Genomic DNA, 230,686 nt, shown 5'->3' on the forward strand with positions numbered 1-230,686 from the left:
TATCTGGTGCACCTCCCGGTTACGCCGGGAGTAAAGAATCATATTCCTTGTTTGATATAGATAAAATCGAAGGAAGCTATAGTACACCAGGTATTGTCTTATTTGATGAAATAGAAAAAGCAAGCAAAGAAGTGATTAGAACACTGCTCAATATTCTTGATACTGGTGAATTGAGCCTTGCAAATGGTCAGAAAGTTATTAACTTCAAAAATGCCATTATTATTATGACTTCCAATTTAGGCTCTAGAGATATTTTAAATGAAAAACAGGGGTTAGTACATTTATTCACTAAAAAATATTATCAGCAAAAAATACTAAAATTGTTAGAAAATAAATTTGAACCTGAATTTATTAACCGTATCGATAGAAAGATTAGCTTTAATAAAATAGATTCAGAACAAGCGAGTAAAATTATTGATATTGAACTTTCAAAACTCAATAAAAGAATCGCTAAAAACGCCGTCACAGTAGTACTGGATACTGCAACAAAAATGAAAATAAATTCAATGTGCGATCGTCGCTACGGGGTAAGAGATATCAAGCGAATATTTAAAATTCATATTGAATCATTAGTTGCCGATGTAATATTACATGAAAAAAGCAGAGAGCACATAGAATTTACTGTCGAAAAAAATCAATTCTCCCTCAAGAGGTGATAAATGAATGGCCTATTACTCATTTTTATTGGTAGCGTTTTAATCATTAACGGTATTTCTATCATTAAAGGATATGACAATAAAGAAACAGGAATATTCAATGGCATTATTGGTTTTTTCTGCTTAATTGGCAATATTGTTTTAATGGTAAATGCTAAAGAAAATACTGCATACCTTGCCATTGCCCAATCAATGTTATTTACATTCACTTATATTTTTCTCAGTTTTATAAAGATATATTCACTAACAGGGAAACTATTTGGTTGGTACTGCCTTTTTGTCTTTTTTAATGCTTTATTCTACGCCTACTACACAAGTGCTGATGCTCGAATGATTGCACTATGGTTGCTTTGGGCTATTCTATGGTTTCTATTTTTCTGCGTATTTTCACTTAATAAAACCATTAAATATCTCGGTGAGTTAACTTTGGTAATCGGTATTGTGACTTGCACCTTACCTGGGCTAATGATGGTAACTAACGCCTGGTAAAATAACGTCTAAATAACAACATCCCCTAAATTGCTAGGGGGTGTTAACGATTTTTAACTTATATTTAAATAATTATACGTTTAAGAAAATGCCTAAAAATAACCGGCTTTAAATGCCGTTTTTAAGGGGTTGTTAATTGATTTTTATTTATCCTTTACCATGCTTGATATTTCAAAAAAACTATCCCAATCCAGCATTAGCAAAAAAAACCAGCATATCGAAAAATACTATATAATATGCTAATTACAATATAATAAACTTATAAAATACTCCCACTCCGTCACCATCTGAATTTAACTCACCCCATGCCTTGTTTTATATTAAAAATACACATAATCTGCGTGATATCGATTCATCACATTGAAATATCTTCCATCATATAAAAAACGTTAAAACACATTGATATTCTATGTTTGGCGACGTAGAGTATTTAACGTAAAATTTATTGGTTAACCCTAACAACGATTGTTGATAATGTTATTATTCGCTTGATCTATGTCTTCATATAAAAACGAATCACTATCTTTATCTTGCTCACTGACACAATAAGATATTAATAGCACTATGTATAAAATCTACTCATTACTGTTACTTTTCATTCTTTCTATTCACTCAAGTTTCGCGGAAGTTCCAAAAGAGACGTTAAGAATTGTGGAGAATGAAGCCAAAAAAGGTGATATCAAAGCGCAAGTTATGCTAGGTATTGGCTATTACCTAGGCAAAGAGATAAAACAAGATTATCCTAAAGCTAAAAAATGGTTAACTATGGCGTCCAATAAGGGTAACGCAGATGCACAGCTTTTTTTAGCCGATATGTACTTAAATGGTAATGGCGTTGAACCTAACATTGAAACTGCAATCAACTGGCTTGAAAAATCCGCCAATCAAGGCAATGCAGAAGCCCAGAATTACCTTGGGCAGATATACTATCAAGGCGTTGGAGTGAAACAAAACTACATTATTGCTTTTGATTGGTTTAAAAAATCAGCCGATAAAAAGTTCCCACCAGCACAATACCAAGTCGGTAAAATGTATGAAAATGGTGAGGGTACAGAAATGGATGATAAAGCAGCGAGCGAATATTTAAATAAAGCCTGTAAAGGTGGTTTAAAAGAAGCTTGTAAAAAGTAATCTATTCGTTTGATTCACTGCTACAAGCCGTAGCAGTGATACTTTCCTCCCCTACTTTCAACACAGAACAGTTATCCCCTTTCATTTTTAACCAAAATAGCTAATTACATTTAAAATATTAATGATTAATTTCAATATGCTTTGAAATGTTCTAAACTTATAAAATAAAAGATAAAAAGGAGGATTTATGTACAAAACTATTTTAGTTCCGATCGACGTTAGCGAAGATGCACTGACTGATCTCGTCATACCCCATGTTAATGCAATTCAGAAATTAAATGACGCTGAAGTTCATTTCCTTGCTGTCACAGCACCTATTTCTAACTATTTGCGCTATGGTGGAACCATTCTTCCTAGTGATTTCCCTGACGAAGAAAAGCAAGCCGAAGTGATTCTCGATGAATTAAAAGAGAAAGTTAAACGCTTCTCTATCCCAGAAAATAAGATCCACGTCACCTCTTCTGTCGGCTCCGTGAAAGATGAAATCTTGGCTATCGCTGAGGAAATCAATGCAGATCTCATTTTAATCGGCTCTCGCCATCCAAGTATGTCAACATACCTGTTAGGGTCTAATGCAGCATCTGTCGTACGCTATGCAAAAACTTCAGTTTTAGTCGTTCGATAATAAAAATGCGATAGCAAAAAATAGATTTTTTAATAAAATATTCAGCCTTTAAACTCATCAAGATCATCTTTTTACGATGATATCAAGAGATAATAAATACACACAATTTATAAGACTATTACACAAGATTATCAGTTAAATTGAAGGCTCATAAACATTTTCGTGGCTTTCACGCCCTGCTTTTTAGCAGGGTTTTTTCTTCATTAACGATGATAGTTTCAATCGAAAACGCTTAAAAGCCACCCCATCAAAATCCACCTCTCCCTCTTCGATAAAACCATAGCGCCTAATTGCGCCCAGTTTTTTTCGACTTAATGGGAGGTGGATAGTTATCGACGTTAATGACAGTTGAGCCGCCGCTTGCTCAACTATTTTTTTAGCAATATTTTTACCGTATCCCCAGTAATCTGGATGAAGCACTAACGCTAAATCTGCGTCTCCATTTTCATCTTGAAAACCACCCCAGCCGCCAAATACGCCATCAAAAATTAATGCCCACACACCAAAGCCATGTGTTTGCCAGTGTTGCTCTTTCTGTTTGACCCATTCCTTGCAAAAAGTCTCATCAAATTGATTATCACCTAGCGGCATATGCGCTAATACAAGCGGGTGAGTATTTAATGCGATGATGTCATGACAGTTAATTTGACTTAAACGTTGTAATTGGATATTCATTTTGTCCAGTTTTATCGATTTATCTTGTGTAAAAAACAAATGCTAACACACACACTGGGGTCCATTCCGTGAGTTTTAACATGCGAAATATAAAGTATATATACAGATGATATTTATTGCCCGCAAGGCCACGGGCAATAAATAGAGGCTATTTTAGTTTGATTGATCTAATGCTGATTTCATCACTTTTTGGAAATCTTCCCAAGAGCAGTATCCATTTTTATCTATTGGGCAATTTTTCATTTCTAGCGTGACATGTTTTGGTGGCGTATCTAAAGACAGGTAACTATTATTTCTAAGTTGCTCTGCTGTTTGATATACATACTCCACTTTAACATAGTCTTTCTTATCGCTCTTATCATGCCAACGTTGGAAGACCAATTTTCCACCAATAGGCGTATATTCATATTGATCAGGTAGTTTATAAGGTTTGAAATCCATTGCTGACATTAAGGAAGCAATATTTGAGTCATGCCCAACCAACATAATAAATTTAGCAGTCTCACCTTTATCAGCGGAAACAAAGCCCTTATTGATATAATTTAATAATGGGTGAGCCACATTCTTCGCAATCAATTTGGGGGAAAATAGCGTTTCCTGATAACCATTTTTAAGGGTATTTAATTTAGTCCATTTATCATCCGTGTTGACCATACCCCAAGCCACTTGTGATTCAGGAAAACCCTCATAGTATTGCAAATAGATAGCATCTACTGCCGAGTTCGCTATTTTAAGTGAGCCAACAACCCCCGGTTCTTTATTCGCTTCAATAATAAAACTGTTTGTTTGCGATGAAAGCTCGCAGAGTTTATCGGTCTTACATTTCTCCGAATTTTTAATGTCGAGCACGGTATCCAATTCATCATAACCAGGTTTAAGGTTGAGGCCCTTTAAATGCTCCTCCATGGCTAATAATGCTTTTTGTTTAAACTCAGGGCTATCGTTAGTAATGATTGGATTAAAAACAGGATCCATCTTACCTATTTCAGGTTGGTGGTGGATCTTCACTGTGCACCCAGGAAATGCGCCCGCAGTGAAAAATTGAGCCGTTGCAATGGTTCTTTGTAAGCTATTCGTGTAAACGAAAAGATCTTCATTACCCGTTGGGCATAATTCATCGGGAACTAATTTATTTTGCTCAATCCATTCTCTAAAGTAGTGCCCCATATACACTTCTAGTGCACCACCTTTTGTTGTTAAATAGCCACTTTGCGCATCCCAAGCTGGCCATTTTTTATCGGTAACTTCGGTTAAGATCCCCGTATTCACAATCGGTGTGCGCAAATTATGACGACTTAATAATAAAACTTGGTCAAGTTGCATATTTTCGACATTATCGGTATTTGCAAGTACTGGAGTCATTGGGGTAAGCAATGCGGCTGATAAACAAACTGTTAAAACTTTATATTTCATCGAAAGCTCCCTACCATTTTGTTGTTGTATATTATCGTTATGATTCCTGCCGTTAATATTCTATAAAAACAATCCCATTATGATTATTTTTCTATAAAATTAACATTCCGTTATAATGAAGTAACTGACTTTTTTTTCTGCGATTAATATCTCAAAAATAGACTTGGCCTGCTGTTTTTCCCTCAATTAAGGATAAATACGCTATTTCTATGAAAGCTATTTTAAAATTGCGCTACGGCATATTAATCAATACACTCAAAGAAACGACATTGGGCTAAAGGCATCATTCATGGGTATTCAACCTGCTACTCCTGCACAATACCAGCAAATTATGGCTGTTTGGGAGTCATCCGTCAGAGCAACGCACGATTTTTTACCTGAAAATATATTACAGACGTTAAAAGTGGCAATCCGTGAACAATATCTTCCCCAATTGGCAACTTATGTCTCAATAGATGAAAATAACCAAATAAGTGGGTTTATTGGCGTTGATCAACATAAACTTGAAATGTTATTTATTTCAGCGGCTCATCGGGGTAAAGGAATAGGTAAACAACTCCTCAATTTTGCCATAAAAGAGTTGGGCATTAATGAAGTTGATGTCAATGAGCAGAATCCACAGGCTGTTGGTTTCTACCAACATATGGGGTTTACACAATTTGCTCGTTCTGAAACGGATAGTGAAGGCAACCCCTTCCCCATTCTCCACATGCAATTAACCACAAAATAATACAAGGTTTCACATGTCAATCATAGAACTTGAAACGCCTCGCTTACGTTTAAGACGCTGGGCCGAACAAGATAAAGAGCGTTTTTTTGATATGAATAGTTCACCGGAGGTAATGCGCTACTTCCCTTCGGTATTAAATAAATCACAAAGTGATCAAATGATGGACACGATTATGGAACGATTTGCCACCCAAGGAGGATGGGGCATATGGGCCGTTGAATTAAAATCGAACCATTCACTGATTGGGTTTGTTGGATTAAATATTCCAGAATATCCGCTTCCTTGCTCCCCTTGCACAGAAATCGCATGGCGATTACTTCCGCAATATTGGCGGCAAGGCTATACAACAGAGGCGGCCAAGACTGTTATCCAATTCGCTTTTAATCAACTTAAACTAAAAGAAATTGTCGCATTCACTGCGGTCGCCAATACCCCTTCTGAAGGCGTGATGAAAAAATTAGGGATGACCAAGGAGGCTGAAAACTTCGCTCATCCAGCACTCCCTGAAGGCCATTGGCTACAAGAACATGTGTTATATCGCCTACAAAACCCTTATTTGTAAATCGATACAACTATTGGCAAATATCTATCCAAGCACCTTTGGTCAGCTCGAGCATCCGTTGAGGCGATATTCTCAGCGCACTGTTTACAGAGCCAGCAGCAGGCAGTACCTCACTGTATTGTTGCAATGAAATATCGCAATATACAGGGAGTTCGGAAGGCAAACCAAATGGACAAACACCCCCAACAGGGTGACTGGTTAGCTCTACCACCTCATCGGCTCTGAGCATTCTCGCTTTCGAGCCTAAAGCCTGTTTAACCTTTTGGTTATCTAATCGAGCTTCTCCAGCACAAACCACAAGCACAACCTCATTTTTCACTTTCAATGATAAGGTTTTCGCTATTTGGTTAGGCTCAACATTATGAACGATGGCAGCTTGCTCAACGGTAGCCGTCACGCCATCGGTTTCAATAATGTCGATATCCGGCGCATGTTGAGCCATAAAGCGTCTAACAGATTCAATACTCATAGTCGTACTCTTTTATTGTTGTTTGCAAGTGATTGTTAATGTATGTCGCTGACTTCGCTCCGATAATTGAAGTCGCTGTTCTAAGCTATGCTGCTTTTTATGTTTGTTTTTCAGAAAAAGTGCTGTTTCAGTTCAATGGGTCACACGCACATTGATTTGCTGAATAACGAAGCGCAAGGTTTATATGGTGATACAGTTCATTGGTTAACCTATCATATTCTGCTTCTAACCCTTTTTCATAAGCTAAAAATGGGGATGAATCATTCCATGACCCCATACCACCGAATACCCAAGCGCCACATGCCACATCAAATAATCGTTCACAAAGCATCTCATTATCTTCAACTGGCTTTTGGAGTTTTTCTGCTTGCGATTTAAAAATAGCAGCAAATCCTGTTTCACCGATTTGTTCAGCTAATTGTTCAATTTTTTGCAGCGTCAGCAAAAATGCCTGCAAGTTATTCCCTTCATTTTGCAATGATGACAGAGATTGCTCTGATACTGATTCAACAAATATGGCACTTTCATCTGCCCATTCTAAAGTTAAAACTATTGAAGTAGGCTTATCGCAAGTGATGACGATTTGTTGCTGTTGATTAAAATAGTATTGGCTGTTTCTTGTTATATTTAAATAACGGCGTAACTGTTCGATAAAATCATCCACCTGAATTTCTCGGATAACTTCTGCGCCTTGTTGGTTACATAAAACCCAATATTTCACATAAGACATTTTACGTAATAATGAACGGTCTTTTTCTCGTTTTAATGCTCGAACGGAACAGTAAGCAATATATTGGTCAGCCCGCATGTTTTTTTCCTCTGCATATGCACGAACCATTAACACTAACAAAAAAATCGCCAAAAAAAAGCCACCGCATTATTGCAGTGGCTTTGAATTAAAAATGGAAAGCGTTACGATTTGTTTTTTTCCGTTTCCGCCTCTTTTGCTTCAATTTCTCGATACCAACGAGGGTGATGTTTTTTCGCCCAACGACGACTGACTTTCCCTTCAATCATCCCCTTAATCGAGCCTTTAACCCAAAATGCCATATACATATGGATCAGAATAGCGTGAATTAAGATGATTGCCGCCGCCGCATGGATAAATAAACTCCAGCGTACTAACCACATTGGGAATAAATGCGCAAAATATGGACGCCAGATAATGATCCCTGTTGCTAAGAGTACAAAAATCATACTCATGATGCTCCAGAACATCATTTTTTGTCCTGCGTTATATTTGCCTACATCTGCAACATGGTGTTCGTTACCTTTAAGAACCTCCACAATGTTCTTGATCCAAGGTAAATCTTGTTTATCTGGAATGTTATGTTTTACAAAACGGAAAAACATAAACATCAACACCACAAAGATTAATACGCCAAAGAATGGATGTAGGATCCGCCCCATTTGTGGTGTACCAAAGGTTTCAGTCAACCATTGCAATGTTGGGAAAAAGAGCGCTATCCCAGACAAAGCAACTAAAAAGAAGCAGATAACCACGGTCCAGTGGCATGCTCGGTCAATAAACTTTGTCCGAACAATCATTTTGCTCTTTTTACTCATGACCATCTTCCTCCTCTTCATCATCCACTTCTTTATTAGGGCCAACTCCAACATAGTGGAAAATCAACCCTGCAAAAGTGGCAATAAAGCCGACTACTGAAAGTGGTTTCAAGACTGCCTTCCACAAGTTAATCGGTGTATCAATTTGTGGATCCTTTGGTAACCCATGATATAACTCTGGATTATCCGCATGTTGGAGTACATACATCACATGTGTACCGCCCACGCCTTTAGGGTCGTAGATCCCTGCGTTTTTAAAACCACGTTTTTGTAGTTTATCGACACGCTCAGAGGCATATTCCAACATCTCTTTTTTAGTACCGAAATGAATAGCCCCTGTTGGGCAGGTTTTCACACAGGCTGGCTCTTGGCCTACCGCGACTCTATCCACACACAAAGTACATTTATAAACTCGATTATCTTTCGGGTTTAAACGAGGAATATTAAATGGGCATCCCGCAATACAATAACCACAACCGATACAGTGCTCAGATTGGAAATCCACAATACCATTTGCATATTGGATAATAGCGCCTGCTGAAGGGCAAGATTTTAAACAACCAGGATCCGTACAGTGCATACAGCCATCTTTACGGATAAGCCATTCTAACTTGCCATTTTCAGTCGTTTCGCTAAAACGCATCACTGTCCATGACTTAGCGCTCAAATCCAGAGGGTTGTCATAAACCCCCACACAATGGCCGACCTCATCACGAATGTCGTTCCATTCCGAACACGCCACCTGACAGGCTTTACAACCAATACAGGACGTTACATCAATGAGTTTCGCAACTTCAAACTTGTCATCACGCGCTTGTGGTGGAGGCGTAATACTGTTGGTCGCGGAACGTTTAATAATGTCTTGAGATTGCATTCGTTCCCTCCCTTACGCCTTCTCTATATTAACCAAAAACGCTTTATACTCAGGTGTCTGAGAGTTTGCGTCACCAACGGATGGTGTTAACGTATTCGTAATGAAGCCTTTTTGCGTTGCACCTTCAAAGCCCCAGTGGATCGGTACCCCAACCGTTTCTATCGGTTTACCATCGACCATCAACGTTTGTAAGCGCTGTGTCACAACGGCTACTGCTTTAATGAAGCCACGTTGACTGCTCACTTTGACTCTATCGCCATTTGCGATACCTTTTGCCTTCGCCAAGGTTTCACTGATCTCAACGAATTGTTCAGGCTGCACAATCGCATTTAAACGCGCATGCTTCGTCCACGTATGGAAATGCTCCGTTAAGCGGTAAGTCGTTCCGACATAAGGGAACTGCTCATGGTTTCCAAGGCGCTTTTTATCGTCCTCAAAAATACGTGCCGCTGGGTTAGAAACGACATTTGGATGTAGCGGGTTCGTACCTAATGGGGTTTCAAACGGCTCATAATGTTCAGGGAATGGCCCTTCCGCCATTTTATCAATTGCAAATAGACGGCCTAAACCTTCAGGTTGCATGATAAATGGCCCAGTACCGACTTCAGGTGCCGAAGCATTAAAGTCAGGAATATCATTACCGACCCATTTTTTCCCATTCCACTCGATCAACATCCGTTTTTTATCCCATGGCTTACCTTGTGTATCACAAGATGCACGGTTATAAATCACGCGGCGATTCAGTGGCCATGCCCACGCCCAACCTAATGTATTTCCGAGTCCTGATGGGTCACTGTTATCACGGTTTGCCATCTGGTTCCCTTTTTCGGTCCAGCAACCAGTATAAATCCAGCAAGACGAGGCCGTAGAGCCGTCATCGCGTAACAGCGCGAACGAGCTAAGCAGTTCACCTTTTTTGGCTTGCAAATTACCGTCAGCGTCATACAAATCGACCAATGCAACGCCATTGTTCTCTTTCGCAACTTCTTCTGATTCAGGATGGAATTGGCGTTTGTAATCCCAACGCATCTGCATTAATTGATCACGACCTTTCCCGCCTTCTTGCTCATAAAGCTCGCGGATTTTATATAAAATACCGGTTAAGATCTGGCCGTCATTACGTGCTTCACCCGGTGCGTCTGCTGCCTTCCAGTGCCATTGCAACCAACGGCCTGAGTTAGCAATCGAACCATCTTCTTCGGCGAAACAGGTTGATGGCAAACGGAACACTTCAGTTTGGATAGATGCCGTATCAACGTCATTCATCTCACCATGGTTTTGCCAGAAATTAGCCGTTTCCGTCACCAAAGGGTCAACAATAACTAAGTACTTCAATTTACTTAAGCAGCTAACTACTTTGTTCTTGTCCGGGAACGATGCAACAGGGTTAAAACCTTGGCAAATATAGCCATTAACTTGATCTTTACTCATCATGTCAAAATACTTCATGACATCATAAGCCTGATCCCATTTTGGCAACCAATCATAGCCCCATTGATTATCTTTTTGCGCAGCATCACCATAGAAAGACTTCATCAAACTGACAAAGAATTTTGGATAGTTACTCCAATAGTTAACCTGATTTGGCAACGTTGCTTTTGGTGTATTAGCAGCTAAATAGCTGTCTACTGTCACCATTTTTTCAGAAGGCAAAGTGAGATATCCCGGTAGACTTGTTGATAACAAACCGAGATCCGTCAGCCCTTGAATATTTGAGTGACCACGCAGCGCATTCACCCCACCACCAGCCATACCCATATTGCCGAGCAGCAATTGGATCATCGCCATAGTACGAATATTTTGTGCACCAACAGTATGTTGAGTCCAACCTAACGCATATAAGAACGTTGTTGTTCTATCGGCAGCGCTGGTTGAAGCCAAAATTTCGCAGACTTTTAAAAAGTCATCTTTTGGTGTACCACAAATTTGTTCGACGATTTCGGGTGTATAACGAGAAACGTGCTGTTTGAGCAAATTCCATACACAACGAGGATGTTGTAAAGAGTCATCACGCAACGCATGACCATTTTCATCAAATTGATAGTTCCACGTGGTCTTATCATAAGCGCGTTTTTCCGCGTTATAACCACTAAATAGACCATCTTCAAAGCTGAAATCATCCCTTACCAAGAGTGCCGCATTGGTATAGTGTTGTACGTACTCTTTATTAATTTTGTTATTTTCTATCAGATACAGTAGTACCCCAGACAAGAAGGTAATGTCAGTACCTGAGCGAATAGGCACATAGTGATCAGCCACTGATGCCGTACGCGTAAAACGTGGATCAATGACAATCAGTGTGGCATCGTTGTTATTTTTCGCTTCAATTGCCCAGCGGAATCCAACAGGATGTGCTTCCGCAGCATTTCCGCCCATCACAACGACGACATTAGCATTTTTGATATCAACCCAGTGGTTGGTCATCGCACCGCGACCAAATGTTGGAGCAAGACTTGCTACCGTTGGTCCGTGTCAGACACGCGCTTGGTTATCAACCGCTAACATCCCGAGGGAGCGTGCAAATTTCTGAGTTAACATACCGGTTTCGTTGCTCGCCGCGGATGCACAAAGCATCCCTGTCGATAACCAACGATTTACCGTTGTTCCTTGTTCATTTTTTTCGATGAAATTTGCGTCTCGGTCATCTTTCATTAACCGAGCAATACGGGTGAAAGCTTCATCCCAACTTATACGCTGCCATTTATCAGAGCCTGGTGCGCGATATTCAGGATAACGTAGTCGATTTTCACTATGGATGTAATCAAGTAGGCCCGCCCCTTTAGGACATAAAGCTCCACGGTTAACAGGATGATCCGGATCTCCTTCAACATGGAAAATAGCGGATTTAGCATTCATGGCACCATCGCCCATGCTATAGATTAATAATCCACACCCTACAGAACAGTAAGTACAAGTATTACGAGTCTCTTTAGACCGTAGTAATTTATATTCACGTACATTGGCCATTGCCGTTGCTGGCATAAAACCTAACGCTGCTACAGTAGTACCTGCCATCCCGCCGGCACAGATTTTAAAAAACTTTCTGCGACTGACGTTCATTGCTTCCCTCTTTATATTTATTGTCATTACCCTAAATAATCCAAGCATGCGATAGGTGGCTAACAACGCTATTTCGAGACAAAGATAAATTCTATAACTCGAATTAATCGGTGCAGTCCAACACTAAGCAACTTGAAACAAAATGGGTATAAGTCGGTCGCAGAATATCAGCGTATGATAATTATATATTGCCTAAAATCAATGAATGTGAAAATAAAAGGTAAATTAATATTAACTGAGTAGTTAATCTCCAATTAAATATACTACCAATAGAGTAGCTATTTTAAATATTGATACAGATCAATTAACGATAAATTTATAAATTGCAAAAATACAATTCAGATCAAAATATAAAAACCACAAGACCAAACAAAAATAAAACTTAAACCAAATAACGCGCTATTTATCATTATTATTAAATTTAACTTTAGGAATACGTAATTTTACTTTAATTCAAATAATCATCCAACTAAAAACAAAAATCCCTTTTCATTAATAAGCGTTAACTAATTATATTAATTTAAAATTAAACGCTATTTCCAACCACTAATAATAATACCAGCACCAATAAATACTACTACAGCCCCCACCCAGTCCGTTGTGTTTAATGATACACCATCGACTATACGCAACCATATCAATGCAGTTGCAATATAGATCCCCCCATATGTTGCATAAATTCGCCCACTTGCTTCAGGATGGAGTGTCAGCAACCAAACAAACAACATTAAACATAGTGCAGCAGGCAAAAGTAACCATGCACCACCTTGCTTTTTCATCCATAAATACGGGAAATAGCAACCTGCAATCTCAGCTAACGCCGTTAAAAAGAATAAACCAATAATGTTTAGTGACATAAAAGTATTCTCTACATTAGAACCGTTTTCAAACACGGGAAGATTGCATTAATTGATTATTTGCCTTTAATAATTCAATACATTCCTGTGCACCACGCTTTAACACCTGACCTTTCAAGCAAACAATATGTATCGGTAGCTCTAAACCATTCGGCGTATTTTTAAACTCTAATCGTTTCAGTGAACCCTGCTGTAATTTATCTTTAATTAAAGAGAGGGGTAAATTTCCCCATCCCATTCCAGCTTCAACTAATCCCAATGCCATTGAAAAATTATCTGTTCGCCAATAATTAGTCGCAACTACAGCACGAATATCGCTGAGCTGATGCTGAAAACTAGTAATAATTATTTGACGAGTTTGCACGAGATCTTCCATATATAAGGAAGCTGAATGCCCAATTGATGGATGTTTTGATGAGATGGTTGCGACTAAAGACTCATAGCCAATACAGTGAAACTGCTCTTGTGAATTGACCGATATACCACCAAATGCAATGGCTAATTGAATATGATTTTGATGCAATAAAGGTAAAATATCATCTTGAGGCGCGGTCATTAATTCCACATGCATTAATGGGTAGCGCTGACTCAATATTTTTAGCGCATCAAATAATAAATCAGGGTTAATTCCTTCCGCAATTCCAATCGTTAACGTACTTTCTACCCCTTGAGTCAACTCGCGAGAAAATACATTCAACTGCCATAGATTATCCACAATATTACGTGCATAAGGTGCTAAGGCCAGCGCTTTTTCGGTTGGTTTAGGCTCCCTTGTATGCCTTTCAAACAGCAAAAAGCCCAACTCCGCCTCTAAATTGGCGATAGCCATACTCACCGCGGACGGCACACGGTGTAATGCCCTTGCCGCTGCTGAAAAAGATCCTTTTTCTAATACCGTTAAAAAGATCATTAAATTATCACTGTTAAATGGCATCTCTAACCTTTCAATAATATTGATAGTAGCTGACTTTTATTATCATCAATCTTGATTTAATTTACCAGACCTGACGACACAGTAAATGAGATAAAACATGCAAGGTATTAAGCGTAAAATTGTTTTTATCACCGCCTATGAAGTGATTGGCTGGGTGATTTCATCATTAGCACTCGCATTTCTTTCGGGGAATTCAGCGGGTACAACTGGGCCATTGGCTTTGGTAATAACCACCATCGCCGTTAGTTGGAACTTTATTTTCAATGTCGCTTTTGAATATTGGGAATCCAAACAGAAATCCCGAATTCGCACATTTCGCCGCCGGTTTGCCCATGCGGTTTTATTTCAATTAACCTTGGTGATCTTTCTAATTCCATTGATTGCTTGGTGGCTATCAATTAGCTTGTTACAAGCTCTGATATTGGATTTTGCTTTAATTATTTTTATCCCTATCTACACATTCTTTTTTAATTGGGCCTTTGACAAGATATTTGGGCTTCCGGCATCTGCCTTGCCGCAACAGGAGCACAGTCATTAATGAGCTAACTCAAATAGCCATCCTAAATAAGGATGGCTATTTGGTTGTTGACGAAATAGTTAGAATAACCCGCAAACACTAGCCAATCATATTATCATTCACTGACCATCCCATCATTACTCCACCCACTTCTTCAATAGAGTGACTGTTGTCGTTCAAACAATGCCGCTTTCTACCTTCCAGCCAACTGAATGAGAGAGCGTTTTCCCTTCCTTTGAAGCGGATAACATTCCTCGCTGGTAACATGCCTCCATGATTTCATGGGTATACAGAATCAAACTCGCGCAATTCCTTGGCGACGATAACTTTGATCAACAACCATCGCTTCAAGGTAATTCACCGAAATGAGGCCATCATGAATTGCCCTATTTCTCTGTAACGGTCATAAATGACTTTTTTGGCTACACTAGAACGTTTTCACCGTTTTAATAGCCCCTAGTTAAACACTGAACTAGGGGATTCTGTTATTCCAGATCCTCCCCATGACTCGCGATGACTTTTTGATACCAGTAGAAGGATTTTTTTTTCTTTCGTTCACGTGTTCCCCTACCTTGATCGTCAAGATCAACATAAATAAAGCCATAGCGTTTACTTAATTCCCCAGTGGACGCAGCAACCAAATCAATACAAGACCATGCTGTGTAGCCGATTACCGGAATACCATCCCCAATAGCCTCAGCCATAGCACGAATATGGCTACGTAAGTAGCTAATCCGATAATCATCATTAATTTCCCCGTCTTCCGTCACTTCATCTTTTGCACCGAACCCATTTTCGACTAAAAAAAGTGGTTTTTGATAACGGTCATACATCATATTCATCGTGATACGTAAGCCCAAGGGATCGATACCCCATCCCCAATCACTAACCTTGATATAGGGGTTTTTCAAGGACTTAACGACGTTGGCTTCGCTGCTATTCTGCTCGTTCATTTCTGCGGAAGTGCAACGGGAAGTGTAGTAACTAAAAGAGACAAAATCGACGGTATTGGTGAGAATCGCTTCATCTTCTGGCTCTACAACAAGCGAAATGTTCTTCTCTTTAAATAAGCGAGTCGCATAAGCTGGATAATATCCACGTACCTGTATATCCGTGAAAAAGAGGTTCTCGCGATCTTTATTCAGTGCCGCCCATACATCATCAGGACGACATGACCAAGGATAAAATCCCCCTCCAGCTAACATACAGCCAACTTGGTTTTCAGGATTAACTTCATGCGCAATACATGTCGCTAAAGCGCTGGCCACTAACACATGATGAGCTGCTTGATATTTAACCTGTTCAGGATCTTCATCAGCCTTGAAAACAAGCCCTGCGGCAGAAAAAGGGCTGTGCAGCATAATGTTGATTTCATTGAAAGTAAGCCAGTACTTTACTAAGCCATTAAACTCTTCGAAACAGGTTCGCGCGTAGCGGCTAAAAAAATCCACCATTTTTCGGTTACGCCATGAACCATACTCAGTCACCAAGTGCATGGGAACATCGAAATGGCATAAAGTAACGAGTGGCTCAATATTGTATTTCTTACACTCATTAAACAGATCACGATAGAAAGCAATGCCTTCAGCATTAGGCGCCAACTCATCACCATTAGGATAAAGCCGACTCCATGCGATGGACGTTCTAAACACACTAAAGCCCATTTCCGCGAACAGTGCGATGTCTTCTTTATAGTGATGATAAAAATCAATAGATTGGTGACTGGGGTAATATTCATCCTTACGTAAGCTATAGCGTTGTTCCAACCCCAGTTTAACCGGCATCCGATGACTACCATAAGGGATCATGTCCACCGTGGTCAGCCCTTTTCCACTTTCACGGTATGCTCCCTCAGCTTGATTGGCTGAGATAGCTCCCCCCCAAAGGAAATTCTTGGGGAATTTTGCTGTGGACATACGTGTTTCTCCTGATTTATTCATTCACTCAGATAATTATTTGTTACGAACGAGATAAAGCCTGTGCTACCTGTTTTGGTTTATCATCCTGTTTTTCAACAGGAATATCTTCAAACCCAAGTAGCAGTGTCACAATAAATGACATTACCACCGACAAGATCATGACTCCAAATACCCAAACGATACTCGTCGGATTTTGTGGATCAAAAAACTGTACGCTGGTGAATAGACCCGGAGCGGCCATAGAGTGACTTGCTAAACCACCGATTCCAGCAATTGCACCACAGAAAAATCCAGTGATTAAACAAGCGATTAAAGGTTTCTTAAGACGTATTACTACGCCATACAGTGCAGGCTCTGTGATCCCGGCGACAATCGCTGAGGCCGCAGCGGCAAGTGCCGTCTGACGTAATTCAGGGTTTTTCGTCCTCCAAGCAACCGCCAGCGATGAGCCACCCAATGAGAGGTTGGCACCAATTTCAGATGGCATCACCATGCCTTCTTTTCCTGTCTCAGCAATTGTCTGAATAATGGTTGGAGTAAATACTCGATGCATACCCGTCATGACAAGCAGTGGCCAAATAGCTCCCATAATGGCGACAGATAACCAACCAAGATAGTCATGAATAGTGTAAACCAGCGCTGAAATGCCACTCCCAATCCAGACCCCCATCGGCCCAATCAGGATAATGGCAATCGGCGAAGCTATCAGCACAATGAGCATCGGTTTAAGGAAATTCTTTGTAACCGCAGGGGTGATTTTATCAATCCACTTTTCAATATAAGAGAGGATCCAAGTCATGCATAATGCAGGGATCACAGTATAGGTGTATTTTACTGGAGTAATTGAAATTCCAATAAAATCGACAGGTTGACCTTGCGCTGCTTTAGCCATTAATTCAATAAATGCTGGATGCACCAACACCCCTGAAATAGCAATGGCGAGCGACATATTGGTTTTGAATTTCAGTGCAGCAGAGGCGGCAACCATAATCGGTAAGAAGAAAAATGCCCCATCACCAATGACATTGAGCAAAATAAATGTGGAGGAACTTTTTGTCAGAATACCAGACATCTCGAGGATCATGGCCAGTAATTTTACCATTGACGCGCCAATAATCGCAGGGATCAGCGGTGACATCGTGCTGATTAAAGCATCGAGAATACCGCTTCCTACACGGCGAAAGGACCAGCTTTTTTTAGCGATAAGTTGAGTTTCCTGCACAGCTCCTTCTGGTAGCAACTTGATCACTTGCTCATAAACCTTTGAAACTGTATTACCAATGATGATCTGATACTGTAAGTCCATCTTCACTACACCCAGCACACCATCGATACTTTTTAAGCGTGCAAGGTCAACAGGCTTATCGCTTTTCAATACAAGCCGCAGACGGGTCATACAGTGAGTAATAGCAGTGATATTTTCACTCCCGCCAATAGCATCAACAATTGCACGGGAAACAGCCACATAGTTCTTTGACATAATTAAATGCTCTCTTGTAATCACACTTTTCATTCAGCGGTATGCAGCTATACCCGTAACGAATACATATTCTGGTTTTTTGTAAACGCACCTAAACCTATGTATTAATAGATATTTAATATCATTGCTTAAGTGTTTATATTACTGGGCAACAAATAGGTAACCGGTTACATATAATATTTAATATATTTGAAAGTAGTTCAAGACGTTTATTATTTTAATTGTTTTTATGTGACAGTTTTCACGTAATAGGATTGGGTTTTGGCTGGGATCCGCTTTGGTAGTGACATAGACCTCTGCATCTCCCTATATAAAAGTGTAAAATGATTTTGATATCAATTTGTCAGGATAAAGATATGTCTACAATGCAGGAAGTAGCGAAACGGGCAAACGTATCAAAAGCGACAGTTTCGCGAGTACTATCTGGAAAAGGCTACACCAGCGAGGAGACCAAAGTACGGGTCTATCAAGCCATTGAAGAAACCGGCTATCGTCCTAATTTACTAGCGCGTCACCTTTCAACCAGCAAATCCGCCTGCATTGGTTTGGTGGTGACCAATAATCTTTATCAGGGCAGTTATTTTAATGAAATCCTGTCACAAGCAGCAAAAAAACTAGAGGACAACGGCCGGCAACTGCTCCTTGTTGATGGAAAGCACAGTGCAGAGGAAGAGCATGCTGCGATTCAATTTTTGCTCGGATTGCGTTGTGATGCGATTATTGTTTATTCACGCTTTCTGAGTATTAGCCAGATAGATGAAATAATTGATCAACATACCCAACCGATTATGGTTGTGAACCGTAAACTGAGAAAAAATCACAGTCACTGTGTTGTCTGCGATCATAGGGGCGCCAGTTTTAATGCGACACAGTATCTCATTTCCCGAGGGCATAAAGAAATTGCCTTTATCACTGGTTCAATGGACTCGCCAACCGCGATTGAACGCCTGTCTGGTTATAAATATGCCTTATCTGCCAATGGTATTGATATTAATGAGTCACTAATTATTTCTGGTCACTGGACACCATCTTGTGGTACTCAGGCCGTAATAAAATTACAGCAGCAAGCGACGCCTTTCACCGCTATTCTAGCCAGTAATGACGATATGGCCATTGGTGCAATCAAAGCGTTGGATGATACAGGTATAACCGTTCCACACCACGTTTCCGTTATCGGTTTCGATGATATTCCATTAGCCCCCTTCCTAAAACCTGCTTTATCCAGCATTAAAGATCCCATAAGTGCAATGATTAATGAGGCGATCCATCGCACTATTTCGATGCTTGATGGTGGCTATTTTTCAAAAGAAAACATCTTTACGTCTGAATTGAAAATAAGGGATTCAGTCGCTGATGGCCCTTATTTGTAGCGACCCACTATTGATCTCGTATGAATTTGGTGGCTATCAATGAGTTTGTTACAAGCCCTGATATTGGATTTGGCTTTAATTATGTGTATATCTATCTACACATTCTTTATTAATTGAGCCTTTGACAAGATATTTGGCTTACCCAAAACCAGCATTACCACAAGAAGCGCAGATAACTTAATAATACCAATACGCCATCCATCATAAGGATGGCGATTACTTAACTCTTAACAAAAAATAGAGAGAATCTTTTCGCTAGTGGCAGAACGACCAGTACGGTAGGAAAAGCAATTATCCATGATAACATCCAAGAACTTAACCAAGGTGCTAGCATTTCACTATTCAACCCTAACGCTTTAACTGTACTGATTAAAGAAACAATACCACTCATCACTAATGACAAGAAAAAAGGGATCAAAAAGATCAGTGCTCTGGTGGGAAGTTTAGGTATTCCAAAGAGGGTATTTTTATTTTGTGAAGACATCGTGCAGACTCCAAATAAGACGAACACAACAGCATATAACTGTTGCATGACAAGTTATATGCGTTGATTAACGTAAACGCTTACGAGTCCTTAGACTAAAAATCAGCCTGTATTCTATATATAACAATTTCGTTGTCAAACTGAATTACCATTTAATGGTTTTATTTTTATCAATAAAATGAAAACTAACCTAAATATTATTAACAGTAATCCAGAATAATAACGCTATATTATCAATATTGATTACCACTGATCACCGCCACGAAAATCACAGTAAAGCGAAGCGGTAAAATCAACCTCACCATCCGCTTTCCAGCCCATGACTCCGCCTTCTTCTTCAATAGAACGGATATAGCTCCCTTGTTTCAATTCAAACAACTTACCTTTCCAGATTTGCCATCCAACCGAATGATACAATTTTTGTCCATCATCCGAAGCCGACAGCAGCCCTAATTGATAACACGAAGCTATAATTTTATTGGTTTGCAGCATCAATTGCCGCCCAATACCTTGGCGACGATAACTTTGTTCAACCACCATCGCTTCAACATACCCTACAGAGATAGGCGTATTATCTAGGGCCATATGGCGTTGAATAATTGCAACATGACCAACCAATTTTTGTTGATCAAAAGCCATGACGTGCATTCCACCTAAAGTGTGCGCGAAATCGTCATGCGAAAAATCGCCTTCAAAACCTTCAATTAATAAATCGTAAAGCGCTTCTTTTTCACTCAGTGTCAATTGGCTGGTATGCAGACTGCGGTATTCTATGCCTATAAAAACCTATATTAAAGTCGATTAAAGATACCGATACATTATAACGCCATTGAACCACCAAAAAGCGAAACAATCGTGCACTTTTCTTCACTTAACAGCTTATTATGGCACCGTATGTCGCTCGATTTGCTTTTTAATAAACGAATAAAGTTGCTGAAACTCTTCTTGTGAAGAAAACACTCGTGTAGGGAAAATAATAAAACCATTATCTCCAACATGGACAAATATCAAATCTTCTTGCACATCAACCTTGTTAACTCGAGGCCATAACACCTTATACATACTGTTATCTTGAATGGACTCAATAAAATAACGGTTAATTTTAATATGTCTAATATATGTCTCATCATTTTGCTCTTTGTGTTCATATTTTTTCATAAAATATTTTTCTAACACACTAGAAAGAAGGAGCGCCATCACTGCTATGACAATAAATGCTAGGGCTGTGCCACTCATTCTTTGTAAGCGAGCCATACTCGGGTCTATCTCTGTCGATAACAACAGCAATAATGCAATAGCAAAAAAGAATAATAAACCGATGACAAGACTATACAAGCTTAGATTGGCTATATTAAGGACCCAATGATAGGGTTTAGCCACGCTTATCACTTTGTTTGCTTTTATATACTTTTGTATTTTTCGTATTTCAGAAATAGAAAGTGAAAACTTGATGTCATAACGGTCTTTCATCTCACTAATGCCCCCAAACATTGGCTTTTAGTCTATCTTGGCAAGTATCACTATAGAGATATAAAAATGATATTTCCTCATGAAATATCACCCATAATAGTCTTATTCAGACACGTTAAGTTATGATAACAACAATATTTCCACCATTCTATGAAAGGAAAATTGACTAAACCGTATTGGTGAGTTTACCTCTAACAATAACCTTTGCTGGCTTCGCTGTTTCATCCGATGCCCTTCTCACCGCCATGTTAATCACTTGCCAAGAGATTTCTTGCAAATCGTGCGAGATACAAGGGAAGTTAAAACCATAAATTGATGAATAAGAGACCTCATCAATACTAAACAGTGAAACATCATCACGTAATGAAATTTGATGCTTAATACAAGCCTTGATGATCCCCAAAGAAATCTGGTTATTACAGCCGACAAAGAAATCAGGGGCACTGTTTTTTTGTAGATAGCTATCCGTTACTTTATAAGCTTCATCCATCAGAAAATCTGCATATAAAATTTCAACCTTATCGACACTTCCTTGTAATGCAGCTTTAAGCCCTGTCACCCTATCCCGTGCGACATTAGAATCTTCGGGTCCTGAAACAATGACAACACTTTTTGCCTCTTGTGACTGTATAAAACGCCCGGCTTGCAAACCACAGTCTAAATTATCAATATAAACACCACTACAGTGCTTAATATCAACTTCTCGGTCGACTAAAATAACGGGGATATTTAGCAGCTCAAGCTGCCGAAAATAATCGGGCTTATAAAAACGATCAGACGAAACCACAGAAAGAATGATGGCGTCAACATTATAACCTATCAACTTTTCAATGATACGCGCCTCATTTTCCTTTGACTCATAAGAATCAAAAACCAATGTGTCGTACCCTACTTGATAGGCTTCTTGTGTCATCAACTTCGCTAAACCACCAAAAAATGGGTTCCCCATATCGGGGCTAACAATACCAATCGTTTTTGATGACTTAGCACGTAAATTGCGCGCTACGGCATTAACGACATAACCGATTTTGTCTGCCGCCTCTAAAATCCTTTTCAGCGTCTCGGGATGAACTTTATCTGGCTGAGAAAAAGCGCGTGATGCGGTGATTTTGCTGACATTAGCAAGCGCTGCGACATTTTCTAATGTCACTTTCTGTGACTTATGATCGGCCAATTTCATCTCCTTATTAAATTAAGTATCATTTCGTACCATTATAGTATCATTTAATCGTTTCAGTCATGCAAAACCGTAATATTATTCGACCCCTTCTAAACGTCGTACTCTTGGGTCGGTAAAAATATCAAATTCATCACGACTTTCACTTGAGAACTCAGAAACAACCGCTCCCATACTGCCAGCTTTAAACCAATGTAATGTATTAGGTTTTATCGTATACTGCTCTCCCGGTTTGAGTAAAATAAAGCGGTCACACTGATACCACTGCTCATCACCTTCTGGTTTAGGGCAAATCGGTTCCCCCGATTCATTTTTATTCAATGTTAACGAATCATCATCAACAAATAGGTATACTTCCCCCCACCGACAACGAAAAGTTTCTTGCTTACCCATTGAAGAGCCAAACGGTGGATGCCGATGCTCAGGGCAAACCTGATGGGGAAACAGCACCAACTCTTTAGCACAATAACGTTCGCTATTACAATAAGTTAACAGTTGTAAGCCTGAACGTGGATAGTCTGGTAATCCAAAACTGGCGATCTCAATTCGTGCTTTTTCTTCTTCTGTGAGACGGATATGTGCTTTTTCTAGAAAATTAACGACTTGCTGCCGATAGTGTGCTTTATTCATGCTCTGCTCTCCTTAATGATACCGATAACATTATAACGGCATCCCCCCCTCAAAAAATGTGATCAGGTAGCCTATTCTTCCGCTTTTGTTTACAAAAATGCCACTCATTTAATGAAACTATAACCTGCGTCACATAAAAATAATAAAATTCGATCTAATATCCGCATCATAAAAATGATATCGATACCATAAAAATGAGCCAGAGGTAATCATGAAAGCATTAGTACTCGAAAAAGCAGGGAAAATTTCTATTCAAGATTGGCAAAGTCCTGAAGTCCTTGGAGAGGATGATGTCGAAATTAAAATTCATACCGTAGGCATTTGCGGTAGTGATGTTCACTACTACCAACATGGTCGTATCGGCCCCTTCGTCGTTGAAAAGCCAATGATTTTGGGCCATGAAGCATCCGGCGTAATTACCGCTGTTGGTAAAAATGTCACTCATCTAAAAGTTGGCGATCGCGTATGTATGGAACCCGGTATTCCTAATTTACAATCCACGCAATCGCGCGCTGGCCTGTACAACCTCGATCCCGCTGTACGCTTTTGGGCGACTCCTCCTGTTGATGGTTGCCTACGCGAGAGCGTTATTCATCCCGCTGCGTTCACTTTTAAATTACCTGAAAATGTCTCTTTTGCTGAAGGCGCAATGGTTGAACCACTCGCTATCGGTATGCAAGCCGCGACCAAAGCTGAAATCAAGCCCGGTGATATCGCACTCGTTATTGGTGCGGGAACTATCGGTATTATCACCGCGTTGTCTGCACTCGCTGGCGGCTGTTCAGATGTCATCATCTGTGACCTCTTCAATAAAAAACTGGAAGTCGCTAAACAATATCCAGGCCTACACCCTATCAATAGCAAAGATACTCAAGCTATCGCCGATAAAGTTAATGAACTCACTGAAGGTAATGGGGTGAATGTCTTATTCGAATGCAGCGGAGCGAAAGCGGTGATCGCTAATATCACTGAGCATATGGCACCGGGTGGAACTGCCGTATTAGTTGGTATGCCAATTGATCCTGCACCTTTAGATATTGTTTCAGCGCAAGCGAAAGAAATTACGTTTAAAACCATTTTCCGTTACGCAAACATGTACCCACGTACTATCCGCCTACTCAGTTCCGGTAAGCTCAACGTAAAACCTTTGTTGTCAGCCACTTATAAGTTTAAAGACAGTGTTGAGGCTTATGAGCGTGCAGCTGAAGGCCGTCCAACCGATATTAAGATTGTGCTGGAAATGGAGTAATACATGACATTGTATGCTGGGATCGATTGCGGTACACAAAGTACCAAAGTCGTTATCGTGGATAGCGAAAGCGCACAAATTTTGGGTGAAGGCTCTGCGCCTCACCCACTCATTAGCGAAGCATCTGGGCGCCGTGAACAGCATGCTTCTTGGTGGACAGACGCACTTGTCAGTGCGTTTCACCAAGCGCTCAATAATGCCAGTATTGATGGTAAAGAGATAGCCGCAATCGCCGTTTCAGGCCAACAACATGGTTTTGTGCCTTTGGATGCCCAAGGCAAAGTGATCGCACCGGTTAAACTGTGGTGTGATACGGAAACAACGGCAGAAAACCAAAAGATCATTGATGCTTTAGGTGGCACTGACGGTGCGTTATCTCAACTCGGACTCATGCCTCAAACAGGTTATACCATTTCTAAAATTTTATGGTTGAAAACTCACCACCCTGAACTTTGGGAACAGTTAGAGACGGTATTACTGCCACATGATTACCTCAATTTTTGGCTAACGGGCGTTCGTGTGGCTGAATTTGGTGATGCATCTGGTACTGGCCTGTTAAATATTCGTACCCGTGAATGGGATGTTCATACCATCAATCTAATTGATGATTCAGGCCGTCTACAACGAGCTTTACCTCCACTTGTCACTGCTGAAACCTGCATTGGCACCGTACTTCCTGAAATCGCCCATAAACTTGGCATTTCGAGCCAAACGAAAGTGGCATCAGGCGGGGGTGACAACATGATGGCTGCAATTGGTACTGGTAATATTATACCGGGTATCATCACCATGAGCTTAGGTACCTCTGGCACACTATTTACCTATTCGAATACACCTGTTGTCGCCGATTCAGAAATGATTGCCGGTTTCTGCTCTTCAACCAATGGTTGGCTGCCTTTGATTTGCACAATGAATGTCACATCAGCCACCACGACGATACAAAAATTTTTGAATCTTGATCTTAATGGTTTTAATCAGGCCTTAGAGCAAACAGAGCCGGGTGCTAATGGGTTACAAATACTGCCATTTTTCAATGGCGAACGTGTTCCTCAACTGCCTCTCGCTAAGGCGAGCATCCATAATATTGATAGTAATAATTTAAATGCACAAAATTTGAGCCTTGCTGTCGTAGAAAGCGCCACTTATGGTTTGCGCTTTGGCATTGATTTATTCCGTAAACAAGGGATACAAACCAACGAAATCCGCCTAACTGGTGGCGGGGCTAAAAGTGCCAAATGGCGTCAAATTGTCGCGAACATTATGAATTCCCCTGTTATTTGTGTGACTAACAGCGAAGCTGCCGCACTGGGAGCGGCTATTCAAGCTGTTTGGTGCGACACCTTAACAGAGCAAGATAATAAAACAGAATTATTAGCAAAAATTTGCCAGCGTTTCGTTCACCTTGATGAGAGCACGCTGGTCAATCCTGATAGTGAAAAAGTTTCTCGCTATGAAGCTTTATATCAAGACTATCTTTCGTTACTCCAAACTGAATATCCAGAGGTGGCTGTATGACAAACTCAGCGGGCATTCAGGCGGATGAACTTTTACATATTACTGGGGTTAAAAAATCGTTTGGGCCAGTCGTTGCGCTGAAAAATGCGCAATTTAGCCTGAAAAAAGGATCTATTCATGCTTTATGTGGCGGCAATGGCGCGGGTAAATCGACCTTTTTAAGTATCCTAATGGGGTTCATTCAGCCTGATTCAGGCGACATTTTTGTGAAAGGAAAACGGTGTCACTTTCATCAACCAAAGGATGCACTCAATGCCGGTATAGCGATTGTTCAACAAGAACTGAGTTCGATTCCTGATCTGACAATTGCAGAGAATATTTGGTTAGGTCGCGAGCCTAAAAAACTCGGTTTCGTTGATTTCAAAAAAATGAATCAACTGACGGCAGATTTAATGGCTGACCTACATTTTGATCTTTCGCCAACAGAAAAAGTGCGCAATCTCAGCGTTGCTGAACAACAATTGGTGGAAATTGCTAAAGCACTTTCTCACTCAAATGCTGACATCATCATTATGGATGAACCAACATCCGCAATAGGTGAAGAGGATGCGCAAAAAATCTTTGATGTGATTACGCGTTTAGCTCAAAAAGGCAAAGGGATTATTTATGTTTCCCACCGCCTATCCGAGATATTCCAAATCGCAGACACTTTTTCGATTTTCCGTGATGGCACATTTATCACTGAAGGGGCGATTGCCGATATTACTCGCGAACAATTAATTGAGCATATTATCGGTGGCGAATTTAAAGATGAATTCGCCAAATTCAACCAACCAACTAATGAAACTATTTTAACTGTCGAACAATTAAGTTGGCTCAATAAAATAAAAAATATCAGCCTCACCCTGAAAAAAGGCGAGATCCTTGGAATATATGGGCTGGTTGGGTCCGGCCGTAGTGAGTTTCTTGATCTTATTTTTGGTATTGAACACGCCTCATCGGGAACCATTAAAATTAATGACATCCAATTAGGGAAACACTCACCTCAAGATGCCATTAAAGCGGGCATTGCTTATGTCACTGAAGACAGGAAAGAAACAGGGTTAATGCTGGGTCGTTCAATTAACGAAAACATTAATATCGCTTCATTCTCTGATATTAGCCGAGCGAGTTTTATCAATGAAAAGAAAGAGCAAGCTCGTGCAGATGACATGATCAAACTCTTCAACATTAAAACACCAGATGCCGATCAACTTGCAGGAAATCTTAGTGGTGGTAACCAACAAAAGGTTGTCTTAGGCCGTTGGGCGCTTCTCGACCCTGAAGTGATGCTACTCGATGAACCAACCCGTGGAATCGATGTGGGAGCCAAAAAAGAAATCTATCGTTATATGTCGGAGTTCGCTTTAAAAGGCAAAGGGATCATCATGGTTTCTTCTGAACTGTCAGAAATTATCGGTATGAGCGACCGCATTATTGTATTCCGTGATGGTGAATTAGCTGGTGAGTTATCGGCAACTGAAGCAACTCAAACAGAATTAATGAAACTTGCTGTTTAATTCAGCACATTGGTTTTTATTCAAAAAATAAAGAGAAAAACTATGAATAGTACTTACTCTACGCCAACAATGGGGATGTCCTTTTTAGCCCGCAATAAGAAAAACATGCACAAGTACGGCATTATCATGGCTTTCTTTGTACTTTGCCTAATTGTTGCTGTGATAGGTGAAGTGCAAGTTGCGCGCGGCGAATGGACTAACAACTATTTTCTTAGTCAAGACAATATGTTGATTGTCTTACGCCAAATATCAATTAACGGTATCTTAGCGATTGGCATGACCTTCGTCATTATCACCGCGGGGGTTGACTTATCGGTTGGCTCAGTCCTCGCTCTGAGCGGTATTGTAGCAGCGCGTTTTGCAACCACAAATGCAGGCCTATCCATTGGCGACACCGCAAATGCCGTTATGATGCCAATGATCATCGCATTAGGCATTGGTATCATCTGTGGTCTCATTAACGGAACTATTTTAGCAAAATTCAACCTACAACCGTTTATCGTGACCATGGGGATGCTCTCCGCTGCCCGTGGCTTAACCCTATTAACTACCGACGGCAACCCCGTATCACAACTCAATAATGACTTTAGATGGTTAGGTAATGGCTATATCTTTGATATCCCCGTGCCCGTCGTCATATTAATCGTGATCTTTGCACTCGCTTGGGTATTGCTAAATAAAACAACATTTGGCCGTTATGTCTATGCGGTTGGTGGCAATCCTAAAAGTGCAAGAACATCCGGTATTAGTGTCATCAAAGTCAAAGTGCTGGTTTATACCCTGTGTGGTGCATTAGCGGGTATTGCTGGACTGATCCTTACCGCAAGAACTGGCTCTGCACAAACCAGTGCCGGAGGAGCCTATGAACTAGATGCTATCGCTGCCGTCGTTATTGGCGGAACCAGTATGTCTGGTGGCGTTGGTACACTGGTTGGCACCTTCTTTGGTGTGCTAATTATCGGCGTTATGAACAATGGATTAGATTTGTTGGGTGTCCCCTCTTATTACCAACAAATCATTAAAGGTGCGTTGATCGTCATCGCAGTTCTGCTCGACCCTTCACGTAAACAAAGACGTGACTAATTAAAACAACACTGACCCTCACTGTGAAAGGTATCATAATGAAAAAAATGACTAAAATTGCAGCTCTTACCACTGCACTATTCATGAGTAATATGGCGCTTGCAGCCAAAGAGGAGCCTGTCAAAATTGCTATTTTGATGTATGGCATGAAAGCTGAATTTGTTCAATTAATGGAAAAAGCCGCCAAAGAGCACCCTGCGGTTAAAGAGGGTGAAGCGGTGATCACCGTTTACGATGGTCGCTATGATCCGATGGTGCAAAACAACCAAGCGGAAACAGCAATTCAGACTAAAGCAGATGCTATCATCATCAACCCAATGGATTATGAAGCGAACATTGATGTCGTCACTATGGCAAATGATGCCAAAATCCCTGTGATCGTGACTAACGCACGCCTCAACACGGATAAAATGACCGCTGAAGTTGTTTCTGATGACGTTTTAGGTGGTTATATGGAAGCAAAAACCGTCCTCGATAAAATGAACTGTGAAGGTAATGTTGTGATTATCGAAGGCCCTAAAGGGGGTAGCGGTGAGATCCAACGCGGTGAAGGTAACGATAAAGCTATCGCTGAATGTGGCCCCGGAAAAATTAAAGTATTAGAACGCAAAACAGCTAACTGGTCACGTGCAGAAGCAATGCCACTCATGGAAAACTGGTTACAAAAACACCGTGGCAAAATCAACGGCGTCATCGCTCAAAACGATGAAATGGCTTTAGGTGCTATCGAAGCCATTAAAGGTGCTGGCCTTGATGTAAATAGCTTTGCTATTGCTGGTGTGGATGGTGTTTCTGATGCGATCCTAGCAGTGCAGAACGGAGAAATGGTTTCTATCCTACAAGATGCCAATGCTCAAATGCAGGGCTCGATTGATATCGCAATGAAGTCAGTCAAAGGCGACAGCTACCAACCCAAATCAGCCATTTGGAAACAATATGCTGATCAACTGCAATGGAATGACGGTAAAGATAAACGTTACCAAATCCCTTGGACTGTAGTCACAAAAGACAATGCGCAACAACTGTTAGACGCACGTAAGTAAGTTATTTTTATCGCCACTCATACTTTGGGTGGCGATATTCAGCTCACATTATGAACAATCGGTAATTTCGTTATTTCCAATTCCGCTTCCCCTATTTTCGTGCATTCGACCTTTTCCCCATCCTTATAAATAAAATAGTAACGTTTATGATCCCCTGCCTTTTTCACTAATGAATCACCATTTAAGAAATTATAAATTTTATAGTTTACATTGTGTTCGTTATAACTAATGGCCGGGTGAGAGACAATAAAGCGGCTTCCCCACTTCAATGTGCTAATTAAATAATTTGTATGTAGTACGGTCATCACTCCCCTTTCAGGGCATTTAAGATCATATTCTTTCATCGCTTGCACGGGTAAGCAAATCGCACACAACATCGCAATCGAAATCCCCTTTTTTAGCATTTTCCCTCCGTATTATTAGCTTATTAATATATTACTCGCATCACCACTCGGGTTTTTATGAAAACATTGCCTCTACACAATTGCAATATTTTTCCTGTGAAATCATAGTGCTATTCTATTTATAAATAGAAAAAATCGATATTACATATAAGAAATATAGGTCTAACAGGGAAAGGCGTTGGAAAAGAATTAGGGGCGAATAAGAGCAAAATAAAAAACGAAAATACCCTACCACCTAAATGTTGAGATGGCCTCACAGAGCGTGAGGCCATCAGTGATATTATTTATTTTTCCATATCAATGCTGTCGGCATTGACATCTTTAATATGATCCCGCGTTAAACGGTAAACAACCGGACTTAACAATAATAGAGCAATCAAGTTCGGTATCGCCATCATCGCGTTTAAGGTATCTGCAAGTAGCCAAACAAAATCAAGAGATTGGGTTGCACCAATCGGTAATGCAATAAGCCATAACACCCTAAAGACCTTAATTGCCCTCACCCCAAATAAATATTGCACACATTTTTCACCGTAAAAACTCCATCCTAGGATAGTGGTAAAAGCAAATATGGCTAACGCAACGGCAACAATATAATTCCCACCGGGGATCGCTGATTGGAAAGAAGATGCGGTTAGTGTCGCCCCTGTTTCACTTGTTAACCATCCACCAGTAATAATGATAGTAAGACCTGTTACCGAACACACGATAATGGTATCGATAAAAGTACCTAACATTGCGATCAACCCTTGGCGGATCGGGTTTTGTGTTTTTGCCGCAGCGTGAGCAATAGGTGCACTTCCCAAACCAGCCTCATTGGAAAATACGCCACGCGCAACACCAAAGCGAATTGCCGCCCATACAGCAGCACCGGCAAACCCACCCTGAGCCGCAACTGGTGTAAATGCTGAGGTAATCACTAAAGAAAATGCAGCTGGGATCTCCGTAAAATTGAGCCCTAATACCAATAAACCTGCACCAAAATAAGCCACTGTCATGAATGGTACGAGTTTCCCTGCAACATCAGAGATACGACGCAATCCACCAATTAACACAGCACCAACTAAGATTACAAGTGCCCCAGCAGTCAACCATTTATGCACGCCGAAGTTACTTTCCAGCACATCGGCAACAGAGTTCGCTTGTACAGTATTCCCAATTCCAAAACTGGCGCAAGCACCAAAAAGAGCAAATAATGTACCTAACCAAATCCATTTAGGCCCTAAACCATTTTTGATGTAATACATTGGGCCACCAACATATTGTCCATACTTATCGACTTCTCGAAAACGTACCGCAAGCACAGCTTCTGAGTACTTTGTGGCCATACCAACCAATGCCGTGATCCACATCCAAAACAGCGCGCCTGGCCCTCCCATCACCACAGCGGTGGCAACCCCTGCGATATTACCAGTACCGATTGTCGCCGATAATGCTGTCATTAACGCATTAAAAGGCGATATTTGCCCTTCACCCCTATCCTCATTTTTCTGAAACAGTAACTTAAACCCTGTACCCAATTTACGGATTGGCAAAAATGCCAATCGGAGCTGCATATAGATCCCAACACCGAGGATCCCAATCAACATGGGAACTCCCCACACAATACCGTTAAGTTCTCCTAACCAAGCTGTTATCAGTTCCATTCTGCCCTCACATAAGCTGTATTCACTTTATTCTTTATCCGTCTGTCACAATTCAATAACATTTCTGTATAAAATTTAATAAAGACGATAAATCTATTAAGTGCGAGAAAAAAATGTCTTAAATAGCAAGATAAGTTAAAGAATGTGAGTAATGTCACCTCGTTGCGATTAGAAATTAAGCTTTTGTTAGACAATATGTGAGCTTTGCTACTCAAGAGTTCAAGAGTAGCCTATTAACATTTAATGATATGAATGACAGGTTTTAACGAATATTCTTATTTTATCGGAACAATATTCAATGATTAAATTAATTTTAATTTAATCATTATTTCTCAAAACGCTATTCCATCCTATGAAAACGATTACAAATTAAATAAGATTATGTATTATTCAGTCAGTATATGCTGACGTTATATGACTATCGAATATAATGAAATTCACCCTTTCAGAAAGGATTCCACGATGATTGGCAAAATTCAGCAAACAAAACAATGGCTATGGGGATTGTTTTTCTTATTGTTCTCTATTCCCACTTTTGCGAATACACTTTCTATTCCCACGATGACCAGTCACGTCGTGGATGAAGCACATTTATTAACAACAGAACAGCGCGATAGTTTAGCTCGACGGTTAGCGCTATTTCAGCAACAAACTGGGTCGCAAATTGCCATTTTAATCGTAAAGAGTACTTCCCCATTAGATATTGAAAGCTATGCAGAAAAAGTATTCAATCAATGGAGGATTGGTCGTATAAATATTGATGACGGTGTTCTTTTACTCGTCTCTGTCAATGACCGTACAATGCGTATCGAGGTGGGTTATGGGTTAGAAGGGGCAATCAGCGATAGCCTTGCAAAGCGTATTTTAGAATATGATTTTATACCTGAATTTAAGCGCGGTAATTATGCAGGAGGTCTCAACCGTACTATTGATTCCCTAATCGCCTTAATAAAAAATGAGCCACTCCCTGACGCCAAAACTCCTAGCTTTTTTATTTCTAAACAACCTGCTCCCTTTGGTTTATTAGATGCTTCACTTGCTATCGTACTAGCGGCAAGCGCTTATATCTGGCTTTTTATCATATATCATCTTATTAAATTACATAAACTTAAGGCTGCAATTCCAATCGCTATCATTCTCTTGTTAACTGCTTACACTGGCGGCTTTAATAACCCCGCAGGTAATGGCATGAAGTTTGGAGAAGATTTTTTATATACAGAATTACCACGTTGGAGCCAATTCCTTTTTCTCAAAATACTACCCACCTGGATGGTGTTCATCCTCGCTTTCACTATGTTTGTTGCGATATTTCTACTTTTATTTTTGGCTGTTGCTATTATTTATAAAATACTTGGCCTCATTATTAAGTCAGAAAAAAAGCGTCTTTCGATTACTATTGCCTTCTTATTTACTGGTTTTATTTTTCTATTTGCACTCGTCATATCAGAAGGTGATTTTGTTATTTCATCCGTTATTTCAAGTAGTGTTGGTTGCATCATTGGCATTGGTCATTATTTTGGTTTTATCAATGTGTACATTGGTGGGAGCAATAATAATGGCCGAGGCGGCAGTAGTGGAAGCCGAGGCGGTGGCGGATTTAGCGGAGGTGGTGGCGGGAGCTCCGGTGGAGGCGGCTCTTCAGGGTCGTGGTAAATTTCCTTAAGACTACGCCATAGTAGCCATTCACGGGATACGCCTAACACGAGATTTCAAGTTAGGTTGCTAAAATAACAATTTATACCCTCTTATAACTGGCTTTTAAAAATTAAAAGCCTGTTATACTCTGAGAGGGCGATTCTTGGACACAGACTAAAGCTCCTTTATAAAAATTTCGCTATCAATAGAATGACACTTCCGTCGTACTATCTTTGATTAACTTAATGTCCTGACCATTTTCATTTATTGTTAGTTCAAAATGACACTTATGTGCAATATTTTGGCTATTGTAATCACATTTAGAGTCTACTTGTAAAATAGTCTGACCTAACACACGAATTTTCATTAACAGATCAAATGGCTTAGTGATATCTTTCCCATATGTAATAATGGTTTCAGATATTACTTTATTATCTTTGTAATATTTTATCGTTGTTGGTAGTTTAAACTCATTATAATTATTTTCGCTAAACTTTGTTTTATTATCTGCCAATACAGAGCCGATAATAATCCCTTCTTTGTTATATCGATATATCAGTTTTCCATTATTATCCTTTCTTGATAATATCGTACAGTTATTACCGATTTCCATTTCTACAGGGCCATTATTATCCCTACCAACTAATTTATTTTTAACTCTCTCAACAAAGAGATAATTATGTACACCACTGAGGTATTCATCCTTTTTTTGGTTTAAAGCAAAACTATCTATGCAGCCATCACGACCAATTTTTAACAATGACTCATAGTTAATAGACTTGTCTTTATTGTAAACGACGGACCTAATTTCTTTAACATTTCCTTTAACTGGATTAAAATCATAGAGTTGTGCCATGTTGAACACAACAGGATTATATTGTTGCTTTTGAAATGCCAAAGATTCAGAAGCGATAAAAAAAGTAATTAGCGGTGTAATTGCCAATAGGTATTTATTACTCATTTTTAATTTTATACCTCTAAACGACTTGTATGCTGTGGTTTATTTTCAATAATCATTAATTTAATTTATTATCAATATAATATTTTACATAAAAATCAGCTAGTTAATAAAAAACATTACACGTAATAATAGCATGTATGCTCCTAAATATGCTAATGGTAACCACCTAAATAAATAAGATTTATCTCATCTTTTCGAGCCATCCGATGAGCAAGCCTGAGCAAAAATTAAGCAAAAAGACACTTGAATTAGGAAAAATAACTTTTAATTATATTATACTTACGAAATATTCCAAGCACTGTAAAAATATCTTTACTCTTATAAATCCGAAGTCATAGTATGCATAGAAACAGGTACTGTTGTTAAGGTTAAATGGCTTTAATTTTCACGCCCCAGAATATTGATATAAGTAAAAATAACTATATTTTCATTTACTCACCATCAAGCGTAATAAAATAGCTTATCGCTCATCATTTAATTTGATAAAAAAATTACTACTCATTAACATAAATATTCAATGCACAATCATTATAAATCGATAACATCAGAACATGTGCAAAGTGAGATGAGTGATGATGGCATAGCGACAAAATCATCCTTTCCGTAATTCCCCGTCTTATCACACACCAATCTATATCATACGGTACTTTTTATGGTCGAAGTGATTTGCGCAGTTCAGAAGATTAGGTACCTAAATGTGAAGAAATTGCCATCACACTATTCACCTCTTTATATGGCAATATGGCGCCACCCGACGTTCATAGATGAAGAGCACACCGAGGACACGTCTTGATCGCTTATGTATCCCCTCTTTAGCTATAGAGGTGATGTTTTACAAGCAAAGGTCAAAAACAGTTATTTCAATCCATCAGTAGGATTGAAACTAGCATAAATTTATATCAATGATCCTAGTCAGTGTGGTATGTTTATATATTACGATATTGATAATTCAACAATGGAAAAGAAAAAAATATACTTTATCTATATGCCTAGCCCTATACTTGGCAGAAACCCTATACAAGGGGTAACAGGTTCCGGTATTTTCGGCGCTTTGTTTAATTTATATACCGAAGATAACTATATATTAGCCCTACAAAAAGCGATAGCACAGAAAAATTTAGACTGGCATGTTTACCGAGATGACACCGAATCAGATATAAAAAAACTTATTGAACAAGGTGCTAGACTTCTGGTCTGCGCCCCAGGTTTGAAATACATGTTTTATAGAAAAGGATTCGACAGAAAAAACATTATTTATCTCGACACTTTAGAATATGCTAATAATGTCACAACACCTGTTATAGATAGAATTGTCGAATTAGAAAATTTGCAGTGAATATACATTTATTCATCTTTATTTACGCATGTGGAAGTACCATACGCCATCTCTAAATCAACATATAAATGTACTGTTTTTTCAACAACATAAAACACCAACTCTATCAACACATTTATCATTAAGACCTTAAATTAAGGTAGTTTCTTAAGAAAATAAGAAGGAACTAGTTAAATTGAAAATACTGTTTCATTTTTTTTGAAAAACACAAAAATGCAGTTAACAGCAAACATAATGCAGTTTCCTCATACTTCCCCCAAAGTGCCCCCAACCTTTCAAGATCACTATCATAACGAATAGGACCTTCTGGGATGCTGGCCCACCCACCACTAAAATTAGAATATAAGAATGAAATAAGAAAACAAAACCATCCTAATAAGGTAAATATTCTGGCTAACCGATTTCTTTTAAATGATAAATACAAAGCAGCAACTTGAATGACTAATACTAATAACATGATTGCGTTAAAGAAGTAAGTTTCAATTTTCAAGTAAAGAGGAATGTTCATCTTGTAAACAACAAATAAAAAAGATGTGTTTTTTAACAAATAAAACAAAAATGAAGATATATTAATTATAATAATTATCTGAATTATCCATAATGAAATAGGTTTTTTCACTTAATATCCTTATCAGCTTACGAAAAATTTTAGACAAGAATACAGGATATTTAACTTACTGTCACCATTTCGTATTTCATAACTTTCTTTCATTAGTGGGCTGTAATTTTTTCATAATCTAGCTTCAATAAATGATAACTTTCATATTGAGCCAGTACATTCCTATAACATTTTAATTATCGTTATTTGACCAAAGGAGTATAAAATCAATTAGATAACCTACTGACTGGCATTCATTTAATATGTTTAAAAAAGTCGCTAGGAAAGATTTTATTCCTCTGCCCCATAGGTCATTATCAGATTACGTTTAAAAACACCAAACTTACATCATCTATAAGATAACACGAAGATATAAGTATACTCTACAAGTGACGGCTATTTGTTGTTGTAAACTTCAAGTCATGACCTATAACAGAAGCCCATGTGGTAGATTTATAAGGCCACTTCACTATAGTGACCTTTTGTTAAACTCTCTGAAAATTATTTTTGCTCGCTTTTTTCAGTAGGATCAAACGGTAGACCGTTAGCAAAAATAAAGGATAAAGCAACAATCAAAAATGTAGCGACCACGAATAATTTGTCTATCACTTTTTTCATATCGATCCCCCTAGTTTTAATCTATCAAAAATTATGACAAGTTCTATGATTTAGCAAGTAGCCTTTCATTGAGACAGCATTAAAGAAGATATATGCCAATAAGCCCGTTGTACGGGCTGTTTGACGAAAATAACTTGACGCTAAAAATGACTTAATACTTCATATGTTATTGATTGTTCTGAGCTATCAAGCACTTTAATTTTTGCGCCTTTGTATGAAATAATATTACTTTTCTTTAAATCATACTGGATATCATTATTAAAGCCTTGGTTTTCAATATTAGAACCTATTTGCCTATAGCCTATATTTACAGAGTCACCATTTTTCCCATTGAAAATTAATGCTTCTTCAAAGGAATTTCCTGCAGGATTACTTAATTTCACCTTATCAAATTTAGCCTTATCGCTACAGATAAAGACATTAAATTCGGTGACAACACATAGCTCATGACTCTCTTTTTTTACTAATAATGAAGTCCATGGTTGCCCAATAACTTCAACGACCACACTACCAGAATCATTCGTATTCGTAGGCATATAAAAATCACCTTTATCGCTTTCCCCTACCTTTTTAAAGGTTCCTGGCGTCACTTTATAGGCTAAATCTATCTGAGTTGAATCGAGCACTTTGATCCCATCAATCTCACTAATTACTCCATCCCTTACTAAGGGTTGCCCAATACTTATCGTGTTTACAGTTCCTATTTTTGGCTCGCTCACCTTATGTGAAGAAGGGGTATAGTTATATTCCGTAACTGCGCATCCCGATAAGGCAACCATACAAACACATAAGACTGATAATTTTCTCATTTAACTAAATACCTATATGGACAGAATAATAAAATATTTTACATACCGAATGTTACATTTATTAATAATGACCAACAAGTTATTGTCGAGTAACAGTAAAATGCGATTATCTTTTACCACCTGGTTATTCTTAATATTGCAGTTAATCGATGATTTTACCCCACTCTTTCATAGCAAAATTCCATTTATGTTAATTAATATACCGACAAACAATATGATGAAAGAGGTGAGTGACGCTGATATTGAGTTAAACGTTCGTTGTGCTAGCTAATATTGCACCTCTCCCATAAATCGAGATGCTTTATATGTTACTTTAGCTGCACAAGTCCGAGCATTTTAGTTTTTACAAGCTTTCTTCCTAAAAAGATGATAGAAAGGGTTTCTGTCACAAGAATAAAAGGCTTGATGGTCAGAGAAAGCATTTAGCTGTCTGTGGCATTGAAAAATATCTGGGTATATTGGGGCTGATGGTTGCTTTGAAAATATTGGTACTTTTCCGAGCTACCGCAACGTCTATGTAATCTATTTTATATTTTAGGCACGACACAAAAGCGACCATGCCCAACCTCACATTGAAGATATCCAACCTATTAACGATACACAAAACGTATAGAACCTATTTATTACACAGGAGCAGTTAATGCAAAACGAGGCAACATACTCGGTTGAGCACGGCGTCAAGGTATACCTTGTGAACTCATTTACCCAGAATAATTCTGGCGGTAATCCTGCTGGGGTGGTTCTCAATCCCCCAAACCTAAGCATTGCACAAAAAATAGCTATCGCACGTCAAGTTGGTTTTTCCGAGACTGCATTTGTCTATACTGGCAAGGAGACGGATTTTGAAGTGGATTTTTTCACATCGGAAGGGGAAGTCGATTTTTGCGGGCATGCAACACTAGCCGTTTTTTTCACTCTAGCCTCACTTAATTTGCTTACACCAGGCTCTTATACACAAAAAACCAAAGCTGGTATTCTAAACGTAACCGTCAGTCCTGACAGTATCGTCATGGATCAAGCTTTACCTATCACGCGGCATGGGCCTGATGTTGAAGATATCGCCGCTGCCATCGGTATACGGCCCGAGGCTATTACAGGAACTGGCTTTCCCATTGAAATCATTTCAACAGGTTTGCCTGATATCATCATTCCCGTGCAGGCTGGCCAATTAGATATTCTGCACCCCGATCATGACGCTATCGCAAACTTAAGTCGTGAATTCGGTACTATTGGTTTCCATGTCTTTGAGCTGAGCCACCATGCCCCCATCACAGCCCACTGCCGAAATTTTGCCCCTCTATATGGCATAGATGAAGAATCGGCAACTGGCAGTGCCAGCGGCGCGCTAGGGTGCTATTTGGTCAATCATGTCTTACCTAATGAAACTCACTTTCTGTTAGAGCAAGGGCGAGCAATGGGCTGTTCTTCGATGATCCAAGTGACGATTGATAGACAAGCACAGGCGATTCGTCGTGTTAGAGTTGGAGGGCAAGCCACGATGATTGGTACAAGAGTAATTAGTATTTAATCAAGCACATCACAATTATCGTCCAAGTAAACCGTCGATAACGTTTTGCACTAATGGAGAAACAGCCATAGGCATTTCCACTCATTACCAATTAAATTCAGGTATTAATAGATTTGAGCGATTATAATAAAATGAATCCCTAACAAAAACTGCCACCACTAAGACTAGGGTATTTATACATATGTAGGATTGTAAGATAAATATTTTTACATATGACGAGCTTTTTCTATACTGAGTTTTGACAGTTTTTTTACTTTACAGGTGCATAAATTAAGGAACCACATATGACAATACTAGTTACAGCTCAAGAGCAAATTATCGTGGGGCAGGAAAAAGTAATCGAAAGCTTGGCCCCTGAAGGTACATTTGCAGCTGTATTTGAAGATGATGGAGAAACAGGATACTTCTATGCGCTAGATGAATCTGCTGACGGCAACCCAATTCAGGACGCCCTCCATATTTACAATGTAGAGGATATTTCAGATAGAAACATTCCATCTGATGTCAAAATTGGCTGGTCAGAAGATAGTCTTAAGTGCGTTCTGTTAATTAATAATTACCCACATGGTATATTTAATTTTGAGACTAAAAATGGGTATTGTCGTAGTGGTTTTCCGCCACCAACAAATCATAAATGGTCTATTTTAGGACACGAATGGAATGATACTGTTCATGATTTTTTTAAGTAACGCGTCTGGCATTTTTTAGTTATTACTTTTTAAAAAACGATATCTCAACTGTCCACTTCCCCTAAAATAAGATAGCTATAATTAGAGTTTCTGCCCAAAAATTACAGAAGCCGTTATGAAAACGTTCGTTTTACTGAAACGCAAATTGTCAGCAACTAGAAAACTCTAAATGGGTGTGTCTCAATTAGTAGGGAGTGGACACATAGTCTTTACGCATGGATTAAAAAATCTAGCCAGACTCTTCGCAATATCAAATTATATCTATTGAAAGTGATGACATTCTGCGACTTAAAAAAGAGTTACAAAGAGTCACTAAAAAGCAGGATACATTAAAAAAGCCGCGTTGTACTTTGCAAGTCAATCCGACTTAAATATGCCTTTATTAAAGCCAACCAACATACTTTAATGAGTACGGACTACGCTTGTCACTCTCAGCCTGAATAGTCATTGTGGCCATAACTTTACCTGTAGCTGTTTTAACTCTCTCAGGGGATTTTATTACCGTTCCTGATGTGGTGATTCTGGTTGATTTCGCATTTCTCATTTTTGATTTACTCACCTTCATACCATCATAGTAAATGCTGTATAACTTGCTTTAATTTGAAACCGAAGATGTACCTACTGCATACTCATAAAACACTAGTGATAACAAAGATATTAATCAATCCAATCTAATTTTGGTCAATGGCAAGCATTAGGTTTTATATAGCCCAATCAATAGTACCACCGTGGTTTATTCCAGTACCATTTCGGTACGTTATTACTATGAGTCTTTTTGATATCAAAATAACCACACCGTGTTTGCTTATGGTTATTAAAAATTATTTTCCTATTAAAAGCCTTTTCTCAATTAATAGTATTTAGTAGGCTAAAATGAAAAACATGCTAGCTAGGGTAATATCTATGTCTCAAGATTTTAACGTTTACCTCTCTTCTAAGTCACTCCCATCACCTTTCGAGTGGCAGGCGGAAATAGCCAAGGTTAATAAATCACTGATTATGGATACTGATTTTGACTTACTCACCTTTTCTGGTTTTCTTCCTTATCAATTAGATAACGAGATTACCGGCTTTGAATACGGCTCATGGTTTATGGATGATGATCATAAAAAAGAAATTAATATACCTACAGCTGATTTCTGTATTTTATTCTCAGTTGGTAACCGACCGCTTGAATTGATAGCAGCTGTAATATCCGCATACTGCCTTGTAAAGCTAACTGATGGAGTCCTGTCAGATCCCCAAGCAGGTATTCATATACCGCCATCTCAGATTGACTCTTGGATGAAGGCGATGTTGGCAAAGTAGCCCTAGCACTCTACGCCCATCAATATACTGAGCATGTTTATACGTTCCACGAATAGAGTTTATTAACGTGTGCTAGCTGTGTCTCAATCCATGCAGTGTTATAACCTTGTTCATGTAGGATGGTGCTCATTGTGTGCCTGAAGCCGTGGCCTGTGGCTCTACCACTATAGCCCATGCGCCTAATCATCGTATTCAGTGCCATATCTGGTATGTGCTTTCTATAATCAGTGCGACTAGGGAATATATATTGATAACTGCCACTGATGGGATGTGTCTGTTTCAGCAAATCAATCACCTGCTTTGATAGCGGTACAATATGAGGTCGGCGTGTAAGCACACTTGATTAGCATATTTGTTAGCTTCATAAGTCACTAATATTGTAGAGGGAATTCTATATAAAAAACTATGCAACAAATTATTGTAGAGATTTAGAAAGACGTTAGTAGACTTCGGTAGAGTGAGATTTAGCTAGAATGCTTGATTTACTTGGGATTGGAAGACTTTAGTAGACTTGATTAGAAGTGAAGATGGCGGAGGAGGAGAGATTCGAACTCTCGGATGGTTTCCCATCGGCGGTTTTCAAGACCGCTGCCTTCAGCCGCTCGGCCACCCCTCCGCAATGACGTGCACTATAAACATCTGCGCTTTCGATGTAAACCCCCTATTTTATCAATTGCTATAAAAATAAGCACTTAATGTGTTAATGGGCTAAATTATCAACATTTCCAACAGGTCGCTTGGGTTATCGCCTATTTTTTGCTAAATTTGCACTCTGTTTTTGTTTAGGTTGAAATCTGTATGTTGCTTTTTAACGGCCAAGAAATTGAGACTGACCCTCAGGGCTACCTTATCGATAGCCAACAATGGAGCGAAGATCTTATTCCTCTTCTCGCAGAGCAAGAAAATATCACTTTGACAGAAGAGCACCTTGAAATCATTCGCTTTGTTCGCGCATTCTACTTGGAATTTAATACATCTCCTGCCATCCGTATGCTCGTGAAAGCCGTTTCACAGCAATTTGGGGAAGATAAAGGAAATAGCCGCTACTTATATCGACTATTCCCTAAAGGCCCAGCAAAGCAAGCAACAAAACTTGCCGGCCTGCCAAAGCCCGTGAAATGTATTTAAATGGCTAGCCAATTAATAGCGGACCGAAAAATCCGCTATTTTTTCAGTGTGCCAATTTTCACTAAAATAGTGATCAATCTTTGCTCCTGGAGGGCCACCTGCATTGAGCCATTCTTCGACAAAACGGATATCTTGGTCTGAACCATAGATACCCAGTGCGACACTGCCATCTTCGCGATTATAGACATACCCTTTTATGCCATTTTGATTCGCCCAATGATACGTTTGGTAACGAAAACCAACTCCTTGTACACGACCATAGATATAAAACAAACGTCCGGTTGATGTTGTCATTTTGGCCCCCATTATCAGTGCATTATTTACTAAAATACGATTTATTACAGTTGTCTTTTATTCATCGAACATATAATCTGGAATTGAGGCACTGCTTTTCAATGTTGCATATAAGACAGTGTATTGCGTTATGAGTAATTGTCCATACATTGGCTTGAAAACGCGGAACACTGCCCCAATATAAAGTTATAGCATAAGCAAGGCTTTTAGGAGGTGGCTATGATGATCACCAGTAAATATGGGATCGGGCAACAAGTTAGACATAAACTACTCGGCTACCTAGGCGTTGTGGTCGACGTCGATGCCGAATATTCGCTCGAACAACCACACGATGATGATATTGCTTCAAACAGCACATTACGTGATCTGCCTTGGTACCATGTTGTTATGGAAGATGACAACGGCGAAGCTATTCATACTTATTTGGCTGAAGCGCAAATTACTTATGAAACCGCTGATGACCATCCAGAGCAACCTTCCATGGACGAATTGGCAGAGTCTATTCGCTCACAATTACAGGCACCGCGCCTACGTAACTAGTTGTTTATAAAATTATTAACTTGTATCCAACAGTAAAGCAGCCCAACGCTGCTTTACTGTATTGTCATGCTTACTTTTCTAAACCTAATAAAGGGATTTCTTGTTTTGGGCATCTATCCATAACAAATTTCATGCCCGCAGCAAGTGCGATGTTTTTCGCATCTTCACTAATAACCCCCTTTTGTAGCCACAGTACTTTGGCTTTAATCGCAACGGCTTCCTGTGCGATCCCCACCGCGGCTTCAGCATTACGAAATACATCCACCATATCTATTGGTTGAGGAATATCCGCTAATTTTGCGTAGACTTTTTGCCCTAATAGCATTTGCCCTGCTAATTTAGGGCTGACAGGGATTACGGTATATCCTTGCTCTAATAAGTACTCCATCACTTCATAACTTGGACGATCTTTTTTATCACTTGCGCCAACTAAGGCGATCGTATTGACACTACGTAATATTTCAGCAATTTCTTGGTTAGTCATCAAAATAACTCCCTAAATCAGTAAACTATTAATCTACAATATGATATATGTTGTAGTGTGTGCTAACTCAATTTTTCTACTATGAGTACCACGTTGATGTTGCTGGCAAGATGAGAGAAAACATGGATTATGTTTTCAATTACCCCAGAAAGTTATGAGATAGTCTTTCTCTCATTATTGCGATAAAAACCAGCAGATCGCGACAAACACGTCATTATTAATATGCTTAGCGTGATACCACGCCACCTTTAAGGGAACATCATGGAATCAACTACTCGTACAATAAAAAACACTAAAAATATAGCACTCGTTGCCCATGACCACTGTAAATCTTCATTATTAGCTTGGGCAACAAAGAATAGCGAACAACTTAAATCCCACCAACTGTTTGGAACGGGTACCACAGCGAAACTGATTAGTCACCATACAGGGCTTCATGTTACTGGTATGCTTAGCGGCCCTATGGGCGGTGACCAACAAATAGGAGCGATGATCTCCGAACAAAAAATCGATGTTTTGATCTTTTTCTGGGACCCTCTGAATGCCGTTCCTCATGATCCAGACGTGAAAGCCTTATTACGTTTAGCGGCTGTTTGGAATATCCCTGTAGCCACTAATCCAGCAACAGCAGACTTTATTATTACGTCACCCTATTTTAATGGTGCAATTGATATAGTGATCCCTGATTACCAGCAGTACTTACAAGAACGCACAAAATAAGCCTTCAAGAGCCGGATAGTTTATCCGGCTCTTTGCTATTTAAGGTTTTTTCTGTCTAGGCACACCTAACTGTTTTAATTCACTAACGAACTCTGATGGTTCATCGGGGTTATACAGTAGCCATACTTGCTGTTTTGCACGCGTCATTGCCACATATAACAGCCGCCTCTCTTCTGCGTGCTCAAACTCCTCATGTTTAGGGAGTAACACTTGTTCCATAATGGATTCGCGTGCCGCCGCTGGGAATCCATCCTTCCCACTGTTCAGCCCACAAATAATGACATGATCGGCTTGCTTCCCTTTAGAGGCATGAATGGTCATAAACTCAATCTTAAGCTTTGGCCAGCGTGTTTGCGCTTTACTTAAGATTTCTGGTCGCAGATAGTGATAACGTGCTAAACATAAAATAGTTTCATTTTCCGTGACATAACCACTCATCTTATCGAATAAACGCTCCAGTGCATTTTCATAAAGCAAAACGACTGACTTTTTATTGCCTTTAACGAGGCTATTAAGTGGTTTATCGAGCTGCGTCGGATTTTGCAATATAAAGCGATTCGCAATTTCACCAATGCGCTGATTAAACCGATAAGTGGTGTCTAATGCGCACAGCGCTCCTTCGCCAAAATTGTGTTCAAAAGAGGTTGTCAGATCAAGCTCTGCCCCGCTAAAACGATATATAGCCTGCCAATCATCACCAACAGCAAAAAGTGACGTTTGTTTATTCTGTTGACGCAATGCCTGTAGCAGTTTTGCTCTTAACGGCGAAATATCTTGAAATTCATCGACCAATATGTGTTTCCAAGGGCTAATAAAACGCCCTTTCTCTAATAAATTAACAGCTTGATGGATCAACCCAGAGAAATCGATAGCCCCTTCATCTTTTAGAGCACTTTTCCAAGCCTTTAATAAAGGTGACATGAGACGAAGGCGTTTTTGAAACAGATCTCTAAACTGCTCGTCGGCAGATTCGATCATCTCTTTCTGGCTACCGCCATGCATACGCATTAAACTTAACCAGCGCTCTAAGCGACTTACTATCTTTTTACTGATTTTTTCATCTTTCCAGAATTCACCTTCCGGCACATCCCACTGTAGCTCCTCAGTTAGCCACTCCCGCCAGCCTTTCGCTTGCGCTTTTTTCGTACTGCACTGTGTACGCCATTCATTCAATAACAATTCACCGCGTTTTTGAGAGTCAGTTTCGAATTCACTGATAGCAGGTGATTTATTGCTTCCTTCACGAATGATATAGAGCGCTAGCGCATGAAATGTTTTGGCTTCAATATCCTCCTGCTGCAAACGCTCTTGGATACGTTCATTCATTTCTTGCGCCGCTTTACGACCAAACGCTAATAATAAGATTTGCTCAGCCTTAGCGAGCTTTCTTAAAAGAAGCCAGCCGGCTCTCGCGACTAATACTGACGTTTTCCCACTCCCCGCCCCAGCAAGTACTAAAACGTTATCTTCTCCATTAATGACGGAGAGTGCTTGGCTTGAGTTTAACGGGGAGGTTTCAACATGTTGGAAAAAATCACTATAGCGTGACAGGATTGATTCACTCCATTGTTGGTTAACCTGTTGCCGACAACGTTCTCCATCATTGAGCCATTGCAAACAGTAGTGATAAGGGGCAGCACAGTTTTCAAATTGACTGACTCGCGCTAACGGCAGAGGAAGGGAGGAAAATTGCTCGCTGATCTTTTTACGAAAGGTGTTTAATTCACGCAAGCTAAACCAATTATCCTGCTGAGTTTGCTGCTGTATTCCTTTTGCGAGGGCGACAAGCACTTGAGCACTGACCTCACTCATTTCAATGCTCCATTGTTGCCATTTATCATTTAAATAGTGATAAAAGCGTTGCGTTTGCTTCCATTCGGTTCCATGCAAACGAACAACTTGCTCATCAGCTAGTTCAAACTCTAACTCCCCCCAAACAATTCCCCTTTTGCAATGAATATCAATTAATTGGTTAAAAGGGATAAGATATTGATGTTTTTCACCACTCACCTCAATGCCAGCATTTAATAAGCGAACCCGATTATAGGGATGCTGAGCCAGGCGCTGCCCAATCTGTGTTGATTTCAGTTCCATACATCCTGCACCTGAGTAGTTCAATCATGAAAATAACGGCTGCTTGATTCCAGACAGTTTTTTATTACTTACAAACACGCTATCCTATATAGACTCTAAATATTCGAGTTGTATCTAGGCGGCAGGTTAAACTGCTTGTTTATTCGTCGAAAAGACGCCCAAGGAGCCTATAAACCTTGAGCACTTCAACACGTAACAGCTAGGCAACTTAAAATATAACGAGTATAGACTACGAAATGTTCGCCTCTGAGGTACTTTGTGTTAACGCTGCTTACCAGTTATCGTCGTGTTTTATATAACAGTCATGCTCTATATTATATCCGAATCTTAATCGCCCTGACAGGGACGACACTGATCCCTTGGTTATTGGGGCAAGAGCCTAAAGTCACAATCCCTCTGACATTAGGTATGGTAGCGGCCGCCTTGACCGACCTAGATGATAGGTTGACTGGCCGATTAAAAAACCTAGCTATCACCCTACTTTGTTTTTTTATTGCCTCAGTTTCGATTGAGTTACTGTTCCCGCATCCCGTTCTGTTCTTTTTTGGGTTGGCACTCTCGACCTGTGGGTTTATTCTCTTAGGGGCGCTAGGTCAACGCTACGCCACTATTGCATTTGGTGCGTTATTGATAGCCATCTATACCATGCTTGGGGTGCCAATATTTGATACTTGGTACCAACAACCCGCCCTATTACTTATTGGGGCTATTTGGTATAACCTTCTTACGTTGATCGGCCACATTCTTTTCCCTGTTCGGCCTTTACAAGATGCGATCACTCAATGTTATCAACAATTAGCCGCCTACCTCGATGCAAAGGCCAACTTATTCGACCCTGATCTTGAAGATGACTACCAACAGTCAGTCTATGATTTAGCCTTAGTCAATAGCACCTTAGTCAGTACGATGAATCAGGCTAAAATTGCGCTGCTCAGTCGGCTCAAAGGCGATAGAGGCCAGAAAGGAACACGTAATACCCTACAATATTATTTCGTTGCACAAGATATCCATGAACGGGCTAGCTCATCACACATACAATATCAGCAACTGAGTCGTACGCTACGCCATAGCGATATTCTCTTTCGTTTCCAACGACTACTTAGCATGCAAGCGCGGGCTTGCCAACAGGTAGCACAATCTGTTTTGTGGCGTAAGCAGTACCAACATAACCCGCGCTTTGAAGGTACTTTTGCTTACCTTGAAAACTCACTGCAACTGCTAAAACAACAGTCACCTGCAATTCATGAAATTAAGGCGCTGTATAATCTACTCAAAAATCTAAAAGGGATTGATGTCCAACTGAGAGGGCTTGGCCTCGAACAAGGTTCACGCCAACAGAATAATAAACAATTTGAACAACTCTCAGATGAGTCACCTTCAGGCATCAGTGATATCATCGCGCGCTTCAAGCACCATTTAACGCCGCAATCCGCCCTGTTCCGCCATGCAGTTAGGATGTCTCTCTTATTATGTACAGGCTATCTCATCATCCAATTATTTGATTTAGAAAGAGGATATTGGATTTTATTGACTAGCTTGTTCGTTTGTCAGCCTAACTATAGCGCAACAAAACGGCGGCTCGCACTCCGTATTATTGGCACACTGATTGGGATCCTCGTTGGCTTGCCGCTATTAAAATTTGTTCCTTCTATGGAAGGGCAGCTCACCTTAATTGTTATCTCTGGGTTACTGTTTTTTGTTTTCCGCAGTAGCCAATATGCGCAAGCGACACTATTTATTACTCTGCTCGTTCTATTTTGTTTCAACCTGCTAGGGGAAGGATTTGAAGTTGCTCTCCCTCGGGTCATTGATACGCTAGTTGGTTGTTTTATAGCCTTCCTTGCTGTTAGCTTTATATGGCCTGATTGGAAATTCCGCCAGTTACCGCAGGTTGTGCAAAAAACCATGAACAGTAACTGCCGCTATTTAGATGCGATTTTACAGCAATATTACCAAGGTAAAGATAACAGTCTGGAATACCGTGTTGCACGCCGCGATGCCCACAATAATGATGCTGAGTTTGCTTCTATCGTTTCCAATATGGCATCCGATCCTAAATCGTATAAAGTCACTCAAGAGCAAGCCTTTAGGCTCCTCTGCCTCAACCACACCTTACTGAGTTATATTTCAGCATTGGGTGCGCACCGAGAGCAAATGCAAAATGAGGAAAACCTGATTATTTTGAGTGATGCTATCTGTTATGTAGAAACATCATTACAAGTCATGAGCCTAGATACCTTAATGGATGAGAAATCAGAACGTCTACGAGAGAGTATCACTCATCGCATAGATAGCATATCGACCAGCGATGATGAAAAGACGGTTCTTATTATGGAACAAACAAGGCTGCTGCTTGAACTGATCCCTGAAATAAAATCCATGATCAAACAAATTAATATTCCCGTTACTTCGCCTCTTGCAAATGGCCATCATTCAGCCATATAGCGGATAAATCAAACTGATGAGCGGGTGTCAAAATACAGCGTTAATTGTTACACCCGCTTGTGCGACCTTTAGCCTAATACGGTTCAACCAACGCTGTTGTACCAATTAATCAACTCTTGTTTAATTTGTGTCGGCAGCACAGCACTGTGATAACCTTCGATTGCACCAGCCAACCCAATTAATAATTTGATACTAGGGGAAAAACGACCAAGCTGTTTTAACTTCAAAAAACACGCTTTCGCGCCTATTTCACGTAAATCGTCGGCTTTATGAATACCTATTTTCCCTAATGCCCTTTCAACCGACATATTCATATTAGGTAAATCTTTTATCCGAGTGACGGCAGACTGCTTTTGCTGCCGCTCTTCAATAGCTGAACGATAGGCTAAATCAATGCAGTGCAATAAAAGCGCTTCATTCTCCCAAATCTGCTGAGGTAACTGATAATAGCGCAGCTCTAGTGGGATCCCTTTTTTACTGAAAACTAACCGTTCAAGTTCAATTGATTCAAAGTAGCTCCTTGCAAAAAGGCAGCCACGTAAATATAAGAGCCCATCAAGCGCTAAGCCAACAATAACGTTATCAACAATCAAACAATAGCCGCCAAAATAGTTTTTCTTTTTAAATTCACCAAAACCTTTTAACAGCTGATCTAATCGAGAATCATTTTTTTCCGTTAAAGACATACCCCCAAACTCCTTATGAGCATTCATCTACTTCCATCCTTGTGTGTGAAACTATAAATACCTTAATTTTACAAACAATTAGCAGAAGTACATTCTGAGAGGATCCGCTAAAAACTCCAAGAATATTGCAGATAAAAACAACAAAGTTGCGAAGCGCTTTGAAAAAATAGTCTTGATATTGGATAAATATACAGTTACTGTATATACATACAGTTTGATTGTGAGGTGAACTATGGCTATTTATTCTTGGAACAAGGCAACTGAACATTCTGTTAACCACAGCACACAAGCAATGCCTTCAACACCGCCTATTGATGGCTCGATGCAACAAGGCATGGTGAGTGAGCTGGTTTACGATGAAAAACATCCTATTATGGATTACATTCTACTGCCGATGTTGCGTCAGTTCGGGGCGCAATCTCGTTGGCTGCTTTGGCTAAGCCCCAATAAAAAGTTAAGTCGTCACTGGTTAATGCAATCAGGCTTGCCTATTAACAAAATTATGCAACTCAGCAATATGGCGTCGATAACGACGATAGATGCGATGGAAAAGGCATTAAGAAGTGGTAATTATAGTGTTGTTTTAGGTTGGCTACCGGAATTAAATAAACAGGACTTTGCTCGCTTACAAACGGCAGCACAAGAAGGACATTCTATCGGCTTTATTATGCGCCCTCAAAAAACACATAATATCGCAAGTATCCATTCTGGACAGCAAAATAACCTAAAAATTCACTCTAACTATTATCACTAGCCAAGATTAAGAATATTCTTAGTAAATTTGACATTCGGATATCTCAGACTCAGAAAATACCGAAAAAATAATTGAGATCAATGTGATAGATAATAATCAACTCAAAATAGGATTACGTTTATCTCTCTGATTTATCCGCTAAAAAATGTTTTTTTACCATGATTTTTGCTTGCTCTACTTGTATCTTTTTTAGTTCGTTGTAGACTTTAGCTTGTTAAGGTTATGGCATTATTTTTTACTTTTTATAAATTTTTGTAGATAATGTCAGCGAAACCTAGCAAGTATTTTAAACCAATGGCGAATAATAAGGCTCTTTGAAGCCATGCCTATATTGGATGATAACGAGGCGTAAAAAATGAAAAAGACAGCTATCGCAGTAGCAGTGGCAGTAGCAGCTTTCGCAACTGTTGCGCAGGCAGCTCCAAAAGACAACACTTGGTATACCGGTGCTAAACTGGGTTGGTCTCACTATGAAGATACCAGCTTCACTCCAGTTGATCGTGAAAACACTGTAGGTAAAAGTACTGACCGTGATACTTTCGGTGCTGGTGCATACGCAGGTTACCAATACAACCAGTACATGGGCTTCGAGCTTGGTTATGACTGGTTTGGTAAAATGAAATACAAAGGTGCTGGTAACAACGGCGACCTGAAATCAATGGGTGTTTCTCTGACTACCAAACTGAGCTATCCAGTAATGGACGACTTAGACGTTTACACTCGTTTAGGTGGTATGGTATGGCGTACTGATGTTAAAGCACACCAAACAGGTGAAGAGCGTTACAAAGAAAACGATACTGGTGTTTCTCCTGTATACGCACTGGGTGTTGAATATGCAATCACTCCAAACTGGGCAACTCGTTTAGATTACCAATGGGTTAGCAACATCGGTGATAACGACAACCTGGGCGTACGTCCTGACAACGGCATGCTGAGCGTTGGTCTGGCATACCGCTTCAACCAAGAAGCAGCACCAGTTGTTGAGCCAGCTCCAGTTGTTAAGCCAGCGCCAGTTGTTGAGAACAAGCGTTTCACTCTGCGTTCAGACGTTCTGTTCAACTTCAACAAAGCAACTCTGAAACCAGAAGGTCAGCAAGCACTGAACGAACTGTATAACGAACTGAGCAGCATCGACCCAACTCAAGGTCGCGTACTGGTAGTTGGTTTCACAGACCGTATCGGTTCACAAAACTACAACCTGCCACTGTCACAAAAACGTGCTCAGTCAGTTGTTGATTACTTAGTTGCTAAAGGCGTTCCAGCAAGCGCAATCGCTGCTGAAGGTCGTGGTAAAGAAGATCCAGTAACTGGTAACAAATGTGACAACGTTAAAGGCCGTGCAGCTCTGATCGAGTGTCTGGCTCCAGACCGTCGCGTTGAAATCGAAATTCAAGGTACAACTGAAGTTGTCACTCAACCAGGTGCTTAATTCTTAGCCCCTCGTTCGAATTTCGAACTGAATACAAAAAACCCCATTTCGATGGGGTTTTTTTTTATGCTAAAAATCATCAGCTCACTAAACACAATCTGTCATTGTTACGATTAAATCGATCGTGGTCGAAAAAATAATGGCGGGTTACAAAGCATTTCGTTGGGAATAAAACGATCGTGGTTGATCAACGGGCAACTTGAGATAATCGTCCCCCCCTATTTTTTGGTACTTGAATTCCCTAGAATCGCCTGTAGGTCTTGCTTTAACGAACTCATTTGGCTCTCATACTTATCTTTATGCTCAGCATCTTCGATCAACTGAATGATCGTCTCTGATAATGTTTTATTGCGTTTCACTGCAAGGTTAGATAAACGCTGCCAAACAGAAAAGTTAAGGTCGATAGATTTTTTTCTGGTATGGGGATGCTCAGCATTGAAATGACGTTTACGTCTTGCTCGAATGCTTTGCTTCATACGGTTATCCAATTGTGGATTCATATGCAAAGCGATCCATTTTAAAACCTCTGTGGGCTGGTTTTCCATTTTGAGCAATAGCGCGATAGCCTCACTTTCGGCACTTCTTTCGATATACCGAGTAATTGGCTCACCACTTCGGGACTTCTTCACCAGATATTCCCATTTCCAGCCACATTCTAAATTTTCAAGCTGCTGATATTTCATATTTTTTCCTGACGAAGATCGAACCTGACCTATATTAGCAATTTTAGATGAAGATACGCAATTTAAGCACCACCGTCGACCTATTATTGACAAAGAAGATAACAACTAGGCACAAAATAGTGTACAATCAACGTTCATCTATTAACAATTTAATGAACAAGCATGTCAACATTTGAATGCATACTTCTCGTATATGGGATAGGCGGGGTGTGCTCAGCGCTTATAACACTACTCCTGACTAAAGACCCTAATATCTTTATGAGATTGCTCAGTGCGCTCTTAATTGGCTTAACATGGCCAATGTCTTTGCCTGTTGTGCTATTATTTTCTTTATTCTAACTGATTATACGACAATTATTGCTGCAAGATTGGCGCTCAAACGCTAATATAGCAACCTTGCCCTATGGGTAATAAATTGGCCTGAAAACAACATATACTCTAAATAGTTTGCAGTACAGCGAATTGCTCAAAAAATGAGCCGCCGCTAATGTACTAAAGTCTGTGAGTCGTACATATGTATGTCGTCAATAACGGGGCAGCCTACAATAAAAAGAGTATAAAATATCCAAACCAAATTCAGGCATACGCGCCCTGCTCACCGACAGGCATTTTACTTATAATCATATTAATAGCAGAAAAATTATAGTGATCAGTCAAGAACTAACATGGCAAGGCCTAATACCTGACCTAACGCCTTACCAGGCAAACTTTGTTTCTTCAGATACCCTGACTCCTGCTTCTTTGTCAGAAATCCAGCCAAGGCTATTTGATAGCATTGAGCGCTTTATCAAAGAGAATTCACGGACTCGATTTATGTTTATCAAGTCCGACGACAGTGAGCATTATCTAGCAACATTTGCTGAGGCGATCCGCCCTTTACTGACCCCATTTTCGCCCATTAATGGTGATTATCAACTCACTGAAAATAAACTTGCTTTCAAATGGTGTCCTGAAATTGAGGGGCGCTTCTCAAGCCGAGCAAATATTGCCTGTCGCCATTGGATTGAGCCGGAACAACTGTTTGGGTATATCACACCATCATTACATCCAGTGCCGGGTTTATTACATCACGTTAATGGTGGAGTATTGATATTATCGGCATCATCATTGGTCTCTCAACCCCTGATGTGGCAGCGGCTACAAAATATGATAGCTCGCCGCCAATTCGAATGGTTGCCTTTCTCCGATAATCAACCATTACCGATTGAAATTGAACCTCAGCCACTCGATATCAAGTTAATCATTGTTGGTGACCGGCTTGAGCTTGAAGAGTTTGAGTACACTCACGCAGATCTCTTTGAACATGCTATTTATGGGGAATATGAACCCATAATGTTCTTTGATAATGAAGAACAACTCGCCTTGTGGATGCGCTATATAAAATCAATTATTAATGCTAACCATCTCCCCGAAATCGCACCTGATGGTTGGCCTACGTTTATCACTCAGGCAACACGGTTTTGTGAAGATAAATTTAATCTGCCTCTTGATACACAGTGGCTAGCCCGCCGATTGACGGATGCCTCTCACTATCAGTCAGGCAACTTAATGGACGCCAATGCCTTTAATCAGGCTGTGGAAAACCGCCTATGGCGCCATAGTTTCCTGACAGAACGTTCACAAGACGATATTCTGCAAGAACAGGTTTTTATCAAAACCGAAGGCGAAGTGATAGGACAAATCAATGGATTGTCCGTCTTGCACTATCCTGGGCACCCAGAAGCGCTGGGAGAGCCTTCGCGCATTACCTGTGTCGCCCATTTAGGTGATGGGGAATTTGTCGATGTTGAACGGAAAGCCGAGCTTGGCGGCAACATTCATGCTAAAGGCATGATGATCATGCAAGCTTATTTAAATTATGAGCTAAAATTGGAGCAGCCTCAGCCATTCTCAGCCTCGATTGTTTTTGAGCAATCCTATGGTGAAGTTGATGGCGATAGCGCCTCTCTTGCCGAACTTTGTGCGTTAATTAGTGCATTAGCGCTCCAGCCTATCGATCAGCAAATCGCCGTCACCGGTGCTGTCGACCAGTTTGGTTATGTGCAGCCTATAGGTGGTGTAAACGAAAAAATCGAAGGCTTCTATGATATTTGTGCTCAGCGTGGTTTAACAGGGCAACAAGGGGTAATTATCCCAATGGCTAATGTGCGCCATCTCTGTGTCAAAGAGGCTGTTGTCAATGCCGTACAAGAGGGGCAATTCCATATTTGGCCTGTGGAGCATGTTGCTCAAGCGATCACATTACTCACTAAGCAGCCCTATTTTGAGCAGCAAGCTGAAGGTGATAACGTACACCTGTTAGCTTTAATTCAAGAACGCATCAATCAAGCAAATTCACCCGAAAAACCAAAACTTCCATGGTTCCTAAAATGGCTTGGTTGAATAAAAAAATATCAGATCGGAGTTGTTCAGCGTACAAGTGTAAGCTATCCTGTATTCTTAAACTTAATTAAGGCTATCAGAAGAACATGGTTGATAAACGCAGTTCCTATACAAAAAGTGATTTAGAAGCTTCTGGAAGAGGCGAATTATTTGGCGAAAATGGGCCTCCATTACCTTCAGGTAATATGTTGATGATGGATCGTATCATCACCATGACTGAAGATGGTGGTACCTTCAATAAAGGCTATGTCGAAGCTGAATTGGATATCAATCCAGACTTATGGTTCTTCGGCTGCCATTTTGTTAATGACCCTGTTATGCCTGGCTGTTTAGGCCTAGATGCCATGTGGCAACTCGTTGGTTTCTACCTCGGGTGGCTCGGCGGGGAAGGCAAAGGTCGTGCTCTTGGTGTTGGTGAAGTAAAATTCACGGGCCAAGTACTTCCAACGGCTAAAAAAGTGACTTACCGTATCAATTTTAAACGTGTTATTAACCGTAAATTGATTATGGGTCTTGCCGATGGTGAAGTACTGGTTGATGGTAAAGTCATTTACGTGGCTAATGACCTAAAAGTGGGTCTATTTAAAGACACTAGTGCTTTCTGATCCCGCACCTAAGCGCTAAAAACTAAAACCTCCGCAATGGCGGAGGTTTAAAATTTGTTTGAAGTGAATTAAAAAACCGTTTATTTAGGTTCTCTAACGAATAAGTTAGGCTTTGTTCTGCCTGATTATGCAGAGAGAATCGCCCTGTCCTCCATGGCTTTACGCCAGCCTCCTAACCAGTGCGATCGTGCATCTACAGATTGGTAGGGGCACAATTCTTTAGAACGACCTGCTATACCTGCTTGATAACCTCTTGATAAAGCTCTTTCTAAACGGTCTCGCTTCTGTCTTTTCATGCCTTACTTCCCTCATTGTCTAAAATGGAAAAGAAAACAGCACCTAAGCCCTTCATAGCGTTAAGTTAAGTCACTAGTGGGATTCCGCTCACCGACCCTTTCTTGATACTTAGGGATAGCTTGCCTTGCCACTCACAGACAATTCAAACTATGTAGGGGATCATCTCATTTAGGTACACTATAGAAATACAGCCGACAGATTAGAAAATCAAGTAAAGAATTTCATATAAATGTCATAAATGCTATAAATGTGATTTATATTTTCAAATTATGACAACTCGTTGATTTTAAATAAATTAATATCAATTTTATTATATGTATTTATATTGAAATATTTTATAATTGAATGATATGCAACCAATTTTATAAAAAAATGCACCTTAGCCAATGACGGCGTAAGATGCACTTTATTGATGAAAATAGTGAATATTACTTAAGATTTATTGGCCTCTTTAGCAATCTCACTCGCAACTTGCTGCCATCCATCAGCCAGCGTACGGACTAATTCTGGATAGCCATCTTCTTTTTGTTCAAGCTGTATATCGAAGTTACGACGGATGATCTCTTTGCCACGCGACAAAGTCCAGAACCCTTGAACTAATACCTTGCCATCGTAGCGGCCATTAAAACTTGTTAGCGTAATATCCAATGTGTCCGGCGAATTCTGCAAAGGTTGTAATGAGACTAAACGCCCCGGCAACGCAGAAGACAATTCACTCACCATGGATTGTCCTAACTGTTGTTCTAATGGGCTAGCCCATAAATGGGAGCTAGCATTATTGTAACTGACATCTGACGTTTGGTAAGTAATACCATTTGATGTCAGAACATCCGCCAGCATGATGCGCTGTAACCAAATTTGATTTTGTTGCCCCATCACAACCGCACTTTGTGTTGCCGGCGATTTCACCGGCAATTGGTAATACACTTTTTCAGGGGTGCTGCTACAAGCCGCCAGCATTAAAACAAATATCGATATCAGATATCTCATTATTTTTTCACTCCTTTCGGTACAGGATCCTTAGACGGCTCAGCTTCGAATACCAAGGCATTACTCTTATTATTCAAAGTACGTAACAGTGGCTGAACTTCCCTAAGCACCTGATCTAAACGTTGCATATTATCGACCATCTTATTATATGCAGGAGACCCCGGCTGGAACCCTTGCATCGCACGGTTCATTTCATTCAACGTTTTTTGCAAGTCTTGAGGGAGTTTCTGGAACTCTTTACTTCCCATCACTTTATTTAGCTCAGCGAGCATAACTTGCGCTTCTTTGATCGTTTTTTGCCCTTCAGCCAACGTTTGAGTCGTTTGATTCAGCATAGGCTCAATCGGCATCGCATTGATTTTATCCAGCACAGAAATCACTTTTTGCTGAATTTGCGCTAAGCCACCGCTCGTCGTTGGGATGACTTTATAACCAGCCACCACAGTTGGCCCTTTATATTCAGGCACATTAGGCACAAAGTCGAGATCAACAAACAGTGCCCCTGTTAGCAAGTTCCCAGATTTTAACGATGCACGAAGCCCATCCTTCATCGCTAATTTCAACTCATTTTTCAAGTTAAAATCAGCACCAACATCTTTTGCAAAACGCTCAGGCTCAATATGAATTAATACAGGAATACGGAAATCGTTATCCAGTTTTTGGTCGAGGCCTTTGGTATAGAATGGCACTTGAGCGACCGTTCCTAGGCGAATACCACGGAACTCCACCGGTGCACCAGGCTGTAGCCCACGTACTGAGTCAGAGAAGAACAGAACGAAATCTTGGTATTCAGTATACAGAGAGTTTTGAATACTACTTTGGTTATCAAAGAGTTTAAATTCTGTATTTTCTTTTACACCTTCCCCCGGCGCCCAGCCAGCAGGTACATCAAAGCTTACGCCTCCTGTCAGCAAGGTGGCAATAGAGCCAAGCTCAACATGGATCCCTTGCGATGACATATCAAATGCAATACCACTGTCCTTCCAAAAGCGCACATTCGTACTAATTAACTTATCATAAGGTGCGTTGATGAACAGTTGATAGCGCATATCACGCTTACTCATGTCGAAATTACTGGTTTCAACTGAGCCAACACGGTAGCCTCTAAACAGTACAGGGTCGCCTGGATTGAGTTGTCCAGCGCGGTCACTCACCAAGATAACGCGGATCCCTTTCGCATCCGGTGAGGCTAAAGGCGGCGAATCAAGCAGTGTAAACTCGTTATGCTCCTTTTTAGAGTTACCGGGTTGTAATTCGATGAAAACTCCCGAAAGCAATGTGCCTAATCCTGTCACACCTTCACGGCCAATTGTCGGTTTTACGATCCAAAATGCAGAATCCGCACGTAGGAGATCTTTCATATCGCTATTTAAGCGTGCTTTGATAACAACTCGACTGAAGTTGTCATCCAGCGTCACGCTTTCAACAATACCAATATCCACACTACGGCTCTTGATTTTGGTTTTACCCGCTTCAATGCCTTCTGCATTGTAAGTAATTAATGTCACTTCAGGGCCTTGATGGCTGAAGTGATAAAATAGTATCCAAGCACCAATGAGAACAGTAACGATAGGGATCACCCAAACAGGTGACCAACTTTTCAATTTACTGATTTTGGCATTGGCCTGTGGTGTTTCTTGTTCACTCACCCGATGGCTCCTTCTTGTTCAACAACTTTTACCGCACTTTTCTTTTCACAACGATCCCATGTTAATCGAGGGTCGAAAGTCATCGCAGCAAACATCGTTAAAATCACAACGACACCAAAGAAAATAACGCCCTGTGCAGGGACGATACTCATTAATTGCCCCATTTGTACCAATGCGGCCAAAATAGTAATGACAAACACATCGATCATTGACCAACGCCCCACATACTCCACCAATTCATAAATAAAGTGCATTCGATGTGGGTCTCGGTTGCCATAACCTTGAGAGTCAAGACATAACCACGCGATACCTATCATTTTTAACGAGGGCACCATAATACTGGCGATAAAAATAATTAATGCGACAGGATAAGAGCCATCCCCCCACAATAATATCACGCCGTCCATAATCGTTGAGTCCATATCGCTACCCAACATATTGGTCGTCATCACCGGTAAGACATTCGCTGGAATATATAGGAAAAACGAGGTCAATAGCAGCGCAACTGTCCACTGTATACTTTGATGCTTACGTACGCTACCACGAGCGTAACAGCGCGGGCATTGGGATTGTTCCGCCGGTAAGATAGCCGTGCACACTAGGCACAGCCTTACGTTTTGGCTGATCCCAGTTCGCCCTACTTCTAATTTATGAGCTAACTTAGGGGCTGCTTCAATTTTGTTCCACATCCAATGCCGGTCAAGGCATTGAAATGCCCTAACTTGCAAGAGGCAAAATAGACAATACGGCAAAAAGCTTAACCCAACACCAATGTCACCATAAGCAATCAGTTTTACAAAGCTAACCAGAACCCCTGCGAGGAAAATTTCCGCCATACACCAAGATTTCATTTGAAATAGGATACGGCTGATCCACACTTTGATTCTTTTTGGAACATACACTTGTAATCCCAATAGTATGATTGTCACCATACAAAAGGCAGGGATGACTAATGAAAATAACAGAAAAAAGAGGGCTAAGCTGCTGTAACGCGTTGTCGAAATAATCTCGATAATTTGAAATATAGAAATTTCATTTTCAATCCCAGCCGCACTCATTTTGACAAATGGAAACATACAAGCGACGAGCAGCATAATTAATGCGCTAAACGCATACGCTGCCGGCTGCTTGTATGGATAGCGCCACTTTGACACCAACACTGTATGACAGCGTGGGCAGGTTGCTTTAGTCCCCTGTTCTAATTCAGGTACCGCAACCAGCATGTCGCATTGTGTGCACAGCACATGTTCATGAGACTCATGAGAGCACAAGGTGATTCGCCCCTTCTTATTTCCTGAACGATAAACTAGCCATTTTTCAGTAGCTCAAGCTCTTGCCAGCGGTCAAACGCCTGCTCTAGCGCTTGTTCCTTTTCAGCTAATGTATTTAATGTTTTTTCGGTTATATCGTGAGGCTGGTTGAAGAAATCAGCATCACCAATCGCCGCTTGAAGTGCTTCAATTTCACCTTCTAGCTGTTCGAGCTTCGATGGTAATTGTTCTAATTCACGTAGTAAATGGTAGCTTATCTTATTATTTCGCTTTGTAGGTTCTTTTACCTTAGGCGATTTATCTTGCTCCGCTATTTTACTTTGTTGTGAATTTTTCAAGCTCACGGTTTGTGCTTTTTGCTGTTGGGCATCAAAATAGCCTCCAGCGTAACGGTTAATCACCCCGTTACCTTCAAAAATCCAACACTCTGTTACGCTATTATCAACAAATTCACGATCATGACTAACCAATAAAACAGTGCCTTGATAGCTATCGACCAACTCTTCAAGCAGTTCTAGTGTTTCGACATCAAGGTCATTGGTCGGTTCATCGAGGATCAATAAGTTGCTTGGCTTTAAAAATAAGCGTGCAAGTAACAAACGATTACGCTCACCACCAGATAATGCTCGTACCGGTGTCATGGCGCGTTTGGGCGGGAACATAAAGTCTTGTAGATAACCGAGTACGTGGCGTGGTTTACCATTGACCATCACCTCTTGCTTCCCTTCTGCAAGGTTATCCATGACCGTCTTATCAGGATCGAGTGCGGCGCGGTGCTGATCAAAATAAGCGACTTCTAATTTAGTTCCACAGTGCACTCTGCCACTATCTGCTTTGAGATCACCCAACATCAATTTGAGCAGGGTTGTTTTACCGCAGCCGTTTGGCCCAACTAAAGCGATTTTGTCTCCACGTAACACTTGCGCACTAAAGTCTTTAACCAGTACTTTATCATTGATTTGGTAATTCACATTTTCCAGTTCAAAGACAATTTTCCCTGAGCGAGACGCTTCCTCAACCTGCATTTTCGCACTTCCCAGCACTTCACGGCGCTGAGAGCGTTCTACGCGCAAGGCCTTGAGTGCACGAACACGCCCTTCATTACGGGTACGTCTCGCTTTAATACCTTGTCTGATCCACGCTTCTTCTTGGGCCAACTTGCGGTCAAATTCTGCATTTTGCATCTCTTCCACACGCAACGCTTCTTCTTTTGCCACCAAGTAATCATCATAATTGCCCGGCCATGACGATAACTTGCCTCTATCCAGATCAACAATACGTGTTGCCATATTGCGAATAAATGAGCGGTCATGGGAAATAAATACGATACTACCTTGGAAATCTTTCAAAAAGTTTTCTAACCATAAAATGGTTTCGATATCCAAGTGGTTAGTCGGCTCATCAAGAAAGAGGACTTGTGGATTACTCACTAATGCACGACCAAGAGCCGCTTTACGTAGCCAACCCCCAGACAGTGATGACAGTTGAGTATCCGCTGGCAAATCCAATTTTTTCAAGACATCACTGATACGGGCATCCAATAGCCATAAGTTACGGCTATCTAGTACTTCTTGTAATTCAGCTAATTTATTTAAATTCTTTTCACTCGGATCGGTTTCCACCAATTTAGAAACATGGTGATACTCTTTGAGGTATTCTGCCTGCTCTGCTACGCCTTCGGCAACAAAGTCAAAAATCGTCCCTTCAATATTACGGGGTGGGTCTTGCTGTAAACGAGCAACCACGAGATCTTGTTGGTAAAGCAGTTGCCCATCATCAAGAGGCTGCTCTTTAGTTAGGACGCGCATGAGTGTCGATTTACCCGCACCGTTGCGTCCAACTAAACAGACACGCTCATTTTCTTCGATATGAAGTTCCGTGTTATCCAATAAAGGGGCATCACTAAACGAAAGGTATGCACCCGATAAATTAATTAAAGCCATTGATGTTATCCTTTATGCTGCATGGCGGATCAGCCAGCAGTTATGAATCTGACGATTACGAGCAAAATCTTCTGAACGCGTTTTGGCGGTAATTTCTTCTGCTTGTAGTCCTAACGCATTCAGAGCTTCGATATCCATTTTAAAGCCACGCTTATTGTTAGAGAACATGATGGTACCACCACGACGTAACATGCGTTTTAGGTGAGTGATCAACTGAACATGGTCGCGCTGTACATCAAAAGTACCATCCATTCGCTTTGAGTTTGAGAATGTTGGCGGATCAATAAAGATCAAATCAAATTGTTCTGGGCTATTCGCCAACCAGTTTAAGCAGTCAGCTTGGATCAAGCGATGTTGGCGCCCCGTTAAGCCGTTAGCCTGTAAGTTTTTCTCTGCCCACTCAAGATAGGTACGCGACATATCAACTGACGTGGTGCTTTTCGCGCCTCCAAGCCCTGCATGAACTGTTGCGGAGCCGGTGTAGCAGAAGAGATTAAGAAAATCTGCACCACGACTCATTTGTCCTAACATGCGCCGAGCAATGCGGTGGTCTAAAAACAGCCCCGTATCAAGATAGTCGGTTAAGTTCACCAGCATCTTAGCGTTGTATTCTTGCACTAAAAAGAAATCCTCTTTTTGTGCTAGTTTTTCATATTGCTGTTTACCTTTCTGACGTTGGCGTGTTTTTAATACCAACTGGTTAGATGACAGCTGCAATACATTCATCGTCGCCGTGATCACATCAAATAAACGTTGGCGCGCTTTGCGTTCATCCACCGTTTTCGGTGGTGCATACTCCTGTACGACCACTTTGTCACGATAAACATCGATAGCCACATTATATTCTGGCAAATCTGCATCATAGATGCGGTAGCAATCAATCCCTTGCTGTTTAGCCCACTTGCTGAGTTTTTTATGGTTCTTACGTAAGCGATTAGCAAAATCAGGAGAGATTTCACCGACCGTTTCCGACGGTGTTTCTGCCAATAAATAATTTTTCTGTACGCAATCCAATGGGCCATTTTTGGCCTTAAATTCACGTTCAGAGCGTAGTTGTAAGCAACTTAACAGTTCAGGAGAGGCACTAAAAATAGATAAACGCCAACCAGGGAAACGCGCCTTCACAATACGGCCTAATTGGCTATGTAAAGCAATCAATGCAGGCTCACTTTCAAGACGTTCGCCATAAGGCGGGTTACTTAAAATGGTTCCCTTAATGCCTGTTTCAACAGGGTTTTCAAGCATAGCAGCATCGCCATGATTGAAACTCACTAATGTTTGAACGCCCGCCCTACGTGCATTAGAGCGCGCCATATCAAGCACTCGTTTATCGATATCAAAACCATAAAAACGCGATGTTGTCTCTTTTAGGCCTTGACGAAAACGCACTTGCGCTTCCGTGATCAGCTCTCGCCATAATGCAGGGTTATATTTTGACCAAGCATAGAACCCCCAGTGTTCACGGTACAAGCCAGGCGCTCTGTCTGCTGCAATCATAGCCGCTTCAATCAATAGTGTGCCGGAGCCACACATAGGATCGACCAGGGGGGTGCCCTGCTGCCAGCCTGAGCGATTGATAATTGCAGCGGCTAACGTCTCTTTTAATGGCGCTTGCCCTGCCAAATCACGATAACCACGGATATGAAGTGCATCACCACTTAAATCAAGCGCTACACTAGCTTTCTCTTTATTCAAGTAAACATTGATACGAATATCAGGCTGCTGGCGTGCAACATCAGGCCGCTGATCTAATTTACGTACGAAGCAATCGACAATGGCATCTTTAACTTTTAAAGCACCATATTGGCTATTGCGGATCTCTTCGTTTGTACCACTAAAGTGAACTGAAAATGTGTCCTCAACTGAGAATACCTCAGTCCAATCGATAGCTTGTACACCAAGGTATAAATCTAAGTCGCTATAAACATCAAATTCATTCAATGGTAATAAGATACGGGATGCCAGCCTACTCCAGAGTAGACTCTGATACATCACCCGTTCATCAGCCTGAAAATAGACGCCCCCTTGTGCAACTCGGCACTGACTAGCGCCCAGAGCTTCCAATTCCGATTTCAATAGTTCTTCTAGGCCACGAGCTGTGCTGGCAAACAGAGAATTCATAGTATTTTTTACCAATTTGGATGAAAAATTGTTGCGCATTATAGCTAATCTTATGGACTTGTCATAAAGTTGCTCAGCAACAATTATAAGGATTAAATAATGATTACGCTTTCACGCCTTTATACGCACCCAGTCAAATCAATGAGAGGGATACGCCTGTCTCATGCATACGCCGATACCAGTGGGCTAATATTTGATCGCAATTTTATGGTAACAACGCTGGAAGGTAAATTTATCACGGCAAGAAAATACCCTCAGATGTTACTATTTACACCAGCAATGTTAAATAATGGGCTTTATCTCAAAGCACCCGATGGTGAAAGTGTGACGGTATTGTATCAGGACTTTGATGAGAATCAGAGTCCAACTGAAGTCTGGGGCAATCATTTTCATGCACTCATTGCGCCTGAATCAGTCAATACTTGGCTAAGTCGTTATTTTGATGAGCCTGTTCAACTACGCTGGTTAAGTCCTCACTTGTCACGTCGCGTCAAAACCATGCCCGATGTGCCTATGTCGTTTGCCGATGGCTACCCCTTCTTATTAATTAATGAAGCTTCGGTACAAGAGCTACAAAGGCGTTGCCCCGCCAGCATTAAGCTCGAGCAATTTCGCGGTAATTTGATTATCACCGGTGCCCAACCTTTCGAAGAAGATACATGGAAAACGATTCAGATTGGCGATGTCGTTTTTAGCTTAGACAGACCATGTAGCCGCTGTATTCTAACGACTGTTAGCCCTGAAAAAGGCATTAAACATCCACACAGAGAACCATTAGCAACACTACAAACCTTCCGTACCACGGAAAGTGGTGATGTGGATTTCGGGCAAAATGTCGTTATCCATAATACTGGAATTATACGAGTGGGTGATACCGTGACGGTTCTTGAAAAGAAACAACCTAATCAGTATATCCCAAAAGAGCGAGAAACGGATAATAAAGCGAAAACTCCTTCTACGCCATTAAGTACGGTCACAGTCACTTTTGAAAATCATGATTATGAAGGAAATAACCAAGAAGTGATCCTTGAACAATTGGAATCAAAAGGGATCACTTTACCTTATTCCTGCCGTGCTGGTATTTGTGGTCAATGCAAAATAAAGTTGATTGAAGGGGAAGTCACACCATTAAAACAAAGTGCAATTAAAGCGGATGGTTATATCTTAGCCTGTAGTTGCATTCCCAAAAGTACCATTAAATTAGCTTTAAGCTAATTTTCTAACACCATCATCTCAATAATAACGATTATTTTATTGATGGTGTTATTGGCGAATATTAAAGAATATCCATATTAATAGATCATGGACGATCAATTAAATGACATTCTCATACAGTAAGCGATTAGACTTGCGTTTATATTGCCTCATGCGATCATTCATGATCTTAATTGGATCACAAAAGCGTAATTTACGATCAGGCAATTCTAATTGTGCCTCCGCTAATAAACACAAACTTGCCGACGTACCAGCCTCAGCAATAATAAATGTCGCTATATGATGGCTATTTTCTAAACACACTTGAATAAGCTGACCTTGCGCAGGTACTTGAATATCGTGAAAAGGAGAAAAATACCAACTTTTCGGCATTTGCGGTTTTAAAAAGCGAAATGCCACTAAACTGTTCAGTACTAATTCAGCCCGTTCTTCATGAGATAGATTTAATTTTTTAGCCTGCTCATCAAATATATAAAACTCCGCAGCATCTTCAATGCTAAAAGGCATTTCATCACGTGCGAATGCTGTCAGCATTTTTGCGGGAAAACATGAGCGAAATATCATGCCGTTGGCGAGATCTAGCATCACCCTATCATGGTCATGATCAAAATACCAACGCCAATGATCATCGGGTTTTATTATCATAAACGATCCCTTAGCGATTTACCGGTATACTCACCATACTTTAAGTTGCCAATTGAGTCGTGCTCAATTACCCTAGCTGTTGCATTATTTTGCTCTAAGGATTTTTTAAACGAATAATTCGCTTACTGCCTAAAAGCAACTCAAATGAGTTAGAGTATAAATATATTTTTAAGATACTAGCTCAAAATAATTCGATCTTAAAAATGCAAAACAAAATGATTTAAAAATAGACAGCCAACTCAATATAGATTAAAAGGGAGCATAAATAAAGCCCCCTTTAGGTAAATTTACAGTTAACTATATATGGTTCACAATATCTTTTATTAATTTTGGCCCATTATATATAAAACCAGAATAAATTTGGATTAATGATGCACCCGCGTCCATTTTTTCTCTCGCAGCAGTTAATGAGTCTATACCACCCACTCCAATAATAGGTAACTGCCCTTTTAATTCACGAGAAATGATCCGAATAACCTCTGTGCTTTTTAGTTGCACTGGGCGTCCACTTAAACCGCCAGCTTCATTACAATGATTTAAACCTTGAACTAAAGAACGATCTAACGTGGTATTGGTTGCAATCACACCATCAATATTATGTCGAACTAAGCTATCGGTAACTTGGATTATTTCTGCTTCGGTCAGATCCGGTGCAACTTTAACCGCAACAGGAACATATTTTTGATATTTCGATTGTAACTCCAGTTGCTTGGCTTTTATGCCACTTAATAAATCATCCAACGCTTCGCCATATTGCAAAGTGCGTAAACCTGGCGTATTTGGTGATGAAATATTAATAGCAATATAACCGGCATGTGCATAAACTTTATCCATGCAAATTAAATAGTCATCCTTGCCTTGTTCCACTGGGGTGTCTTTATTTTTACCGATATTAATGCCAATAACCCCACCGTAAGTTGATTTTTTGACATTTTCAACAAGGTTATCAACGCCTTTATTGTTGAACCCCATACGATTAATCAGTGCTTCCGCTTCCACTAATCTAAACAATCTAGGCTTATCATTACCTGATTGCGGCCGTGGCGTCACCGTTCCAATCTCAACAAAACCAAAACCCATTGCTCCAAAAGCATCAATACATTCACCGTCTTTATCTAAACCCGCAGCTAGGCCAAGTGGATTTTTAAAAGACAGTCCCATACATTGAACAGGTTTAGTAGCAACAGATTGGCGGAGAAGGAATTTAAGCGGGGAATTATTTAAACATTGAAGCTGCCGAAACGTCAGTTCATGGGCTTTTTCTGGGTCGAACTGGAATAGAGCCTTGCGGGCAAGGTGATATAACATATCCAATAACCTATTTCTGTCTATACCCACCATATTTTAAGTTGTAAGCACAGCGATAACACTTGCTGCCGACACCTCAAACTATTTTGTGTATAAAGCGATTAAAAGACACAATGTTCCGCGCGTCAAAACACTCAACAAATGAAATTTGCTGAGGCCATTTTTAACAGGGATACATTTTCATCCGATAAAACGCGACATAGATTACCCTATTTTACGCCTTTTTTTCTATAAAAAATTCATTTATTCGCTACTTGCAAACCAAAGTTGCCTTAATCGGCAATTGAACCGTTGCTGTCAATGGAATAGCACCGCATACAACCTAATATGATTGCCTGATTTAAAAGAAAAAGCCCTTGAAACGACGTTCAAGGGCTAACAACACAGCTAATATCAGTAAAGAACTTAGCTTTCGAGCGCTTTCGTCACTTTTTCGAACAGATCACCTGAAAGGTTATCCAACGCTTTGAGTTGCTCTAACGTATTGCGCATCAGGCCTTGGCGTTTATCGTCAAAACGTTTCAAACGGATCAACGGTTCAATCAATCGCGATGCGACCTGTGGGTTACGTGTATTTAAATCCACGAGGATCTCATACAGGAATTGATAGCCGCTACCATCTTTCGCATGGAAAGCTGACGGGTTACCGGAGGTAAACGCCCCAACCAAAGAACGCACACGATTTGGGTTGCTCATACTAAATGAACGGTGATTCAGCAAGCTACGTACTTTCTGCAAGACATCCGGAGCAGGGCTAGTACCTTGCAATGTAAACCATTTATCCATCACTAGGCCATCGTGGTGCCAACGCTCATCAAAGGCCGTCATTAATGACTCTAGGCACGGTAACTGAGACTCACTCGCCGCCGTTAATGCGGCTAAAGAGTCGGTCATATTATCGGCCGATTTGAATTGTTCTGACACTAATTTGTCTGCGAGTGCTTGATCATCGCCTGCTGCAATATACTGTAAACACACGTTACGTAATGAACGTTTCGCAATATCGCTGTGGTCAACACGGTAGCCATCAATTTTAATCGATTGATAAACCGCGAGGAATTCATCAGCCATTGCTGTCGCCAGTTGATGAGCGATAAAGTTAGCAACATGATGGATGGCATCAGGGTCGATAGTTTGGAAAAATTCTGCCATCTCATTTTCAGAAGGCAGAGTCAAAATCAGTGCCGCGAGTGCTGGATCGATGGTGTCATTAAGTAACACTGCTCGGAATGCATCAATCACATGCTCAGGGAGAACGAGCGCGTTGCCCGCCTGATAGTTCGCAACGTTGATCTTCACATAGTTACCGATCAGTTGCTGAGCTGCATCCCAACGTGAGAACTCATTACTTGCATACTGCATCAGAAAAGCGAGTTGCTCATCACTGTATGGATAGTCCAATTTAACTGGCGCAGAAAATTCACGTAGTAATGATGGCACAGGGCGGCTTGGCACATTATCAAAAGTGAATGTTTGTGATGCTTGCGTAACATTCAATACAGCGTTTACGCTACTGCCAAGATATTGCAGAGGAATAACGGCCCCATCTTCACCATACAACTCAATATCGAGTGGAATGTGTAACGGCTGCTTTTCTGACTGATCCGCGGTCGGAGGTGTCATTTGGCTCACATGCAGCACATACTGTTGCTTTTCAGGGAAGTACTCATCACGAACCGTTAATACAGGTGTCCCTGATTGACTGTACCAACGACGGAATAACGAAAGATCCACATTCGAAGCATCTTCCATCGCTTGCACAAAGTCGTCACAGGTTGCGGCGCTGCCATCATGACGATGAATATACAGTTGCATACCCGCTTGAAACATTTCTTCCCCTAGCAGAGTATGGATCATACGAATAACTTCAGCCCCTTTTTCATAGACCGTTAGCGTATAGAAGTTATTCATCTCGATCACTTTTTCAGGGCGAATTGGATGAGCCATTGGGCTTGCATCTTCAGCAAACTGAGCCGCACGCATCACTTTGACATTATTAATGCGATTGACAGAGCGAGAGCCAAGATCTGAACTGAACTCCTGATCACGGAAAACGGTCAAACCTTCTTTTAGGCTCAGTTGGAACCAATCGCGACAAGTGATACGGTTACCTGTCCAGTTATGGAAATATTCATGACCGATAACAGATTCTATATTTAAGTAGTCTTTATCGGTTGCGGTTTCATTTTTAGCGAGCACATATTTTGAGTTAAAGACATTCAGCCCTTTATTCTCCATCGCGCCCATATTAAAGAAATCAACCGCCACTATCATGTAGATATCAAGGTCATATTCAAGACCAAAGCGATCTTCATCCCATTTCATGGCATTTTTTAGGGATTGCATCGCCCATGGTGCACGATCAAGGTTGCCTTTATCAACAAACAACTCTAATGCGACCTCGCGGCCTGTGCGCGTCACGAAAGTGTCGCGAAGAACATCAAAATCCCCCGCAACTAACGCAAATAGGTAACTTGGTTTAGGGAACGGATCTTGCCATTTCACCCAATGGCGCCCATCATCGAGTGTCCCTTCGGCAATACGGTTACCATTCGATAGCAAGTAAGGATAGCGCTGTTTATCGGCGGTAATTGTCGTCGTATAACGCGCTAACACATCCGGCCTATCCTGATAATAAGTAATATGGCGGAAACCTTCTGCTTCACATTGAGTGCATAATGCATCCCCTGAAACATATAAGCCTTCTAATGCTGTGTTTTTTTCAGGGCTGATTTCATTCACTATGCGTAATGTGAAAGCCTCAGGCAATGATGCCAATATCAGCTTACCATCTTGCTCTTTATAATCAGTCCAAGGCTGACCATCCACTTCAATAGAGACCAATTTAAGGTCTTCACCATGCAGTTCCAGTGTAGATGAGGCTGGGTTAAGGCGTTTGACTTGGCTAATTGCCGTCACGACGGTTTTTGCGGGATCGAGGATAAAATCAAGATCAATTTCAGAGATAGTATAATCAGGTGCTTGGTAGTCCTGACGATATTTCGCTTGTCGCAATTGGGTCATATGAAACCTTTTTTATTCGTTAATTCGATATAGTCGTTTACCAATTCTTCTTTATATTACTATACGCTGCTGCAACATAAATGCTATATGAGAAACACTCTCATCATACTATGTTAACGATTTATGACTATCAGCATCGATAAATGTTAACAATTGGTTTGTTCGTTGATGCTATAACGCTGTTAAATAGAAAATTACGTGTTAGTATCGTTTCATGCTCAATGACTGGCAATGAGTATATTAACGCTTGTTAATCAACTCTAATCGCTAATGTGCCATTCTGGTCAATGACGTATACTCTAAATCATTCGAGAGCCATGGCAAATAGGCCATAACCGTCACCGATAAGCCGACAACTCGAAATGTGATGAGTATAAATAAATATTGGAAATGCTCACAGACACAAGAGTGATGCAATAAGGCTTCTATCTTCTGTCAAAGTGAGTATACTTTTCCAACTTTAACGATTTAGCTAATAAGTAGATAGCTCCGCGAGGACGCCTGCGCGCCATGAATTTAGACGCTACCCCTATTATTACATCACTGCTTGACACTGATGCTTATAAGCTTCATATGCAGCAGGCCGTATTTCACCATTACAGCCAAGTACCGGTTGTCGCCGAGTTCCGCTGTCGTAGTCGTGAAATTCTAGGTGCCTATGCCGATGAAATCCGCCAGCAAGTCCAATTGATGGCTCACCTTTCACTCACCGATGATGAGGCCAACTATTTAAAAGAGCTTCCTTTTTTCAAAGACGATTATCTTGCATGGCTAAAAACGTTTCGCTTTAAACCTGAACAGGTCAATATCACCACTGCGGATGATGGGCAGCTCGCGATTCGTATTAGTGGCCCATGGTGCGAAGTGATTATGTGGGAAGTTCCCCTCCTCGCCTTGATCAGTGAAATAGTTCAACGCGATAGGCATCCACAGGTGACCCAAGAAGATGCCGTTACTCAATTGAAAAAATTACTGACGGTATTTTATGATCAAGCGGCCGAAAACCATATCGACCTTAGCCGCTTTAAACTCATGGATTTCGGCACGCGCCGCCGTTTTTCCTATGATGTCCAATCTGCTATCGTCTCCTTGCTTAAAGAGGAGTTCCCTTACCTTGTGGGCACAAGTAATTACAAACTGGCACATAAATTAGGGCTAGCCCCCGTCGGCACCCAAGCCCATGAATGGTTCCAAGCGCACCAACAAATTAGCCCTGAGTTAGCCAATAGCCAACGTGCTGCACTCCAAAGTTGGCTTGACGAATACCCCGACCAACTTGGCATTGCATTAACGGACTGTATCACGATGGATGCATTTTTGCGTGATTTCGATGATAACTTTGCGAAGCGCTACCAAGGATTACGCCACGATTCAGGGGATCCTATTGAATGGGGAGAGAAGGCCATTGCGCACTATGAGAAATTAGGCATTGACCCAATGACTAAGACGCTCGTGTTCTCAGATAGTCTCGACTTACAAAAATCATTAGAGCTGTATCGCTATTTCCATAAACGCATTAACCTTGTGTTTGGGATTGGCACAAGGCTCACTTGCAATATTCCCGGTGTCGTACCTCTGAATATTGTGATCAAATTGGTTGAATGCAACGGCAAACCCGTCGCGAAATTATCCGATAGTCCGGGTAAAACCATTTGTGAAGACGATGAGTTCGTTAATCAGCTTCGCAAAGCGTTTGATCTTCCTAAAATGGAAAAGGCTTGCTAATTTGGCGATGCACTGTGTGATACCTTAATGGGAATAGGTATCACACCAATTCCCCTTTCAGCGTACGCAATAACACGATAACTTGTCGCTTAATAATATATTTGCTTGCTATTCTAACCCCAACTAGGTTATAGCTAGAGGCTATTGCACTTTTTGGTACAAAAGTATCGATTTTTTACTTGTTTCCTGCCTCACGGCAAGTAACATAGAACTTTAACCTTGAAATAGAGAATTTCGGGAAAACAAATACTTTCATTGGTCTATAAGATGAAAAATGACTTATTTAGCCCAGTGAAAATGTCATCGTTAATTTCGTTTATATAAAAGAGAGTAATTTTTATGATCGTAGCGCCTGTAGTCGATGTACTGCAAGGCCGTGTGGCGGTTGGCTCTGAAGTCACCGTTCAAGGCTGGGTACGTACAAGGAGAGATTCAAATGCTGGTTTTTCTTTCCTCGCCGTTTATGACGGTTCCTGCTTTAACCCATTACAGGCTGTCATCAATAATAATTTACCTAATTATAACGACGAAGTCCTGCATTTGACGACAGGCTGTTCTGTTGAAGTCACGGGGATCGTGAAAGAGTCACCGGGCCAAGGCCAATCTTTCGAATTAGAAGCAACAGCCGTTAACGTTGTTGGTTGGGTTGAAGATCCGGATACTTACCCTATGGCTGCAAAACGTCATAGCGTTGAGTACTTACGTGAAGTCGCACACTTGCGTCCTCGTACCAACTTAATTGGTGCGGTAGCTCGTGTTCGCCATACCCTCGCCCAAGCGCTGCATCGTTTCTTTGATGAGCAAGGCTATTTTTGGGTTTCTACCCCAATTATTACAGCTTCTGATACCGAGGGTGCAGGTGAAATGTTCCGTGTTTCTACACTGGATTACAACAACCTGCCACGTAACGACAAAGGCGAAGTGGATTTCAGTGAAGACTTCTTTGGTCGTGAATCCTTCTTAACCGTATCCGGTCAATTAAACGGCGAAGCTTATGCCACCGCATTAAGCAAAGTCTATACCTTTGGCCCAACATTCCGTGCAGAGAACTCAAACACCAGCCGCCACTTAGCGGAGTTCTGGATGGTAGAGCCAGAAGTGGCCTTTGCTAGCCTAGACGATGTTGCGGGCCTTGCTGAGCAAATGTTGAAGTTTGTCTTTAAAGCTGCGCTGGATGAGCGCCGCGATGACCTTGAGTTCTTCGCTCAACGTGTCGACAAAGAGGTTATCAACCGCCTTGAAAGCTTCGTTAATTCAGATTTCGCTCAAGTTGATTACACTGACGCAATCAAGATCCTTGAAACCTGCGGTAAGAAATTTGAAAACCCCGTTTACTGGGGGGTTGATATGTCTTCTGAGCATGAGCGCTATTTGGCTGAGCAACATTTCAAAGCACCTGTGGTTGTTAAAAACTATCCTAAGGACATTAAAGCTTTCTATATGCGCCTTAACGAAGATGGCAAGACAGTGGCAGCAATGGATGTACTCGCCCCCGGTATTGGTGAAATCATCGGTGGTTCACAACGTGAAGAGCGCCTTGATATGTTAGACGCGCGTCTTGAAGAGCTTGGAATGAACAAAGAAGATTACTGGTGGTATCGTGACCTACGTCGTTACGGCACCGTGCCTCACTCAGGCTTTGGCCTCGGGTTCGAGCGCTTAGTGGCTTATGTAACAGGTGTCGGTAACGTCCGTGAAGTGATCCCATTCCCACGTACACCACGCAATGCGGCATTCTAATCACTACAGCTTTTCCAAATAAGCTTCCAATATCGAGCCTATCATGGCTCGATATTTTTTATCACCGTCATTCTTTTTAGTCGATTTGCGAAATACATCACAGCGTTACCAACTGAGCACAATTTCTGCACCCTTTTTAAATTGATTTAGCTTAGATCGGAAAATTCCGCTTTTTTCATCGTTTTTTGTTTTCTCTATAAGCAAATCTATCACTTATATTTATCTAAGCTGTTCAAAAAAAGTTCAATTTGACCTTTAAAAAAGTTCCCTAAATTTTGTAATTATTTTTAAACTGGTCATACCTGTGGTTATTTTTCACTCTATTTTTTACATTTTGAAACACCTTGTTACCATTTGTTTCAGAATCTTTATTTTTGTAGCACTTTGAGGGTAGATAAATTTATTTACCAATGGAACACTGGACGCCGACATAGACGACACTAATCTCTCATAAATAGTTCCAAATTTTTTTGAGAATTATTTTTGGCAGTGGCAGGTGTCCGAATAACACCAATGAGGGTAATAATAATGATGAAACGCAATATTCTTGCAATGGTTATCCCAGCTCTGTTGGCTGCAGGCGCAGCAAACGCAGCTGAAGTATACAACAAAGACGGCAACAAACTAGACGTTTACGGTAAAGTTGACGTTCGTCACTATTTTGCTTCTGCTGATAAAGGTAAGAAAAGTGAAGATGGCGACGACTCACGCGTTCGTTTAGGTGTTAAAGGTGATACTCAAATCACTGACCAACTGACTGGTTTTGGTCGTTTTGAGTGGGAAACTAAGACTAACAAAGCTGAAAATGAAGGTGAAAACAAAAACCGTCTGGCTTACGCGGGTCTGAAATTTGCTGACTTCGGTTCAATCGACTACGGCCGTAACTACGGTGTAGTATACGACACGAACGCATGGACCGACGTGTTCCCACTGTGGGGCGCGGACACTATGGCTCAAACTGATAACTTCATGACTAGCCGTAACCGTAACCTGTTAACTTACCGTAACAACAACGCATTCGGTTATGTTGATGGCCTGAGCTTCGCTCTGCAATATCAAGGTAAAAACGGCGACAACAACAAGTCAAGCGCTGATATGGCTAAAGACAACGGTGACGGCTACGGTTTCTCAACTGCGTATGAGTTAGGCTGGGGCGTAACTCTGGGTGGTGGTTATTCTAGCTCTTCTCGTACTCCAAACCAAAAAGCTGGTGTAGTTACATCTGAAGGTGATTCTTACTACAGCGCAACTGGTAAACGTGCTCAAGCATGGAACGTTGGTGGTAAATTCGACGCTAACAACGTTTACTTAGCAGCTATGTACGGTCAAACTCAAAATACATCTCGCTACGGTGACCTTGATCTGATCGCTAACAAAACTGAAAACGTTGAATTAGTTGCTCAATACCTGTTCGACTTCGGTCTGAAACCATCTATTGGTTATAACCAATCTAAAGGTAAAAACTTAGGTAATGGTTACGACAACCAAGATCTGGTTAAATACATCTCTGTAGGTTCATACTACTACTTCAACAAAAACATGTCTGCAGTTGTTGATTACAAAATCAACCTGCTGAAAGACAACGACTTCACTAAAGAATACGGTATCAACACTGATAACGTTCTGGGTCTGGGTCTGGTTTACCAGTTCTAATTATTGTTTAAACAATAATTCAGACAACAGTGAAATCTGTTTTGAAAAGCAACGCTTCGGCGTTGCTTTTTTCGTCTGTATAGCGAGCTTGCACAACCTATTGTCTTTCCACCTTTTAGTTACCGCTAAGCCATTAAATCTCGCATAAAAATCAATTCTTAAGTTAATCTGTGGGGAAGTAAGTGAAAACCGCTGTATTTTGTGCGATTAATGGTCATATCCCATGCAATTTATACCTGCATCACAAGATCTTGCCAATTTTTAGTAAAACGGTTGGCAAATTGTTTTCTGCGCGTTAACCTGAGCACTCAACATTTTCGGCTTAACAACTGAGCTTTGGAATCGACAACATGTTTGAAAAAATTACTGCTGCCCCTGCTGACCCTATTTTAGGCCTTGCTGATAGTTTCCGTGCTGATCCTCGTGAAAACAAAATTAACCTCGGTATCGGCGTCTACAAAGACGAGTCGGGTAAAACCCCTGTTTTAGACACTGTAAAAAAAGCAGAGAAATTCCTGCTTGAAAACGAAAATACCAAAAACTATCTTGCCATCAGTGGGATGCCAGAATTTGGTCGTGTCACCCAAGAGCTGTTATTTGGTAAAGAGCATGAAATTGTCACCTCTAAACGCGCTCGTACTGCACAAGCGCCTGGAGGTACGGGTGCCCTACGTATTGCCGCTGACTTTATCGCTAGTCAAACCAATGCTAAACGTGTTTGGATAAGCAATCCAACATGGCCAAACCACAAAAATATTTTTGAAGCCGCTGGCTTAGAAGTGTTGACTTACAACTACTATGATGCCGCAAGTCATGGTATGGACTTTGATGGTATGCTCAACAGCTTATCTTCTGCGGTAGCCGGTGATGTTATCGTTCTGCATGGCTGCTGCCATAACCCAACAGGTATCGACCCAACAGCTGAGCAATGGGCTAAACTCTCTGCCCTATGCGCGGAGAAAGGTTTACTGCCAGTATTTGACTTCGCTTATCAAGGCTTTGCTAAAGGGTTAGATGAAGATGCTGAAGGGCTGCGTATCTTTACCCAACAAAATCCAGAAATGATCGTCGCCAGCTCTTACTCTAAGAACTTCGGCTTATATAATGAGCGTGTCGGTGCCTGCACCATTATTGCGAAAGATAGCGATAATGCAGAGCGTGCGTTTAGCCAAGCAAAAGCGGTTATCCGTGCTAACTACTCAAACCCACCAGCACACGGTGCAGCCGTGGTTACGACCATTCTTTCTGATGACGCACTAAAAGCAGAGTGGATCCAAGAGCTGACCTCAATGCGTGAGCGTATTAAACGTATGCGTCAGTTGCTGGTGAATACACTGGAAGAAAAAGGCGCTAAACAGGACTTCAGCTTCATTATCAACCAAAATGGTATGTTCTCCTTCAGTGGCCTCAATAAAGAGCAGGTAGAGCGCTTACGTAGCGAATTTGGTATCTATGCAGTTAGCTCTGGGCGTATCAACGTCGCAGGTTTAACGCTGGAAAACATGGTGCCACTGTGTGAAGCCATCGTAAAAGTACTGTAATGGCTTAACACGATAAAGTTTTTACAATAATAGAACGCCTCTCAATAAATTATGAGAGGCGTTTTTTCTTTTAAATAACAGAAAACTAGCTCGATAAAATCACAGAAATAGCCATGTCCCAACAGGTTGGGGCATGGCTTCATAGGGTGAAAGCAAGCTTAGATGGTGATTAAGTCGTCATCACCAAACAGGAAGATCATCCTGCAAAAATGGATTGGTTTTGCGCTCATGACCAAGATCTGACATTGGCCCGTGGCCTGGGATAAACTGATAGTCATCCCCTAAAGGTAGAACCTTGTTTTTGATTGAAGCAATCAACGCCTGATGGTCTCCACGAGGGAAATCACTGCGCCCTACCCCCCCTTTAAACAGCACATCCCCCATTGAGATAAGTTTATCTGCATGGTTAACAAAAATAATGTGGCCAGGGGTATGACCGGGGCAATGCAATACATCAAAGGCCATCGATCCACAATGAACAGTCTGCCCCTCTTCTAACCAATAGTCAGGGGTGAAGCTAGGACCACCTTCAATATTAAACATCGCATGTTGCTCTGCTAACGCTTCAATCCAAAAAGCATCTTCTTTTTGTGGGCCATAAATAGGGGCTGAAAAGTGCTTAGAAATGATAGCCGTTGCACCGATATGATCAGCATGCCCATGTGTGAGCAGAATTTTAGTGAGTTTTAAACCACGCTCTTCGATAGCGGCAATGAGTTTTTCAGCTTCACCACCGGGATCGACTATCACTGCTTCCATCGTATTTTCATCCCAAATCACCTGACAATTTTGCTGAAAAGGGGTGACTGGGATAATCATATAGTTCATTAAGCAATCGCTCCGTAATCTGTTTTATTTATACCCTAAATACTTCAAGAAACAGCGCAAGGCAAAGTAATCCCTGCGAGTGCGGTGACTTGAAGTACGCTGAGCATAGGTACAGATTACCATGTTCTTGCCGGACCTGTATCAATATGGATGAAATTACTTTTTGGATAATAACCAACGCCGCCAGCTCTCATTTTCAGTGCCGCTTTACGGATATGGCTCAATTGTATCCCTTCGATATGGAAGTCCATTGCTTGTCCACGAGTATGGTAACTCTTTTTCGCCACCCCCGAGCTGCTACGGCGCAAGGCATTATTTGTTTCAAGTGAACGGTAACCTGAAATCAATTGAATAGGCTTATTCGACCCTAACATAACCTGTAACATATAAATTTGGTCGAATAACTTAGGATCAATGGTTTTGACTTTATCGCAACGGTAATCACGGAATAAGTGATTTAATCGAGCTAACTCAGATTTGTTATAATGGCGTCCATCAAAAAACTCTGTTTTTAAAAATTCCCCAGTATTGAGGTTTTGAAAACGCAAAATTTTTGGTTTAGGCGTCGTCATAGCAGCAAAAACATGGCTAGGCAATAAACTCAGCCCAAAAGCGGCTGCACCAGCACCTAACCACTTGCGGCGATTTTGGTCGATAATATCCATAGATGGTAACTCAAATTTCAATGGGTTAAACATACCCAGCCGTTCGAGCTACAACTTAGCGGCTAACTTCTTTCGAATCACTTCATTGCGCGCCTAGCTGCATCTCGAATGAGAGAGTATAGGAACAAAATTTATACTATTGTTCAGTCTAACAAATGATATTTAACTTTAATGTATAAAAATGTAAAGAAATAAGTAAATAAGCGCAAATTTGGCATATTTACGCCAAAAGAGTGAACTTGGTCACTCATAATAAACAGAATATCTTCTTGTTATTGAGTAATCATTGAAAATATAGGTTTTGATACTTAAGTGTAACCCACTATCAACTAATTATTAGTGATAATAGAAATATCAGGGAGGAAACCTCCCTGATATCACATTTAATGTAAGATGTTTTTTATTACGGGTAAATATTTTTCAGCATTATTGATACTATTATCATATTGGTAAATATCAGCGCGGTACTGAGGCTGTTGCTCTTTGTCTACCCACGCCGTTTGATAATAAAGATAAACGGGGATCCTATCCGGAATATTCACATAACGCGTACTTCCTGCTTTTACTGCACCATCAATACGCTTTTGCTCCCACCCTGCATCACCTAACAAGATACTGGCTAATTCGCTAGCTTTATTTACCCGTACGCACCCTGAACTGATAGCACGTGCACTCCGATTAAATAAGCTGTGGTTCGGTGTATCATGCAGGTAGATTGCATCCGAACTTGGCATATTAAATTTATAGCGGCCTAATGAGTTGGTTGGCCCCGGTGCTTGGCGGATCCGATAAGGGAAATTCGCTGGAGTGATCACATCCCAATTGATGGAGTAGGGATCAATCTCAAAGGAGTCTTCCCCCCATCCGGAATAGACCGTGTAACCTTTGCGGCTAAAATAGCTAGGATCCTGCTTCCCTCTTGGTGCAATGTCTTTACGAGCCATGCTGGTAGGCACGCTCCAAGGTGGATTGATCACCACATTATTTAATGCACTGCTCATTATTGGCGTTTTACGATCAGGCCGGCCAACAATCACTTTCGAATCTAAAATCACTTCATCATTTAGGAAGAAATTTAATGAAAATGCAGGGATATTCACCAAGATCCCAGTGCCATTATTTTCAGGAATAATACGTAAGCGTTGAATATTCAACGCCATTAGCCCTGCTTTTTGCTGAGGTTTCATATTCAGCCAAACTTTGGTGCCTTTCCCCACCATACCGTCAGCTTCCAAGCCGTAGCGCTGTTGAAATTTTTTGACAGCTTCAACTAGCTCATCACTATACAAACGCGCTTGTGCGGTCGCTTTGGCGATTTCTGCATCTGGCGCTGCGGCATCTAACTCTGTATTAATCGCCGTTTCATCAAGTAGCCCTTGGCGATACAAGATCTCACGTAAAGCGATAACATCATCACTCGATTGACCCGGTTTTAGGGTTTTGGTATCCACTAAAGCCAACCCATCGTCATCCATTTTTAGTTGCCTCAACATTTCTTCGCGCATAGGCTGATACAGGGAATGTTGAGGCGCTTGTAATTTGACCCATTCATTAAGGCGATTTTCAGCGGCGGCATCCAACCATGGCTTCATTTGCTCTGCCGTAGGTGCCGCTATTTTGTAAGGCTGTTTCCGGTATAGCCAAAATTGTCCATTAGCTGAAACACCAGAAAGATATTGTAGATAACCCAACATGGCATCAGACAAAATCACATCACGGCCTAATTCGCTCAACTGAACATGTTCAAGGGCGGCTAACCACTCATTAAATTGAGGTTGTACCCCTGAAAGTGCCAGCTCCGCCAGTTGTTGCTGAAACTGTTCGATAGCCGTTTCATCTTGCCATAACAGTTTCATCTGCCGATCTGCATAAATCTTCGCGAGTTGTGAAGAAAAAACAGGTTTTATATCGGCAGGTAATGCTCCCGTAATTTGCGCTAAACTTTCAGTTGGTGTGATAGTCGCCACAGGGGCTGCCACCACCTCTTGCTGCAATGGCGCTTCTTCTGTCAAAATTAGCCCATTGTCTTGCGCTGAAAATACAGGAAGTTGTATCGACAACAGCCCACAAATTACCGAAAGTTGCAGAGCTTTCACTCTTTTCTTTGCCATAAATCCACCTTAAGTAACCACATGGATAACAATCATTTTTTATTATATTGAATATTAATTGTATTTAATTTCGAAAAGAATGTTATAGGAATTGGCTAATTTTGTCTTTAAATAACGCGAAACGATTTTACGCTTAGCCATTAAAACAGAATAAATACAACCAATGAAAAATAGACGTATTTACTGCTAAAATACCTAAAAACAAATCATAAAAATGAAATAATAACTAGATTGTTAAATTAAATATGACTTAAGTGTGATAGTTTCCTCTTTACACCTCTTTTGACTATTTCATGGCGAATGATACATTTACCTCTTATGAGTTAATCTTTGTGAGATACTAAAAAAGGCGCCAGGCGCCTTTATATTATTCATATTATGTCGATTAACCTAATTAATATTCAGAGTTAATCACAACTTCTTCACCAAATTGCCCTGCTTTAGGTAATGGTTGGTAGGAGGAGTTTGCGGCACGTAAAATACGAATACCACGGATATTTAATTCACGAGCTGCGGCAATATCGGCATCAGCATCACCATAATAAATTTTTAATTTATGGTCACGCATCCAACTGACTTTATTATTTTGTCCCGGTTCATCCCCCGCAAAAATGACTGGGTTCATTTTATCTGCCGGGATACCAAGCCCTTCTTGTACATATTGGCTAACGGTTTCTGTTTTTGTCTTCGTGCGGCCAGTAATAAAGTAAACAGTATCACCACGTTTTAGATGCATTTGGACTAACTCGATGCCGACTTTTTTAGGCATGCTGAATTTATCCCATTCATTATTCATCTTTTCCCAAAATTCCCTATTTTTGAGATAACTAAAATCATTTGGAGAATATTCTAGTTTACCGCGATAAAAACCAGGACTGGAAAAAAGTACGGTATCATCAATATCAAAACCAACAGCCATAGGAGCTTGGCCTTCAAGGCTATTTTTAATTTGCTCAACAGAAACCCAATGAATTGGTTTCTGTTCAGCTAACTCTGCCACAGTTACCCCTGGGCTAACAACGTCTGGCATTAATACTTTTGCCTGTGACGTTGCCGTAAAGCTGAATACTAACGCGATGGCACTTAGGGTCAATGTCGTTTTTTTCATGTTGGATCCTTACTGATTTATTGACGATGCAGGCATCATGAAAGCAAGCCATAATTATACGAAATATAATTTATTTGGAATGCATCACAAGAATTCAGATAATAATGTCTTTTCTCTCATAAAAATGAGATTAATGTCTCATAGTGACTTTCTTATTCCGATCCAATTAACCACTATTCAGTAAATTTAACTTATGCGGATTTTTATTAAAAAAAAACGGCATTATTTCTAACGCCGTTTTTAGTGACTTAAATAGGTTAATTACCCTTGAGGCAATTGTGCTTGTGAACTTGGGTTATCTTGACCAAACCCTTTTAATCCAACAACGTGTACATGCTCTCGATTATCAAACACTTTACGAACCAATTTATAGGTCGTTCCTTTTTCAGGACTGATATTCTCAGGTGCTGCAATAATCAGCTGCATTTCTAACCGTTCACACAGCTCAAACAAGGTGGCGATAGATTTTGCATCCAGTCGAGCGGCCTCATCAAGGAACAGTAAACGGCAAGGAATGATATCTTTTGCACGTAAGCGACGTGACTCCTCTTCCCAGCTTTGCACCACCATAACCAATATCGACATCCCTGTACCAATCGCTTCACCTGTCGATAATGCACCACTTTCCGCCTTCAACCACCCATCAGATCCGCGGTTAACTTCAACTTCAAGTTCAAGGTAATTACGATAATCAAGTAACTCCTCACCGATAGTTTGCGGTAAGCGTTGCCCCATATCGATTTGTGGGTTCAAGCGTTGATAGAGCTTAGCCATCGCCTCAGAGAAGGTTAAACGCTGGCTGGTGAACAGGTCTTGATGCAATTCGCTCTCTTCTGAGAGCACCGTCAATAACAGAGAATGGCTTTCTCGAATATTGACATTCAAACGTACCCCTTTCACCTGACCAAACGCAACGGCCTGCAAGCCTTGGTTCAACATGCGAATACGGTTCTGTTCACGCTGAATGGTCTTACGAATAATGTTAGCCACACTCTTCGAACTGATCGCCAGTTTTTGCTCACGAGCCGTTAGCTCTTCTGTTAATCGAGCCAACTCAATTTCCATTTGCTCAATCGCATCGATGGGGTCATCAGTACGAATGATATCTTGACGAATACGCTCGCGAAGATGCTGATAAACAGCAATAAAGAATTGGATCTTACGCTCTGGGCGTTTCGGATCTTCAGATAAACGCAGTACATCACGTAAATGTTCATTATCTGCTACCGCTAAACGTAACGCCCCCAAAGCCTTATCCGACATTGAGCGTAAACTATCACCGTCGGTATAAGCCAATTCTCGACGGTGTAAACGCCGCTCAACACCATTGTCTTTCACCAAGCGCATGACAGCACACCAGCCAGCCTTAGCCGATACCACTTGTTCGCGCAATAGATAATAATCTTTCTCTAACTTGCGAATACGTTTTTGCAAGTTTTCCATTTCCGCTTCACATAAGGTCTGCTGTTTTTCTAGCTGGTTAATTCGGCTACGATTCGCCATGACAGATTGATGTAGCTCATCACGACGAATACGTGCACGCTCTTGCGCATCAGGATCCGCTTTAACACCAATATCCTGCATTTCTGCTTCTAGCTCTTTTAACATCTCTTGTTTGGTATCAAACGAGCTGCGAAGCGACGCTAAAACTTGATTGAATTGTGCTGATTGTGATTGCTGCTGACGTAACTGCTCACGAGCGCGGCTTCTTTCATTTTCAGCTTGCTCTAAGCGTTGGCGGAGTTTTTCGTTAAGGTCGGCATTCTCATTCACCATCCCCGTCGAATCACTGTAGCTAAAGTGGGCGCGACGCTGCACCACTTCCACCAAGGCAAAGGCCTGTTGTTTCGCGATTTGCTGACTATGTTTCGCATTCTCATAGTCTTGACGTAGCTGATCATGTTGCTCAGGGTCACTCAATAACGCGGTAACGATAGGCTCTAGTTTTGCTAACGCCTGACCATGTTTATTTAAGAAATGGGCAGCTTCTTCTGCTTCTGAAAGCTCATCTCGAATTTCGTCAGCGCGATCCGCTAGCGTTTCATCCATCAATAACCCAACTAAAGGTAATAGTCGGTTTAATGCAGATAGAGACTCTTTACCCATTGCAAACTGTTGGCGCTGTTGCTGAGTTTGCTCTTCAAACTGAGCCAAATTACGCTCTATCTCAGTACGTTTTTGGTTTAAGGTGCGGATTTCGGCTTCGGGGTCGGCTTCAAAAGCTACCGAAATATGTTGACCAATAAAACGACTAAAAGCTTGATGTGCACGTTGAATTTTTTGTACGTCAAACGAGAGCGTTGCGTAGCGCTCAGCTAAGTTATCACGCTCTAGTGTCAATGCTTCTAAGCGTGTTTCACGGGCTGCTCGGCCAAATAAGGGCACTTCCGGATAACGAGAAAAACGCCATTGCCTATCTGACGAGCGTACTAATACCGCATTTTCAAACTCTTCTGCATCGAAAACACTGTCATCGAAGGATTGGGGATCCCCTTCAATAAAGTAAACATCTTCTGGGCAATCTTGCAACGTTTCTAATTGGCTGCGCACCACCGAAAGGTCTTGAACAACAATCCCATTTCGAGCAGGACCATACAGCGCCGAGAAATAAGGGGCATCTTCAATGGTGATATCGTCGTAGATTTCCGATAACAACACCCCACCAAAACGCTCTGCAAGGGCAAGTAAACGGCCATCTTCCGCACCACTAGGTTGACTGAGGCGCTCAATTTGCTTCTCTAATTCGCGACGTTGGCTCGCCACCTCGTCACGCTCAACGGTGATTTCCCTTTCCTGTTCAAGCAGTTGCTGCATGTACTCTGTAACAGCACCACTTGATTCAAATGATTGTTTGGCTTGTTCGTTAAGCTGAGTCAACGCTTCTTGTGCCATTAACCATGCAGGCGCTTTAGCCGTTAATACTTGAATGCGTTGACGAATTTGCTCAAGCTCTTGGCGCATCTGCATACGACGTTCGCCGCTTTCGTTGACACCAACACTTAATTCTTCTTGCTGCGCTTCCAACTCGGCCATTAGACCATCTAATTCATCTGGCTCATAGCTTTTGTTATGTCGCTTACAAAATTCGTTTAATAAGCGCTCTGCATTTTGCTGACTGTCTAAGCGTTGTTGTAATTCAGCGAGTTGCATGCGCAATGGTTGCACTCGCTCTGCCAAATGTTGCTGTGAAGACCAATCGCGTAATAGCGCCCTTGCTTGCTGGTAAGCCTCGCTACGACTGACTTCACCTACCATACTTTTAACAAGTTGGTACGCTTGCTCAAACTGACTGTGTGCCGCATCCGCAACACTGATTTTTTGTTCTAATGTCAGTAACGCTTCTGTGGCCTGCTGCTCGCGAGCTTCAAAGGTTTCTAACCACTCGTCTGCATTTTCTATTGATAAGTCAGGTAATTGGCACAATTCACGCGCCCGAGTCAGTGCCTGCAATGCTTGCTGATATTGAATAGCTCGGGTTTGCTGGACATCAAGCGCCTGCTGATAATCAGCCAACTGGCTTTTTAATTCATCAACTTCAATTTCAGCCGCTTCAGCACGTGCTTCAAACTCTTCTTGGCGCTCTGTCGCCTCAGCAACCACTTCCGACTGCTCTTCAAGACGGAAAGTCAGCTCTTCAATATCGGCTTGGTAGCGATCGATTTTCTCTTGCTGACGCAATGCCGTCTGAACAAGGTTTAAATGGTCATTTGCAGCCTGATAATCAGCCTCTAAATCAGACGATGCATTATTTTGTTCGTTCAATTCGCGGGCAATTTCAACGCTACGAACTTGCTCTTGCCTCAACTGCTTACGGCTCGCCAATAGTTCACTACGCGCTGCCATTGCTGAATCAAGGTGAATACGTCGTTCATTGGAGTGACGCATATAATCGGCTGACACATAATCTGTAGCTTGGCTGATCAGATGTTTGAATAAATCACGATCCGATTGGGTTACGCGGATGGCTTCTAGTGTCAGGCGGTTTTCACGTAGCGCAGCTTCCATGTCTTGGAAAGCCTTACGTACTCCACTGTTTTCTGGCAATAAATAATCACGTAGCGAGCGAGTGATGGCACTAGAGATCCCGCCATACAATGACGCTTCAATCAGACGATAATATTTGCTACGGTCACTGGCTGAACGTAAACGCTTCGGTAAAACACCGAGTTCAAACAGGACTGAATGGTAATCCGTGATTGAGTTGAATTGCTTAAAGTGGAGGCCTTCTTGCTGTTCTAAACGCTCTTTTAATTCGTTGAGAGCGATAACTTTTGCTTGGCGCCCATCCACTATTTCGGTCAAAACTTCGGTCGGTACTGTCGCGATTGGCACACCTTGGATCATGAAAGGTTTAATATCGACTTTCTTATCACGACCCGCAACCTGTTGCAGCCTCACCCCAACAATGACGCGCTGATGTTTAGAGTTCAGAACATCCAAAACAGCATAACAGACACCCGGGCGTAGCTTACCGTGTAAGCCTTTATCACGTGAACCTGTTGTTGCCCCTGCTTCGGTGGTATTACGGAAGTGCAGCAAGGTGAGATCGGGGATCATTGCGGTAATAAATGCCGCCATCGTTGTTGATTTACCTGCACCATTTCCCCCTGACAGCGTGGTCACCAGCTCATCAAGGTCAAAAGTACGCGCAAAAAAACCGTTCCAGTTAATCAGCGTCAGTGAGCGAAACTTCCCGCGTTCAATCATACTTGTTCATCCTCATCACTCTCAGCCGCATCTTGGTCTTCGTCTGTCTCTTCATCTTCACTATCCTGTAAGGATAACCCTTCTTCGAGGGAGATGGCCTCACCGTCACGGATCATACGTAATTGGGCTTCTTGAACGTTATCACCACTACGAACGTCAGCACCGAAACGGAATACCGATTCAGAAATAATAAATCTGTTCGAGTCGTTTTGAATAAAATGTACCATGCCTAAACGACGTAAGCGGTTCAGGGAGGTTCTCAGCTTTTCTTGTAGCTTTTGCTTATCCAAATCAGAACCGGTTGAGCGTTGATTAACAAATTTCAATAATTTGCTTTCATCCGCCAACGATAGTAGCTCTTCAAATAGCTCTTGGGCGGTAAAAATGCCTTGGTTAGTCAATCGTTCAGGACTTAAGTAGAGATAGCAAAGAATTTTCCCTACCATCATATCCAGCTCAGATAATACCGAGCGTGGGATCAAAGTTGTTGAACGGGGACGTAAATAGAAAAAGCCTTCCGGTGCCCGAATCAGTTCCACATTGTAGCGTGCATAAAATTGCTCTAACACCTCTTGAAAATCCATCAAGAAGGCATGGTTATCAAGGTCATCAATACTAATATGACGCCCTGAACGCAATTGACTATCTAGCTCTGGGAAAATGGGGTTGGCCAATGCCTGAGCCAGTTTAACTGGCATAAATTGTTCAATATTTGTCGATGACATGTGCCTGCACCTTGGCTCCGTAATCATTAATTGCTAGCCACTCTGACGGCAATCCCGCCAAATCAGCCTCTGCGATACCTAATTTAACAGCCTGATCAATAATAATGCGTGTCACATCAAAGTGACGTTTCTGTGGATACTGCGTTAAGTACTCTTGTACGACTCGGGCAACATCCAGTGGCTGTTTTTCGCGTTTATAGAATGCCAGTTCCGCTTCCATAAGCTCGGCTAACCGATCGTTCACCTCGCTAAACTCTTCAAATTCAAGGTCTGGAGGCAATTCCCCCATCACCTCTTCATCGTTCAAGGCCAACTCTTCGTCACGCATATCAAATAGACGGTCCGCATTCGCGTAAGTCAGCGCCCATGGGCTATCGAGATATTGTTGAACGGATTGGCGTAAACGCTGCGAGAAAATACGGTTTTTATCCATATCAATTGCAGTACGGATAAATTTATGGACATGGCGGTCGTAACCAATCCAGAGATCGATAGATTGTTGACCCCAACTAACAATGCGGTCTAATTTGTTTTGCAAATCGTAAACTAGCCTATCCACCATATCGGAAAAGACTGGCGCATTCATATTCGCTTCTTGAATACGTAATAAATTCGCCTGTAATTTATCTCCGGCGGCTTCTAACGTATCCTGAAGCTCTCGCAATGTACCGGATGTCTCTGATAACAGCTGTTCACAGTTTGCGATAGCGGCCTGCCAATCTTGGTTGAGTAATGCCGCAATATCTTCTTTGATACTATTTTGCTGCTCATCCATCACGCGCTGAGATAAATCAATGCTGTCGAATATTTCAGCCACTGAATATTTCAGGGGGGCGAATACAAAACGGTGCCAATAAAATTCATCGCCGCCTTCTTCGGCTGCCTCTGCTGCCCTTTGTAGCTCACCTGCCACAATGGATAGCTGCATAGACAACCTTAATGTAGAAAACTCACGCTGACGAATGTAGTAGTCGCTTATTCCAATACCAAGTGATGTCAAACGGTAAATGGCGTTACCTTCTGTAATATCACTGGTAAAACGGTTAAATATTTTCTGGCGAACCATATCATTGATGGCGTTGTTCGCCCTGACAGATAATGATTCCGTGGTCTGTTCAAAACCTTTACACACTTCACGGAATGCATCAATCAACTCCCCTTCATTCATTTCACCGTTAACGCGTTCGCTGTTTAATACCGCAACCGCCAGCAAGAAAGCTAAGCGCTCTGGAGGCAGTGAAATCGAAAAATCATTTTTTCGTGCCCAGGACACGAGTTCAGGGACGGTCTGGGAAAAATCACTCATAAATCGTCCTTTATTATTGGTTTTCGTGCCATGACATGAATATAACGCCCCATGCTGATGTAGGGTTCCTGACGACAATATTGTTGTTCTAAAGCCAAAAGCGCCGGAAAATCTTTTTGCTGTAACTGCCGACTTTGCAGGTAGTCATGAAAGACTCTGACGCCACTTTTGCCAATAATCTCCATTTTGCAATCAGACAACCATTCATCGACTTGTTGTGGTAGTAATGGATTTTGTGGCGATAATGAACGTTTACGTCGACGTTGGATATGCGGTGTAGCAAGATGAAAATTACCTAAAATCGCGTTTCGCATTACTAAACCATTTGCATTATAGAACATGACAGAAAATACGCCTTCTGGCCTAATTATATCTACCAACTGTTCAATTGCATATTTCTGTTCACTAATCCATTCAAGTACCGCATGAAATAGCACTAAATCAACCGTACCTTCAATATGTTGGCGAATATCTTGAACGGCACAATGAATAAAACGCATATTTTCGCTAATCCCTTGTTCTTCGGCAAGTTCATTAGCGCGTTCAAGCATTTCTTCGGATAAATCGCAAAGTATGACCTGATGTCCCATTGCCGCCAGTTTGCGCGAAAAGTGACCTTCGCCACCGCCTGCATCTAAGATACGCAATGTTTGCCCATTAAACTGAGATAAAATCAATTGGGTTAGATCTTGCCAAACAACCGCTTCGCGTATTTTACCTTTTGTCGTGCCATAGATATTTTTTGCAAATTTATCAGCAATATCATCAAAGTTGCGGTCTACCATGTATTATCCGGTACTCTTTAAATTAGCCATTCATGCCTGTTAACACAACGCCACCTTCCCAGCAAATGTTAAAATCAGCCAGTTCTTATTTCGCCGTTAATGAAATAAGATCAAATCCAGAATATGATTCAATATTAATTCGGCTAAAATAACGCTGTACATCTGCTTGATGTTTAAGGCTGCTGAAACCTAAATGATATACGCTCAATAACTCGATGTGCAGGGTTTGAACCGCTAGGAGCATCGATAGCTCTGTGACTCGTGCGAATGAGTGTAGTCAAAAATACAGCAACTTGAAGTATGACGATTATAACAGATAACGGCCTTATTTTGGCATAGTGCGGTCCTGAATTCAGCAATCAGAACAATTAATTGACGATAAACTCCAAAAAATAGGTTCACTTATGCTATTTCTTTTAAAAAAATACTTGGGCGCCTTACTTATGCCGCTCCCTCTACTGCTGCTGATCGGGTTTATCGGCCTTATATTGCTGTGGTTTACACGCTGGCAAAAGAGTGGCAAAGCCTGTGTGTCCATGAGCCTTATTGTTATTGCCCTTTTAGGGTTGCAGCCTATTTCCGACAGTTTACTTGCCCCTGTTGAAGGGAATTTCGATAAACGCTATGAACTGATCACAGAAAATCCCCCCGAGAATGTTCACTATATTGTCGTGCTCGGTGGTGGGTTTACCTATAACCCAGATTGGAGCCCGAGTTCTAACTTGCTCAACAATAGCCTGCCTCGCGTCACTGAAGGTGTCCGTTTATACCTAAAATACCCAGGAAGTAAGCTTATTTTTACAGGAAGCAAAGCGAATAGCACTATCAGTAGTGCAGAAGTTGCGGCCATGGTTGCTCAGTCACTTGGTGTACCTGCTAGCGATACGATTGCATTAACAGAGCCAAAGGATACGCAAGAAGAAGCATTTGAAGTGGAAAAAATAATTGGGAAAGAGCCGTTTTTGCTGGTGACCTCGGCGAACCACTTACCAAGAGCCATTTCCATGTTTACAGCACGCGGCATGCAGCCTATTCCTGCCCCTGCAAACCAATTGGCCATCAAAAGTGCACTCAATCCGTGGGAAAAATATTTCCCTTCCGCATTCTATTTTAGCCATAGCGAACGGGCTTGGTATGAATTAATCGGCTCTATTTGGTTTTATTTAAAGCCAGATAACACCGAAGCACTAGAAACCCCCATTTTAACGCCTGAGGCCATAGAAGCAGAATAAATAGAACAATAAAAAAGGTGTGGCTCAGAAATGAGTACACACCTTATATGGCTACCGATATTTATCGTTGCTTATTTAAATTGCTTTCTTACTAGCTCGAGATCTTCTGGAGTATCCACACCAGCACCCGGTGCTTTTTCAGCCACTGCCACATGTATTTTTTCGCCATACCAAAGCACTCTTAACTGCTCTAGCATTTCGATTTTCTCTAATGGGCTGGCTTCCCATTTAATATAACGACGAATAAACCCTGCGCGATAAGCGTAGATCCCAATATGACGTAAGAAATGATCACCGATAGCATTTTGGCTAACGGCGAATTTATCTCTATCCCATGGAATGGTCGCTCGAGAAAAGTAGAGCGCATAACCTTCATGATCTGTCACTACTTTTACTGCATTTGGATTAAAGGCTTCTTGAGCATCATGAATAGGCACTGCCAATGTTCCCATCTGCGCTTGGCTACCTTGAAGGTTCCTTGCAACTTGGCTAATGATTTCAGGTGGGATCAAAGGCTCATCACCTTGTACATTCACAATGATTTCGTCGTCCGCAAAGCCATAGGTGTCAATGACCTCTGCTAAACGCTCTGTTCCTGATTGGTGGTTAGGATCAGTCATACAAGCTTCACCACCTGCTTGGATAACTGCATTCGCAACGTCAGGGTGATCGGTCGCCACAACGACACGTGACGCCCCTGACTTAATGGCTTGCTCCATGACTCTGACAACCATCGGTTTGCCATGGATATCAGCAAGGGGTTTCCCCGGCAGTCGAGTAGAAGCATAACGAGCAGGAATAATAACAGTAAACATAATGATTACTGCCCTTCGTCTAATGCAACTTTGCGAGCTTCACTTTCCAACAAAACAGGGATGCCATCACGGATAGGATAGGCAAGGTGATCGAATTTGCAAATCAGTTCAAGGTTTTCTTTGTTGTAACTTAATTTGCCATGACAGATAGGGCATGCAATGATTTCAAGTAAACGGTGATCCATGTTTTCTCCCAAATGGATTTAACTCACTTCGGGTCAGGATAACACAAGCCGATATCACCGTTAACTTTAATCTTTTTGAATACGCTCTCCTGCGAGAAATTGAGAGGATAGAGGTGCAGGAGAAACGGTACTGTTAATGATTTAATTAATAAGCAATAACGTCAGCAGCCGTTATGCCATCTGAATTGCGAGTAACAGAAAACTCGACATTTTGACCTTCAAATAATGATTTGATTTTTTTATTTGCAATTGATTTACGTGTAACAAAGATATCATCACCGCCATTTATTGGTGAAATGAATCCATAACCCTTATTTGCATCAAACCATTTAACTCGACCCATATGTAATTGAAAATTCATATTAAAACTCCTTTTGTTCTGAGAACAATAATTCTATTTATTGTTGTACTATTACTCTTTACACGTTATACCCCATGATAAATTGCCGATTTATTAAAACGCTTTAAGAGCAAGTAAACGATTACTACCGGATGTACTGTTGTTATTAATCTGTACACACTATTAAATTAACGGTCTTTCGCATACCAATCATCCACTGTAACTTAACAGCCTATTTTGACATTGAGATGACAAAACTGATGAATAAACGTGGAAACTGCGAGGAAATAGAGACGAACTCAGTTGACCGTGAATAAATCAAATATAGATACTCATTATTAATGAATTACATTTATATACATAATAAAGAGATCTACATCACGTTGGAGATATTATTATCACAGTAAATGTTTAAAGACAAGTTTTTTTATAGCGCTCTACCGTGTTTTTGATCTCACTGAGGATCTTTGCTTCCCCTGACGCATCGAAAGAAGCGTCCACAGGCAGATACCACCAATTGGCTTGGGCGAAGGATTGGCATTTTACTGCGTCTTTTTCGGTCATTAGCAGGGGTTCATTATTAGGTGTTAATGCTAACAGAGAGTGTTGTTGATACGGCTGATGATCTGCAAAAGCATGCGTTTGCACCAATTCTAACCCTTTTTTTTCTAAGGAGGCGAAAAAGCGAGGAGGATGACCTATGCCAGCCATAGCAACCACCGTTTTAAGTTCACTCACTGCACACTTTTCACCACTGAGTAAATTAACGGCAATATCCCCTTCTAATGCCATAGCGACTTCATTAGCGTTTGCTTGCCCACCATTAACGATGACGGCATTCACACTCGTTAAACGCCCCGCTCTTTCACGCATTGGCCCAGCGGGTAACCACCAGCCATTGCCAAAACGGCGTTGACCATCAATCACAACGATTTCGTAGTCTCTCGCTAACGCATAATGTTGCAAACCATCATCGGTGATGATCACGTCCAACTCATGGTTTTCCAATAATGCTCTCACCGCCTCACTGCGTTTGGGGGCCACCGCGACAGGCGCTTTGGTTCGGTAGTGAATTAAAATAGGTTCATCACCGGCTTCAGCCGTTGTCGTCGTTGATGAAATCACTAGTGGATAGTGATCTGCTTTTCCACCATATCCCCGAGAAACCACACCAACGCGGTAACCTTCCCGAGTTAATGCTTCTACTAGCCAAATAACGACAGGCGTTTTACCATTCCCCCCTGCCGTTAAATTGCCAACAACGATTACTGGAACTGGTGCCTTCCAAGAACGGAATAACCCAGCTTGATAACTTATACGCCTAACTAACGCGATCGCCCCATACAGCAGCGAGAACGGCAGTAGTAAGATATAAAGCCATGACTGACCAGCCCAGATTTTTTCTATCATTGGCTAAACTGTATTTTATGTAGTTGAGCATAGGCCCCCTCTAGCGCTAATAACGCTTTATGGTTGCCACGTTCGATAATGCGACCATCTTGAACAACTAAAATTTCATCCGCATTTTCAATAGTTGATAAACGGTGAGCAATCACAAGAGACGTTCTATTTTTTTGCAGTTCGTCCAGTGCTGCTTGAATAGCTCTTTCTGATTCAGTATCCAATGCAGACGTTGCTTCATCTAGGATCAAGATAGGGGCGTCACGCAACAGTGCGCGAGCAATGGCAATACGTTGGCGTTGCCCCCCCGAGAGCATCACACCATTTTCCCCAATCACCGTATCTAAACCTTTATCCAGTTTCGCGATAAAGTCCATCGCATAAGCCATTTCTGCGGCTTTCTCAATTTGCTCGCGGCTAAAACGCCCATCCGTTGCATAAGCAATATTGTTTGCAATGGTATCATTAAACAAATACACATGCTGTGAAACCAGAGCCACTTGGTTACGCAATGACTCAAGGGTATATTCCCTAATATCATGCCCATCAATACGGATAGAGCCTTTATCGATGTCATAGAAACGTGTAATCAAATTGGCAATGGTTGATTTCCCTGAGCCTGAACGCCCAACCAAGGCCACCGATTTGCCTGCTGGTAAAGTAAATGAAATATCATCTAATGCAGGATGTTCTTTAGTTGCATAAGTAAACGTGACATTTTCAAATTCAATATCACCTTTCACATTAGATAATACTTTGGTTCCCTCGTCTTTTTCTTGTTCAGTATCGAGAATAGAGAATAGTGTTTGGCATGCTGCCATCCCACGTTGGAACTGAGAGTTAACGTTAGTGAGCGATTTCAATGGGCGCATTAAAGCAAACATAGAAGAGAAAACAACGGCGATTGTCCCTGGTGATAACTGTTCACGAATTTCAGGGAAACTTGCCGCATACAGAACGAACGCTAATGCAAAAGAAGCAATCAATTGAATAATCGGGTCTGAAATTGCCGAAGCAGTGACCATTTTCATTGATTGGCTACGCATATTATTGCTGACTTTATTAAAGCGCTCAGTTTCAACTTTTTGTCCGCCAAAAATTAAAACTTCTTTGTGCCCTTTTAACATTTGTTCAGCACTAGCCGTAACATGCCCCATCCCCGTTTGCATATTTTTACTGATCTTGCGAAAACGCTTAGAGACGATGCGGATTGTAATAGAGACGATTGGCGCGATAACAATCAAAATAAGGGAGAGTTGCCAGCTATAGTAGAACATCATCGCAAACAAACCGATGATATAGGCACCTTCACGAATAATGGTAATTAATGCACCTGACGATGATGCCGCCACTTGCTCTGAGTCATAAGTGATACGTGATAAGAGGGTCCCTGTAGATTGCTGATCAAAAAAGCTGACAGGCATTCCCATCATATGGCCAAATAGCTTACGGCGCATACTCATTACAACTTGCCCAGAAACCCACGAAACACAGTAGGTTGAAACAAAGCTAGATGCACCACGAACAATAATTAGACCTAACATAGCGAGAGGAAGCCATTTTAAAACGTCATTATCCGCTTTCTCAAACCCTTCATCGAGTAAAGGCTTTAATAAAGAAATCATAAACGCATCCCCTGCTGCGTTGATGACTAGAGCGATAGCTGCAACAAATAAGCCTGCTTTAAACGGCGAAATAGTAGGCCATAACCGGCGAAACGTTTGTCGTGTCGAAAGGTCTTTATCAATCATGTTTTTATTACCAAACTTAATGTAAGCGCACTATTCTACTCGGGAAATGGCGGATCACCAAACCAGAGATGATACCATCTAGGGTACATTTCGATTCGATAGCGCAAAATATTTAACTTTTCTTTTTTAAACCAGATAGTTACCTGACCTGACTCCGCTGTATTAATCCATTTAATATTATTATTTTTGTACCGTAAGTACACTTTATCTGACGGTATTTTCCAAGGACTGTATCTTGCTGAAGAGACTAATACCGCTGTTGGTGAAATTGTTCTAATGAATAGTGACGTTGATGACGTATTGCTGCCATGATGTGGCGCAAAAACAATGTCCGCATTTAATCGATGTTTATATAGTGCGGTAATTGCTTGCTCACCCTGCTTTTCGATATCACCTGTTAGTAAGATTTTATGGTAGCCATCGGTTAACATGATCACACAAGAATCATCATTATGAGACTTTTCAGCAAGCTTTTCAGGCCAAAGCACTTCAAAGTGCAGCTCTCCCCATTGCCAACGTTGACCTTTAGAGCAAGGAAGATGTTGCCCCCCTCCAAAACTGCTTCGCACATTTAACCAAGGGTATTGTTTTTTTAGAAATGGCACTCCGCCTATATGGTCAAGGTGCTTATGGCTTAGAATAAGGCCTATCGGGATAATCCCTTTTCGTTTTAAGTATGGAATGATCTGTTTTTGGGCGTTACTTCCTCCTTGCCAACGATTACCTGTATCATATAAATAGGAGACGCCTTTTTGCTGTATTACAACGGCTAAACCATGACCAACATCCAGAGTGGTTAAGCTCCATCCTTGCTCTACTGATTTATCAACCGCACTTTCAGTGCCGATGCACAATGCACTAAAACAGCCTAATAACCCAATATAGGTTCGATGCCAGCCAAATGAAATAAATACACCAATCAACCAGCAGAATATAGAAACCCACAATGAAACGGACTGTAGCTCCATCCAAAAATCACTGAGATACACTAATGGCTTTATTCCTATTGAAATAATGCTATCAATTAACTGCAAAATAAAATGATGGATTGCAGCACTTGGAAACAGATATAGCAGAAATGAGAGTAAGATAAGCGGTACAACCAACCAAGAAACAATAGGAACCAACCAGAGGTTTGCCCAAAAGCTCATAAAATTGATCCCTTGAAATAATCCCATTTGTATTGGTGCTAATAAGATCAATAAACCCGTTTGTAAATGCACGAAAGGAATTAACCAACCAAGGACTTTTGTATGCTGTGTAGAAGATGATACAGAAAATAACTTGAACCAATACAGTATCGCCAATACCGCAAAACTGGATAACCAAAAGCTGTCAGATAGCATAGCTAAAGGGTCTGCAAGCACAATCAAACCAATGCTCCATACCGCCCATTGCCATGAAAAATAGAGGCTCTTTTGCTGTTTGATATAGATCCACAACCCCAATGCAATTAAAGCACGTGTTGCTGGAATAGCGAAACCAGAGACCCATCCATACAGAAAAGCAAAAATGCCTCCAAATATAATAGGTATTTTGGGGCTAATAACGTAGCTGGGAAGCAAATACAGTAAGCACCGAGCAAGCCAATAGCCTAGTAAATAAGATAGCCCGATGTGCAAACCGGATATGGCGATAAGGTGGCTCACACCTGTACTTTGTAATAGTGCGGATAACTCAGGCGTTAATAATGTGCGCTCACCAAACATTAAAGCATAAGTAATCGCAGCATTTTTTAATGAAAGAATTTCTTCCTTATAAAAATCTATTACCCTCTGCCGCACAGAGCAGCGAGAGTCGATCATTGTTGTTTGGGTGTTTTTTAATTTACCAATAATACGTTGTGATAGGCTATAACGTTGTTGGTCAAAGCCCCCTTCATTTAAGGATGCATGTAACGGTTTTAATAGGCTATTAAGTTGCCAAGTTTGCCCCGCACAAATAGTAACACCTGACCGATGTTTCACTTGCCATACCGCATATAATGGCGGAAACACGGTGACCCCAGCAACTTTATTAATTCTGACTTTAATGTTTTCTTTTTCTTTATTAAATAGTGGTACGCTGATAATAGTAACGTCTAATAATTGGTACTTTTTTGACAGTAGGTTTATTTTCTCAATAACATCATTAGCGTGCCAACATGCCCACAAAAATGCGATAGCTATTAATAGAAAAAACTTCAGATAACGATGTGCTTTTATAAATAACAAAAATAGAAACAAGATACCTGAAATAATGAATGAATTATTTATTGTGGGGATATGATGAATAAATAAAATCGGTAATGTGCCAATAAATATCGCGATCGCCGCTAAAGTATAGGAAAGTGATCCTCCCCGAAATAGTGTCAGTATACTGCCATACATTTCCTCACCTCTTAGTGCGCCACATGAATGAGCACCATAACGAGGCTTACCCTTTTTTGGAAAACATGAATATCAGCGATACGAGCTGCTTCCTAATACTTGATGATATCAATCAATCATATTTTTTTATTTAGGAGGGGCTTCGCAAAACTATTTTGTTTTTATTGTTAATTTAAATAATTATTGAGAGAGAGTATCGCCGCTTGGATTAAATTAAAAGTGAGTGATATCGTTGTCTATATAGCTTCGTCTATCTCGATTTTAGCTAAGCTAAATATCAACAGCCTATATAATCTAACTACCTAAGTGGGTCATTCATGTTCGGGTAACTTGTGTCTGTATTCCGAGCCGTTGCTATACCATAACCAGTTTTATTACGCTCCTAACCTATGGTGCTCTATTTTTTAGCCATTAGCAGATTGCTCCAGCCCTACGACAATACTTAAACGGTTTCCTGCGAGTCAGATAAGCAATTAAGCAGCTCACGGTCCCCTTTACTGAGCGTGTCGTTTTAGCCAGAAACGCTATCAATACGTTAAAGACCCCCAATAAAAAAACGGTGCTGTGAAACACAAGCACCGTTTTGAACTAATAATTAAGATTTACAATCAATTATTGACCATAAATATTTACACGGTCACGTAATTCCTTACCTGGTTTAAAGTGAGGAACGTATTTACCTTCCAACTCCACTTTGTCTCCAGTTTTTGGGTTACGCCCAACACGCGGAGCACGGTAGTGAAGAGAAAAACTGCCGAATCCGCGGACTTCTATACGTTCACCACCAGCCAGAGTATCTGCCATATGTTCGAGAATTTCTTTAACAGCATCCTCGACCGTTTTTGCTGACAGATGAGATTGCTGGCTAGCCAGTCTTTCGATTAACTCAGACTTGGTCATAGTACCTCCCTAAACTACCGTTACGAAGGGGTAACGCCTGTTACCCCTACCTTAATTATTCGCCTTTAGCTGCTTTGAAAGCTTCAGCCATTGCGTTGTTACCGAAGCTAGTATCTTCTTGCTTGTTCACAGTAGCGATAGCGTCTTTTTCATCAGCTTCGTCTTTTGCACGAACAGACAGGTTGATTACACGGTTTTTACGGTCAACACCAGTGTATTTAGCTTCAACATCATCACCAACTTTCAGAACCTGTGTTGCATCTTCAACACGGTCACGAGAAGCTTCTGATGCACGTAGGTAACCTTCAACGCCCAGAGTCAGCTCAACAGTTGCACCTTTAGCATCAACTGCGATAACTTTACCAGTTACGATTGCGCCTTTCTTGGTTGCTGCTAAGTAGTTATTGAATGGATCTTCAGCTAACTGCTTAACGCCCAGAGAGATACGCTCACGCTCTGCGTCGACTTGCAGAACAACGGCTGCGATTTCGTCACCTTTTTTGTATTCACGAACTGCTTCTTCGCCTGCAACGTTCCAGGAGATGTCAGACAGGTGAACCAGGCCATCGATGCCGCCTTCCAGACCGATGAAGATACCGAAGTCAGTGATTGACTTGATTTTACCTTCAACACGGTCACCTTTGTTGTGAGTTTCTGCAAATTGCTGCCATGGGTTCGCTTTGCATTGTTTCAGGCCTAGAGAGATACGACGACGTTCTTCATCGATATCCAGAACCATAACTTCAACAACGTCACCAACGTTAACAACTTTAGATGGGTGGATGTTTTTGTTAGTCCAATCCATTTCTGAAACGTGAACCAGACCTTCAACGCCTTCTTCGATTTCGACGAAGCAACCATAGTCAGTCAGGTTAGTTACGCGACCAGTCAGTTTAGTACCTTCTGGATAACGTTTAGCGATTGCAACCCAAGGATCTTCGCCCAGTTGTTTCAGACCCAGAGAAACACGGGTACGCTCACGGTCGAATTTCAGAACTTTAACTGTGATTTCATCACCAACATTGACGATTTCGCTTGGGTGTTTAACACGTTTCCAAGCCATATCAGTGATGTGCAGCAGGCCATCAACACCGCCCAGATCAACGAATGCACCGTAGTCAGTAAGGTTCTTAACGATACCTTTAACTTCCATGCCTTCTTGCAGATTTTCGAGCAGTTGATCGCGTTCTGCGCTGCTTTCAGATTCAATTACAGCACGGCGAGAAACAACAACGTTGTTGCGTTTCTGATCCAGCTTAATAACTTTGAACTCTAGCTCTTTGCCTTCCAAGTGGGTTGTGTCACGAACTGGACGAACGTCAACCAGTGAACCTGGTAAGAACGCACGGATACCGTTCAGTTCTACAGTGAAACCACCTTTTACTTTACCGTTGATAACACCGGTTACAGTCTCAGCTTCTTCGTAAGCTTTTTCCAGCATCAGCCATGCTTCGTGGCGTTTCGCTTTCTCACGAGAAAGGATAGTTTCACCGAAACCATCTTCAACTGCATCCAGAGCTACGTCGATTTCGTCGCCAACTTGGATTTCTAGCTCACCCTGAGCATTTTTGAATTGTTCTACTGGGATAGCAGATTCAGATTTCAGACCTGCGTCAACCAGAACAACGTCTTTATCGATGGCAACAACAGTACCACGGACGATAGAACCAGGACGGGTTTCAATATTCTGCAGGGATTCTTCAAAGAGTTGAGCAAAAGATTCTGTCATATTAATGATCTTCAAGAGTTTTAAATTAACGTCCATTCAGCTTCCGGCCAAATGGGGTTGTTTTACATACCCCACAACTTTCCTTGTCATAAGGTGATTACCATGTTAAGCGAAAAAATCAACATAGTATTAGATGCGTATACTATCTACATTATAAGCTAAAATACAGCCAATTATTAAGATAATTGCAGAATTTTTTTCGCGTAGGCTTGTGCTTTTTCAATGACTTCCTCAATTGACATACTTGTGGAGTCCAAAATCAAAGCATCCTTCGCGGCAACTAAAGGTGCAACCGAACGGTTACGATCACGATAGTCGCGTTCTTGTATTTCGGTTAAAAGTCGTTCAAAGTTAACATCAAACCCTTTTTCCTGCAACTGCTTCATGCGCCGATGAGCGCGCTCTTCGGCGGAAGCGTCAAGAAAAATTTTGACGGGAGCGTCAGGAAAAACAACGGTTCCCATATCACGGCCATCTGCAATCAAACCTGGCATCGCTCTAAATGCGCGTTGCCGGCGTAATAGCGCTTCCCTTACACGCGGAAAAGCCGCTATTTGCGAGGCGGTTTTACCCACATCTTCCGTGCGAATTTGATTTGAAACATCTTCGCCTTCTAAAATCACTTTTAACTGGTTTTCTTCTGGCACAAAGCGTACATCTAGGTTTGCCGCTAAAGGTACTAACGCATCTTCAGACTGAATGTCTACATGATGATGTAAAGCCGCTAATGCGAGAACACGATAAATCGCACCAGAATCTAAGAGTTGCCATCCAAACTGGTTTGCCAGCGCTTGGCATAATGTACCTTTACCAGCACCACTTGGTCCATCAACGGTTATTACAGGGGCAATTGCCACCATAAAAGGTCTCCTTCTCTGCACGTGGTTTCACCACCTGCAATTAAAATCTGTAGTGGTATTATACCTACTCGACGATTTTGTGAAATAAGCAGGTTCTGATGAGTCGCAGAAAAATGGTTATGCAGATATATAAATGGCGGCTAATTATGGATACTGACTGACATTGCCTCAATGCAAAGTCAGTCAGTCGAATGATTAAAATTTAGCTCAGACGGGCTAATTGTTGGAAGTAATCTGGGAATGTTTTTGCCGTGCACCCTGGATCTAAAATCGTAACAGGGGTATCAGACAAGGCAACGAGCGAAAAACACATAGCAATTCGGTGATCGTTATAGGTTTCAATTTCAGCATGCTGTAATTGCGCTGGCGGAACAATACGGATGAAATCGTGCCCCTCTTCGACTTCAGCACCGACCTTACGCAGTTCAGTCGCCATAGCATACAGTCTATCCGTCTCTTTCACGCGCCAATTATAGATATTACGGATCACCGTTTCCCCTTGCGCAAACAGTGCCACAGTACCAATGGTCATCGCCGCATCTGGGATAGCGTTCATGTCCATATCGATTCCGTTTAACGTACCTCGTTGGCATTCAATAAAGTCATCCCCCCAACGAATTGTTGCCCCCATTTTCTCCAGTACATTGGCAAACTTGGTATCGCCTTGGAGACTATTACGACCAATACCTGTCACTCTGACAGTACCACCTTTAATAGCTGCCGCGGCAAGAAAATAGGATGCTGATGACGCATCACCTTCGACTAAGTATTCACCGGGTGATTGATACTGCTGTTGCCCTTTAATAACAAAGCGTTGATATTGGTGATTATCCACTTCAACGCCAAACGTGGCCATCAAGGCTAAGGTGATATCGATATAAGGTTTTGAAACCAATTCACCTGAGATAGTAATGATTGTCTCTTTCTCAGCCAACGGCGCGGCCATCAAAAGTGCGGTCAAAAATTGGCTAGAGACAGAGCCATCAACCGATATTTCACCACCAGAAAAACCACCACGTAAGCGAAGGGGCGGATAATTTTCTTGTTCTAGGTAATCAATCGTAGCGCCACCTTCACGTAAAGCATCAACTAAATGCCCTATTGGGCGCTCTTTCATGCGAGGCTCGCCTGTTAACACAATATTGTTATTCGCTAACGACAATGCTGCGGTCAATGGGCGCATTGCCGTACCCGCATTACCCAGAAAAATTTCCAGTTCGTCAGTATGGCATAACCGCCCACCGACTCCTTGAACACGGCAACGTGTTTTATCTTCAGACAATTGGTAATTAACACCAAGCTGGCTTAATGCATTCAGCATATGGCGAATATCATCACTATCCAGTAAGTTTGTCAGTAACGTTGTGCCATTAGCCATAGCCGCTAATAACAGCGCTCGGTTCGATACACTTTTAGACCCTGGCAGGTTGATCGTTCCGTTAATTGAAGAGATAGGTTGTAATGTCAGGGATTGCATAAAGCGCAGGTTCTCCAGTACTGTTTGCCTAATTATTTATTATCGTTTTCAAAAATGAAGATAGTTAAACCCGACCCAATGCGCGGATTAGGTCGGGAAGATGATTATGCGTGGCGACGTTCAAAGTCTGCCATGAAATCAACAAGTGCTTGGACACCGGCTAATGGCATCGCATTGTATATTGATGCACGCATCCCACCTGAAACGCGGTGACCTTTTAGTGACAATAGCCCTTGTGCTTTCGCTTCTTCAAGGAATTTGTCATCCAACGCAGGATTTTGCATTTGGAAAGGTACGTTCATCCAAGAACGGTTTTCGACCGCAACGCGGTTAATATAAAATTCACTATCATCGATTGCGTTATACAACAATTGTGATTTTTCATAGTTGCGTTTTGCCATTTCCTGCAAGCCGCCCTGCTCTTTCAACCACTTAAAGACCATGCCTGATAAATACCAAGCAAAAGTCGGCGGTGTATTAAACATCGAGTCATATTTTGCTAAGGTTGTATAATCAAATATTGAGGGTGTCTGCTTTGAAGCTTTGCCCAAGAGATCTTCACGGATAATAACAATGGTAAGACCCGCTGGACCAATATTCTTTTGTGCTCCTGCATAAATCACGCCATAACGGCTAATATCAATAGGTTTAGACAGAATCGAAGATGAATAGTCCGCAATGATCACTTTGTCTTTCGGGAAATCAGGTTCTTCATGGATAGCTAGGCCATCAATAGTTTCATTAGGGCAATAGTGAACATAAGCCGCATCTGAGCTTAATTGCCATTCGCTCATCGGTTTCACACCCACAACACCGTCTTTTTCTTGTTTGACTTGGATAATGTTAGGAGTGCAATATTTTTGTGCTTCTTCTGCCGCAGATTCCGCCCAATAGCCACCAACAATATAGTCTGCCGTGGTTTTATCGCCCAACAGATTCAGCGGTAATGCAGCGAAATGACCGCGAGCACCACCATGGCAAAATAGTACTTTATAATTTTGCGGAATATTTAATAAATCACGTAAATTTTGCTCTGCTTCCTCCGCTATCGCAATAAAATCCTTGCCGCGATGGCTAACTTCCATAACAGAAACGCCTAAGCCTTTCCAGTTACAAAATTCCTGTTCAGCACGACGCATGACTTCAACAGGTAGCATGGCAGGACCCGCACTGAAATTATAAACCTGACTCATTGATTTCACCCTATCTTCAATTTCAACAATGTTTGTTAAATTAACTCAGTAACTATGGTTGTATCATCACCTGTCACTTGCTGCAACGGTTATTGTCGAGTTGATGGGAAATACGATAAGTTGAATTTATTGATAAAAAAGAGAGGAATTTTGTTAATCCCGTCACAACAAATACCACCACAATATTATGAAGCGATAGTGGACGAATAAAAAATATAATCCCGATTATGGCCTGTTTTGCATAATCGGGATTTGAAAATATTTTGCTCTAGCCAGTTAGGCATTAATGATACGGCTGATTAAGCAATAACCTTATTCACAATCTCTATTGCTTCTTGTTCAATTTGGCGTAAATGCTCTTCGCCACGGAAACTTTCACAATAGATTTTGTACGCTTCTTCCGTGCCGGATGGACGAGCGGCAAACCAACCATAATCGGTCATGATTTTTAGCCCGCCAATAGAAGCGCCATTACCCGGTGCCGTCGTTAAACGTTGAGTGATCTTATCGCCCGCTAAAGAGTCCGCAGTGACCATCTCTGGCGACAACTTACTGAGTTTCGCTTTTTGCTCATGGGTGGCTTTGGCTTGAATACGACTATAAATAGGCGCACCAAATTTTTCGGCGAGTTTGTTATAACGTTGCTGAGGGTTTTCCCCTGTCACCGCAGTAATTTCCGCCGCTAGCAAACATAAAATGATACCGTCTTTATCTGTCGACCAAGGTGTGCCATCAAATTTAAGGAAAGACGCTCCGGCACTCTCTTCGCCGCCGAAACCCAATTTTCCGTTAAACAAGCCATCGACGAACCATTTAAAACCAACGGGTACTTCGACAAGTTCACGTCCAATATCGGCAACAACACGGTCAATCATGGCACTTGAAACGAGTGTTTTCCCGACAGCGACCTCTTTCCCCCATTGTGGGCGATGCTGGAATAGGTAATCGATCGCGACCGCAAGGTAGTGGTTTGGATTCATTAACCCTGCTGGGGTGACAATACCATGACGGTCATAATCAGGGTCGTTGGCGAATGCTAAGTCAAACTTTTCTTTCATCCCTAATAGGCCAGCCATCGCCCAACGCGATGAGCAATCCATGCGGATCACGCCATCATGATCAAGCGGCATAAAACGGAATGTTTGATCTAATTGATCATTCACCAGTTCAAGATCTAATTGATAATATTCAGCAATCTTGCGCCAATATTCGATGCCAGAACCACCGAGTGGGTCGACACCTAATTTTAAACCTGCTTTTTGAATCGCCTTCATATCCACCACTTCACCCAGTGCGGCGACATAAGGCATGACTAAATCTTGTTCGGTGACATAACCACTGACCAGCGCATCTTCAAAAGAAATACGCTTAACACCCGTAAGGCCGTTTGCGAGTAATTGATTTGCTTGCTTTTCGATAACCGATGTTAAATCGGTATCAGCAGGGCCACCATTTGAGGGATTATATTTTATACCGCCATCTTCTGGTGGGTTATGAGAAGGTGTAATGACAATTCCATCCGCAACATCTTGATGGGATTGATTATAACTGATAATCGCATGGGATATGGCAGGCGTCGGAGTAAACCCGTTATCGGCTTGGATAACCACATTGACTTGGTTTGCAGCTAACACCTCAATAACCGTAATAAATGCCGCTTCAGACAACGCGTGGGTGTCTTTGCCGACAAAGCATGGCCCTGTTAGCCCTTGCTTTTTACGTAAATCAGCAACCGCTTGAGCAATAGCAAGAATATGATTTTCGTTGAAATTTTTCCTACTTGCACTGCCTCGATGCCCCGATGTTCCAAACTTCACTGCATGTTCAGGGTTACCGACTTGTGGTTTTAGTTGATAATATTGAGCGGTTAGTTGTGCAACATTAATCAAATCTTTCTGAAACGGAAGCTGCCCTGCGCGTTCATGTATTGTCACTTGTTATCTCCCAATGCACTGGTGCCCTATTTGTGACACCAGCGATGCCTCAATTTTTCGATTAGATAGTATTACAAACTTTCTCAATCACATTGGCAGGGAACTGCATTTCCTGCATGATTGCTTCAACCATGCTGCGTTTGCGATTGGTATTTGTGTTGGTGATCACCCAAAATGGCGTTCCCGGAATATGCCGTGGTTTTGACTGCTTACCTGCGGCTAACAGTGTTTGCTCATCGCCAGCAAAATAGACACGCGTACGACCATGCATTGACTCTGTCGCATTAGCAAAAACAGTGGCGTCTAAGCTATAGAGTGTCGATAAAATTAGCATAAAGCGGTCGATGGCTTTGCTTTTTTCTGCATAAGCATCAGAGAGTAAAAGCTCCCTCATCACCCTAACTGGATTTTGCGGCGTAATGGCTGTTTTTTTTGTCTCGACCGCCTGCTGCGGCGGCTGTTCGTTGCCGAGTTCTTTAACGACTTGTACTGGCTGACCGGACTTTAAATTTAACATACGGCGCAAAATATCCGATGCACTTTCACCGATATGCAGTGTGTGGCTGGCAATATAGCGGTAAAGCTCTTCATCAACTTCTATCGTTTTCATTTTTTCCCAGTACTTTTTTAACTAAAATTTGCGTTGGGATTATAAGATAGATTTCAAGAAAACAAAACAATTAAAATTTCAATAACTTAAAGTAAACAGCACACTAAGTTCAACGATATTTCAGTAAGTTATCATCTGATTGGTGGTTTTATGTTTAATCAGAAAAAAATACAATAATGAGAAGAATGAGACCTTAATATTCCATTTATTCTTTTATTGATAGCATTGAATAATTAATCGACCCGTTTGGATTTTGCTAATGTACATGCCATCATATCGTTAAAGAAGATAAATAAGCTGAAAATGAACTATGACAAACCTGCTAAACCATACTATTCATAAACCTGAAACTCCGGTATCGTCTACCCCTGTCGTGCTGATCCACGGATTATTTGGTGATCTCAATAATCTCGGTGTATTAGCCCGCGATTTACAAAAATATTTTGTCACCATCCAAATTGATGTCAGAAACCATGGCGACTCATTCCGTGCCACGACAATGGAATATCGCCAAATGGCACAAGATGTCATGACACTCTTACAATCCCTTGGATATGAAAACGCCATTTTGATTGGTCACTCCATGGGCGGGAAAATTGCGATGGCAGCAACCGAAATTGCCCCTCATTTCGTAGAAAAAGTTGTGGCTATTGATATGGCGCCTGTCGCTTATCAAGTTCGCCGCCACGATACCATTATTGCGGCTCTCGAAGCGGTGACCCACGCTGGCGTCAAAAGCCGCCAAGACGCGACGGTCGTCATGCGCGAATACCTTGATGAAGAGAGTGTCATTCAGTTTTTACTCAAATCATTCCGCCAAGGCGAGTGGAAATTTAACCTGCCTGCCATCAAAGAAAACTATGAGTCTATTATTGGCTGGGAAACCGTTCCGGCTTGGGATAAACCTGTTCTATTAATCCCCGGCGGTAACTCCCCTTATGTGCAAGCCGAATATAGAGAAGAGATTGCCGCACAGTTCCCAAATGCGAAAGCATGGGTCGTCGCGGATGCAGGGCATTGGGTTCATGCAGAGAAACCAGATCATGTACTTAGAGCCATACACCGTTTCTTAGATTTGCCCGAATACCAATAAATTCAAGCTTTATTTATAATGAAGGGAATATATAACCCTTCATTATAAACCAAATAAGAACCAATAATATATAAGACAAACTTCAATACACTGATAACTATTATTTCTGTATTATCTCTGTGAAAACTATCCATGCTATTTCATCTATTATTGCTAACATTATTTTATCAGCAATAAATATCAACCATCCTATATGACAAGCAATAACCCAAAGGAATATTCACAGAAAAAATGGAAAGTGAAAATACTCAGTCAACACTCTACTTTATTGGCATCATCATTAAGTTAACAAGTGATATTAGTCAAGACGAGTTTAATACCATCACCGCAGAGAAAGAAAGTTTCCGTGATACATTAAAAGCGCTTCAAAACAAGCTTAATATAAAGTGTAAATATAAAAATCAAACCAATAAAAACATTAGTAAGATAGATTCTCCTTCTATTATTTATGATAATGATAACGTAGCTTATCTATTAGCTAACTTTAATCATGAGCAAGTTCTTATTCAGCGATTTGGTAACCATCCTCCAGAATTATGGAGTATGGATAAGTTTATCCAAATGTGGAGTGGTAAATGGCTACAGGTTAAAACCAAACAAAGCCAATTTGATATTACTTGGTTTAAAACAGAATTTTTGAAATATAAATATATTATCGCTAGCGTTTTATTATTTTCATTTATTTTGCAAATACTCGCTTTAGTGACACCAATTATTATCCAAGTCATTATGGATAAAGTGTTAGTGCATAATAGTATGGTGACATTAGATCTGCTGATCTTTGGTCTTATTATTGCCGCCATCCTTGAAGTGACGCTTAAAGGGCTGCGTGAGTATGTTTATAACCATACTGTTAACCGTATCGATATGACTTTAGGGTTAAAGCTGGTCAATCATTTACTGCATCTGCCTCTTTCGTTTTTTAAAACTCGGCAAATTGGTGCAATCGTTACACGCGTTAAAGAGCTAGAGACTATTCGCGAATTTTTGACAGGAAGTTTTTTTACACTCTGTGTTGATGTGCTCTTTTTATTTGTTTTTCTTTATGTCATGAGCCTATTATCCTCAACCTTAATGTTGGTTTTTTTATGCTCAATTCCTTTCTATTTATTAGTTGCTTGGTGGCTGACGCCTAAAATTGAGGCCGCGGCCCATAAGCAATTTGCAAATATTGCCATCAACACCTCATTTTTAACCGAAAGTATTAATGGTATTGAAACAGCCAAAAGCCTCTCAATAGAGCCCAATTTTACTCGCCGCTGGGATCAGCAAACTTCTGATATGAGTCATACGACATTTGCGGCAGGCCAAATCAACTCCCGCTCTGAACATATTGTGATGGTGATTGAGAAATTAACCAGCGCCGTTATTTTGTGGATTGGTGCCTCTGAAGTCTTAGCCTTACAGCTTACTATTGGTCAATTTATTGCATTTCATATGATGGTCAATCATGCAAGCCAGCCTCTTGTTAAGTTGGTTAAGCTCTGGGGGGATTATATTAGAACCAAAGTTGCCATCGAAAAATTAGCGCAAATTATCAATTTGCCGACAGAGCAAACAAAACAAGCGGATAATAATACCTTAAAAGACCATATCCATTTGCGTAATATCTCTTTTCGCTATCAACCTGACATGCCTTATATTCTCGATAATTTTAATTTATCGATTCAGGCTGGTGAAACATTAGGCATTGTTGGTACATCTGGCTCAGGGAAAAGTACTCTTGCACGTTTATTACTCCGATTATATACCCCTGAGAAAGGAACGATCCTATTAGATGGCACTCCTCTTTCATCGATGAATATTCATTCGCTCAGAAGGCAAATTGGTATCGTATTACAAGAGAACTTTCTTTTTAACCAAACCGTTTTCGATAATATTGCGCAAACTTATCCCAATGCGTCAATGGATGAAGTCATACATGCCGCCAAAATGGCGGGGGCCCATGATTTTATTTTAAAATTACCGATGGGTTATGACACCATATTATCCGAAGGAGGCGCATCACTGTCTGGGGGACAACGCCAAAGAATTGCTATTGCACGTACACTGCTCGCCGACCCTAAAATTATTATTTTTGACGAAGCCACCAGCGCATTAGATGATGAGTCTCAAGCTATCATTCAAAAAAATATGCAGCTTATTGCTCAGGGCAGAACGGTAATTACGATTGCTCATCGCCTTTCTACTATTCGTCATCACCAACGTATTATCGTGATGCAACAAGGCAAAATTGTTGAACAAGGAAGCCATCAACAATTACTTGAGCAAGGCCAGTTTTATCAACATTTATGGGCGTTACAGCAATCTTTTAAATAATGACACGGATGTTAGTTATGAAACAAACAGCAGCAACGACACGGTATAACCATTTTTTACCGTCACATTTAGCACTATTAAAAAGCCCGCCATCTTACCTAGCCTTAACAACGGCCATCATTATCAGTATTGGCATTTTATTTGCGATTATTTGGTCATATATCGGTAAATTAGATATTCAAGCGACGACACAAGGCCGATTGGTCGTTTCCGGGCGAACACAAGTTATTCAAGCCTTTGAGCTTAGCCGCTTACAACATATTTATGTGGCTGATGGACAACACGTCAAACAAGGCGACCCATTATTAAGTGTTAATGTCTTAGGGATCAATCAAGATATTCATAATCTTAATTATCAAATTCATTTTCAACAAATTGAAAAATGGGTACATCATGCGTTATTAAATCAAATCTCCCCTGAGCTCACTCCGGAGTTTGCTAAATTATTACCTACAGAGCAGCAACGCCTTTTAGAAAGCTATCAAAGCTTAAAAAATGAATATGATGCGTTACTCAATGAGATTGATAATGAAATAACATTGAATAGAACTCATTATTCGGCAAGAGAGCGTGAATTAAAAGACGTTAATACTTTGATCATCAATATACAAAAACGCCTTGATGCCCATCGGGTATTAAATAATCAGCAACTGATTAGCCAAAAAGAGTTTTTGGAGCAAGAGCGTGAACTGTTAATGGCGAAAAAAGAGAAAACCTCAAAATTATCCGAGCTAGCGATCCTCAATAGTCAACATTCCGCACTACATGAAAAACGTCACCGACTACAGACACAGAAAGCCCAAGAGTGGTATGAAAAATATCGCCAAGCTGAATTTAAATTAGTTTCAGCGGAGCAGGAATTACTAAAAAACCAAGAAAGAGAGCAGTTAAAAATTATTCGTTCCCCTGTAGATGGTACAGTACAACAACTCGCGACCTATACTTTAGGTGCCGTATTACAGCCAGCTCAACAATTGATGGTGGTTGTGCCCAATAATGACGTGCAATTAGCCGAAGTCAAAATTCTCAATAAAGACATTGGATTTATTCGTGAAGGCCAATTAGCAACGGTCAAAATAGATGCTTTCCCCTACACACGCTATGGCACTATCGATGGTGAAGTCATTTCGATTTCTAGAGATAGCACCCAAGACGAGCAATTAGGTTTGGTTTTTTTAGGACAAATAGGTTTAAAGAAAAAGAGCCTATTGGTTGAAGGCAATCACATCGAATTAACCCCTGGTTTATCGGTCACTGCCGAAATTAAAACCGAAAAACGTCGCGTCATCGATTATTTACTTAGCCCTATTCAAGAATATACCACCACCGCCATGAGGGAAAAATAATCCATGACTGCGACTGAAACAAATTATGGTTTAGAGGCTTTAGTGTGGGTGGCAAACCATTATCAAAAAAATGTCACTAAAGACCAATTAATGCATGCTATTGGCATGAGCTCTGATTCACCGACCGACTGGGAGCTTAGAGAATGTGCCCACATTATAGGCTATGAAAGTGAGCTTGATGATTTAGACAAACAGCAAATTGCTAACCTTCCCCTTCCCGCACTAATTCGTATTCACGATGTTTGGTGGGTGCTGGCAAACAATCATGAGGGGGCGTTAGTGTTAATTCACCCCACACAAGGTGAGCTTTGTCTGTGGCATGAACATAATACAGAGGTAAATAGCCGCTTTGCCGTGTTATTAATCAAAGAACAATTTGAAGCCGAGCAAAAAAGAAAGTTTGGTATTGGCTGGTTTATCCCTTCAATATTACGTCAGCGCGCCCAATTAAAGAATGTTTTTATCCTTGCAGCTGTCGTGCAACTTTTTGCCTTAGTTAGCCCATTATTATTTCAAAATGTCATTGATAAGGTACTTGTTGGACGTAGTTTAAATAGCCTTCATGTCTTGGCAATAGGCATTATTAGTATTGCCTTTGCAGAGCCGCTTTATAGTTTTCTTCGGAATAAAATTTTTAGCCATACCAGTACACAAATTGGCGCTGAATTATCAGGAAAACTCTATCGGCACCTAATGGCACTACCATTGGGCTATTTTAAGCGGCGCCCTACAGGGAAAATTATCGCTCGAATTCGTGAAATGGCCCATATCCGCCAGTTTTTAACTGGCTCTACCTTGATGCTATTTATCGATTTACTCTTTGTTAGCCTTTTTATTGCCATTTTGTTTACCTATAGCGCCATTATGTCATGGCTTCTCATTGGCTCTTTGGTCATCTTTTTTATTTTATGGATGATACTCGGCCCCATTATTCGGCAACAAACAGAGAAGTCCTATCAAGCCGATGAAAATGGGCTAACCTTCTTAACAGAGGCTGTCACAGGGATTGAAACGATTAAAACGACAGCAACTGAAACCTATTTTTATCGTCGCTGGCAAAAGTTACTCAGTAAACAACTTATTCAAGGTTTTAAAGTCACCTTGCGTAGTGAGGTCGCCTCACAGCTAATGGCTCTCGTCAGTAAAATTACCACAGCGCTGTTGCTTTGGGTGGGTGTCAAAGAGGTGATGAATGGGGGGATCACCCCCGGTGAATTGGTTGCCTACAATATGTTAAGCGCTCATGTCACTCAACCTGTACTTCGATTAGCGCAAATATGGCAAGATTTTCAGCATACCATTATCTCTCTTCGCCGTGTGGGGGATATTTTGGATGAGCCTATTGAAAATGAACGAAAAGGCATTGTCAGTTCGGCATCTATTCAAGGCCGTATTGAGTTCCAAAATATTCGTTTTCGTTATCAACCCGAAGCCCCAGAAGTGCTGAGCCATCTTTCATTATCCGTTAAAGCGGGAGAGTTTATCGGTATTACTGGGCCTTCTGGCTCTGGAAAAAGTACCTTAACGAAACTACTGCAACGGTTATATATTCCACAACATGGTCAAGTGATTGTCGATGGGATGGATCTTGCGGTTAGCGATACGGTTGCTCTGCGTCGCCGCATGAGTGTCGTACTTCAAGAAAGTATGTTGTTTGTCGGTACTATTGAAGAAAACATTCGTTTGAGTAAACCACAAGCCAATCATGATGACGTTGTGGAAGCGGCTAAACTTGCAGGCGCCTATGACTTTATTATGTCACTTCCTGAGCAGTTTAACTCCCCTCTGTCAGAGCGTGGACTGAATCTTTCGGGAGGGCAGCGCCAGCGCATCGCACTCGCTAGAGCGTTACTGACAAAACCGGATATTTTGATTTTGGATGAAGCTACCTCGGCATTAGACTATGAATCACAGGATGTGCAAATATTGCTTAATGATTTTTAGCTAGCAAAGCCGCACTACAAGCCAGCCAGCATTTTTGCGATTTGCTTATTTTTGCCTATTTTTATCGATTCCTCTCATTTTTGTGTCACAATTTCGGCACAGTTCGTCACAGTGATATCTGATAACATTACGACCAATATTGATATCGCGCCATTGTCTGACTGCTTATAATTAACTCCAGACTTTATTGGAGGGTTTATGACCAGTACGCAACTTATCTTACTCGCACTTACTTGCATCAATGAAAATAGAGAGCCGTCTCACACTGAACAATCACGTATCTATGTTTTCTATAAAACAGAGATAGATGACAAGGCTATTTCGATCAATGAGTTTATACTCTTACTTTCTAATTCATCTTTGTACTGCCAGATAGAGCAACCAAAAAGGGCTCCAGTAATTGAGTTCATAGAAAGTTATCTAAGCAGTTCTGCTGATAAATCACACGCAAGAAAGTAGAATAATCATGCACAATCTCGCAAATCTAACTCAGTGAGTAAGAGATTTCCGCGGGGGTATACAGCAAAGAAGATTAGATGTCTTCCTCGGCTTCAATTTCGGCGTTCTTAGCCTCCTCCTCCGCTTGCCTCTCCGCCTCCTCTTTCGCCAATCGCTCGGCTTCTGCTTGCTTGAGGTTGTAGATAGAGTTACTCGGCATTTCGACACGCATATCTATCCAGCGTGATTCAGGAACGTCACACGGCTCATAGTTTTCGTAGTAAACAGGGTTGCCGTCTTTATCTATGTACTTAATGCGCTTGTTCTGAAAACGCTCCGGTAGGTCAGCGTTCTGTTGGTGGAAAACAAAAACTTCAATATCACCATCTGGTCTCACCTTGTAATCAATAAGCACCATGTTTTTACCATTGTGGTCTTGAGGAATAACAAAGCCGTTATTGATACCCCATGCTCCATCCGAGTTAAAACCGACAACGCCTTTAATTAAATAGTGCCCTACACCAAGGTGCTCCATTTCAACGCCTTCAGATTCTTCGTTTAACTCAATGTGATCGGCGAAAAGTTTTACCACCGGCGATGCTGCTTTTAAGTTGCCGTTGGAGTCTTTTGTTGTATTGCCTGTTGAGTAAATTTCAAACCAGCCATTCCACACGCCATTATTTTTTTGTCGGTAAGCGAGTAATTTGGCGGTATTTCCTTGAAGTTGCAGTATCATCCCTGACTGGTCGGCTCCACCCGCTCGACACGCATGAATGAGTGGAGAGTAACTATGAAAGTTATTACCTGCCGTAGTCGCTCCGCCTCCACCCGAATAAAATCCACTTTCTAAACGCAATTCATTAGCATCTGTAAAAATGAGTCCCACCCCTCCCACTCCATAATCCCCAACTTGCATTAGCGTGCCGGATTTATCAGGCAAGGTATGCGTCCCTTTAGTCGACTTAATTGCGTTCTTACTGAAAGTCACATCACCAGTAATAGTTCCACCCGCTTTATCAAACTTCCCATCTAGCAGCTTATCCCGCTCTGCTTCTGTGCGTGTTTTTCTCACAGTGCCATCAGGGAGTTTGACATCAATAACTCCCGACTCCGTCATTATGCGATTCTGTATATCACTGAACTGTACGTTAGATGAATTCATTGCAACAATCGCGTTTGCTGCTGCTGAAATTGAATCCATTGTTGTTGTGAAAATAACGTATTTAGCACCAGTTTGTGCTGTCGGGATTGGAAAGTTTAATGTTAGTTCTGTGTTCGACTGTATTGAGTGAATGCTGTTGTTATGAACAGTGTTGCCGATTTGAATCTGTATCATCTGCATTGGAAGTACAAGATTAATATTCTCTTTCCACTTAGTGCCCACTCCAATTAGTTTTGTGCTGTTTGCTGTCGTTGTGACTGTTCCTACGTTGTACATAATATTCTCCGAAATTTAGATACAAAAAAACCGCAATTAAGCGGCTTGTTTATGTGATAGACTTTTAACTGATTTTAAATGATGATGAGTTATGTTTGCAGGCAATAACCATTGCTGGCAGTATCTTAGTCGTACACTTCCCTGCATGATATGTGGTGTATCTAACTGTAACGACAACGTCTTTTTTGCTAGCAGGTATTGTTGCGTAGAATGAGCAAACTAATTTCCATGAACTTCCATTTATCACCTTTGTTGTTTGCGGTGTATGTGTTACCCCATCAATAATGATTTGAACATAGGCATCGATAATTGCGTCTGAATAAGACCCTGCTGACTCAAACTGCATCGTTGGCATTAATAAATCAACATCATACGGCATTCCCCCTGTATAAATGATCTTTGACTCAATGACTTGGTCATATTTACTACCATGGATTTCTTCTTTGGTGGCATACTTGTAAGTTGCTGCTACCGCATTATCGCCAATTAACTTTTCAACATAAACAGTTCCATTAAACTCACCATCAGTTGCATAAATCTTCCCGGTTATTTCAGCGTCATTTGCAATCAGCTTCCCGTTTTCAAAATCCAGCATGAGACCTTTTTTAGCTGAAGGATCCCAATTTTTGGATTTGATAGTCGAACCAATTAACAGCTTTTCAATTGTCGCTTGATTAATAAACGCTTCATTGATAAACACCTGCCCATTTTCAACAAAGAAAACTGGCTCTAACTTGCCGCTGGATGGATTGAAAATGCCGAACGTATCGGCGCTAAAGCCGATTTGTGTGACCACCTTGCCGTTTCTTACTTCCGCTCCCATCATGAATTTCGCATCGTAATATTGATTGTTCCAGTTGATGCCGGTCTTAATTGTGTAGATAGCAGAGCCATTGCCGTTGTGGTCAAAAATGGTTTGCCCACGTTGCTCAATCGCTGCCTGCTGATTGTCAAACTCAGCTCTCGTCAACTGACTGAAATCCGCCAAAGCTTGCTCGTTGTCGCTGATTGACTGCTTGTTATCACTGATTGACGACTCTGCTTGACCGATTCGAGTAGATAAATCTGTGTTAACTTTAGCAATCGCTTGGTCTTGCTTCGCAATCGCTTCTTTCTGCGTGTCAATTTGAGCTTGAACGGTGTTAATCCTGCTATCAAACTTCGCGTTGAGCTGCTCATGGCTTTTTGCAACTGATTGCTGAGTATCTGCCAGCGCTTCTTCTACTCGCGTAAAACGAGCGCCGTTCTCACCGAGTTGAGCATCAATTTGCGTGAACTTCTGCGCATAAGCTTTATCGTTATCAGCAACAATTTTGTTAGTTTCACGGATAGAAGCTTTAGCACGCAAAATCTCAGTGCCTTGCTGATTCTGCTGAACTGCAAGTTGCAATGTGCTTTCAGCGTGGGTGCTATCGGCATTCGCTTGCGTGTGTTGCACATTCGCAATGGATGAACTGTTGTCATTAAACTGGGATGTTTGAAGTTGCTGAAGCTCCGTGACAGTCTCATCCGTTTTCGCTATCGCTTTTGTGTTCGTCGTGACAGCGGCACTAACTTTCGATAACTCCTCTTTGTTCGAGTTGATGTCTTTCCCGAGTTCTGCGCGTACTTGCTCTGTGCGCTCAGAGTGTGCTTTGTCTTGCTCTGCGATTGATTTACGCACATCCACGAATTCAGCTTGCGAATCTTCGTAGTGCGCTTTCACGCTCTCTGCAAGCTCGGCTGTTGCTTTTTCATTCGTCGCTGTTGCATTCGCGATACGCTTAACTTCCGCTTTCGACTGTAGCAACTCAGAGCTATGTTGGTTCACTTGAGCTGTCGTCTGCATAATCGCTTCTGAAACTGCAAGCTCCACATTTGACAATGACGTCTCAAAGTGCGTGATATAGCCGCGCATCTCGCCGAATTCAGCTGTAGTTGATTGTTCAAACTTCGCTTGTGATTGCTTTAAATCGGCGGTTGCTGTTTCGACTGTTGTGACGCGTGATTTAACACCATCGACATCAGCTTTTACTTGACTAATTTGCTGCGCCGTTGCTTTCTCATAGCTCGTTTGAGTATCTTTGATATTGAGAATTTCAGCGGCGTTATAGCTTACTTCAGCACTGATTTTCTCTTGCCAGCGCGCCGCCGCTTCTCTGTCAGTGACTTGCACTTGCTCAATGCGGAATATCTCAGCTTTTCTATCAGCAACCTCTTCTTTCAAGCTGAAATGAACTTCCGTCGTGAACTGAGTGTTCATCATCACCGCTTCGTTGACCGCTTCAACATCTCTATCAATGCTGACAACTTTCTGCTTCACATCAATCGTGTCCAGCTCAAGCTCTGCAATCGCTTCTTTGCTAAAGTCGATTTGCTCTTGCATCTGCTTGCCTGCTTCGTTGGTGAGGAATTTATCACCAACCACTTCTAGAATACCGTCAACATCCGTTGATGATTCACCAAGAACAGCGCTCGTCCACTCTGACTGATTCCCGCTTTTATCTACCAGCCTTGCACGGAAATAGAACCGTACGCCAGCCTTTAGGCCGGACATACGATACGATTTTAGCGGATAAGGTACATCAGCCAGCAGTTGCATAGATTCAACTGTGTTTTCAGATGAATATTGCAACTCTGTTTTTAGCGTGTCGCTCGTGTTCGCATCAAATCCCCAATTGAGAGTAATTCCCCAAACCTCAGAAGTGGCTCGTAAATTTAAGGGTTTTGGTGGATTACCTTCTTTTCCGTTGAGTTGAGTTTCTTCCGCATTAGCCCACACGCTGGAAATTTCAGACGCATTAATCGCCCGTACGCGAACTTGATAACGGCCTGCATAAATACCATTAACTTCAAACCCCAGCGTTGATGTACGCGGGGCATTTATCCAGTTACCGTTGTCACGACGCCATTCCGCCTCATACGCAATCGCACTTTCAGCCGCTTCCCAATCAACCCGTAAAGTTGTAAATGCAATGCCTTGGTCTACTTGTGTGTATGAAGAAATACGCACATTTTTAGGCGCTGGCTGTACTTTGGGTGGTATAACGGTAATGGGTCTTTCGTCAATACGTGCACCAGCATCGATATGCTCATAATTGTCAGGGTTATGGATAGCACCTGAGATGGTGTAAGTATTATCACCGTTATCGCTGATGTTAATAACGCGGTACAACTGGATAGCTAAATCATCCGAATCAACAACCCATACCGCTTCTTTTTGCGGCACTTGCGAATATTCAACTGAAACGGTGACAACTTTTTGATTCACTGACGTAACAGTGCGCCCTTCTGATTTACCATCGGGCAAGTTCACAATTAAGCGATCCCCCACTTTAATAGAGGTCGTTCTATCAAGCGTAATCTTGCGACCATCAACAGAGGAAATACGTCCGCCAGTGCTACGACCTGCCAATGTTGAATCGGCTAACCCGATAATATGACCAGGAGAAGGTATTGCGCCTTCAAGCCCTGTCGCAAACGTGACCATACGATCATTCGCGTTCGTCAATAATGCCCAGCGACCACGACGATTGGCTTCACTGCGACGGGTACAACCAATTGCAGATAGCTCTGTTTTTCTTACACCATATCGATGCTGAAGCTTTAAATCTGCAACGGCTTCAACATCATCATTGCTGTGATTATCAATGTCGGTAAAGGAAACTAATGCTTGAGTATAACGGTTTTGAATGCTGCCGCCTGAATATGTTGGCTTACCACCGACAATATTTGCATTTGTGAACACTCTAAAAACTGGCTCAGGCATATCAGCGACAACATTTATTTTGTTATCAGACCAGTACGTCATCCCTCTAAATATCGCGGCAATATCACGCAAAACGGTATAGGCAGCCTCTTGTGATTGAATATAAACATCACACAAGAAGCGAGGCTCTTTTCCATCTCCACCGCGCCCATCTGGCACCATTTCATCGCAATATTGTGCAATCTTATACAGATCCCACTTATCAATTTGTGAAGCATTAATGCGATCACCACAACCGTAGCGGTTATTTAAAACCAAGTCATAAAACACCCACGCTGGATTATTGGTTGCTGCAAGCTTAAATGTTCCATCCCATACACCAGAGTATGTGCGATTAATCGGGTCGTAATTCGTTGGCACTTTAATCAGTAACCCACCTTTAGGCCGTACACTGATTTTTGGGATACGGTTATTAAATTGACGGGCGTTGAAGGTGATAAATAGTAGTGCGGTATTTGGATAACGCAGTTTTGCATCAATGACTTCCACAACGGCGGCAATTGTCACTTTATCGGCAATACGGGCGGTATTCTGATTCTTAGTGAGCCGGCGAACACGCAATTGCCAGCCTGTATTCGCTTTAGGTAATTCAATGCGATGTGTTCGTTGGTATTCACTGGTCGTTTTACCGTCAAATGCCGATTTGATGACCTCCTTATACCCCGAACCATCCGTCGAAAGCTCAATGATATAATCCACACGATAGCCAGTCGTATCACCATTATCATGCTGTTGCATAAATTGCGGCGCAGAAAAACGAATGCGGACAGCGGACAATTGCGTATTATTGATGCTTCTGACATACGGCTGATCATCTTTCAGCTCCATCCCCACCGCGATTTCGTTATCAACGGAGGGGATACCTTGGATGTATTCTTGATGCTCACTACCCGCACGGAACTCCCACGTCACTCCTTCAAAGTTTTTAGAGCCATCCGCATTACCAATGGGGGTATCATCAAGAAAGATCCGCGTATCATCCAACCCACCTGCTATTTCACCTTCTGAAATCGCTAACAGAATTTTTGCGGTAGATTCGGATAGCAAACTGTCTTTTGATTCGACGGGCGTATGTCCGCCACCGCCGCCCCCTTTTGCACCGTATATCGTTTCCATATTTCACCCATAAAAAAAGCCACATAAGTGGCTATTCTGAAATTCATTGTTGTTATTGCTGATCTTCGGTATATATCCCTGCAGAGATAATAGCGCCGCCGATTTCGCGTCGGTCTAGCCCATAAAATAGCGGCACAGGATTACCTTGCGCAGTGGTGTTGACTGTGCCACCAAAGGCATAAGACGGTTTATTGTCGGCGTCTTGACGCACAGATAAGCCACGCGGCTGAGGTGACAGCATTTGCACTACGCCACCTAGCGCCATCGCAGCACCGCCCATAGCCAATGCCCCGCCCCATGTTCCAGCAGCAGTAAATGCAACAGATAAGCCGCCGGATAAAAATGCTGCCGCACCAATCATGGCCACACCTAAAATAGTCTGGAAAAATCCGCCTCGTTTACTTCCTTTAATGATTGGTGCTATGCGGATATCTTCTGTGGTATCAAGATGTAATTCATCTTCACTAATATTGCGCTTACCTTTAAATACAGCAAACTCTAGCCCTTTCAGGTGTGCATTCGCGAGGAATTGCTCAAAGCCGTCATAAAGCACTGATAATGCTTTTATGGCTTCACGAGGGGAATCTATATCTAATTTATGTTCACGCCCAAACTTTGCGCCCAGCACGCCGTAAAGCCGTATTGTTTTTAAACTCATACCAACTCCTTGCGTCTCACTATTTTTACCGTCCGATCGCGCCAGTAATCGCTGTAGGGTACTAACCTGCTGAGTTGACCATAAAGATGATGTAGCAGCATTCCATTAGAGATAACACCAGCGTGATTAGGCACATCGGCTTGCACTTGCATAATCACCATGTCACCTTCTTTAGGTTCACCAGTAACGTCGACAAAACCTGCTTTCTGGTAATTATCCATATACAGGTTTTCGCCTTCTTCCCACCAATGCCTATCGACACTATAGTTATGCAGCTCAATACCGTATTTTTGCCGGTAATAGTCCATAATGAGCGACCAACAATCAGCATAACCCAGCACAAAAGGCCGCCCTTCTAATTCGCGTTCACCTCGAGGGTAAATAATTCGAATATCACCCTCAGGCCATGATGCGATCACCCAAGGCAATCCAGTTGCATCACACTGTAATTTATCGATTTCACTCGGTTGTGTCGTCACGCCATCACCACAATGGCTATGCACAATTGCTATTGGCTCACCCCAGTCCTCAGCAAGAGCGTAATCTTCTGGAGAAAGCTCAAAATGCTCTGCCGGGTTATCTGAAAGATTGCGACAAGGAAAGTATTTTTTAACTCGACTTTTCTGACAGATAACTCCGCAAGCTTCTTTGGGATATTCGGCTTTCACATGCTCAAATATCAGTTCAGTTAATTTCTTTGTGATCATCGTATTAACCCCGCTGCTGGGAAACCTCCGAAGTCCAAAGGTTCATTCTCACCAAAGCGCTTTTTACAATCACTGATAAGCCCACCACATTTATCTAGTGATGGATCATCAACTGGCTCACCCCGCTCATTGAAGTACTTTGTGCCAGTATAGTTACACCCGCGACCACTGCGGTAATCCCCTTTCATGCACCAATAGCACAGATTATGTATCTGGCGAACGGGTATCATAATTCCCTGTAAATCAAACGGGGTAGAAAGCTCGAACTCAACAGCTTCACCAGCCACCTCGCTAGTCTTACGGTCAATGTAATAAACTTGGGTAAAGCACTCGTCGGGGTTAGCGGTTGGGTTGCCATCCGTGAAATTTTTAGCATCAAGATAGTGAGCAAAAGTTTCATAAATAGTGACCTTGGCTAAGGCCATGTCGTCAAATTGCAAACACAATGACGATATCAGCCCATCGATGTTAGCAACCCTCAATGTTGGCCTTGGTGGGCTGCCATCGCTATTTTTTGACATGCCCTCAATTTCATAAGGCCATGCTCCGTACTCATTGCCTTGCCACCAGATAGATTTTGGCTTGATGTCACCATTCGATTGCTCTATCTCTTCTGGTGTATGAGGCAAGTTGTAAGCGTGAAACCTAAGCACCGGCCCATCAAATTCAGATCCATCAACTTCGATAAGTTGAACCTTGTTGCCCGATTCTAGTTTTTGAATGTCAGATGTAATATTCATGCGCTAAAAGCCTGCTCGAATGTTGCTGAGATAGTGACTGCAAGGCCGCCAATGGGGGTCATCGTGATTGAATCAGCCTTAACGCGATACAACCCCTTCTCTCCAAATGGTGGCGTCCATATAAATGACTTTGCGGTGTGCTCACGGATAAACTTAAATATCGGCATCACCTCCTCTTTCATTCCTGTATAGGTAAAAGGCCATGACTGTGATTCCGTGTTGATGCCATCGCCCGCAACTTGTTTGTAACCATCACCAAAAGTGACTTCTTTTATTCGATGAGTGAATTCGCCCGTTGGCGTTTCTTGCGTTTGCATTCGCCACTTAAATTCTTCAATCATGGTTCACCTCGAAAAAAGACGGCACAAAGCCGCCTAATGATCAAATATCAGGATTTTCAATAGTTAAATTTAGTTTATGGTAAAAGTTCAGCCCTATGTAATTTTGCCGAAGGAATGGCTGATTTACTTCGGTGTGAGGATTTAAAATGGACGAACAGATGATGAATAAACTCACCTCTGATGTAAGAAAACTTAACGAAACCGTTATTTCGCTTGGAAACTCAAATAAATCTCTAGCTGTACGCATTGAAATTTTAGCATCTATCTTTTCCGCATTAGTGGCAGCAGGGCTAATAAAAAGAGAAGGCGTTGAAACGATAGTTAATATGTATAGTTCAAATGATAAGAGACTAACTGATGATTTTCTTGCCAACGAAAAGAAAGCGGTTATGAAGTTAATTGACTCAATAAAGGTTCGCTAATAGCCTTTTTCTCTATAAATATTTCCCCTTCTTTTATAGAGAACGCATCACAGCTCACTTTCGCTTGCATGTCAGTGAGCTGTTTTTGTAACTCTGCGATCTGAATGCCTTGGCTTGTTACTCGTGCTGATAATTCACTGATCACTGCTTCTAAATGTTGATTGCTCATAACTACCTCTCTTAATTACCTTTGATTGTTCTTGATAATGCAGATGCTGGGTTTTTAAGTAAATTATTAACCCCAACTTCTATCATTTGCTGGAATTCGCGTTTTACTGCGTTTGTGTTCATTTGATTTGACTGCGATTGCTGAGTTTGCCCGCCATTATCTAGCTTTATATCACCCATATTAATGTTGATGTTGGTTCCACCACCAGCAACCTGAGGGTTGCGAGCGATAAATGCGGTTGGTTGCGTAACTGACATTGGCGCTGAACCACCAACATAGCCGCCAGAAGCGTACCCTTTTTGACCGTAATCCATTAGCCGATAAAGGTTGGCAATGCCTAATCGTTGCGTGGCTTCTTTTGTGAATACAAACTCTCCACCATGAACGATGCCCATCGGTTGATACTTGCCGCCATCCCCAGTGTAGCCGCCTTCCGAGTGACCTTTTAGCCCCAAGAAATTACCTACCGCATTACCACCAAATGCCGCTTTCATAGCATTTAGCATAGCCATCTGCATTAACATCTTGGTGGTCATTTCTAAGAATGAGCGAGTGAAATCAGCAAAATTAGCTTTGCCCGTCAATACAAAATCAGAGAGACTGTTACTCATACCCTGAAATGCAGATTGGCTGATTTGTGATACGTTACCGTAAACATCAGTGGCTTGGTCTTGGAATTCTGCAAAGCCTTTTTGAAGGCCCAACTTCCAGTTCTCTCTCTGTCCATTTTGCTTAGTGTGGAACTTGTCGAGAATCGCCAACCTCTTTTGTAGTTGCTCAGATAAGAATTGCGCTTCCTCCTCGTACATCTCCTTTGTCATACCTGTGGACTTGTCTTGATATTGCTTAAGTAACTCCGCTTGTTTTTTCTGAAACTCATTCTGTAACTGAAACTTCTCTTGCAGCCTTCCTTGCTCTAGAGAGCCTTTCCCTGTCATTTCAAGCGTTTGTTCGTATTGCATTTGCGCCTGAGCCGTTTCCTCCATGAGTTGCTTGTTATAAGCGGCAATTTTGACTTCGGCTTCCTTGCGCTGGATGATTTTTTCGTATTCAGCGGCACGTTCTAACTCAGCCGTAATCAGTGCTTTATTGGCTAATAGTGATTTTTGGTCATCCGTTAGTCGTTTTCCTTTTGCTTTATTTTTCTCAATTTCTGCGATTTCTTGGTTCCACTTAACCAACGCTAGTTGCTGTGCGCCAAGTTTATCGCCAATTTCACTTTGAAGCTTAAGTGCTGCGTTTTGTTCCAGAAGACTAGATAGCCTTTTTTGTGCTGCGGATTCTGTATAAGTCTTGTTTTGAGAGTTAAGCAGCTTGCGTTGACGCTCTTCCTCTCTATATTTTTCCGCCGCTAAGTCTTGGAGTTTTAGGATATTCTTGGGGTCAGTTTCTCCAGCATCCCTTGCCATATACTCAGCTTGCTTTCTTGCTTTGGCTTCACCTGTTAATGATGCAAGTTCTATATCGCGCTCAAGCTGCTGCTTTAATTTTGCACCACCTTCGGTAAAACTTAACGTCAAGTAGGCAGAGTTAAATTTGCCCAGCGCATTAGCTGCCGCATTCACATTAAGACCAAAGCTTTTAAATGCTTCAGCACCATTTGGTAGCACTGAACGAGTGTGCGCGGTTAGCAAATCCGCGCCTTGCAATAGCTTGCCGTTTAGGTCTGCTTGGATTAAAGATATGGTGTTCAACGCTCTGTTTTTATCATACAAAGCAACTTTTTCATGAGCTAGCGCAACCTCCAAGCTTTCCTCAGCTTTTGCTAGTTTCTTTGTTATTTGCTCATACTTTTGAGTGCCATACTCAGCCTCTTTGAGGGCTCCTTTTAATTTTTCAACCTCTCTAATTGCTTTTGAGGTGTTAATACTTGCATCTAAATTAACGCTGCTTAATTTGGGAAGGGCTTTTTGAAGTTCTTCAACTTTTAAAATCTTCTGCTCTCGTGTCATCTCCTTGAGCTTATCAACTAAACCATCTACCCCTCTGGATAACTCTATTGCATCCCGTTTTGCTTGCTCCATACTTTGAGCAAACATATACATACCACCAGCAACAAGCATCGTTAAGCCCACGGGGCCGCCAAGCAACGCAAGACCGCCTTGTAGCATTCCCGTTACTCTAGCTCCAATCGATGTAACAGTATTGAGTCGCTCTTGTGATGCTGCAACAGCATTGTTAGCCTGTACTAACGCAAGTTTTGCGGCTCTTTCTCGCGAGAGTGCTGCTGTATACTCGGCAGATAGCAACGCGCTTTGGCGAGTTCTGGCATTCCTGTTGATGTCATTCTGTAGTCTCGCTCTGTCTAACTGAGCATTCCTCACTGCCGCGGCAGCCCTCCTCTGTTCTTGAGTTGCCACATCCAGTTGAGCTTTTGCGTTTTCTTTTGCAGTCCGAGTCTGATTTATCGTTTCTTTGGCAGCATTCTTCATTGAAGTTGCCATGTTGCCAAAATAGCGGGCAACGCCTATCCCTACAATGCTAGTGATTACTGTTGAAACGGCACTAAAATTATCACTCAATACAGCCAACCCAGCAGACATCGAGCGAGTGATTCCGAGACTTTGGTTTAGCTCACCATAATAAGCTTTAGCTGAGTTTATTACCCTGTTAAAGCCATCTGCAACGGTGTTATCCATTGAATCAGCTAGCGCGTTATTGGCGTCTTTTGCTGCCATCACTGCATCGGCAAATAGCTTAAATGAGATCTTACCCTCTGCCGCCATTTTTTTAACTTGAGCTTCGGTTACTTTAATCCCACCATTTTGCTTTTCTAGCTGTCTAGCGATGTCGCCCAGCAGGGTTGGCGTGGCATTCATAATTGAATTCCAGTTTTCACCAGCGACTTTCCCTGCGACCATCGCTTTATTTAGCGCGTTTTGCATCGACATGACTTCATTAGCACTTGATGCGTTGGCAGTCATTGCAGATGATAAAGATTCAATGTAATCAATAGTCTGTGTAGTGTTATAACCAAGCTCTTGCATTGATGTTGCAGCGCCAATATAGAGCAACTGAACATCTTCAATATTCTTACCGTTACGGTTACTTATCTCCAAAAAACGCTCTTGGATATCTGCGTAATTCTTGATATCGCCTTCTACTGACTTGAGCGCCATTTTAATTCGTGCTGCAACTTGCCCCCAATCGTCGGCTATTTTTATAACTGCACCGATAGATAGCGCACCTGCTGCCGATGCTGCAAGGCGCTTGAATGAAAAGCCTAGGTTGTCTGTTGCCCCTGTCGCGCGTTCGCCTTGAGCTGTCAAGCGATTTAGGGCATCAGCTAAGCTTTCTGAGTTTCTTTGAGCACCCGAGCTATCTAAGATAATGACAAGTCTTGAAGATTGTTCAGACATTTTCCTTTCCTTTAAAAAAAGAAAGCCCCGTCAAATGCGACGAGGCCTTTAGCTAAAAAATAACATTCTGATTACTGGTCAAATATCAGCATTTCTAATTCAATTCGGTAGACTTATAGTTAACTATCCTTAACCAAGACGAGCTACACAATGACTGATAAATTTGATAGAGCATTGCAACGAGAGTTTTTACAACACTTATATGATTTGTCGCCTGACACCCCTAGTAACCAAAGCTTACATGAGTTCGCTGAAAAGTTTGGATCAATGAATAACCTAGTTGCGAATCTTCAATATCTCCTTGGTCATAATCTTATTGAAACAGGATTTCATTCATATATTGGCGGAGATGTCGAAATAAACTCTTACAAAACAAGAATCACTAGTAAGGGAATCGATTTTCTCAGGGATGATGGAGGATTAAGCGCCATCCTAAACATTCAAACCATCAAAATTCACGCTGACACACTGTCTCAGCTAGAAGCAATCATCTCTGCCTCAAATATTCCAGAAGATGAGAAGAAGGGACTGATTGCAAAACTTCGAGAGCTTCCGGCAAGTGCCATAACACATTTGACGAATGAATTAACGGTGAAGGCGGTTCTAGCTCTGCCGAGCGCACTTCCACTAATTCAAAAGTATTTGGCTGAAATGTTCCGCTAGTTGCCTTAGTGAACCTCCCCCAACCTAGTGAGCGACTGAGCAACACCCAAAAATCACTTTCTCTATTAGCACAGACAAATAACCCGTTAGGGTGTGCATATGCTGAATGAATGATCATAGTTCCTATCTCCTAGAACAAAAAAACCCCGCCGATTGGCAGGGTTTGTTAGATGTGTTGACGCTTCTACTTTGTGTATGTTGTTACTTCAATTGGTGTTTGCGTTGAAGATGTTGTAATCCAAATGCTAGCAACCCCAATAGAGGCGTTAGACCTTTCGCTTGTTTTGTCACACTGAATACTGCTTTCGCATTTTTGTTTTACTTGATTTAATATCTCTTTATCAAAGCCCTTGATTAACAAAAACTCAAACTCTTTATCCAGTTTTTCTTTGAAGTTTTGAAAGCTAGGGTTATGCTCTTCTTCCCCTACAGACACCGTTTCTATTTCAACAAGACCTTCTTTGTTAAACTTTAGCTCATTTGAGTAAGTCCATTCATTGAATGGCTTCCGGTTGTCAAATTTACAGATTGTGACCTCGCTCTCTTTTTCACAATCACCATCTTTAATAAAGCTGACACTTTCCATGCTCTGCCCCCACTTTAAACCGAACGGGGCATCTTGCTTGCTGTCGCAGCCAACCAACAAAGCGATCACCGCAGCCACTGCTAATATTCTTTTCATCCCATCACCTATTTGTATTATTAATTTGCCTTATGATAGCCCTAGGTGTGTGCAAAACAAAGCAAAAGACCTCAATCAAGAGGCGCAATATGTGATCTGGATTACAAGCCCATGGACGGGCTATCAATTCTCACGATTCGTTATAATCAAACTATATCAATAAGTTGAGAAATTCAGGCAACAAAAAACCCACCGGAGTGGGTTAATGGTTTATTATTCAGGTGCTTTTTGTGTGACTCTAAATAAAGGAACCTCAAATAACGGAAGTAGTAGTCCAGGTATCCCAGCTCTAGTTGTAAGCCCCATAACATGCTCTCTCAAGTATGGATAAATAATAAATGGCGCATTGTGCTCAGCCCAGTGATCAATCTTATCCATCGGAAAATTATCGACATCAACCTCGAAAGTTCCGTGAAGCTCGACTGATAAGTTAATTGGGCTCTCATGATCAGCGGTCTGATCTTCATTTATTCCAATGGTCGCCCTCATCTTGACTTGAATGATATCTTCATCCTCATCAAAATCAGTTGTTCCAACTTCAAGGCCGAACTTTCCACGATACTCATCATGCTCATCAAAAGCAGAACTATTGTTTACCTTGATGTACAACTCTGAAACATGTAAAGCTGCTATCTGAATAGGATGCTTTTTAAACTTTGCCATACCTTATACTCTTATGCTGCCATTGCATATTGTTCGTCATTTGCCGGCTCACCTTGGTAAGACCAACGTGACATATGAAGATATGCAAGAGCTACTGCATCAAAGTCAACCATATATTTAGCTGAGTTATCTCTCAGGAATGTGGAGATTATAATTTCATTTTCTTTTGGTGTCTCAATCTTACAAAAATGATTGATAAGATTGTAAACATCACCACCTTTATGTGTTTTAAGCTCTTTAACAAATTCAATTGAATCCATGGCGAATAGTTCTTCGAAAACAGAATCAATTGCTTGTTCCATGGTCAGTTTCATTTTATATCCTCCGTCAATGCGGGAAACATAGTTATGCAGCTCATATTCTTAACTATGTGGGCGAACGGCTCTCCCAAAAATGGAAGTAGCTCATCTTTCATTTTTTTTGGCGCAGCTACTGTCGCCAATACAACATCAATTGGATGCTTAGAAGAAAGTCGACTTATGAACATATCATGAGCAAGAGACATAGCTTCGTCATTTGATATGGTTTCTCCTTTTTTTTGAGCATCCTCAATGTGCGATTCTACTAACTTTCTGATGGTGGCTCGATATTTTGGCTCTGTGAGCTTTAAGAGATTTTCTTGTTCGCACCCTATTCTTGCCCAAATAATTTGACCTTGTTTATTTTCATCGGAATTATACTCTCCACGTCTTTCTGCATATTTGTACCAAGATCTAGCTAAATTTCTAGCATATTCACATCCACACTCATCGGCATACCAAAAATATACACCTTTACCTCGACGACCAGATGCACTTTCTCGGAAGCCATTTCTTGATATTGAATCCACTCTACTTTTACTTGTCCCGTGGCTTCCTATGCTTCTATACATTATGTAACCCTAAGCTTTCAAAAATCAACAAAGTCTTAACATTTCAATACATTACAAGGAACAATGGAACATTTATAGACTCATTCCTCATCAAATGTAAGCTCTATTATTAATTAGTATAAGCATAATATATTCTATAAGTAAGAAATTAGCAAAAACTGTTTAATTCATATCAATGTCACTGCAATGTAGAGTATCTTTCTGATTTATCGATGGCCACCTCTCCATAGACTATCACCACTTCAATGCAATGGAAAACCTATAATGGCACACCATAATATCGACTTATATATATGATAACAATAAGTTTCATGTAAAGTAAGATGCTATCTGCGATGATTGATAAAATCAACATGCCATTTTGGGTGAGTTATTTATTAATATAATTAACCTCTAACCACAGGCAACTCATCAAAATTAGTCGTGTAAGCGGGTGGCAACATTTCGCGTTTCATCTAGTATCCGCTATCTCCATCACCAAACCACTGTATACACACAATGATACCCACTTGGTACGCATTGATACTAGGGCATTGCTGCCCTACTTTTTATCTTTCCGCTCCTGCTCTTTCATCCACTCGGCTCGGAAATTATCATCAAGCGCAAAAATGGCAGCATCGAACTCTCTGCGACTAAGTGCTGTTGGCCTTGACGCTAGATATTGATCTATATCAGCAAGTGATATCGGCAGAGGATAAGCGTCCATTCCCGCATATCGCCTGCTGCGACAAATGATGCTGTAAGCCATCAAGAGCTCGTTAGTGACGCCGTCGAAATCTGGCGCAGGAACATCAGGAAGCCCTAATTGCTTTCTCTTCCACTTTGCTTTTTCGCTCCTCTCTCCGCCGAATTCAGTTAGCCACTTTTGAGCTTCTATGACTTTTTTATTGTTTCATCGATTTGCTCAGACTCTTCTTTACTGAGTTCCACTGCCGCATCGATAACTTTCCAGTATATGTCTGGGCACTGCTTTAACAATCTAGTTCCTCGCTCAGGCGTGTACTCAATCGCAACCTGCTCGCCTTTTGCGTTCAACTCGCCAACACCCTGCCAATCTTTCAGTAAATATTGCGCCACTGTGAACATCAGTAGTTCATCAAGTGGTTGAGATGTGTCTACTTTTGATATATCAAAATCAGATGTCCCCACTTTCATCTTGCTGTCTAATCGCTCGATGTGTCTGTATGCGGTTGCACTTACGCTTTGATATCTACTGTCATTAGCGGAACCGACAAGCAACTTCAAGCCTTCTGCAGGCTCAATCCATTTTGTTCTTTCAATTTTCTGTTCTTTGTTCAAAATAAGCATTGATTTACCTTGGTGTAATAAAAAGCCCGAATTAACGGGCTAGATAGTAGATAGTTACTCTTCATCGCCATTGGTCACAGGCGGAATGCGCGTAATTGTAGGCGGGGTATCTGCTGCTGTGATATTAAGTTGAACCTGAATAATGTCCGTATTGCCACCATCCGGCCAATCACCGTCAACCTGTACAGCTGGGAATAAAAACGTATAACCCCCTTCCGCATTTTGCAAAGTGAACTCAAACGGGATGGTTTCACCAGTTAAAGTTTTCTTCCAAATCTCCCAAGCAGCTTTAGACCAAGAGAGCGTGATGCTTCCGGATGGAGTAAATGTGGTTGGGATATTAGCCCCCGCAAATGGTGTTCCAGTGCCAATACAGCGCTGAACTTGCATATTGTTGTCAAAGTTCAAACTAAATGAATCAACACAGAATCCATTACCGCCTTGAATACCATTCAGTTTAAGGTTAGTGACTTCTTTGAAGCTGTACCGCAATTTGCCAGCATTATCAATAGGGTCAGTGTGGTATTGGGTATAATCTCCTTTTGACTCAAACCCCAAACCAGCAAAGGTAATTGTGACTGTCACATCACCATCAGCGGGGGTCTCAATTTGCATTGCACCAACCTGACATCCACGAGCGATTGATGCGACACCAATATCAGAGGCGTAAGTTGCCAATGAAAAAGTGATGCGGGAATTACCCATAGTCAGTGTATCGTTAACCCACTCTGCACCGAAACAAGACGCTAGAAAATCGTCATGTTGGCCATAGCGGAACTTGGCACCAACATCGCCACCCACATCTACTGTTGTGAGAGACTTACCCTGAGCCATACGTGACCCGCCTATCTCGTCATTATCAGACGTATTTTGTGTGGGTTTTACGCCATAACTTGTGCGCGTTAATAAATCCCACTTGCCACTTGTTGGAGTGACACCCGTTGTTGTCTCACGAATAAAGGCCGTGATGACCTTGGCTCCTGAACTCACAGAGGCCTCCTTTAAATTGCTCGAAATGGAATTGATAGATTGAACTGATACCAGCCATGACCCTCATCACCAATCTCGTCAGCAGACACTGAAAAGTAATCCAAGCGACCATCTGTTTGATTTTCAAACAACTCTCTGAGCTTATCTGCTGTTTGTGTAATGAGAAGGGTGCCAGTGCCAAGAGGTACAAATATCTGAATAAACGCTACGCCAGTTCGATGAACGATAGGCCCGCTTCCGATTTCTTGTGCGCTTGATAGACCATGCTTGATAGTAAGCCTTGCCCATACCGACTTTCCGGCTGCGTCAAATGGCTTATCGTTTTGATATGTTACATCTTTTTTGGCAATAGCAGTCTGCGCTGTCATTCGTGAAATGATAGCATTTCTGATTTCTGTTAATGTCATCGTCTATTTAACAACGCTGTCTCAAAAGCGACTGAATACACACCTTTTGGGGCTTGCCCTGAGTGCCCCTGCTCAAGAGCCACGGAATATGGCAGATTGTTTTGAATGTAAAGAACAGTGAACGGCCTTGATTTCCTTATTGTTGCCAACCCAACACTAAGCGTTTCATTGCCCGATTTGTCTTGTTTTTTCTCGTCAAACTGATAATCGGGTATCATTTCACTGACTCGATGGTTGCCGCGAAATGCACCTTTATCTACCGGAGATCCCAGCACGACTGCTTGTAATATTGCTCCGGCTGTCTGTTTCATTTCCTGACCAACATCAGAAGTGACAATTTGAGAAAATAGATTAGGCGGTGTTCGCCAACCAGATCTCGCCATTAAGACCTCCTTAATTGAATGTCATAGTGAGCGCCCACTGGATCGACTTGAACAGAAATAACCTTGTAGCTAACGCCATCAATCGTGATTTTATGGTCAATATCAGGCTTATCTGTGACCTCATTTGCTAAAGCAATTAACAGTGTGTCACTATTTAAGATATTCACCCCATCAATACAATTGAGATTGTAATTATCCAGAATGCCACGGCCTGTATATTCGACAGTGATATCATTACCCGTTTCAGTAACCGGATCCCAATCATCACCCTCGATAACATACGAGCCAGTAAACGTTTTTACCGCATCAGCTAAATCGCTATCAAATGCCTCTGCTAGCTCTTTTTGTATTTCTGACCTCATATTACACCCTCTTCAAAAAAACAACGCTGCGGCGCTTTGAGTAGGGCTTTATTAAGTCTTGGATGTATTGCTCTGTCGCATTCAGTTCATAACTGCCATCTTGATAAGTCTTACTCACCTCGACTGAGCCACCTTTGACCGTTTTGGCCTTTAATTCCTGAGCTTGGCCTTGGTAAAGTTGTTTATTGATGACCCCTTTAATGATTTCATATGACGCAAGCTTTAATGGCGCTGGCACATCATCAGCGTCATCATAAGGCCTGACGTTTCTTGCAATTAAATACGCCTCACTCTGCGACAACAAACGGGCTTTATCGCTTTCCGATTGATTGCTCCAAATGTCGCCTAGCGCTTGCGCCACTTCCTGTTCAGTAATAAAGCCCATGATTACTACCCCTGAAGAAGTGCGAGTAAATCAGCCTTTTTTGCCTTAGCATTGAACTCAATGCCTTTTTCAGCAAGAAGATCTTTGAGTTCATCAGCAGTCTTACTTGAGAGGTCATCTTGCTTTACAAATGAAACCTTAACACCAGCGTTAGTGTAGGCTTTCACAGCATCATCAAAATCACCGTCGATGACGACTTCTGTAGCACTATGGATAACGCCCAAAAACTGACTGCGATAACAGATACCGTCTTCCCGCCCGACCTCTTTAGTATAAATTACTTTCATATCCACCTCTAAAAGCAGGACCTAAGCCCTGCGTAATATTACTCCCCCTCAGTTCCGCCTGTTTCTGAGCCACTGATAACCGCGGCAAAGGGCACTAATTTACGGTCAAATACGCGAACCCAATTTGCAGGATTAGCGTAGTCGGTGTAAGTTGGGGATTCATTGATGCTTTTACCGCCAACCCAAGAGTGACCGGCTGGATGAAGGATGTATGTTTTACGCTCCCATAGCACCTCCGCACCTGCACCATTGCCGCCATCCGGCAAGCGCTGTAATTCAACCGGTGTTGATGGCGCACCTTCGCCATACCCAAAAGCTCCTGCTCCAAAGATGAGTGACAGATACTGCCCCTTGCCATAAGTCAAGCCGTCATCCATAAAAATAGGACGCCCCAGATATGTAGGTAAAATAATGCGCCCCTCAGAGTCCTTGAGATACTCAATGAGGTTTTGCTTCACCATCTGATTCATTACTGCGGAGTGCACCCCCATCGCTGAAAACTGATCGGCCATATCACCTGCTGTATAGGCCGCATCTTGGAAAGCAGACGCTGAGATTGTCGCTCCAGCATCAATCACCATGTCACCGTTATCATTAGCAATATTTGATGCAATGACCCCTCGCGCTGCACTCAGTAAATAGCGCTGCCACTGACGCTCCCAATACTTACCAAATCGATTTCGGATATGTTGCATAGGTTCGCTATTTGCCAGTTCTGCTGTTAAATCAGCAACCCCATACCCCTTGTTAAGATACATCGTGCGAGCTTGCATTGTGCTTTGTGTCGCCTTCCCAACTTTACCTTTCTGGTCTGGGTTATCTGTTGATACATTAGGCGCCTCATCGGCATCAAGATCATTCCAGTAGTTAATTTCTGCTGTTCCTTGACCATTACTCGCGATTGCATCAAGTGCGGCATTTCGCGTCACTATCCCCGACTGATAAACAGCCGTCTTTTCCGGTGAGTTAACTGGCTCAATAGCCTGATAATATTCACCAATAAAAACATCACTTAATTGCGTTGTTGCCATATATTATTTCCCTTGTGTTTTCTGTAATTGTTTAAAAGCATCGGGGTTTGTACGCGCCAAACTTGCCCGCTCAGCTTCTGTGTAGTCATCCCATTTTTTACCGCCTGAATAGCCAGAGCCTTGAGCACCAGAGCCTTGAGCCACAGGCCAGAAGTACGGCTTGGTTTCGCGAATAGTCTCTACCCACTCTTTAGGTGTTAATGGTGTTTTACCATCCTTGCCGATGATCACTTCTCCATGTTCGTCAAGTGCCACGGCATTACCATTATCATCGAGGGTAAACTGAGATTGAGCCAAGAATGCAATGTCGCCTGTCGCTTCTTTCAGAACACCGCTTTCGACTGCCGCTTGCATAATGTGACTGCGAACCACGGATTGACGAAACTTATTCGCGTAATTCTCAGCCCTATCAGCTCGTTCCTTTTCAGCAGCCAACTTGCTGTCATAGTCATCACGTAAGCGCTCAGTACGCTTTTGAATGACTTCATCTAATTTGCCTTCGGCAATTAATCTAGACTCCTCATCCATAGTGGCCTTCGCTAACAACTCTTTAACTGCTTTCAGATCTACCCCGTCCAGCTGCCCCTTGAGCATTTCTAGCTCGGATTTCAGATCTTTATTTGCACCTAGCAACTCATCGCGCTTAGCTTTGAGTCCTTCTACTTGCTCATCAACAGCGGCTTTAATAGCCGCTTGAATTTCTGGATGACTTAAATCAATTTCCATGTGATTCCCCTTGGGATTGAATGCGCCTAGCGCGTTGAATTAACTCAGCCCTAAGCCGAATTTAGACATAAAAAAAAGACCCCGTTAGGAGTCTTTGTGTTAATGGTAGCTGTCTAGCAACGCTGAGGTTAGTGCTAGATGACTTCCTGATTAGATATTTAAAATAAAAAAAAGCGACTTAAACATACAATCACCCAATTAGGATTTATATGTAAAAAGTCGCAATCAGCATTAAATCAGATTTATTAATATTTTTTACTCAAAAGGGATGCATGAAACCCTATTTTCTAACCTTTGGTTATCTCAATAGTGCCTTTAAGCATATTCATAGCCTCGCTATAATAACGTCCCTCACACTAAAGTCAACCTACAAACCGAGTTCCTCGAACGTCTGCTTATCCAATAGTTTTAATTGATTGAGTGTGTACATCTTGCCTTGTGGGTCAACGAATCGGTCAATGTCATAGCCGCCTTTTTTGTAAAGCTCATAGCGACTTTTCCCTAACCACTCTCTTTGAAAGCTAGGTGATTGGCCGCTGAACCACGATGAATAATTAGTATTAGAGTTCACTTGACCAATAATACCCTCTCGCTCACTCTTTGGTATATTTCGAACAGGCCTTGTGTCTGCGACAAATGGGCGCCTACCGATTAAATTCCCATCCTTATCACAGCCAACCAAGATTGTGCGGCAGTTAGGGTGATACGGTGGGCGAGAGAATGAATCACTCTTGTGATAAACCTCTCCATCTTTCGAGGCGCACAATTTACTCGTTCTGCCATCCAGCGTTGCAACTACTTTTAGATAGTCGTAACCGAGTTGTGAAAAAGTATCTTCAACCACCTGGTTACTTACATGACTTCGTATTGTTCGCACATCACGCTCTATAGCGCTCCTTGTCACGTTTAATATTCCATCTTGATAGTTGAGCCGCTTAGTGCCTTTAATGCGCTGTACAATCTGCTGAGTCGTATCTCCGTTGGTTATTCCGCTACGTATTGCATATTCAACACGCTGTTTTGTGTCATCTGCGATTTTCGAAAAAAGCTCATCGACTAGAGCGCCGCCAGACATGGGGATATTTTTAGCTTTGGAATAAAGCCTTTCGCCTGATATCGATTTAGTTAGTTGCTCACCTGCCAGTGATGCTGTATAGGCCGCTTCATAAGCTGACAATGTGACCGCGCCTGTTGACACACCCTGCCGAACCTCTTCATGCACTGAGTCTCGCCAGCTCTTAATCAAATCGCGAATTTTCCGCAACTCCGGCGTCGTATACTTGCCGCCACTCAAAGCAACAAGCTCATACTCGCTTAAATTTTCGAGGTAATTTCGCAACTGATTGAGCATATCGCCAGAAACGACATTAAACCCTCTAAGTATTTCATTAATATTATAGGATGATGCGCGATATAGGTAAGCCTGATGCCGAGTGATTGCGTTAAGAAACGCTAAATTAAGCCCCTGTCCGCTCATAAATTACCTCAGTCACAGTGCCATCATTTTCAGCTTCAACCCTTAATAACTCCTCTTTATAGTCAATGTCTGGCAACTTGCCTGTACCAATGTACTCCCAGTAAGTTTGGAATGATATTTTACCTGCAAGAGCACCTTCATAAAGCTGTCTTGTCAAATCGATATCATAAGTAGCATTATTGAAATCTGGTTTTACAGTAAATGCATAGTCATCGGGATTAAAATTGAGCCATATTGCCATGCACTTCAAGCCTTGCTCGACTGCTTCCGCTGCGCACATCACCATGCTATGCAAGCTAGCATGTTGGTCATTTTGTCTTGCGCGCCTAGCTTCCCCTGACTCCTGAGCTTTAGTGTCAATAACCTTGGCACCGGCCTCTAATGCCGCATTTTTTTGCGCGTCCATCTCAGCCTTGGTCTTATCGATGCCAACACCAGTAATTTCCAAATACCCACATTGCGCGTCCTTCGGTAAATCCCATGCTGCCATCACGCCTGTAATAGTTATATGATCGCCATCACCTAAACCCGAGACCCAAGGCTGAGGGTGTGCAGTATGATGAAGCGATTGATAATAATCCGCACTTAGCTGATATGACTTTAAAGCCGCCTTTGCCATAGTAAGTAATGGAACTGAGCCAACCTCGGAGGTGTTATCTGTTGTCCCACAGAAGATGAACGGGATAAAGTTAAGCAAGTCTTTGCCTAATCTGGGCGTCCTGTCATCTATAGAGTCACCATCGTGAAGGCTTATAGCCAGCTTGCCATTCACCAGCTCTAACACGCGATAAACCGTTTTTGTATCATGCCCGAACTTATCTTCACTGTTGTTAAATTGCTCTTCTAACACAACAAGGTTTAGGTCTTTTCGCCCGCCAACACTATTTTCTTTCCAATTTGTAATTGAAAGTGCGTCATACAATGCGAAATAAGGAACCCCATCCTTATCAACGTCGATGAGCAAACCACAGCGCCCATACACAAGAAGATTACGCACCACACGAATGAAAAGCTGCTTTAACCCAAATCCATCGCTAGTTGCGTTCTCCTCCACCCCCTGCAACTGTTTGTTTGGTATTCTGATTTCAGGATTCAGCTTAGAAACCAACCCTATCATCGTCCTGAGAGAATCTTGCACCCACAATGGATATTGCGCTCTGTTTACATAGCCAGCGTATATTTTCTTCCCGCTATCTCCTAGCCTTTCAGCCTCAACCATGCCAGCCGATTTGGGCAAATAAGTTTCCCCCGACTCCTTTATTTTTTCTTCGCCAGCAATTGCGTCTTGCATAATCTGCCAGCTTTTTTTAGCCGCCAAGTATTGCGGATGTTTGTCTGTAACAGCCATTTTCTGCCCTCAAATCATGCCAGCGATTCTACGCCGCTTAAACCCTTGCGTCTGCGTGATATACCCATCCAGACCATACCTAACCGCATCCCAACAGTGGTTATACGCATCCTCAATGACGGGAAGCACTTCACCAGTGATGCGGTCTGTTTTGTATGAGTAGAGGCGGGCTTCTTTTGCTGTTTCTTTACAGCGAGGATGAATGATAATTTGCTTGAAACCACGCAAGTATGTGATGCCATCTTCTACGCTGCCCTGCCACTTTTTAGCGGCTGAAATATTAAATCCCTGTCGCTTTAAATAGCTGATTGTTTCCGGTCTTGCGGAGTCAGCTTTGATGGGCCACTTACGAGCTTCGGGTATTTCATCGTAAAAAGCTGGCATGTGGTCAAGTTCAACGCCTACACCGTAAGCCTCGCGCTCGATGTACAGGCAGTCATCCAAGATAAACATGCGAATAAGCGTGTTAGGGTCTTTCGCAAAACCAAAGTCGGCACCGAACAGTAATCTATCTGCTTGCTTCCACAGGTCATCAGGGAATGATTGAACAACGTATTTATTGGCTAATACTTGCTTATCGGAGTTTTCAAGGTAAGCTCCTTCCCATATCCACGCATAAGTAGCGGCATCTAGTCTAGCTTGGTCATTCAGGCGCTCTTCTTCTAACACGGAAGGAAACCACGGGTTATCATCGTAGTTCATCTCAACCACGATAGCGTTATCGGGTTGCTCCTTTCTAAATCGCTTGTCTGTTGCACTGCCATCTTTCTCAGGGTTCCATGTCACCCATATTTCAGAACCAGCTTCACGAACAGTGGGGGTCAGTTTCGTCCATGCCGTCTCTGACACGGATTCAGCCTCATCCACCCAAGCGATTAATATTCTCGCCTTGGATTTGATGCTATCTAAGTTATGTCGCAACCCTGCAAAAACATAGCTAACTGAGCGGCACTTAGTGCGAATGTATTTCTCACCAAGCTCGTAGAAATCATTTAGCCAAGGCACAGACCTGATAGCCTGTTTAACTTCTTCCATCGAGGATTCTTCAAGTGAGTTCATGTACTCACGAGCGCAAAGTATCACCCCAGACTGCCCATTCTTTGCAGCCATGTAGCCACGGATAGCCGTCATTAGTGCAAAAGTTCTCGTCTTTGCAGAACCTCGCCCACCATATGCGCCACGGTATCGAACACCTTCGTTCTCGAAAACTGGAACCAGTTTAGGTGGAATTTCAATCCTCGCTACCGTCATTGCTACCCCCAGCAACTAAAACTATTTTTGTTGGTGACATTGAGCTATCAGATGACTTGTGATCCACTTCCTGCTTCTCACTGTAACCATGATTGGCCAGCATTAGCTTAGTTATCGTTGGATTAAACTCACCAATCAGGCCTTTATTTATCAGTCTATTTTCCTGTAACGTTTTTATAGATTCTAACGTGCCCGAAAAGTCTTCATTTTCTTTGGCATATTGCTGAACCGTTGACCGGCTAACGCCTAAATAACAGGCTAGACCAGCCACACTTGGTACAACATCACCAACCGTTTCATATCCGCCCATTAAGTATTCTTTTGCTTTAACTAAACTCTCTGCAAATTTACTTGGACGACCCATTTTTGTTTTAGTCGCCATTAATTAACCTCAATTAGAACAATCCACTGGCTGTTTTCATATATGCCTCGTAAATCCCGAGACCGCCAGTAACAAAAACCTATATAAATCTCTATAAACGCCACTCTATGAATGACGTTTGTAGAATTTTCTAAAATAAAAAAGGCCGCTGAGCGACCTACTTATAATCCAATGCGATTTGTAGTTTGTTTTCTGCTTCTTGCTTTTTGTGTAGCAAGTGAGCTTTTCTGCCACCGCGCCCCCAATAATTCATTGTTCTACCACAATCACTAACTATCGCAGCCTCTTGATTGTAGACATACGCAGCCATGTTCGCTTCTGCCATAAAGCTAGCAACCGAAATTAACTCACCAGAGAAGTATTTATCCAGAACCGTGTAAACGCCAACCTTGAACGCAGGGTCTATATATCCAGCATATTCATAAGCTAGGAACTTAGTTGCGAACGTTCCACCGTTTCGACCTTTGGAGATTATAAAAGGTGTAGAATTTCCACCTTTTACTAACTCATTGATAAATGACTGAGTTACTGAGCTTCTAAGGAAATCAACAGGTCGTAAGTTATCCACTTTCATTCCTGCTGCTTTTGCTGCCTTCCAAATATCGGTGATTGAGATATAACCATCATCGCCAACTCTTACTGGTGTGTTAAAAACTGATAATTCTTTCATGGTGCTATCCTTACTTAGTAATGAACCCTTGCCACATAGGAAATCAGCCCATCGAAGCAGCACCAGCTATAACTGATCTCCTCAAAGGCTCATTCCTAAATAACGGTTCGATGTTTTTAGATGTGTGTGCATGTGGTGCACAGGGTGAAATGCGAATAAAAACCCCTGACTTCTCAGAGGCTCATTATTCGCTTGCATATTTTGAATGCGTCAACTACATTTAATGTGATATTCATTAGTTCAACAAATGAGCTTAGCCCAACGCTGTGTGGGCTTTTTTTTATTTCATCACCTGTCGTTGTTGTTCAAGCCCCCACATTGCTTTAACTAAATCCCAGCACTGTGACATCCATTACCCGTTTAAGTTAGATTCCAAGCATATTCCGAGTTAAAATAACAATTAATTTCATTTAGCGCTCAATAAATAAATGAAAATATTCTTTAATTCCATTTAATATATCAAAATGAGAAATCAAATATGGATTTGAAGGTAAGTTATATGGAAAATAATATAATTCATACACTCGTTGAATTAACAAATAGAGGTAATGACGATGTTAAAATAGCCGCAATCACCGCTCTCGGAGATTACAAGGCAACGATTGAACAGCAAACTGCTATTTCTAGGCTTATTGAGTTGTGCAAGGACCCCAATAAGGATGTGGCAATTTCAGCCATAAAAGCCTTAAGTAAGCTTGCAGAATTCTTTTAACTTATTGTAAACACTCCGTTCTGATGTAGTCTTGCAACCCCTTAATCATCTGCTCTGACTCTGCAATTCTGTTTCTGAGTAACCAATAATTTCTGACAGCGGAGTCAGTAGGTCTGGCGGTGGTTGCATCATCCATGCCGGAGGTTGAATTGGTTTCGCCTTTCGGACAACTGGCTCGGATGTACACCCGCTTACGACCAGAGCGAACAGCATCACGAAGCTTATCAATTTCAGCTTTTGCATTTGTGAGTTCCGTTGTGTGTTTGGTGTCGAGTTCATGAAGGGAGTTGATGCGCTTTTCGTAGTCTGCCATTCCAGCAATGAGGGAGCTATTTTCTTTCTTTAGGCCTTCATTCTCTTTACCAAGCTCAATCATTTCTTTAGTCGAAAAGAACAAAGCAATACACAACCCTCCCCACAACAGAACGGGGAGCCATGATTTTAAGCTGTTCACAATAACCCCCACGCCTTTTCGAACGTAGCCTCATCATACGGTTGTGAGCCGTTTTCATGACGAATGATTGCCTTGGCCAGTTTAATTGCGGTTGACTTATCATCAAGACTGATAACATCAGCAGTCGATACACCCAACTCTTTAGCTACACCGTTAATATATGCGCTAGTGTTGTTTTCATTTGTCGGCGCCCATCGGTTAATCAAGCCTGATACGGTTTTTAACCCGTACTTACGCTGGTAGGTACGAAGTAGTGCCATCAATGCACGAATACCATAAACAGGGCTTTCGAATCGACAGAAGCGAGGTTCAATACTTGGGTCATGCGGCAATTGCCCTTTCCAATTATTGGCTTTGTTGTAATCAATGTTACCAGGGTTGTTATTGCGAATGCCTCGCGCTTGCTTAGTCATTGTCCACCCCCGCCCTGCCTTTAATAATTTTACTCAGACCATCCACGCCGACATACCCAATGAAGACGCTCGCTAGGTAAGCCAACTCATGGTTAAGACCAAGTAGCGTTAAGAGGTCTTTTACAAACCATGCAAATAGTGCACACATAGCGCCATCAAATAGCGTCTTCTTCCAACCGCCGCCGTTGTACTTGCCGCGTAGAATCGCCATGCCTGTTGCTAGTGATGCGCTAATACCTTGCTCCTTATGAGCAGCAATAATTTGAAATACGTTATCCCAGAACTCGGGGTTTTCTTTCATATGATCCATACTCACCCCCTTTACTGGAGGAATTAGTTAATAGAAAGCCACCAGCAGGTAGCCGGATTTAGATTAATGAAGTTAATTGGAATTTAGGTAATAAAAACGCCCCCTAATAGAGACCTTGAGTTAATTTATGCTAGATAACTTGAAATCCATGGTTCTCTCGGTCATACAGTCGTGATTTTATACATAACCGAATTTTTTTAGGGGATAATTAAAATGAAAAAATACAAGTGGCACATTAATGTAATGCTTTTTGAAACGATTAAATTAAATGCTATTTTTTATCTTTATTATTTGAATTAAATACTGTTATGTATTCATCAAACCAGTCAGCAACCCTAAATACGGCAAAAACAGCTGCCAGTGTGCAAAAAACAGAATAAATGAATATGAAATAGCCAAAGTAACTTAACATCAAGAGCACTGGTTTGTACCATAATCCGGGGAGAATGGTTCCGTAAGTTTTAGCTAATAGCGCTATAAGAATCGCAATTATTTGCAAAAATATAAAATGGACAAAAGCAGTGCACGCCTCCATGTACGGAGATGGATTGCTATTATTCCCACTTCCCGCTATAAGCTTTTTAAAGCCATCATCACCTACCGCAAGCAAAATAGCCAATCCACCAAGAGAAAAACCGAGTAAGTTAGGTAGTAGTGATAGAATGTCACCCCACCACCCCGACTTTGACCAGGCTGGATATAATATAGCAGTAAAGATAAGAGCCAGATAAAAGTAACTACTTTTAAATAGCGCTGAAAAACCACCATAGATTGACCAGTATCTCTTTATTACATCTATCATTTAGTAAGCCATTGTCTAAAATCATCATAAATTGATTTTGCTTTATCTAGAAGAACATTAATTGGCAGTGTATCATTCGGGTCGTAAATCTCATACCCTTTCAATGGTTTGTCAGAGCTCGATAGCTCCTCTGAAAAGCCCTCATGATCTTGCCTTTTAATCGTTACCTTACCATTACGGGATGCAATCAGAGCTTCTACTTTCAATTCTTGATCTGGAGTAATGTCGCCATCTCTATCTGCTTTAAAAGTTTTTTCTTCTTCGATTGCATTGATCCGTTTAAGTCTTTCTTTAAACTCCTGCTCTGCATTATGAATATCATCCGGATTTGGCCTTCGAGTGACCATGGTTATTTTTTTTATTCCTTGCAAAGATAGCATTCGTTCAACCTCATCGGGGGCAGTAAGGCTTGTAACGTTAACAACTCCATATTTATCTACTATTTTATCTTCTGAAAATAACGAATTAAAAAATTTTTCTATCTGTATATGAGAAAGGTTCTTATTATTATAGCGAGCTTCATACACCAGTAAATGAGCTTCCGGAAGAAAAACAAACGAAAACCTTGAGGCGTTAGGCTTAAGGTGCTCAGGTATGACTATTTTTTCTTTTTCTTCATCTGTTGCTAACTCATTTGTAGCAATACTATACCAGTCACTATCTTTACTAATATCCATATATTTTAAAATCTCACCCTCATATGGATCAGTGTCAGATGTACTACCTGCGGTTTTTGAAAAAAACTTTAATATCGCATAAACATCGCCGCCTAAGTTAACTGTTTTGGCTAACCTGAAGGTATCTTTAAATAATTCAACGTATTTTTGAGGGGAGTGAGGGTGAATAGTTATATTTAATGCTCCATATACAAGCTTTTTGTTTCTAGCCATAAGGCTCTGTTCCTTCGGGGGTGAATTGGTTATATATCATTAATACTAAAGTAACTATAAGGTTATAAGGAACCTAATGTACTCTGTATTGATAAGTTGATCACAAGATTAAGGTAAATTATCTTGATAAACCAAAGCAATGCATGGAAAAGGCCTTGCAATACCCCTTGGAATAATTAGGGAATGCTCAAGAACAAGGTAAGTTTGTTCAATTGTAATTACTAAGAACGGAGCTTCATTGGAGGTGCTGTTAATTTATCTACAAAAATAACATCATCTCCACCTTCTGGCGATTTACCCATTCTATCGCTTAAGGTGGAGATAACCTCGCCTTGTTGATGTGATGCAAGCTCTAATGCTGTTACTCGTTCTTCTAGGCTTAAATTACCATTAGTGACAATAACGCCTAAAAATTCACCTTCATTTTGATTGCTCATAACTACCTCTCTTAAATAGATAGCCCGTCGCAAAATTGCAGTAATTAAACATGTTGATAGTGATTTGCGGTGGCTGTATACGAAAAAGGCCGCACTAGGCGACCTATTAAATGTGACTTACTTCAAATTAAACATATAAATATAAAGTAAAACGCTTTATTTATAAAGTAAAACGCTTTATTATATATTCATACCAACAAGGCAGAGGAAGGCAAAATGATCATCACTCACGCAAGCGCAGAAAGAATCACTGAAGTAAAAGCGAGAAGCCCATACGCTTTATTCTTAAAAGGCTGTCTGTTCTTCGCTGCTGAAGGAAATGAGTATAACTTAGCTGGTGAGTGTAACTATCAGTACAATTTAGAAGTAAATAACATAATCGACGTTGAATCTTTTTTCTCTCATCATGACATTGCGGAGCAAGCTGTTCAGCAAGTTATTGAGCTAGTTCGCGACGATTTAGAAATCGAAGCATCTGACGAAGAAATTGCTGAGTTACTGAGCAACGAATCAAGCATTCGTAATTTTGAGTTTAACGGCTATGACGATGAAGGTGAAGCTGACTGGGCTATCCAGCAATATCAAGGTATCTTAGCTCACAAATTAGGTTATGACTGCGCTAAATCATCTGATGAGCAAGGTGTTATCTATATCGCTTACTGTGTTGACCGCGAAATGCAAGAGGTTGAATGCTAATGACACTTATCGAATACATAAACACTTACTACAACGGCAGCCAGAAAGACTTTGCATCTAAATTAGATATAAAACCCCAGCAAGTCACGCAGTGGATCAATAAAGATTTTATTGTTATTAATCACGTTTTGTACAGTCCTCGCCGAGACTTATCAAATGAAAAACGATAGAACAGGCCAAAAGTTCGGCAAGCTTACAATAATAAAAGATTCCTCTAATTCTCAGATTCTATGCCGCTGTGATTGCGGCGTAGAAGAACTGTTCCCGCGCACAATAACAAAACCAACATACAGGGGTCGATTGATGTGCAGTTATTGTAAGGGTGGCATCTGTGAAGTATGCGGATCTAGAATAAAATATAAATCAGGACGAATCCCTGCTACTTGCAGCGAAAAATGTGCAAAAATCAGGAATAGTGAAAAAGAGAAAAAGCGCTATCATTCAATAAAACATACTGAAGAATTTAAAAACACTCGCGCATCATATTTAACTAAACTAAGAGATAGACTAAATAGCGACCCAGCTTTGCTTTCAGCTTTCAGAGAAAGAGCTAGATTGACTCTGAAAAAATGCAGGTCATCTGAGTCTCAAATCAAAAAAGAGCACTATAATGCAAAGAAACGCTGGCAGCAGATTAAAAGTAACAGCGCTATACATGAGCAATCAATCCTATACGCTAGAAAACAATACGACACATACACTGATGATGACTACAAACGCATTTTCAAAAGAGAGAGAACTCACACAAGAAGGCGTAAATCACGCAGTTGTTCGGAATAACCGAGCATGTGAAATAGCGTTATGTGAATTCCCATAACGGAATAATATCAACCAGTTATAAATAGAACATCAGATAAAGCCTGTTTCTTTTTTTAAATTGGTTGGTTAAAATAAAAGACGACCAAGAGTTTTTTTGGTTTAGCTATAAACATGATTTGCAATCTTTTGCCACCATCCCAAAAAGTTGGTGGCTTTTTTTATGCCCACTCGAATTCATCAAACATATAAACCCTTGCAATGCAAAAAGCCCCACCGAAGTGAGGCTCTATTAATCTGGTTAAGCCAACCTAAGAACAGTTAAGGCAGCTTACCTGATAAGTATTGTCCATTTGTCCATTAATGTCAATAGCAAAGTTCAGTTATTTTTCTAACTTTAGCTACACGTTTGCGATTATTCATTGCATTTCGAAGAGGTTCATACAATAACCACTGAGCAGCTTTGAGTTTTTCGTCAACTTCTCTTCGGCATGTTCGCAATGATGGAACCTTTACTTTTCCTCCTGACCTTGTGTTCATTTTGCGAGGTTTTGCATTGTTATGGTAGTAAGATGCTATCGAAAGCTTTGACGCACCGTACACGTAGTAACTTATCAGTATCTTATAAGCCTGCTTGTCAATGGCGATGACAGAATCTATGACCTGAGAAATCAACATTCCGTCATCGTCATTGCACATCGGTCGTGTTAGATTTTTGCTTGGGTCAACTGATTGCATGAATTTGTATATGATGTTAATTTTCCTCATGTCTACTCGACCTGAGTGAACCCAAGCCCCCCACAATTCAAGCCATCCGTTAAGCCAGTCGAATTGCTCCTTTGTAAGTTCTTTCTCTCCGATGTAGCTCATCTCGCCCCCGCCAATACTTTACTCTTTCTTTTTATCGCCCCGCCAATTCCACCACGATGTATAACCATTAACTGGTTGTTTACAATGATGTGCTTTTCTGCCTTTACGTCGAATGCATATTTCTTTACTGTATTTCGCGATGCGCTTATCCAGCCAGCCACTCGAGTTTGATTTCCTCTGGCTTTGATGAGTAATTCTGGAATGGTTGTTATCTCAGCCTGCATCCTCTATCTCCCATATTGTGATATCCAAGGATCCACCCTTAACTCTCTCGCCTCGCTTAATGCGTAAATCATCTATCTGCTCGTCGTCATCCCAAAAATTAGCGTGAGTAAGCGAATCGAAAACAGCTTTAGGCAAGTTATCGAGGTCTCTTTTGCGTTTGTCTGGAGGGTTTGCAGTGATGATTATCTTGATGCGAGATGTGGTTTTGATATCTAGGTTATGTTGCTTGATGTAATCTGTTACTTGCTTTCGGTAGCCTGTACCCTTTGATGATATATAGTGCCTGCCTTTGCAGTGTCGCCAGTACGTATTTACTGAAGGCGGCCACGGCAACTTGAGGTGATATTGCTTCATGATGGTTCTATCAATCCCCCTCTGGTTAGCTCCCTAAGTGTTAAAACAATCGCCCTATCCATCAGTTGACGTCTTTCAATTCGACTCAACTTGCTGCCGTTATCAATCTCATGATGGCAGTGCTGACATAATGCTGCTGTGAGGCTATCGTCAACCTTAAGCCCCATCCCCTTATCTTCGTTTCTATGTGCTACCTGAGTGCCATAGCGACCACACAAAACACAGCATTCGATTTGAGAAACGGCTTTAAGCCATTTTTTAGAGCGGTAGATACTAGCCATACATAAACACCATCACTAAAGTAACACTCGAAAAGAATAGAATGACGTGTCGGGTTCTAATCATTTTATCTGCCTCATAGTCAGCCCATAACCGAACACTGCCCCAGTATCGATGTACTCTTGGTTAGCTCGTCTAACAGCGCCTTTAATCATTGGTGTGTGACCAAATAGAAATAGGTCAGCGCCTTTAATCTCACGCACACTCTCGTCGCCAATACGCTCACGACTCCAAATTACATACTGCTCATCTACTGGCTTGCCGAACTCGTATTCATCGGATGGATAATCAGCATGTGCAATGACCGTCTTTTTGCCATCGGCGTTTACTTCGATAATGAGAGGCAATGACTCGCACTTTTTAATGAGTTGCTTAGCCAATATCTCCTGCTCTGGATCAGACCACAAATACCAAGCGCCGCCATTAGCCATCCATACCCTGTCATTAACACCATGAAATAAAGCATCAATAGCCATTTGCTCATGATTGCCACGCACAGCCCTGAACCATTTTTCATTAATCAAGTCTAGGCATTCGACGTTTTGATCCCCCCTATCGATTAAGTCACCAACTGAAATCAATAAATCTTTTTCTTTATCAAATTCAATCTGTTGCAACTTATCATTTAGTAAATCAAAACACCCATGAATGTCACCTACCACCCAAATATGCCGATATTGATCACCATCGATTCTTAGGTAAATTCCGTTTCTTTCTTCTGTCATTTCTCTAACTCCCACTCTGCAAGTGTGATGACCAACATCGGGCTGCTGCTGCCTTCAATCTTCCGCATTGCTTCATACGCTAAATGCTCTTTAAATTTGCGCTTTAATAGCCCTGCACACTTCCTGACGGCTTCATTAGACTTATGGATAGCCCAACATAGCTTTAACGTTGTTAATGCGCTCATAAACGCTTCTGCTTCGTTTTTCATTTCCACATCCTATTAATCATTGTTCGCGGTGTTGGCTTGAGCCATTTTTGGGTTGGTAGATTGACTGATACGTCGAAATATTTCGGGTTAATATTGAGCACTTTGACTGGGGAATAACCTTGTCGCTTGTAATGCTCACAAAGTCTTTCTGCTTCTTCGTAAGTGAGAAGCCTGTATATGTGGGGTTCTTTCATTTCTCTTGCTGCTCCTTGAGTTTCATGTATTCGCTGTCGTTTGGGATGATGATTGGAATGCCTTTTTCAATACACCATGCTTCGTGTTTCTCCATCATGTAGAGCATCCGTGCTTTATCCATCTTGCGGGTTTTCTCACGCTCTCCGTTTTCATCACGACCTAGCCAGTGACCAACAAAATACTCATGCGTTTCTTCGTTAGTGATTGGCTTTGATAGAACAACCTCACCAGCGCCATTTTTAATATCAATGACAACGCCACGCGCACGCAGCCAATCGCCTGTGGTTTCTATCCACATACGCCATGTTTTGTTCATTGGTATTGTTCTGAGTTCACGCCATTCGGTGATTTTGATTCGGTAACGCTTACCAGTTTCTGTTACTTCTGAGAGAGTTTTGAAAATGCCTTTTAGATTGGATTTATGGAGACAGATATCATCCGTCAATTAAACCTCCATATCACTCACTGTTAGCTCTCCTGTTCCATGCTGCTATGGCTTCCTGTTTGCTATCCTTAAACCCCGTCTCCGCTTCGCATGAATTACACTCTGCCTTGTAGTATGTTTTATCGTCAAATTCTTCATAATCATACGTGCCGACAAAAATCCGGTCACACCCACAAAACGGGCATTTCTTGAGTTCGTTCATGCTACAACTCCCACCATTGGTATTTTCGCTTAGCTTGTAAAATTAGCTCTTGCCAAATTTTCACAGCCTCAAGTCTTAATTTGCGCTCGTTCATCATTCCCCCTCTGGCATTGGTGGGAGTGGCATCCAGTGTGTTACCGTTAGAATTCCTTTCCACCCCATCATGCCTTCGTTGTCGCTTGACTCTGCATCCTGAAACTTATTTAGCCGTGATTGCCAATGCCCTGTAGTAATACCGCGTGACCCGTAGATTAAATATTTCCCATCTTCATCAGGTGTACGCTCATTTCTCTTAACCCACTCAGTTCCCTGCATTAGATGCCTCCTGTTAAGCGCTGAAAATCAAGACGTAGCAACTTTTTCAAAACTTTTTCACTGCGATAATTACTGCTAAATTTGCGATTGTAATCTTTGCATTGTCTAAGATATTTTCGCTTTCTGTTTCTAGACTCATTTACATAAGCCCACATCAAAGTTTTATAGTCAGTTCCTTTCATCACTCAACACCTCGCTTAATTGATGGCTTTAAACTGGTAAAAATCATCGGCTGTTATTGCTGGCACTATGCAATTACCGAAAAGCACTTCGCCCTCTGGTGATTTAATAAATCTAAACCCCTTAAACTCTGCTTTGAGTTGAATGTTAACGTCCATATCGGCAGGGAAATCATCATAATTATCTAACAGATAGCTCATTGCTTCTGTCCATCGATGTTTTGCTTTATCGTCAAAATGATACCGCTGCAATAATTCGTATCCACTCATCTAGAAGTCCTTATGATTTGGTGTGTTACGGCCACAAAAAAGCCCGCATATTGCAGGCTGAGTTTTTAGAATTCACGCTGGTGTTCCGTTATTACATCCGTTGCGTTTACGGATGTTCGAACAGCTTTGTCAATTCTCTCCTGCGCATCAGGGTACTCAGTTTTTACAATAGCCAATTCATTTGTAATTAATAGCAACTTATCTTTTAAGTATTCAATAAGCTGTGCGTCCGTCATTTTTTCAGTTTTAACAATCATAATTTCCTCTCTTATTAGCTAGCATTCGATTTCATCTTGATGAGACTCTAATCTTAATCTAGTTAAGTCAGCCTGATCTAACCCTCCGCTTGTATTAGTGAAATAATACGTCTTTTCAGCTCCGGGTGCATGCCTGGATTTGGTACATATAACCTCAGTAATTCCTTTTAGTTCGGTATTAGGGTTATATTTCTCATCCCGGTAAATCATGAAAATAACATCAGCTTCCTGCTCAATAACTCCCGACTCTCTTAAGTCAGCATTCCCAGGGCGTTTATTAGTTCGCTGCTCTAGGTTGCGGTTTAATTGCGCCAGGGCGATTACCGGGCATTTAAGCTCTTTAGCCAGGTTCTTAAGCCCGGTAGCGATTTCACCTACCGACTGATTCATGTTCTCCGGGTTAGTCATTTTCATCTTTTGAAGGTAGTCAACGATGATCACCCCTAACCCGCCAGTTTGTTTATTCATTCTCCTGGCATCAGCCCGGATTTCATGAATACTCATTGATGGCTTGTCGTTGATGTAAATTGGTGAGTCTTTGATTTCAGCCAATGAACTAGATAACCGAGCCCAGGCTTCATCCATGTTCATTTTAGATTTCTCTTTGCCGAGAATTGATTCCTTATCCACCCTGGCATGATGAAATGCGACACGTTCAGATATTTGCCAGGATGGCATTTCCAAGCTGTAGAACAAAACAGGTTTAGATTTTGCTAAGCCAACCGACTTTGTGATCGTGGTGCTTAGCATTGTTTTACCCATACCAGGGCGCCCCCCGATAACAATAAAATCAGTGTTGTTGAAACCACCGAAAGCCTGGTCAATGTCTGGCAAGCCGAACTCGGTTTTATACTTCCAAATATCACCGCTGATCATCGACTCAATAATCGATAGCGACTCTTCAACGCCTGACATGATGTGTTGAGTCTCAGTAACCTGGTTATTGCTAACGTTGGATATTTCTTCCTGAATTTGCCCAGCAATATCGTGAACATGATTTACCCCTGACTCATTTATCCTGGATATCCCATCTTGAAGAATTGATATTGTTCTCCTAGCTAAAGATAGCTGTTTAACTTTCTCAACATACCCTGGCAGCATATGGATACTAGGCAAGTCTTTGGCGCATTCAGCAAGATATGGGAAACCGCCGCTATTTTTGCTATCACCGCATTGCTCAAGCTCACTGTTAACCATAATCAGGTCAATCTTCGCACCTGCCTGGTTCATTCGTTTCAAAGCCCGGAGAATTAATTTATTGCTAACAGCAGTAAAATCATCCTCGGATAAAGTCTCTATGGCACTTGATGCCAGGTCTGTATATTCTCCAGTGGCATTTAAAATCCCGCCAATTACTGACTTCTCAGCGTATAAATCACAAAACTTGCTGTTCATGTTAAATTCCTTTTTTACGCTCTGAGTATTCGCGTTTTGCTTGTTCGTAGGTTTGCGACCATCTAGCAGGAGTTAAGATCCAATCCAGGGTTAACCAACCTTTTTCGCTCAAACCAGAAAATAAACTTGATTGAGATATCAGCTTGAAGCAGGTGTCCATATGTTTTACTTCACGCCATTGCCCTTTGTTAGTCTTCCCATTCCAGACAGCTTCCAAATCTTTGTAAGCAGGTCTGCGAGGCGTCCATTCCTGGATATCAATAGCTCTCTCAGGGATGTATCTATTCCAAATTTTAATCAGCTCTTCGTGTGGGCAATCGACAGGATTGATACCGTCACGGTTTTTCCACTTGAGCGCATCTGAAAGGTAGCCATCGAAGCGAGTCATTCGACACAAGTTCTGAGGTTTCAAGTCCTTCCCTTTAGTCCAAGTCTTAACAGCCCACTCCATCACAAGTTTAATTTCATCAGCTGTGTAGCATTCGCCTTTAGCTTTGATGGTATTAAGCGCTTTTAGGATGGGTTCCGTAGATTGAAATTTAGAATTGGTTAGCTGATTAAAATAATCGAGAATTTCTAGAGCGATATCTTCCCCAACGGGGGTAAGGGGGATCTTGTCTTTATTGTCTTTTGTATTATTGTCTTTTGTGTTTGACTGTTTCGGTAAAGTGGTTTTTACCGTTTTAGTAAAGCTATTCTTTACCGTTTCGGTAAAACTTTTACTGTTTCGGTCAATGTCGGTTTCCCATTCAGAAATATTCTTATTCATTCCAATTTTTCGACCTTCCTGAATAAAGATTTTCATCCGAACTAATTGATTTTTAGCGGTGGAGCATTTAGTGCTATCAATCTTTGTCATGCTTTCAAGTTGTTCATTGCCAACCCAATCCATTTTTTTATTAAAGCCGTATGTTTTTCTCCACACAGCTATAACCATTAATAATTGGTGCTTGGTCAACCCAGCAAGCATAATCGCATCTAAGAGCTCGTTTGCTATCCTGGTGTACCCATTATCAAGATCTGCCACGTTAGGCCTCTCTTGCCGTCGTTGATTACCAAAATCTGCATATGCAACGTTACTCATGCGGCTCCCCTCCCAATAGTTCTTTCCTGTGAGCATTCCTTAGTTTTGCATCTTCAAAAGCTTCCCTAAGACGCTTTATGCCTAGAGGGGTTACTTTCCTGAGTTCCCTATCTCGCATGATGTTTTTATGCACTGCATGATAATTAAAGTCATGATTTCGTTTATTTTTCATGGTATAATTCCCTTATTCGGTTGTTGTATCAAAAAAGGGAAGCTAAGCTCCCCACCTTGCCACTAACACTGGTTGTTGATACAATTTCATAGACACTTAAATATCTAGATTGATTTGTGCCTCACTCCCTGCCGTGGTTGAGGCCTTTTTTTTAAGTCCTCCCTTCCCTTCGATTGCCCGAATGAGCCTTTCTGCATAATCACCTTCGATAACAACTTTCGTTGGCTTATCGCTGATATTTACAGAGTCAGGCGGCAATCCGAACTTACTCACCAACTGGCAAGCTAAATCGAATATTCTGGCTTTATCTCGACTGGATTTTGATGGGTGTATTCCTAGCGCCTTAGCGAGTCCGTTATTACCGACTGAATACATTTGTTGGATGTAAAACGTCATCAATTCGTTTGATGAGCACTCTACTTTGATATTTTTTGCATTTTCCATAGTCTATAGTCCTTTTAGATACAGTTAGTCCGTGACTCACGATCCTGTGAGTGTGTATTGCTCCTGATGCAGGAGCTTTGGGCGATATTGTTAAAGAGCGATTTAGTACTTATGCTGCCTTTGGCGGGAAAACGTCATCGATAGTGACGTTAATCCCATTTTCGTTAAAAAAACTAACTAACTGCCTGCATACATCTAGGTCTACTTTTCTTCGTCCAGTTTCGTAATGACCTAAGCTACTTTTTGAGCAACCTAGGTTTTTAGCTAAATCCGACTGGGTAAGTCCTAGTTTTTTCCTGTATTGGCTTATTTTATTCATCCGAACCTCCTTATTGCTCTGGATGAAGTATACATATAGTAGATTTAATTTCAATTAAAAATATACAATTTGTCGATCTACATATAGGTCTACATATCGTATTATTAGGGCATGAAAATGAAATGGTACGAACTAGCAAAGTCCTTAATGAAAGAAAAGGGCATTACATATGACCAATTAGCTGAGCGGTTCTCCGTGTCGAAGGCCGCAGTTGGTCATTGGATGACAGGAAAGAGAGAGCCAGCCTTTAATGATATTGCTGGGATACTGGCATATGTCGGTGTTCGTAATGCAACAATAAATCATGATGGAACTATTAGTATTGATGAAGGTTCAATTGAAAAACTCGAGCCAACTTATGAGTACCCTCTATTTTCCAAGGTACAAGCGGGCGCATTTACAGGTAATAGCAACACTTACACCGAAAAAGATGCGATTGCATGGATACCAACAGCTAGAAAAGCAAGTGATAACGCATTCTGGCTTGAAGTTGAGGGGCATTCAATGACCGCACCTCAAGGTGGGCGTCCTAGTTTCCCAGAAGGGATGCTAATACTTGTAGACCCAGAAGAACCTGTAGATATAGGTGATTTCTGCATAGCTAGGCTGCATGGTGATGAATTTACGTTTAAACGATTAATTCGTGAGTCTGGTCAGTGTTATCTTGAGCCATTAAATCCACGATTCGAGATGATACCGATTAATGGCAACTGCACAATCATAGGCAAGGTAATCAAGTCACAATGGCCTGACGACACGTTTTAAATGAAAAGACTGCTAGAGCTGATATCCAACGCTAACATAATGATACTGCTAGTTATTATAGCGGTGCTGGATATCATTCTATTGTTGCTGATTACATTTGATAATTAGTGAGGGTTCGATATGAAAAGATTATTAGAACTCATCAGTAAAAATAAGCTGCTGATTGTTATGTTAATAATAGCGCTAGCAGTTGGAGCAGTATTACAGTTTGCAGAAGAATCTTTTGCTTGGATTTCGGTTTTCAATGCAGAGTGACAACACGTTTTAGGAGAATGCATGGCATTTAACGACATTGAGATAGCTAACATTAAGCGGTGTATGGAGTTTTTCATGGAAAAGCGCCGACCTGCTGAACACCTAAGGGATGAGCTGGATTTAAGCTATAGCATTGAAGATGACTCCGTTGTCATATTTGAAGTAAGACGCCTTACTTGGAGTGACGGGCAAGCTCAAGAGCCGATAGCAAAAATTACACATGACAAATCTAACAGCTCTTGGTCTCTGTTTTGGATGGATAAAGACAGCAACTGGCACAACTACGATGAAATAATGCTAGGCAGTTTTTCTGACGCCATTAGGCTCGTTGAAGATGATGCCCGTGGCTGCTTCTTTGGATGACGACACGTTTTAGGGTGTGGGTGGTATTAACCTAAAAATTCTAATGATTAATTGGAATCGATTTAATATGGATAAATTTGCAATTATTAAAATAAATACATCTCCAGACTCATTAGAACAATTAGGTACAAAAGAGAAATTTTGGTTTACTTATAAAAATAACAAATACTTATTTAAGTACACAAAAAGCGTCACTGGTGAGCATTGGTCTGAAAAGTGCGCGGAAGAGATCTGTAAAGTACTTGGAATTCCGCATGCTACATACGATATAGGGTTGTGTGGAGATAGATGGGGGGTGATATCACCAAATTTTATTCCTCATAATTTCAGGATGGTTATGGGTAACGAAGTTCTTCATAATCATACCCCCGGATACCCAAAACCAGTATCTGATGTTGAAAAGCAAGTTAGGGTAAGAGAACATACAGTTGCTAGAGTATTATCTTGTTTGGAAAACAAGATATTACCACCTATATTTCATAATTATGACATTTCAGGGTTAACTTCTGGTGATGTTTTCTGTGGTTATTTGATGCTTGATGTGTTAATTAGTAATCAAGATAGGCACCATGAAAACTGGGCAATTATGCAAGATGACCAGTCGGGTAAAAGATACCTTTGCCCAACATACGATCATGCAGCTAGCCTAGGAAGAGAAATGACAGATAGAGAAAAAAATGAACGACTTAATACTAAAGATATAAACCGTTCTATATCTAAATTTGTAACCAAGGCGAGGTCTGAGTTATTTAGAACACAAAAAGATACTAAAAGATTACTTACCATTGAAGCATTCGAAGAGGCAGTAAAAACACGAAAAGAGGTAATGAACTTTTGGATATCAAAGCTACATGACCTAAATGATGAATGCCTAAAAGATATTTTTGCTAGATTAGATGAAAAATGCATTTCTGAAGTTTCTAGAAAATTTGCATTTGAGATGGTAAAAGAAAATAGAAAAAGGCTGTTGAAGCAGTTTTTCTTAGGAGATGAACATGAGTAACTCTGTATATGTTGCGTGGCAATGCCCTGAATCTAGAGGGTGGCATGTTGTAGGAAGACTACAAGAGCATCAATCAGGGTATGCTTTTAATTATACTAAGGGAGTCTATGAAGCTAAAAACTTCAACCCCTTTAGTGGAATGCTAGAGCTAGATAAGATTTATATTTCAGAAGAGCTTTTCCCTTTATTTAAGAATAGATTGCTATCCAGCAGAAGGCCAGAATATCCATTTTTCATTAAGTGGTTAGGATTGAATAATGACAATGCCTCACCAATGGAGGTTTTGGCAAGAAGTGGCGGGATTAGGGCGACAGACCAACTGCAAGTGTTTAAGAAAATCGATCCAAATGAAAATGGGAAGGTAGAGGTTTATTTTTTTGCTCATGGACTCAAACATTTTAGTGAGTCAGCAGAAAACCGAGTTAATTCCTTAAGGAAAGGTGATGAATTAAGGCTATTGCCAGATCCACAAAATGAACATGATAACTACGCAATCGCGGTGTCAGCTATGAATCCAATGGAGCTAATTGGTTACTGCCCTAGATTTCTGAATAAAGATATCTCACTGATGCTAAACGATCCGTTAGGGACAATTAAAGTAACTGTAGAACAATTGAGTGAGGACGCTCCTACAAACTACAAATTACTATGCAAGCTAACTGGAGAGGCAAACGATAGCACTTTAAACGCAATTAAAAGCAACGTAGCATATATGCCAATTGTTGAGTAATGCAATAATCAGAACACCCCATAAGCCCTCCCCGCGAGGGCTTTTTTGTGTCCTATCCCCTCCAAAGAAGTGATCTGCATTCCAATCTGAGATTTTTTTGAAAATAAATTGCCTGAAAATACATATAGTTGACTTAACCTACACCAAAAAGTCTACATTTAGTATTTACATTAGTCTACTTAACGTATACATTTAACCCCATCAAAGGCAAGCAACATGAACTACAGCCTAATGTTCTTTAACAATTTGGAAAGTCGAAACAGCATACCTACCCTGTTTAGACCCTTACGCAAAAATGCGACGTATCACTAGGCACGATCTGGTTAGTGAGAATGTTACTACTGCACGAGAGTGATTACAGATAGGAATAGGCAACACTGGCAGGTGTTAGGTATGCAAGCGCAAGAATACTAATTATAGGTCATTCAATGAGTGACCTATGGTGAGTAAACAGGAGGGGAACATGAAATCTAACATGAACTCTAAACAACGATGGAATTTAAAACGACGTGAAGCATGGATCGCCGAGCGTAGAAATAAGCCATATAAGGCATATAACGGCACGGACTGCCCGATAGCTAACTTGGTACTAATACTCAAGTCAGCACCAGACACACGCAAGCAACCACGGCTACGCAAGACGAGCAGTGAGTTCGGGGTGACGGCGAGATAAAGCAAGAACAAATATAAAAATTAAACTTATCTATTATTTTTATATTCCTTTTCATGCTCTTCAACCAAAAGACTAATAATAGCTTTTCGGTAGTAATGGTCTAGCTTGTATTTAGTCATGTAGATGTCATGATGCTCATGAATGATGCCTTTATATATAAGACTGTGCATATAAATATCATCTTCATCATTTGCAAAGTCGTCTATATCATCACCATTAATTAAGCACAAGATAATTTCTTTTTCTCTCTCTGAAAGTGATTGAATTTCTATTTTGGTTCGCCTGAATTTTAGCGACTCTTTTATATTTCTGTGCATACCTATTAATGAAGACCACAGCCACTTTAAAAAATCGCTAATGAAAAATGAAACAGGAATTAGCGTCAAAATCACGCCAATATAGGGAATGTTAAAAAAGTTTATTTTCCCATTAATAAAATTCACTACCGAATCAGGAATAAGGAAAAGTAAAAGCAACCACGTAAACAGCCAAACCATATTAAACCTCAATGATGTGTTTTGTTTTAAATAGGCAATCACTGCCTCAATCCAATTCGGCATGGTTGATAATCTCTTATTCTGTAGGGGTAAGTGGATTATAGCCGATTTCTCGCTGTAGGGGTACACGAGAACCACCTCGCCTGACGTGGTTAAAAGCAGGCACAGTTAACTAATTTACACGAGGCTTATATGAACGACATTGAACGCATAGACCGCATGATTAGCATCTTGCGAGACATGAAAAAAGACATTATTCGCCAGCAAAAATTAAGTGCTGTTAACAGCTTGGAATTGACACCAAAGAAAGCACAGAAACACAACTCAGATCTGAACTGGATAAGTATGGAGCAAGTAAAACGTCGTCACACGTTGCATTCATACGCTGTAGAACTTGGAATAGCAGACCATAAAGGCAATGACGGATACGAGGAAATAGAATTAACCGATGGTTGGCATAGATTCAACTTTCAGCCAAGAAAACCATTTAGTTAACTAATTACAGTCCATCAAGGTGGGCTGTGGTGAGTTGATTAATAGGAGGCAAATGTGACCGAATATCAAATTGAACGCATGAAAAATGAAATAGCCGAGAGAATGGAAGCTCTTGAATTTCTCAGGGATAACATTGGTTGTTTTCCTGAATACATGGATAAGGTGGCAACTGGTCGGTTATTTAGAGGCTGGCGATTTGTTAAGGCTCTAGATAACAATGAGATTATTTTTGCTAATTGCCTTCAACCTGCAATTACTAAACGTGAGTTCGATTTGGTAGTTGGTGGCATTTACTAGTTGATTAATAGATAGGAGATAGAGATGGAAATATGGTTTAAGGAATTTGAGTCACATGGGCGTCAGATTCTAGTTAAAAAAGCGCATAACTCAGAAGAGTCAAAGGTCGGAGTTCAGTATTGTTGGCCAGAGAAACTTTTCGAGGTCGATTTTGGATTATGGATAGATTACGACGACGATGATGATGAAAGTTGCGAGAAAGCGGAAAAATCTCGCGATAAGCTGTTTGATTCCATTAATCAGGAATCAGTAGATAGCGCGGTTAGCGATTTAATTCAAAAACTCAATCTTGATGACTAGCATCGTTTAGTTAATAACGGAGGGAGTATGACAGATAAAACAGGTGGAGCGGCTTTTCCTGCAAGTGGACATCCAGATATGCAGTTTGTAGCGCAGGAAGGCATGAGTTTACGTGATTATCTAGCTGCTAAGGCTATGAATGGAATTATAGCCAACAATGCAATGATTGATACGTCGACAGACCAAACGCTTGAATGGGTAGCGAAAAACGCATATCAAATGGCAGATGCAATGTTAAAGGCTAGGGGGTGATATGGAATTTAAGCATAGTCCAGCGCCTTGGATGGCGACAAAAAGAGAATATTTTATCGAGTTATATGATGACAGCGGAAGCTATGTTGGATTGACTAACTCTACAGCCAACGCCCATCTAATCGCAGCAGCACCAGAGTTATTAAGTGAGCTCATTCGACTACGAAACATAGTTGCAAGCTACAAACAGGACAGTGGCGACAATTTAGATATCACTGACGCCGTCATCGCAAAAGCCCTCGGTCAGCAGTAACCCACCACTTAATCATTCATATCGCTATTAATAGTGAGGAATACGCACATAAGGAACATAGGAATGGCAAATGATAATAACGGTTGGATTCGCTGTGATGAACAGTTGCCGTTAGCTAATAGGCGAGTTCTTATCACAACAATATATGGACATGTTGTTGAAGCGAGCAGATTAAAAGGAAATAGATTTAATCGATATGGTCAGGAGGTGACAGCAACTCACTGGCAAGACTTACCAGCACCAGCAAGGCAGTAACCCACCGCACCAACACCAGAACACTTTAAATAACTATGTGAGGTAATCACATGGGCGATAACTATTACTACGCAGCATTAATCATTATGACTGCAATTCTATTACCTCTATTGACGAGATAAATCATGCAAATCGATAAACATTTTCTACGTCTGGCTCAGGCACAGGCGCGAATCGCTATAAGCCAACGTTGTGATGATGTTTGGTGGTTAGCAATGGAATTTCTCAAAGCGAGTTACGGGAGGTCTAAGTGAATAAATGCATACAGCTTTTATTGTCAACTTTTGGATGCGACCACTCCTCATCAGGAACAATTATTACTTGTGTCAACGGAAATGACATCAAGCGCATAGACGGTGATTACGGAACAATCATCAGCAAACTACAGTTCACGGAAAAAGAACGCTACGAAAACATTAAGGAAAATGGGCAGCTTGCTGGGTTTATTGATGAAGCCATAGCAGCAGGAGACGGGCAATGGATTGTCGATTACATCAGGAGCAAAGGTAAGGTGGCAGCATGAGAATTTCAGAGCGTGAAAACTTCGTCACTATTCCAGACCGTGAGCACTTAGCAAATCAGGATGATGAGCTAACTAATGAAATAGCTCAACGGTTTTATGATGCGGTCATGGATGAAACTCCGCATCTAATACAAAAACTTAATGAATCTGAACTTGATGGCATTTGGAATGGATTATTTAAAGCCGCCAAGTCTGAAAACTTACTGAGATAATCAAAGGGAAAAATATGAGTAACTCACTAGTTTCAATGGCTGGCTCACTTGCCAAAAAGTTAGAGCTGGCTATTGATGAAAAAGACCTAATTCAAACATTGAAATCCACGGCATTTAAAGCCGAAGCAACAGACCAACAGTTTCTATCACTTCTCATCGTCGCCAATCAATACAACTTAAACCCTTGGACTAAAGAAATTTACGCATTCCCAGACAGAACAGGAATTGTTCCGGTGGTTGGTGTTGATGGTTGGGCGCGCATTATTAATGAAAACAAAAACTTTGATGGCATGGAGTTCATCATGGACGCTGACTCCTGCACATGCAAAATTTACCGCAAAGACAGGAGTCATCCTACCTCGGTTACTGAGTATATGGATGAATGCAATCGAAACACCCAGCCTTGGAAATCACACCCAAAACGGATGTTACGGCACAAAGCAATGATCCAATGTGCTCGACTAGCTTTTGGTTTTGCCGGTATTTATGACCAAGACGAGGCCGAGAGAATTACAGAAAACACACCAACGGGCGTTATTAACGGGCAAGAAAGCCACGAAAAAAGAGCTGAATTAATCGCTAAGTGTGAAGCGGCAGCAGCCAAAGGAATGGACGCATTTAAACAATTATGGACGGAGTTATCAGGGGATGAGCGAGCCATTATCGGATCCGCTGAAAAGGAACGAATTAAAAACTCTATAGCCATTGATGCTGAATTTACCGAGGTGCCAAGTGGAGCAGAGGACTAACGAATGGTATGCGGCAAGACTAGGATGTGTTACCGCCAGTAACCTATCAAAAGTAATGGCAAAAGGAAGCGGAGCAACTCGTAGAAATTATATGGCTCAACTAATTTGCGAAACACTAACAGGACAAAAGGAAGAGTCCTTCAAATCAGCCAGTATGGAGCGTGGAAACGAGCTTGAGGCAGTTGCAAGGGAAATGTATTGCCTCAATGAGTTCGACGCCACAGTGACAGAAACAGGGTTTATCCTTCACCCATCTATCGAAGGATTCGGAGCTAGCCCTGATGGGTTGGTAGATGAAGATGGACTTATTGAAATCAAATGCCCAAACACCGCAACTCACTTAGAAACGCTTAGGACAGGAAAGCCTAAAACAGAATATCTATTACAGATGCATGGGCAAATGATGTGCACTGGACGCAAATGGTGTGACTTTGTCAGCTACGACAATCGCCTTCCAGTAAACCTCGCTTATTTCAAAACACGGATTGTTTTTAATGACGAGCTAGCACAAGAAATTGAGCAAGAAGTTCGTAAATTCTTAAATGAACTCAAGGAAGAAATAGAAAAGTTAACTAAATATGCGGAGGCTTCTTAATGGCTAGTAAATTAAAAGTTTCTGATATCAAAAAATGTGCTCACTGTGGCGCAGAGTTTTATAAAAAAGCAAAACACAGCATTACCCAATGGAAAAATAGTCGATTTTGCTCGGTTGGATGCAACTCTCGTTATCATGGGGCGCTAAAGAGAAGATGCATATTCGACAGGGTTAGAGAGAAGCAAATAATCAGTCTTGATGGGTCTTGTTGGGGTTGGTCTGGAGCTATGGATAACCACGGACACCCAATAATATCCAACAGAGTCAGAGCAAATAAATCTCCAGAAAAGGCTCATCGAGTTAGTTATGAAATGTACAAAGGGGCGATACCTGATGGTGCGGTTATCATGCACAAATGTGACAACCCTGCCTGCACAAATCCTGACCACTTAGAAGCAGGAACCCAAAAGCAAAATATGATGGATTGCTCAAGAAAGGGAAGGTTAAACCCCAATTCATTAAAAAATTTAGTTAGCGGGTCAAGGGGGTATCTTGGCGCTGCTGTTGATAAAAATAAGGTGAGCCATGTCAAGTAAGGGCGTTAATAAAGTTATATTAATTGGTCGGTGCGGTGATGACCCATCTATACGTTACATGCCTAACGGCGGCGCTGTGGCAAACCTAACTCTGGCAACTTCTGAAAGCTGGCGCGATAAGCAAACCGGTGAAATGCGCGAGAAAACAGAGTGGCATAAAGTGGTGATTTTCGGCAATTTAGCTGAAATTGCAGGCGAATATCTGAAAAAAGGAAGTCAGGTATACATCGAAGGTTCTTTGCAAACCAGAAAATGGCAAGACCAGAGCGGTCAAGACCGATACACGACAGAAGTCGTTGTGAATATCGGCGGCTCTATGCAAATGTTAGGCGGCAATAGCAATCAGGCAGGAATCCAGCAACCAGCGCGACAATCTCAACAGTCACAGCAACAATCGCCGCAGAATGAGCCACCGATGGATTGGGATGACAATATTCCCTTTGCCCCTATCGGGCTGCAATACTCACGCCACGCTATTTATGTGATTTAACCAAAGGATATATTTGCAAGGATGCAAACAGGAGATAGATATGACTATTGAACAGTTACAAGAAGAAAATGCGAAGTTGAAACAGGCGATTATCAGCATTTACAAAAACACGGAAGAAATCACACTCAATGGCGAAGATGGCTATTACGCAGTAAAGCAAAGTGTTATTGATGATGTTATTGACTTAACGGAAGATTAATTTAACTCGCAGGGATGCAATGAATAAAAAATGCCGCCACGGCGCGGACGGCAAGGGGACGTGCAGGAATGAAGCTTATAATTTATCTGTGTATGCAGTTTAAGAATAGTTAACGAGCAGGATTTGGCAAGATATTTAGACAAAAAAAGCCGACACAGGGAGCATCGGCGAAAGTTGCACAGCTTGTCATTAACCTTTCTGGCTTAAGTGTAGGTGATGATTAAATATTTGCCATGAAACGTTTTAATCCTAGCGATTAAATATATGCAATAAGAGGGATGAATATGAAAGACAGAATCAAGTTTAACGATGCAATGTTAGCGGCTGTCATGGATGGCAGAAAAACACAGACACGTAGACTGATTGAACCACAGCCAAAAGTAACCGAGGATGAATTACGCAATTTAGGTGCATGGCAAGATGGTTACACACTATCAGAGCAAGTATGTGCAGCATGGAGGCATGGTTTTGTTGATGTTGATTGTCCGTATGGTGAAATTGGCGACATCATCAAAGTTGCAGATAAAGACGGTAATATCAAAGGGAAAATTGAAATTACTGATGTTTGGGTTCAGCAAGTACAGGAGATATCGCAGCAAGACGCAATGAAAGAAGGCGCACCACCAAGCCACCCTTCTATTGATATTGTGTCGCGTGAATATGGTTTCCCTGACTTTTCTCGTTCGTGGTTCGCTCAAACATGGATAGATATATACGGCGAAGATAGCTGGAATAATAAAGAATGGGCGTGGGTTATTGAGTTTCGCAGAATTTATTGATTATCACTACTTAACTAAATTTTAGATGGTATAGTCAGCTCTCAACTATAAGGAGAGTGACATGGAATATTTACTAATTAAAGATAATAATGAAACAGAAGTTATAACCTGTCTTTATAAAAAGCAAAAAACGAAAGGCCATAGATTTGGAGATGCAGTAGAACCCACTGTAAGTGATAAATACAGAACCACTTCATTTAAAATAAGTGGTTATTATTATAATGTTGCATATGAAACTAAAGTGCCAACAGAAGAAGAATTTATAGAAAAGTCATCTGGATTATTAGATGGCAAAGGTGGCTACATAAAATAATTAATTAACAAATATATCCAACACCCTGCACTAGCAGGGTTTTTTATACCTAAAATTCAGGAGTAAGCATGGATAAATCAAGGCAGCAATTTGAAGAGTGGTTTGCACCACAGAAAGAAGAAATGAAGCGGAATGGGTTAGGTATGATTTCGATAACGAGAATGCACCAGCGCCAATGGATGGCATGGCAAGCATCACGCGAGAGTTTAGAAAAAGAACGCGACGAAGCCATTAAGCATTTAATTCTAGTTTTCCAACAATACGCAAATAGCGACCATTTATTTATGTCGGCTGGTGAAGATGCTTGCGAATTTTTAGAGGATTTAGGCTACGGAATTGATACTGGTCGAACTCTTGAATTAACCGATAAAGGTAGGCAATTAATTAAAGAAGATTGGGAGTGAAAATAAAATGAAGCTACTTGCCTTAAATGACGAAGAGTATTCTTTATTGCAGAATATATTAAACAACTTTGTATTACACGGCGTAGAAAGCATCCCAAATGACGATAGTTGCAATGTACTTAAAATGAACGACCGGATTAATGAGCTAAAAGATGTAGAGCCTGTTGGTTATATAACTCCTGTTTCTGGACTTCTTCTTCGTAGAAAACAAAAAGCATTTATTTACCCAGAAAAAACAGAAACTAATATCCCACTATATCGATTGGATTAAATAATAATGAAGCTATTTGTACTGTTATTAATTTGGCAGGGATATGTTACGCCTGTAACCGATACATTATACACACAGCAAGAATGCGAGAGCCGTGCTATGCAGATAATGATGGTGCGGGATGTTGAGATAGTTTGCGGTGAGGTGATTAGATAATGAAAATAACAATCGAATGTAAAGATAATGAGTATTTATTTGCTCTAGAAGCGGCAAAAACAATTATCAGTAATAAACCAGATGTTAATGCGCTAGCTGTGGCTACTGGTGATGGAAAAACAGCGTACGGTAAGAAATCACACGCAGGTAATTACAAGATAACTGTGAAGGATTAATCAATGAATAAATACACTGAACTATCTGACTTCGAGATTAATAAAGCTGTATTTCACAAAGCAAAAATAAAGCATAAATATTTTAGATTCTTACCTAATGGCGTTATTACTTATAATATCAAAGGTAAATATCAAGTATTCGACCCATGCAACAACCCATCCGATGCAATGCCGATTATTATTGAGAATAAATTAACTTTGTCACCAAGATACGATAGCGACGAGTGGATTTCTGAATCTCTTTTTTATCATGATATTTACTCAGTAAATAAAAACCTATATCGCGCCGCTATGGAAGTGTTCTTAATGATGAAGGATGCGGAGAATGAAAAAGTATGACTTAATTCTCGCTGACCCGCCTTGGCAATATAATAATAAAGCATCAAACGGAGCGGCAACCAATCATTACAATACTACCGACTTATATTCCCTATCCAGATTACCCATAGAAACTATAGCCTCTGAAAACTCCGTACTGTGCATGTGGTACACGGGTAATTTTGCACTTGAAGCAATTAAGCTATCCGAAGCATGGGGATTTAAAGTTAAAACTATGCTTGGTTTCGTGTGGGTTAAATTAAATAAATTGGCAATGGAAAGAATAACAAAGCAAATACAAAACGGTGAGCTATTCGATGCCTACGATTATATGGATATTTTAAATAACGAAACGAAAATTAATGGTGGTAATTACACTCGTGCAAATGCAGAAATATGCCTGATAGCTGTTCGTGGTAATGGTCTACCACGTCAGTCCGCCAGTGTTCGACAAGTTGTTTACTCATGCCTTGGTGATCATAGTGAAAAGCCAAAGGAAGTACATCACAGGTTAGAGGAACTATATGGAGACGTGCCACGCATCGAATTATTCGCTCGTGAAAAATTTGGCGATTGGGATGTATTCGGGGATCAGGTGGAAAGCAATATTCAATTTAATAACGTATTGAAAATAGCATAGGTGAATTATGGACATTATCGACTCAGCAAACGAACTCAACGAATTAAGAATTCAAGCAGCATTATCAAATCGCCAGCCGATAGTTAAATCAATAAACGGAATGTGCATCTGGTGTGAAGAAATGCCAGCAAAACCAAATAGCGCATATTGCAGTAAAGATTGCGGGGATGATTATGAGAAATATAGAAGGAAGAATGGATGATGTAACGCTTGAAAACGGACGCCGAAAGATAGCAAGGGAATGCAGAGACAAATTAAAGCAACTCAAAAAACTCAGCGATAAACAAAGCGCGGCAATACTTAAAGATTACCTTCCGAAGTTTCAATTAACACTCAGCGAAAAACACAAGAAATTCCCACCGATTATGTGGTTGACTTATTACGTCAACTCTATCGATAAGGAGATTAATAGTGGATGACTCTCTTTATACAATAAAAGAATACGCATCGATGATCCGGCTGTCATCTTCAACGGTATACCGCAACCCTGCTAAATATTACATGTTCAGGGTCGGTAGCTCATGGAGAGCAAACAAGGAAAGCCTGAAAAAGTTTGAACAGGCGCAGTTTAACGACAATAATGTCTATCGGCTGGCTGTAGTCGGTAGCGGGAGGAAAACATGCCGATCTACAAAAGAGGTAAGAAATACTGGGTTGACGTTACAGCACCAAGCGGAGAAAGAATTAGAAAATCTGCTGGCACGGAGGATAAAGTCAAAGCCCAAGAGTATCATGACAAGTTAAAACATGACCTATGGCAAATGGAAAAACTGAACAGGATTCCTGATAGGTCGTTTGAGGAAATGATGTTGTTGGCTTTAAAAGATGCCGAAGGACAAGCATCATTTCCTACAAAACTTGCCTACGCTGAATATTTCCAGTGTGTATTTAAAGGAAGGAAAATATCTACAATAACCAGTGATGAAATAGCTAACTCTTTGCCCGTTTATAATCCAAAAACAAAGAGAAAGCTATCCAACGCAACACAGAATAGATATCGTTCTTTTATTATGCGTGCATTTTCACTAGCTCACAAGATGGGATGGCTGGCTCGGTCAACATACATCCCACGAATGAAAGAGCCCACCGTAAGGGTTCGATGGCTGGAGAAATGGGAGGCTGAGCTGCTCCTATCAAACCTTAAAGTTAAGTGGATGAGGGATTTCGTAGCAATCGCATTGCTTACAGGAATGCGTAAAAATGAAATATTATCATTAAAATGGAAGAGTGTTGATTTAGCTAGAAGGGTTGCTCACGTTACTGCTGATAACGCGAAATCAGGGAGAGCCAGACCAGTTCCGCTAAATGACGTGGCCATTGAGATTCTAAATGGAATTGAAAAGGATGGTGAATATGTGTTTTCCAACAAAGGAAAGCGAAGGAATAACTATTATCGTGAATGCTATTATCAAGCGTTGATTGATTCCGGTATAACTGATTTCACTTTTCACGACTTGAGACACACTTGGGCAAGTTGGCACGCACAAAGTGGAACTCCGTTAATGGTGTTAAAAGAAATGGGAGGATGGGAGACATTAGAAATGGTTCAGAAATATGCTCACTTTAGCGGTCAACATTTAACCAAATATAGTGAGCACGTCACAATTTCGACACAGCCGAAGAATGAAGCCAGCCAAAAGCCACACTTAACTCTTTTAACTGGCTGATGTATAACGATTAATTTCACACATCCAGAATTCAAAATCACTTCAACTTTAGACTATGAATCCGAAGCCGCCATCATGGCGAATATGCCTTTAATCACACAAGGACGGACAGTGATCAGTATTGCGCACCGTTTGAATACTATCATGCATGCGGATCGCATTTGTGTAATTTGCGACGGTAAGGTGGCTGAAATGGATAACCATCAAAATTTGCTTCAGCAAAATGGGTTATATGCACATTTATGGCGGCAGCAAACTCAATAATAGTACCGTCAAAGCACCAGCATGCGCTCGGCTGGTGCTTTTTCCAACAAACAGCTCTTTTTTTTACTATCAATAACTTTCGCTCGACATACGCTATGGTACAAGGGAGTCAGCTAGGGTATTATTGCGCGCTGGATTATTGGTATACGCCCTTTAGCAGTAAAAATATATGGCAAAAGAACAAACTGATCGCACCACCCTTGATTTGTTCGCTGAGGAACGCAGGCCTGGGCGACCTAAAACAAGTCCGCTGTCGCGGGATGAACAATTAAGAATCAACAAACGTAATCAACTTAAGCGTGATAAGGTCAAAGGACTACGCCGCGTTGAATTAAAACTTAATGAAGATGCTGTCACGATATTGAATCAATTGGCGAATGAAAAAAACATGAGCCGTAGTGAGTTGATAGAAGAGATGTTAATGTCACAGCTAGCGCTAGTCTATGAGCCTTCTGGTCAATAGTTTCGTCTTCATAAACCACACAAATTCGACAGATTTATTCACGCTTTTTCGCCAAAATAGGGTCAAAATTCTAGGTACTTTAGTTCAAATTTAGCCCTATCTGGCTTTAGTAAACCAGATTGGAAAAACAAGAGGTTATTCACTTTATGGCAGTCATAGGCATTTTCTTCGGTAGTGACACTGGTAATACAGAAAATATTGCCAAGATGATCCAAAAGAGATTAGGCAACGAGAACGCGGAAGTTCATGATATTGCAAAGTGCAGTAAAGAAGATATTGAAGCATTCGATATTCTGCTTCTCGGTATCCCAACTTGGTACTATGGTGAAGCCCAATGTGATTGGGATGACTTCTTCCCAACACTCGAAGAAATTGACTTTGAAGGTAAACTTGTTGCTTTATTCGGCTGTGGCGACCAAGAAGACTATGCGGAGTACTTCTGTGATGCGATGGGAACCATTCGCGATATTATCGAGCCACGCGGTGCAGTGATCGTCGGTCATTGGCCAACTGATGGCTACCATTTTGAAGCATCTAAAGGAATGGCGGATGATAACCACTTTATCGGCCTTGCTATTGATGAAGATCGCCAGCCGGAACTCACCGAAGAACGTGTTGATGCATGGGTACAGCAAATTTCAGAAGAGATGTCTTTGTCTGAAATTTTAGGCTAATCGACTAATTAGAAATAGGCTTATTAATACTATTATAATAATGCGACAAAGCATGGTTTCTATTTTTTATTTCCATGCCTATAATTGTAAATCAGTTTAGAAGACAACTGAATTTATGTTAAAAACGTCTCATTATTGTTAAATTTATGATTTAAGATACAGGACAAACCCGCATGACAGACAACAATAAAGCATTGAAGAATGCTGGACTCAAAGTCACTCTTCCAAGATTAAAAATATTGGAAGTACTTCAGGAGCCTGAGTGCCATCACGTCAGTGCGGAAGATCTCTACAAAAAGCTGATTGATATGGGCGAAGAGATCGGTCTGGCTACAGTTTACCGCGTATTAAACCAGTTTGATGATGCAGGTATCGTGACACGTCATAACTTTGAAGGCGGTAAATCCGTTTTTGAGCTGACTCAACAGCACCATCATGACCACTTAATCTGCCTAGACTGTGGAAAAGTCATCGAGTTCTCTGACAAATCCATCGAAGAGCGCCAGACCAATATCGCTGCACGCCACGGTATTAAACTATCTAACCACAGTTTGTATCTTTATGGTCACTGTGCTGATGGCGATTGCCGTGAAAATGCGGATGCACACGATCCAAAAGAGTAATTACCGTAAATCTTTGCCTTTAACTGACTATAGATAGTTTTTAAAAAGGCTGTGGGATTTGAGTCCAGTACTCACTGGGCTCTAGCCTTCCCCACTTCATATTAATGCCTTACTTATCCTGTTTTGAGATCTTTCAAGAACCTAACGAGTCCCCTTCAATCCTTTGTCAGCTGAGTAAAGATTAAGTCGTATGGTTGATAGGGTTCTGATACCCAAGCTCGGCGGGTAATAGAATGTGATTATTGTATGGTGACGATAAAACCGTGAGGGAGCCTCTTCATTCGCTCCCTCACCACATACCCGTTATTTTTGAGTCACGATTTCTACACGACTCGCCCTCGCCCCGTCTGGACTTTTCGCTCTTATTTTGACGTTCCCATTGACTTTGGGTGGGTTATCCGCCGAATAAACCTGCCAGTTATCGCTATCTGCCAATGCATACTCGATAATTAAGCTAGGGTAACTGATATTCGCCAGTAGCACACCGTTTTCAATTTTTGCACCAGGAACAGGGATACGGTAGGCAACTCCGGCTCTATCTAAGCGGCGAAGCTCTTTTTGCCCTACGATAGTCGCAAAACGGTTCCAATCATCTGCTAATTTTTGCTGTGAAACATATTGGGTTTTACCACCAATATATTCACGCCCTGATTGATAATCATTTTCCCATTGCGCCTTATGCCACGCTCTTTCTGCCAGCGGCAAAATGCGAGGGAATAACATGTATTCGACCTTATCATCCGTTCTGACGGCTTCACTCCACAATTGCCCTGAAAGACCATATACGCCCGGCCAAGGCTTGTCGCTTTTCGCACTGAAAGGATTCCCATCTCTATCCACTGAGGTTTCAGCATTTTGAGGGAGGTTATTCGGAGCAAAAGCAAAGACTTTTTGTTCATCACTCGCGCGTGTTGCCCAGTAGTAACCACTTTCACTTGGGTTAACTTCATAAGGCATATCAAAATAGACATAGTCTGGGTTGGAGATAACCACTTGGTAGCCTTTGTTTGCCCAATCATTTGCCGAGTCAAAGCCTCCCCAATAGAGAGTATCCCAGAAATTAACGCGAACATTGTCAGTGGCGAAATCTTTCGCACTCGAAGCGTCTTTTAAACCATCCTGCCATGCTTGCATTGTTGTAACGCCTTTTTGTTGCAAACTTTTACTCACCTGTTTAGCAAAATGGCTGGAAAGATGGTCAAAATCGCTGACATCCCCTTGCTGAATTAAAGCCTGACATGCTTTCGATTTTGCCCATGGCTTATCTTCGCGCTGTTTATCAATAATACCTTTGCCCGGCTCAATAGGGCCGCGTTTATCTTGGAAGCCTGCACCTAAGCGAATATTTTTCGCCTCATCACCACCAAAATGCCATGTTTTCAGTGGAACACCTGCTTCATCGTGCATCTGCATCACTTCACTGACGACTTTATTGACAAAGTTCTGTGATGAATCTAAGCAAGGGTTTAAATAACTGCGCTTATCATAAAACTGTACCGATGTGGTTATTGAAGTATCTGATGGGTCAACTAAGCGGTACTCATTTGCCCCTTGTTCATCGCCCGCCGCGCTTAACTTATTATAACGCGCCTCCATAGCAACAACGGCTGCACGTGCATGGGCTGGCATATCAATTTCAGGGATCACCTCAATGTTGCGATCTTTGGCATAACGTAAAATTTCAATATAGTCATCACGTGTGAAATAGCCGCTCCCCATATTATTATTGTCAGCCCCCGACCCGAGTTGCGGCAATAAACATTTTTGCTCAGTTAAATCATGGCAACGCTGACTTCCCACTTCCGTTAATTCAGGTAAACCGGGGATCTCTATCCGCCAACCTTCATCATCGGTTAAATGAAAATGGAATTTATTTAATTTATAGCGTGACATCTGGTCAATTAATCGCATCACCACCTGTTTACTGTGGAAATTTCGTCCAACGTCTAAAAAGACCCCACGATATTCCATACGTGGTTTATCATTCACGACCATTGCTGCCACTTTCGGTGTGTCACCTTCAGTTACTGCTGACAATAATGAACCTACACCATAAAATAACCCTATACGGTCATAACCAATAATTTCGGCTCGTTGCGGTGTGATCACTAATTTGTAAGCACCACTCACTTGATCTTCAGTAGAAAATTGCTTAGGTGCGATTTTTCCTTCAATGGGGAACCCGTGACTATTTTGTTTTAGCTTGCTCAGTTGTAAGTGTTGTTCAATAACAGCTAACTCACCTTTCGTTAGCCCATTTAGTTGTAATTTAACGCCTTTACTCAGATCAACATCCTCTGACTGCAAACTGATATCAAATGGCGTAGGTAAGATTTGCCCTCGCAATTGCTGCTCAGATAACGGTTTCATCGCTAAGTTTTTTTGATAGCGGTTTTCTGGCGTCATTAATAGATTGTTATCGGCGTCGGTTCGTTTCCAATTTTTCAGTTCAAAGGGGGTAACAAAGGTTGTTGGATCTTGAGTATCAGTGCTCTTAAGGTTGCGTGGGGATGCATCTCCCGATGTCGCGTACCACCTAGGCATAAAGTCTGAATAACTAACCTGCCAATATTCTCCCGTTAGCGGTAATACCACTTTTTCGTGGGCTTTAATCCCTTTAAATTGCTCTGTTGGTGTAATTTTATGAAGGTCGCCTGTAATATGTGTGATCTTAAATTGCGGGTTATCTTGTTTTAGAATCTGTCTAATACTATGAAAATAAAGCGCCCAATCGTTGGATTCAATCGCAGTATCGCCATTTGTTAAGGTAATATCGACACGGTTACATGCAGCCCAATCGGCACCCAGTGCAGCACAGTGAGTACCATGCTCACCAGCTTGGTTATCAAGCACATTTATTTTCACATCTATATCACTTAATGCATCGACGACTTGAGCCGATGATTGTTCAGCATTTACTGCGGTAGAAAAAAGTGTTGCTGATATGAATAATGCTAAAGGACTTAAATAATTCTTTTTCATTGTGACCTCAATATTAAATTCAAAATCAACCACTGCTATTTTATTTTTTAATAGCAGTGACCGCGCTATTAAAAAATAGTAAATGGCATCATGACCATAAACTTAATATCTTTTTCATCTTGAAATATATTGCCGAACCCACCACCATAGCTTGGAATATCTGTATGGTTGTCATATTTAGTAAAATGTAATTTAAATAAGGTATCTTTCGCCTTACCTGTCTGAACGGTATATAAAATATCAACGTTCCAAGCCGTTTCTTTTAATTTTACATCTTGAGCATATTGTGTATTCGTGCTGGGTTTAGCATCCCATCCATAAATATATGATGTTCCTACTTTCCAACCAGCAAGATCCCATTTAGCTAAATCGTACATCACCCCCGCAAAGAGCGCTTTTTCATTATTCGCGTTATAATCGGAGCGCCCATCCCACCAAATATCTAATCGCCCATTTGATGTCGCATACCCCGGGGTCATACGCTGTAAAAAATAGCCCTGATTCCCCTTTGCCTTCACATAAGTGCCTTCTAATCGAAAATCAAACTGATCATAGGTATAGCCAAACGTCACGGCTTGCAAGAACGCCAATCCATCGTAAACATCATTAATGCCACCATTGGTTACCTTATCTTTTGCTCCATAAAATTGATAAGACATCCGCAGGTCACGTGTAGCCACAGGAACAGCATAAGAGGCCTTAGCAAAGTACTGGTCCATATAGCCTTTTGCTTGCCCATAAGCCGCCTCTAAAACAAGGTTATTTTTAAAATCATATTTAAAACCAAGGGATTGCAAATAACTGATCCCTGTTTGGCCATCCGCTTCACGGAAGTTATACATATCGCGATACCAAGGCGCTTTATAACGGTCTGTCCACATATATGACAGGCTCAAGGCCCCTTGTTGTGCGAAATCAAATACCCCACCGATTTCGAAACCCCGATAAGTTCCGGGCATATAGCTCCAGTGAGAAGCTAATAGTGTTTGTCCTGTTGGTTGGATATAACCGCCTCTGCCCCAAAACGGACCATATTGCATTTTAGCCGCTGCTTTATAGACGCTGACACCACTTCGATCACCGGTCCATTTTTCATCCCAACGCGTTTTTGCATCACTAAAACCAATTTCATTAGGCGCCGCTGGGCCACTATTGGATAATTCTATGGCTGTAAATGCGGCTAAATCTAAACCGATGACATCCTGAAAATAACCTGAAGAATAATCAAGGCTGGCATTCACGGTTGAATGTTTAAGGTTGTCGACATATTTCTTATATTTATCGCTTTCTGGATTTAACTCTTTCCTCGAACGGTCACGTTGCCAATAATACAAACCGCCTTTAAGGGTTGAATCATCTAAAAATTGCTCAGAAAAACTTATTGGTTGATAACTAATAGGAAGGAGTGCTATTCCTATTTTAAGCACGAGTATTCCCCTGCCACGATTGACATTTTTATTAACCATTCGATGTTTCCTCAGTTTTTTATATTATTTTTCAGTGATAAATTTCAGTAGCCGCCCGTTAAGTAATGATTAGTTTTGATAAACAAAATACGAGTACCTACTTAGCCTATTTTTCGCAACGCGAATTATCAAGACTAAAAATATATTTATTCCTAAAATATGAGCCAAGACACATTAATTTTTCTATTCATTTACAGTACTAATTATTCGAATTTATGGTATTTATCGAATTAATATCCTGATTTTAGGATAAAATGCAGGCAAAACACTATGGACAGAATGGGCATTTTGGACTTATTTCAACATAAAAAATAACTACATTTGAATGTAATCGTTTCATTCAAACTTGCTAAGTTGATTCATAACTGCTTTAGTTGATGAATAGTTTTTCACTCATAAACAGATCAAGTGAATGATTTTAGTGAGGGAAAATAAGGCGATTCAATAAGAGAAATAAGAGGGATCCGTCACACGTGAATATAGAGAAAAGTCAGCAGGAAGGTTGGCGTACACTACTCACCGGTAAGAATCTCTGTTTAACACTTGCCTTATCGGGGGGGATTTGCCTCCATGCGATTAATGTTTATATCACCATTACCACATTACCTTCCGTTGTACGGGATATTGGCGGCATTAATTTCTATGCTTGGAATACCACACTGTTTATTCTGTCTTCGATTATTTTGTCCGCCCTTACCTCACGGATCCTCAATTATTTTGGCCCCAAAAAAAGTTATGGGCTGGCGACGTTGATTTTTCTTGTAGGATCCGTTATCTGCGCTATCACCCCCTCAATGCCAGTGATGCTCCTTGGCAGAGTGATCCAAGGGGCTGGTGGCGGGATTTTACTCACCTTATCTTACTCAATGGTACACATTGTATTTCCTCAACATTTATGGTCGAGAGTGTTAGCGATGATGTCGAGTATGTGGGGAATGGCAACATTACTAGGGCCAGCACTGGGTGGCGTATTTGCAGAGTACGATATATGGCGAGGAGCATTTTGGTGTCTGGTCGTAGTCGGTATCCCTTATTTATGGCTGACTTGGCGGATTTTGCCGGCAAAAAATCCCCATGAAAACTGCCCTCAACAGCCGATTCCATTACAGGCCCTTTTACTGCTTTCTTGCGCCGTGCTCGCCATCTCTCTAGGCAGTTTAAGTCAAGACAAATTTATCCCTATTGGAGGGATGTTTATTGCCGTTTTACTGTGTGCTCGATTAATGGTTATTGAGCGTCGTGGTCATAATACGCTTTTCCCTTCGGGAACATTTCGCTTTTCTGCACAATTAGCGCCTATTTACCTCACGATGGCATTGTTGGGTCTAAGTGTACAAACAGAGGTTTTTGTTCCCTATTTTTTACAGATATTGCATGGTGTGGCTCCCTTGTTATCAGGCTATTTAGCGGCCCTAGTCGGTGCGGGTTGGTCAAGTGCCGCCATTGCTTCCTCATCACTAAAGCCGACGGTTGCCGTGCGAATTATTCGTTTTGCTCCACTATTCACACTGGTAGGCCTAACCACTCTTGCATTGTTCATAACAAAAATTATTGCTATTGAAGCATTTCAGGTATGGATTATTTGTATTGGTCTATTTATCACTGGCGCAAGTATTGGTGCAGCATGGCCACATTTGCTCACGCGAGTATTGCAAGTCTCGGCTGGAAGTGAATCTCAAAAAGCGTCGTCGGCAATTACGACCTTACAGCTATTTTCCACTGCTTTTGGTGCCTCTTTGGCAGGTATGATCGCTAACCTTGCAGGGCTTTCTTCACCTGGAGGGATTGAAGGTGCGCAATCGGCATCAATATGGCTCTTTATACTCTTTTCCTTAGTACCTTGCTTTGCGCTAATTACCGCTAATATTGTCGCCAATAGGGTGGATTTATCTGCGAAAAGCTGCGAATAGAGGGTCATTCCCCCTATTCGCTAATTTTAGTGTGGGTTAGTATTTTTCAAAAAGTGCCTGAATACGTTTAGGATCTTTGGTTTCAGTCAAGGCTAATTGAAGTAAAACACGTGCTTTTTGCGGGTTTAAGCGCTCTGAAGCTACAAAGCCATATAAGTTATCATCCACTTCAGCGTTACGAGTGGTGTAGCCTGTTGGTACACGGCTGGCACGAACGACAACCACATCCTCTTTAGCAGCAGTGGCTAATGCATCAAAAACCGTTTTATACATGTTGCCATTCCCAACCCCCGCACTCACTATTCCCTCAACTCCCTCATCACGTAACGCTTTCACAGGGGCAGCAGAGGCATTAGCATAGTTATAGACAATGCCAACTTGAGGTAATTTATCTAATTTACTGACATCAAAGGCTGCTTTATTATCTCTAGGCTCTGCTGGTTTATAAAAAGTCACTTTGCCATCATGGATAAAACCTTGTGGGCCTGCATTTACTGCCTCAAACGCTTGCACTTCGGTTGTGTTCATCTTAACGACATCACGCCCTTGGATCACTTTATCATTCATTGCCATTAAGACACCGCGATCCCCCGCTGATTTATCCGTCGCTACCACCACCGCATTATATAGGTTGAGAGGGCCATCAGCCCCCAGTGCAGTCGATGGTCTCATTGCGCCAACCAATACAATAGGTTTTTGACATGATGTTGTTAAATCGAGGAAAAAGGCAGTTTCTTCTAACGTGTCTGTACCATGAGTGATCACAAATCCATCTGTTTTATCACACTCTTGATTGATTTTTTTCGCTAACGTTAACCAGACTTGGTCATTCATATCTTGGGAGCCAATATTGACCACTTGCTCGCCATTAAGATTCGCTATTTTTTTGATTTCAGGCACTGCATTGATGAGAGCATCAATACCGACCTTTCCGGCTTGGTAGCTTGAAGATGTTGCTGATTCACCACCTCCTGCTATCGTTCCTCCGGTGGCTAATACGGTAATATTTGGTAGTGCAAAAACGGATGTACTTGCCAATGAGAGCGCTGTCGCCAGTAATATTTTATGACTCTGTTTCATCCTATAACCTCTCTTTAAATAAACTACCGTTATTATGTGGATTTGAAACTGCATTTCCGTGATACCGATAATTATTTTAGGCAAAATAGTGGGGATTAGGATAATTTTGCGTGAGGTGTGTAACAAAAATCCGTATCATAGCCCCCTATAATTCTCCCTATTGATAAGTAACAAAATCATGAGCCAAACATTTATTCCTGGCAAAGATGCCGCCCTTGAAGTTTCCATCGATGCATTTCAAACAAAATTGAAAAAGCTCGGTTTTGATATTGAAGAAGCCTCATGGCTGAATCCTGTTCCTAATGTTTGGTCAGTCCATATTCGAGACAAAGCATGCCCTCTGTGCTTTACGAACGGCAAAGGCGCGAGCAAAAAGGCCGCTTTAGCTTCTGCACTCGGTGAATATTTCGAGCGTTTATCAACTAACTATTTCTTTGCCGATTTCTATTTAGGAAAATCGATCGCTGAAGGTGATTTTGTTCATTATCCCAATGAAAAATGGTTTCCTCTTACCGAAGACGATAGCTTACCGGAAGGTATTTTAGACACTCGCTTACGTGAATTTTACGATCCTGATAATGCTTTGGCAGGCAGTCAGTTGATCGATTTACAATCGGGTAATGAAGAGCGTGGTATCTGTGCACTGCCTTTTACTCGCCAATCCGATAACCAAACGGTTTATATTCCTATGAATATTGTCGGCAACTTATATGTCTCTAATGGTATGTCGGCAGGCAACACGGCAAATGAAGCGCGTGTTCAAGGCTTATCTGAAGTCTTTGAACGTTTTGTGAAAAACCGCATTATTGCTGAACGAATCAGCTTGCCTACCATCCCAAATGAGATCATGGCTCGCTATCCTAATGTGGTTGAAGCCGTTGCCACACTTGAAAAAGAAGGCTTCCCTATTTTCTGTTATGACGCCTCTCTTGGTGGTCAATTCCCAGTCATTTGCGTGGTGCTATTTAACCCACAAAATGGAACCTGTTTTGCCTCTTTTGGTGCCCACCCTGATTTTGGTGTTGCTTTAGAGCGTACCGTAACAGAACTCTTACAAGGCCGTAGCCTTAAAGATCTTGATGTGTTTAATGCGCCGACATTCGATGATGAGGAAGTGGCTGAGCAGACTAACCTAGAGACCCATTTTATCGACTCTAGTGGTCTTATTAGCTGGGATCTCTTTAAAGACGATGCCGATTACCCTTTCGTCGATTGGAATTTTAAAGGCACAACACAAGAAGAATTTGCAACACTTATGGGTATTTTTAATCAGCTCGGCGCCGAGGTTTATATTGCTGATTATCACCACTTAGGGGTTTATGCCTGCCGTATTTTAGTGCCGGGTATGTCTGATATTTATCCTGTCGAAGACTTGCATATTGCCAACAATGCGATGGGGGCACATTTACGTCATACCATTATCACGCTGCCTGATAGCCAATGGGAAAAGCAAGATTATCTGGCATTAATAGCGCAATTGGACGATGAAGGCCTCGATGATTTCACGCGTGTACGAGAGCTACTTGGCCTTGCCGTAGGTAAAGATAATGGCTGGAGTAACTTGCGTATTGGTGAGTTAAAATCCATGCTGGCGCTAGCAGGTGGTGACCTAGATCAGGCATTAGCCTGGGTAGAATGGACACAAGACTTTAATAGCTCCGTTTTTACCGCTGAACGAGCTAACTATTATCGTTGTTTGCATACCCTGCTACTACTGAGCCAAGAAGAACAACGTGATGCGTCACAATATTATAGCGCTTTTGTCCGTATGTATGGGCAAGAGACCGTCGATGCGGCATCCGCTGCTATTGCTGGCGAATCTTGTTTCTATGGTTTGTGGTCCATCGATGATGAATTAACTGCGCTTCCAGCTCACCAAGCGCTACTTGCAGCCTATGAAAAACTGCAAAAAGCAAAACGTGAACATGCCTAATTGTTTTCTAACTCATCATTTTTAGATAGTGGCCTTCGGGCCATTATCTTTATATAAGTTAAATTAATTAAAATCACCGCTCATTTTGCAATATTTAAATAACAAATCACCGGTTTTATTTACCTATATTCTCTGAGCAAAGTCAGAATATAAAAATTTTTAATAAAATTTAAAAAATATTTAATTTATAAAAATCAATTAGATAAATCGAAATTTAACCATTTTTCAACAATTTACGTCGATTTCTTACGATGGTTCATGATCCATATCAAATTTCTTAGTTATGCCGTTTGTTACTATGATTGCGTGCTATAATTAATCAACTTAGTAAGAGAGTGTTAGTATGAAAGCTGACAACCCTTTTAATCTTTTGCCTCCCGCTGTAATGGCTCAAGTTGCAGATGACTCTGGTGTTTACAAAGCCAATAAACATCCTGCAATAACATACTTGTCAGCATTCACTGCCGGTATCTTTATCTCAATCGCATTCGTTTTTTATATTACTGCGACCACTGGCGCACAAGCCGCTCCTTTTGGTTTTACGAAACTTATCGGTGGTGTCTGTTTCTCTCTTGGGTTGATGCTCGTGGTTATTTGCGGTGCAGATCTATTTACATCCACGGTGTTGACCATTGTGTCAAAAGCTACAGGGCGGATCACTTGGGGGCAAATGTTCCTAAATTGGTTTAACGTCTATGTTGGCAACCTTATCGGCGCGCTCTTCTTTGTTGCTTTGATTTGGTTTGCTGGTCAATATACCGCGGCAAATGGTCAATGGGGGCTTAATGTCCTACAAACCGCAGACCATAAACTGCACCATACATTTATTGAGGCTGTTTGTTTAGGTATTTTAGCTAACTTAATGGTTTGTCTCGCTGTTTGGATGAGCTATTCAGGTCGTAGCCTAGCCGATAAGCTTTTGGTGCTTGTGCTCCCTGTCGCCATGTTCGTTGCGAGTGGCTTTGAACATAGCATTGCAAACATGTTTATGATCCCATTAGGTATCATGATCAAAGAGTTTGCTCCAGCTGAATTCTGGACTCAAATTGGCGTTTCACCAGAACACTTTTCTCAACTCAGTGTTAGCAACTTTGTTACAGACAACCTAATACCCGTTACTATCGGCAATATCATTGGCGGCGCACTTTTAGTCGGCCTAATTTACTGGTTCATGCATTTACGTGGTGGTCAAAAACATTAATAGCCACTACTTTCACGAAAAGATTTATTAAGATCCTTAAAAGATCCATTGTTAAAAGGTAAAAGTATCATGTCAGAATTAAATGAAAAATTCGCTTTAGCATGGCAAGGTTTTAACCAAGGTAACTGGAAAGAAAACGTCGATGTGCGTGACTTCATCCAGAAAAACTACACTCCATATGAAGGTGATGAATCTTTCTTAGCAGGCTCTACCCCAGCAACAGATGCGCTGTGGGAAAAAGTCATGGAAGGAATCAAAATCGAAAACCGTACTCATGCCCCCGTTGATTTTGACACTGATGTTGCATCAACGATCACTTCCCATGATGCGGGTTACATCGCCAAAGATTTAGAACAAATCGTTGGTCTGCAAACTGATGCACCTCTAAAACGTGGACTTATCCCATTCGGTGGGATCAAAATGGTGGAAAATTCATGTAAAGCCTATGATCGCACTTTAGATCCTAGCCTGAAAAAAATCTTTACTGAATACCGCAAAACCCATAACCAAGGCGTTTTCGATGTTTACACTCCAGACATTCTAAAATGCCGTAAATCAGGTATCTTAACCGGTCTGCCTGACGCATATGGTCGTGGTCGTATCATCGGTGACTACCGTCGTGTTGCTCTGTACGGTATTGATTTCCTGATGAAAGACAAATTTAATCAGTTCACTTCACTGCAAGAAAGATTAGAGAACGGTGAAGACCTGCAAATGACCATTCAATTGCGCGAAGAAATTGCTGAACAGCACCGTGCATTAGGCCAAATCAAAGAAATGGCTGCAAAATATGGTTATGACATTTCAGGTCCTGCGACTAACGCTAAAGAAGCGGTTCAGTGGACTTACTTCGCTTACCTAGCGGCAGTGAAATCACAAAACGGCGCGGCAATGTCATTTGGTCGTGTTTCAACCTTCTTAGACATTTATATCCAACGTGACCTTGAAGCTGGTAAACTGACAGAGCAAGAAGCACAAGAGCTGATTGACCACTTAGTCATGAAGCTACGTATGGTTCGTTTCCTACGTACTCCTGAATACGATGAGCTGTTCTCTGGTGACCCAATTTGGGCAACAGAATCTCTAGCAGGTATGGGTCTTGATGGCCGTACACTGGTGACTAAAAACACCTTCCGTTTCTTGAATACACTGTATACCATGGGCCCTTCTCCAGAGCCTAACATGACTATCCTGTGGTCAGAGAAACTGCCAATTAGCTTCAAAAAATTCGCTGCAAAAGTCTCTATCGATACTTCATCAGTTCAGTATGAAAACGATGACTTAATGCGCCCAGATTTCAACAACGATGACTATGCTATCGCATGTTGCGTCAGCCCAATGGTAGTTGGTAAACAAATGCAGTTCTTTGGTGCTCGCGCTAACTTAGCGAAAACCATGCTGTATACCATCAATGGTGGTATTGATGAAAAACTGAAAATGCAAGTAGGTCCTAAACACGCTCCTATCATGGACGAAGTACTTGACTTCGATACTGTGATGGATCGTATGGATCACTTTATGGATTGGTTAGCAACTCAGTATGTCACTGCATTGAATATCATTCACTATATGCATGACAAATACAGCTATGAAGCGGCTCTGATGGCACTGCATGACCGTGACGTTTACCGCACAATGGCTTGTGGTATCGCAGGTCTATCTGTCGCTGCTGACTCACTGTCCGCAATTAAATATGCGAAAGTAAAACCAATTCGTGACGAAGACGGCATTGCAATTGACTTTGAAATCGAAGGTGAATACCCACAATTTGGTAACAACGACCCTCGCGTCGATGATATTGCTTGTGACTTAGTTGAACGTTTCATGAAGAAAATTCAGAAACTGCCGACTTACCGCAATGCAGTACCAACTCAATCTATCCTGACAATCACTTCTAACGTGGTTTATGGTAAGAAAACAGGTAACACACCAGATGGTCGTCGTGCTGGCGCACCATTCGGACCAGGTGCAAACCCAATGCACGGACGTGACCAAAAAGGTGCTGTGGCTTCACTGACTTCTGTCGCTAAACTGCCATTTGCTTACGCGAAAGATGGTATCTCTTATACCTTCTCTATCGTACCAAATGCATTAGGTAAAGATGATGAGGTTCGTAAAGCGAACTTAGCCGGTCTAATGGATGGTTACTTCCACCATGAAGCTTCTATCGAAGGCGGTCAGCACCTGAACGTCAACGTAATGAACCGTGAAATGCTGTTGGATGCGATGGAAAACCCAGAGAAGTATCCTCAGTTAACTATCCGTGTTTCTGGTTATGCAGTGCGCTTTAACTCACTGACTAAAGAACAACAGCAAGACGTTATTACTCGTACTTTCACAAGTTCAATGTAATAATTAGGTTAATAAGTCAATTAAAATAACTAAAAAGCCCCAGCCTTATGGGGCTTTTTTAGAACTAAACCTGAATACTTTAAGTCAATTACCCACTAATAACGATATATTTAAGTATAACAGGTATTTTTGGAGTTCCTGCTATGTCGACAACAACCAATATTATTCCAACCGCTGATTTAAGCACCACTGCGCCTCCTGCGACGCTGGGACGTATCCATTCCTTTGAATCTTGTGGTACTGTTGATGGCCCTGGTATTCGCTTTATTGTCTTTTTTCAAGGCTGCTTAATGCGCTGCTTATATTGTCATAACCGTGATACTTGGGACACCCATACCGGTAAGATGGTTACCGTCGAAGAGTTAATGAAAGAAGCTGTTACTTATCGCCACTTTATGAATGCCACAGGTGGTGGCGTAACGGCATCGGGCGGCGAAGCGATTTTACAAGCTGAATTTGTTCGTGATTGGTTCCGTGCATGTAAAGCGCAAAATATCCATACTTGCCTTGATACAAACGGCTTTGTACGTCGCTATGATCCCGTGATTGATGAGCTAATGGAGGTGACCGATCTTGTTATGCTCGATTTAAAACAGCTCAACGATGATATTCACCAAACATTGGTCGGCGTTTCTAATCACCGGACACTCGAGTTCGCTCGTTATCTTGCCAAACGTAACCAAAAAACTTGGGTGCGTTATGTCGTTGTTCCCGGCTGGAGTGATGATGACCACTCTGTTCATCTGCTCGGCGAATTTACCAAGGATATGAAAAACATCGAGAAAATCGAATTGCTCCCCTACCATGAGTTAGGCAAACATAAATGGGAAACCATGGGCGAGGAGTATAAACTCGATGGCGTTAAGCCCCCTTCAAAAGAGATCATGGAACGTGTCAAAAGCATCCTTGAAAGCTACGGCCACAAGGTCATGTATTAAACACCCTAATGGCTCTACACTCATGTAGAGCCATTATCCTTTATTGTGTTTTAAACAGCATACCAATAGCTGCGGCAAACATGATCAAAGCGGTTCCTCGAAAAATCACTCTCTGCGATTTCGTACTCGATAAAAATTTACTTGCCTTCTTTGCACCAAAGATAAATATCATACCAACTAAAAGTAATATTAATAACGTAGTTGGAACTAATACTGTGCTCCAAATCGTTATAGTAATTTCATTTAAAGAAATGACTAACGGTAATATTGCCATATAAAAAGCGATTGTTTTTGGATTACTTAATGTAATGGCAAGACCGGAAACACTCACAATAGCTAACTGCTTTTTTGATATAGCACCTACAGTATTTAATGGTTGGGCATCGTGGCGCCAAAAGACATAAGCTAACCAAAATAAATACAGTGCAGCAAACCAATAAATTAAATTAAAGATCGCGGCTAAGTGGTCAGCAACGAATACTAGGCCGAATATCGCAAAAGAGAGATAAATAATATCCCCTAAAATTAATCCACTCAGTAGTGCAAACCCCATTGTTACGCCACCCTTCAAGGTACGTGCGACGACTGCGGTCATTCCGGGCCCTGGAATAACGGCAGCAATCGCCAATGCACTCGCATAAGAGAGCAATTGTGTTATGCTTATCATATGATTAACCTACAGTAGAATGGCGAGATATAACGCTTATTTAAATAATGATAAATTACCGGTTAATTTATTGATGCTATTTTTATTCCCTACCAAACCAATAGCTGCTAATTGAATTTCTTGATCTAGAGTGTTAGTTAATTTTTGAGTGTAGTCATCATAACTTTTACAAGACTGAGCAATTAAACTAAAAGGTAATATATAAATATCTTCATGCTCTGCTATTTCTTTTTGAATTTGCTTTATTCGCTCAGGCGAGCTTTTTAATATAGGTAATGATGCACTGATGACCCCAGGATAATAAATATTATCTGCACTCATTAAATCATTCCCTATTAATTGGGTAATTTTGTTGCCTATCCCTACACCAATGATACTTGCAGCATTCATAGCAAACCCTAATGCTAGATCTTGATTGACGATGATGGCACAACGATGAATAGATGCATCAAATTGCATAAAATCCCCTTTTCATAATTTTTGATAACATAAGGTTCTTCTGGTCGTGAACTGTAACAATTATGTCATCAATAAATAGAAATTTGCTGCCTATCTTATCTGTAGTAAAGTAGCCAAAAGAAAAAAATTACCTATGTATAAATATATTCCGAAAGGAAATACCCGCTATGGCAATAGATAAGACAGAAATCAAGATTCTTAAGCTCCTTCAAGACGATGCACGTATTACAAATCAAGTACTCGCTGATAAAGTCGGTATGTCAGCATCCCCTTGCTGGCGACGCGTCCGTAAATTAGAAGACGATGATGTGATCCAAGGCTATCGAGCTATTCTTAACCGCAAAAAAATTGGTTTAGGTGTTATGGTTTTTGTGCGTGTCACTATCGACAGCCATAGTGAAACGGAAGCAAAGAAATTTGAACAAGAAGTCAGTGAGTTAGAAAATGTTGTTTCATGCTACAGCATCGGGGGAGATGCCGACTTTTTATTGCAAGTGGTTTCCCATGATTTAGATTCCTATGCCGATTTCGCGATGTCTGTGATCCGACGGCTTCCTGGTATTAAAGAAATGCAAAGTATGTTCGTGCTTAAAGAGATCAAACCCTTAGTTTCTTATCCTGTAACAACCGTTAATAGTGAAGCATAATAACCAGCAACGTATCAGTGGGTTGTAAAAAAAACGCCACTAATAAGTGGCGTTTTCTGTTTTAGTTAATTTAACTTGATTAACCGATGTACTCTAGGCCTTTCATATATGGGCGCAATACTTCTGGTACTTCAATACGACCATCTGCTAATTGGTAATTCTCCAATACAGCAACCAACGTACGACCAACAGCAAGACCAGAACCATTCAGTGTATGCACCAACTGTGTTTTCTTGTCACCTTTACTGCGGAAACGTGCTTGCATACGGCGAGCTTGGAAATCCCACATATTTGAGCACGAAGAAATCTCACGGTAGGTATTCTGAGCTGGTAACCAAACTTCCAAGTCATAGGTTTTACGTGAACCAAAACCAATATCACCAGTGCAAAGGATCACTTTACGATAGGGTAATTTCAGTAATTGCAGCACTTTCTCCGCGTGACCGGTTAGCTCTTCCAATGCTTCCATCGATTTCTCAGGATGCACTATTTGTACCAATTCGACTTTATCAAATTGGTGCATACGGATAAGCCCACGCGTGTCACGGCCATAAGAACCCGCTTCTGAACGGAAGCATGGTGTATGCGCAGTCATTTTTAGTGGTAATGCATCTTCATCAAGGATTTCATCACGTACTAAGTTGGTGACCGGCACTTCTGCTGTTGGGATCAATGCATAAGTACTTTCCGCTTCTTCTTCAAGCGGCTTAGTATGGAACAGATCTTCACCAAATTTAGGTAATTGACCAGTGCCATAAAGCGTATCATGGTTAACCAAATACGGTACATACAGCTCTTGATAGCCATGCTGTTCAGTATGCAAATCCAGCATAAACTGAGCCAGTGCACGGTGTAAACGAGCAATTTGCCCTTTCATCACCACAAAACGCGCGCCTGTCAGTTTAACGGCCGCAGGGAAATCTAGACCACCAGCGAGTTCGCCAAGGCTAACATGATCTTTAATTTCAAAGTCATATTGGCGTGGTTCACCCCAACGGGCAACCTCAACGTTATCTGAATCATCTTTCCCATCAGGAACAGCATCATCAGGCATATTCGGGATACTTAATGCAATATCACGGATCTCTTGTTGCAGCTTATCTAATGCTAACTTAGCAGCATCTAATTTTTCGCCTAACTGGTTCACTTCCTGACGTAAAGGCTCGATATCTTCACCACGCGCCTTAGCTGCACCAATGGATTTCGATCGCGAATTACGCTCTGCCTGCAGGGATTCAGTTTCAACTTGCAAAACTTTGCGGCGTTCTTCTAATTCACGCAGCTTTTCCACATCAAGGGTAAAACCCCTGCGAGCCAGTTTTTCAGCAACCGCGTCTAGCTCCGTACGCAGTAAATTGGGATCGAGCATGCTTATCCTGTGATTATTGTTAGTCAATATTGAAAGGGAGTATAACACATTCCGGCATTATACTCGTTACACCATCAAGCCGCCTATTGTGAAGGCGACCTAAATAATTTTATAAAAAATATTTCTTATAACCTTACCGCATTGCCCACATTAGCGATAGCGTTTTGTTGGGCTATTTTGATCCTGTTGCGCTAACCAGTTTAATTTTTCTGCTATTTTCGCTTCTAAACCACGATTCGTTGGGTGGTAATATTGGGTATGTTGCATTTCAGGTGGGAAATAAACCTCACCGGCTGCATAAGCATTTTCTTCGTCATGAGCATAGCGATACTCTTTCCCCGCCCCTAATTCTTTCAACAGTTTTGTCGGTGCATTACGTAAATGGGCAGGTACATCATAATCAGGCTGCATTTGCGCATCCGCTAACGCGGCTTTATAAGCCGTGTAAACTGCATTACTTTTTGGTGCACATGCCAAGTAAACAATAGCTTGAGCAATCGCACGCTCACCTTCCGCAGGACCAACCCGAGTGAAGCAATCCCATGCGGAAATAGCGACCTGCATCGCTCGCGGGTCGGCATTCCCTACATCTTCAGATGCGATAGCCAGCAAGCGCCGAGCCACATAAAGTGGATCACCACCTGCGGTAATAATCCGCGCATACCAATATAAAGCGGCATCGGGAGCCGAGCCTCGTACTGATTTATGCAAGGCAGAGATTAAATCGTAATAACGATCACCTTTATTATCAAAGCGCGCTGTACGTTCACCGCTGACTTCTTTTAGTAATTCAGCCGTTAAAATACGCTGACCATGGCTATCGGTTTCCGCCATATCCGCCATCATCTCTAAAAGATTGAGGGAGCGACGGGCATCACCATTAACCAACTCGGCAATTAATTGACGAGTGGTATCGGGTAAAATCACATTTTGCCCGCCTAAGCCTCGCTTGGGATCCTCCATGGCTTGCTGCAACACATCTTCAATATCGCTTACCGTTAAAGATTTCAGTAGATAGACCCGTGCACGCGACAATAATGCGGAATTGAGTTCAAACGAAGGATTTTCTGTGGTTGCGCCGATAAAAGTAATGGTGCCATCTTCAATGTGTGGTAAAAACGCATCTTGCTGACTTTTATTAAAACGATGCACTTCATCAACAAATAAAATAGTCCTACGACCCGCATCTCGATTTTGGCGAGCTTTCTCTATCGCTTCACGGATCTCTTTAATACCGGACGTAACGGCAGAAATACGTTCAATATCTGCCTGTGCATAGTGACCAATAATTTCGGCTAATGTGGTTTTGCCTGTTCCTGGTGGCCCCCACAAAATCATTGAATGTAAATGACCTGCTTTTATTGCCCTGGGTAATGGTTTACCTTCAGCAAGCAAATGTTTTTGGCCTATATACTGTTCAAGAACCTCTGGGCGCATACGCGCTGCCAGAGGTTGAAATTCATTTTGTGAAAAATCGAGTGATAGGTTGCCCACTATTTCCTCTTATTTACCACCTGAGCGTTGGTCATCCAATGTGACCCCTTCCGGCACAGTGAATGTAAACTTACGCTTATCGACATTACCATTTTTTTGTTCTTTCAATTGGTAAGCACTTGTTTGCCCATCTTGCTCAACGGCTGAAAACTTCTCAATGGTGCCTTCTGGAGAAACCGTAATTGAAAAACGTTTTAATGTGCCATTACTCAACTTGGGTTTTAAGTCGAATGTATTACCTTGCTGAATAATAGAGTACTGTTTCCAATCTCTTGGGTTATTACGTGTAATCAATAAAAATGGGGTATCTTGAGTCGCATCCGCTAAGTTAGTGACAGTGACTTGCTCAACAAACGGGTTATAAAACCATAAATTTTTGCCATCAGACACTAAAACACTTTCATCAGGTGACGTCATATTCCAATTGAATAAATTAGGGCGCTGAAGCCATAATTCCCCCACACCTTCTTGTACGAGGTCACCTTCTGGGCTGGTGACTTTTTGAGAGAAGCTAGCGTGGAAGCTATTGACCTTATTCAGGCGATCCTGAAGGTCTTGGCTGGCATCTGCCAGTACTGAGCCGATATGTAAACTTAGAGCCAACGCCCCCAATAACATCATTTTTTTCATCGAACAAAGACCTTTTATTGATACCTTAATAGGCGCTATGCCTTTATTATTGCTCTCGCAACTCATCGACAACAAGGTTAGTAATCAGCTTGCCGTGGGGAAAGCACTTCGCGATTTCCATTATGTCCCGGCTCACTGACAATCCCTTGCGTTTCCATTTGCTCAACAATTCGCGCAGCGCGGTTATAACCAATGCGGAACTGACGTTGAACACCTGAAATAGAAACGCGTTGTTTCTCTACAACAAACTCGACGGCTTGATCAAACAGAGGATCCAACTCTTCCTCTGCGCTATCATAACCGCCCCCTTCATTTTCATCGCTGCATTTGGTAATGCTATCAATATATTCTGGGCGACCGCGGGCTTTCCAATCATTCACCACCGCGTGCACTTCTTGGTCACGGACAAATGCCCCATGGACACGAACAGGAATCGATGAGTTAGGTGGTAAATACAGCATATCCCCCATTCCCAATAATGACTCTGCGCCACCTTGATCGAGGATAGTCCGAGAGTCAATTTTACTTGATACTGTAAAGGCAATACGCGTAGGTATGTTTGCTTTAATTAAACCTGTAATGATATCCACTGACGGGCGCTGAGTTGCCAATACTAGGTGGATACCTGCTGCACGTGCTTTTTGCGCTAGGCGAGCAATCAACTCTTCAACTTTTTTCCCTGCCGTCATCATCAAGTCAGCAAATTCATCAACCATGACGACAATATAGGGTTCTTTTTTCAGCATTGGATGCTCAGTTTCCATGCTGTCACTCGGTTTCCAGTGTGGGTCAGGAATAGGTCGCCCCATCTCTTCGGCAGCTTTAATTTTATCGTTGTAGCCAGCAAGATTACGTACGCCAAGCGCCGACATTAAGCGATAGCGACGTTCCATTTCATTGACGCACCAACGCAATGCGTTAGCAGCATCTTTCATGTCAGTCACGACTTCTGTCAGCAAATGTGGAATGCCTTCATAAATAGACAGTTCCAACATTTTCGGGTCGATCATGATAAAACGGACATCGTCAGGTTTCGATTTATACAAAATACTGAGGATCATCGCGTTGACCCCTACCGATTTACCTGAGCCTGTTGTCCCCGCAACGAGTAAGTGTGGCATTTTCGCCAAATCCGCAATAACCGGATCGCCTTCGATATCTTTACCCAACACCATTGTTAACGGTGATGCACTATGCCTAAATTCGTCACAGTCCAGTACTTCTCTTAAATAGACTGTTTGGCGTTTTTCGTTCGGTAATTCAAGCCCCACATATGGCTTGCCGGGGATCACTTCAACAACCCTCACCGCTGTGGTAGAAAGTGAACGGGCAAGGTCTCTCGATAAAGTGGAGATCCGCGCCGCTTTTACCCCCGGTGCCAAATCTAGCTCGAATCGAGTGATCACTGGCCCCGGAGAGAAGCCGACCACTTCCGCTTTCACCCGATAGTCATTTAAGCGAGCTTCAATCAACCGTGCTGTCTGCTCTAATTTAAACATGTCAACAGGCTCTTCTTGTGTTGGTGGCGTAGTTAACAAATCCAAAGAAGGCATAGGCGTCGTTGGTTTTGGCAATGGTTGATCATTGCGTACCAAGAACGGATGGAACAAGCTGTCTTGCTGCGGCTCCGGTTGTTGTGGTTGTTGCAGCGGAGCAAAAGTGTGCGACTGATTAGCAGAGATATCCGGTGTTGGAGCGACATGTTTTGTCACCTCATTCACTTGAGGTGTATTGTTTGTATTCTCCACGCTCGTTGCACTAAATGACGGCATAAATAAAGGATCTGCAGGCTCTTCATTAACCAAATCATTAACTGGCGAAAATTCATCTAATACCGAAATATGTTCACTTAGATCGAATTTAGGTTCAACTTTATAACCCGCATTCTCATCATCATCTTGCGCTGAGAAGGTATTTTTAGACTGGCTAAAGTGATGAGTATTTTGCTCAGTTTGTTCAACAGAAGCGGGCGCAGAAGACCAACGATGCTCTATTTCAGGTTGAGTATAATGAACCACTTTTTCTGGCGTTGGCGTCACTTCAGCCTGATGAGATATTGGTGACTCAGTCTCATCATGATGCTCAATATCACTGCCGTACCGTTCGCGCTGTTGCTGCAAAAATTGCTCACGGAGCCTATTTTCTTGTTCTTCATCTTGTTGTGGTTCATTCTCTGACGCAGCAGACCATTGTTGATATATCTGCTCACGTTGCAAAGCTTCTTCTTTACGGCGCTGAAGTTCAGCATCACGTTGAGAAGGAATGCGAATGCCATATAGCTCCCGACGGGTTGGTAACCGAACAGGATTTGGGCGAGGCAATTCAGGCTCCATATTTTGTTTAACCTGGGCGTGGCGCTCAAGAGCCGCAACGGAAATACCAGCGGCTGCCAATGCAGCGGGATCGGCTAGCCTATCTGTTACTGATCGCCCACTTGCCTGTGAAACCGCCTCACTGATAGAAGAAGCTGGCATCGATACATTTTGCTGCCCTGTTGGGTTTGCTAATGATGGATTATCAGTATGTTCTGTCGGTGTCGTTGCAGCAGGTTGTGCCTCTGCCCCCCAACGCTCATGTGTATAATGATTGGCAGGTTGGTTAACCACACCATTCTCTGGAGATACATTATGGCTTTCAGGTTGGTAGCCTGTTGGCTCCGCGACTTGTGCCTGAGGCTCACTGGTTTTGAATTGGAAATCCCTATCATACACAACAGGTTGATAATCATCCGGCACTTCAAAATGATAAGCTTCTTGCGGCTCAGAAGCTGAAAACGCAAGGGGTTCTTCAACTTCATCAATAGGTTGATTGGCAGCCAAAGGAGCCGCTTCTTCTGTGGGTTGAACCTCTTCGGTTTCTACTGCGGCTAATTCACTAATTGAGGGAGCGGAGAACAAAACATCGTCACTGTCTACATTATCAATCGCTTGGCGCTCTGCCTCCTGCGCCCGCTGTAACGCATCTTCTGTTTCTTCAACATCATACGCATCATAATCATCGCCGCGCGCACGATTAGTCATTAATGTGATAGGAATTAATACCGCCGCACCAATTTTTTCGGCAATCGTCAACCATGACCAGCCCGTAAACAGTGTAAAGCTAATTGCCCATAAAAAGAGCAATGCCAGTGTTGCACCTAAAGAATTAAACCATGGCATGATCGCATTACTAAACACACTGCCAATCACCCCACCGGACGCGAAATTCGGTAAGTCGTCAAAGTTAAGCGCAGCAAGACCGCATGATGAGAGGATCAGCGCTAACCCACCAATTAAGCGCAATGACAACGAAAAGAAGTCAATATAACGACGTTGGCTTTCATAATGGTAAATCGCCCAACAACCGAGTAGCAGTAGAGGTGGAATTGCAAATGCTAAAATCCCAAAAGCCGAAAAGAGAATATCCGCACTCCAAGAGCCAACACTTCCCCCCAAATTTTTAACCGGTGCATTCCATGTGGTTTGCGACCAGCTTGGATCTGAAGGATTGAAACTCATTAATGCCACCATTAAGAAAATGGCACTTAAACAAATGGCAAGCAAAATGACTTCGAGTAGCCGTCTTCCACTACTGAGTTTTTTTAATCGAACGTGTTTGTCTTCTGTATATTCTTGGCTCATTACTGTTTCTTTACTGACTGATGATGTCACCCATGCCGAAACGAACTCACTTGAATTCGCAATGATGATAAGCACATATTGAAAGCCATTCTAACACCAATCACCTTCTTGTGCGTGACTTGTTGCCTCTCAGGCAAACTAAACGACTGTAGACACAGCAAGATGCAGTATTTCATCTTACAGTTGAGGATTCAATTTCTATTTTACGTTAAAAATCTTAATTATTTATGGCTTTAATATCAATAGATTAAAACGAAGAGTTACAGCTATTTAGCCTATTTTCAGAAAAAATCATATCGACGCTGTGCCTTTAATCGGAAACAGAGTCAAAAAAGCGCTAAGAGAGATAAAATATTGGCCTCTAAAACGGAACAACGCTGAGTAAACTCAGCGTTGAAACTGCAGTGCGACAACCATAAATGATGTTGTGCAGAAATGAGACTATACAAGCCTATTAGCGTGTTTTAATAACCAAGCGGTTACTTTGCTTCACTTCTTCCATAACGACGTACGTACGAGTATCGTTCACACCCGGTAGACGTAGAAGAGTCTCACCAAGCAGTTTACGGTAAGCGGACATATCTGGCACACGCGTTTTCAACAGATAATCGAAATCACCAGAAACTAAGTGACATTCTTGGATCTCTTCAAGCTTTTGAACCGCTGTGTTGAATTGCTCAAACACATCTGGTGCGCCACGGTTTAGTGTAATTTCAACGAACACCAAGAGTGAAGCATCTAAGTAGTGAGGATTCAAAAGTGCTGTATAGCCAGAAATAAACCCTTGTCTTTCCAGACGACGCACACGCTCCAAACATGGCGTTGGTGACAAACCAACACGCTTAGACAGTTCTACGTTTGAGATACGCCCATCTTTCTGTAATTCGTTAAGTATATTCCTATCAATACGGTCAAGGTCTTTTCCTGGACGCTTTTTATTATCAATCATCTCTTTATCTCTCTTTCTCTAATTGTTATTTTCCACACCTATAAAACAGCACCATCCTCGCTCATACTTTATTTATTTAGGTATTCGTGTTCAGGAGCAAATTTTATGCGCAATGCTGAAATCGACGTGAACAGAACCCCTGTTCACAATGATCACCTGTTTGTTAAGTTATAAGTGCTGTAAAGTTAACTTTCCGGCAAGAACAAAAACACACCATTTGCATTGGTCTACTAGATAATTAACTCTTACATAGATGTTTTCGCAAATGCACAGCCGATTGTCAAAGCAAATGAATAAAAATCAGTACAAGATTTCGATTTTTTTTCTATTTAAACGTTTCGCTGTCCGGATTCAGGAATATTCCTAAAAATCCTACCACGTGACATAAGCATACTTGCCATACTAAATTTTCACTTTAATCACTATTATCTATCGCAAAAATAGCTCAGCTATAATTTACTTAGTATTTAAATCACTTTTTTTAGCTTGCCAATTCTCCTACAATCCCATTATCGCTATTTTTATACTGAAAATGAGGTATTCATGAGCACAGCCATACATCGCAAGCTAATCATTTTGGGTTCTGGCCCAGCAGGATACACAGCGGCAGTTTATGCTGCACGCGCAAACTTAAGTCCAGCTCTGATTACTGGCGTGGAAAAAGGCGGTCAGTTAACCACTACGACTGAGGTTGAGAACTGGCCGGGTGACCCTGAAGGCTTGACTGGTCCAGGTTTGATGGATCGCATGTATGAACACGCGACCAAATTCCAAACAGAAATTATCTCAGATCATATTAATAAGGTTGATCTTAAGCAGCGCCCTTTCCGTCTTTTTGGCGATGAAAACGAATATACCTGTGATGCCCTGATTATTGCGACAGGTGCATCGGCGCGTTATATCGGCTTACCTTCTGAAGAAGCCTTTAAAGGCCGTGGCGTTTCTGCTTGTGCAACTTGTGACGGCTTCTTCTATCGTAATCAAAAAGTGGTTGTTGTCGGCGGAGGTAATACTGCGGTTGAAGAAGCCCTTTATCTATCCAACATTGCCTCAGAAGTCCATTTGGTTCACCGTCGTGATAGCTTCCGCGCAGAAAAAATCCTAGTTGATCGCCTAATGGATAAAGTGAAGAACGGCAATATTACGCTGCATACCGACCGTACACTTGATGAAGTACTCGGTGACGATATGGGCGTGACAGGCGTCCGTTTGCGTAATACCAAAACCGATGAAACTGAAGAATTAGAGGTGATGGGGGCATTTATCGCGATTGGTCACAGCCCAAATACCGCTATCTTTGATGGCCAGCTAGATTTAGAAAATGGCTATATCAAAGTGCAATCCGGTACACATGGTAATGCAACGCAAACCTCTATCCCAGGAGTCTTTGCCGCAGGTGATGTAATGGATCATATTTATCGTCAAGCAATTACATCAGCAGGTACAGGCTGTATGGCTGCCCTAGACGCAGAACGCTACTTAGATGGTTTAGCGGATAAAAAATAGTATAACCACATCCATCCTGATCATTTTAGGCACCTCAAATAGGTGCCTTTTTTGCCCCCTCTTTATAGGATAAGTTCCTTTTTTTTCAGAGTAAGTTCATAGGGGAGTTTCCTCCATCAATCTACAATAATCAAATTATTGATACATTATTTTTGACAATTCGCGCTAGGAAATATTATGGGTCAACAAATACAACGAGAAGCTATCAGCCGCTATGCCTACCTTTTTGTCGCTCTACTTGCTATTATCCAATCGACCTTGATTGTATTGTCAACGGACTCTTCATTCTCGTTCATCTATAATTTAAGCGCCCCATATACCTATCTTCCTTTTATGGTCGCAATTTTTGTACCTTCTGCTGTCAGTTACTTAATTACGAATGCCAAATCAGCTATTTTCTATACTAATATCTTGATCATTGCTGTATTAACAGTCTGGATCACGCTATGGGATGCAAAGAACTTAGAATTAAGTTACAGTCAACCTCAATTTACTGCCTTTGCTACCTTAATTGTTCTTTTTTTCTTTTTGCTACCTTGGTTGCAGACACGTCAGTTAGTGGGTAGATGGCATATTGATTATAGCCACTTACTCGATTTTTATATTAAAAATACGCTATTAATGATTATTGCCACCGTCATTGGTGGGCTTCTGGTTATTTTACTTTATCTCGCCAGTTTTTTATTTACGATTGTCAATCTCTCTACTCTTAGTCAGCTTATTGATAACAATTTTACTTTATATTCAGGTTTCACTTTAGGATTTAATATTGGGCTGGTTTTTTTACGCTCAATATTTGAGTTTCGCTTTAGCCAATTTATCCATTATATCGCCCGCTTTTTCCTGATAATACTCCATCTTATTGCTGCCATATTTGTCGGTGGTTTTTTATTTTCATTTGTGATGAAACTATCGATATTAGAGGTGGGGGCTAGCGCAATACTGTGGTTCTTGGCTTTAAATATCATTTTAATTAATTTGACCTATGGGAATGGACACCACCAATACCAACGTTTTACATGGCTAAACACCTTAACGCTGTCTAGTATCATTTTATTGAATTTTTTCTCACTTTTTTCACTTTACGGCATTTTAGTGCGTGTCAACCAATACAGTTGGAGTGTCTCTCGCCTCTATGCCTTTAGCATCGCACTCTTTTTCACCGTCATTATTTTCGCCTACAGCTTTGCTATTATTCGCCGAAGAACGCTTTGGGCAAAATCTTTAGGTACCATAAACAAAGTAGGGATTGTAGGGCTAATGGCTGCCATCCTTATGATTAGTAGTCCGATTGCTGATTTTAACCGTATTACCGCAAACAGCATATTAGCCAGTATCGAAAATGGTAAAATTGACGTTAACCCTCGGCTCGCTTTTGCCTTAAAAGAACTCGGGCCCAAAGGCCAACAAGCTATCGAAAAGCTCAAATTAAATCCCAATTACACCGCTCTACTCTATACAGATATCGATATTGGTAATGAAAAAATGAGTAAATCCCCCAAAGAGGCCATAATTATCGCAAAAAATAGTGCCGAATTGCCGGAAAGTTGGTGGTCCCAAACACGCGAATCGAGCTGCATCAATAATTATCATCCACCTCATTGCCTAGGTTTTATGGCAGATATCAATCAAGATGGGCAAAATGAGGTTATCATATGCCGTGCTTCCCCTAAGAGTGATTCTTTAGCCTGTACTATTTGGCAATATCAAATAACTGATTGGAAGTTTATTGATCACCAAATCAGTCATTATGATTCGGTGGCACAGCGAGATAACGCATGGGATAAATTATTAAATGGTCAATTTAAATTAGTGCCTAAAGAATGGCTACAAGTGGTACCAGAGCAATAATATTTATGCGTGATAAATGGCTTTACTCATTTATGTAAAGCCATTCGTTGTTATGAACCTACAGCTTATCCCTTGTATGCTAAATGCCACACATCTTGTAAACTCACCGACATCGCTCTAACAGGTTTAACTACCTTATTGATTTTAGTTTTGCATGGATGACAATTATCATTTACCTTTATAAAACATATTGATAACAATCATCTGTGCTATTTTAATAACACACTTTTATTATGCAACATATCGCGAATAAGCTGCTATGATAGGTAAAAACTCCGTTAAGCTTTAATCCATTGGCTTATTTTAGCTAGCGGCACACTCTCAATATAAAACTATACCTGCACACTGATCATTATGGATAAAACAAGACAGACTGAATTGGTACGTTGGTTGAAACAGCATAGTACATCCGCAAAACGTTGGCTGCGTATATCTATGCTATTAGGCGTTGTTAGTGGTCTGCTGATTATCGCACAAGCGTGGTTCTTGGCGGTAATATTGCAAGCTCTGATTATGGAACACACTCCACGAGAGCAACTTCTGACCCCTTTTATCCTACTCCTTGCCGTATTTGTGCTACGCGCACTCCTAACGGTTATTAGAGAGCGAGTGGGCTTTCGTTGTGGTCAAGTTGTACGCCAAGAAGTACGCAACATGGTCTTAAATAAGCTACAAGCGCTAGGCCCTGTATGGGTAAAAGGTAAACCAGCCGGTAGCTGGGCGACTATCGTTCTAGAGCAGATAGAAGATATGCAAGAGTACTATTCGCGCTATCTACCACAAATGTATCTTGCTGGCATCATCCCTATTATGATCTTGATTGCCATCTTCCCATTTAACTGGGCCGCCGCCTTAATCTTGTTTGCAACCGCCCCGTTGATCCCCATTTTTATGGCCTTAGTGGGACTCGGTGCCGCAGATGCTAACCGACGTAACTTTGTTGCTTTAGGTCGCCTCAGCGGTAGTTTTCTCGACCGGTTACGCGGCTTAGATACATTACGACTGTTTTTCCGTGAAAAAGCAGAAGTGCAACAAATTCGTGAATCTACCGAAGACTTTCGCTCAAGAACCATGGAAGTCCTTAGAATGGCTTTCCTCTCCTCTGGTGTGCTTGAGTTTTTCGCCTCAATTTCAATCGCTATCGTAGCCGTCTATTTCGGTTTTTCCTATCTTGGCGAATTAAATTTTGGAAGCTATGGGTTACCAGTCACCATGTTTGCCGGTTTTCTGGCATTAATTTTATCGCCTGAGTTTTTCCAACCTCTACGTGATTTAGGCACCTATTATCATGCCAAAGCTCAAGCGGTAGGCGCAGCAGAAAGTTTGGTGACATTGTTAGAAAGCGATGGCGAACAAAAAACAGAAACTGGGGATAAGACACCGCAAGATAAACCCATTCAAATTGAAGCAAATAAGTTAGAAATCTATTCCCACGACGGTCAACGTCTTGTCGGTCCTCTCGATTTTACTATCGAGCCACAACAGCGTATCGCTGTTGTCGGGCAAAGTGGTGCTGGGAAAAGCTCTTTACTCAATCTTTTGTTAGGTTTTCTTCCCTATAAAGGCTCGATTAAAATTAATGGGGATGAGCTAAAAGAGCTTTGCCCAGATAAATGGCGTGCATTAATTGGCTGGGTGGGTCAAAACCCTCATTTACCAGAACAAACGCTTATCGAGAATATCTGCTTAGGTAAACCGACTGCTTCAGAGGCTGAAATACAACAAGCCATTGATGATGCCTATGTTTCCGAGTTTCTCCCTATGCTACCTGATGGCTTAAATACACGCCTTGGCGACTATGCTGCCAGGCTATCCGTTGGGCAAGCTCAACGTGTTGCTGTCGCGCGTACACTCTTAAAGCCATCGCGTATTTTATTACTGGATGAACCAGCTGCTAGCCTTGATGCGCACAGTGAAAAACGGGTCATGCATACTCTTAATCAACTAGCTCAACAGCAAACGACAATTATGGTCACCCACTTACTCGAAGAAACGGTTAATTACGACCAAATTTGGGTGATGGCAAATGGTCAAATCATTCAGCGTGGTCATTATGCACAATTGAGCCAATCGGAAGGGCCGTTTGCCCGCTTGTTGGCTCACCGTAGTGAGGAGCTTTGATAATGCGAGTTCTATTACCTTTTTTGGCTCTCTATCGCCGACACTGGTTTTTGATCCTGCTCGGCATGATCTTAGCCATCGTGACTTTACTTGCCAGTATTGGGCTACTTACTCTATCAGGGTGGTTCCTCGCTGGGGCGGCAATTGCAGGTTTTCCGGGGCTTTATTATTTTAATTATATGCTGCCTGCTGCTGGTGTCCGCGGTGCCGCTATTTTCCGGACCGCAGGTCGCTACGCCGAACGACTGGTTAGCCATGATGCCACATTCCGAGTTTTGGCCCATTTACGTGTGTTCGCCTTTAGTAAAATATTACCGCTCTCACCGGGGGGGATCAGCCGCTTCCGCCAAGGGGAAATTCTTAACCGCCTTGTGGCGGATGTCGAAACCCTCGATCACCTATATTTACGTGTTTTATCGCCGATTTTTGCTGCTTTTGTCGTGATCTTTGTCCTGATTTTTGGGTTGAGCTTCCTTGACCCTCGCCTAGCGTGGACACTCGGTTGTATTATGCTGTTTTTATTATTTACCTTACCGTTTGTCTTTTATCGTGCAGGTAAGCCCATCGGACAAGAGCTGACTTACTTACGTGCCCATTACCGCACTGTCCTGACATCCGCTTTACAAGGGCAAGCGGAACTGACTTTGTTTGGAGCGCTTCCCCGTTTTCGCCAAACATTGGCAAATATTGAAAGCCAATGGCAAGTGCGCCAACAACAGCAAGCCAATCTAACAGGGGTATCTCAAGCCATTATTCTATTTGCCTCTGGTTTTACTGCTACTTTGTTGTTGTGGATGGCGGCAGATCATGTGGGGGGGAATACTAACCCAGGAGCACTCATTGCTTTATTTGTCTTCTGTGCACTGGCCGCTTTTGAAGCCTTAGGCCCTGTCGCCGTTGCTTTTCAGCATATGGGGCAAGTGATTGCTTCTGCTGAACGTGTTTCTCAGCTAATTGATGCCAAACCAGAGGTAACATTCCCTGACAACGGTTTATCCCTTCCCCAATTGGAAAGCCTTGTTGTCGACAATATTTCATTTACTTACCCCGAGCAACCTTTCGCAGTTTTAAAACAGGTTTCGCTTTCACTGCTACCGGGGCAACACATCGCCTTATTAGGTAAAACAGGTTGTGGGAAATCAACACTTTTGCAATTACTCACTCGAGCATGGGATGTTGATAGTGGTATGATCAAAATTAATGGTCAAAATATTAGTGACTATAGTGAACAAGCACTGCGTTCGCTCATGTCAGTCGTTCCACAACGGGTACACATTTTTAGTGATACCTTGCGTAATAACCTACTGCTCGCTAACGATAAGGCAACCGACAAACAGCTCATTGAGGTGTTAGACCAAGTTGGTCTTGGTAATTTGCTGGAAAATGAGCAAAAACTTAACGCTTGGATGGGTGAAGGTGGTCGACAATTATCGGGTGGAGAGCAGCGCCGCTTAGGGATCGCTCGAGCGCTATTACATAATACGCCATTAATTTTAATGGATGAGCCAACCGAAGGGCTTGATGCACAAACAGAGCAGCAGATCCTTGCCCTGTTAAAAGAGAAATGTGCCGATAAGGCACTAATTGTGATCACCCATCGCATGCAAGGTATCGAGCAAATGGATACTATTTGCGTGATGGATAACGGTGAAATTGTTGAGCAAGGCTCACATCAGGCGCTTTTAGATTTAAAAGGCCGCTATTTTCAGTTTCGCCAGCGCCATTTACAACAGCAGGCCCTGTGAGGCACATCATGTACCAGCTCGATGATGACTCCTATCTGTTCCCGCCCGTCCATGAAGCGATGCGGGAACCTAATGGCCTGTTAGCTATTGGTGGCGATTTAGCGCCAGATCGGCTGAAGGCTGCCTACTATGATGGCATTTTCCCTTGGTTTAACCCGGGCGAAATGCCATTATGGTGGTCACCCGATCCTAGAGCGGTTTTAATGGTTGGCGAATTGCACATTAGCCGTTCGATGAAAAAGTTATTGAGAAAGCAAAAGTATCGCGTCACTGTCAACCATGCCTTCAAAGATGTCATCGCAGCTTGTGCGATACGTGACGAAGGAACATGGATTTTACCTGAGGTGCGTGAGGGGTATCAGGCACTTCATGAGCAGGGGATCGCTCATTCTATTGAGGCGTGGTATGGTGAAGAACTGGTTGGCGGCCTGTATGGCGTGAACATGGGGCACCTATTTTGTGGGGAATCTATGTTCAGTCGGATGAATGATGCCTCCAAATTTGCTTTTATTACATTTTATTTTCATTTTTTGCGCTATAATGGGCAGCTTTTTGATTGTCAGGTACTTAACCACCATACCGCCTCATTAGGCGCAAAAGAAATATCCCGTCGGGATTTTTTACATATTCTTTATCGGTGGCGTAACAAAGCGATTGAGCCCGCCTGCTGGTTACCGCAATCGATTGAAATACCGCCATTATTCGAATAGCGAATTTTGGCTTTACGTTATTTTATGCCCATACTGTTCAAGAAAAATCGCTTTAAAATGCAACATTTCTTTACTTAGTGAGGGTTTTTGGGCATTATCTTGCCCGTTAAAAATCATGGTTATTAGACTTAGAGGATTAGATGGCCAAAGAAGACAATATTGAAATGCAGGGCACAGTACTGGATACCCTGCCAAACACAATGTTTCGTGTTGAACTGGAAAATGGTCACGTTGTGACTGCCCATATTTCTGGAAAAATGCGTAAAAACTATATCCGCATCCTGACAGGCGACAAGGTAACTGTAGAGTTAACTCCGTACGACCTGAGCAAAGGCCGTATCATTTTCCGTAGCCGCTGATTCTATCTCTTCAGGCAAGGCCTGATACAGCCACAGGTGCACAAGACACCTGTGGTCTATTTGTTGTCAGAATACCGCATCCTCCGGAGAGGCCTTGTGCACGCTACTGAAGCTATATGTCAGTGTGTTACTTTTATTATCAAGCCCGATACGTACTGAGCCGCCATTAGTTAACGAACCAAACAGTAGCTCATTTGCTAATGGTTTTTTCAGGTTATCCTGGATCACACGTGCCATAGGTCGGGCTCCCATCGCCTTATCATAGCCTTTTTCACACAACCAGCGGCGAGCCTCTTGGCTAACTTCAATCGAAACACCTTTCTCATCAAGTTGCGCTTGTAGCTCGACAATGAATTTATCCACCACCTGTATGATGATATCCATGGATAATGAATTAAACCAAATAATGCCATCAAGACGGTTACGGAACTCAGGCGAGAAGACTTTCTTAATTTCAGACATCGCATCCGTACTGTTGTCTTGCTCTGCAAAGCCAATTGAGCGGCGCTGTGTTTCTTGAACCCCTGCATTGGTTGTCATGACAACAATCACATTACGGAAATCGGCTTTGCGCCCATTATTGTCTGTCAGTGTGCCGTGATCCATAACTTGTAGAAGGATATTAAACACATCGGGATGCGCCTTTTCAATTTCATCAAGCAGCACAACAGAATGTGGATGTTTAATCACCGCATCCGTCAAAAGCCCGCCTTGATCAAACCCTACATACCCAGGAGGTGCACCAATTAAGCGGCTCACGGTATGCCGTTCCATATATTCAGACATATCAAAGCGCAATAATTTTATATCCAATGCCTTAGCGAGTTGGACTGTGACTTCCGTTTTACCTACCCCAGTAGGGCCTGCAAATAAGAAGGAGCCTACCGGTTTATGATCTTGGCCTAACCCCGCTCGACTCATTTTAATAGCTTCTGTTAATGCGGTGATCGCATCATCTTGCCCAAACACTAGCATTTTCAGGCGCGAATCTAACGTTTTTAAGCGCTCTTTATCGCTCGAAGAGACGGTTTTTTCTGGGATACGTGCGATACGCGCAACTACAGATTCAATCTCAGGCACACCAATGGTTTTCCGACGTTTGCTAGGTGCAACCAAACGTGTCCGAGCGCCTGCTTCATCGATAACATCAATCGCTTTGTCTGGCAGATGCCTATCCGTGATGTATTTAACCGACAAATCAACCGCGGCTTGAATGGCTTTTGCCGTATAACGAACATCATGGTGTGATTCGTATTTCGGTTTTAATCCATTAATGATACGTACCGTTTCTTCGGTTGTTGGCTCTACAATATCAATTTTCTGGAAGCGGCGTGCCAACGCCCTATCTTTTTCGAAAATATTACTAAACTCTTGATAAGTCGTTGAACCAATAACACGGATACGGCCACCTGATAACAATGGCTTAATTAAATTTGCCGCATCAACTTGACCACCAGACGCTGCACCAGCCCCAATAATCGTGTGAATTTCATCGATAAATAGAATGCTTTTACTGTCTTTTTCCAGCATTTTTAGCAGTGATTTAAACCGTTTTTCGAAATCACCTCGGTATTTAGTGCCTGCTAATAAAGAACCAATATCTAATGAATAGATAGTGCAGCCGTTCATGACCTCGGGGACATCCCCTTGCTCAATGCGCCATGCTAGCCCTTCCGCTATCGCTGTTTTACCAACGCCAGATTCTCCCACCAGCAATGGGTTGTTTTTGCGACGGCGGCAAAGAACTTGGATCGTTCTCTCTAGCTCTGCCTGACGCCCTACCAGCGGGTCAATTTTGCCTTGTTTAGCCAGTTGATTCAGATTGGTTGTGAAATTATCCATATGATCATCAGAAACAGGCTGTTCTTCATGATTGACGTTGCTGTTTGGCGTATCTTGCTCGGATGATGCCGAAGCTTCCCCTTTAATCGTGCCGTGGGAGATAAAATTGACAACATCTAAACGGCTTACATCATGTTTACGCAATAAATAAGCTGCCTGTGACTCCTGCTCACTGAATATTGCGACCAGTACATTAGCGCCACTTACTTCATTGCGACCCGATGATTGAACATGGAAGACCGCACGTTGCAGAACGCGTTGAAAACTTAATGTTGGCTGAGTATCGCGATTATCATTTTCAGGCAACAGTGGCGTCGTTTGCGCAATAAAGTGCTCAAGCTCTTGTCGCAGAACAACAAGGTCAACTTTACAGGCATCCAATGCTTCACGTGCTGACGCATTACTCAATAATGCCAGCAACAGGTGCTCCACTGTCATAAATTCATGTCGATTATCTTTCGCTTTTGCAAATGCGACGTTTAGACTCAGCTCCAGTTCTTGATTGAGCATAAGCACCTCCCAAAATTGATATTAGCGAGTTCACACTTTTTCTATTGTGCACAACAAAGGGTACTCATGTTCGCGCGCATAGCTGTTAACTTGTGCCGCTTTTGTTTCCGCAACCTCTGCCGTAAAGATACCGCAAACCCCTTTCCCCTGAAAATGGACATCTAACATTATCTGTGTAGCGCGTTCTTCATCAAAAGAAAAGTATTTTTGCAACACTTCAACAACAAAATCCATTGGAGTGTAATCATCGTTATTTAATATAACCTTATACATCGAAGGGGGCTGTAAAACTTGCTCCACTTCATCTTTAAAAACAACATCTGTTTTAAATGTACCAAGAAAATCGCTCATTACTTGTCGTGCTCGGAGTTAAGATTTATTAAGCATAGCCTTTATTATCAATGATTTCTATTAATCAAGATAACAATAAAACATAAATAAAATCATTTGTTTTATCAATTGCTGTTTCCGCTTAATAACAGTGTAACACGCAACCTAACGCAACTCATATGGCCTAAATTTTGTGATCTGCTTCAAAATTAATAAACTGGAGAGCGTTAGCCATATCAAATTTTTATCACTTCGCCAAAAATCAGCAAATTGATCGCTTGACGTCCGAAGGCAATTCACTACAGTATGATTTGCAGACAGTCAATATGTGTAATTATACTTAGTCGATGCATAGTGGTTATGCATTTATGTCAAACACAACTTGTAAATACGAAGGACGATGTATGGAGACAGGTACAGTTAAATGGTTCAACAACGCCAAAGGCTTTGGTTTCATCTGCCCAGAAAATGGGGGCGAAGATATTTTCGCTCATTATTCTTGTATACAAATGGAAGGTTACAGGACATTAAAAGCTGGTCAGAAAGTCAATTTTAGTATTAATACTGGCCCAAAAGGGAACCATGCCAACCTCATCATTCCGATTGAAAGCAGTACGTTGAATCATACAAGTGCAGAGGCAACGCCTCAAGAATAACCCCCGTGTAATAGAGCACAGTTAATTACTTTTCATTTAGCAATAACTGGTTTGCATGATTGGTCGTTAACTGTGTCTATTTTTTAATATCAATCTTTTGATATCAATGGGGACGGCCGTGGGTTTGTAAAAAAGAGACATCACCATAAAGTGATTTAAGCAGTGCGAATTGCTCTTCATCATAGAATTGGCAATTACCGCTACCAAATGCCTTCGCAACTTCAATCATAAACTTCACCGATGCGGCAATATCCACTTCATGACTAGCGCCTGTTGAACAACCCGGCACAATTGTCTGCGTACAAATAGCCACACCAACAACAGGGGCTGTTGTTGAGACTGCTGGCTGCATAATACTATTGATGTGATGTAATCCGTTGCCGTAAGGCGTGATATCTTGTACCGCGAGCGGGAACGTCACCGCATTCTGCCCACTGCTCCACTCCATCAAATGAAGTAAGTCCTCAGAAACAGGCAAGATATAGCCATCTTTTACCGTTGGTGACAAGGCATAACCTTTATGGTTGATCAGCCTATTTCCCTTTGTCGTGTCCACAGATAAAATAGCATCCGCTTCTGGGATGGCCTCATTTTCATTCATCGTCTCATCGTTGAGTGGTGAGTCCATAAAATCAACGGGGCTATGAGGACGTGTTGGCGCTGTTGGGCAAATATGCGTCGTAATGATCACATCCCCCATGAGGACATCACCCTTTTCTCTCATCTCGGCAAGTTTTAATGCCGTCGCAATGGCAGCAATAGCGCCATCAGCATCAGAAACCAGCCCAATACGAGATGGGCGCGCTCCGATACCCCCTAAACGCCCAATAATCCCCAATGTTGGGGCATGGTTACCTTGGCGTTTACCATGAGTACCTGGGATCACGATACGCACAAAATCACTTTGCCCTTTTCCATCTCGCACTGTTTTTGATGATGCTTCAATGGTAGTAAAGTTTTTAAACAAAGCGACAATATCATCCCCATTAACAACGGCGCTATCGATTAACTCGTAAGCACACAGGGTCTGCTTTAAACTCATATATTTCCCTTGTTATGTACTACTTTTCAGCTTATTTCTCTCGATCTCACCACTCTCCTTTAATGGTTGGTGTATAACCGTCAAAAATTAGCCTATTTCCTGGTGAAGGCGCATACACGCACAATAAATATAATATTTTTATTTTATGATTCACTACTACGTTTTAACCAATAAGGATCACCTACCATACTGCCAAGATAGGATGCCTTATGACATATTTTTGTCGCTAATTGCGCCAATAATTCAGAGGTAATTTGCGATGCAGGTAAACTCAAACATAAGGCATAGAGTGTACCTTGCGCAGGGTCATACACGGTACTTGAGACAGAGGCGACCCCCGGAACGGACTCATTAATTGAAAATGCCCAGCCTCGTTCCTCAATTTGATTTAACTCTTGGCGTAGCTTGTCTTGCTTTTCTTGCGGCTCTTGGCAAATGATCACTTCACGTTCACTCAAAGAGTAACGAGCTAATAACGCTTTACCTGTAGAAGTTCCCGCTATAGGCAATTTTGTTCCCGGCTGAGTGATCACTTGAAGCATGCTATTACCAATACGTGCATGCACGACTCTTACCTTATCTTTGTCTCTTAAAGAGACATAAGTGGTGAACCCCGTTTCTTTGGTCAGTTCATCGAGTGATTCAAGAGCCATATCAATCAACGGGTTCATACCCCGAGCGCGATGCGCTAACTCCATAATGATCAGCCCCGGACGATAAATGGGCGCATCATTTTTCTTTTCGAGCAAACCATGCTCTGCCATCTGTTTTAATAAACGTGATGCTGAGCTTTTTGGCATTCCCAATTCATTCACTAACGTTGTCACCGTCAGTTCATCGCCGGAGCGAAGAAACAACCGATATACATCGACAACACTTGAGAGAATACTCATAACTCACCTGTAACCTGAGAATTCTGCACCAACGCCTCATAGCTTTGTGGTTTTCTATCTCTTAAATAAGGAATGTTCAAACGCGTATGAGCCTGAACTCGAAAATCAACCTCACCAATGAGCAACGTTTCACCATCACAACTGGCTTCACTTAACACTTGCCCACGAGGCCCTACAATCTTACTACCGCCAAATAAATGAAGATCTTCCTCATTCCCCCAACGGTTAACTGCTAATAAGTGGCTACCATTCTCCAAAGCGCGGCACGCGGTATTGATATCCCACATATCCTTATCTTGAATACGCCATGCAGAAGGCACGAGCAGCAATTCAGCGCCATTTAAGGTTAAGATACGAGCCACCTCAGGAAACCCCATGTCGTAACAGATCATCACACCAATCTTACCGAATGGAGTATCAAATACCGGATAGCTATTACCACTGCTAAACCATTGTTTTTCAATGCCAAATGCGTGGACCTTACGGTAGACCCCGCTGACACCTTCACAACCTGGATTCCACACCCCAACAGCGTTATAAACCTCGCCTAAGTAGCTTCCTCGCTCAGCAAAGCCACTAACAATAGTGAGATCCAATTGCGTCGCTAGTGCGCTAAACAAGCGATAAGTTTCGCTGCCTTCATCATCGCTGAGATCCCATAGTTGGGTCGCAAGCAAATCGCCTCGATAGCCTGTTGTAGCCAGTTCAGGAAAACAGATTAATTTGGCACCTTGCTCCGCAGCTTGATGGCAGAATGCGGCCATCCGCTCTAAATTATGCTGCTTTTGACCAAGTAAAGAGTTAAATTGCGCAAGAGCAACTTTAACGCTGCTATGATCCATTGCTCTCATCCTTAATCTAAATGGTTAACTTTACGAAATTGCAGCGTATCGACACCTTTTATTCGAGCTTGCAGCAGCATCATCATCATCCAATAAAGGACTCCGCTAACTAGCAAAGAGTTAAGCGCTGGCACACCAAAATCAGTATCCCAAGGGCCTAATGCCGAGCTTAGCCAACCGACAACAACAGCAATAGCCCAAACAACCAACGTAATGGGATTAACTGCCTCACACAGAGTTGGAAGTTCACCCGCTGCTCTGGTTGTATCTAACTCACGCCGATCACGCTTTAATAAATAATAATCAACCACCATGATCCCCGCCACAGGTGGGATTGCTATACCTAAATAAATCAGAAAACCCACAAAATTATCTAAAATACCGAGCATCGAGGCGATCGTACCCAAAATGCCGATAACCCACGTTAGATAACGACGGTCAAACCGTTTTTTGAAGATGGCATTCAATAAAGTCGATAAACCTAGTGATGAAGAGTAGAGGTTAATATCATTCATTTTGATAGTGGAGAAGATAACGATCGATGCTCCAACCAACCCAGTTAACGTCAACATTAGGTCAAAGACTTCATTGGTACGCAGGGCAAGTGCCATCAACACTGAAATCATATTGACTAACAGCTCACCAAAAAAAGTCCCGATAAGGGTCATCCAAAAAACCTCTTTCGGGCTTTTCATGAAACGACTAATATCGGGCGTTGTGATAGCTGAAATAATAAACCCACCAGCAACCATCGTAATGGCTGCTGGTAGAGTCATAAAAGCCCCCGCAGGTTCAGTGCGATTAATAAGCGCTCCGATATCTTGCCCAGAAAGCAAGCTATAGGTTGCCCAAGCTAATGCGAGTAAAAATAGCGGCGTTGATATATTTGCGGTAATAGATAAAAAGCGATACCCATATACCGTAATAATCGTCACCGCGATACCTGTAATAAGCGACCAAGTCCCTGGTGTTAGCACATTCGTCGCTTTATACATTCCATCCGCAAAGAAGCCATTTTGTACGCCAAACCAGCCCATCAGTGAAATCGCAATTGCGCCACCGATTAAAGCAGAGCCTAACTTACCAAATCCAGACCACCTTGATAGTAGACTGATTGACATTCCTTCACGGCACGCAGCTGCACCTAAAGCCCAGCTAACAACTTGTAAAATCACTGAACCTAACATTGTGGCCCAAAACGCTTGCCAAAACGTCAGTCCATAACCCAATGCTGCACCTAACATCACCTGAGATACACAGGCTAGTGAGCCAATTCGGATTATAAGAACTTCGTAGAATGGCCTGCGAGCACTGAAGGGCACCCGAGCCAGAGAATAATCTTCACCTGTTTTATTCGCCATTTAGTATTCCTGCTGTGTGGATCTTTGCTATTAAGTTTATTGGCTTTATTTTATTTGTTCCATTTTATGGAACTAGGTTTCATTTATTCTACGAGACAAATGATATCCATGTTCGATACCAAATCGCAAGTAGAATTTAACTTTTTACATAGCTTTTTGTGTATGTAGATATAACTATAACGGGAAAACTAAAGGCTGGGGAGATAAATTGATATAAAAATAAGGATGTTGAAGTACCTCTGACCATTACAGAGGTACTTGAAAAAATACAGATAGATCTCTTACTACTCTCTTGCTAATGCATCAATAGGGTTTAATCTTGCTGCACTTCGCGCGGGTAAGAATCCAAAAATGATACCAATTGCTGTCGAACAGATAAATGCACTGATCAGCGCCATAGGTTGAAAAACGAAAGTCCAGCCGGGCAACGCCATTTGTGCCATGACACTAATGCCATAGGAAAGCCCAATCCCCATTAACCCACCAATCAAGCAGACCAGTACCGCTTCAATCAAAAATTGCTGCATCACATCACTTGTGCGCGCACCAACCGCCATACGGATACCAATTTCTCGGGTCCTCTCAGTAACGGAAACTAACATGATGTTCATCACGCCTATACCACCAACCACCAGCGAAATAACAGCGACCAAGGTTAGAAACAGTTGCATGGTACGAGTGGTTTTCTCCGCTGTTTTCACAAGTGTATCAATATTGTAAGTAAAAACGTCCTTCTTACCGTGTCGCAATGTCAATAAGCGGGTGATCTGTTGCTCCGCTGTTTTGGCATCAACCCCCTCTTTAACCCTTACGACAATACTATCCAAGTAAGGTCGATTTAAGATTTTGCTATTTACCGTCGTATCCGGCAGCCACACTGACAGCGAATTACTTGAACCAAAAATTGATTTTTGCTCCGCGAGAACACCAATCACGGTAGCTGGCATATTCCCAATCAAGATGGTTTCCCCTACCACTTGCTTTTGGTTAGGAAAAAAGCGACGTTTTGTGTTCGCATCAATCACAACCACTTGCGCCCTACGCTCTACCATGTCTGCAGTAAAGTTCATCCCTTCGGAAAACTTTTCAGCGTAGACCTGAAAATAATCACGCCCAACCCCTAATAACTGGGCTGAAGCATCTAAATTCCCCTTACGCAATCGAGTTGATTTAGATAACTCCCCCGATACGGCTTGCACATAAGGTTGCTTGGCAATGGCGTCAACATCGGATGGCTTTAAAGATTGCCGATTCTCTGCATCATCACTACCAAAATCCTCCCCAGGGTAAACCGAAATGGTATTCGTGCCGATTGATTTTATATCATTGAGAACCATGCTTTGAGCGGCATCACCGATCACCATAATAGAGACGACTGACGCAATACCGATGATAATGCCTAACATGGTGAGTAGTGTACGCATTTTATTAACCACCATGGCGCGCCAAGCCATTAACAGTGCTTCGCTAAACCGTCCATAGATTTGCCCTAACGACATTTTCCTAGGTGATGTTTTCTCCAATGAAGGTACGTTTGGAGCTTTAGCAGAGCCTGAGTCACTAATAATTTCGCCATCTTTAATTTCAATAATGCGTTCAGCCTGCTGAGCGACTTTGGGGTCATGGGTAACAATAATAACGGTGTGCCCCTGCGCACATAATTCTTTGAGGATTTTCATTACCTCTTCACCAGAGTGGCTATCAAGGGCACCAGTTGGCTCATCAGCAAGGATAACTTGACCACCATTCATCAACGCACGCGCGATACTTACCCGCTGTTGTTGCCCTCCCGATAACTGACTTGGTCGGTATTCTGTTCGTTCGCCAAGCCCGAGTTTCGCTAATAATTCAATGGCTTTTTTACGGCGTTGAGTCTTACCTGCCCCCGCGTAAATGGCGGGAACTTCAACATTTTGTTCAGCCGTTAAATGGCTAAGTAGATGGTAGCGCTGGAAAATAAAGCCAAAGTGTTCACGGCGTAACTCAGCTAGCTGATCGTTATCAAGCTGGGAAATATTTTGCTGAGCAACAAAGTATTCCCCTGAGCTAGGTTTATCCAAACAGCCGATGATATTCATTAAAGTTGATTTCCCCGAGCCAGATGCACCAATAATGGCCACCATTTCCCCAGCATCAACAGTTAATGAAATATTTTTCAATACCGTAATTTCTGTTTCACCAGCAGGATAACGTCGCGTGATCCCTCTAAGTTCTAATAAGGCTGACATATTAACTCTCCGCGTTACGGCCGGTGATCACCTGTTCGCCTTCTTTTAGTCCATCAGTGACTTCAACATATACATCATTACGGCTACCGATTTTTATTTGCCGTTTTTCTGCCTGTTCTCCCTGCAACACTTCTACCTCATAAATTTGCGGGGAAACTTCATCCCCTAAAGCAGAGAGCGGTAAAAGTAATACATTTTTATGCGATTCAAGATCAATTTTGACCTGTGCCGTCATTTGTAATTTCAGTAAATGCTGGGGGTTGGGCACTTCAAAACGTGCATAATAAAAAATAGCATCGTTGATTTTTTCAGGAGTCGGTAAAATATCTTTCAATACCCCTGAGAAGCGTTTATCTGGCGCGCCCAATACAGTAAATGACGCTGCCTGACCCGGTTTAAGATGAATAACATCCGCCTCTGACACTTCAGCTTTAACTAACATTGTATTCAAATCAGCTAATGTCAGAATGGTTGGCGCTTCCTGAGCCGCTATCACTGTTTGACCTTGTAATGTTTTGATAAACGTGACAATACCATCCATTGGCGCGGTAATTTGCGTATATTTCAAGTTTGTTTTTGCCGTATCTAAGGTCGCTTGGTTGCGCTTAATTTGCGCCTGATATGTTGCCACCTGCGCCTTTTTCACAGCGACATCCGTTTGCGCTTTATCTAAATCTTGTTTTGAGACGGCTTGGAGCTTAGATAAACTCAATTGGCGTTGATAAGTCACTTCAGCTAAGCGTAACTCTGCTTTCGCTAACGCCAAATGTGATTCCAGCTCATGGATCGTTTCTTGAGATTCTGTCACGTCGTTTTGTGCTTTTTGTGGATCAATGACCGCCAGCAAATCACCTTTTTTGACTTTATCTCCCTCTTGAACATACAGAGTTTGTAGCTGCCCACTGACCTGCGCACCGACATCAACTTTGCGCACAGCATCCAGTTTACCTGTTGCTTGAACTTGTTTATTGAGATCACCTCGGGCCACTGCGACTGTTTGAAAAGCCTCTTTTTTATCTTCCGTGAAAAAAAAGAATGCGATACCAATCGCAATTAAAATAACCAGTAAAGAAACCAGCCACTTCTTACGTGAATTTGCTCTCATTCAATCTATACCTATACCAATAAAGAGAGGGCTACGCCCCCTCATAAAATTTACCTATTTAGCCGAGCATTCGTGAATAATTTAGTAAGCTTTACCTCTTGCTAACCACGCTACCCGAGAAAACATATTTTTGAGTTGTGATGGGATAGAATCTGGCCCTAATTCTGCTGCTCGATTGACAATAGCGATAGCAAGATCAGGTTTGGATGTTTTGGAAATTGCTTTAATAATCACACGTCGAGTCGAAACTTTCGCGTTATCCGGTATCCCTGATATCTCATGATAAAGATGTTTAAATCCTTCGCGATATAAAAAATGCTCCATATCCGGTGCCGGCAATCGAGTTAATCGGTCTCGTTCCGTGTCATGCATTTTTTCAGCGTAACTCAGCGCGGTGGCGGCATACTTCTTACCAGCCTCATCGCCATCAACAAGTGTATGCCATTCTATACCCATTTTGCTGGCAAACTTTAACAAAGGCTTAAGACCGCTTTGTGCAAACTCAATCACTTTGATGCCTTCTGTTTCAAAGTAATAGTTACACTGCCGCGCTAACTCATTCATTAACCAAATTTCAGTCTCGCCTTCAACCAATAACCAACAACGCGCAAACATCGCTGATGGCCGGTTAAAGCGGATGTGAAAGGAGATTTTCCGAATTTCCTCCGCAGATAGCTCATTCTCACCTAAGCGATAAGCCGAAACTTTGCCGGAATCGCGCACCAAGCGGCAAAGATTTTCAATCGGCACTTGCGACAGAAGCTCCCCAGAGTTCGTTGTGGTCAAGCGTTGTAAAGAAAAGAGATTGAGTAGGCCCCAAGCAATCGACAACATAATTGGATGCAGGCGTGTTTCGGGGTCTTCTACAATAACCAAAGGGCGTGCATATTTATCGAGTTGGATATTGCCTTTTGACTGCAATAAAGAAGAAAACATGCCTAAGATAATTAAACGGATATTACGCTGATTTGGTTTTGCAATAATACGGCTAATATTATCTAAAGCATGCCAGCCTCTTTTGCGTGGTTCAAACTTAATTGCTGCTTTATGCTCTTGAAACAGATGGTTACTTTGCCCCGCAAAATAATGACTGAGCAGTTGCTGCATCGCATCCACCCCTTCAACCAACTCCTCGTCGCTCAAGCGTTGCGGATTATTGATTAATGCACGAGTCAGCTCTTCCATTCGCGAGTTAAAAATATCGCGTACCTCTTTTTCACCCGCAACAATCGTCTCAGTATTTAATGTGCGCAAAAAACGAGCATCACGCAAACGGATCACTGGATATAAGCGAATAATTTCTTTGATATATTTACCGACATTATCCAATGACAACTTATTTCCCCCTGCATTGAGGAAACTGCGGTCAACGCTAATGCTGCCGTCTTCTTTTAATTCAGCACTAACGCGGTAAAAGATATGCTTAAGATCATCACCGTTATCGACCCAAACGGAGGTAAGATTACGAAAGCGAAATGAACGATGTCGGCCTGGGCGGTTTTCACAAAATTTCAACACTATCTGCAATGAGCGAAATCGAGAGGCATCATCCCCTGTTGGATGATGAAAATCATGCTTATTAAATTGGTAATTTTCTTGTTCAGGCGAAAGTAAAATCGTCAGTGCATCCAAAAGGCTCGACTTTCCCCATGAGTTTTCACCAATTAACACCGTATTATTATTTAAAGCTAATGAGAGCCGGTTAATCCCTCTAAAACCGTAGATTTCCACTCGTTCCAGATACATACACCCTCTCCTTGCTATTAATCTATTTTTAGAGCTTACCTCTTAACTGCTGGTATGACTATAAGACAGCTCGAAAATTAAATATATTTTTACACTCAATAACTAAAGTTGTATTTCGGCAACAGACGCGGCTGGCTCGTCCGTAAAGCCACTTGACGACGTATCAACGGCAGATAACAATAGAGCTGACTAAGTTGAGCCTCCATTTATAGTGTTATAAAATAGTTAAACTTTATTTTTTAGTCTTTTTATCCTATTTTTTAGCCATAACTGGAGAAAAAGACGCTATCTTAGAACCATCTGCCAGACTGATAAAACAGCAAATAAATGAAATTAATATCAAATATAATAATTAATATATAACCCCTTGTTAATGGGATAATTATAAGGATGCAAAATGTATTCAGGACTACTCATTATTTTACTACCGTTAACGCTAGGTTATCTTATCCCTATAAAAAATAAAAAGATTTTAGATATTATACATCGAGCGTTAAATTCAATGGTTTATATCATTCTCTTTTTAATGGGGATTACACTCGCTTTACTTGAAAACTTAAGTGTTCACCTATTTTCAATTTTAATCTACGCACTCACATTCTTTGGTTGTATATTTTCACTTAACCTTATCTCACTACTGCTATTAGATAAGTTAGATCCTTGGAAAATCCCTAAGCATAAACAAGAAAAGCCTCCATCACGTTTAAAAATGGTATTTGAATCATTGCAACTGTGTGGTGTGCTATTGATTGGTTTCTTAGTTGGCTTAACTGGATTTGATTTCCTGCACTATGCCGATAAAGGCAGCCAAATTGCGTTAATGATGTTACTGCTTCTTGTCGGCCTGCAACTTCGCAATAGTGGCATGAGTATTAAACAAATCTTAGTTAACCGCCGAGGAACCACAATCGCCTTTGTGATGGCAATCAGCGCGCTAGCTGGTGGCGCAATTGCCGCATTATTATTAGGTTTACCCGTAAAAATGGGGCTAGCATTGGCCTCTGGGTTTGGCTGGTACTCATTAACAGGGATTGTATTAACCGATGCCTATGGCCCTGTCATGGGGAGCGCCGCGTTCTTTAATGACCTCGCTCGTGAACTCGCTGCGATTATGTTGATCCCTTTAATTATTAACCGCTACCGCTCAACCGCATTAGGTATTTGCGGCTCAACATCAATGGATTTTACCCTCCCAGTCCTCCAGCGAAGTGGTGGCGTCTCTATCGTACCGGCCGCTATTGTGCATGGTTTCGTGCTCAGCCTCGTTACCCCGATCTTAATGGCATTTTTCACTTAGCTATATTTCACTCACAGATTGCCACTTATTTATAACATGATAGATAAGTGGCAAGTCCTAAAATGACTATAATTAACAGCACTTTACATAAGTAGAATTTCAGTCACAATAGCGACAGATGAGAGTGAAACAGGAAACCAAGATGAACGAAAAGCAACGTGTTTTAGTATTGGGCGCCAGTGGCTATATTGGGCAAAATTTAATCCCCGAATTAATTAAGCAAGGCTATCAAGTGACAGCCGCTGCTAGGCGGGTGGATTGGATGCTCTCACAAGGCTGGCAAGATACACAATGTGTTTATGTTGATCTGCAAGACCCTGAAACACTCAAAGACGTGATGAAGGAGATCGATATTGTCTATTTCCTCGTTCATAGCATGGCTGATCATGCCAACCTGATTGAACGTGAGCGCACGGCGGCCCGCCATGTTCAGCAAGCACTTGATCAATCGAATGTTAAGCATGTTATTTATCTCAGTTCACTACAACATGGTCACAGCTATTCTCAACATTTGATCTCTCGTCGATTAACAGGGGAGATCTTACGTGAGAGTCAGGTGCCAGTCACAGAGATCCGCTCAGCAATCATCGTTGGCTCAGGATCGGCGGCTTTTGAGATCATGCGTGATATGGTTTACAACCTCGCTATCTTAACCCCACCGCGTTGGGTACGTTCAAAGTCTTCACCTATTGCGCTGAGTAACATACTGCATTACTTAACTGAATTAGCAAAACGCCCCGTGACTGAAAGTAAAATTTACGATGCGGGTGGCCCTGAGTACATGAGCTACCAAGAGCTATTCAAGCGCTTTATAAAAATCAGCGGTAAGCGTAGATTGCTGATCCCTATCCCTATTCCTATTAGCATGATCTCCGTCCACTTCATCAGTTTGATCACCTCAGTTCCTCCGGCAATTGCTAAAGAGTTGATCCAAGGATTGCAGCATGACCTGCCTGCCGACGATAAAGCCTTACGCGAACTGATCCCACAAACGTTGGTTTCATTTGATGAGGCGGTCAAAACCACCTTAGCTCAAGAAGCCGATGCTATCGACAATGCAGATTGGGGTTATGATCCTGAAGTCAAAAAACGCTGGCGACCGGGTTATGGTTTTTACCCTAAACAGGCCGGTGCCACACTCGGCACTTCGGCAAGTACAGAGTCGCTATGGCATGTTGTGCAGCAAATCGGGGGTAAAAACGGCTATTTTTATGCCAACGCACTTTGGAAAACCCGTGCCATTATGGATGACATGATGTTAAACAAAGTGAAATATGGTCGCCCCGCTCGTGAAGAGCTGCAATTAGGTGATGAAATTGATGGTTGGCGCGTCATTAATCTGGAGCCTAATAAACAGCTTAGCCTGCTCTTTGGGATGAAAGCGCCTGGGCTAGGCCGCCTGACTTTCACCATTCACGATAGCGGTAGCCGCCGTTCAATTGATGTACGTGCATGGTGGCACCCCGCAGGATTTAGTGGGTTGCTCTATTGGTTTGCCATGATGCCTGCCCATCTATTTATTTTTAAAGGCATGGCTAAACGTATTAGTGAATTGGCGTTTGAGCGGGATAAACAACTTGCAGGCAAGTCATCAACTGGGCAACAGCCGCCAAAATGATGATTGCTCAATAACAAAAAAACAAATTTTTATGCATATATTATTGCATAAATATGCTTACAGGATTAATATCTGTGTCAGTTAAACAAGGTATTATTGGTAAGCATGAGCATTCAATTAAAAAATATAAACTGTTTTTACGGCTCTCATCAGGCGCTCTTTGATATCAACTTAGAGTGCCCTGCCGGAGAAACCATGGTATTACTCGGGCCTAGCGGTGCAGGCAAAAGCTCTTTGCTACGTGTACTGAATTTGTTGGAGATGCCACGTTCAGGTGTACTTAACATTGCAGGTCAAAATTTTGATTTTGCCTCAACCCCTGATGCCAAAGCTATCCGTGCATTACGTCAAAATGTCGGAATGGTTTTTCAACAATACAATCTATGGCCTCATCTCACCGTCATGGATAATTTAATTGAAGCGCCGTGCCGAGTTTTAAAGCTGTCACGTCAAGAAGCAAAAGCAAAAGCGGAAAAATTATTAGAACGTTTGCGATTAACACAATTTGCAACGCGTTTCCCTTTGCATTTATCTGGCGGCCAACAGCAACGTGTTGCCATTGCTCGTGCATTGATGATGGAACCACAAGTTCTGCTATTTGATGAACCAACGGCAGCCCTTGACCCCGAGATTACAGCACAAGTCGTCGATATCATTCGCGAGTTGTCTGCAACAGGAATTACACAGGTAATCGTGACTCATGAAGTTGAGATTGCCCGTAAAGCCGCTAGCCGTGTGGTGTATATGGAAAACGGTCATATTGTTGAACAAGGGGATGCCAGCCATTTCACAGCACCTCAAACTGAAGCATTTGCAAATTATCTGTCACACTAATAGATATAGGATTAAGCAATGAAAAAAATTATATTAGCTGCACTACTTGGCGCTGTAACCCTATCTGCAACTGCGGCGGAAAAAGAGACCATCCGTTTTGCAACAGAAGCGACTTATGCCCCATTTGAAATGTTTGACAAAAACAACCAAATCGTGGGTTTTGACGTCGACCTTGCCAATGCGATGTGTGAAAAAATGAATGCAACTTGCACATTCACCCATCAATCTTTCGATAGCTTGATCCCAAGTTTGAAATTCCGTCGTTTTGAAGCATTGATGGCAGGTATTGATATTACGCCTGATCGCCAAAAACAAGTGGACTTCACTGACACTTATTACCCTAATTCGGCTGAGTTTATTGCCATTAAAGAGAAAGTCTCTTCTGTTGATCAGTTAAAAGGGAAAAAAATTGGCGTTCAAAATGGCACAACTCACCAAAAATATATCATGGAACAGCATAAGGATATGACGACCGTTCCTTATGATAACTACCAATCAGCTATCCTTGATCTGCAAAATGGTCGTATTGATGCTGTGTTCGGTGATACTGCTGTTGCTGACGAATGGCTAAAAGCCAAAGGCAACGAAAACTTAGCGCCTGTTGGTGAAAAAGTCACTGATCCACAGTACTTTGGTATCGGCTTAGGTATCGCGGTTCGTAAAGGTAATAAAGAGTTGTTAGATAAAATGAATAAGGCATTGGCAGAAGTAAAAGCTGATGGAACTTATGACGTTATCTATAAAAAATGGTTTGAACAATAATCGATACTGTTAATGAACAATTTTCTTTTTCTAACAAGTGCCGCCGGTATCACCGTCGGCCTTGCTGTTTCTGCTCTCATATTGGGCCTGATCCTCGCCATGTTATTTACGGCATGGGAGTCCGTGCGTTTTAAACCTATCGCTTTTTTAGGAACGTGCTGGGTCACCTTGATCCGCGGTCTACCTGAACTGCTGGTTGTGTTATTTGTCTATTTCGGCACACTGCAACTGATTAATATTTTAGGTGATGGGATAGAGATCAATCTGGGTTTCTGGCAAACCACCTTACAGATTGATCCGAGCATTTTCTTTGCAGACAGCGGTGAGTTTGACTTTACCCCCTTCGCTTGCGGTGTGGTTGCATTAGCCCTTCTCTATGCGTCCTACGCATCACAAACCCTACGCGGTGCCTTAAAAGCGGTGCCTTATGGGCAGTGGGAAGCAGGTTTAGCGCTTGGATTAACCAAACGAACCATATTCTTTCGTTTTATCATGCCACAAATGTGGCGTCATGCGCTGCCCGGCTTGGGCAACCAATGGCTGGTATTACTCAAAGATACCGCACTGGTTTCTTTAATCAGTGTTAATGATCTTATGTTACAGACTAAGACCATTGTTAACCGTACCCATGAACCTTTTACATGGTACGCTATTGTAGGGCTTATCTATCTTGCGATTACTTTATTAAGCCAAGTTATTTTGAAACGAATTGAATTGCGTACAACTCGCTTTGAAAGAGGTGAATCGCAATGATTGATTTAATTCTCGATATTTTACCTGGCTTACCAACGAGCTTATCGTTAACCTTCAGCGCATTATTTGTGGCATTTATATTGGCCGTATTATTTACGCTCATTTTGTCATTAAAAACGCCAATTATTTCGCAAGCCGTCAAAGTCTATATTACCCTATTTACCGGCACACCATTATTGGTGCAGTTCTTCCTGATTTATAATGGCCCTAGTCAATTTAAATCATTACAAAACTATCCTGTACTGTGGGAGTTTATTTCAACGCCTTGGGTATGTGCGATGATTGCATTAGCCCTCAATAGTGCTGCTTACTCAACATTACTCTTTCATGGTGCCGTAAAAGCAATTCCATCTGGGCAATGGCAATCATGCCAAGCATTAGGTATGTCTAAAGCCCAGACCATGCGGATTATTCTTCCCTATGCGTTTAAGCGCTCTTTATCATCTTATTCGAACGAAGTGGTATTAATCTTTAAAAGTACCTCACTCGCCAGTACGATCACGATGATGGATATTATGGGTTACAGTAGCCAAGTATTTGGTCAAAGTTGGGATGTAATGGCATTTGTGGCTGCGGGGATCATCTACCTCGTTGTTAACGCAATTTTGACGATCATCATGCGATTTATTGAACGTCACGCTCTTGCATTTGAGCAAAGGAACTAACCCGTTTTATCTTTGAATTTAACCTATCACAGTCATAAAAGGGCTTATGAAAATAAGCCCTTGAGGCTTGCTGATAAACAGGGATAAAACCCTAGTTTTTCCCTCTTCGTGTTATCAGCAGTCTGTTTGATTCACCATCAGGGCTAGCGTTTTACCGCTTTTAATACTAAAAATGGTGCATAACGGGTATAGCGTTCAAGATCAGGGCGCTCTTTTAGCGCACTAGCAAGCGGTTTAGGCTCTTTCAACCCTTCAAGGGTAAAACCACAATCAAGTAAGATTGAGACATAATTTTCCACCATACGATGGTACTTGATGACGTTCTCCACAAACCACGTTGTGTTCCTGCTTGATTGTTGTTGATAGCAATCAACAGGTAAATAGCGAAAATTACCCCGTATATTCGTGCAGGTATCGGCTTGACCAACCTTAAATATAATTCCAGCTATCAATATAGAGAATGGGATCCCGAAGGGAGATTAACGGATGATGTTCATTGTCTAAATCTAAAACGAAAAACAATTTTGCTTGGCGCTTAGGTTTAGAGGTTCAATATGCCGTTAATGACAATCTGTCAATGGATTTGAGTTACCGCTATCGAAGATGGCTGCACCTTTAAATCCAAAATTAAAGCTCAGTCTAATGATATTTTATTGGGTGTCACCTATCATTTCTAATTAACATTATCCGGCAGCTTATCTTTTAATAAGCTGCTTTAATTATCACACTATTCGATTAATAAAAATGTTCTAAATAATTCGCTAGGTAAGTTGTTTAGTTTTTGACTAATAATGCAATCACTTCGTAGTGCGCAGTATGTGGGAACATATCAAACAACTGCACCTTACTCACAGCATAGCCTTCCAATTGCTCAATATCTTTTGCCATGGTCTGAGCATTACAGCTTGAATATAAAATATAGTTAGGCCGCATAGTCGAAAGATATTCACATAACTCTTTACCTATGCCTCTCCTAGGTGGATTGACTAATACCAATTGAGGAATATTTCCTTTAGCCGTTGCAAACTTCGTTGAATCTAATGCTTGAAACTCAACATGTTGTAGTCCAAGCTCTTGCGCTGATTGCTTGGCACAAGCGATCGCAGGAGCACTAATTTCAATTCCCGTTAACTGAGTTTGCTTTTCCGCACAATGTAAGCCAAATCCGCCAACACCGCAGAAAAGATCCCATAAGCTAGTGATATTAAGCTTTTTAACCCACTCACGCGCTGTTTGATATAACCGAGCAGCCACAACAGGGTTCGTTTGAAAAAAACTGTGCGGCCGTATAAACAGTGGCACTTGATTTAGCTGTTCCCGTAAAACCTGCTGCTCAGTGAGATAAATTTCTTGTTCGCCTTCTAATATCGCCATATGGACAGGCTGCAAATTAACCGTGATCACCGCCAATTGGGGTAATTGCTGCTGCAACCACGGTAACGCATTTTTTAGCTGCTCAACTTTTTTTTCTGAACGCAAGACAAATCGCAACAGAAACTCACCCGTATGCTGGCTTTGCGTTAATAATAGGTATTTTAATTCGCCACGTTTACGTTCAATGTTATAAGGCGTTAAACCTGCTCGCGCAATAAAAGGTTTAATGACATCAAAAACGGCTGAAAATGGCTCAGGATAAAGCGGACAATCCGTTAAACTAATTGCCTGCCCTTGTGAATTCACAATGCCCAATATTGGTTTTTCGACACTTCCACTCACCACCATTTTGGCTTTATTACGAAACCCTGATAAAGGGCTGGCAACTGGCGATTGAAATGCGTCGGCAGTCACCATTGGTAATAAAGAAACTAGGTTTTCCTGTTTTAGTTTGAGTTGTTGATCAGCTGGTAGTTCAAGCCATTGACAGGAACGACATTCGCCTGCCTCATATTTCTCACAATGCATAATATAAAAATTTAATGGAGCGTTACGGAAGGGTTATCATCAATATCAAGGTCAACAGTTTCTTCATCAAACTCATCTTGGTTCGAATACAACAAATTATTGCTATAAATTTCAAAAATGATCGATGATATTTGATCTTCTGCTTGCTGTAAGAAATGGCAAAATTGGCGATAAGTCATCCCAGCTTCAAGCGAGAAGGATTGGCTGACGATTAACTTAGGTAAGTTTTCATTATTAATTTCAAGAAAGACTTTCGCTGTCAGTGAGCTAGCGTTGATTTGGCTGATATTGGCCACTAAAGTCACGATCGCCGTTGGCTTAAGCTCCGCCAGAGCGGAAAGGACAAGAACATTATTAATAATGTCGAGTTTGGCATCAAAAATGCCCTCTATATTTTGCATATGCGGCAAATGTAGAGCAGCACAAGAATCACACTCGAAATAAGAGGTTTTGAGTTGATCAAGCCATTCACGAAGCTGTGATATGTCAGGGTAACAAATAGAATCCATGGGTAATAACCTTCTTCAACTCAAATAAAAACTAATAGAATAACACTTACCTAACCAAACCGAATTTTTTTGGCTAGAAAAGCGGATAATTTTCACACATTGGTGGTGAAAACACCAGTAAAACCATGCTCACTCCCCCTTTTTCTCCTCTTTATCATCATCGTCATCTTGCTTTTTCTTTCTTCCCGGCCTAGATGAGTTTTGATTATCAATACCAAGAAAGCTTAATCCATGTATCGCTCGCCAAACAATATTGATAGTGGCTGGTATCAAACAACCAATCCCAACCATAACAATCGCGACTAAAACATTTTTCTGCATCAATGGCTCAGGTAAGGTCAGATAGCCATTCATCGCAAGTAAGACAACAATAAGCAGTAAAATCCCTACTGCTTCTAAGATGAGAATCGGCTTAGGAAGATCGGATAGCGAACGCATTTCTCGCTGTGGTTTCTTATTCATCAAGTCCCCTTCTAGAACAATAACTATATACCCCCTACCGAATAAACAGCACTACAACGGGGTATTGTTTAGCGATGCAGTATACCCCATATACTAGCGGATTCTGCATCAGAGCTATACTAGCAAAAGGTAAAATCACCATTTATTTCTAGCTTATTGTCTGGCAAATCATTCACCTTATTATTCCCCTCAATAAGTGCACGGTGACAAAGACAAATCAACAAAGCTGCATCTTGAAGTATGACGAGTATGGAGGCATAGTATTGGGCATTGTGGATAAAAAAACTGTGTTAGTCTTATAGGAGATACTATGTACACTGTGATTTTTGGTCGCCCTGGCTGCCCATACTGTGTTCGTGCTAAAGAGTTAGCTGAAAAACTGAAAAATGACCGCGATGACTTTGACTACCGCTACGTCGATATTCAAGCAGAAGGCCTCACCAAAGAAGATCTATCTAAAACAGTCGGTAAAGAAGTGCTGACTGTGCCACAAATTTTTATCGATGAGAAACACATCGGCGGCTGCACTGATTTCGAAGCTTACGCAAAAGAGCACCTCGATCTCTATAAATAAGCAATAATCCCCATGGGCGGCTCAGTCTCTAATCCGAGTCGCTTCCTTTCTCAATTTGTGCTATTTCCTTCCTATTGCTAAAAAATAAAGCAAATTTTTTTTCTCTATGCGAACTTTCTTATTTAGGGGGGGTCTTAATTTATGCCACTGCTTTTCTTTGATGTCCCCATATTGAGGAGCCCGATAGCCAACTTACGTTTTATCGCTATCGGGTTTTTTATTGCTTAACCGTTCTATTCCCCTTGCAATGTCAGAACTATTTTGCGTTCCCCACCATAATTTCGATGTTCACATAGGTAAATTCCTTGCCATGTCCCCATGTTCAGACGTCCTCGACTCACAGGAATAACCAAACTCGCGCCTAAAATACTCGCTTTAAGATGGGCAGGCATATCATCACTTCCTTCATAGTTATGCTGATAATAAGGCTCATCTTCAGGAACAGCATGGTTAAAGAAGCTTTCAAAATCCTGTCTTACCGTATAGTCTGCATTTTCATTGATTGTCAGTGAAGCCGATGTATGTTGAATAAAGATATTCAGCAGCCCAACTTGGATCTGTTTCAACTCAGGAAGCTGTTGTAACAACTCATCGGTCACTAGATGAAACCCTCTGCTTTTTGCTGTTAATCTTATCTCTTTTTGAAACCACATAAGCTATTCCTTTATCGCGCCTTAAATTTGTCTTATCGCTATTGAGTAAATCATCAACAAAACGTCAACTTATCGCTCTATTTAAGTAATATTAAGATAAAGGCACTTTACCTGCCATGTAAGAGACTTTACTCTCTCGCTTTATCGTCTTATTTATCACCCATTTTCTGAGGTATACACCCGTGCTGGAACAACTTAATCAAGATCTCTTTAATCTCATTAATGCGGCCCCAGCGTCTGCAAGTGGTACTATCGCACTTGCAACCGTTATCGCTAAACGCTTAATTCTCCTTTTCCCTCTGTTTACTGCGGCATGCTGGTTATGGGGTGCCAAACAGGATATGACCCGCCAAAGAGCATTCGTCTGCAAAACAGCATACGCCTTAGTGATCGGTCTGTTTATTTCATGGTTGATTGGCTTAGTTGCACCTCATGAACGCCCTTTTGTTATGGGAATAGGCACCAATTTCCTTGAGCACGAGCCAACCGCTTCTTTCCCTAGCAATCACGGTACTATCGTCTTTACCTTTGTTTTCGCATTTTTGTTCTGGCTAAGAACATGGGTTGGTTTATTGATGCTCGTTCCCGCTATTGCAATTGCATGGTCACGTATCTATTTAGGCGTCCACTGGCCTTTAGATATGATAGGGGCATTTATCTTGGGTCTTATCGCGTGTGGTTTAGCCCAAATTCTTTGGGGACTTATCGGCCATAAAATCCAAGCCCCGCTCACACATCTTTACCAAATCATATTTTCAGTTCTTATTCGCAAAGGCTGGGTACAACCCTAATTTTTTCATTAATCAGTACTGGCGTTATTTACGCCAGTACTTAAACAATTTAAATTTTGCGTTGAATCAATATTTAGTTTTATTTTTCCATTCTAAAAATGAATAAAAAAGCCTTTTCACCACCAGAATAAACAACATTTAATTAACAAATATTTTGTTACGCTTTTTAATTATTTTTTCCTTCGAAAAATAAGTATTCAACTGCTCTTTAAACCATCTTATTATTCATTAATGTCTTTAGAATAAAAAAACTAAAAAAACAATAATTAATCACTAAGTAAACAACTATAACAAAACAAAATAAACACACTGAAAACAACAAGTTAAATAACTCAAAAACAGTGTATAATTGGTTTTGATTCAATATTAATTTCTGGATTTAATTCATTTTCCTACTACTTCAATAAATCCATTCTATTCATTAATATAATAATATTCCTCCACACAAATATAAATTGACACATAACTACTCCCCATTGGTTATTCTCCGATATTAAAAGCCTCCCTCCCCTTATTAATCTTAAGGTAAATTTCTTAACAATTTTATAAAAATCGAAAAATAATCACGTTAAAGACATTTTTCTCTTTTGAGAGTATGATCACGGTGATTTATACTAAAAATAGGTACATTTGCACCATCAAAAGTGGTTTATCAAATCTACCTACAAAACTAACAAAACTGATTGAAAATAAATTTACTATCAGTTTTATATTTATTTCCAATCAGATTGTTAGGTAGAAACAAAACTGCACATTATATTTGGCGATAATTTGTTCGTACCAAAAGATTAAAACATCAGTGATGGCTTATGCCTTCACCGAGATGCCTATTTTTTGACTTTTATTTCGGAGACTATTATGGATACAACTCGAGTTGGTTCCATCGATAAAACAGCCTCGCAAATTGGAAATGCCCTTGCTTGGCGTAAAACAGATACTGTATGGATGCTTGGTTTATATGGTACAGCTATCGGTGCTGGAGTCTTGTTCCTACCTATTAATGCAGGAATGAGCGGCCTACTTCCCGTCCTGTTGATGTTAGTACTCGCTTTTCCAATGACCTTCTTCGCTCACCGTGGTTTAACACGCTTTGTTCTTTCAGGTTCAAAGCCTGAAGGTGATATCACTGAAGTGGTTGAAGAACATTTTGGACGTACTGCGGGTAACTGGATCACCCTGCTCTATTTCTTTGCAATTTATCCAATCCTCTTGGTGTATGGTGTTTCTATCACCAATAATGTGCACAAATTCCTGACAGAACTCATGGGCTTTACCGCACCACCACGTTGGTTGCTAGCGTTGGTTTTGGTGGGTGGCATCATGGCCATTGTGGCATTCGGTGAAAAATATATTGTTAAAGTGATGAGTATGCTGGTGTTCCCATTTATCGCCGTGCTACTCGCTTTCTCTTTATATATGATCCCCCATTGGAATGGTGCGGTACTTGATACCTTAACCATAGAGGGCATCACAGAAGCGGCAAAACACAGTGGCGGTCAGAGTATCTGGGTGACTATCTGGTTAACCATTCCTGTTATGGTGTTCGCATTCAACCATTCACCTATCATTTCAGCGTTCTCTGTAGCGAAGCGTGAAGAATATGGTGCACAGGCTGAACAAAAATGCTCACGTATCCTCGCATCTGCACACATCTTAATGGTATTCACTGTTATGTTCTTTGTGTTTAGCTGCGTGTTCACCCTGTCTTCGGCAGATTTGGCTCAAGCAAAAAAACTGAACATTAGTATCCTTGACTACTTATCTGGTTACTTTGATCAACCTTTCATCAAATTTGCTGCCGCAATTATCGCTTTCGTTGCTATAATTAAATCATTCCTCGGACACTATTTAGGTGCACGAGAAGGCTTTAATGGCCTCGTTGAGCGCGCTTATCGTGCGAAAGGCAAAACAATTGACGTTCGTAAATTGAATCGTGGTACAGCTATCTTCATGTTAGTCACCACTTGGTTAGTGGCAACATTAAACCCTGGCGTACTGGATATCATCGAAAGTCTAGGTGGCCCAATCATTGCTATCTTACTGTTCTTAATGCCTATGTATGCTATCAGTAAAGTTCCAGCAATGCGTAAGTACTCAGGTAAGTTAAGCAATGCATTTATCGTTATCATGGGTTTGATTGCTATCTCAGCCGCAACTTATAAGTTGTTCTTCTAAGTCAGCCTTTATCGGGAGGCGGGATCCACTCCGGCGGGTATGCCTCCCCTTCTCAAATAAGATGCCGGAAGATACGGCATCACATGCCTAAGAAATTAAGACTTTATATAGGAAGCGCTGAATATGATTAGCGTATTTGATATCTTCAAGATTGGTATTGGTCCATCTAGCTCCCACACCGTCGGCCCGATGAAAGCGGGTAAACAATTTGTTGAGGATTTAATCCAACAAAACCTTCTGACAGCCACCTCACGAATTGCGGTTGATGTCTATGGTTCTTTATCATTGACAGGGAAAGGACACGCAACTGATATCGCGATTATTATGGGTCTCGCTGGTAACTTACCTGATACTGTTGATATTGATGCCATACCCAACTTTATCCGTCACGTTGAGCAAAGTGGTAAATTGCTGTTGGCTCAAGGGCAGCATGAGGTTGACTTCCCCATTGAAGGCGGGATGAATTTCCATTCAACCAATTTACCTTTACATGAAAATGGCATGACCATTAGTGCATTTAATGCCGATAATAACGTGATCTACAAAAAGACCTACTACTCTATCGGTGGGGGTTTTATTGTCGATGAGGAGCATTTTGGTCAATCGACTGAACAATCAGTACAAGTTCCCTATCCCTATAAATATGCAGCAGATTTACAAAAGCATTGTAAAGAGACAGGCTTATCCCTTTCTGCTCTCGTGATGCAAAATGAGTTAGCCATACACAGTAAAGAAGAAATCCATCAATATTTAGCGGCTGTCTGGGATGTCATGAAGGCGGGTATTGAGCGTGGCGTCACCACCGAAGGGTTATTACCGGGGCCACTACGAGTACCTCGTCGTGCCGCAGCATTACGCCGTCAACTTGTGACTAGCGATAATACCAATATTGACCCAATGGCAGTAATTGACTGGATCAATATGTTCGCCTTAGCCGTCAACGAAGAGAATGCTGCGGGAGGCCGTGTTGTCACCGCGCCAACTAATGGCGCATGTGGCATTATCCCTGCCGTTTTAGCTTACTATGACAAATTTATTCGTCCTGTAAATGAGAACTCCTATACTCGCTATTTCTTAGTATCAGGTGTTATCGGCTCATTATACAAAATGAATGCCTCTATCTCTGGTGCAGAAGTTGGTTGCCAAGGTGAGGTCGGTGTCGCTTGTTCAATGGCAGCAGCAGGCCTTGCCGAGTTGATGGGAGGAAGTCCAGAACAAGTTTGTGTAGCAGCAGAAATCGCGATGGAGCATAACCTTGGCTTGACTTGTGACCCTGTTGGCGGACAAGTTCAAGTGCCTTGTATCGAACGTAATGCAATAGCCGCAGTAAAAGCGGTCAACGCGGCACGCATGGCATTACGCCGTGTGAGTGACCCGCGAGTTTGCTTAGATAAGGTTATCGAAACCATGTATGAAACGGGTAAAGATATTAATGCCAAATATCGTGAAACGTCACAAGGTGGTCTAGCAATTAAATTGGCGCATTGTGAATAATTACCCTGTTTTTAATCGACAGTAATGTCACTTTATATGCCTGCTTTTAATATGAGAAATCTTATCATAAAGCAGGCATAGTATGGATGAACAAAAACGTAACTATTTCCCCTTTAAATCCCCAATCGTTTTGACTTAACATACCCGTTCAACTTTGTCGTGTTGTGAGAGAAAAAAGTATAATTGTATCCTCATTACAATATTGAGGATATTCTTTAAAAAAAGAATAAAAATGCATAGTTCTAGGTATCATACATTATTTTCCCTTTTCACAAGAATTTCACCATATTCTTCCGCTTTTATCAAACAGCTAATACATATTTTCTCAGGAATAAAAGGAATATCAGGTAATGAACTTTGTGGGATTGAAGTCCCTAATATTTTCACAACATCAGGTAATTGTCCTTCCCCCCCACCACTTGAAGGTGCCCCAGTACCAAAATTAATCATTTTACTAGATGTAATTCCGCCAGCATCAATCTTAACAAAGTTCCCTGCTGCCTGTAAGGTTAATTCGCCCCCTGCATCAATAACCACTTTTACTCCCGCTTTTAGTTCCTTTCTTTTCTGTTTTTCTTATCCCGAGTTCAGGTTATTTACTTTTACATCCTGTTAAAACTTGACCGCTTCCGTCAGGAAGTCTGAATGAAAGTATCCCTAACCTTTTCATATAACCAATATGAACATCATCTTTATCATAGAACAGTTCATCACCCTCTTTCCCTTTTTTCTCTTCAAGCCTTGGAGTTACATAATCTCCAAGATTCATTCCCTTTACTGTAACTACTCTATTGTCAATCACAATGACGGCTTCTGACAAATTACTAGGGAATTCATATTCATTACCCGTTAGATCCGCAGCACGGTTTATATCCTGATCTATAATACAGACGTATTCTCCATCATACGTTACATCTTTCCCACCGCAGCCAGCCAATGAGACAGCAAAAATTCCTAACACCAACCCCTTTTTCATACATCACCATATTTTAGTTAAGTACGTAAATACTAGGATAGATGCAGGTTTCAGGCAATCATAACCACCCGCAAAGCGGGTGGTTTTATGTTTAAGACGTTAACGCGACTTAAACTGGCTAAAGTCATAAAAAAACAGGAGTCAGCAATATACTGACTCCTGTGTTTCGTTAATTTTATTATGATTACGCGATATCTGATTTAACCGGCATCGATACCGATTGTGCTCTTTGCTTCACCTCATTTACAATGCCGTTTGCAACGCCTTCGATTCTACTCCCCATTGAACTGATTGACTCTCTCAATGTACTTACAACCATGTCCGCCTTACCATCTACATTAATATTTATCTCATTCTTCATCACCATAGATTGGCTATTGCTATCGCCTGCTTTAATAGTACCTGAGTTTATACCTAGGTTTTCAGCATTACCGCCCGTCACAGCAGGAGCCATTTGCTCTTTAATATCCCCCAATGGATCGGCAGTATTTGAAATTGTCACTGTGGTAGTTTTGCTGCTCGTCGTCACTATAGAATCCGATAGCTCTTCTTTACCTTCATTAGCCAGTGAAGCTATTTGCTCTAAAAGAACTTCCAGTTTTTTACCAAACTCCTGCTGTTTTTGGCTGTATTCTGTTTCCATTTTGGTGATTTTAATATTCAAACGAGAAATGGTTTCTTCTCTTTTTGAAATTAAGGATTGGTTATTTTCTAATTTGTCTTGTGTATCATTAAGTTCTTTTTTCAATGATGCAATCGCTTTATTGAGCTCTTCTTTATTAGCACAATCGTCATTTAATTGCTGCTCTAACTCAGCAATTTTAGATTCCTTATTATGGATATCCGACTGTAATGCTTCAATACGGTCATTTGCTTTAATTATTTTTTTATTGATATCAACAAGTCTCTCTTCAAGTTTATTTTTATCTTCGATAGCTTGTTTTATTTTTATTGCCATCGATTTTATCTCTTGATCTTTATCAGACAATTGAGATACCAAATTATCAATTTTCTCAAGGTCACTACTTATAACTTCATTTAATTTTTTAATTTCCTCATTTTTTTCTTTTAGTAATGTCTCATATCTATCTTTTTCCGATTGAGATAGCGCGCTACCATCAGCTTGCATATCACTGAAACTTTCTTTTATTTTGGCAAAATCGTCTTTCATCGCTTTAAGCTGCTTTTGATTTCCATCATAAGTTTCTACACAGTGCTGTAGTTCCCTGACGGCATCCCCCCCTTTTAAATAAGAGTATTTTGTATTAACCGAACCAAATTCGTTATTCGCTAAACCGCCTTTTAACGTATTTTTGTTTATACCATAATTACTGCTATGACCCCCACCGATATCACCATTGTTTTTACCATGATTAATGGCGGCTCCAGCTTCAATAATATCTTCATTATGGTTATTATTAATTGAGCTACCACCTTTAATTCTACCATTACCTAACCCACCATCGTGAGCTAAGCCACCTTCAATAATGCCTTTATTACGGCCATGATTAGTAGCATCTCCGCCTATTGTCGTGTTCTCACCCAATCCTTGTGTTGTTTGTTTTCTTTCTAGCTGTGCTTTTCTTTCTTCAATTGTCATAGCCATAAATATCATTCTCCGTATTAAATACACTAATTAAATCCATTTATAAATAAAATACTTCATATCGGTTTGGCAATTCCATTGAATAAATTACATTCATAAAAATAATTAAACACCAAACGATTAATATAATTATTGAATTAAAAATAAAATATTGCAATTGAAGTTTATCTGTAAAAAATAATTATAAATTAAGACTAACTCTATTTAAATATTCAAAATTACGATAAGTTAATAATCTTTCATTTGTAAAATAGCGTTTTTCAATCCAAGATTATACCTAAGTGCCTTAAGGCCCTCACATCCTCGTATTATATCGTTCACCCGCCATGCAATTCAGAAGCG

230 protein-coding genes, 1 tRNA gene and 5 pseudogenes (1 of these 236 running past the window's edge) are annotated in these 230,686 nt (G+C 41.5%); 99 read left to right on the forward strand and 137 right to left on the reverse strand.

Features of this window, described 5'->3' with window-relative positions; translation table 11 throughout:
- The 4 genes from I3B46_RS14575 to I3B46_RS14590 form a co-directional block, all read left to right on the forward strand.
- Positions 1 to 656: the 3' portion of an AAA family ATPase gene (locus tag I3B46_RS14575; protein ID WP_163762094.1), read on the forward strand. It extends 358 nt beyond the left edge of the window; the window shows 656 of its 1,014 coding nt (coding positions 359-1,014); its start codon lies off the left edge, out of view; its stop codon occupies positions 654 to 656.
- 3 nt (positions 657 to 659) lie between these two features.
- A complete protein-coding gene (locus I3B46_RS14580; RefSeq protein WP_053110773.1) occupies positions 660 to 1,145 on the forward strand; it encodes an AmiS/UreI family transporter in 486 nt (161 codons plus the stop codon).
- A 564-nt stretch (positions 1,146 to 1,709) separates the two neighbouring features.
- A complete protein-coding gene (locus I3B46_RS14585; protein WP_004918352.1) occupies positions 1,710 to 2,276 on the forward strand; it encodes a tetratricopeptide repeat protein in 567 nt (188 codons plus the stop codon).
- 187 nt (positions 2,277 to 2,463) lie between these two features.
- Positions 2,464 to 2,901 (forward strand): universal stress protein, encoded by a 438-nt coding sequence (locus I3B46_RS14590; RefSeq protein WP_004918350.1) that lies wholly within the window; start codon positions 2,464 to 2,466, stop codon positions 2,899 to 2,901.
- Between the two features lie 183 nt (positions 2,902 to 3,084).
- Here the strand turns inward: I3B46_RS14590 and I3B46_RS14595 are convergent, their stop codons facing one another.
- Together I3B46_RS14595 and agp are read right to left on the reverse strand one after the other, a co-directional pair.
- A complete protein-coding gene (locus tag I3B46_RS14595) occupies positions 3,085 to 3,576 on the reverse strand; it encodes a GNAT family N-acetyltransferase (protein WP_104873375.1) in 492 nt (163 codons plus the stop codon).
- 153 nt (positions 3,577 to 3,729) lie between these two features.
- On the reverse strand, positions 3,730 to 4,989 hold the full coding sequence (agp, locus tag I3B46_RS14600; protein ID WP_104873374.1) for a bifunctional glucose-1-phosphatase/inositol phosphatase: 1,260 nt from the start codon (positions 4,987 to 4,989) through the stop codon (positions 3,730 to 3,732).
- A gap of 289 nt (positions 4,990 to 5,278) precedes the next feature.
- On the opposite strand from agp, the gene I3B46_RS14605 reads away from it, so the two are divergent.
- Complete coding sequence (locus tag I3B46_RS14605; protein ID WP_014658002.1) at positions 5,279 to 5,719, forward strand: GNAT family N-acetyltransferase; 441 nt, start codon at positions 5,279 to 5,281, stop codon at positions 5,717 to 5,719.
- A 13-nt stretch (positions 5,720 to 5,732) separates the two neighbouring features.
- Positions 5,733 to 6,281: a GNAT family N-acetyltransferase gene (locus I3B46_RS14610; RefSeq protein ID WP_080998005.1), complete on the forward strand. Its 549-nt coding sequence runs from the start codon at positions 5,733 to 5,735 to the stop codon at positions 6,279 to 6,281.
- Positions 6,282 to 6,291: 10 nt separating this feature from the next.
- On the opposite strand, the gene I3B46_RS14615 is transcribed toward I3B46_RS14610, so the two are convergent.
- The 7 genes from I3B46_RS14615 to I3B46_RS14645 form a co-directional block, all read right to left on the reverse strand.
- Positions 6,292 to 6,750 (reverse strand): YbaK/EbsC family protein, encoded by a 459-nt coding sequence (locus I3B46_RS14615; RefSeq protein ID WP_036943686.1) that lies wholly within the window; start codon positions 6,748 to 6,750, stop codon positions 6,292 to 6,294.
- Positions 6,751 to 6,877: 127 nt separating this feature from the next.
- Positions 6,878 to 7,558 (reverse strand): hypothetical protein, encoded by a 681-nt coding sequence (locus tag I3B46_RS14620; RefSeq protein WP_036943684.1) that lies wholly within the window; start codon positions 7,556 to 7,558, stop codon positions 6,878 to 6,880.
- 104 nt (positions 7,559 to 7,662) lie between these two features.
- Entirely contained in the window at positions 7,663 to 8,316 is a 654-nt protein-coding gene (gene fdnI, locus I3B46_RS14625) for a formate dehydrogenase-N subunit gamma (RefSeq protein WP_004918336.1), read from the reverse strand.
- Positions 8,309 to 9,190, reverse strand: a complete 882-nt coding sequence (fdxH, locus tag I3B46_RS14630) for a formate dehydrogenase subunit beta (RefSeq protein WP_004918334.1) — start codon at positions 9,188 to 9,190, stop codon at positions 8,309 to 8,311. The genes fdnI and fdxH overlap by 8 nt, the downstream gene beginning before the upstream one ends.
- 12 nt (positions 9,191 to 9,202) lie before the next feature.
- Positions 9,203 to 12,250 (reverse strand): formate dehydrogenase-N subunit alpha, encoded by a 3,048-nt coding sequence (gene fdnG / locus I3B46_RS14635; protein ID WP_102780659.1) that lies wholly within the window; start codon positions 12,248 to 12,250, stop codon positions 9,203 to 9,205.
- 533 nt (positions 12,251 to 12,783) lie between these two features.
- Positions 12,784 to 13,107, reverse strand: a complete 324-nt coding sequence (locus I3B46_RS14640) for a YnfA family protein (RefSeq protein WP_014657996.1) — start codon at positions 13,105 to 13,107, stop codon at positions 12,784 to 12,786.
- 28 nt (positions 13,108 to 13,135) lie between these two features.
- Positions 13,136 to 14,041 carry a LysR family transcriptional regulator gene (locus I3B46_RS14645; RefSeq protein WP_004918324.1) on the reverse strand — a complete coding sequence of 302 codons (906 nt, stop codon included), beginning with the start codon at positions 14,039 to 14,041 and terminating at the stop codon, positions 13,136 to 13,138.
- Positions 14,042 to 14,138: 97 nt separating this feature from the next.
- Here I3B46_RS14645 and I3B46_RS14650 point away from each other — a divergent pair, with 97 nt between their 5' ends.
- Positions 14,139 to 14,579, forward strand: coding sequence for a PACE efflux transporter (locus I3B46_RS14650; RefSeq protein ID WP_004918323.1), 441 nt, complete (start codon positions 14,139 to 14,141; stop codon positions 14,577 to 14,579).
- A gap of 464 nt (positions 14,580 to 15,043) precedes the next feature.
- Here the strand turns inward: I3B46_RS14650 and I3B46_RS14655 are convergent, their stop codons facing one another.
- Together I3B46_RS14655 and ascF are read right to left on the reverse strand one after the other, a co-directional pair.
- The gene (locus tag I3B46_RS14655; RefSeq protein WP_141173473.1) at positions 15,044 to 16,474 is read right to left on the reverse strand and encodes a 6-phospho-beta-glucosidase; all 1,431 of its coding nucleotides are present in this window, start codon (positions 16,472 to 16,474) and stop codon (positions 15,044 to 15,046) included.
- Between the two features lie 43 nt (positions 16,475 to 16,517).
- Positions 16,518 to 17,957, reverse strand: a complete 1,440-nt coding sequence (gene ascF, locus I3B46_RS14660; RefSeq protein WP_104873371.1) for a PTS cellobiose/arbutin/salicin transporter subunit IIBC — start codon at positions 17,955 to 17,957, stop codon at positions 16,518 to 16,520.
- Positions 17,958 to 18,313: 356 nt separating this feature from the next.
- On the opposite strand from ascF, the gene I3B46_RS14665 reads away from it, so the two are divergent.
- On the forward strand, positions 18,314 to 19,327 hold the full coding sequence (locus I3B46_RS14665; RefSeq protein WP_042116444.1) for a LacI family DNA-binding transcriptional regulator: 1,014 nt from the start codon (positions 18,314 to 18,316) through the stop codon (positions 19,325 to 19,327).
- Between the two features lie 220 nt (positions 19,328 to 19,547).
- Here I3B46_RS14665 and I3B46_RS14670 read toward each other — a convergent pair whose 3' ends face one another.
- From I3B46_RS14670 to I3B46_RS14690, 5 genes are all read right to left on the reverse strand, one after another.
- Complete coding sequence (locus tag I3B46_RS14670; protein WP_014657992.1) at positions 19,548 to 19,811, reverse strand: DUF2798 domain-containing protein; 264 nt, start codon at positions 19,809 to 19,811, stop codon at positions 19,548 to 19,550.
- Between the two features lie 243 nt (positions 19,812 to 20,054).
- The gene (gene aac(2')-Ia / locus I3B46_RS14675; protein WP_004918308.1) at positions 20,055 to 20,591 is read right to left on the reverse strand and encodes an aminoglycoside N-acetyltransferase AAC(2')-Ia; all 537 of its coding nucleotides are present in this window, start codon (positions 20,589 to 20,591) and stop codon (positions 20,055 to 20,057) included.
- Between the two features lie 102 nt (positions 20,592 to 20,693).
- Entirely contained in the window at positions 20,694 to 21,281 is a 588-nt protein-coding gene (locus tag I3B46_RS14680; protein ID WP_230084753.1) for a YcxB family protein, read from the reverse strand.
- 166 nt (positions 21,282 to 21,447) lie between these two features.
- Positions 21,448 to 22,461 carry a LacI family DNA-binding transcriptional regulator gene (locus I3B46_RS14685; RefSeq protein ID WP_004918303.1) on the reverse strand — a complete coding sequence of 338 codons (1,014 nt, stop codon included), beginning with the start codon at positions 22,459 to 22,461 and terminating at the stop codon, positions 21,448 to 21,450.
- A 75-nt stretch (positions 22,462 to 22,536) separates the two neighbouring features.
- Entirely contained in the window at positions 22,537 to 23,088 is a 552-nt protein-coding gene (locus I3B46_RS14690; RefSeq protein WP_004918301.1) for a D-lyxose/D-mannose family sugar isomerase, read from the reverse strand.
- 211 nt (positions 23,089 to 23,299) lie between these two features.
- Between I3B46_RS14690 and I3B46_RS14695 the strand changes: the two genes are divergently transcribed.
- The 5 genes from I3B46_RS14695 to I3B46_RS14715 all read left to right on the forward strand — a co-directional run bounded on the left by I3B46_RS14695 (position 23,300) and on the right by I3B46_RS14715 (position 29,477).
- On the forward strand, positions 23,300 to 24,337 hold the full coding sequence (locus tag I3B46_RS14695) for an NAD(P)-dependent alcohol dehydrogenase (RefSeq protein ID WP_004918299.1): 1,038 nt from the start codon (positions 23,300 to 23,302) through the stop codon (positions 24,335 to 24,337).
- Positions 24,338 to 24,340: 3 nt separating this feature from the next.
- Positions 24,341 to 25,852 carry a xylulokinase gene (gene xylB, locus I3B46_RS14700; RefSeq protein ID WP_004918297.1) on the forward strand — a complete coding sequence of 504 codons (1,512 nt, stop codon included), beginning with the start codon at positions 24,341 to 24,343 and terminating at the stop codon, positions 25,850 to 25,852.
- The gene (locus tag I3B46_RS14705) at positions 25,849 to 27,351 is read left to right on the forward strand and encodes a sugar ABC transporter ATP-binding protein (RefSeq protein WP_004918294.1); all 1,503 of its coding nucleotides are present in this window, start codon (positions 25,849 to 25,851) and stop codon (positions 27,349 to 27,351) included. Before xylB ends, I3B46_RS14705 begins: the two co-directional genes overlap by 4 nt.
- A gap of 69 nt (positions 27,352 to 27,420) precedes the next feature.
- Positions 27,421 to 28,434 (forward strand): ABC transporter permease, encoded by a 1,014-nt coding sequence (locus I3B46_RS14710; protein WP_004918292.1) that lies wholly within the window; start codon positions 27,421 to 27,423, stop codon positions 28,432 to 28,434.
- 83 nt (positions 28,435 to 28,517) lie between these two features.
- Positions 28,518 to 29,477: a substrate-binding domain-containing protein gene (locus I3B46_RS14715; protein ID WP_376738367.1), complete on the forward strand. Its 960-nt coding sequence runs from the start codon at positions 28,518 to 28,520 to the stop codon at positions 29,475 to 29,477.
- 38 nt (positions 29,478 to 29,515) lie between these two features.
- Here I3B46_RS14715 and I3B46_RS14720 read toward each other — a convergent pair whose 3' ends face one another.
- On the reverse strand, positions 29,516 to 29,881 hold the full coding sequence (locus I3B46_RS14720) for a hypothetical protein (RefSeq protein ID WP_004918288.1): 366 nt from the start codon (positions 29,879 to 29,881) through the stop codon (positions 29,516 to 29,518).
- A 284-nt stretch (positions 29,882 to 30,165) separates the two neighbouring features.
- Positions 30,166 to 31,527, reverse strand: a complete 1,362-nt coding sequence (locus I3B46_RS14725) for an alanine/glycine:cation symporter family protein (protein WP_004918286.1) — start codon at positions 31,525 to 31,527, stop codon at positions 30,166 to 30,168.
- A 462-nt stretch (positions 31,528 to 31,989) separates the two neighbouring features.
- Here I3B46_RS14725 and I3B46_RS14730 point away from each other — a divergent pair, with 462 nt between their 5' ends.
- Positions 31,990 to 33,180, forward strand: coding sequence for a TPM domain-containing protein (locus tag I3B46_RS14730; RefSeq protein WP_042116439.1), 1,191 nt, complete (start codon positions 31,990 to 31,992; stop codon positions 33,178 to 33,180).
- A 184-nt stretch (positions 33,181 to 33,364) separates the two neighbouring features.
- Here I3B46_RS14730 and I3B46_RS14735 read toward each other — a convergent pair whose 3' ends face one another.
- Positions 33,365 to 34,123, reverse strand: coding sequence for a YnfC family lipoprotein (locus tag I3B46_RS14735; RefSeq protein ID WP_004918281.1), 759 nt, complete (start codon positions 34,121 to 34,123; stop codon positions 33,365 to 33,367).
- A 955-nt stretch (positions 34,124 to 35,078) separates the two neighbouring features.
- On the opposite strand from I3B46_RS14735, the gene I3B46_RS14740 reads away from it, so the two are divergent.
- Positions 35,079 to 35,459, forward strand: coding sequence for a nitrogen fixation protein NifS (locus tag I3B46_RS14740; protein ID WP_071886628.1), 381 nt, complete (start codon positions 35,079 to 35,081; stop codon positions 35,457 to 35,459).
- Between the two features lie 166 nt (positions 35,460 to 35,625).
- On the opposite strand, the gene I3B46_RS14745 is transcribed toward I3B46_RS14740, so the two are convergent.
- The gene (locus I3B46_RS14745; protein ID WP_088498581.1) at positions 35,626 to 36,078 is read right to left on the reverse strand and encodes a hypothetical protein; all 453 of its coding nucleotides are present in this window, start codon (positions 36,076 to 36,078) and stop codon (positions 35,626 to 35,628) included.
- A gap of 737 nt (positions 36,079 to 36,815) precedes the next feature.
- Positions 36,816 to 37,484, reverse strand: a complete 669-nt coding sequence (locus I3B46_RS14750; protein WP_014657981.1) for a hypothetical protein — start codon at positions 37,482 to 37,484, stop codon at positions 36,816 to 36,818.
- A 640-nt stretch (positions 37,485 to 38,124) separates the two neighbouring features.
- Here I3B46_RS14750 and I3B46_RS14755 point away from each other — a divergent pair.
- From I3B46_RS14755 to I3B46_RS14765, 4 genes and pseudogenes are all read left to right on the forward strand, one after another.
- Positions 38,125 to 39,012, forward strand: a complete 888-nt coding sequence (locus I3B46_RS14755; protein WP_004918271.1) for a PhzF family phenazine biosynthesis protein — start codon at positions 38,125 to 38,127, stop codon at positions 39,010 to 39,012.
- Positions 39,013 to 39,296: 284 nt separating this feature from the next.
- On the forward strand, positions 39,297 to 39,701 hold the full coding sequence (locus tag I3B46_RS14760) for a DUF2251 domain-containing protein (RefSeq protein WP_036943657.1): 405 nt from the start codon (positions 39,297 to 39,299) through the stop codon (positions 39,699 to 39,701).
- A gap of 198 nt (positions 39,702 to 39,899) precedes the next feature.
- A pseudogene (locus I3B46_RS22735) lies at positions 39,900 to 40,100 on the forward strand (IS3 family transposase); the annotation flags it as partial.
- Positions 40,101 to 40,604: 504 nt separating this feature from the next.
- Positions 40,605 to 41,009, forward strand: coding sequence for a hypothetical protein (locus tag I3B46_RS14765; RefSeq protein WP_014657971.1), 405 nt, complete (start codon positions 40,605 to 40,607; stop codon positions 41,007 to 41,009).
- Here the strand turns inward: I3B46_RS14765 and I3B46_RS14770 are convergent.
- A pseudogene (locus I3B46_RS14770) lies at positions 40,935 to 41,337 on the reverse strand (tyrosine-type recombinase/integrase); the annotation flags it as partial. The gene I3B46_RS14765 and the pseudogene I3B46_RS14770 sit on opposite strands and share 75 nt — an antisense overlap.
- Positions 41,338 to 41,537: 200 nt before the next feature.
- Positions 41,538 to 41,625: transfer RNA gene (locus I3B46_RS14775), tRNA-Ser, on the reverse strand.
- Positions 41,626 to 41,807: 182 nt separating this feature from the next.
- Here I3B46_RS14775 and I3B46_RS14780 point away from each other — a divergent pair.
- Complete coding sequence (locus tag I3B46_RS14780) at positions 41,808 to 42,137, forward strand: TusE/DsrC/DsvC family sulfur relay protein (RefSeq protein WP_004918228.1); 330 nt, start codon at positions 41,808 to 41,810, stop codon at positions 42,135 to 42,137.
- A 12-nt stretch (positions 42,138 to 42,149) separates the two neighbouring features.
- Here I3B46_RS14780 and I3B46_RS14785 read toward each other — a convergent pair whose 3' ends face one another.
- Positions 42,150 to 42,431 carry an acylphosphatase gene (locus tag I3B46_RS14785; RefSeq protein ID WP_223854711.1) on the reverse strand — a complete coding sequence of 94 codons (282 nt, stop codon included), beginning with the start codon at positions 42,429 to 42,431 and terminating at the stop codon, positions 42,150 to 42,152.
- Positions 42,432 to 42,650: 219 nt separating this feature from the next.
- On the opposite strand from I3B46_RS14785, the gene hspQ reads away from it, so the two are divergent.
- A complete protein-coding gene (gene hspQ, locus I3B46_RS14790; protein WP_004918224.1) occupies positions 42,651 to 42,971 on the forward strand; it encodes a heat shock protein HspQ in 321 nt (106 codons plus the stop codon).
- 70 nt (positions 42,972 to 43,041) lie between these two features.
- Here hspQ and I3B46_RS14795 read toward each other — a convergent pair whose 3' ends face one another.
- Positions 43,042 to 43,455, reverse strand: coding sequence for a CoA-binding protein (locus I3B46_RS14795; RefSeq protein ID WP_004918221.1), 414 nt, complete (start codon positions 43,453 to 43,455; stop codon positions 43,042 to 43,044).
- A 261-nt stretch (positions 43,456 to 43,716) separates the two neighbouring features.
- On the opposite strand from I3B46_RS14795, the gene I3B46_RS14800 reads away from it, so the two are divergent.
- Positions 43,717 to 44,175 (forward strand): methylglyoxal synthase, encoded by a 459-nt coding sequence (locus I3B46_RS14800; protein ID WP_014657950.1) that lies wholly within the window; start codon positions 43,717 to 43,719, stop codon positions 44,173 to 44,175.
- Between the two features lie 39 nt (positions 44,176 to 44,214).
- Here the strand turns inward: I3B46_RS14800 and helD are convergent, their stop codons facing one another.
- Positions 44,215 to 46,269 (reverse strand): DNA helicase IV, encoded by a 2,055-nt coding sequence (helD, locus tag I3B46_RS14805; RefSeq protein WP_104873368.1) that lies wholly within the window; start codon positions 46,267 to 46,269, stop codon positions 44,215 to 44,217.
- 258 nt (positions 46,270 to 46,527) lie between these two features.
- Between helD and yccS the strand changes: the two genes are divergently transcribed.
- The gene (gene yccS / locus I3B46_RS14810) at positions 46,528 to 48,714 is read left to right on the forward strand and encodes a YccS family putative transporter (RefSeq protein WP_014657948.1); all 2,187 of its coding nucleotides are present in this window, start codon (positions 46,528 to 46,530) and stop codon (positions 48,712 to 48,714) included.
- 83 nt (positions 48,715 to 48,797) lie between these two features.
- On the opposite strand, the gene I3B46_RS14815 is transcribed toward yccS, so the two are convergent.
- The gene (locus I3B46_RS14815) at positions 48,798 to 49,400 is read right to left on the reverse strand and encodes a TfoX/Sxy family DNA transformation protein (protein ID WP_225829639.1); all 603 of its coding nucleotides are present in this window, start codon (positions 49,398 to 49,400) and stop codon (positions 48,798 to 48,800) included.
- Between the two features lie 232 nt (positions 49,401 to 49,632).
- Between I3B46_RS14815 and sulA the strand changes: the two genes are divergently transcribed.
- Positions 49,633 to 50,154 (forward strand): SOS-induced cell division inhibitor SulA, encoded by a 522-nt coding sequence (sulA, locus tag I3B46_RS14820; RefSeq protein WP_014657947.1) that lies wholly within the window; start codon positions 49,633 to 49,635, stop codon positions 50,152 to 50,154.
- Between the two features lie 355 nt (positions 50,155 to 50,509).
- Positions 50,510 to 51,583, forward strand: coding sequence for a porin OmpA (gene ompA / locus I3B46_RS14825; protein ID WP_163762096.1), 1,074 nt, complete (start codon positions 50,510 to 50,512; stop codon positions 51,581 to 51,583).
- A gap of 218 nt (positions 51,584 to 51,801) precedes the next feature.
- Here ompA and matP read toward each other — a convergent pair whose 3' ends face one another.
- Positions 51,802 to 52,266 (reverse strand): macrodomain Ter protein MatP, encoded by a 465-nt coding sequence (gene matP / locus I3B46_RS14830; RefSeq protein ID WP_004918208.1) that lies wholly within the window; start codon positions 52,264 to 52,266, stop codon positions 51,802 to 51,804.
- Between the two features lie 162 nt (positions 52,267 to 52,428).
- Here matP and I3B46_RS14835 point away from each other — a divergent pair, with 162 nt between their 5' ends.
- From I3B46_RS14835 to fabA, 3 genes are all read left to right on the forward strand, one after another.
- On the forward strand, positions 52,429 to 52,605 hold the full coding sequence (locus I3B46_RS14835) for a GhoT/OrtT family toxin (protein WP_014657945.1): 177 nt from the start codon (positions 52,429 to 52,431) through the stop codon (positions 52,603 to 52,605).
- Between the two features lie 306 nt (positions 52,606 to 52,911).
- Positions 52,912 to 54,648, forward strand: a complete 1,737-nt coding sequence (locus I3B46_RS14840; RefSeq protein ID WP_036943637.1) for an AAA family ATPase — start codon at positions 52,912 to 52,914, stop codon at positions 54,646 to 54,648.
- Positions 54,649 to 54,734: 86 nt separating this feature from the next.
- Positions 54,735 to 55,253 carry a bifunctional 3-hydroxydecanoyl-ACP dehydratase/trans-2-decenoyl-ACP isomerase gene (gene fabA / locus I3B46_RS14845; protein ID WP_004918201.1) on the forward strand — a complete coding sequence of 173 codons (519 nt, stop codon included), beginning with the start codon at positions 54,735 to 54,737 and terminating at the stop codon, positions 55,251 to 55,253.
- 125 nt (positions 55,254 to 55,378) lie between these two features.
- Here the strand turns inward: fabA and rmf are convergent, their stop codons facing one another.
- The 6 genes from rmf to rlmKL all read right to left on the reverse strand — a co-directional run bounded on the left by rmf (position 55,379) and on the right by rlmKL (position 63,524).
- Positions 55,379 to 55,549, reverse strand: a complete 171-nt coding sequence (gene rmf, locus I3B46_RS14850; RefSeq protein ID WP_014657943.1) for a ribosome modulation factor — start codon at positions 55,547 to 55,549, stop codon at positions 55,379 to 55,381.
- Between the two features lie 433 nt (positions 55,550 to 55,982).
- Positions 55,983 to 56,540, reverse strand: coding sequence for a membrane integrity-associated transporter subunit PqiC (gene pqiC, locus I3B46_RS14855; protein ID WP_004918199.1), 558 nt, complete (start codon positions 56,538 to 56,540; stop codon positions 55,983 to 55,985).
- Positions 56,540 to 58,189: an intermembrane transport protein PqiB gene (gene pqiB / locus I3B46_RS14860; RefSeq protein WP_004918196.1), complete on the reverse strand. Its 1,650-nt coding sequence runs from the start codon at positions 58,187 to 58,189 to the stop codon at positions 56,540 to 56,542. Before pqiB ends, pqiC begins: the two co-directional genes overlap by 1 nt.
- The gene (pqiA, locus tag I3B46_RS14865; protein WP_071599643.1) at positions 58,186 to 59,460 is read right to left on the reverse strand and encodes a membrane integrity-associated transporter subunit PqiA; all 1,275 of its coding nucleotides are present in this window, start codon (positions 59,458 to 59,460) and stop codon (positions 58,186 to 58,188) included. Before pqiA ends, pqiB begins: the two co-directional genes overlap by 4 nt.
- 35 nt (positions 59,461 to 59,495) lie before the next feature.
- Positions 59,496 to 61,403: an ABC transporter ATP-binding protein gene (locus I3B46_RS14870; protein ID WP_004918188.1), complete on the reverse strand. Its 1,908-nt coding sequence runs from the start codon at positions 61,401 to 61,403 to the stop codon at positions 59,496 to 59,498.
- 12 nt (positions 61,404 to 61,415) lie between these two features.
- Positions 61,416 to 63,524 (reverse strand): bifunctional 23S rRNA (guanine(2069)-N(7))-methyltransferase RlmK/23S rRNA (guanine(2445)-N(2))-methyltransferase RlmL, encoded by a 2,109-nt coding sequence (gene rlmKL, locus I3B46_RS14875; protein WP_004918187.1) that lies wholly within the window; start codon positions 63,522 to 63,524, stop codon positions 61,416 to 61,418.
- A 99-nt stretch (positions 63,525 to 63,623) separates the two neighbouring features.
- Between rlmKL and I3B46_RS14880 the strand changes: the two genes are divergently transcribed.
- A complete protein-coding gene (locus I3B46_RS14880; protein WP_104873367.1) occupies positions 63,624 to 64,739 on the forward strand; it encodes a YcbX family protein in 1,116 nt (371 codons plus the stop codon).
- A gap of 99 nt (positions 64,740 to 64,838) precedes the next feature.
- Here I3B46_RS14880 and I3B46_RS14885 read toward each other — a convergent pair whose 3' ends face one another.
- From I3B46_RS14885 to pepN, 3 genes are all read right to left on the reverse strand, one after another.
- A complete protein-coding gene (locus I3B46_RS14885; RefSeq protein ID WP_004918182.1) occupies positions 64,839 to 65,384 on the reverse strand; it encodes a cell division protein ZapC in 546 nt (181 codons plus the stop codon).
- A 297-nt stretch (positions 65,385 to 65,681) separates the two neighbouring features.
- Positions 65,682 to 66,692 (reverse strand): quinone-dependent dihydroorotate dehydrogenase, encoded by a 1,011-nt coding sequence (gene pyrD, locus I3B46_RS14890; RefSeq protein WP_014657940.1) that lies wholly within the window; start codon positions 66,690 to 66,692, stop codon positions 65,682 to 65,684.
- Between the two features lie 405 nt (positions 66,693 to 67,097).
- The gene (gene pepN / locus I3B46_RS14895; protein ID WP_088498589.1) at positions 67,098 to 69,716 is read right to left on the reverse strand and encodes an aminopeptidase N; all 2,619 of its coding nucleotides are present in this window, start codon (positions 69,714 to 69,716) and stop codon (positions 67,098 to 67,100) included.
- 510 nt (positions 69,717 to 70,226) lie between these two features.
- Here pepN and pncB point away from each other — a divergent pair.
- The 4 genes from pncB (at position 70,227) to I3B46_RS14915 (ending at position 76,375) form a co-directional block, all read left to right on the forward strand.
- Positions 70,227 to 71,441, forward strand: coding sequence for a nicotinate phosphoribosyltransferase (pncB, locus tag I3B46_RS14900; protein WP_004918176.1), 1,215 nt, complete (start codon positions 70,227 to 70,229; stop codon positions 71,439 to 71,441).
- Between the two features lie 339 nt (positions 71,442 to 71,780).
- Positions 71,781 to 73,181: an asparagine--tRNA ligase gene (asnS, locus tag I3B46_RS14905; RefSeq protein ID WP_004918174.1), complete on the forward strand. Its 1,401-nt coding sequence runs from the start codon at positions 71,781 to 71,783 to the stop codon at positions 73,179 to 73,181.
- A gap of 528 nt (positions 73,182 to 73,709) precedes the next feature.
- Entirely contained in the window at positions 73,710 to 74,834 is a 1,125-nt protein-coding gene (locus I3B46_RS14910; RefSeq protein WP_272577612.1) for a porin, read from the forward strand.
- A 350-nt stretch (positions 74,835 to 75,184) separates the two neighbouring features.
- A complete protein-coding gene (locus I3B46_RS14915; protein WP_004918170.1) occupies positions 75,185 to 76,375 on the forward strand; it encodes an amino acid aminotransferase in 1,191 nt (396 codons plus the stop codon).
- A gap of 180 nt (positions 76,376 to 76,555) precedes the next feature.
- Here I3B46_RS14915 and I3B46_RS14920 read toward each other — a convergent pair whose 3' ends face one another.
- The 8 genes from I3B46_RS14920 to cmoM all read right to left on the reverse strand — a co-directional run bounded on the left by I3B46_RS14920 (position 76,556) and on the right by cmoM (position 88,610).
- Entirely contained in the window at positions 76,556 to 77,203 is a 648-nt protein-coding gene (locus I3B46_RS14920; protein ID WP_036943623.1) for an MBL fold metallo-hydrolase, read from the reverse strand.
- A 116-nt stretch (positions 77,204 to 77,319) separates the two neighbouring features.
- Complete coding sequence (locus tag I3B46_RS14925) at positions 77,320 to 77,868, reverse strand: YcbK family protein (protein ID WP_014657936.1); 549 nt, start codon at positions 77,866 to 77,868, stop codon at positions 77,320 to 77,322.
- 383 nt (positions 77,869 to 78,251) lie between these two features.
- A complete protein-coding gene (gene ldtD / locus I3B46_RS14930) occupies positions 78,252 to 79,979 on the reverse strand; it encodes a L,D-transpeptidase (protein ID WP_104873366.1) in 1,728 nt (575 codons plus the stop codon).
- 394 nt (positions 79,980 to 80,373) lie between these two features.
- Positions 80,374 to 81,087, reverse strand: a complete 714-nt coding sequence (gene aphA / locus I3B46_RS14935) for an acid phosphatase AphA (RefSeq protein ID WP_004918158.1) — start codon at positions 81,085 to 81,087, stop codon at positions 80,374 to 80,376.
- 261 nt (positions 81,088 to 81,348) lie between these two features.
- The gene (gene mukB, locus I3B46_RS14940) at positions 81,349 to 85,794 is read right to left on the reverse strand and encodes a chromosome partition protein MukB (RefSeq protein WP_053110292.1); all 4,446 of its coding nucleotides are present in this window, start codon (positions 85,792 to 85,794) and stop codon (positions 81,349 to 81,351) included.
- Entirely contained in the window at positions 85,791 to 86,519 is a 729-nt protein-coding gene (gene mukE / locus I3B46_RS14945) for a chromosome partition protein MukE (protein ID WP_004918154.1), read from the reverse strand. The genes mukB and mukE overlap by 4 nt, the downstream gene beginning before the upstream one ends.
- On the reverse strand, positions 86,500 to 87,825 hold the full coding sequence (gene mukF, locus I3B46_RS14950) for a chromosome partition protein MukF (protein ID WP_014657933.1): 1,326 nt from the start codon (positions 87,823 to 87,825) through the stop codon (positions 86,500 to 86,502). The genes mukE and mukF overlap by 20 nt, the downstream gene beginning before the upstream one ends.
- Positions 87,822 to 88,610 (reverse strand): tRNA uridine 5-oxyacetic acid(34) methyltransferase CmoM, encoded by a 789-nt coding sequence (cmoM, locus tag I3B46_RS14955; protein ID WP_004918152.1) that lies wholly within the window; start codon positions 88,608 to 88,610, stop codon positions 87,822 to 87,824. Before cmoM ends, mukF begins: the two co-directional genes overlap by 4 nt.
- A 404-nt stretch (positions 88,611 to 89,014) precedes the next feature.
- Here cmoM and elyC point away from each other — a divergent pair, with 404 nt between their 5' ends.
- Positions 89,015 to 89,842, forward strand: coding sequence for an envelope biogenesis factor ElyC (elyC, locus tag I3B46_RS14960; protein ID WP_036943618.1), 828 nt, complete (start codon positions 89,015 to 89,017; stop codon positions 89,840 to 89,842).
- Positions 89,843 to 89,913: 71 nt separating this feature from the next.
- On the opposite strand, the gene kdsB is transcribed toward elyC, so the two are convergent.
- The 13 genes from kdsB to seqA all read right to left on the reverse strand — a co-directional run bounded on the left by kdsB (position 89,914) and on the right by seqA (position 105,406).
- Positions 89,914 to 90,657: a 3-deoxy-manno-octulosonate cytidylyltransferase gene (gene kdsB, locus I3B46_RS14965; RefSeq protein ID WP_014657931.1), complete on the reverse strand. Its 744-nt coding sequence runs from the start codon at positions 90,655 to 90,657 to the stop codon at positions 89,914 to 89,916.
- 5 nt (positions 90,658 to 90,662) lie between these two features.
- Positions 90,663 to 90,842, reverse strand: coding sequence for a Trm112 family protein (locus tag I3B46_RS14970; protein WP_004918148.1), 180 nt, complete (start codon positions 90,840 to 90,842; stop codon positions 90,663 to 90,665).
- Positions 90,843 to 90,987: 145 nt separating this feature from the next.
- Positions 90,988 to 91,203: a cold-shock protein gene (locus tag I3B46_RS14975; RefSeq protein ID WP_004918147.1), complete on the reverse strand. Its 216-nt coding sequence runs from the start codon at positions 91,201 to 91,203 to the stop codon at positions 90,988 to 90,990.
- Between the two features lie 390 nt (positions 91,204 to 91,593).
- Positions 91,594 to 92,592 (reverse strand): tetraacyldisaccharide 4'-kinase, encoded by a 999-nt coding sequence (lpxK, locus tag I3B46_RS14980; RefSeq protein WP_004918145.1) that lies wholly within the window; start codon positions 92,590 to 92,592, stop codon positions 91,594 to 91,596.
- Positions 92,589 to 94,334, reverse strand: coding sequence for a lipid A ABC transporter ATP-binding protein/permease MsbA (gene msbA, locus I3B46_RS14985; RefSeq protein WP_004918144.1), 1,746 nt, complete (start codon positions 94,332 to 94,334; stop codon positions 92,589 to 92,591). The genes lpxK and msbA overlap by 4 nt, the downstream gene beginning before the upstream one ends.
- A 35-nt stretch (positions 94,335 to 94,369) precedes the next feature.
- Positions 94,370 to 96,703 (reverse strand): DNA internalization-related competence protein ComEC/Rec2, encoded by a 2,334-nt coding sequence (locus I3B46_RS14990; RefSeq protein WP_163762098.1) that lies wholly within the window; start codon positions 96,701 to 96,703, stop codon positions 94,370 to 94,372.
- Positions 96,704 to 97,315: 612 nt separating this feature from the next.
- The gene (gene ihfB / locus I3B46_RS14995) at positions 97,316 to 97,603 is read right to left on the reverse strand and encodes an integration host factor subunit beta (protein WP_004918141.1); all 288 of its coding nucleotides are present in this window, start codon (positions 97,601 to 97,603) and stop codon (positions 97,316 to 97,318) included.
- Between the two features lie 55 nt (positions 97,604 to 97,658).
- Positions 97,659 to 99,332: a 30S ribosomal protein S1 gene (rpsA, locus tag I3B46_RS15000; RefSeq protein ID WP_014657928.1), complete on the reverse strand. Its 1,674-nt coding sequence runs from the start codon at positions 99,330 to 99,332 to the stop codon at positions 97,659 to 97,661.
- A 176-nt stretch (positions 99,333 to 99,508) separates the two neighbouring features.
- Positions 99,509 to 100,192, reverse strand: a complete 684-nt coding sequence (gene cmk / locus I3B46_RS15005) for a (d)CMP kinase (protein ID WP_004918139.1) — start codon at positions 100,190 to 100,192, stop codon at positions 99,509 to 99,511.
- A 202-nt stretch (positions 100,193 to 100,394) separates the two neighbouring features.
- Positions 100,395 to 101,669 (reverse strand): 3-phosphoshikimate 1-carboxyvinyltransferase, encoded by a 1,275-nt coding sequence (gene aroA, locus I3B46_RS15010; protein WP_004918138.1) that lies wholly within the window; start codon positions 101,667 to 101,669, stop codon positions 100,395 to 100,397.
- A 104-nt stretch (positions 101,670 to 101,773) separates the two neighbouring features.
- A complete protein-coding gene (serC, locus tag I3B46_RS15015) occupies positions 101,774 to 102,862 on the reverse strand; it encodes a 3-phosphoserine/phosphohydroxythreonine transaminase (RefSeq protein ID WP_004918137.1) in 1,089 nt (362 codons plus the stop codon).
- A 299-nt stretch (positions 102,863 to 103,161) separates the two neighbouring features.
- A complete protein-coding gene (pgm, locus tag I3B46_RS15020; protein ID WP_004918135.1) occupies positions 103,162 to 104,796 on the reverse strand; it encodes a phosphoglucomutase (alpha-D-glucose-1,6-bisphosphate-dependent) in 1,635 nt (544 codons plus the stop codon).
- A gap of 61 nt (positions 104,797 to 104,857) precedes the next feature.
- Complete coding sequence (gene seqA / locus I3B46_RS15025) at positions 104,858 to 105,406, reverse strand: replication initiation negative regulator SeqA (protein WP_004918133.1); 549 nt, start codon at positions 105,404 to 105,406, stop codon at positions 104,858 to 104,860.
- 310 nt (positions 105,407 to 105,716) lie between these two features.
- Between seqA and ybfF the strand changes: the two genes are divergently transcribed.
- The 4 genes from ybfF to I3B46_RS15045 all read left to right on the forward strand — a co-directional run bounded on the left by ybfF (position 105,717) and on the right by I3B46_RS15045 (position 112,108).
- Complete coding sequence (gene ybfF / locus I3B46_RS15030; RefSeq protein WP_072502949.1) at positions 105,717 to 106,499, forward strand: esterase; 783 nt, start codon at positions 105,717 to 105,719, stop codon at positions 106,497 to 106,499.
- Between the two features lie 231 nt (positions 106,500 to 106,730).
- Positions 106,731 to 108,818 (forward strand): peptidase domain-containing ABC transporter, encoded by a 2,088-nt coding sequence (locus I3B46_RS15035; protein WP_163762099.1) that lies wholly within the window; start codon positions 106,731 to 106,733, stop codon positions 108,816 to 108,818.
- Positions 108,819 to 108,835: 17 nt separating this feature from the next.
- Positions 108,836 to 110,164 (forward strand): HlyD family type I secretion periplasmic adaptor subunit, encoded by a 1,329-nt coding sequence (locus I3B46_RS15040; protein ID WP_231405865.1) that lies wholly within the window; start codon positions 108,836 to 108,838, stop codon positions 110,162 to 110,164.
- Between the two features lie 3 nt (positions 110,165 to 110,167).
- Positions 110,168 to 112,108 carry a type I secretion system permease/ATPase gene (locus tag I3B46_RS15045; RefSeq protein WP_163762100.1) on the forward strand — a complete coding sequence of 647 codons (1,941 nt, stop codon included), beginning with the start codon at positions 110,168 to 110,170 and terminating at the stop codon, positions 112,106 to 112,108.
- 532 nt (positions 112,109 to 112,640) lie between these two features.
- Here the strand turns inward: I3B46_RS15045 and I3B46_RS15050 are convergent.
- The 6 genes from I3B46_RS15050 to I3B46_RS15075 all read right to left on the reverse strand — a co-directional run bounded on the left by I3B46_RS15050 (position 112,641) and on the right by I3B46_RS15075 (position 121,294).
- Positions 112,641 to 113,984 (reverse strand): phage tail fiber protein, encoded by a 1,344-nt coding sequence (locus tag I3B46_RS15050; RefSeq protein ID WP_196993060.1) that lies wholly within the window; start codon positions 113,982 to 113,984, stop codon positions 112,641 to 112,643.
- A 64-nt stretch (positions 113,985 to 114,048) separates the two neighbouring features.
- Positions 114,049 to 118,848 (reverse strand): TipJ family phage tail tip protein, encoded by a 4,800-nt coding sequence (gene gpJ / locus I3B46_RS22740; protein ID WP_196993061.1) that lies wholly within the window; start codon positions 118,846 to 118,848, stop codon positions 114,049 to 114,051.
- Positions 118,849 to 118,900: 52 nt separating this feature from the next.
- Complete coding sequence (locus I3B46_RS15060; RefSeq protein ID WP_014657920.1) at positions 118,901 to 119,506, reverse strand: tail assembly protein; 606 nt, start codon at positions 119,504 to 119,506, stop codon at positions 118,901 to 118,903.
- Complete coding sequence (locus I3B46_RS15065; RefSeq protein ID WP_196715489.1) at positions 119,503 to 120,213, reverse strand: C40 family peptidase; 711 nt, start codon at positions 120,211 to 120,213, stop codon at positions 119,503 to 119,505. The genes I3B46_RS15060 and I3B46_RS15065 overlap by 4 nt, the downstream gene beginning before the upstream one ends.
- Positions 120,210 to 120,953, reverse strand: coding sequence for a phage minor tail protein L (locus tag I3B46_RS15070; RefSeq protein WP_196715490.1), 744 nt, complete (start codon positions 120,951 to 120,953; stop codon positions 120,210 to 120,212). The genes I3B46_RS15065 and I3B46_RS15070 overlap by 4 nt, the downstream gene beginning before the upstream one ends.
- Positions 120,950 to 121,294, reverse strand: coding sequence for a phage tail protein (locus I3B46_RS15075; RefSeq protein WP_196993062.1), 345 nt, complete (start codon positions 121,292 to 121,294; stop codon positions 120,950 to 120,952). The genes I3B46_RS15070 and I3B46_RS15075 overlap by 4 nt, the downstream gene beginning before the upstream one ends.
- 146 nt (positions 121,295 to 121,440) lie before the next feature.
- Between I3B46_RS15075 and I3B46_RS15080 the strand changes: the two genes are divergently transcribed.
- The gene (locus I3B46_RS15080; RefSeq protein ID WP_072502322.1) at positions 121,441 to 121,716 is read left to right on the forward strand and encodes a hypothetical protein; all 276 of its coding nucleotides are present in this window, start codon (positions 121,441 to 121,443) and stop codon (positions 121,714 to 121,716) included.
- On the opposite strand, the gene I3B46_RS15085 is transcribed toward I3B46_RS15080, so the two are convergent.
- Positions 121,682 to 121,885, reverse strand: a complete 204-nt coding sequence (locus tag I3B46_RS15085; RefSeq protein ID WP_072502323.1) for a hypothetical protein — start codon at positions 121,883 to 121,885, stop codon at positions 121,682 to 121,684. The genes I3B46_RS15080 and I3B46_RS15085 overlap by 35 nt on opposite strands.
- Positions 121,886 to 121,896: 11 nt before the next feature.
- Positions 121,897 to 125,244, reverse strand: coding sequence for a phage tail tape measure protein (locus tag I3B46_RS15090; RefSeq protein WP_196993063.1), 3,348 nt, complete (start codon positions 125,242 to 125,244; stop codon positions 121,897 to 121,899).
- 150 nt (positions 125,245 to 125,394) lie between these two features.
- On the opposite strand from I3B46_RS15090, the gene I3B46_RS15095 reads away from it, so the two are divergent.
- On the forward strand, positions 125,395 to 125,907 hold the full coding sequence (locus I3B46_RS15095) for a hypothetical protein (protein ID WP_004916383.1): 513 nt from the start codon (positions 125,395 to 125,397) through the stop codon (positions 125,905 to 125,907).
- A 184-nt stretch (positions 125,908 to 126,091) separates the two neighbouring features.
- Here I3B46_RS15095 and I3B46_RS15100 read toward each other — a convergent pair whose 3' ends face one another.
- From I3B46_RS15100 to I3B46_RS15195, 20 genes are all read right to left on the reverse strand, one after another.
- A complete protein-coding gene (locus I3B46_RS15100) occupies positions 126,092 to 126,589 on the reverse strand; it encodes a hypothetical protein (RefSeq protein ID WP_196993064.1) in 498 nt (165 codons plus the stop codon).
- A gap of 213 nt (positions 126,590 to 126,802) precedes the next feature.
- A complete protein-coding gene (locus tag I3B46_RS15105) occupies positions 126,803 to 127,252 on the reverse strand; it encodes a protein-export chaperone SecB (protein WP_196993065.1) in 450 nt (149 codons plus the stop codon).
- 11 nt (positions 127,253 to 127,263) lie between these two features.
- Complete coding sequence (locus tag I3B46_RS15110) at positions 127,264 to 127,566, reverse strand: hypothetical protein (RefSeq protein ID WP_196993066.1); 303 nt, start codon at positions 127,564 to 127,566, stop codon at positions 127,264 to 127,266.
- On the reverse strand, positions 127,563 to 128,123 hold the full coding sequence (locus I3B46_RS22490) for a hypothetical protein (RefSeq protein WP_196993067.1): 561 nt from the start codon (positions 128,121 to 128,123) through the stop codon (positions 127,563 to 127,565). Before I3B46_RS22490 ends, I3B46_RS15110 begins: the two co-directional genes overlap by 4 nt.
- Before the next feature lie 386 nt (positions 128,124 to 128,509).
- Positions 128,510 to 128,578 carry a DUF4113 domain-containing protein gene (locus tag I3B46_RS15120; RefSeq protein ID WP_196993222.1) on the reverse strand — a complete coding sequence of 23 codons (69 nt, stop codon included), beginning with the start codon at positions 128,576 to 128,578 and terminating at the stop codon, positions 128,510 to 128,512.
- An 86-nt stretch (positions 128,579 to 128,664) separates the two neighbouring features.
- The gene (locus I3B46_RS15125) at positions 128,665 to 128,871 is read right to left on the reverse strand and encodes a hypothetical protein (RefSeq protein WP_231405866.1); all 207 of its coding nucleotides are present in this window, start codon (positions 128,869 to 128,871) and stop codon (positions 128,665 to 128,667) included.
- 125 nt (positions 128,872 to 128,996) lie between these two features.
- A complete protein-coding gene (locus I3B46_RS15130; RefSeq protein WP_004916406.1) occupies positions 128,997 to 129,431 on the reverse strand; it encodes a hypothetical protein in 435 nt (144 codons plus the stop codon).
- A 54-nt stretch (positions 129,432 to 129,485) separates the two neighbouring features.
- A complete protein-coding gene (locus I3B46_RS15135; protein WP_014657902.1) occupies positions 129,486 to 130,421 on the reverse strand; it encodes a phage tail tube protein in 936 nt (311 codons plus the stop codon).
- A gap of 11 nt (positions 130,422 to 130,432) precedes the next feature.
- On the reverse strand, positions 130,433 to 130,828 hold the full coding sequence (locus I3B46_RS15140) for a phage tail terminator-like protein (RefSeq protein ID WP_004916408.1): 396 nt from the start codon (positions 130,826 to 130,828) through the stop codon (positions 130,433 to 130,435).
- Positions 130,825 to 131,211, reverse strand: coding sequence for a hypothetical protein (locus I3B46_RS15145; protein ID WP_004916411.1), 387 nt, complete (start codon positions 131,209 to 131,211; stop codon positions 130,825 to 130,827). The genes I3B46_RS15140 and I3B46_RS15145 overlap by 4 nt, the downstream gene beginning before the upstream one ends.
- Positions 131,211 to 131,573: a hypothetical protein gene (locus I3B46_RS15150; protein ID WP_004916412.1), complete on the reverse strand. Its 363-nt coding sequence runs from the start codon at positions 131,571 to 131,573 to the stop codon at positions 131,211 to 131,213. The genes I3B46_RS15145 and I3B46_RS15150 overlap by 1 nt, the downstream gene beginning before the upstream one ends.
- A gap of 1 nt (position 131,574) precedes the next feature.
- Positions 131,575 to 131,958, reverse strand: a complete 384-nt coding sequence (locus I3B46_RS15155) for a hypothetical protein (RefSeq protein WP_104873308.1) — start codon at positions 131,956 to 131,958, stop codon at positions 131,575 to 131,577.
- A gap of 5 nt (positions 131,959 to 131,963) precedes the next feature.
- Positions 131,964 to 132,245, reverse strand: coding sequence for a HeH/LEM domain-containing protein (locus tag I3B46_RS15160; protein WP_196993068.1), 282 nt, complete (start codon positions 132,243 to 132,245; stop codon positions 131,964 to 131,966).
- 38 nt (positions 132,246 to 132,283) lie between these two features.
- On the reverse strand, positions 132,284 to 133,276 hold the full coding sequence (locus I3B46_RS15165; protein WP_151207221.1) for a major capsid protein: 993 nt from the start codon (positions 133,274 to 133,276) through the stop codon (positions 132,284 to 132,286).
- Between the two features lie 3 nt (positions 133,277 to 133,279).
- Positions 133,280 to 134,002, reverse strand: a complete 723-nt coding sequence (locus I3B46_RS15170; RefSeq protein ID WP_042116179.1) for a hypothetical protein — start codon at positions 134,000 to 134,002, stop codon at positions 133,280 to 133,282.
- A gap of 367 nt (positions 134,003 to 134,369) precedes the next feature.
- On the reverse strand, positions 134,370 to 135,479 hold the full coding sequence (locus I3B46_RS15175) for a minor capsid protein (protein ID WP_196993069.1): 1,110 nt from the start codon (positions 135,477 to 135,479) through the stop codon (positions 134,370 to 134,372).
- On the reverse strand, positions 135,460 to 136,827 hold the full coding sequence (locus tag I3B46_RS22495; RefSeq protein WP_104873305.1) for a DUF4055 domain-containing protein: 1,368 nt from the start codon (positions 136,825 to 136,827) through the stop codon (positions 135,460 to 135,462). Before I3B46_RS22495 ends, I3B46_RS15175 begins: the two co-directional genes overlap by 20 nt.
- 9 nt (positions 136,828 to 136,836) lie before the next feature.
- Positions 136,837 to 138,078, reverse strand: a complete 1,242-nt coding sequence (locus I3B46_RS15185) for a PBSX family phage terminase large subunit (RefSeq protein ID WP_115113583.1) — start codon at positions 138,076 to 138,078, stop codon at positions 136,837 to 136,839.
- Entirely contained in the window at positions 138,059 to 138,460 is a 402-nt protein-coding gene (locus tag I3B46_RS15190; protein ID WP_196993070.1) for a DNA-packaging protein, read from the reverse strand. Before I3B46_RS15190 ends, I3B46_RS15185 begins: the two co-directional genes overlap by 20 nt.
- 157 nt (positions 138,461 to 138,617) lie before the next feature.
- On the reverse strand, positions 138,618 to 139,130 hold the full coding sequence (locus tag I3B46_RS15195) for a KilA-N domain-containing protein (RefSeq protein WP_163762118.1): 513 nt from the start codon (positions 139,128 to 139,130) through the stop codon (positions 138,618 to 138,620).
- A 499-nt stretch (positions 139,131 to 139,629) separates the two neighbouring features.
- Between I3B46_RS15195 and I3B46_RS15200 the strand changes: the two genes are divergently transcribed.
- Positions 139,630 to 139,842: a HEAT repeat domain-containing protein gene (locus I3B46_RS15200; RefSeq protein ID WP_104873590.1), complete on the forward strand. Its 213-nt coding sequence runs from the start codon at positions 139,630 to 139,632 to the stop codon at positions 139,840 to 139,842.
- 1 nt (position 139,843) lies between these two features.
- Here the strand turns inward: I3B46_RS15200 and I3B46_RS15205 are convergent, their stop codons facing one another.
- The 6 genes from I3B46_RS15205 to I3B46_RS15230 all read right to left on the reverse strand — a co-directional run bounded on the left by I3B46_RS15205 (position 139,844) and on the right by I3B46_RS15230 (position 143,148).
- Positions 139,844 to 140,296, reverse strand: a complete 453-nt coding sequence (locus I3B46_RS15205) for a lysis protein (RefSeq protein ID WP_104873302.1) — start codon at positions 140,294 to 140,296, stop codon at positions 139,844 to 139,846.
- Positions 140,293 to 140,709 (reverse strand): structural protein, encoded by a 417-nt coding sequence (locus I3B46_RS15210; protein ID WP_196993071.1) that lies wholly within the window; start codon positions 140,707 to 140,709, stop codon positions 140,293 to 140,295. Before I3B46_RS15210 ends, I3B46_RS15205 begins: the two co-directional genes overlap by 4 nt.
- Positions 140,702 to 141,010, reverse strand: a complete 309-nt coding sequence (locus I3B46_RS15215) for a phage holin, lambda family (protein WP_231405867.1) — start codon at positions 141,008 to 141,010, stop codon at positions 140,702 to 140,704. Before I3B46_RS15215 ends, I3B46_RS15210 begins: the two co-directional genes overlap by 8 nt.
- Before the next feature lie 280 nt (positions 141,011 to 141,290).
- A complete protein-coding gene (locus I3B46_RS15220; protein ID WP_196993072.1) occupies positions 141,291 to 141,821 on the reverse strand; it encodes a hypothetical protein in 531 nt (176 codons plus the stop codon).
- Positions 141,818 to 142,711 carry a DUF4747 family protein gene (locus I3B46_RS15225; RefSeq protein ID WP_196993073.1) on the reverse strand — a complete coding sequence of 298 codons (894 nt, stop codon included), beginning with the start codon at positions 142,709 to 142,711 and terminating at the stop codon, positions 141,818 to 141,820. The genes I3B46_RS15220 and I3B46_RS15225 overlap by 4 nt, the downstream gene beginning before the upstream one ends.
- Positions 142,712 to 142,932: 221 nt before the next feature.
- Positions 142,933 to 143,148 carry a hypothetical protein gene (locus I3B46_RS15230; protein WP_004918410.1) on the reverse strand — a complete coding sequence of 72 codons (216 nt, stop codon included), beginning with the start codon at positions 143,146 to 143,148 and terminating at the stop codon, positions 142,933 to 142,935.
- Between the two features lie 216 nt (positions 143,149 to 143,364).
- Between I3B46_RS15230 and I3B46_RS15235 the strand changes: the two genes are divergently transcribed.
- The 3 genes from I3B46_RS15235 to I3B46_RS15245 are packed head-to-tail and all read left to right on the forward strand — an operon-like array spanning position 143,365 to position 144,624.
- On the forward strand, positions 143,365 to 143,844 hold the full coding sequence (locus I3B46_RS15235) for a hypothetical protein (protein ID WP_196993074.1): 480 nt from the start codon (positions 143,365 to 143,367) through the stop codon (positions 143,842 to 143,844).
- Entirely contained in the window at positions 143,838 to 144,014 is a 177-nt protein-coding gene (locus tag I3B46_RS22500; protein ID WP_157849595.1) for a hypothetical protein, read from the forward strand. Before I3B46_RS15235 ends, I3B46_RS22500 begins: the two co-directional genes overlap by 7 nt.
- The gene (locus I3B46_RS15245) at positions 144,001 to 144,624 is read left to right on the forward strand and encodes a hypothetical protein (RefSeq protein WP_131728129.1); all 624 of its coding nucleotides are present in this window, start codon (positions 144,001 to 144,003) and stop codon (positions 144,622 to 144,624) included. Before I3B46_RS22500 ends, I3B46_RS15245 begins: the two co-directional genes overlap by 14 nt.
- 342 nt (positions 144,625 to 144,966) lie before the next feature.
- Here I3B46_RS15245 and I3B46_RS15250 read toward each other — a convergent pair whose 3' ends face one another.
- From I3B46_RS15250 to I3B46_RS15325, 16 genes are all read right to left on the reverse strand, one after another.
- On the reverse strand, positions 144,967 to 145,470 hold the full coding sequence (locus I3B46_RS15250) for an antiterminator Q family protein (protein ID WP_196993075.1): 504 nt from the start codon (positions 145,468 to 145,470) through the stop codon (positions 144,967 to 144,969).
- Complete coding sequence (locus I3B46_RS15255; RefSeq protein WP_196993076.1) at positions 145,467 to 145,694, reverse strand: protein ninH; 228 nt, start codon at positions 145,692 to 145,694, stop codon at positions 145,467 to 145,469. The genes I3B46_RS15250 and I3B46_RS15255 overlap by 4 nt, the downstream gene beginning before the upstream one ends.
- Positions 145,684 to 146,049, reverse strand: coding sequence for a RusA family crossover junction endodeoxyribonuclease (locus I3B46_RS15260; protein ID WP_196993077.1), 366 nt, complete (start codon positions 146,047 to 146,049; stop codon positions 145,684 to 145,686). Before I3B46_RS15260 ends, I3B46_RS15255 begins: the two co-directional genes overlap by 11 nt.
- Entirely contained in the window at positions 146,046 to 146,330 is a 285-nt protein-coding gene (locus I3B46_RS15265) for a hypothetical protein (protein WP_196993078.1), read from the reverse strand. Before I3B46_RS15265 ends, I3B46_RS15260 begins: the two co-directional genes overlap by 4 nt.
- Before the next feature lie 60 nt (positions 146,331 to 146,390).
- Complete coding sequence (locus I3B46_RS15270) at positions 146,391 to 147,053, reverse strand: metallophosphoesterase (RefSeq protein WP_196993079.1); 663 nt, start codon at positions 147,051 to 147,053, stop codon at positions 146,391 to 146,393.
- Complete coding sequence (locus tag I3B46_RS15275) at positions 147,050 to 147,262, reverse strand: DUF7740 domain-containing protein (RefSeq protein ID WP_163762123.1); 213 nt, start codon at positions 147,260 to 147,262, stop codon at positions 147,050 to 147,052. The genes I3B46_RS15270 and I3B46_RS15275 overlap by 4 nt, the downstream gene beginning before the upstream one ends.
- Positions 147,263 to 147,452: 190 nt before the next feature.
- Positions 147,453 to 147,902: a hypothetical protein gene (locus tag I3B46_RS15280; RefSeq protein WP_171831258.1), complete on the reverse strand. Its 450-nt coding sequence runs from the start codon at positions 147,900 to 147,902 to the stop codon at positions 147,453 to 147,455.
- Positions 147,903 to 147,915: 13 nt separating this feature from the next.
- Positions 147,916 to 148,104 carry a Lar family restriction alleviation protein gene (locus tag I3B46_RS22745; RefSeq protein ID WP_159287725.1) on the reverse strand — a complete coding sequence of 63 codons (189 nt, stop codon included), beginning with the start codon at positions 148,102 to 148,104 and terminating at the stop codon, positions 147,916 to 147,918.
- A gap of 93 nt (positions 148,105 to 148,197) precedes the next feature.
- Positions 148,198 to 148,419 (reverse strand): DUF551 domain-containing protein, encoded by a 222-nt coding sequence (locus I3B46_RS15290; protein WP_196993080.1) that lies wholly within the window; start codon positions 148,417 to 148,419, stop codon positions 148,198 to 148,200.
- A gap of 197 nt (positions 148,420 to 148,616) precedes the next feature.
- Positions 148,617 to 148,868 carry a hypothetical protein gene (locus I3B46_RS15295; protein WP_163768517.1) on the reverse strand — a complete coding sequence of 84 codons (252 nt, stop codon included), beginning with the start codon at positions 148,866 to 148,868 and terminating at the stop codon, positions 148,617 to 148,619.
- Between the two features lie 65 nt (positions 148,869 to 148,933).
- On the reverse strand, positions 148,934 to 149,125 hold the full coding sequence (locus tag I3B46_RS15300; RefSeq protein ID WP_196993081.1) for a hypothetical protein: 192 nt from the start codon (positions 149,123 to 149,125) through the stop codon (positions 148,934 to 148,936).
- 18 nt (positions 149,126 to 149,143) lie between these two features.
- The gene (locus I3B46_RS15305; protein WP_196993082.1) at positions 149,144 to 150,520 is read right to left on the reverse strand and encodes a replicative DNA helicase; all 1,377 of its coding nucleotides are present in this window, start codon (positions 150,518 to 150,520) and stop codon (positions 149,144 to 149,146) included.
- 1 nt (position 150,521) lies between these two features.
- Complete coding sequence (locus I3B46_RS15310) at positions 150,522 to 151,604, reverse strand: replication protein (RefSeq protein ID WP_196993083.1); 1,083 nt, start codon at positions 151,602 to 151,604, stop codon at positions 150,522 to 150,524.
- Positions 151,597 to 151,776: a hypothetical protein gene (locus I3B46_RS15315; RefSeq protein WP_072502857.1), complete on the reverse strand. Its 180-nt coding sequence runs from the start codon at positions 151,774 to 151,776 to the stop codon at positions 151,597 to 151,599. The genes I3B46_RS15310 and I3B46_RS15315 overlap by 8 nt, the downstream gene beginning before the upstream one ends.
- 96 nt (positions 151,777 to 151,872) lie before the next feature.
- Positions 151,873 to 152,220 carry a hypothetical protein gene (locus tag I3B46_RS15320; RefSeq protein WP_196993084.1) on the reverse strand — a complete coding sequence of 116 codons (348 nt, stop codon included), beginning with the start codon at positions 152,218 to 152,220 and terminating at the stop codon, positions 151,873 to 151,875.
- Between the two features lie 109 nt (positions 152,221 to 152,329).
- Positions 152,330 to 152,539: a helix-turn-helix transcriptional regulator gene (locus I3B46_RS15325; protein WP_196993085.1), complete on the reverse strand. Its 210-nt coding sequence runs from the start codon at positions 152,537 to 152,539 to the stop codon at positions 152,330 to 152,332.
- Between the two features lie 117 nt (positions 152,540 to 152,656).
- On the opposite strand from I3B46_RS15325, the gene I3B46_RS15330 reads away from it, so the two are divergent.
- From I3B46_RS15330 to I3B46_RS15350, 6 genes are all read left to right on the forward strand, one after another.
- Positions 152,657 to 153,304, forward strand: coding sequence for a LexA family protein (locus tag I3B46_RS15330; protein ID WP_196993086.1), 648 nt, complete (start codon positions 152,657 to 152,659; stop codon positions 153,302 to 153,304).
- A gap of 120 nt (positions 153,305 to 153,424) precedes the next feature.
- Complete coding sequence (locus I3B46_RS22505; protein WP_255531743.1) at positions 153,425 to 153,559, forward strand: hypothetical protein; 135 nt, start codon at positions 153,425 to 153,427, stop codon at positions 153,557 to 153,559.
- Positions 153,560 to 153,580: 21 nt separating this feature from the next.
- On the forward strand, positions 153,581 to 153,922 hold the full coding sequence (locus tag I3B46_RS15335) for a DUF3024 domain-containing protein (RefSeq protein WP_004916513.1): 342 nt from the start codon (positions 153,581 to 153,583) through the stop codon (positions 153,920 to 153,922).
- A 67-nt stretch (positions 153,923 to 153,989) separates the two neighbouring features.
- The gene (locus tag I3B46_RS15340; RefSeq protein ID WP_105874279.1) at positions 153,990 to 154,925 is read left to right on the forward strand and encodes a hypothetical protein; all 936 of its coding nucleotides are present in this window, start codon (positions 153,990 to 153,992) and stop codon (positions 154,923 to 154,925) included.
- Positions 154,918 to 155,655, forward strand: coding sequence for an HIRAN domain-containing protein (locus tag I3B46_RS15345; RefSeq protein ID WP_223854686.1), 738 nt, complete (start codon positions 154,918 to 154,920; stop codon positions 155,653 to 155,655). The genes I3B46_RS15340 and I3B46_RS15345 overlap by 8 nt, the downstream gene beginning before the upstream one ends.
- A gap of 463 nt (positions 155,656 to 156,118) precedes the next feature.
- Positions 156,119 to 156,328, forward strand: coding sequence for a hypothetical protein (locus tag I3B46_RS15350; protein ID WP_231405868.1), 210 nt, complete (start codon positions 156,119 to 156,121; stop codon positions 156,326 to 156,328).
- 26 nt (positions 156,329 to 156,354) lie between these two features.
- Here the strand turns inward: I3B46_RS15350 and I3B46_RS15355 are convergent, their stop codons facing one another.
- Positions 156,355 to 156,888: a super-infection exclusion protein B gene (locus I3B46_RS15355; RefSeq protein WP_196993088.1), complete on the reverse strand. Its 534-nt coding sequence runs from the start codon at positions 156,886 to 156,888 to the stop codon at positions 156,355 to 156,357.
- A gap of 129 nt (positions 156,889 to 157,017) precedes the next feature.
- On the opposite strand from I3B46_RS15355, the gene I3B46_RS15360 reads away from it, so the two are divergent.
- The 26 genes and pseudogenes from I3B46_RS15360 (at position 157,018) to fur (ending at position 168,729) form a co-directional block, all read left to right on the forward strand.
- Positions 157,018 to 157,320, forward strand: a complete 303-nt coding sequence (locus I3B46_RS15360) for a regulator (protein WP_196993089.1) — start codon at positions 157,018 to 157,020, stop codon at positions 157,318 to 157,320.
- A gap of 54 nt (positions 157,321 to 157,374) precedes the next feature.
- Entirely contained in the window at positions 157,375 to 157,617 is a 243-nt protein-coding gene (locus I3B46_RS15365) for a hypothetical protein (RefSeq protein WP_105874282.1), read from the forward strand.
- Positions 157,618 to 157,641: 24 nt separating this feature from the next.
- Positions 157,642 to 157,917: a hypothetical protein gene (locus tag I3B46_RS15370; RefSeq protein ID WP_196993090.1), complete on the forward strand. Its 276-nt coding sequence runs from the start codon at positions 157,642 to 157,644 to the stop codon at positions 157,915 to 157,917.
- A gap of 27 nt (positions 157,918 to 157,944) precedes the next feature.
- Complete coding sequence (locus I3B46_RS15375) at positions 157,945 to 158,169, forward strand: hypothetical protein (RefSeq protein WP_196993229.1); 225 nt, start codon at positions 157,945 to 157,947, stop codon at positions 158,167 to 158,169.
- Between the two features lies 1 nt (position 158,170).
- On the forward strand, positions 158,171 to 158,422 hold the full coding sequence (locus I3B46_RS15380; protein WP_196993091.1) for a hypothetical protein: 252 nt from the start codon (positions 158,171 to 158,173) through the stop codon (positions 158,420 to 158,422).
- A 63-nt stretch (positions 158,423 to 158,485) separates the two neighbouring features.
- Positions 158,486 to 158,677, forward strand: coding sequence for a DUF551 domain-containing protein (locus I3B46_RS15385; RefSeq protein WP_196993092.1), 192 nt, complete (start codon positions 158,486 to 158,488; stop codon positions 158,675 to 158,677).
- A 250-nt stretch (positions 158,678 to 158,927) separates the two neighbouring features.
- Positions 158,928 to 159,200 (forward strand): hypothetical protein, encoded by a 273-nt coding sequence (locus I3B46_RS22510; RefSeq protein WP_150376433.1) that lies wholly within the window; start codon positions 158,928 to 158,930, stop codon positions 159,198 to 159,200.
- The gene (locus I3B46_RS15395) at positions 159,197 to 159,412 is read left to right on the forward strand and encodes a hypothetical protein (RefSeq protein ID WP_121874695.1); all 216 of its coding nucleotides are present in this window, start codon (positions 159,197 to 159,199) and stop codon (positions 159,410 to 159,412) included. Before I3B46_RS22510 ends, I3B46_RS15395 begins: the two co-directional genes overlap by 4 nt.
- A 14-nt stretch (positions 159,413 to 159,426) precedes the next feature.
- Entirely contained in the window at positions 159,427 to 160,161 is a 735-nt protein-coding gene (bet, locus tag I3B46_RS15400) for a phage recombination protein Bet (protein WP_053110606.1), read from the forward strand.
- Positions 160,145 to 160,756 carry a lambda exonuclease family protein gene (locus I3B46_RS15405; protein WP_196993093.1) on the forward strand — a complete coding sequence of 204 codons (612 nt, stop codon included), beginning with the start codon at positions 160,145 to 160,147 and terminating at the stop codon, positions 160,754 to 160,756. Before bet ends, I3B46_RS15405 begins: the two co-directional genes overlap by 17 nt.
- Positions 160,756 to 161,292: an HNH endonuclease signature motif containing protein gene (locus I3B46_RS21885; protein ID WP_231405869.1), complete on the forward strand. Its 537-nt coding sequence runs from the start codon at positions 160,756 to 160,758 to the stop codon at positions 161,290 to 161,292. The genes I3B46_RS15405 and I3B46_RS21885 overlap by 1 nt, the downstream gene beginning before the upstream one ends.
- Entirely contained in the window at positions 161,282 to 161,782 is a 501-nt protein-coding gene (gene ssb / locus I3B46_RS15415; RefSeq protein ID WP_163762141.1) for a single-stranded DNA-binding protein, read from the forward strand. The genes I3B46_RS21885 and ssb overlap by 11 nt, the downstream gene beginning before the upstream one ends.
- Before the next feature lie 40 nt (positions 161,783 to 161,822).
- Positions 161,823 to 161,981 (forward strand): hook protein, encoded by a 159-nt coding sequence (locus I3B46_RS15420; protein WP_163768728.1) that lies wholly within the window; start codon positions 161,823 to 161,825, stop codon positions 161,979 to 161,981.
- Positions 161,982 to 162,265: 284 nt separating this feature from the next.
- The gene (locus I3B46_RS15425; protein ID WP_196993094.1) at positions 162,266 to 162,760 is read left to right on the forward strand and encodes an ASCH domain-containing protein; all 495 of its coding nucleotides are present in this window, start codon (positions 162,266 to 162,268) and stop codon (positions 162,758 to 162,760) included.
- A 61-nt stretch (positions 162,761 to 162,821) separates the two neighbouring features.
- Entirely contained in the window at positions 162,822 to 163,073 is a 252-nt protein-coding gene (locus I3B46_RS15430) for a hypothetical protein (protein WP_196993095.1), read from the forward strand.
- Positions 163,074 to 163,141: 68 nt separating this feature from the next.
- Positions 163,142 to 163,477 (forward strand): hypothetical protein, encoded by a 336-nt coding sequence (locus tag I3B46_RS15435; protein WP_196993096.1) that lies wholly within the window; start codon positions 163,142 to 163,144, stop codon positions 163,475 to 163,477.
- Between the two features lie 7 nt (positions 163,478 to 163,484).
- On the forward strand, positions 163,485 to 163,748 hold the full coding sequence (locus tag I3B46_RS15440) for a hypothetical protein (RefSeq protein WP_196993097.1): 264 nt from the start codon (positions 163,485 to 163,487) through the stop codon (positions 163,746 to 163,748).
- A gap of 155 nt (positions 163,749 to 163,903) precedes the next feature.
- Positions 163,904 to 164,080: a hypothetical protein gene (locus tag I3B46_RS15445; RefSeq protein WP_004916560.1), complete on the forward strand. Its 177-nt coding sequence runs from the start codon at positions 163,904 to 163,906 to the stop codon at positions 164,078 to 164,080.
- Between the two features lie 3 nt (positions 164,081 to 164,083).
- Positions 164,084 to 164,419, forward strand: coding sequence for a phage protein NinX family protein (locus I3B46_RS15450; protein WP_196993098.1), 336 nt, complete (start codon positions 164,084 to 164,086; stop codon positions 164,417 to 164,419).
- The gene (locus I3B46_RS15455) at positions 164,406 to 165,038 is read left to right on the forward strand and encodes an MT-A70 family methyltransferase (protein ID WP_014657846.1); all 633 of its coding nucleotides are present in this window, start codon (positions 164,406 to 164,408) and stop codon (positions 165,036 to 165,038) included. The genes I3B46_RS15450 and I3B46_RS15455 overlap by 14 nt, the downstream gene beginning before the upstream one ends.
- A gap of 173 nt (positions 165,039 to 165,211) precedes the next feature.
- Positions 165,212 to 165,457: a hypothetical protein gene (locus tag I3B46_RS15460; RefSeq protein WP_196993099.1), complete on the forward strand. Its 246-nt coding sequence runs from the start codon at positions 165,212 to 165,214 to the stop codon at positions 165,455 to 165,457.
- A gap of 201 nt (positions 165,458 to 165,658) precedes the next feature.
- Positions 165,659 to 166,705 carry a tyrosine-type recombinase/integrase gene (locus tag I3B46_RS22515; RefSeq protein ID WP_196993100.1) on the forward strand — a complete coding sequence of 349 codons (1,047 nt, stop codon included), beginning with the start codon at positions 165,659 to 165,661 and terminating at the stop codon, positions 166,703 to 166,705.
- 39 nt (positions 166,706 to 166,744) lie between these two features.
- A pseudogene (locus I3B46_RS22520) lies at positions 166,745 to 166,969 on the forward strand (type I secretion system permease/ATPase); the annotation flags it as partial.
- A gap of 169 nt (positions 166,970 to 167,138) precedes the next feature.
- Entirely contained in the window at positions 167,139 to 167,432 is a 294-nt protein-coding gene (gene ybfE, locus I3B46_RS15475; RefSeq protein WP_004918124.1) for a LexA regulated protein, read from the forward strand.
- Positions 167,433 to 167,578: 146 nt separating this feature from the next.
- Positions 167,579 to 168,106, forward strand: a complete 528-nt coding sequence (fldA, locus tag I3B46_RS15480) for a flavodoxin FldA (RefSeq protein ID WP_014657842.1) — start codon at positions 167,579 to 167,581, stop codon at positions 168,104 to 168,106.
- 173 nt (positions 168,107 to 168,279) lie between these two features.
- Positions 168,280 to 168,729, forward strand: a complete 450-nt coding sequence (gene fur, locus I3B46_RS15485) for a ferric iron uptake transcriptional regulator (protein ID WP_004918120.1) — start codon at positions 168,280 to 168,282, stop codon at positions 168,727 to 168,729.
- 303 nt (positions 168,730 to 169,032) lie between these two features.
- Here the strand turns inward: fur and I3B46_RS15490 are convergent, their stop codons facing one another.
- Together I3B46_RS15490 and chiP are read right to left on the reverse strand one after the other, a co-directional pair.
- The gene (locus tag I3B46_RS15490; RefSeq protein ID WP_014657841.1) at positions 169,033 to 171,711 is read right to left on the reverse strand and encodes a beta-N-acetylhexosaminidase; all 2,679 of its coding nucleotides are present in this window, start codon (positions 171,709 to 171,711) and stop codon (positions 169,033 to 169,035) included.
- Positions 171,712 to 171,779: 68 nt separating this feature from the next.
- Positions 171,780 to 173,177: a chitoporin ChiP gene (chiP, locus tag I3B46_RS15495; RefSeq protein ID WP_004918116.1), complete on the reverse strand. Its 1,398-nt coding sequence runs from the start codon at positions 173,175 to 173,177 to the stop codon at positions 171,780 to 171,782.
- 473 nt (positions 173,178 to 173,650) lie between these two features.
- Here chiP and I3B46_RS15500 point away from each other — a divergent pair, with 473 nt between their 5' ends.
- Positions 173,651 to 175,087, forward strand: a complete 1,437-nt coding sequence (locus I3B46_RS15500) for an MFS transporter (protein WP_004918113.1) — start codon at positions 173,651 to 173,653, stop codon at positions 175,085 to 175,087.
- Positions 175,088 to 175,123: 36 nt separating this feature from the next.
- Here I3B46_RS15500 and ansB read toward each other — a convergent pair whose 3' ends face one another.
- Positions 175,124 to 176,167, reverse strand: a complete 1,044-nt coding sequence (gene ansB, locus I3B46_RS15505; RefSeq protein ID WP_014657840.1) for an L-asparaginase 2 — start codon at positions 176,165 to 176,167, stop codon at positions 175,124 to 175,126.
- Between the two features lie 178 nt (positions 176,168 to 176,345).
- Here ansB and ycaO point away from each other — a divergent pair, with 178 nt between their 5' ends.
- From ycaO to pflA, 4 genes are all read left to right on the forward strand, one after another.
- Positions 176,346 to 178,100, forward strand: coding sequence for a 30S ribosomal protein S12 methylthiotransferase accessory factor YcaO (gene ycaO, locus I3B46_RS15510; protein ID WP_004918110.1), 1,755 nt, complete (start codon positions 176,346 to 176,348; stop codon positions 178,098 to 178,100).
- Positions 178,101 to 178,443: 343 nt separating this feature from the next.
- Entirely contained in the window at positions 178,444 to 179,301 is an 858-nt protein-coding gene (gene focA / locus I3B46_RS15515; protein ID WP_004918108.1) for a formate transporter FocA, read from the forward strand.
- Between the two features lie 69 nt (positions 179,302 to 179,370).
- Complete coding sequence (gene pflB, locus I3B46_RS15520; RefSeq protein WP_004918106.1) at positions 179,371 to 181,653, forward strand: formate C-acetyltransferase; 2,283 nt, start codon at positions 179,371 to 179,373, stop codon at positions 181,651 to 181,653.
- A 143-nt stretch (positions 181,654 to 181,796) separates the two neighbouring features.
- The gene (pflA, locus tag I3B46_RS15525) at positions 181,797 to 182,591 is read left to right on the forward strand and encodes a pyruvate formate lyase 1-activating protein (RefSeq protein ID WP_014657838.1); all 795 of its coding nucleotides are present in this window, start codon (positions 181,797 to 181,799) and stop codon (positions 182,589 to 182,591) included.
- Positions 182,592 to 182,631: 40 nt separating this feature from the next.
- On the opposite strand, the gene I3B46_RS15530 is transcribed toward pflA, so the two are convergent.
- Together I3B46_RS15530 and I3B46_RS15535 are read right to left on the reverse strand one after the other, a co-directional pair.
- Positions 182,632 to 183,258, reverse strand: coding sequence for a LysE family translocator (locus I3B46_RS15530; RefSeq protein ID WP_036943599.1), 627 nt, complete (start codon positions 183,256 to 183,258; stop codon positions 182,632 to 182,634).
- 36 nt (positions 183,259 to 183,294) lie between these two features.
- Complete coding sequence (locus I3B46_RS15535) at positions 183,295 to 183,717, reverse strand: DUF2000 domain-containing protein (RefSeq protein ID WP_104873362.1); 423 nt, start codon at positions 183,715 to 183,717, stop codon at positions 183,295 to 183,297.
- 167 nt (positions 183,718 to 183,884) lie between these two features.
- Here I3B46_RS15535 and I3B46_RS15540 point away from each other — a divergent pair, with 167 nt between their 5' ends.
- Positions 183,885 to 184,364, forward strand: a complete 480-nt coding sequence (locus I3B46_RS15540; protein ID WP_004918098.1) for an Lrp/AsnC family transcriptional regulator — start codon at positions 183,885 to 183,887, stop codon at positions 184,362 to 184,364.
- A 79-nt stretch (positions 184,365 to 184,443) separates the two neighbouring features.
- On the opposite strand, the gene serS is transcribed toward I3B46_RS15540, so the two are convergent.
- The 6 genes and pseudogenes from serS to lrp all read right to left on the reverse strand — a co-directional run bounded on the left by serS (position 184,444) and on the right by lrp (position 192,426).
- A complete protein-coding gene (gene serS, locus I3B46_RS15545; RefSeq protein ID WP_004918096.1) occupies positions 184,444 to 185,733 on the reverse strand; it encodes a serine--tRNA ligase in 1,290 nt (429 codons plus the stop codon).
- A gap of 150 nt (positions 185,734 to 185,883) precedes the next feature.
- The gene (locus I3B46_RS15550; protein ID WP_004918094.1) at positions 185,884 to 187,227 is read right to left on the reverse strand and encodes a replication-associated recombination protein A; all 1,344 of its coding nucleotides are present in this window, start codon (positions 187,225 to 187,227) and stop codon (positions 185,884 to 185,886) included.
- Between the two features lie 9 nt (positions 187,228 to 187,236).
- Positions 187,237 to 187,857 (reverse strand): outer membrane lipoprotein chaperone LolA, encoded by a 621-nt coding sequence (gene lolA, locus I3B46_RS15555; RefSeq protein WP_014657836.1) that lies wholly within the window; start codon positions 187,855 to 187,857, stop codon positions 187,237 to 187,239.
- A gap of 77 nt (positions 187,858 to 187,934) precedes the next feature.
- Positions 187,935 to 190,622 (reverse strand): annotated as a pseudogene (locus I3B46_RS15560) (DNA translocase FtsK); the annotation flags it as partial.
- A gap of 342 nt (positions 190,623 to 190,964) precedes the next feature.
- A pseudogene (locus I3B46_RS22750) lies at positions 190,965 to 191,477 on the reverse strand (DNA translocase FtsK 4TM domain-containing protein); the annotation flags it as partial.
- 454 nt (positions 191,478 to 191,931) lie between these two features.
- On the reverse strand, positions 191,932 to 192,426 hold the full coding sequence (lrp, locus tag I3B46_RS15565) for a leucine-responsive transcriptional regulator Lrp (protein ID WP_004918089.1): 495 nt from the start codon (positions 192,424 to 192,426) through the stop codon (positions 191,932 to 191,934).
- Between the two features lie 543 nt (positions 192,427 to 192,969).
- On the opposite strand from lrp, the gene trxB reads away from it, so the two are divergent.
- The 6 genes from trxB to infA all read left to right on the forward strand — a co-directional run bounded on the left by trxB (position 192,970) and on the right by infA (position 200,718).
- Positions 192,970 to 193,932, forward strand: a complete 963-nt coding sequence (gene trxB, locus I3B46_RS15570) for a thioredoxin-disulfide reductase (RefSeq protein ID WP_004918087.1) — start codon at positions 192,970 to 192,972, stop codon at positions 193,930 to 193,932.
- A 177-nt stretch (positions 193,933 to 194,109) separates the two neighbouring features.
- Positions 194,110 to 195,783 (forward strand): DUF7057 domain-containing protein, encoded by a 1,674-nt coding sequence (locus I3B46_RS15575; RefSeq protein WP_104873361.1) that lies wholly within the window; start codon positions 194,110 to 194,112, stop codon positions 195,781 to 195,783.
- A gap of 354 nt (positions 195,784 to 196,137) precedes the next feature.
- On the forward strand, positions 196,138 to 197,904 hold the full coding sequence (cydD, locus tag I3B46_RS15580) for a heme ABC transporter permease/ATP-binding protein CydD (RefSeq protein WP_014657832.1): 1,767 nt from the start codon (positions 196,138 to 196,140) through the stop codon (positions 197,902 to 197,904).
- Positions 197,905 to 197,906: 2 nt separating this feature from the next.
- Complete coding sequence (gene cydC, locus I3B46_RS15585; protein WP_014657831.1) at positions 197,907 to 199,649, forward strand: heme ABC transporter ATP-binding protein/permease CydC; 1,743 nt, start codon at positions 197,907 to 197,909, stop codon at positions 199,647 to 199,649.
- 8 nt (positions 199,650 to 199,657) lie between these two features.
- Positions 199,658 to 200,359, forward strand: a complete 702-nt coding sequence (gene aat / locus I3B46_RS15590) for a leucyl/phenylalanyl-tRNA--protein transferase (protein ID WP_163762150.1) — start codon at positions 199,658 to 199,660, stop codon at positions 200,357 to 200,359.
- A gap of 140 nt (positions 200,360 to 200,499) precedes the next feature.
- On the forward strand, positions 200,500 to 200,718 hold the full coding sequence (gene infA, locus I3B46_RS15595; protein ID WP_004244560.1) for a translation initiation factor IF-1: 219 nt from the start codon (positions 200,500 to 200,502) through the stop codon (positions 200,716 to 200,718).
- 66 nt (positions 200,719 to 200,784) lie between these two features.
- Here infA and clpA read toward each other — a convergent pair whose 3' ends face one another.
- Together clpA and clpS are read right to left on the reverse strand one after the other, a co-directional pair.
- Positions 200,785 to 203,070, reverse strand: a complete 2,286-nt coding sequence (gene clpA, locus I3B46_RS15600) for an ATP-dependent Clp protease ATP-binding subunit ClpA (RefSeq protein ID WP_004918072.1) — start codon at positions 203,068 to 203,070, stop codon at positions 200,785 to 200,787.
- 30 nt (positions 203,071 to 203,100) lie between these two features.
- Positions 203,101 to 203,421, reverse strand: a complete 321-nt coding sequence (clpS, locus tag I3B46_RS15605) for an ATP-dependent Clp protease adapter ClpS (protein WP_004918070.1) — start codon at positions 203,419 to 203,421, stop codon at positions 203,101 to 203,103.
- A gap of 383 nt (positions 203,422 to 203,804) precedes the next feature.
- Here clpS and cspD point away from each other — a divergent pair, with 383 nt between their 5' ends.
- Entirely contained in the window at positions 203,805 to 204,056 is a 252-nt protein-coding gene (gene cspD, locus I3B46_RS15610) for a cold shock domain-containing protein CspD (RefSeq protein WP_004918068.1), read from the forward strand.
- Between the two features lie 103 nt (positions 204,057 to 204,159).
- Here the strand turns inward: cspD and I3B46_RS15615 are convergent, their stop codons facing one another.
- The 7 genes from I3B46_RS15615 to I3B46_RS15645 form a co-directional block, all read right to left on the reverse strand.
- The gene (locus tag I3B46_RS15615) at positions 204,160 to 205,098 is read right to left on the reverse strand and encodes a DUF1177 domain-containing protein (protein WP_014657829.1); all 939 of its coding nucleotides are present in this window, start codon (positions 205,096 to 205,098) and stop codon (positions 204,160 to 204,162) included.
- A 143-nt stretch (positions 205,099 to 205,241) separates the two neighbouring features.
- On the reverse strand, positions 205,242 to 205,991 hold the full coding sequence (locus tag I3B46_RS15620) for an IclR family transcriptional regulator (RefSeq protein ID WP_004918066.1): 750 nt from the start codon (positions 205,989 to 205,991) through the stop codon (positions 205,242 to 205,244).
- Positions 205,988 to 206,833 (reverse strand): nitrilase-related carbon-nitrogen hydrolase, encoded by an 846-nt coding sequence (locus I3B46_RS15625; RefSeq protein WP_014657828.1) that lies wholly within the window; start codon positions 206,831 to 206,833, stop codon positions 205,988 to 205,990. The genes I3B46_RS15620 and I3B46_RS15625 overlap by 4 nt, the downstream gene beginning before the upstream one ends.
- 11 nt (positions 206,834 to 206,844) lie before the next feature.
- Complete coding sequence (locus tag I3B46_RS15630; RefSeq protein ID WP_104873360.1) at positions 206,845 to 208,194, reverse strand: purine-cytosine permease family protein; 1,350 nt, start codon at positions 208,192 to 208,194, stop codon at positions 206,845 to 206,847.
- Positions 208,195 to 208,478: 284 nt separating this feature from the next.
- A complete protein-coding gene (gene macB / locus I3B46_RS15635) occupies positions 208,479 to 210,422 on the reverse strand; it encodes a macrolide ABC transporter ATP-binding protein/permease MacB (protein WP_004918063.1) in 1,944 nt (647 codons plus the stop codon).
- Between the two features lies 1 nt (position 210,423).
- The gene (gene macA, locus I3B46_RS15640) at positions 210,424 to 211,527 is read right to left on the reverse strand and encodes a macrolide transporter subunit MacA (RefSeq protein WP_004918062.1); all 1,104 of its coding nucleotides are present in this window, start codon (positions 211,525 to 211,527) and stop codon (positions 210,424 to 210,426) included.
- Between the two features lie 81 nt (positions 211,528 to 211,608).
- A complete protein-coding gene (locus I3B46_RS15645) occupies positions 211,609 to 213,273 on the reverse strand; it encodes a DUF2813 domain-containing protein (protein WP_004918060.1) in 1,665 nt (554 codons plus the stop codon).
- Between the two features lie 397 nt (positions 213,274 to 213,670).
- Between I3B46_RS15645 and I3B46_RS15650 the strand changes: the two genes are divergently transcribed.
- The 6 genes from I3B46_RS15650 to artM all read left to right on the forward strand — a co-directional run bounded on the left by I3B46_RS15650 (position 213,671) and on the right by artM (position 219,202).
- Entirely contained in the window at positions 213,671 to 214,570 is a 900-nt protein-coding gene (locus I3B46_RS15650) for a lysine exporter LysO family protein (RefSeq protein WP_004918058.1), read from the forward strand.
- 142 nt (positions 214,571 to 214,712) lie between these two features.
- Complete coding sequence (locus I3B46_RS15655) at positions 214,713 to 216,188, forward strand: DUF2867 domain-containing protein (protein ID WP_014657826.1); 1,476 nt, start codon at positions 214,713 to 214,715, stop codon at positions 216,186 to 216,188.
- 105 nt (positions 216,189 to 216,293) lie between these two features.
- Complete coding sequence (artP, locus tag I3B46_RS15660) at positions 216,294 to 217,022, forward strand: arginine ABC transporter ATP-binding protein ArtP (protein WP_004918053.1); 729 nt, start codon at positions 216,294 to 216,296, stop codon at positions 217,020 to 217,022.
- A gap of 18 nt (positions 217,023 to 217,040) precedes the next feature.
- Positions 217,041 to 217,784, forward strand: coding sequence for an arginine ABC transporter substrate-binding protein (artJ, locus tag I3B46_RS15665; RefSeq protein WP_004918052.1), 744 nt, complete (start codon positions 217,041 to 217,043; stop codon positions 217,782 to 217,784).
- A 12-nt stretch (positions 217,785 to 217,796) separates the two neighbouring features.
- Positions 217,797 to 218,537 (forward strand): arginine ABC transporter permease ArtQ, encoded by a 741-nt coding sequence (gene artQ / locus I3B46_RS15670; protein ID WP_004918050.1) that lies wholly within the window; start codon positions 217,797 to 217,799, stop codon positions 218,535 to 218,537.
- The gene (artM, locus tag I3B46_RS15675; RefSeq protein ID WP_004918049.1) at positions 218,534 to 219,202 is read left to right on the forward strand and encodes an arginine ABC transporter permease ArtM; all 669 of its coding nucleotides are present in this window, start codon (positions 218,534 to 218,536) and stop codon (positions 219,200 to 219,202) included. The genes artQ and artM overlap by 4 nt, the downstream gene beginning before the upstream one ends.
- Positions 219,203 to 219,345: 143 nt before the next feature.
- Here the strand turns inward: artM and I3B46_RS15680 are convergent, their stop codons facing one another.
- The 4 genes from I3B46_RS15680 to I3B46_RS15695 all read right to left on the reverse strand — a co-directional run bounded on the left by I3B46_RS15680 (position 219,346) and on the right by I3B46_RS15695 (position 222,075).
- Entirely contained in the window at positions 219,346 to 219,654 is a 309-nt protein-coding gene (locus tag I3B46_RS15680) for a hypothetical protein (protein WP_131728118.1), read from the reverse strand.
- Between the two features lie 322 nt (positions 219,655 to 219,976).
- On the reverse strand, positions 219,977 to 221,104 hold the full coding sequence (gene rlmC / locus I3B46_RS15685; protein ID WP_072502941.1) for a 23S rRNA (uracil(747)-C(5))-methyltransferase RlmC: 1,128 nt from the start codon (positions 221,102 to 221,104) through the stop codon (positions 219,977 to 219,979).
- 11 nt (positions 221,105 to 221,115) lie between these two features.
- Positions 221,116 to 221,613 carry a YbjN domain-containing protein gene (locus tag I3B46_RS15690; RefSeq protein WP_004918042.1) on the reverse strand — a complete coding sequence of 166 codons (498 nt, stop codon included), beginning with the start codon at positions 221,611 to 221,613 and terminating at the stop codon, positions 221,116 to 221,118.
- Between the two features lie 129 nt (positions 221,614 to 221,742).
- Entirely contained in the window at positions 221,743 to 222,075 is a 333-nt protein-coding gene (locus tag I3B46_RS15695; RefSeq protein ID WP_004918040.1) for a DUF1418 family protein, read from the reverse strand.
- A gap of 310 nt (positions 222,076 to 222,385) precedes the next feature.
- Between I3B46_RS15695 and I3B46_RS15700 the strand changes: the two genes are divergently transcribed.
- Positions 222,386 to 222,649 carry a GrxA family glutaredoxin gene (locus tag I3B46_RS15700; protein WP_004918038.1) on the forward strand — a complete coding sequence of 88 codons (264 nt, stop codon included), beginning with the start codon at positions 222,386 to 222,388 and terminating at the stop codon, positions 222,647 to 222,649.
- Between the two features lie 233 nt (positions 222,650 to 222,882).
- Here I3B46_RS15700 and I3B46_RS15705 read toward each other — a convergent pair whose 3' ends face one another.
- A complete protein-coding gene (locus I3B46_RS15705) occupies positions 222,883 to 223,302 on the reverse strand; it encodes a secondary thiamine-phosphate synthase enzyme YjbQ (RefSeq protein ID WP_004918036.1) in 420 nt (139 codons plus the stop codon).
- 182 nt (positions 223,303 to 223,484) lie between these two features.
- Here I3B46_RS15705 and ybjG point away from each other — a divergent pair, with 182 nt between their 5' ends.
- From ybjG to I3B46_RS15720, 3 genes are all read left to right on the forward strand, one after another.
- A complete protein-coding gene (gene ybjG, locus I3B46_RS15710; RefSeq protein ID WP_004918034.1) occupies positions 223,485 to 224,093 on the forward strand; it encodes an undecaprenyl-diphosphate phosphatase in 609 nt (202 codons plus the stop codon).
- A gap of 858 nt (positions 224,094 to 224,951) precedes the next feature.
- Positions 224,952 to 226,268 (forward strand): serine/threonine transporter, encoded by a 1,317-nt coding sequence (locus I3B46_RS15715; RefSeq protein ID WP_014657823.1) that lies wholly within the window; start codon positions 224,952 to 224,954, stop codon positions 226,266 to 226,268.
- A 123-nt stretch (positions 226,269 to 226,391) separates the two neighbouring features.
- Positions 226,392 to 227,762, forward strand: coding sequence for an L-serine ammonia-lyase (locus I3B46_RS15720; protein WP_036943586.1), 1,371 nt, complete (start codon positions 226,392 to 226,394; stop codon positions 227,760 to 227,762).
- Positions 227,763 to 228,011: 249 nt separating this feature from the next.
- Here the strand turns inward: I3B46_RS15720 and I3B46_RS15725 are convergent, their stop codons facing one another.
- The 3 genes from I3B46_RS15725 to I3B46_RS15735 all read right to left on the reverse strand — a co-directional run bounded on the left by I3B46_RS15725 (position 228,012) and on the right by I3B46_RS15735 (position 230,344).
- Complete coding sequence (locus I3B46_RS15725) at positions 228,012 to 228,299, reverse strand: hypothetical protein (protein ID WP_004918029.1); 288 nt, start codon at positions 228,297 to 228,299, stop codon at positions 228,012 to 228,014.
- Between the two features lie 55 nt (positions 228,300 to 228,354).
- Positions 228,355 to 228,738, reverse strand: a complete 384-nt coding sequence (locus I3B46_RS15730) for a hypothetical protein (RefSeq protein WP_004918027.1) — start codon at positions 228,736 to 228,738, stop codon at positions 228,355 to 228,357.
- Between the two features lie 184 nt (positions 228,739 to 228,922).
- Positions 228,923 to 230,344 carry a hypothetical protein gene (locus I3B46_RS15735; RefSeq protein WP_104873359.1) on the reverse strand — a complete coding sequence of 474 codons (1,422 nt, stop codon included), beginning with the start codon at positions 230,342 to 230,344 and terminating at the stop codon, positions 228,923 to 228,925.
- Positions 230,345 to 230,686 lie beyond the last annotated feature (342 nt).

Source organism: Providencia sp. 2.29 (genome assembly GCF_015832305.1).
GTDB lineage: Bacteria > Pseudomonadota > Gammaproteobacteria > Enterobacterales > Enterobacteriaceae > Providencia > Providencia stuartii.

What these genes read in the sequence shown, in the direction of transcription:
- I3B46_RS14970 (WP_004918148.1), bottom strand. Translation starts at nt 90,842, where the DNA reads ATGGATCACCGTTTACTTGAAATCATTGCATGCCCTATCTGTCATGGC.
- I3B46_RS22745 (WP_159287725.1), bottom strand. Translation starts at nt 148,104, where the DNA reads ATGAACGAACTCAAGAAATGCCCGTTTTGTGGGTGTGACCGGATTTTT.
- lpxK (WP_004918145.1), bottom strand. Translation starts at nt 92,592, where the DNA reads ATGATAGAAAAAATCTGGGCTGGTCAGTCATGGCTTTATATCTTACTA.
- I3B46_RS15090 (WP_196993063.1), bottom strand. Translation starts at nt 125,244, where the DNA reads ATGTCTGAACAATCTTCAAGACTTGTCATTATCTTAGATAGCTCGGGT.
- pepN (WP_088498589.1), bottom strand. Translation starts at nt 69,716, where the DNA reads ATGACCCAATTGCGACAAGCGAAATATCGTCAGGACTACCAAGCACCT.
- ihfB (WP_004918141.1), bottom strand. Translation starts at nt 97,603, where the DNA reads ATGACCAAGTCTGAGTTAATCGAAAGACTGGCTAGCCAGCAATCTCAT.
- I3B46_RS15295 (WP_163768517.1), bottom strand. Translation starts at nt 148,868, where the DNA reads ATGAGTGGATACGAATTATTGCAGCGGTATCATTTTGACGATAAAGCA.
- pflB (WP_004918106.1), top strand. Translation starts at nt 179,371, where the DNA reads ATGTCAGAATTAAATGAAAAATTCGCTTTAGCATGGCAAGGTTTTAAC.
- I3B46_RS15095 (WP_004916383.1), top strand. Translation starts at nt 125,395, where the DNA reads ATGACTGATAAATTTGATAGAGCATTGCAACGAGAGTTTTTACAACAC.
- I3B46_RS15185 (WP_115113583.1), bottom strand. Translation starts at nt 138,078, where the DNA reads ATGACGGTAGCGAGGATTGAAATTCCACCTAAACTGGTTCCAGTTTTC.
- matP (WP_004918208.1), bottom strand. Translation starts at nt 52,266, where the DNA reads ATGAAATATCAGCAGCTTGAAAATTTAGAATGTGGCTGGAAATGGGAA.
- cmoM (WP_004918152.1), bottom strand. Translation starts at nt 88,610, where the DNA reads ATGGTAGACCGCAACTTTGATGATATTGCTGATAAATTTGCAAAAAAT.
- I3B46_RS15625 (WP_014657828.1), bottom strand. Translation starts at nt 206,833, where the DNA reads ATGGATCATAGCAGCGTTAAAGTTGCTCTTGCGCAATTTAACTCTTTA.
- I3B46_RS15530 (WP_036943599.1), bottom strand. Translation starts at nt 183,258, where the DNA reads ATGATAAGCATAACACAATTGCTCTCTTATGCGAGTGCATTGGCGATT.
- I3B46_RS15195 (WP_163762118.1), bottom strand. Translation starts at nt 139,130, where the DNA reads ATGAAAGAATTATCAGTTTTTAACACACCAGTAAGAGTTGGCGATGAT.
- I3B46_RS15380 (WP_196993091.1), top strand. Translation starts at nt 158,171, where the DNA reads ATGGAATTTAAGCATAGTCCAGCGCCTTGGATGGCGACAAAAAGAGAA.
- I3B46_RS15190 (WP_196993070.1), bottom strand. Translation starts at nt 138,460, where the DNA reads ATGGCGACTAAAACAAAAATGGGTCGTCCAAGTAAATTTGCAGAGAGT.
- I3B46_RS14885 (WP_004918182.1), bottom strand. Translation starts at nt 65,384, where the DNA reads ATGATAATAAAACCCGATGATCATTGGCGTTGGTATTTTGATCATGAC.
- trxB (WP_004918087.1), top strand. Translation starts at nt 192,970, where the DNA reads ATGAGCACAGCCATACATCGCAAGCTAATCATTTTGGGTTCTGGCCCA.
- elyC (WP_036943618.1), top strand. Translation starts at nt 89,015, where the DNA reads ATGCTATTTCTTTTAAAAAAATACTTGGGCGCCTTACTTATGCCGCTC.
- I3B46_RS14640 (WP_014657996.1), bottom strand. Translation starts at nt 13,107, where the DNA reads ATGTCACTAAACATTATTGGTTTATTCTTTTTAACGGCGTTAGCTGAG.
- I3B46_RS14785 (WP_223854711.1), bottom strand. Translation starts at nt 42,431, where the DNA reads ATGACAACATCAACCGGACGTTTGTTTTATATCTATGGTCGTGTACAA.
- I3B46_RS14915 (WP_004918170.1), top strand. Translation starts at nt 75,185, where the DNA reads ATGTTTGAAAAAATTACTGCTGCCCCTGCTGACCCTATTTTAGGCCTT.
- I3B46_RS15460 (WP_196993099.1), top strand. Translation starts at nt 165,212, where the DNA reads ATGAGAAATATAGAAGGAAGAATGGATGATGTAACGCTTGAAAACGGA.
- fdnI (WP_004918336.1), bottom strand. Translation starts at nt 8,316, where the DNA reads ATGAGTAAAAAGAGCAAAATGATTGTTCGGACAAAGTTTATTGACCGA.
- ansB (WP_014657840.1), bottom strand. Translation starts at nt 176,167, where the DNA reads ATGAAACAGAGTCATAAAATATTACTGGCGACAGCGCTCTCATTGGCA.
- lrp (WP_004918089.1), bottom strand. Translation starts at nt 192,426, where the DNA reads ATGATTGATAATAAAAAGCGTCCAGGAAAAGACCTTGACCGTATTGAT.
- fldA (WP_014657842.1), top strand. Translation starts at nt 167,579, where the DNA reads ATGGCAGTCATAGGCATTTTCTTCGGTAGTGACACTGGTAATACAGAA.
- artM (WP_004918049.1), top strand. Translation starts at nt 218,534, where the DNA reads ATGATTGATTTAATTCTCGATATTTTACCTGGCTTACCAACGAGCTTA.
- I3B46_RS15630 (WP_104873360.1), bottom strand. Translation starts at nt 208,194, where the DNA reads ATGGCGAATAAAACAGGTGAAGATTATTCTCTGGCTCGGGTGCCCTTC.
- I3B46_RS14880 (WP_104873367.1), top strand. Translation starts at nt 63,624, where the DNA reads ATGATTACGCTTTCACGCCTTTATACGCACCCAGTCAAATCAATGAGA.
- I3B46_RS14615 (WP_036943686.1), bottom strand. Translation starts at nt 6,750, where the DNA reads ATGAGTATTGAATCTGTTAGACGCTTTATGGCTCAACATGCGCCGGAT.
- I3B46_RS15315 (WP_072502857.1), bottom strand. Translation starts at nt 151,776, where the DNA reads ATGAAAAATAAACGAAATCATGACTTTAATTATCATGCAGTGCATAAA.
- I3B46_RS15110 (WP_196993066.1), bottom strand. Translation starts at nt 127,566, where the DNA reads ATGAAACTGACCATGGAACAAGCAATTGATTCTGTTTTCGAAGAACTA.
- bet (WP_053110606.1), top strand. Translation starts at nt 159,427, where the DNA reads ATGAGTAACTCACTAGTTTCAATGGCTGGCTCACTTGCCAAAAAGTTA.
- I3B46_RS15235 (WP_196993074.1), top strand. Translation starts at nt 143,365, where the DNA reads ATGATCATCACTCACGCAAGCGCAGAAAGAATCACTGAAGTAAAAGCG.
- I3B46_RS14920 (WP_036943623.1), bottom strand. Translation starts at nt 77,203, where the DNA reads ATGAACTATATGATTATCCCAGTCACCCCTTTTCAGCAAAATTGTCAG.
- I3B46_RS22505 (WP_255531743.1), top strand. Translation starts at nt 153,425, where the DNA reads ATGAAAAGATTATTAGAACTCATCAGTAAAAATAAGCTGCTGATTGTT.
- artJ (WP_004918052.1), top strand. Translation starts at nt 217,041, where the DNA reads ATGAAAAAAATTATATTAGCTGCACTACTTGGCGCTGTAACCCTATCT.
- I3B46_RS14835 (WP_014657945.1), top strand. Translation starts at nt 52,429, where the DNA reads ATGTCAACATTTGAATGCATACTTCTCGTATATGGGATAGGCGGGGTG.
- I3B46_RS14710 (WP_004918292.1), top strand. Translation starts at nt 27,421, where the DNA reads ATGGGGATGTCCTTTTTAGCCCGCAATAAGAAAAACATGCACAAGTAC.
- hspQ (WP_004918224.1), top strand. Translation starts at nt 42,651, where the DNA reads ATGATGATCACCAGTAAATATGGGATCGGGCAACAAGTTAGACATAAA.
- I3B46_RS14780 (WP_004918228.1), top strand. Translation starts at nt 41,808, where the DNA reads ATGTTGCTTTTTAACGGCCAAGAAATTGAGACTGACCCTCAGGGCTAC.
- I3B46_RS15300 (WP_196993081.1), bottom strand. Translation starts at nt 149,125, where the DNA reads ATGATTGTTAAAACTGAAAAAATGACGGACGCACAGCTTATTGAATAC.
- I3B46_RS15150 (WP_004916412.1), bottom strand. Translation starts at nt 131,573, where the DNA reads ATGAGGTCAGAAATACAAAAAGAGCTAGCAGAGGCATTTGATAGCGAT.
- I3B46_RS14750 (WP_014657981.1), bottom strand. Translation starts at nt 37,484, where the DNA reads ATGAGAAAATTATCAGTCTTATGTGTTTGTATGGTTGCCTTATCGGGA.
- I3B46_RS15715 (WP_014657823.1), top strand. Translation starts at nt 224,952, where the DNA reads ATGGATACAACTCGAGTTGGTTCCATCGATAAAACAGCCTCGCAAATT.
- I3B46_RS15325 (WP_196993085.1), bottom strand. Translation starts at nt 152,539, where the DNA reads ATGAATAAAATAAGCCAATACAGGAAAAAACTAGGACTTACCCAGTCG.
- I3B46_RS14715 (WP_376738367.1), top strand. Translation starts at nt 28,518, where the DNA reads ATGAGTAATATGGCGCTTGCAGCCAAAGAGGAGCCTGTCAAAATTGCT.
- fur (WP_004918120.1), top strand. Translation starts at nt 168,280, where the DNA reads ATGACAGACAACAATAAAGCATTGAAGAATGCTGGACTCAAAGTCACT.
- cydD (WP_014657832.1), top strand. Translation starts at nt 196,138, where the DNA reads ATGGATAAAACAAGACAGACTGAATTGGTACGTTGGTTGAAACAGCAT.
- I3B46_RS14650 (WP_004918323.1), top strand. Translation starts at nt 14,139, where the DNA reads ATGCAAGGTATTAAGCGTAAAATTGTTTTTATCACCGCCTATGAAGTG.
- I3B46_RS14800 (WP_014657950.1), top strand. Translation starts at nt 43,717, where the DNA reads ATGGAATCAACTACTCGTACAATAAAAAACACTAAAAATATAGCACTC.
- I3B46_RS15260 (WP_196993077.1), bottom strand. Translation starts at nt 146,049, where the DNA reads ATGAAGCAATATCACCTCAAGTTGCCGTGGCCGCCTTCAGTAAATACG.
- sulA (WP_014657947.1), top strand. Translation starts at nt 49,633, where the DNA reads ATGGCTATTTATTCTTGGAACAAGGCAACTGAACATTCTGTTAACCAC.
- I3B46_RS14910 (WP_272577612.1), top strand. Translation starts at nt 73,710, where the DNA reads ATGATGAAACGCAATATTCTTGCAATGGTTATCCCAGCTCTGTTGGCT.
- lolA (WP_014657836.1), bottom strand. Translation starts at nt 187,857, where the DNA reads ATGAAAAAAATGATGTTATTGGGGGCGTTGGCTCTAAGTTTACATATC.
- I3B46_RS15265 (WP_196993078.1), bottom strand. Translation starts at nt 146,330, where the DNA reads ATGGCTAGTATCTACCGCTCTAAAAAATGGCTTAAAGCCGTTTCTCAA.
- I3B46_RS14685 (WP_004918303.1), bottom strand. Translation starts at nt 22,461, where the DNA reads ATGAAATTGGCCGATCATAAGTCACAGAAAGTGACATTAGAAAATGTC.
- I3B46_RS15130 (WP_004916406.1), bottom strand. Translation starts at nt 129,431, where the DNA reads ATGCTTATTTTGAACAAAGAACAGAAAATTGAAAGAACAAAATGGATT.
- helD (WP_104873368.1), bottom strand. Translation starts at nt 46,269, where the DNA reads ATGGAACTGAAATCAACACAGATTGGGCAGCGCCTGGCTCAGCATCCC.
- pncB (WP_004918176.1), top strand. Translation starts at nt 70,227, where the DNA reads ATGAATTTAGACGCTACCCCTATTATTACATCACTGCTTGACACTGAT.
- gpJ (WP_196993061.1), bottom strand. Translation starts at nt 118,848, where the DNA reads ATGGAAACGATATACGGTGCAAAAGGGGGCGGCGGTGGCGGACATACG.
- I3B46_RS15170 (WP_042116179.1), bottom strand. Translation starts at nt 134,002, where the DNA reads ATGGAAATTGATTTAAGTCATCCAGAAATTCAAGCGGCTATTAAAGCC.
- I3B46_RS15720 (WP_036943586.1), top strand. Translation starts at nt 226,392, where the DNA reads ATGATTAGCGTATTTGATATCTTCAAGATTGGTATTGGTCCATCTAGC.
- serC (WP_004918137.1), bottom strand. Translation starts at nt 102,862, where the DNA reads ATGAGTCAGGTTTATAATTTCAGTGCGGGTCCTGCCATGCTACCTGTT.
- I3B46_RS15320 (WP_196993084.1), bottom strand. Translation starts at nt 152,220, where the DNA reads ATGGAAAATGCAAAAAATATCAAAGTAGAGTGCTCATCAAACGAATTG.
- I3B46_RS14680 (WP_230084753.1), bottom strand. Translation starts at nt 21,281, where the DNA reads ATGAAAGACCGTTATGACATCAAGTTTTCACTTTCTATTTCTGAAATA.
- asnS (WP_004918174.1), top strand. Translation starts at nt 71,781, where the DNA reads ATGATCGTAGCGCCTGTAGTCGATGTACTGCAAGGCCGTGTGGCGGTT.
- I3B46_RS15290 (WP_196993080.1), bottom strand. Translation starts at nt 148,419, where the DNA reads ATGCAGGGAACTGAGTGGGTTAAGAGAAATGAGCGTACACCTGATGAA.
- ldtD (WP_104873366.1), bottom strand. Translation starts at nt 79,979, where the DNA reads ATGGCAAAGAAAAGAGTGAAAGCTCTGCAACTTTCGGTAATTTGTGGG.
- I3B46_RS15700 (WP_004918038.1), top strand. Translation starts at nt 222,386, where the DNA reads ATGTACACTGTGATTTTTGGTCGCCCTGGCTGCCCATACTGTGTTCGT.
- I3B46_RS14765 (WP_014657971.1), top strand. Translation starts at nt 40,605, where the DNA reads ATGTCTCAAGATTTTAACGTTTACCTCTCTTCTAAGTCACTCCCATCA.
- I3B46_RS15140 (WP_004916408.1), bottom strand. Translation starts at nt 130,828, where the DNA reads ATGACATTAACAGAAATCAGAAATGCTATCATTTCACGAATGACAGCG.
- ompA (WP_163762096.1), top strand. Translation starts at nt 50,510, where the DNA reads ATGAAAAAGACAGCTATCGCAGTAGCAGTGGCAGTAGCAGCTTTCGCA.
- I3B46_RS15535 (WP_104873362.1), bottom strand. Translation starts at nt 183,717, where the DNA reads ATGCAATTTGATGCATCTATTCATCGTTGTGCCATCATCGTCAATCAA.
- seqA (WP_004918133.1), bottom strand. Translation starts at nt 105,406, where the DNA reads ATGAAAACGATAGAAGTTGATGAAGAGCTTTACCGCTATATTGCCAGC.
- I3B46_RS15035 (WP_163762099.1), top strand. Translation starts at nt 106,731, where the DNA reads ATGGAAAGTGAAAATACTCAGTCAACACTCTACTTTATTGGCATCATC.
- I3B46_RS14725 (WP_004918286.1), bottom strand. Translation starts at nt 31,527, where the DNA reads ATGGAACTGATAACAGCTTGGTTAGGAGAACTTAACGGTATTGTGTGG.
- I3B46_RS15540 (WP_004918098.1), top strand. Translation starts at nt 183,885, where the DNA reads ATGGCAATAGATAAGACAGAAATCAAGATTCTTAAGCTCCTTCAAGAC.
- I3B46_RS15050 (WP_196993060.1), bottom strand. Translation starts at nt 113,984, where the DNA reads ATGTACAACGTAGGAACAGTCACAACGACAGCAAACAGCACAAAACTA.
- I3B46_RS15245 (WP_131728129.1), top strand. Translation starts at nt 144,001, where the DNA reads ATGAAAAACGATAGAACAGGCCAAAAGTTCGGCAAGCTTACAATAATA.
- I3B46_RS15655 (WP_014657826.1), top strand. Translation starts at nt 214,713, where the DNA reads ATGAACGAAAAGCAACGTGTTTTAGTATTGGGCGCCAGTGGCTATATT.
- I3B46_RS14670 (WP_014657992.1), bottom strand. Translation starts at nt 19,811, where the DNA reads ATGTCTTCACAAAATAAAAATACCCTCTTTGGAATACCTAAACTTCCC.
- I3B46_RS14690 (WP_004918301.1), bottom strand. Translation starts at nt 23,088, where the DNA reads ATGAATAAAGCACACTATCGGCAGCAAGTCGTTAATTTTCTAGAAAAA.
- I3B46_RS14925 (WP_014657936.1), bottom strand. Translation starts at nt 77,868, where the DNA reads ATGGATATTATCGACCAAAATCGCCGCAAGTGGTTAGGTGCTGGTGCA.
- mukE (WP_004918154.1), bottom strand. Translation starts at nt 86,519, where the DNA reads ATGTCATCGACAAATATTGAACAATTTATGCCAGTTAAACTGGCTCAG.
- I3B46_RS15305 (WP_196993082.1), bottom strand. Translation starts at nt 150,520, where the DNA reads ATGAACAGCAAGTTTTGTGATTTATACGCTGAGAAGTCAGTAATTGGC.
- I3B46_RS15340 (WP_105874279.1), top strand. Translation starts at nt 153,990, where the DNA reads ATGGATAAATTTGCAATTATTAAAATAAATACATCTCCAGACTCATTA.
- I3B46_RS15165 (WP_151207221.1), bottom strand. Translation starts at nt 133,276, where the DNA reads ATGGCAACAACGCAATTAAGTGATGTTTTTATTGGTGAATATTATCAG.
- I3B46_RS14645 (WP_004918324.1), bottom strand. Translation starts at nt 14,041, where the DNA reads ATGCCATTTAACAGTGATAATTTAATGATCTTTTTAACGGTATTAGAA.
- rlmKL (WP_004918187.1), bottom strand. Translation starts at nt 63,524, where the DNA reads ATGAATTCTCTGTTTGCCAGCACAGCTCGTGGCCTAGAAGAACTATTG.
- ssb (WP_163762141.1), top strand. Translation starts at nt 161,282, where the DNA reads ATGTCAAGTAAGGGCGTTAATAAAGTTATATTAATTGGTCGGTGCGGT.
- pqiC (WP_004918199.1), bottom strand. Translation starts at nt 56,540, where the DNA reads ATGAGATATCTGATATCGATATTTGTTTTAATGCTGGCGGCTTGTAGC.
- msbA (WP_004918144.1), bottom strand. Translation starts at nt 94,334, where the DNA reads ATGATTGATAAAGACCTTTCGACACGACAAACGTTTCGCCGGTTATGG.
- I3B46_RS15070 (WP_196715490.1), bottom strand. Translation starts at nt 120,953, where the DNA reads ATGAATATTACATCTGACATTCAAAAACTAGAATCGGGCAACAAGGTT.
- I3B46_RS15450 (WP_196993098.1), top strand. Translation starts at nt 164,084, where the DNA reads ATGAATAAATACACTGAACTATCTGACTTCGAGATTAATAAAGCTGTA.
- I3B46_RS21885 (WP_231405869.1), top strand. Translation starts at nt 160,756, where the DNA reads ATGGCTAGTAAATTAAAAGTTTCTGATATCAAAAAATGTGCTCACTGT.
- I3B46_RS15395 (WP_121874695.1), top strand. Translation starts at nt 159,197, where the DNA reads ATGAGAATTTCAGAGCGTGAAAACTTCGTCACTATTCCAGACCGTGAG.
- I3B46_RS15200 (WP_104873590.1), top strand. Translation starts at nt 139,630, where the DNA reads ATGGAAAATAATATAATTCATACACTCGTTGAATTAACAAATAGAGGT.
- ybfF (WP_072502949.1), top strand. Translation starts at nt 105,717, where the DNA reads ATGACAAACCTGCTAAACCATACTATTCATAAACCTGAAACTCCGGTA.
- I3B46_RS15080 (WP_072502322.1), top strand. Translation starts at nt 121,441, where the DNA reads ATGGACGAACAGATGATGAATAAACTCACCTCTGATGTAAGAAAACTT.
- cydC (WP_014657831.1), top strand. Translation starts at nt 197,907, where the DNA reads ATGCGAGTTCTATTACCTTTTTTGGCTCTCTATCGCCGACACTGGTTT.
- I3B46_RS15425 (WP_196993094.1), top strand. Translation starts at nt 162,266, where the DNA reads ATGAAAGACAGAATCAAGTTTAACGATGCAATGTTAGCGGCTGTCATG.
- mukB (WP_053110292.1), bottom strand. Translation starts at nt 85,794, where the DNA reads ATGATTGAACGCGGGAAGTTTCGCTCACTGACGCTGATTAACTGGAAC.
- I3B46_RS15490 (WP_014657841.1), bottom strand. Translation starts at nt 171,711, where the DNA reads ATGAAAAAGAATTATTTAAGTCCTTTAGCATTATTCATATCAGCAACA.
- I3B46_RS15065 (WP_196715489.1), bottom strand. Translation starts at nt 120,213, where the DNA reads ATGATCACAAAGAAATTAACTGAACTGATATTTGAGCATGTGAAAGCC.
- I3B46_RS15105 (WP_196993065.1), bottom strand. Translation starts at nt 127,252, where the DNA reads ATGGCAAAGTTTAAAAAGCATCCTATTCAGATAGCAGCTTTACATGTT.
- I3B46_RS14655 (WP_141173473.1), bottom strand. Translation starts at nt 16,474, where the DNA reads ATGTCCACAGCAAAATTCCCCAAGAATTTCCTTTGGGGGGGAGCTATC.
- I3B46_RS22500 (WP_157849595.1), top strand. Translation starts at nt 143,838, where the DNA reads ATGCTAATGACACTTATCGAATACATAAACACTTACTACAACGGCAGC.
- I3B46_RS15690 (WP_004918042.1), bottom strand. Translation starts at nt 221,613, where the DNA reads ATGGATTCTATTTGTTACCCTGACATATCACAGCTTCGTGAATGGCTT.
- I3B46_RS15160 (WP_196993068.1), bottom strand. Translation starts at nt 132,245, where the DNA reads ATGAAAGTAATTTATACTAAAGAGGTCGGGCGGGAAGACGGTATCTGT.
- pyrD (WP_014657940.1), bottom strand. Translation starts at nt 66,692, where the DNA reads ATGTTATATCACCTTGCCCGCAAGGCTCTATTCCAGTTCGACCCAGAA.
- I3B46_RS15345 (WP_223854686.1), top strand. Translation starts at nt 154,918, where the DNA reads ATGAGTAACTCTGTATATGTTGCGTGGCAATGCCCTGAATCTAGAGGG.
- I3B46_RS14870 (WP_004918188.1), bottom strand. Translation starts at nt 61,403, where the DNA reads ATGGCTTTAATTAATTTATCGGGTGCATACCTTTCGTTTAGTGATGCC.
- I3B46_RS14585 (WP_004918352.1), top strand. Translation starts at nt 1,710, where the DNA reads ATGTATAAAATCTACTCATTACTGTTACTTTTCATTCTTTCTATTCAC.
- I3B46_RS15440 (WP_196993097.1), top strand. Translation starts at nt 163,485, where the DNA reads ATGAAGCTACTTGCCTTAAATGACGAAGAGTATTCTTTATTGCAGAAT.
- I3B46_RS15420 (WP_163768728.1), top strand. Translation starts at nt 161,823, where the DNA reads ATGACTATTGAACAGTTACAAGAAGAAAATGCGAAGTTGAAACAGGCG.
- I3B46_RS15045 (WP_163762100.1), top strand. Translation starts at nt 110,168, where the DNA reads ATGACTGCGACTGAAACAAATTATGGTTTAGAGGCTTTAGTGTGGGTG.
- I3B46_RS14705 (WP_004918294.1), top strand. Translation starts at nt 25,849, where the DNA reads ATGACAAACTCAGCGGGCATTCAGGCGGATGAACTTTTACATATTACT.
- I3B46_RS15215 (WP_231405867.1), bottom strand. Translation starts at nt 141,010, where the DNA reads ATGAAAGAAAACCCCGAGTTCTGGGATAACGTATTTCAAATTATTGCT.
- I3B46_RS14595 (WP_104873375.1), bottom strand. Translation starts at nt 3,576, where the DNA reads ATGAATATCCAATTACAACGTTTAAGTCAAATTAACTGTCATGACATC.
- fdxH (WP_004918334.1), bottom strand. Translation starts at nt 9,190, where the DNA reads ATGCAATCTCAAGACATTATTAAACGTTCCGCGACCAACAGTATTACG.
- I3B46_RS15355 (WP_196993088.1), bottom strand. Translation starts at nt 156,888, where the DNA reads ATGCCGAATTGGATTGAGGCAGTGATTGCCTATTTAAAACAAAACACA.
- I3B46_RS15040 (WP_231405865.1), top strand. Translation starts at nt 108,836, where the DNA reads ATGAAACAAACAGCAGCAACGACACGGTATAACCATTTTTTACCGTCA.
- I3B46_RS15075 (WP_196993062.1), bottom strand. Translation starts at nt 121,294, where the DNA reads ATGATTGAAGAATTTAAGTGGCGAATGCAAACGCAAGAAACGCCAACG.
- I3B46_RS15230 (WP_004918410.1), bottom strand. Translation starts at nt 143,148, where the DNA reads ATGAGCAATCAAAATGAAGGTGAATTTTTAGGCGTTATTGTCACTAAT.
- I3B46_RS14815 (WP_225829639.1), bottom strand. Translation starts at nt 49,400, where the DNA reads ATGTCTTTAACGGAAAAAAATGATTCTCGATTAGATCAGCTGTTAAAA.
- I3B46_RS14730 (WP_042116439.1), top strand. Translation starts at nt 31,990, where the DNA reads ATGATTGGCAAAATTCAGCAAACAAAACAATGGCTATGGGGATTGTTT.
- I3B46_RS14975 (WP_004918147.1), bottom strand. Translation starts at nt 91,203, where the DNA reads ATGAATTTTCAATTACATATGGGTCGAGTTAAATGGTTTGATGCAAAT.
- I3B46_RS15575 (WP_104873361.1), top strand. Translation starts at nt 194,110, where the DNA reads ATGGGTCAACAAATACAACGAGAAGCTATCAGCCGCTATGCCTACCTT.
- rmf (WP_014657943.1), bottom strand. Translation starts at nt 55,549, where the DNA reads ATGAAAAGACAGAAGCGAGACCGTTTAGAAAGAGCTTTATCAAGAGGT.
- I3B46_RS15310 (WP_196993083.1), bottom strand. Translation starts at nt 151,604, where the DNA reads ATGAGTAACGTTGCATATGCAGATTTTGGTAATCAACGACGGCAAGAG.
- artQ (WP_004918050.1), top strand. Translation starts at nt 217,797, where the DNA reads ATGAACAATTTTCTTTTTCTAACAAGTGCCGCCGGTATCACCGTCGGC.
- infA (WP_004244560.1), top strand. Translation starts at nt 200,500, where the DNA reads ATGGCCAAAGAAGACAATATTGAAATGCAGGGCACAGTACTGGATACC.
- I3B46_RS14610 (WP_080998005.1), top strand. Translation starts at nt 5,733, where the DNA reads ATGTCAATCATAGAACTTGAAACGCCTCGCTTACGTTTAAGACGCTGG.
- I3B46_RS15620 (WP_004918066.1), bottom strand. Translation starts at nt 205,991, where the DNA reads ATGAGTATTCTCTCAAGTGTTGTCGATGTATATCGGTTGTTTCTTCGC.
- aat (WP_163762150.1), top strand. Translation starts at nt 199,658, where the DNA reads ATGTACCAGCTCGATGATGACTCCTATCTGTTCCCGCCCGTCCATGAA.
- I3B46_RS15370 (WP_196993090.1), top strand. Translation starts at nt 157,642, where the DNA reads ATGGAAATATGGTTTAAGGAATTTGAGTCACATGGGCGTCAGATTCTA.
- I3B46_RS15125 (WP_231405866.1), bottom strand. Translation starts at nt 128,871, where the DNA reads ATGGCTTACAGCATCATTTGTCGCAGCAGGCGATATGCGGGAATGGAC.
- aphA (WP_004918158.1), bottom strand. Translation starts at nt 81,087, where the DNA reads ATGAAAAAAACGACATTGACCCTAAGTGCCATCGCGTTAGTATTCAGC.
- I3B46_RS15255 (WP_196993076.1), bottom strand. Translation starts at nt 145,694, where the DNA reads ATGCAGGCTGAGATAACAACCATTCCAGAATTACTCATCAAAGCCAGA.
- I3B46_RS22515 (WP_196993100.1), top strand. Translation starts at nt 165,659, where the DNA reads ATGCCGATCTACAAAAGAGGTAAGAAATACTGGGTTGACGTTACAGCA.
- I3B46_RS14620 (WP_036943684.1), bottom strand. Translation starts at nt 7,558, where the DNA reads ATGCGGGCTGACCAATATATTGCTTACTGTTCCGTTCGAGCATTAAAA.
- I3B46_RS15645 (WP_004918060.1), bottom strand. Translation starts at nt 213,273, where the DNA reads ATGTATCTGGAACGAGTGGAAATCTACGGTTTTAGAGGGATTAACCGG.
- I3B46_RS15335 (WP_004916513.1), top strand. Translation starts at nt 153,581, where the DNA reads ATGGCATTTAACGACATTGAGATAGCTAACATTAAGCGGTGTATGGAG.
- I3B46_RS14760 (WP_036943657.1), top strand. Translation starts at nt 39,297, where the DNA reads ATGACAATACTAGTTACAGCTCAAGAGCAAATTATCGTGGGGCAGGAA.
- I3B46_RS15735 (WP_104873359.1), bottom strand. Translation starts at nt 230,344, where the DNA reads ATGGCTATGACAATTGAAGAAAGAAAAGCACAGCTAGAAAGAAAACAA.
- I3B46_RS15650 (WP_004918058.1), top strand. Translation starts at nt 213,671, where the DNA reads ATGTATTCAGGACTACTCATTATTTTACTACCGTTAACGCTAGGTTAT.
- macB (WP_004918063.1), bottom strand. Translation starts at nt 210,422, where the DNA reads ATGTCAGCCTTATTAGAACTTAGAGGGATCACGCGACGTTATCCTGCT.
- I3B46_RS15210 (WP_196993071.1), bottom strand. Translation starts at nt 140,709, where the DNA reads ATGACTAAGCAAGCGCGAGGCATTCGCAATAACAACCCTGGTAACATT.
- clpA (WP_004918072.1), bottom strand. Translation starts at nt 203,070, where the DNA reads ATGCTCAATCAAGAACTGGAGCTGAGTCTAAACGTCGCATTTGCAAAA.
- I3B46_RS15085 (WP_072502323.1), bottom strand. Translation starts at nt 121,885, where the DNA reads ATGAGCAATCAACATTTAGAAGCAGTGATCAGTGAATTATCAGCACGA.
- I3B46_RS14580 (WP_053110773.1), top strand. Translation starts at nt 660, where the DNA reads ATGAATGGCCTATTACTCATTTTTATTGGTAGCGTTTTAATCATTAAC.
- pflA (WP_014657838.1), top strand. Translation starts at nt 181,797, where the DNA reads ATGTCGACAACAACCAATATTATTCCAACCGCTGATTTAAGCACCACT.
- agp (WP_104873374.1), bottom strand. Translation starts at nt 4,989, where the DNA reads ATGAAATATAAAGTTTTAACAGTTTGTTTATCAGCCGCATTGCTTACC.
- I3B46_RS15155 (WP_104873308.1), bottom strand. Translation starts at nt 131,958, where the DNA reads ATGGGCTTTATTACTGAACAGGAAGTGGCGCAAGCGCTAGGCGACATT.
- I3B46_RS14735 (WP_004918281.1), bottom strand. Translation starts at nt 34,123, where the DNA reads ATGAGTAATAAATACCTATTGGCAATTACACCGCTAATTACTTTTTTT.
- I3B46_RS14665 (WP_042116444.1), top strand. Translation starts at nt 18,314, where the DNA reads ATGTCTACAATGCAGGAAGTAGCGAAACGGGCAAACGTATCAAAAGCG.
- I3B46_RS15615 (WP_014657829.1), bottom strand. Translation starts at nt 205,098, where the DNA reads ATGAGTTTAAAGCAGACCCTGTGTGCTTACGAGTTAATCGATAGCGCC.
- ybfE (WP_004918124.1), top strand. Translation starts at nt 167,139, where the DNA reads ATGGCAAAAGAACAAACTGATCGCACCACCCTTGATTTGTTCGCTGAG.
- rlmC (WP_072502941.1), bottom strand. Translation starts at nt 221,104, where the DNA reads ATGCATTGTGAGAAATATGAGGCAGGCGAATGTCGTTCCTGTCAATGG.
- serS (WP_004918096.1), bottom strand. Translation starts at nt 185,733, where the DNA reads ATGCTCGATCCCAATTTACTGCGTACGGAGCTAGACGCGGTTGCTGAA.
- aroA (WP_004918138.1), bottom strand. Translation starts at nt 101,669, where the DNA reads ATGCAATCCCTGACATTACAACCTATCTCTTCAATTAACGGAACGATC.
- I3B46_RS15435 (WP_196993096.1), top strand. Translation starts at nt 163,142, where the DNA reads ATGGATAAATCAAGGCAGCAATTTGAAGAGTGGTTTGCACCACAGAAA.
- rpsA (WP_014657928.1), bottom strand. Translation starts at nt 99,332, where the DNA reads ATGACAGAATCTTTTGCTCAACTCTTTGAAGAATCCCTGCAGAATATT.
- I3B46_RS14755 (WP_004918271.1), top strand. Translation starts at nt 38,125, where the DNA reads ATGCAAAACGAGGCAACATACTCGGTTGAGCACGGCGTCAAGGTATAC.
- I3B46_RS15360 (WP_196993089.1), top strand. Translation starts at nt 157,018, where the DNA reads ATGAACGACATTGAACGCATAGACCGCATGATTAGCATCTTGCGAGAC.
- I3B46_RS14590 (WP_004918350.1), top strand. Translation starts at nt 2,464, where the DNA reads ATGTACAAAACTATTTTAGTTCCGATCGACGTTAGCGAAGATGCACTG.
- I3B46_RS15455 (WP_014657846.1), top strand. Translation starts at nt 164,406, where the DNA reads ATGAAAAAGTATGACTTAATTCTCGCTGACCCGCCTTGGCAATATAAT.
- I3B46_RS15145 (WP_004916411.1), bottom strand. Translation starts at nt 131,211, where the DNA reads ATGGCGAGATCTGGTTGGCGAACACCGCCTAATCTATTTTCTCAAATT.
- clpS (WP_004918070.1), bottom strand. Translation starts at nt 203,421, where the DNA reads ATGAGCGATTTTCTTGGTACATTTAAAACAGATGTTGTTTTTAAAGAT.
- I3B46_RS14795 (WP_004918221.1), bottom strand. Translation starts at nt 43,455, where the DNA reads ATGACTAACCAAGAAATTGCTGAAATATTACGTAGTGTCAATACGATC.
- I3B46_RS15250 (WP_196993075.1), bottom strand. Translation starts at nt 145,470, where the DNA reads ATGAGCTACATCGGAGAGAAAGAACTTACAAAGGAGCAATTCGACTGG.
- focA (WP_004918108.1), top strand. Translation starts at nt 178,444, where the DNA reads ATGAAAGCTGACAACCCTTTTAATCTTTTGCCTCCCGCTGTAATGGCT.
- I3B46_RS14720 (WP_004918288.1), bottom strand. Translation starts at nt 29,881, where the DNA reads ATGCTAAAAAAGGGGATTTCGATTGCGATGTTGTGTGCGATTTGCTTA.
- I3B46_RS22495 (WP_104873305.1), bottom strand. Translation starts at nt 136,827, where the DNA reads ATGGCTGTTACAGACAAACATCCGCAATACTTGGCGGCTAAAAAAAGC.
- I3B46_RS15175 (WP_196993069.1), bottom strand. Translation starts at nt 135,479, where the DNA reads ATGAGCGGACAGGGGCTTAATTTAGCGTTTCTTAACGCAATCACTCGG.
- kdsB (WP_014657931.1), bottom strand. Translation starts at nt 90,657, where the DNA reads ATGTTTACTGTTATTATTCCTGCTCGTTATGCTTCTACTCGACTGCCG.
- fabA (WP_004918201.1), top strand. Translation starts at nt 54,735, where the DNA reads ATGGTTGATAAACGCAGTTCCTATACAAAAAGTGATTTAGAAGCTTCT.
- mukF (WP_014657933.1), bottom strand. Translation starts at nt 87,825, where the DNA reads ATGAGTGATTTTTCCCAGACCGTCCCTGAACTCGTGTCCTGGGCACGA.
- cmk (WP_004918139.1), bottom strand. Translation starts at nt 100,192, where the DNA reads ATGGTGGCAATTGCCCCTGTAATAACCGTTGATGGACCAAGTGGTGCT.
- chiP (WP_004918116.1), bottom strand. Translation starts at nt 173,177, where the DNA reads ATGGTTAATAAAAATGTCAATCGTGGCAGGGGAATACTCGTGCTTAAA.
- I3B46_RS15730 (WP_004918027.1), bottom strand. Translation starts at nt 228,738, where the DNA reads ATGAAAAAGGGGTTGGTGTTAGGAATTTTTGCTGTCTCATTGGCTGGC.
- I3B46_RS14990 (WP_163762098.1), bottom strand. Translation starts at nt 96,703, where the DNA reads ATGTATGGCAGTATACTGACACTATTTCGGGGAGGATCACTTTCCTAT.
- I3B46_RS15350 (WP_231405868.1), top strand. Translation starts at nt 156,119, where the DNA reads ATGAAATCTAACATGAACTCTAAACAACGATGGAATTTAAAACGACGT.
- cspD (WP_004918068.1), top strand. Translation starts at nt 203,805, where the DNA reads ATGGAGACAGGTACAGTTAAATGGTTCAACAACGCCAAAGGCTTTGGT.
- I3B46_RS15375 (WP_196993229.1), top strand. Translation starts at nt 157,945, where the DNA reads ATGACAGATAAAACAGGTGGAGCGGCTTTTCCTGCAAGTGGACATCCA.
- I3B46_RS15445 (WP_004916560.1), top strand. Translation starts at nt 163,904, where the DNA reads ATGAAAATAACAATCGAATGTAAAGATAATGAGTATTTATTTGCTCTA.
- I3B46_RS22490 (WP_196993067.1), bottom strand. Translation starts at nt 128,123, where the DNA reads ATGTATAGAAGCATAGGAAGCCACGGGACAAGTAAAAGTAGAGTGGAT.
- ascF (WP_104873371.1), bottom strand. Translation starts at nt 17,957, where the DNA reads ATGTCAAAGAACTATGTGGCTGTTTCCCGTGCAATTGTTGATGCTATT.
- I3B46_RS15330 (WP_196993086.1), top strand. Translation starts at nt 152,657, where the DNA reads ATGAAATGGTACGAACTAGCAAAGTCCTTAATGAAAGAAAAGGGCATT.
- artP (WP_004918053.1), top strand. Translation starts at nt 216,294, where the DNA reads ATGAGCATTCAATTAAAAAATATAAACTGTTTTTACGGCTCTCATCAG.
- I3B46_RS14740 (WP_071886628.1), top strand. Translation starts at nt 35,079, where the DNA reads ATGGAAAAGAAAAAAATATACTTTATCTATATGCCTAGCCCTATACTT.
- I3B46_RS15385 (WP_196993092.1), top strand. Translation starts at nt 158,486, where the DNA reads ATGGCAAATGATAATAACGGTTGGATTCGCTGTGATGAACAGTTGCCG.
- I3B46_RS15705 (WP_004918036.1), bottom strand. Translation starts at nt 223,302, where the DNA reads ATGTGGTTTCAAAAAGAGATAAGATTAACAGCAAAAAGCAGAGGGTTT.
- ycaO (WP_004918110.1), top strand. Translation starts at nt 176,346, where the DNA reads ATGAGCCAAACATTTATTCCTGGCAAAGATGCCGCCCTTGAAGTTTCC.
- I3B46_RS14695 (WP_004918299.1), top strand. Translation starts at nt 23,300, where the DNA reads ATGAAAGCATTAGTACTCGAAAAAGCAGGGAAAATTTCTATTCAAGAT.
- xylB (WP_004918297.1), top strand. Translation starts at nt 24,341, where the DNA reads ATGACATTGTATGCTGGGATCGATTGCGGTACACAAAGTACCAAAGTC.
- I3B46_RS14605 (WP_014658002.1), top strand. Translation starts at nt 5,279, where the DNA reads ATGGGTATTCAACCTGCTACTCCTGCACAATACCAGCAAATTATGGCT.
- I3B46_RS15100 (WP_196993064.1), bottom strand. Translation starts at nt 126,589, where the DNA reads ATGAAAAGAATATTAGCAGTGGCTGCGGTGATCGCTTTGTTGGTTGGC.
- I3B46_RS15220 (WP_196993072.1), bottom strand. Translation starts at nt 141,821, where the DNA reads ATGATAGATGTAATAAAGAGATACTGGTCAATCTATGGTGGTTTTTCA.
- I3B46_RS15060 (WP_014657920.1), bottom strand. Translation starts at nt 119,506, where the DNA reads ATGAGTTTAAAAACAATACGGCTTTACGGCGTGCTGGGCGCAAAGTTT.
- I3B46_RS15225 (WP_196993073.1), bottom strand. Translation starts at nt 142,711, where the DNA reads ATGGCTAGAAACAAAAAGCTTGTATATGGAGCATTAAATATAACTATT.
- I3B46_RS15270 (WP_196993079.1), bottom strand. Translation starts at nt 147,053, where the DNA reads ATGACAGAAGAAAGAAACGGAATTTACCTAAGAATCGATGGTGATCAA.
- I3B46_RS15430 (WP_196993095.1), top strand. Translation starts at nt 162,822, where the DNA reads ATGGAATATTTACTAATTAAAGATAATAATGAAACAGAAGTTATAACC.
- I3B46_RS15275 (WP_163762123.1), bottom strand. Translation starts at nt 147,262, where the DNA reads ATGAAAAACGAAGCAGAAGCGTTTATGAGCGCATTAACAACGTTAAAG.
- macA (WP_004918062.1), bottom strand. Translation starts at nt 211,527, where the DNA reads ATGAGAGCAAATTCACGTAAGAAGTGGCTGGTTTCTTTACTGGTTATT.
- I3B46_RS15695 (WP_004918040.1), bottom strand. Translation starts at nt 222,075, where the DNA reads ATGAATAAGAAACCACAGCGAGAAATGCGTTCGCTATCCGATCTTCCT.